200 protein-coding genes and 5 pseudogenes (2 of these 205 only partly in view) are annotated in these 228,169 nt (G+C 64.9%); 111 read left to right on the top strand and 94 right to left on the bottom strand.

From position 1 onward, the window contains the following. The 3 genes in view from KHO27_RS08320 to KHO27_RS08310 are tightly spaced (at most 5 nt apart) and all read left to right on the top strand, a layout consistent with a single transcriptional unit that may run on beyond the window. Positions 1–656 carry the 3' portion of a GNAT family N-acetyltransferase gene (locus tag KHO27_RS08320; protein WP_110699338.1) on the top strand. It extends 34 nt beyond the left edge of the window, so the window shows 656 of its 690 coding nt (coding positions 35–690); its start codon lies beyond the left edge, outside the window; it ends in the stop codon at positions 654–656. Positions 657–661: 5 nt separating this feature from the next. Then, positions 662–1,834: a GNAT family N-acetyltransferase gene (locus tag KHO27_RS08315; RefSeq protein ID WP_102682293.1), complete on the top strand. Its 1,173-nt coding sequence runs from the start codon at positions 662–664 to the stop codon at positions 1,832–1,834. Further along, on the top strand, positions 1,806–2,582 hold the full coding sequence (locus tag KHO27_RS08310; RefSeq protein ID WP_110699727.1) for a ChbG/HpnK family deacetylase: 777 nt from the start codon (positions 1,806–1,808) through the stop codon (positions 2,580–2,582). Before KHO27_RS08315 ends, KHO27_RS08310 begins: the two co-directional genes overlap by 29 nt. An 11-nt stretch (positions 2,583–2,593) precedes the next feature. Here the strand turns inward: KHO27_RS08310 and KHO27_RS08305 are convergent, their stop codons facing one another. Then, positions 2,594–4,837, bottom strand: a complete 2,244-nt coding sequence (locus KHO27_RS08305) for a putative bifunctional diguanylate cyclase/phosphodiesterase (RefSeq protein ID WP_250888427.1) — start codon at positions 4,835–4,837, stop codon at positions 2,594–2,596. Positions 4,838–4,985: 148 nt separating this feature from the next. On the opposite strand from KHO27_RS08305, the gene KHO27_RS08300 reads away from it, so the two are divergent. The 4 genes from KHO27_RS08300 to KHO27_RS08285 all read left to right on the top strand — a co-directional run bounded on the left by KHO27_RS08300 (position 4,986) and on the right by KHO27_RS08285 (position 12,145). Then, positions 4,986–8,534 carry a dermonecrotic toxin domain-containing protein gene (locus tag KHO27_RS08300; RefSeq protein WP_214501594.1) on the top strand — a complete coding sequence of 1,183 codons (3,549 nt, stop codon included), beginning with the start codon at positions 4,986–4,988 and terminating at the stop codon, positions 8,532–8,534. A 97-nt stretch (positions 8,535–8,631) separates the two neighbouring features. After that, the gene (locus tag KHO27_RS08295; RefSeq protein ID WP_214501593.1) at positions 8,632–10,251 is read left to right on the top strand and encodes an NADP-dependent glyceraldehyde-3-phosphate dehydrogenase; all 1,620 of its coding nucleotides are present in this window, start codon (positions 8,632–8,634) and stop codon (positions 10,249–10,251) included. A gap of 145 nt (positions 10,252–10,396) precedes the next feature. Then, entirely contained in the window at positions 10,397–10,864 is a 468-nt protein-coding gene (locus KHO27_RS08290) for a VOC family protein (RefSeq protein ID WP_214501592.1), read from the top strand. A gap of 87 nt (positions 10,865–10,951) precedes the next feature. Then, the gene (locus KHO27_RS08285) at positions 10,952–12,145 is read left to right on the top strand and encodes a DUF8534 domain-containing protein (protein WP_214501591.1); all 1,194 of its coding nucleotides are present in this window, start codon (positions 10,952–10,954) and stop codon (positions 12,143–12,145) included. 122 nt (positions 12,146–12,267) lie between these two features. Here KHO27_RS08285 and yiaY read toward each other — a convergent pair whose 3' ends face one another. Both yiaY and ilvA read right to left on the bottom strand, forming a co-directional pair. Further along, positions 12,268–13,416: an L-threonine dehydrogenase gene (yiaY, locus tag KHO27_RS08280; protein ID WP_110699348.1), complete on the bottom strand. Its 1,149-nt coding sequence runs from the start codon at positions 13,414–13,416 to the stop codon at positions 12,268–12,270. A gap of 82 nt (positions 13,417–13,498) precedes the next feature. Further along, on the bottom strand, positions 13,499–15,061 hold the full coding sequence (ilvA, locus tag KHO27_RS08275) for a threonine ammonia-lyase, biosynthetic (protein ID WP_214501590.1): 1,563 nt from the start codon (positions 15,059–15,061) through the stop codon (positions 13,499–13,501). 354 nt (positions 15,062–15,415) lie between these two features. Between ilvA and KHO27_RS08270 the strand changes: the two genes are divergently transcribed. Continuing rightward, positions 15,416–16,417, top strand: coding sequence for a FecR family protein (locus KHO27_RS08270; protein WP_110699352.1), 1,002 nt, complete (start codon positions 15,416–15,418; stop codon positions 16,415–16,417). A gap of 108 nt (positions 16,418–16,525) precedes the next feature. On the opposite strand, the gene KHO27_RS08265 is transcribed toward KHO27_RS08270, so the two are convergent. After that, entirely contained in the window at positions 16,526–17,845 is a 1,320-nt protein-coding gene (locus KHO27_RS08265) for a Na+/H+ antiporter family protein (protein ID WP_102682302.1), read from the bottom strand. A 262-nt stretch (positions 17,846–18,107) separates the two neighbouring features. On the opposite strand from KHO27_RS08265, the pseudogene KHO27_RS26535 reads away from it, so the two are divergent. The 7 genes and pseudogenes from KHO27_RS26535 to KHO27_RS08235 all read left to right on the top strand — a co-directional run. Further along, positions 18,108–19,397: pseudogene (locus KHO27_RS26535) on the top strand (methyl-accepting chemotaxis protein); the annotation flags it as partial. 102 nt (positions 19,398–19,499) lie between these two features. Further along, the gene (locus KHO27_RS26530; protein ID WP_502937650.1) at positions 19,500–20,255 is read left to right on the top strand and encodes a methyl-accepting chemotaxis protein; all 756 of its coding nucleotides are present in this window, start codon (positions 19,500–19,502) and stop codon (positions 20,253–20,255) included. A gap of 98 nt (positions 20,256–20,353) precedes the next feature. Next, positions 20,354–21,364: an ABC transporter substrate-binding protein gene (locus KHO27_RS08255; protein WP_214501588.1), complete on the top strand. Its 1,011-nt coding sequence runs from the start codon at positions 20,354–20,356 to the stop codon at positions 21,362–21,364. Beyond that, positions 21,361–22,209 carry an ABC transporter permease gene (locus KHO27_RS08250; RefSeq protein WP_110699358.1) on the top strand — a complete coding sequence of 283 codons (849 nt, stop codon included), beginning with the start codon at positions 21,361–21,363 and terminating at the stop codon, positions 22,207–22,209. The genes KHO27_RS08255 and KHO27_RS08250 overlap by 4 nt, the downstream gene beginning before the upstream one ends. A gap of 72 nt (positions 22,210–22,281) precedes the next feature. Then, complete coding sequence (locus KHO27_RS08245) at positions 22,282–23,145, top strand: LysR family transcriptional regulator (protein ID WP_094011215.1); 864 nt, start codon at positions 22,282–22,284, stop codon at positions 23,143–23,145. A gap of 131 nt (positions 23,146–23,276) precedes the next feature. Next, on the top strand, positions 23,277–24,194 hold the full coding sequence (locus KHO27_RS08240) for an AEC family transporter (protein ID WP_110699360.1): 918 nt from the start codon (positions 23,277–23,279) through the stop codon (positions 24,192–24,194). Positions 24,195–24,240: 46 nt separating this feature from the next. Continuing rightward, on the top strand, positions 24,241–24,852 hold the full coding sequence (locus tag KHO27_RS08235; RefSeq protein ID WP_110699362.1) for a cell wall hydrolase: 612 nt from the start codon (positions 24,241–24,243) through the stop codon (positions 24,850–24,852). A gap of 281 nt (positions 24,853–25,133) precedes the next feature. Here the strand turns inward: KHO27_RS08235 and KHO27_RS08230 are convergent, their stop codons facing one another. The 9 genes from KHO27_RS08230 to KHO27_RS08190 form a co-directional block, all read right to left on the bottom strand. Next, the gene (locus tag KHO27_RS08230; RefSeq protein ID WP_146230415.1) at positions 25,134–25,370 is read right to left on the bottom strand and encodes a hypothetical protein; all 237 of its coding nucleotides are present in this window, start codon (positions 25,368–25,370) and stop codon (positions 25,134–25,136) included. Between the two features lie 246 nt (positions 25,371–25,616). Further along, entirely contained in the window at positions 25,617–26,240 is a 624-nt protein-coding gene (ureG, locus tag KHO27_RS08225) for an urease accessory protein UreG (RefSeq protein WP_110699364.1), read from the bottom strand. A gap of 11 nt (positions 26,241–26,251) precedes the next feature. After that, positions 26,252–26,926 (bottom strand): urease accessory protein UreF, encoded by a 675-nt coding sequence (locus tag KHO27_RS08220; RefSeq protein ID WP_214501587.1) that lies wholly within the window; start codon positions 26,924–26,926, stop codon positions 26,252–26,254. Then, complete coding sequence (locus tag KHO27_RS08215; protein WP_110699368.1) at positions 26,926–27,471, bottom strand: HupE/UreJ family protein; 546 nt, start codon at positions 27,469–27,471, stop codon at positions 26,926–26,928. The genes KHO27_RS08220 and KHO27_RS08215 overlap by 1 nt, the downstream gene beginning before the upstream one ends. A gap of 19 nt (positions 27,472–27,490) precedes the next feature. Further along, the gene (gene ureE, locus KHO27_RS08210) at positions 27,491–27,976 is read right to left on the bottom strand and encodes an urease accessory protein UreE (RefSeq protein WP_214501586.1); all 486 of its coding nucleotides are present in this window, start codon (positions 27,974–27,976) and stop codon (positions 27,491–27,493) included. Positions 27,977–27,986: 10 nt separating this feature from the next. Further along, complete coding sequence (ureC, locus tag KHO27_RS08205; RefSeq protein ID WP_214501585.1) at positions 27,987–29,690, bottom strand: urease subunit alpha; 1,704 nt, start codon at positions 29,688–29,690, stop codon at positions 27,987–27,989. After that, positions 29,687–30,004 carry an urease subunit beta gene (locus tag KHO27_RS08200; RefSeq protein ID WP_110699374.1) on the bottom strand — a complete coding sequence of 106 codons (318 nt, stop codon included), beginning with the start codon at positions 30,002–30,004 and terminating at the stop codon, positions 29,687–29,689. Before KHO27_RS08200 ends, ureC begins: the two co-directional genes overlap by 4 nt. 10 nt (positions 30,005–30,014) lie before the next feature. Then, on the bottom strand, positions 30,015–30,317 hold the full coding sequence (locus KHO27_RS08195; RefSeq protein ID WP_038706005.1) for an urease subunit gamma: 303 nt from the start codon (positions 30,315–30,317) through the stop codon (positions 30,015–30,017). A gap of 10 nt (positions 30,318–30,327) precedes the next feature. Then, on the bottom strand, positions 30,328–31,161 hold the full coding sequence (locus tag KHO27_RS08190; protein ID WP_214501584.1) for an urease accessory protein UreD: 834 nt from the start codon (positions 31,159–31,161) through the stop codon (positions 30,328–30,330). Between the two features lie 283 nt (positions 31,162–31,444). Here KHO27_RS08190 and KHO27_RS08185 point away from each other — a divergent pair, with 283 nt between their 5' ends. The 7 genes from KHO27_RS08185 to KHO27_RS08155 all read left to right on the top strand — a co-directional run bounded on the left by KHO27_RS08185 (position 31,445) and on the right by KHO27_RS08155 (position 36,387). Beyond that, positions 31,445–31,813 (top strand): glyoxalase superfamily protein, encoded by a 369-nt coding sequence (locus KHO27_RS08185; protein ID WP_046855821.1) that lies wholly within the window; start codon positions 31,445–31,447, stop codon positions 31,811–31,813. Beyond that, on the top strand, positions 31,810–32,163 hold the full coding sequence (locus tag KHO27_RS08180) for a hypothetical protein (protein WP_214501976.1): 354 nt from the start codon (positions 31,810–31,812) through the stop codon (positions 32,161–32,163). Before KHO27_RS08185 ends, KHO27_RS08180 begins: the two co-directional genes overlap by 4 nt. 135 nt (positions 32,164–32,298) lie before the next feature. Continuing rightward, complete coding sequence (locus KHO27_RS08175; RefSeq protein ID WP_214501583.1) at positions 32,299–32,781, top strand: hypothetical protein; 483 nt, start codon at positions 32,299–32,301, stop codon at positions 32,779–32,781. After that, on the top strand, positions 32,778–33,020 hold the full coding sequence (locus KHO27_RS08170; protein WP_214501582.1) for a hypothetical protein: 243 nt from the start codon (positions 32,778–32,780) through the stop codon (positions 33,018–33,020). The genes KHO27_RS08175 and KHO27_RS08170 overlap by 4 nt, the downstream gene beginning before the upstream one ends. Before the next feature lie 125 nt (positions 33,021–33,145). Beyond that, complete coding sequence (locus tag KHO27_RS08165; protein ID WP_038706002.1) at positions 33,146–34,165, top strand: branched-chain amino acid aminotransferase; 1,020 nt, start codon at positions 33,146–33,148, stop codon at positions 34,163–34,165. 172 nt (positions 34,166–34,337) lie between these two features. Continuing rightward, positions 34,338–35,018 carry a response regulator transcription factor gene (locus KHO27_RS08160; RefSeq protein ID WP_038706001.1) on the top strand — a complete coding sequence of 227 codons (681 nt, stop codon included), beginning with the start codon at positions 34,338–34,340 and terminating at the stop codon, positions 35,016–35,018. Continuing rightward, positions 34,996–36,387 carry a sensor histidine kinase gene (locus KHO27_RS08155; RefSeq protein WP_214501581.1) on the top strand — a complete coding sequence of 464 codons (1,392 nt, stop codon included), beginning with the start codon at positions 34,996–34,998 and terminating at the stop codon, positions 36,385–36,387. The genes KHO27_RS08160 and KHO27_RS08155 overlap by 23 nt, the downstream gene beginning before the upstream one ends. Positions 36,388–36,505: 118 nt before the next feature. Here KHO27_RS08155 and cysS read toward each other — a convergent pair whose 3' ends face one another. Beyond that, positions 36,506–37,888, bottom strand: a complete 1,383-nt coding sequence (gene cysS / locus KHO27_RS08150) for a cysteine--tRNA ligase (RefSeq protein ID WP_110699385.1) — start codon at positions 37,886–37,888, stop codon at positions 36,506–36,508. 9 nt (positions 37,889–37,897) lie between these two features. After that, positions 37,898–39,601 (bottom strand): glutamine--tRNA ligase/YqeY domain fusion protein, encoded by a 1,704-nt coding sequence (locus tag KHO27_RS08145; RefSeq protein ID WP_102682320.1) that lies wholly within the window; start codon positions 39,599–39,601, stop codon positions 37,898–37,900. Positions 39,602–39,848: 247 nt separating this feature from the next. Here KHO27_RS08145 and KHO27_RS08140 point away from each other — a divergent pair, with 247 nt between their 5' ends. Beyond that, on the top strand, positions 39,849–40,352 hold the full coding sequence (locus KHO27_RS08140; RefSeq protein ID WP_110699387.1) for a peptidylprolyl isomerase: 504 nt from the start codon (positions 39,849–39,851) through the stop codon (positions 40,350–40,352). Next, positions 40,349–41,071 (top strand): UDP-2,3-diacylglucosamine diphosphatase, encoded by a 723-nt coding sequence (locus KHO27_RS08135; protein ID WP_110699389.1) that lies wholly within the window; start codon positions 40,349–40,351, stop codon positions 41,069–41,071. The genes KHO27_RS08140 and KHO27_RS08135 overlap by 4 nt, the downstream gene beginning before the upstream one ends. A gap of 71 nt (positions 41,072–41,142) precedes the next feature. Here the strand turns inward: KHO27_RS08135 and pvdQ are convergent, their stop codons facing one another. After that, the gene (gene pvdQ / locus KHO27_RS08130) at positions 41,143–43,449 is read right to left on the bottom strand and encodes a bifunctional acylase PvdQ (protein WP_502937609.1); all 2,307 of its coding nucleotides are present in this window, start codon (positions 43,447–43,449) and stop codon (positions 41,143–41,145) included. Between the two features lie 200 nt (positions 43,450–43,649). Here pvdQ and KHO27_RS08125 point away from each other — a divergent pair, with 200 nt between their 5' ends. Continuing rightward, positions 43,650–44,012: a fe2+ zn2+ uptake regulation protein gene (locus KHO27_RS08125; protein ID WP_110699391.1), complete on the top strand. Its 363-nt coding sequence runs from the start codon at positions 43,650–43,652 to the stop codon at positions 44,010–44,012. Between the two features lie 36 nt (positions 44,013–44,048). Here KHO27_RS08125 and KHO27_RS08120 read toward each other — a convergent pair whose 3' ends face one another. After that, a complete protein-coding gene (locus tag KHO27_RS08120) occupies positions 44,049–44,237 on the bottom strand; it encodes a hypothetical protein (RefSeq protein ID WP_023632313.1) in 189 nt (62 codons plus the stop codon). Between the two features lie 444 nt (positions 44,238–44,681). Here KHO27_RS08120 and KHO27_RS08115 point away from each other — a divergent pair, with 444 nt between their 5' ends. Further along, positions 44,682–45,050, top strand: a complete 369-nt coding sequence (locus KHO27_RS08115; protein WP_102682324.1) for a Mor transcription activator family protein — start codon at positions 44,682–44,684, stop codon at positions 45,048–45,050. A 273-nt stretch (positions 45,051–45,323) separates the two neighbouring features. On the opposite strand, the gene KHO27_RS08110 is transcribed toward KHO27_RS08115, so the two are convergent. The 3 genes from KHO27_RS08110 to KHO27_RS08100 are packed head-to-tail and all read right to left on the bottom strand — an operon-like array spanning position 45,324 to position 51,440. Next, complete coding sequence (locus tag KHO27_RS08110) at positions 45,324–48,998, bottom strand: translocation/assembly module TamB domain-containing protein (protein WP_214501580.1); 3,675 nt, start codon at positions 48,996–48,998, stop codon at positions 45,324–45,326. After that, positions 48,995–50,737 carry an autotransporter assembly complex protein TamA gene (locus tag KHO27_RS08105; protein ID WP_102682349.1) on the bottom strand — a complete coding sequence of 581 codons (1,743 nt, stop codon included), beginning with the start codon at positions 50,735–50,737 and terminating at the stop codon, positions 48,995–48,997. The genes KHO27_RS08110 and KHO27_RS08105 overlap by 4 nt, the downstream gene beginning before the upstream one ends. A 52-nt stretch (positions 50,738–50,789) precedes the next feature. Then, on the bottom strand, positions 50,790–51,440 hold the full coding sequence (locus tag KHO27_RS08100; protein WP_102682350.1) for a GNAT family N-acetyltransferase: 651 nt from the start codon (positions 51,438–51,440) through the stop codon (positions 50,790–50,792). Positions 51,441–51,603: 163 nt separating this feature from the next. On the opposite strand from KHO27_RS08100, the gene xthA reads away from it, so the two are divergent. The 5 genes from xthA (at position 51,604) to KHO27_RS08075 (ending at position 59,025) form a co-directional block, all read left to right on the top strand. Next, a complete protein-coding gene (xthA, locus tag KHO27_RS08095) occupies positions 51,604–52,416 on the top strand; it encodes an exodeoxyribonuclease III (RefSeq protein ID WP_102682351.1) in 813 nt (270 codons plus the stop codon). Positions 52,417–52,553: 137 nt separating this feature from the next. After that, the gene (locus KHO27_RS08090; RefSeq protein WP_110699399.1) at positions 52,554–53,432 is read left to right on the top strand and encodes a formylglycine-generating enzyme family protein; all 879 of its coding nucleotides are present in this window, start codon (positions 52,554–52,556) and stop codon (positions 53,430–53,432) included. 119 nt (positions 53,433–53,551) lie between these two features. Further along, positions 53,552–55,216 (top strand): cyclic peptide export ABC transporter, encoded by a 1,665-nt coding sequence (locus KHO27_RS08085; RefSeq protein ID WP_102682353.1) that lies wholly within the window; start codon positions 53,552–53,554, stop codon positions 55,214–55,216. A gap of 227 nt (positions 55,217–55,443) precedes the next feature. Continuing rightward, positions 55,444–57,888, top strand: coding sequence for a TonB-dependent siderophore receptor (locus tag KHO27_RS08080; protein ID WP_214501579.1), 2,445 nt, complete (start codon positions 55,444–55,446; stop codon positions 57,886–57,888). A 129-nt stretch (positions 57,889–58,017) separates the two neighbouring features. Continuing rightward, entirely contained in the window at positions 58,018–59,025 is a 1,008-nt protein-coding gene (locus KHO27_RS08075) for a GlxA family transcriptional regulator (RefSeq protein WP_046855860.1), read from the top strand. Positions 59,026–59,134: 109 nt separating this feature from the next. Here KHO27_RS08075 and KHO27_RS08070 read toward each other — a convergent pair whose 3' ends face one another. Next, entirely contained in the window at positions 59,135–59,650 is a 516-nt protein-coding gene (locus KHO27_RS08070; protein WP_110699735.1) for a thioredoxin family protein, read from the bottom strand. Between the two features lie 19 nt (positions 59,651–59,669). Beyond that, positions 59,670–59,945, bottom strand: a complete 276-nt coding sequence (locus KHO27_RS08065) for a DUF2790 domain-containing protein (RefSeq protein ID WP_110699403.1) — start codon at positions 59,943–59,945, stop codon at positions 59,670–59,672. A 219-nt stretch (positions 59,946–60,164) separates the two neighbouring features. On the opposite strand from KHO27_RS08065, the gene KHO27_RS08060 reads away from it, so the two are divergent. From KHO27_RS08060 to KHO27_RS08040, 5 genes are all read left to right on the top strand, one after another. Further along, positions 60,165–60,905 (top strand): response regulator, encoded by a 741-nt coding sequence (locus tag KHO27_RS08060; RefSeq protein WP_046855862.1) that lies wholly within the window; start codon positions 60,165–60,167, stop codon positions 60,903–60,905. Then, the gene (locus KHO27_RS08055) at positions 60,902–62,188 is read left to right on the top strand and encodes a sensor histidine kinase (RefSeq protein ID WP_046855863.1); all 1,287 of its coding nucleotides are present in this window, start codon (positions 60,902–60,904) and stop codon (positions 62,186–62,188) included. Before KHO27_RS08060 ends, KHO27_RS08055 begins: the two co-directional genes overlap by 4 nt. Before the next feature lie 142 nt (positions 62,189–62,330). Then, the gene (locus KHO27_RS08050) at positions 62,331–63,029 is read left to right on the top strand and encodes an AzlC family ABC transporter permease (RefSeq protein ID WP_110699405.1); all 699 of its coding nucleotides are present in this window, start codon (positions 62,331–62,333) and stop codon (positions 63,027–63,029) included. Further along, on the top strand, positions 63,026–63,340 hold the full coding sequence (locus KHO27_RS08045) for an AzlD domain-containing protein (protein WP_102685400.1): 315 nt from the start codon (positions 63,026–63,028) through the stop codon (positions 63,338–63,340). The genes KHO27_RS08050 and KHO27_RS08045 overlap by 4 nt, the downstream gene beginning before the upstream one ends. Next, entirely contained in the window at positions 63,337–64,173 is an 837-nt protein-coding gene (locus KHO27_RS08040) for an AraC family transcriptional regulator (protein ID WP_214501578.1), read from the top strand. The genes KHO27_RS08045 and KHO27_RS08040 overlap by 4 nt, the downstream gene beginning before the upstream one ends. Here the strand turns inward: KHO27_RS08040 and KHO27_RS08035 are convergent. Next, positions 64,160–64,939: an AraC family transcriptional regulator gene (locus tag KHO27_RS08035; RefSeq protein ID WP_110699409.1), complete on the bottom strand. Its 780-nt coding sequence runs from the start codon at positions 64,937–64,939 to the stop codon at positions 64,160–64,162. The genes KHO27_RS08040 and KHO27_RS08035 overlap by 14 nt on opposite strands. A gap of 103 nt (positions 64,940–65,042) precedes the next feature. On the opposite strand from KHO27_RS08035, the gene KHO27_RS08030 reads away from it, so the two are divergent. Together KHO27_RS08030 and KHO27_RS08025 are read left to right on the top strand one after the other, a co-directional pair. Next, complete coding sequence (locus tag KHO27_RS08030; protein WP_110699411.1) at positions 65,043–66,176, top strand: MFS transporter; 1,134 nt, start codon at positions 65,043–65,045, stop codon at positions 66,174–66,176. Positions 66,177–66,230: 54 nt separating this feature from the next. Further along, the gene (locus tag KHO27_RS08025) at positions 66,231–66,458 is read left to right on the top strand and encodes a hypothetical protein (RefSeq protein ID WP_023630605.1); all 228 of its coding nucleotides are present in this window, start codon (positions 66,231–66,233) and stop codon (positions 66,456–66,458) included. A 66-nt stretch (positions 66,459–66,524) separates the two neighbouring features. Here KHO27_RS08025 and KHO27_RS08020 read toward each other — a convergent pair whose 3' ends face one another. The 5 genes from KHO27_RS08020 to KHO27_RS08000 form a co-directional block, all read right to left on the bottom strand. Beyond that, positions 66,525–67,007, bottom strand: coding sequence for a copper chaperone PCu(A)C (locus KHO27_RS08020; protein ID WP_038705971.1), 483 nt, complete (start codon positions 67,005–67,007; stop codon positions 66,525–66,527). After that, a complete protein-coding gene (locus tag KHO27_RS08015; protein ID WP_110699413.1) occupies positions 67,008–67,616 on the bottom strand; it encodes an SCO family protein in 609 nt (202 codons plus the stop codon). 293 nt (positions 67,617–67,909) lie between these two features. Then, positions 67,910–68,494, bottom strand: coding sequence for a Fe-S biogenesis protein NfuA (gene nfuA, locus KHO27_RS08010; RefSeq protein ID WP_023630602.1), 585 nt, complete (start codon positions 68,492–68,494; stop codon positions 67,910–67,912). A 57-nt stretch (positions 68,495–68,551) separates the two neighbouring features. Then, positions 68,552–69,586 carry an acyltransferase family protein gene (locus tag KHO27_RS08005; RefSeq protein ID WP_110699415.1) on the bottom strand — a complete coding sequence of 345 codons (1,035 nt, stop codon included), beginning with the start codon at positions 69,584–69,586 and terminating at the stop codon, positions 68,552–68,554. 162 nt (positions 69,587–69,748) lie between these two features. After that, on the bottom strand, positions 69,749–72,049 hold the full coding sequence (locus KHO27_RS08000) for a fatty acid cis/trans isomerase (protein ID WP_214501577.1): 2,301 nt from the start codon (positions 72,047–72,049) through the stop codon (positions 69,749–69,751). Positions 72,050–72,222: 173 nt separating this feature from the next. Between KHO27_RS08000 and metH the strand changes: the two genes are divergently transcribed. From metH to KHO27_RS07980, 4 genes are all read left to right on the top strand, one after another. Next, on the top strand, positions 72,223–75,930 hold the full coding sequence (metH, locus tag KHO27_RS07995; RefSeq protein WP_111532389.1) for a methionine synthase: 3,708 nt from the start codon (positions 72,223–72,225) through the stop codon (positions 75,928–75,930). Between the two features lie 159 nt (positions 75,931–76,089). Then, positions 76,090–77,202 (top strand): saccharopine dehydrogenase family protein, encoded by a 1,113-nt coding sequence (locus tag KHO27_RS07990; protein WP_214501576.1) that lies wholly within the window; start codon positions 76,090–76,092, stop codon positions 77,200–77,202. Between the two features lies 1 nt (position 77,203). Beyond that, a complete protein-coding gene (locus KHO27_RS07985; protein ID WP_214501575.1) occupies positions 77,204–77,683 on the top strand; it encodes a DUF2269 family protein in 480 nt (159 codons plus the stop codon). A gap of 162 nt (positions 77,684–77,845) precedes the next feature. After that, positions 77,846–79,000 carry a cysteine desulfurase family protein gene (locus KHO27_RS07980; protein ID WP_214501574.1) on the top strand — a complete coding sequence of 385 codons (1,155 nt, stop codon included), beginning with the start codon at positions 77,846–77,848 and terminating at the stop codon, positions 78,998–79,000. A gap of 21 nt (positions 79,001–79,021) precedes the next feature. Here the strand turns inward: KHO27_RS07980 and KHO27_RS07975 are convergent, their stop codons facing one another. Then, on the bottom strand, positions 79,022–81,190 hold the full coding sequence (locus tag KHO27_RS07975) for a TonB-dependent receptor (RefSeq protein WP_214501573.1): 2,169 nt from the start codon (positions 81,188–81,190) through the stop codon (positions 79,022–79,024). 258 nt (positions 81,191–81,448) lie between these two features. Here KHO27_RS07975 and KHO27_RS07970 point away from each other — a divergent pair, with 258 nt between their 5' ends. After that, complete coding sequence (locus KHO27_RS07970; RefSeq protein WP_110699427.1) at positions 81,449–82,303, top strand: CAP domain-containing protein; 855 nt, start codon at positions 81,449–81,451, stop codon at positions 82,301–82,303. 47 nt (positions 82,304–82,350) lie between these two features. Here the strand turns inward: KHO27_RS07970 and KHO27_RS07965 are convergent, their stop codons facing one another. Then, on the bottom strand, positions 82,351–83,352 hold the full coding sequence (locus KHO27_RS07965; RefSeq protein WP_110699429.1) for a GlxA family transcriptional regulator: 1,002 nt from the start codon (positions 83,350–83,352) through the stop codon (positions 82,351–82,353). A gap of 98 nt (positions 83,353–83,450) precedes the next feature. Between KHO27_RS07965 and KHO27_RS07960 the strand changes: the two genes are divergently transcribed. After that, complete coding sequence (locus tag KHO27_RS07960) at positions 83,451–84,062, top strand: LysE family translocator (protein ID WP_214501572.1); 612 nt, start codon at positions 83,451–83,453, stop codon at positions 84,060–84,062. Positions 84,063–84,181: 119 nt separating this feature from the next. Here the strand turns inward: KHO27_RS07960 and KHO27_RS07955 are convergent, their stop codons facing one another. From KHO27_RS07955 to KHO27_RS07945, 3 genes are all read right to left on the bottom strand, one after another. Continuing rightward, entirely contained in the window at positions 84,182–88,957 is a 4,776-nt protein-coding gene (locus tag KHO27_RS07955) for an RHS repeat domain-containing protein (protein ID WP_214501571.1), read from the bottom strand. A 108-nt stretch (positions 88,958–89,065) separates the two neighbouring features. Continuing rightward, positions 89,066–90,265 (bottom strand): MFS transporter, encoded by a 1,200-nt coding sequence (locus KHO27_RS07950; protein WP_214501570.1) that lies wholly within the window; start codon positions 90,263–90,265, stop codon positions 89,066–89,068. 107 nt (positions 90,266–90,372) lie between these two features. Next, a complete protein-coding gene (locus KHO27_RS07945) occupies positions 90,373–91,272 on the bottom strand; it encodes a LysR family transcriptional regulator (RefSeq protein WP_214501569.1) in 900 nt (299 codons plus the stop codon). A gap of 76 nt (positions 91,273–91,348) precedes the next feature. Between KHO27_RS07945 and KHO27_RS07940 the strand changes: the two genes are divergently transcribed. Next, positions 91,349–91,678, top strand: coding sequence for a cupin domain-containing protein (locus tag KHO27_RS07940; protein ID WP_110699440.1), 330 nt, complete (start codon positions 91,349–91,351; stop codon positions 91,676–91,678). Here the strand turns inward: KHO27_RS07940 and KHO27_RS07935 are convergent. After that, positions 91,669–93,036: an MATE family efflux transporter gene (locus KHO27_RS07935; RefSeq protein WP_158539550.1), complete on the bottom strand. Its 1,368-nt coding sequence runs from the start codon at positions 93,034–93,036 to the stop codon at positions 91,669–91,671. The two genes, KHO27_RS07940 and KHO27_RS07935, sit on opposite strands and share 10 nt — an antisense overlap. Before the next feature lie 104 nt (positions 93,037–93,140). Between KHO27_RS07935 and KHO27_RS07930 the strand changes: the two genes are divergently transcribed. From KHO27_RS07930 to KHO27_RS07915, 4 genes are all read left to right on the top strand, one after another. After that, on the top strand, positions 93,141–93,734 hold the full coding sequence (locus KHO27_RS07930) for a TetR/AcrR family transcriptional regulator (protein WP_110699444.1): 594 nt from the start codon (positions 93,141–93,143) through the stop codon (positions 93,732–93,734). A gap of 147 nt (positions 93,735–93,881) precedes the next feature. After that, entirely contained in the window at positions 93,882–96,287 is a 2,406-nt protein-coding gene (locus tag KHO27_RS07925) for a glucose/quinate/shikimate family membrane-bound PQQ-dependent dehydrogenase (RefSeq protein WP_214501568.1), read from the top strand. A gap of 66 nt (positions 96,288–96,353) precedes the next feature. Next, complete coding sequence (locus KHO27_RS07920; RefSeq protein ID WP_214501567.1) at positions 96,354–97,604, top strand: carbohydrate porin; 1,251 nt, start codon at positions 96,354–96,356, stop codon at positions 97,602–97,604. Between the two features lie 135 nt (positions 97,605–97,739). Next, entirely contained in the window at positions 97,740–99,137 is a 1,398-nt protein-coding gene (locus tag KHO27_RS07915) for an APC family permease (RefSeq protein WP_214501566.1), read from the top strand. Between the two features lie 7 nt (positions 99,138–99,144). Here KHO27_RS07915 and KHO27_RS07910 read toward each other — a convergent pair whose 3' ends face one another. Next, entirely contained in the window at positions 99,145–100,158 is a 1,014-nt protein-coding gene (locus KHO27_RS07910; protein ID WP_111532397.1) for an AraC family transcriptional regulator, read from the bottom strand. Between the two features lie 171 nt (positions 100,159–100,329). Between KHO27_RS07910 and KHO27_RS07905 the strand changes: the two genes are divergently transcribed. The 3 genes from KHO27_RS07905 to KHO27_RS07895 are packed head-to-tail and all read left to right on the top strand — an operon-like array spanning position 100,330 to position 102,977. Then, the gene (locus KHO27_RS07905) at positions 100,330–101,514 is read left to right on the top strand and encodes an acetyl-CoA C-acyltransferase family protein (RefSeq protein ID WP_110699455.1); all 1,185 of its coding nucleotides are present in this window, start codon (positions 100,330–100,332) and stop codon (positions 101,512–101,514) included. A gap of 14 nt (positions 101,515–101,528) precedes the next feature. Further along, positions 101,529–102,377, top strand: a complete 849-nt coding sequence (locus KHO27_RS07900) for a 3-hydroxybutyryl-CoA dehydrogenase (RefSeq protein ID WP_214501565.1) — start codon at positions 101,529–101,531, stop codon at positions 102,375–102,377. Between the two features lie 12 nt (positions 102,378–102,389). Next, positions 102,390–102,977, top strand: coding sequence for a TetR/AcrR family transcriptional regulator (locus tag KHO27_RS07895; protein ID WP_111532399.1), 588 nt, complete (start codon positions 102,390–102,392; stop codon positions 102,975–102,977). A 15-nt stretch (positions 102,978–102,992) separates the two neighbouring features. Here KHO27_RS07895 and KHO27_RS07890 read toward each other — a convergent pair whose 3' ends face one another. Both KHO27_RS07890 and KHO27_RS07885 read right to left on the bottom strand, forming a co-directional pair. Continuing rightward, positions 102,993–103,745 carry an anti-sigma factor family protein gene (locus tag KHO27_RS07890; protein WP_111532400.1) on the bottom strand — a complete coding sequence of 251 codons (753 nt, stop codon included), beginning with the start codon at positions 103,743–103,745 and terminating at the stop codon, positions 102,993–102,995. Beyond that, positions 103,742–104,260: a sigma-70 family RNA polymerase sigma factor gene (locus KHO27_RS07885; protein ID WP_102684630.1), complete on the bottom strand. Its 519-nt coding sequence runs from the start codon at positions 104,258–104,260 to the stop codon at positions 103,742–103,744. Before KHO27_RS07885 ends, KHO27_RS07890 begins: the two co-directional genes overlap by 4 nt. A 133-nt stretch (positions 104,261–104,393) precedes the next feature. Here KHO27_RS07885 and KHO27_RS07880 point away from each other — a divergent pair, with 133 nt between their 5' ends. The 5 genes from KHO27_RS07880 to KHO27_RS07860 all read left to right on the top strand — a co-directional run bounded on the left by KHO27_RS07880 (position 104,394) and on the right by KHO27_RS07860 (position 108,199). Next, entirely contained in the window at positions 104,394–105,440 is a 1,047-nt protein-coding gene (locus KHO27_RS07880) for a catalase family peroxidase (RefSeq protein ID WP_214501564.1), read from the top strand. Then, the gene (locus KHO27_RS07875) at positions 105,437–105,970 is read left to right on the top strand and encodes a cytochrome b (RefSeq protein WP_110699465.1); all 534 of its coding nucleotides are present in this window, start codon (positions 105,437–105,439) and stop codon (positions 105,968–105,970) included. The genes KHO27_RS07880 and KHO27_RS07875 overlap by 4 nt, the downstream gene beginning before the upstream one ends. Positions 105,971–106,049: 79 nt before the next feature. Continuing rightward, positions 106,050–107,267 (top strand): MFS transporter, encoded by a 1,218-nt coding sequence (locus tag KHO27_RS07870; protein WP_110699467.1) that lies wholly within the window; start codon positions 106,050–106,052, stop codon positions 107,265–107,267. A gap of 79 nt (positions 107,268–107,346) precedes the next feature. Further along, entirely contained in the window at positions 107,347–107,892 is a 546-nt protein-coding gene (locus tag KHO27_RS07865) for a cupin domain-containing protein (RefSeq protein WP_023631327.1), read from the top strand. Between the two features lie 7 nt (positions 107,893–107,899). Then, positions 107,900–108,199: a DUF7693 family protein gene (locus KHO27_RS07860; protein WP_214501563.1), complete on the top strand. Its 300-nt coding sequence runs from the start codon at positions 107,900–107,902 to the stop codon at positions 108,197–108,199. On the opposite strand, the gene KHO27_RS07855 is transcribed toward KHO27_RS07860, so the two are convergent. Beyond that, the gene (locus KHO27_RS07855; RefSeq protein ID WP_111532404.1) at positions 108,186–108,785 is read right to left on the bottom strand and encodes a 2-hydroxychromene-2-carboxylate isomerase; all 600 of its coding nucleotides are present in this window, start codon (positions 108,783–108,785) and stop codon (positions 108,186–108,188) included. The two genes, KHO27_RS07860 and KHO27_RS07855, sit on opposite strands and share 14 nt — an antisense overlap. Before the next feature lie 27 nt (positions 108,786–108,812). Continuing rightward, complete coding sequence (locus tag KHO27_RS07850) at positions 108,813–109,544, bottom strand: SDR family oxidoreductase (protein ID WP_046855892.1); 732 nt, start codon at positions 109,542–109,544, stop codon at positions 108,813–108,815. An 89-nt stretch (positions 109,545–109,633) separates the two neighbouring features. Here KHO27_RS07850 and KHO27_RS07845 point away from each other — a divergent pair, with 89 nt between their 5' ends. From KHO27_RS07845 to KHO27_RS07825, 5 genes are all read left to right on the top strand, one after another. Further along, entirely contained in the window at positions 109,634–110,197 is a 564-nt protein-coding gene (locus KHO27_RS07845) for a TetR/AcrR family transcriptional regulator (protein ID WP_110699473.1), read from the top strand. Continuing rightward, a complete protein-coding gene (locus KHO27_RS07840; RefSeq protein ID WP_214501562.1) occupies positions 110,184–110,777 on the top strand; it encodes an eCIS core domain-containing protein in 594 nt (197 codons plus the stop codon). Before KHO27_RS07845 ends, KHO27_RS07840 begins: the two co-directional genes overlap by 14 nt. Before the next feature lie 153 nt (positions 110,778–110,930). Further along, positions 110,931–112,172, top strand: coding sequence for a multidrug efflux RND transporter periplasmic adaptor subunit MexE (gene mexE, locus KHO27_RS07835; protein WP_111532405.1), 1,242 nt, complete (start codon positions 110,931–110,933; stop codon positions 112,170–112,172). Between the two features lie 12 nt (positions 112,173–112,184). Beyond that, positions 112,185–115,364 carry an efflux RND transporter permease subunit gene (locus KHO27_RS07830; protein ID WP_110699477.1) on the top strand — a complete coding sequence of 1,060 codons (3,180 nt, stop codon included), beginning with the start codon at positions 112,185–112,187 and terminating at the stop codon, positions 115,362–115,364. Next, positions 115,361–116,776 (top strand): efflux transporter outer membrane subunit, encoded by a 1,416-nt coding sequence (locus KHO27_RS07825; protein ID WP_094011162.1) that lies wholly within the window; start codon positions 115,361–115,363, stop codon positions 116,774–116,776. Before KHO27_RS07830 ends, KHO27_RS07825 begins: the two co-directional genes overlap by 4 nt. Positions 116,777–116,856: 80 nt before the next feature. Here the strand turns inward: KHO27_RS07825 and KHO27_RS07820 are convergent, their stop codons facing one another. Further along, positions 116,857–117,123 (bottom strand): helix-hairpin-helix domain-containing protein, encoded by a 267-nt coding sequence (locus tag KHO27_RS07820; RefSeq protein ID WP_214501561.1) that lies wholly within the window; start codon positions 117,121–117,123, stop codon positions 116,857–116,859. Positions 117,124–117,215: 92 nt separating this feature from the next. On the opposite strand from KHO27_RS07820, the gene KHO27_RS07815 reads away from it, so the two are divergent. Then, positions 117,216–117,833, top strand: coding sequence for a LysE family transporter (locus KHO27_RS07815; protein WP_038705946.1), 618 nt, complete (start codon positions 117,216–117,218; stop codon positions 117,831–117,833). Between the two features lie 3 nt (positions 117,834–117,836). On the opposite strand, the gene KHO27_RS07810 is transcribed toward KHO27_RS07815, so the two are convergent. The 4 genes from KHO27_RS07810 to KHO27_RS07795 form a co-directional block, all read right to left on the bottom strand. Next, positions 117,837–118,232, bottom strand: a complete 396-nt coding sequence (locus KHO27_RS07810; RefSeq protein ID WP_110699481.1) for a hypothetical protein — start codon at positions 118,230–118,232, stop codon at positions 117,837–117,839. Positions 118,233–118,553: 321 nt separating this feature from the next. Further along, complete coding sequence (locus KHO27_RS07805; RefSeq protein ID WP_214501560.1) at positions 118,554–118,838, bottom strand: hypothetical protein; 285 nt, start codon at positions 118,836–118,838, stop codon at positions 118,554–118,556. Further along, on the bottom strand, positions 118,831–120,084 hold the full coding sequence (locus KHO27_RS07800; protein ID WP_214501559.1) for an RES family NAD+ phosphorylase: 1,254 nt from the start codon (positions 120,082–120,084) through the stop codon (positions 118,831–118,833). The genes KHO27_RS07805 and KHO27_RS07800 overlap by 8 nt, the downstream gene beginning before the upstream one ends. A gap of 60 nt (positions 120,085–120,144) precedes the next feature. Continuing rightward, a complete protein-coding gene (locus tag KHO27_RS07795; RefSeq protein ID WP_214501558.1) occupies positions 120,145–120,846 on the bottom strand; it encodes an NUDIX hydrolase in 702 nt (233 codons plus the stop codon). A gap of 140 nt (positions 120,847–120,986) precedes the next feature. On the opposite strand from KHO27_RS07795, the gene KHO27_RS07790 reads away from it, so the two are divergent. Both KHO27_RS07790 and pncB read left to right on the top strand, forming a co-directional pair. Then, positions 120,987–121,637, top strand: a complete 651-nt coding sequence (locus tag KHO27_RS07790) for a nicotinamidase (RefSeq protein ID WP_110699487.1) — start codon at positions 120,987–120,989, stop codon at positions 121,635–121,637. Then, on the top strand, positions 121,634–122,833 hold the full coding sequence (pncB, locus tag KHO27_RS07785; RefSeq protein WP_110699488.1) for a nicotinate phosphoribosyltransferase: 1,200 nt from the start codon (positions 121,634–121,636) through the stop codon (positions 122,831–122,833). The genes KHO27_RS07790 and pncB overlap by 4 nt, the downstream gene beginning before the upstream one ends. A gap of 98 nt (positions 122,834–122,931) precedes the next feature. On the opposite strand, the gene KHO27_RS07780 is transcribed toward pncB, so the two are convergent. Next, positions 122,932–123,201: a hypothetical protein gene (locus KHO27_RS07780; protein WP_110699489.1), complete on the bottom strand. Its 270-nt coding sequence runs from the start codon at positions 123,199–123,201 to the stop codon at positions 122,932–122,934. Positions 123,202–123,466: 265 nt separating this feature from the next. On the opposite strand from KHO27_RS07780, the gene ppnN reads away from it, so the two are divergent. The 3 genes from ppnN to KHO27_RS07765 all read left to right on the top strand — a co-directional run bounded on the left by ppnN (position 123,467) and on the right by KHO27_RS07765 (position 126,835). Continuing rightward, a complete protein-coding gene (gene ppnN, locus KHO27_RS07775) occupies positions 123,467–124,840 on the top strand; it encodes a nucleotide 5'-monophosphate nucleosidase PpnN (protein WP_046855903.1) in 1,374 nt (457 codons plus the stop codon). A gap of 215 nt (positions 124,841–125,055) precedes the next feature. Next, the gene (locus KHO27_RS07770) at positions 125,056–125,706 is read left to right on the top strand and encodes a TIGR04211 family SH3 domain-containing protein (protein WP_111532409.1); all 651 of its coding nucleotides are present in this window, start codon (positions 125,056–125,058) and stop codon (positions 125,704–125,706) included. A 118-nt stretch (positions 125,707–125,824) separates the two neighbouring features. Continuing rightward, positions 125,825–126,835, top strand: a complete 1,011-nt coding sequence (locus tag KHO27_RS07765; protein WP_102690666.1) for a zinc-binding alcohol dehydrogenase family protein — start codon at positions 125,825–125,827, stop codon at positions 126,833–126,835. Positions 126,836–127,039: 204 nt separating this feature from the next. Here the strand turns inward: KHO27_RS07765 and KHO27_RS07760 are convergent, their stop codons facing one another. Next, the gene (locus KHO27_RS07760) at positions 127,040–127,945 is read right to left on the bottom strand and encodes a LysR family transcriptional regulator (protein WP_198754498.1); all 906 of its coding nucleotides are present in this window, start codon (positions 127,943–127,945) and stop codon (positions 127,040–127,042) included. Further along, entirely contained in the window at positions 127,942–128,904 is a 963-nt protein-coding gene (locus KHO27_RS07755) for a GlxA family transcriptional regulator (RefSeq protein ID WP_214501557.1), read from the bottom strand. The genes KHO27_RS07760 and KHO27_RS07755 overlap by 4 nt, the downstream gene beginning before the upstream one ends. A 103-nt stretch (positions 128,905–129,007) precedes the next feature. Between KHO27_RS07755 and KHO27_RS07750 the strand changes: the two genes are divergently transcribed. From KHO27_RS07750 to pdxR, 7 genes are all read left to right on the top strand, one after another. Next, a complete protein-coding gene (locus KHO27_RS07750; protein ID WP_214501556.1) occupies positions 129,008–129,796 on the top strand; it encodes an SDR family NAD(P)-dependent oxidoreductase in 789 nt (262 codons plus the stop codon). Between the two features lie 72 nt (positions 129,797–129,868). Then, positions 129,869–131,089 (top strand): M20/M25/M40 family metallo-hydrolase, encoded by a 1,221-nt coding sequence (locus KHO27_RS07745; RefSeq protein WP_214501555.1) that lies wholly within the window; start codon positions 129,869–129,871, stop codon positions 131,087–131,089. A 20-nt stretch (positions 131,090–131,109) separates the two neighbouring features. Continuing rightward, positions 131,110–132,609, top strand: a complete 1,500-nt coding sequence (glcD, locus tag KHO27_RS07740; RefSeq protein ID WP_214501554.1) for a glycolate oxidase subunit GlcD — start codon at positions 131,110–131,112, stop codon at positions 132,607–132,609. Then, positions 132,609–133,655 carry a glycolate oxidase subunit GlcE gene (glcE, locus tag KHO27_RS07735; RefSeq protein ID WP_214501553.1) on the top strand — a complete coding sequence of 349 codons (1,047 nt, stop codon included), beginning with the start codon at positions 132,609–132,611 and terminating at the stop codon, positions 133,653–133,655. Before glcD ends, glcE begins: the two co-directional genes overlap by 1 nt. 9 nt (positions 133,656–133,664) lie before the next feature. Then, a complete protein-coding gene (glcF, locus tag KHO27_RS07730) occupies positions 133,665–134,903 on the top strand; it encodes a glycolate oxidase subunit GlcF (RefSeq protein ID WP_214501552.1) in 1,239 nt (412 codons plus the stop codon). 194 nt (positions 134,904–135,097) lie between these two features. Further along, positions 135,098–135,436 (top strand): hypothetical protein, encoded by a 339-nt coding sequence (locus tag KHO27_RS07725; RefSeq protein WP_110699501.1) that lies wholly within the window; start codon positions 135,098–135,100, stop codon positions 135,434–135,436. 180 nt (positions 135,437–135,616) lie between these two features. Beyond that, positions 135,617–137,050, top strand: coding sequence for a MocR-like pyridoxine biosynthesis transcription factor PdxR (gene pdxR, locus KHO27_RS07720; protein ID WP_214501551.1), 1,434 nt, complete (start codon positions 135,617–135,619; stop codon positions 137,048–137,050). Here the strand turns inward: pdxR and KHO27_RS07715 are convergent. Both KHO27_RS07715 and KHO27_RS07710 read right to left on the bottom strand, forming a co-directional pair. Continuing rightward, the gene (locus KHO27_RS07715) at positions 137,043–138,236 is read right to left on the bottom strand and encodes a cyanate transporter (protein ID WP_214501550.1); all 1,194 of its coding nucleotides are present in this window, start codon (positions 138,234–138,236) and stop codon (positions 137,043–137,045) included. The genes pdxR and KHO27_RS07715 overlap by 8 nt on opposite strands. After that, positions 138,233–138,691, bottom strand: a complete 459-nt coding sequence (locus KHO27_RS07710) for a nucleoside deaminase (protein ID WP_214501549.1) — start codon at positions 138,689–138,691, stop codon at positions 138,233–138,235. Before KHO27_RS07710 ends, KHO27_RS07715 begins: the two co-directional genes overlap by 4 nt. Before the next feature lie 198 nt (positions 138,692–138,889). On the opposite strand from KHO27_RS07710, the gene KHO27_RS07705 reads away from it, so the two are divergent. Further along, the gene (locus KHO27_RS07705; RefSeq protein WP_214501548.1) at positions 138,890–139,327 is read left to right on the top strand and encodes a carboxymuconolactone decarboxylase family protein; all 438 of its coding nucleotides are present in this window, start codon (positions 138,890–138,892) and stop codon (positions 139,325–139,327) included. Between the two features lie 50 nt (positions 139,328–139,377). On the opposite strand, the gene argE is transcribed toward KHO27_RS07705, so the two are convergent. Together argE and KHO27_RS07695 are read right to left on the bottom strand one after the other, a co-directional pair. After that, positions 139,378–140,538: an acetylornithine deacetylase gene (argE, locus tag KHO27_RS07700; protein WP_214501547.1), complete on the bottom strand. Its 1,161-nt coding sequence runs from the start codon at positions 140,536–140,538 to the stop codon at positions 139,378–139,380. Beyond that, on the bottom strand, positions 140,531–141,208 hold the full coding sequence (locus tag KHO27_RS07695) for a DUF1028 domain-containing protein (RefSeq protein ID WP_046855919.1): 678 nt from the start codon (positions 141,206–141,208) through the stop codon (positions 140,531–140,533). Before KHO27_RS07695 ends, argE begins: the two co-directional genes overlap by 8 nt. Positions 141,209–141,464: 256 nt before the next feature. Here KHO27_RS07695 and KHO27_RS07690 point away from each other — a divergent pair, with 256 nt between their 5' ends. Beyond that, complete coding sequence (locus KHO27_RS07690) at positions 141,465–142,781, top strand: flavin-containing monooxygenase (RefSeq protein WP_038705934.1); 1,317 nt, start codon at positions 141,465–141,467, stop codon at positions 142,779–142,781. After that, positions 142,781–143,197: a RidA family protein gene (locus KHO27_RS07685; protein ID WP_023632135.1), complete on the top strand. Its 417-nt coding sequence runs from the start codon at positions 142,781–142,783 to the stop codon at positions 143,195–143,197. The genes KHO27_RS07690 and KHO27_RS07685 overlap by 1 nt, the downstream gene beginning before the upstream one ends. A gap of 95 nt (positions 143,198–143,292) precedes the next feature. On the opposite strand, the gene KHO27_RS07680 is transcribed toward KHO27_RS07685, so the two are convergent. The 6 genes from KHO27_RS07680 to KHO27_RS07655 all read right to left on the bottom strand — a co-directional run bounded on the left by KHO27_RS07680 (position 143,293) and on the right by KHO27_RS07655 (position 152,678). Continuing rightward, entirely contained in the window at positions 143,293–144,180 is an 888-nt protein-coding gene (locus tag KHO27_RS07680) for a pirin family protein (protein WP_214501546.1), read from the bottom strand. Positions 144,181–144,363: 183 nt separating this feature from the next. After that, positions 144,364–146,001 carry a phosphoglucomutase (alpha-D-glucose-1,6-bisphosphate-dependent) gene (gene pgm, locus KHO27_RS07675; protein ID WP_139670798.1) on the bottom strand — a complete coding sequence of 546 codons (1,638 nt, stop codon included), beginning with the start codon at positions 145,999–146,001 and terminating at the stop codon, positions 144,364–144,366. 79 nt (positions 146,002–146,080) lie between these two features. Continuing rightward, a complete protein-coding gene (locus KHO27_RS07670; RefSeq protein ID WP_214501545.1) occupies positions 146,081–148,336 on the bottom strand; it encodes an ATP-dependent DNA helicase in 2,256 nt (751 codons plus the stop codon). Then, a complete protein-coding gene (locus KHO27_RS07665; RefSeq protein ID WP_214501544.1) occupies positions 148,333–149,985 on the bottom strand; it encodes a VRR-NUC domain-containing protein in 1,653 nt (550 codons plus the stop codon). The genes KHO27_RS07670 and KHO27_RS07665 overlap by 4 nt, the downstream gene beginning before the upstream one ends. 79 nt (positions 149,986–150,064) lie before the next feature. Further along, on the bottom strand, positions 150,065–151,444 hold the full coding sequence (locus KHO27_RS07660) for a hypothetical protein (RefSeq protein ID WP_110699523.1): 1,380 nt from the start codon (positions 151,442–151,444) through the stop codon (positions 150,065–150,067). Positions 151,445–151,652: 208 nt separating this feature from the next. Continuing rightward, entirely contained in the window at positions 151,653–152,678 is a 1,026-nt protein-coding gene (locus tag KHO27_RS07655) for a zinc-dependent alcohol dehydrogenase family protein (protein WP_110699525.1), read from the bottom strand. Positions 152,679–152,885: 207 nt separating this feature from the next. Here KHO27_RS07655 and KHO27_RS07650 point away from each other — a divergent pair, with 207 nt between their 5' ends. The 4 genes from KHO27_RS07650 (at position 152,886) to KHO27_RS07635 (ending at position 156,050) form a co-directional block, all read left to right on the top strand. After that, the gene (locus tag KHO27_RS07650; protein WP_046855927.1) at positions 152,886–153,800 is read left to right on the top strand and encodes a LysR family transcriptional regulator; all 915 of its coding nucleotides are present in this window, start codon (positions 152,886–152,888) and stop codon (positions 153,798–153,800) included. 387 nt (positions 153,801–154,187) lie between these two features. Continuing rightward, positions 154,188–154,715: a DUF3455 domain-containing protein gene (locus KHO27_RS07645; protein ID WP_111532426.1), complete on the top strand. Its 528-nt coding sequence runs from the start codon at positions 154,188–154,190 to the stop codon at positions 154,713–154,715. A 103-nt stretch (positions 154,716–154,818) separates the two neighbouring features. After that, positions 154,819–155,367 (top strand): sigma-70 family RNA polymerase sigma factor, encoded by a 549-nt coding sequence (locus tag KHO27_RS07640; protein WP_214501543.1) that lies wholly within the window; start codon positions 154,819–154,821, stop codon positions 155,365–155,367. Then, positions 155,364–156,050 carry an anti-sigma factor gene (locus KHO27_RS07635; RefSeq protein WP_139670785.1) on the top strand — a complete coding sequence of 229 codons (687 nt, stop codon included), beginning with the start codon at positions 155,364–155,366 and terminating at the stop codon, positions 156,048–156,050. Before KHO27_RS07640 ends, KHO27_RS07635 begins: the two co-directional genes overlap by 4 nt. Before the next feature lie 181 nt (positions 156,051–156,231). Here the strand turns inward: KHO27_RS07635 and chrA are convergent, their stop codons facing one another. Continuing rightward, positions 156,232–157,602: a chromate efflux transporter gene (gene chrA / locus KHO27_RS07630; protein ID WP_214501542.1), complete on the bottom strand. Its 1,371-nt coding sequence runs from the start codon at positions 157,600–157,602 to the stop codon at positions 156,232–156,234. Between the two features lie 90 nt (positions 157,603–157,692). Further along, positions 157,693–159,774, bottom strand: coding sequence for a hybrid sensor histidine kinase/response regulator (locus tag KHO27_RS07625; protein WP_214501541.1), 2,082 nt, complete (start codon positions 159,772–159,774; stop codon positions 157,693–157,695). A gap of 286 nt (positions 159,775–160,060) precedes the next feature. Between KHO27_RS07625 and KHO27_RS07620 the strand changes: the two genes are divergently transcribed. Beyond that, the gene (locus KHO27_RS07620) at positions 160,061–160,486 is read left to right on the top strand and encodes a potassium channel family protein (protein WP_111532464.1); all 426 of its coding nucleotides are present in this window, start codon (positions 160,061–160,063) and stop codon (positions 160,484–160,486) included. 198 nt (positions 160,487–160,684) lie between these two features. After that, entirely contained in the window at positions 160,685–161,254 is a 570-nt protein-coding gene (locus tag KHO27_RS07615) for a GNAT family N-acetyltransferase (RefSeq protein WP_111532431.1), read from the top strand. A 219-nt stretch (positions 161,255–161,473) separates the two neighbouring features. On the opposite strand, the gene KHO27_RS07610 is transcribed toward KHO27_RS07615, so the two are convergent. Genes KHO27_RS07610 through KHO27_RS07600 form a run of 3 tightly spaced genes read right to left on the bottom strand, consistent with a single transcriptional unit; the run spans position 161,474 to position 164,423 of the window. Further along, on the bottom strand, positions 161,474–162,118 hold the full coding sequence (locus KHO27_RS07610) for a hypothetical protein (RefSeq protein ID WP_250888425.1): 645 nt from the start codon (positions 162,116–162,118) through the stop codon (positions 161,474–161,476). Between the two features lie 20 nt (positions 162,119–162,138). Beyond that, on the bottom strand, positions 162,139–163,506 hold the full coding sequence (locus tag KHO27_RS07605) for an MBL fold metallo-hydrolase RNA specificity domain-containing protein (RefSeq protein WP_111532433.1): 1,368 nt from the start codon (positions 163,504–163,506) through the stop codon (positions 162,139–162,141). Further along, a complete protein-coding gene (locus KHO27_RS07600) occupies positions 163,497–164,423 on the bottom strand; it encodes a universal stress protein (RefSeq protein ID WP_214501540.1) in 927 nt (308 codons plus the stop codon). The genes KHO27_RS07605 and KHO27_RS07600 overlap by 10 nt, the downstream gene beginning before the upstream one ends. 181 nt (positions 164,424–164,604) lie before the next feature. On the opposite strand from KHO27_RS07600, the gene KHO27_RS07595 reads away from it, so the two are divergent. Further along, on the top strand, positions 164,605–165,153 hold the full coding sequence (locus KHO27_RS07595) for a GNAT family N-acetyltransferase (protein WP_111532435.1): 549 nt from the start codon (positions 164,605–164,607) through the stop codon (positions 165,151–165,153). Between the two features lie 28 nt (positions 165,154–165,181). Here KHO27_RS07595 and KHO27_RS07590 read toward each other — a convergent pair whose 3' ends face one another. Then, the gene (locus tag KHO27_RS07590) at positions 165,182–166,108 is read right to left on the bottom strand and encodes a universal stress protein (RefSeq protein ID WP_111532436.1); all 927 of its coding nucleotides are present in this window, start codon (positions 166,106–166,108) and stop codon (positions 165,182–165,184) included. A 315-nt stretch (positions 166,109–166,423) separates the two neighbouring features. Between KHO27_RS07590 and KHO27_RS07585 the strand changes: the two genes are divergently transcribed. From KHO27_RS07585 to KHO27_RS07575, 3 genes are read left to right on the top strand one after another with little or no spacing between them, the layout of a single operon-like run. Further along, entirely contained in the window at positions 166,424–166,642 is a 219-nt protein-coding gene (locus KHO27_RS07585) for a hypothetical protein (protein WP_214501539.1), read from the top strand. A 2-nt stretch (positions 166,643–166,644) separates the two neighbouring features. Beyond that, positions 166,645–167,454 (top strand): helix-turn-helix domain-containing protein, encoded by an 810-nt coding sequence (locus KHO27_RS07580; protein ID WP_214501538.1) that lies wholly within the window; start codon positions 166,645–166,647, stop codon positions 167,452–167,454. Then, positions 167,439–168,677, top strand: coding sequence for an MgtC/SapB family protein (locus tag KHO27_RS07575; RefSeq protein WP_111532439.1), 1,239 nt, complete (start codon positions 167,439–167,441; stop codon positions 168,675–168,677). Before KHO27_RS07580 ends, KHO27_RS07575 begins: the two co-directional genes overlap by 16 nt. A 97-nt stretch (positions 168,678–168,774) precedes the next feature. Here the strand turns inward: KHO27_RS07575 and KHO27_RS07570 are convergent, their stop codons facing one another. The 4 genes from KHO27_RS07570 to KHO27_RS07555 are packed head-to-tail and all read right to left on the bottom strand — an operon-like array spanning position 168,775 to position 170,891. After that, entirely contained in the window at positions 168,775–169,089 is a 315-nt protein-coding gene (locus KHO27_RS07570; protein WP_214501537.1) for a hypothetical protein, read from the bottom strand. 50 nt (positions 169,090–169,139) lie between these two features. Next, positions 169,140–169,694: a hypothetical protein gene (locus KHO27_RS07565; protein WP_214501536.1), complete on the bottom strand. Its 555-nt coding sequence runs from the start codon at positions 169,692–169,694 to the stop codon at positions 169,140–169,142. Further along, positions 169,691–170,215: a hypothetical protein gene (locus KHO27_RS07560; RefSeq protein WP_110699588.1), complete on the bottom strand. Its 525-nt coding sequence runs from the start codon at positions 170,213–170,215 to the stop codon at positions 169,691–169,693. The genes KHO27_RS07565 and KHO27_RS07560 overlap by 4 nt, the downstream gene beginning before the upstream one ends. A gap of 22 nt (positions 170,216–170,237) precedes the next feature. Then, on the bottom strand, positions 170,238–170,891 hold the full coding sequence (locus tag KHO27_RS07555; protein ID WP_214501535.1) for a hypothetical protein: 654 nt from the start codon (positions 170,889–170,891) through the stop codon (positions 170,238–170,240). Positions 170,892–171,168: 277 nt separating this feature from the next. On the opposite strand from KHO27_RS07555, the gene KHO27_RS07550 reads away from it, so the two are divergent. Both KHO27_RS07550 and KHO27_RS07545 read left to right on the top strand, forming a co-directional pair. Beyond that, complete coding sequence (locus KHO27_RS07550) at positions 171,169–171,891, top strand: tellurite resistance TerB family protein (protein ID WP_110699592.1); 723 nt, start codon at positions 171,169–171,171, stop codon at positions 171,889–171,891. Between the two features lie 174 nt (positions 171,892–172,065). After that, positions 172,066–172,509, top strand: coding sequence for a GFA family protein (locus KHO27_RS07545; protein WP_214501534.1), 444 nt, complete (start codon positions 172,066–172,068; stop codon positions 172,507–172,509). 142 nt (positions 172,510–172,651) lie between these two features. Here the strand turns inward: KHO27_RS07545 and KHO27_RS07540 are convergent, their stop codons facing one another. The 5 genes from KHO27_RS07540 to KHO27_RS07520 all read right to left on the bottom strand — a co-directional run bounded on the left by KHO27_RS07540 (position 172,652) and on the right by KHO27_RS07520 (position 176,255). Beyond that, positions 172,652–173,086, bottom strand: a complete 435-nt coding sequence (locus KHO27_RS07540; protein ID WP_110699596.1) for a PRC-barrel domain-containing protein — start codon at positions 173,084–173,086, stop codon at positions 172,652–172,654. Between the two features lie 304 nt (positions 173,087–173,390). Further along, positions 173,391–174,092 carry an arsenical resistance protein ArsH gene (gene arsH, locus KHO27_RS07535; protein WP_110699598.1) on the bottom strand — a complete coding sequence of 234 codons (702 nt, stop codon included), beginning with the start codon at positions 174,090–174,092 and terminating at the stop codon, positions 173,391–173,393. A gap of 12 nt (positions 174,093–174,104) precedes the next feature. Beyond that, on the bottom strand, positions 174,105–174,575 hold the full coding sequence (locus tag KHO27_RS07530; protein ID WP_110699600.1) for an arsenate reductase ArsC: 471 nt from the start codon (positions 174,573–174,575) through the stop codon (positions 174,105–174,107). A 27-nt stretch (positions 174,576–174,602) separates the two neighbouring features. Further along, the gene (locus tag KHO27_RS07525) at positions 174,603–175,886 is read right to left on the bottom strand and encodes an arsenic transporter (protein ID WP_110699602.1); all 1,284 of its coding nucleotides are present in this window, start codon (positions 175,884–175,886) and stop codon (positions 174,603–174,605) included. Positions 175,887–175,907: 21 nt separating this feature from the next. Then, complete coding sequence (locus tag KHO27_RS07520) at positions 175,908–176,255, bottom strand: metalloregulator ArsR/SmtB family transcription factor (protein ID WP_102684010.1); 348 nt, start codon at positions 176,253–176,255, stop codon at positions 175,908–175,910. Positions 176,256–176,495: 240 nt separating this feature from the next. On the opposite strand from KHO27_RS07520, the gene KHO27_RS07515 reads away from it, so the two are divergent. From KHO27_RS07515 to KHO27_RS07505, 3 genes and pseudogenes are all read left to right on the top strand, one after another. Continuing rightward, positions 176,496–177,722, top strand: coding sequence for an MFS transporter (locus tag KHO27_RS07515; protein ID WP_102684034.1), 1,227 nt, complete (start codon positions 176,496–176,498; stop codon positions 177,720–177,722). Between the two features lie 137 nt (positions 177,723–177,859). Then, positions 177,860–179,710 (top strand): ABC transporter ATP-binding protein, encoded by a 1,851-nt coding sequence (locus KHO27_RS07510; protein ID WP_110699604.1) that lies wholly within the window; start codon positions 177,860–177,862, stop codon positions 179,708–179,710. Positions 179,711–180,103: 393 nt separating this feature from the next. Then, positions 180,104–180,484 (top strand): annotated as a pseudogene (locus tag KHO27_RS07505) (LLM class oxidoreductase); the annotation flags it as partial. Positions 180,485–180,566: 82 nt separating this feature from the next. Here KHO27_RS07505 and KHO27_RS07500 read toward each other — a convergent pair. From KHO27_RS07500 to KHO27_RS26375, 4 genes and pseudogenes are all read right to left on the bottom strand, one after another. Continuing rightward, entirely contained in the window at positions 180,567–182,978 is a 2,412-nt protein-coding gene (locus tag KHO27_RS07500; RefSeq protein WP_214501533.1) for a TonB-dependent siderophore receptor, read from the bottom strand. Positions 182,979–183,149: 171 nt separating this feature from the next. After that, a complete protein-coding gene (locus tag KHO27_RS07495) occupies positions 183,150–184,070 on the bottom strand; it encodes a FecR domain-containing protein (protein ID WP_214501532.1) in 921 nt (306 codons plus the stop codon). Beyond that, positions 184,067–184,582, bottom strand: a complete 516-nt coding sequence (locus tag KHO27_RS07490; RefSeq protein WP_214501531.1) for a sigma-70 family RNA polymerase sigma factor — start codon at positions 184,580–184,582, stop codon at positions 184,067–184,069. Before KHO27_RS07490 ends, KHO27_RS07495 begins: the two co-directional genes overlap by 4 nt. A gap of 471 nt (positions 184,583–185,053) precedes the next feature. Beyond that, positions 185,054–185,408: pseudogene (locus KHO27_RS26375) on the bottom strand (TorF family putative porin); the annotation flags it as partial. Positions 185,409–185,675: 267 nt separating this feature from the next. On the opposite strand from KHO27_RS26375, the gene KHO27_RS07485 reads away from it, so the two are divergent. From KHO27_RS07485 to KHO27_RS07460, 6 genes are all read left to right on the top strand, one after another. Next, positions 185,676–186,431, top strand: coding sequence for a bestrophin-like domain (locus KHO27_RS07485; protein WP_214501530.1), 756 nt, complete (start codon positions 185,676–185,678; stop codon positions 186,429–186,431). 312 nt (positions 186,432–186,743) lie between these two features. Further along, positions 186,744–188,150 (top strand): cytochrome c oxidase accessory protein CcoG, encoded by a 1,407-nt coding sequence (gene ccoG, locus KHO27_RS07480; RefSeq protein WP_214501529.1) that lies wholly within the window; start codon positions 186,744–186,746, stop codon positions 188,148–188,150. 39 nt (positions 188,151–188,189) lie between these two features. Beyond that, entirely contained in the window at positions 188,190–189,599 is a 1,410-nt protein-coding gene (gene mapR, locus KHO27_RS07475) for a GntR family transcriptional regulator MpaR (RefSeq protein WP_214501528.1), read from the top strand. Between the two features lie 62 nt (positions 189,600–189,661). Next, positions 189,662–191,728: a PAS domain-containing hybrid sensor histidine kinase/response regulator family protein gene (locus KHO27_RS07470; protein WP_214501527.1), complete on the top strand. Its 2,067-nt coding sequence runs from the start codon at positions 189,662–189,664 to the stop codon at positions 191,726–191,728. A gap of 50 nt (positions 191,729–191,778) precedes the next feature. Beyond that, positions 191,779–193,875: a PAS domain-containing protein gene (locus KHO27_RS07465; RefSeq protein ID WP_214501526.1), complete on the top strand. Its 2,097-nt coding sequence runs from the start codon at positions 191,779–191,781 to the stop codon at positions 193,873–193,875. Then, a complete protein-coding gene (locus KHO27_RS07460; protein WP_214501525.1) occupies positions 193,844–195,937 on the top strand; it encodes a PAS domain-containing protein in 2,094 nt (697 codons plus the stop codon). Before KHO27_RS07465 ends, KHO27_RS07460 begins: the two co-directional genes overlap by 32 nt. A 166-nt stretch (positions 195,938–196,103) precedes the next feature. Here KHO27_RS07460 and KHO27_RS07455 read toward each other — a convergent pair whose 3' ends face one another. The 6 genes from KHO27_RS07455 to KHO27_RS07430 all read right to left on the bottom strand — a co-directional run bounded on the left by KHO27_RS07455 (position 196,104) and on the right by KHO27_RS07430 (position 202,849). After that, positions 196,104–196,850, bottom strand: a complete 747-nt coding sequence (locus KHO27_RS07455; protein WP_214501524.1) for an SDR family oxidoreductase — start codon at positions 196,848–196,850, stop codon at positions 196,104–196,106. 114 nt (positions 196,851–196,964) lie between these two features. Beyond that, positions 196,965–198,500, bottom strand: coding sequence for a DHA2 family efflux MFS transporter permease subunit (locus tag KHO27_RS07450; protein ID WP_214501523.1), 1,536 nt, complete (start codon positions 198,498–198,500; stop codon positions 196,965–196,967). Continuing rightward, a complete protein-coding gene (locus KHO27_RS07445; protein ID WP_110699630.1) occupies positions 198,497–199,690 on the bottom strand; it encodes an HlyD family secretion protein in 1,194 nt (397 codons plus the stop codon). Before KHO27_RS07445 ends, KHO27_RS07450 begins: the two co-directional genes overlap by 4 nt. Before the next feature lie 30 nt (positions 199,691–199,720). Continuing rightward, complete coding sequence (locus KHO27_RS07440) at positions 199,721–200,194, bottom strand: MarR family winged helix-turn-helix transcriptional regulator (RefSeq protein ID WP_038706300.1); 474 nt, start codon at positions 200,192–200,194, stop codon at positions 199,721–199,723. 306 nt (positions 200,195–200,500) lie between these two features. Next, complete coding sequence (locus KHO27_RS07435; RefSeq protein WP_111532448.1) at positions 200,501–201,640, bottom strand: glycerate kinase; 1,140 nt, start codon at positions 201,638–201,640, stop codon at positions 200,501–200,503. A gap of 111 nt (positions 201,641–201,751) precedes the next feature. Beyond that, positions 201,752–202,849 (bottom strand): sugar diacid recognition domain-containing protein, encoded by a 1,098-nt coding sequence (locus KHO27_RS07430; protein WP_110699634.1) that lies wholly within the window; start codon positions 202,847–202,849, stop codon positions 201,752–201,754. Positions 202,850–203,007: 158 nt separating this feature from the next. Here KHO27_RS07430 and KHO27_RS07425 point away from each other — a divergent pair. Both KHO27_RS07425 and KHO27_RS07420 read left to right on the top strand, forming a co-directional pair. Continuing rightward, positions 203,008–203,607, top strand: a pseudogene (locus KHO27_RS07425) (MFS transporter); the annotation flags it as partial. Positions 203,608–203,824: 217 nt separating this feature from the next. Beyond that, positions 203,825–205,087 carry a site-specific integrase gene (locus KHO27_RS07420; RefSeq protein WP_214501522.1) on the top strand — a complete coding sequence of 421 codons (1,263 nt, stop codon included), beginning with the start codon at positions 203,825–203,827 and terminating at the stop codon, positions 205,085–205,087. A gap of 679 nt (positions 205,088–205,766) precedes the next feature. Here KHO27_RS07420 and KHO27_RS07415 read toward each other — a convergent pair. The 5 genes from KHO27_RS07415 to KHO27_RS07395 all read right to left on the bottom strand — a co-directional run bounded on the left by KHO27_RS07415 (position 205,767) and on the right by KHO27_RS07395 (position 213,085). Beyond that, positions 205,767–207,017 carry a hypothetical protein gene (locus tag KHO27_RS07415; RefSeq protein WP_214501521.1) on the bottom strand — a complete coding sequence of 417 codons (1,251 nt, stop codon included), beginning with the start codon at positions 207,015–207,017 and terminating at the stop codon, positions 205,767–205,769. Further along, positions 206,953–209,970 carry a transglycosylase SLT domain-containing protein gene (locus KHO27_RS07410; protein ID WP_214501520.1) on the bottom strand — a complete coding sequence of 1,006 codons (3,018 nt, stop codon included), beginning with the start codon at positions 209,968–209,970 and terminating at the stop codon, positions 206,953–206,955. The genes KHO27_RS07415 and KHO27_RS07410 overlap by 65 nt, the downstream gene beginning before the upstream one ends. A 514-nt stretch (positions 209,971–210,484) precedes the next feature. Beyond that, complete coding sequence (locus tag KHO27_RS07405) at positions 210,485–211,192, bottom strand: hypothetical protein (protein WP_214501519.1); 708 nt, start codon at positions 211,190–211,192, stop codon at positions 210,485–210,487. 65 nt (positions 211,193–211,257) lie between these two features. Then, entirely contained in the window at positions 211,258–211,803 is a 546-nt protein-coding gene (locus KHO27_RS07400; protein ID WP_214501518.1) for a recombinase family protein, read from the bottom strand. Between the two features lie 529 nt (positions 211,804–212,332). Next, positions 212,333–213,085, bottom strand: coding sequence for a hypothetical protein (locus KHO27_RS07395; RefSeq protein WP_214501517.1), 753 nt, complete (start codon positions 213,083–213,085; stop codon positions 212,333–212,335). A gap of 1,235 nt (positions 213,086–214,320) precedes the next feature. On the opposite strand from KHO27_RS07395, the pseudogene KHO27_RS07390 reads away from it, so the two are divergent. Then, positions 214,321–215,091: pseudogene (locus KHO27_RS07390) on the top strand (MFS transporter); the annotation flags it as partial. Between the two features lie 45 nt (positions 215,092–215,136). On the opposite strand, the gene KHO27_RS07385 reads toward KHO27_RS07390, so the two are convergent. Both KHO27_RS07385 and KHO27_RS07380 read right to left on the bottom strand, forming a co-directional pair. After that, the gene (locus KHO27_RS07385) at positions 215,137–216,246 is read right to left on the bottom strand and encodes a DmpA family aminopeptidase (protein ID WP_214501516.1); all 1,110 of its coding nucleotides are present in this window, start codon (positions 216,244–216,246) and stop codon (positions 215,137–215,139) included. A gap of 17 nt (positions 216,247–216,263) precedes the next feature. Further along, a complete protein-coding gene (locus KHO27_RS07380; protein WP_046855266.1) occupies positions 216,264–217,628 on the bottom strand; it encodes an APC family permease in 1,365 nt (454 codons plus the stop codon). 180 nt (positions 217,629–217,808) lie between these two features. Between KHO27_RS07380 and KHO27_RS07375 the strand changes: the two genes are divergently transcribed. Further along, a complete protein-coding gene (locus tag KHO27_RS07375; RefSeq protein ID WP_110699642.1) occupies positions 217,809–218,606 on the top strand; it encodes a helix-turn-helix transcriptional regulator in 798 nt (265 codons plus the stop codon). Between the two features lie 4 nt (positions 218,607–218,610). Here the strand turns inward: KHO27_RS07375 and KHO27_RS07370 are convergent, their stop codons facing one another. Then, on the bottom strand, positions 218,611–219,492 hold the full coding sequence (locus tag KHO27_RS07370; protein WP_111532449.1) for a LysR family transcriptional regulator: 882 nt from the start codon (positions 219,490–219,492) through the stop codon (positions 218,611–218,613). Between the two features lie 122 nt (positions 219,493–219,614). On the opposite strand from KHO27_RS07370, the gene argC reads away from it, so the two are divergent. Continuing rightward, complete coding sequence (gene argC / locus KHO27_RS07365; RefSeq protein WP_214501515.1) at positions 219,615–220,544, top strand: N-acetyl-gamma-glutamyl-phosphate reductase; 930 nt, start codon at positions 219,615–219,617, stop codon at positions 220,542–220,544. Between the two features lie 64 nt (positions 220,545–220,608). Beyond that, on the top strand, positions 220,609–221,295 hold the full coding sequence (locus tag KHO27_RS07360) for a GNAT family N-acetyltransferase (RefSeq protein WP_110699648.1): 687 nt from the start codon (positions 220,609–220,611) through the stop codon (positions 221,293–221,295). A 5-nt stretch (positions 221,296–221,300) separates the two neighbouring features. Here KHO27_RS07360 and KHO27_RS07355 read toward each other — a convergent pair whose 3' ends face one another. Then, complete coding sequence (locus KHO27_RS07355; RefSeq protein WP_111532451.1) at positions 221,301–221,780, bottom strand: VOC family protein; 480 nt, start codon at positions 221,778–221,780, stop codon at positions 221,301–221,303. Between the two features lie 244 nt (positions 221,781–222,024). Between KHO27_RS07355 and KHO27_RS07350 the strand changes: the two genes are divergently transcribed. The 3 genes from KHO27_RS07350 (at position 222,025) to KHO27_RS07340 (ending at position 224,078) form a co-directional block, all read left to right on the top strand. Beyond that, a complete protein-coding gene (locus tag KHO27_RS07350) occupies positions 222,025–222,516 on the top strand; it encodes a GNAT family N-acetyltransferase (protein ID WP_110699652.1) in 492 nt (163 codons plus the stop codon). Positions 222,517–222,592: 76 nt separating this feature from the next. Next, a complete protein-coding gene (locus tag KHO27_RS07345; protein ID WP_214501514.1) occupies positions 222,593–223,201 on the top strand; it encodes a hypothetical protein in 609 nt (202 codons plus the stop codon). A gap of 61 nt (positions 223,202–223,262) precedes the next feature. Next, a complete protein-coding gene (locus tag KHO27_RS07340; protein WP_214501513.1) occupies positions 223,263–224,078 on the top strand; it encodes a protein phosphatase 2C domain-containing protein in 816 nt (271 codons plus the stop codon). Here KHO27_RS07340 and KHO27_RS07335 read toward each other — a convergent pair. After that, positions 224,075–224,515, bottom strand: coding sequence for a GNAT family N-acetyltransferase (locus KHO27_RS07335; protein ID WP_110699658.1), 441 nt, complete (start codon positions 224,513–224,515; stop codon positions 224,075–224,077). The two genes, KHO27_RS07340 and KHO27_RS07335, sit on opposite strands and share 4 nt — an antisense overlap. Before the next feature lie 117 nt (positions 224,516–224,632). On the opposite strand from KHO27_RS07335, the gene KHO27_RS26370 reads away from it, so the two are divergent. Then, the gene (locus KHO27_RS26370) at positions 224,633–224,998 is read left to right on the top strand and encodes a DUF2388 domain-containing protein (protein ID WP_305955888.1); all 366 of its coding nucleotides are present in this window, start codon (positions 224,633–224,635) and stop codon (positions 224,996–224,998) included. A gap of 168 nt (positions 224,999–225,166) precedes the next feature. On the opposite strand, the gene KHO27_RS07325 is transcribed toward KHO27_RS26370, so the two are convergent. Further along, entirely contained in the window at positions 225,167–225,463 is a 297-nt protein-coding gene (locus KHO27_RS07325) for a hypothetical protein (protein ID WP_110699743.1), read from the bottom strand. A gap of 287 nt (positions 225,464–225,750) precedes the next feature. Between KHO27_RS07325 and pbpG the strand changes: the two genes are divergently transcribed. Then, positions 225,751–226,677, top strand: a complete 927-nt coding sequence (gene pbpG, locus KHO27_RS07320; RefSeq protein WP_110699745.1) for a D-alanyl-D-alanine endopeptidase — start codon at positions 225,751–225,753, stop codon at positions 226,675–226,677. 52 nt (positions 226,678–226,729) lie between these two features. Here the strand turns inward: pbpG and KHO27_RS07315 are convergent, their stop codons facing one another. After that, entirely contained in the window at positions 226,730–227,167 is a 438-nt protein-coding gene (locus tag KHO27_RS07315) for a hypothetical protein (RefSeq protein WP_110699662.1), read from the bottom strand. 258 nt (positions 227,168–227,425) lie between these two features. On the opposite strand from KHO27_RS07315, the gene pvdM reads away from it, so the two are divergent. Beyond that, on the top strand, positions 227,426–228,169 hold the 5' portion of the coding sequence (pvdM, locus tag KHO27_RS07310; protein ID WP_110699664.1) for a pyoverdine-tailoring dipeptidase-like protein PvdM. 630 nt of this gene lie beyond the right edge of the window; only the first 744 of its 1,374 coding nucleotides appear in the window; its start codon is at positions 227,426–227,428; its stop codon lies beyond the right edge, outside the window.

Here is a 228,169-nt window from a genome sequence, read left to right as displayed (position 1 = left end):
AGCGCAAGGGACTGCGAGACACCTGCCGTAGCGCCTTCCGGCATTACGTCTTCTATCATTGGGAATTGTTGTGGATGGAGCGCGACCTGGTCAGCCCGGTGCCGCCGCACCGGCTCAAGCCCTACGGCACCTTGCGGGTCGAGCACATCACCGTGCATAACGTGCGCGCCTTCGCCCGCCACTTCGGCGACCGCGTCGAGACCATGCGCGAGCTGGCCGCCGAAGGCCATACCGGGTTGATGTTCCTCAACGACGACAACGACGCCGTGGCATTCATCTGGGGCAGCAGTCGCCATTACCACGACCGTCACTACTACGGTTGCTGGTTCCCGGTCGGGCCGGGGGAGTTCTTCGAGTTCGGCGGCGAGCTGATCCGCAAATACTGGGGTACCGAGCTGTCGGTGGACCTGCAGCTGGAACTGTGGAAGGCCATGGCCGCCCAGGGCTGCACCAAGGTGGTGGACGTGTGCGAGCAGCACAATATTCCGGCGCTCAAGCTGCACCTGCGCATGGGTTATCAGGAACAAGGACGGATCATGAACGTGTACTGCCTGTTTGGCCGCTGGAAGTTCTTCCGCGAAAGCCGCTACACCGCCTCGCGACTCGAGCCGTTGCGCAAGCCGGAGGCTCCGGCCTCCTCGGCCACGGCGGGCTGACCCCCATGGGCCTGCAACTGAAATGGTGCGCCTCGCTGCGCGCCGGCGACTTTCCCGCCGCCGACTACGAGGCGCTGCGCAGGCGCCTGCCCGACAGCACGCCGTTCAACCACCTCGGCTGGCTGCGCGCCGCCGAGTCAGCCCTGCTGCCGGGCCAGCGGCTGCAGGTCCTGCTCGGCTACCAGGACGAACGCCTGTGCCTGTGCCTGCCGCTGATCCGTGCCCGCGAACCGTTCGGCCCGCTGTTCGCCCCGGTGGTGCGCCACCTGGGATACCCGCTGAGCGACCGCATCGCCCTGCTCATCGACCTGCCGGCGCTATATGCCGACCAGGTCCTGCAGGCCATACGCAAGCGGCTACCGCATGCCTTGCTGCAGTTGAGTGAAGTACCGGACAGCGCCGAGCACGATGGCTGGCTGCGCCAGTGGGCCGGCGCCAGCTCCACCTGGCAACAGCGCCTGACCTGCCGGGTGCCGGTGCACCGCATCAACGAACAGGACCGCCAGGAAGTCAGCGGCGACCCACGCTACAAGCTGCGCCGCGCGCGCAAACGCATCAAGGCCTGCGGTGCCAGCGTGCGCCGGGTCGTGGCCACTCCCGAGAACATGGGTGAACTGCTCGACGCCATCAGCGCCGTCGAAGCGACCAGCTGGAAAGGCGACGACGAGGTCGGCATCTTCTCCGGCCCCCAGCGTCGCCCATGGATGTACCAGGCCTTCACCGCCCTGGCCGGCGAAGGCCTGGTGTGCCTGGTGCTGCTGGAACTGGACGGGCGCTGCATCAGTTACCGCCTGGGCCTGCTGGAGCGCGGCCGGGTGTACGACTACAACCTGGCCTTCGTTCCTGAGTACCGCGACCTGGGCAGTGGCCGCGTGCTGCTGGAGGAATGGATTCACTGGGGCCTGGAGGAAGACTGGAAGTGGGTCGACGCTTCGCGGGTCAGCCTGGACAACTCCAGCCACCAGTTGCACGAGCGCATGACCGGCCAGGTCGAACAGTGGCGCCTGAGCAGCTACAGCTGGCGCCCCGACGGCGTGCTGCTGGGGCTGGCGCTACGCTGCTGGCACTGGTTCAAGCCACGCCTGCGCAGACGCTCGCCGCGCCAGGAAGCCGATGTTGTCGCCCCCACCCCGCCACAGGAGCGCCCGGATGCCATCCCAGGTCATAGTCAACGCTGACGATTTCGGCCTCAGCGCCCACACCAACGCAGTCATCCTGCATGCCTTCCAGGCCGGGCTGATCAGCTCGGCCACGGCCATGGCCAACATGCCGGCCTTCGCCACCGCCTGCATGCTGGCCCAGCAGCCGGCGCTCAAGGGACGGGTGGGGTTGCACTTCAACCTCACCTACGGCCGCCCGCTGAGCCCGGCGATCCTCGCCGAGCCGCGCTTCTGCACGCCCCATGGCGAGTTCGACCTGCGCCTGAAGCAACGCACCCTGCACCTGTCGCGGCGCGAGCGGGCCGCCGTGGAAGCGGAACTGGAGGCCCAGTGGAAACACTGCCTGGATCATGGCCTGATGCCAAGCCACCTGGACTCGCACCAGCACGTGCACAACATCTGGCCAGTGGGCGTCATCGTCGCCCGCTTCGCCCGCGTCCAAGGGGTGCCGATCCGCCTGGCACGCAATGTGGGGCACAATATCGGGCCGGCCAAGCGCATGTTCAAGAGCCTGCTCAACCGGCGCCTGCGCCAGCTCGCCGGAAGCACCGCCGACTTCGTCTGCACCCCGGCCGACCTCAAGGCCGGGTTGGCCCCCGCACACGGCGTGCTGGAGGTAGTCGCCCATCCCAGCGCGCTGGGCGGGCACGATTTCGGCGATGCCTACCTGGCCAGCGGCGAATCGCTGCTGGCGTTGGTCGAGCAGCGCCTGGGGCAGGTGCCACGGGTGGGGTATGCGAGCCTGGGCATCCAGGAGATGGGTTGAAAGCCCACCCGCTAGCGCCCCGGCGGCCGATGCCGGCGCTCGTGGTTGTCGGCCAGCCAGCCGCGCAGTGCCTCGGCCGGCATCGGCCGCCCGAGCAAAAAGCCCTGCCCCTGGTCGCAACCGGCGTGGCGCAGGAAATCGTACTGCTCCTGAGTCTCGATGCCTTCGGCGGTGATGCGAAACCCCAGGGCATGCCCGAGATCGATGATCGCCCTGGCGATGGCCACCGCGTCGTCGTCTGCGGGCAGGTCCTTGATGAAGGCCCGGTCAATCTTCAGGTGGTCGATCGGCAGCGCGCGCAGATAGGCCAGTGACGAATAACCGGTACCGAAGTCGTCCACCGCCGTGGCCACGCCCATGGCCTGCAATTGCGCCAGCACCGCGCAGGCTTGCTGCTGGCTTTCCATCAGCAGGCTCTCGGTGATCTCCACCTCCAGCAGGTTGGCCGGCAGGCCGTGGCGCTCCAGCGCCGAGGCGAGGCTGGTCACATAGTCGCTGCGCTCAATCTGCAGGGCCGCTACGTTGATCGCCAGCGGCCCAGGCAGGCCATCACTGGCGCGCCATTCGGCCAACTGGGCGCAGGCAAGTTCCAGCACCCGCTCGCCGAGCGGGATGATCAACCCGGTGCGCTCGGCCAGGGGGATGAACTCACCGGGCGAGATCAGGCCATGCTCCGGGTCGCGCCAGCGCAACAGCGCCTCGACGCCCTCCAGCTGCCCGCTGAACAGGTCAACCTTGGGCTGGTACCACAGCTCGAACTCGTTGTGCTCCAGCGCCCGGCGCAGATTGCGCTCCAGCTCCAGGCGCTGCTGCAGGCGCTCGGTCATGTCCGGGTGATAAGGCCGCCAGGCATCGCGGCCGGCCTCCTTGGCGGCGTACATGGCGGTGTCGGCATGGCGCAACAGGCTGTCGGCGTCCTCGCCATGCTGCGGGCACCAGGCCAGGCCAATGCTGCCAGTAACCAGGGCGGCGTTGCCATTAAGGTCGAATGGCCGCTGCAGGCAACGCAGCAAGGCGCGGACCTGCTGGCTCACCTGCCCCTGGGCGCCTTGCAGCATGAACACGAACTCGTCGCCGCCCAGGCGGCAGAGCCGGTCCTGACTGTCGAGCTCCTGCAGGAAGCGTGCGGTCGCCTGCTGCAGCAGCAGATCGCCCATCGGGTGCCCCAGGCTGTCATTGACCTGCTTGAAACCGTCGATGTCGAGCATCAGCACCGCCAGGCCATGGCCCTGTAAAATGGCAGTGCTCAGTTGCTGCTGGAACAGGATTCGGTTGGGCAACCCGGTGATGGTGTCGTAGTGGGCCAGGCGTTCGAGCTGGGCCTGGTAGCGCTGCAGCTCGCGATTGCGTTGCTCGAGCAGACGCTGCTTGCGATTGAGCTGCGCGACGAACAGGCTGAACACACCCGTGCAGCTCAAGGCGAACAGGAACAGCGGCGAGCCGAACAGGTCCAGCCCCGACCAGCCACCCCGTGGCGCGGCGACCAATTGCCAGAGGCCGCCCGGCACCTCCACGGTCATCTTCACCTGCGGCTCGTCGAACAGCCGTGGGTCGCCCCAGATCAGCGCGCCTTCGGCGCCCTTGCCATCGCCCCCACGCACGGCCAGCTCGAACTCGGTGTCCGGGCGCAGCCCCGCCGTATGCAGCAATCGGTCGATATCGGCAACGATCGACACATTGCCCCAGTAAAAACGCACGCCGCGGTTGCCAGTGACGAATACCGGCCGCCGGTAGATCAACGCCCGCCCGCCCTGATACAGCTGCAGCGGGCCGGCCAGCACCGGCTGGGCATGCTCGCGGGCCGAGCGCAGCAGGGGAAACTGCTCCGGCAACTGGCGGTAATCCAGCCCGATGAGCCGCTCGTTGCCGGCCAACGGGTAGACATCGCTGATCACATCATCCGGCGCCAGCGCGATATGGCGCATGTAGGGCACCGACTGCAAGGCATCGCGGGCCATGCCATGGAAGTGCGCGGGGCTGATGCCGCCGTCGGCACTGATCAGCTGGGCGATGCCTTCGGCCTCGCCGAACGCCGCGCCCAACTGCGCCTCCAGCGCACCACGCATCCCCGCCAGGTGGGCTGCCAGGTTGCCCAGTTGCTCACTGCGCTCGCGCTGCGCGTCGAGGTGACCCAGGGCCACCGAAAGGCCGATGCCCACCAGGGCAAGACCGACCGGCAACAGGCGGTTGAGCGTGTTCCGCAAGGTGCCGGATGGCAGATGCGTAGGTTCAGGAGAATGCTGGGGAATGGTCATAGGCAGGCGATGGCAGTCGATTTAGCAGTTATCGGCGTTGCGCGGCCAATATTGAGGCCTGTTTTCCCAGCCCGGGGGCCGGGATGCATATGCACCACCGTCGGTGCCATCGCGACTGCTCTGATGCGGGCTTTACGAGGAGCCAAACATGACATCGAATACCCCCAACCCGCACCAACATATCCTTGAGCGCCGCCTGCCGGCCTGGGCGCGGGAAGCCACGCCCGAACACTGGCAGCGGCTCCACGAAGGCATCATGCCGTCCCAGGGCCTGCCCGACAGCGAGGCGGCCTGGTTCGCCAATGCCGCGCCACACCTGCGCGAAGCAGTCAAGGCCAGCCAGGCTCGCCTGATGCGCAGCCAACGCACGCTGGCCAGGCACCTGCGCGGCCTGAAGAACATCAACGAATTCGCCGAACCCCTGCTCGCCGAGCGCCTGCGCAAGCAACACGGTTTGAGCACGCCGCTTCGCAGCACGTCACTGATTGTGGTCAAGCGGTTCTATACCTTCCAGGTCTACACCATCCATCACGAACACCGTAGCCTGCTGCAGGCCGCCCTGCAGAATTTCGCTGAAACCGTCACCTTCGATCGCGACAGCGCGCTCGCTCTGGAGGGCGACTGGCAGGTGAACGAGGGCCTGGTTACCGGCAAGACCACGCTCGGCGACAGCGAATCCGAAGTCGATATCGAGCTGCCCAGCGAGCAGATCCGGATCAAGCCACTGGCCCTGTCACCAGCAGCCTTTGCTACCACCTGCCATGAACTGGATATTGGCCAGCGTTACCAGGCCCATCTCGATGCCCTGTTCACGCTCCCGCTGGTTCGCCCGGCGGCGGTTCGCGTTCATAAGGCCAGCCTGCGCCTGGCGGCAGACCTGGCGCGGGTACGCAACCAGTTGGATGGTAAAGGCCGGGACGCGGTACAGGCGTTGCTCGACGATGGGAAGGCGCTGGCCTGCAGTCAGCTGAGCCTGTTCGGCATCACCCTGCACGAGGCGATCCTGATCGATACAGGTACAGCCGGCGTGCTCCTCTATCTGCCGGCTCAGGCCGACAGCCTGCGAGCCTTTGACGACCTCGATGCCTTGCACCGGCAACTACGTGCCGATCTGCAACAGGCCGCGTTTCGTCAAGGCTTCATGGACTACGTGCCGCGCGAGCAGCAAGGCACATTTGCCAGCCGGCTTCGCCAAAGCGCGTATGCCGACCTGCATGCGTGCGCCGTGCCGATCGACGGCAACCTGTACGATTTTCTCCACGCCGACCATGTGGCGCGTCTGCGACACGAAGCCCTGCAACTGGCAGTACCCAGCGCACAGGCCGACGAGCAGGCTCGCAAAGCACGCAAGGCTCTCTGGGACAAAGCAGGCCTCGACATGCTGATGATCGCCGGGATGTTCGTCCCGGCGCTGGGCACGATCATGACGGCAGTGATGGCGTATCAACTGCTCGATGAAGCCTACGAGGGCTACGAGGCCTGGCAGGTCGGCGACCGCGAAGAGGCCTTCGGCCACTTCAAATCGGTGGCGCTCAACCTGGCCGTCATCGGTGGTCTGCACCTGGCGGGCAAGGCGATCAGACATCTGGCGGGCAGCCCGTTGCTCGACGGCCTCGACCCGGTCACCCTCGATGACGGCAGCCAACGCCTGTGGCGACCCGACCTGACCGACTACCGCAGTGCGGTGGCGCTGCCGGAGGAACTCGAGGCCAATGCACAGGGGCAGTTCCTGCACCAGGGCCGCCACTTCATCCGCATGGATGGGCACCTCTACGAGCAGCGCCTGGATACGCGCCAGGCGCAATGGCGCATCGTGCACCCCGATGACAGCGCCGCTTTCCAGCCGCCACTTGAACATAATGGCGCAGGCGCCTGGCGCGGCAGCCATGAGCAACCCCGCGACTGGTCGCTGGCGACCTTGGTCCGGCGCCTGGACAGCCGCCTGCAACACATGCCGGATGTTGCGCTCGAAGGCGCGGCCAGGGCCAATGGCCTGGGTACCTCCACCCTGCGCCAGCTGCACCTGGCAAACAACCCGCCACCCGCCGCGCTGCGCGCGACACTCGAGCGCCTGCGCCTGGCGAAGGTCAGTGAAGGCGTCGAGCAAGCCGCACTGGAAGGACTGCACATGCCCCAGCTGGCCAACGGGCACAGCGAACGGCTGATCATCAATGCCATGGCCGATCTGCCGGGCTGGCCGAGCGAACTGCGTCTCGAGCTGCGCGCCGCATCCCCCCAGGGGCCGGTGCTGCTTGCCGCCGGAGCGGAAAATGCCGGTCGTACCTGCACCGTGCTCAAGTCGGCTGACGGCTACGAAGCCTACCTGGGCGAGCGACCGGTCGCGCTGCGCCAGGACAACGATCTGTGTCGGGCGATCTTGCAAGCGTTGTCCTCGGTTGATCGTCAGGCCCTTGGCCTGACTGCCAGCGGCGCCGATGAACTGCGCCAACGGATTCACGACTTGGTCGTGGCCGACCGCGCCATGGCCAGACGCCTGCTGGGCAGCCATTTGCCTGGATGGGGCAAGCGCGGTCGGTTACGCGGCGGCATGGAGGCGCCGGCGCCTGAGGCCCCCCGCATCGAAGTCGGCGCACTCTTTCGCCGCTACCGACAACTGTACCCTGAGACCGCGGACCATCAGGTCAACGAACAGTTGAGCCAGTGGCTCGAGGCCGGCCTGGATCCGGCACGGCAACTTGAGGATCTGGAACAGCAGTTGCTGGAGTTCCGCAGCCAGATACGCGCCTGGGCTGGCAATGACCCATCGCGCCATGCCGCCGCCCGACGATTGGTCAGCAACTGGCAGCGGATCTCGGAGTACTCGGCGGAGGAAGGACTTGACATTCACCAGATCAGCCTGACCGACCTGGCACTGACCAACGAAGACCTGGCGACCCTGGCGCTGCCAGATCGCTTCACTCATATCAAGCGAGTCGACCTGGGCGCAAACCCCGGCTTGAGCCACTTGCCTGCCGAGTTTCTCGAACGGTTTCCAGGGTTGCAACGCCTGCATCTGATGGGTTGCGGCTTCGAGCAGCTGCCAGCGGTTGCCGCTGCGCAAACCTTGGAATGCCTTGATATGCAAGGTAACAATCTGGTCTGGAGCGACGCGAATCAAGCCGCGCTAGATCGTCTCGACACGCTTCGAATGCTGGACCTGTCGCACAACCCGCTGGCCCGCAGCCCCGACCTCAACCGCCTGGGCGAACTGGATGTGCTCAACCTCAACAGTTGCGAACTCGTCGATTGGCCCAGCGGTATTCGTAGCGATGAAGACTGGCGACCCGCCGTCTTCGACTTGCGTGACAACCGCTTCGCCAGCTTGCCGCAGGACCTGCATCTATCGCGGGTGGCGGCCCAGAACCTGTGGCTGGAAAGCGCGGACCTCAGCGAGCGGGTCAACCAGCAGATCCAGGCCTATTACGTTCGGCACGGCATCGACTTGCTGGTCGCCGACGCCGACTACGAGGAAATGCTGGAGGACACCGATGCCGACGACTGGGCCATCTGGAACGCGCTGCCGCTGCAATATCGTCGCGAGCTGCGTGGACTGCAGGATCTGCCAGACTACGATCAAGCCCGGCTGTGGCGACGGCTGCGCACCTTTGCAGATCCGCGGGCCATGGATTATGGCCTGGCGATCGGCGCAATGAGACTGCTGGACGCCGAGGCGTTCCCGCCGCCTTTCGAAGAATGATCGGCAACGACGGCGCCGGGCTGGTAATTTCCCGAGGGTCGGCGCATGCTCGCACGCTGAAGCGTTTCATCATCCCGATTTGAGAGGTGCAGTACCCATGGACCGTCTGCTCGACTCGCTGTTCCCCGCCCTCGAGGACATCCCCGAAGCCTGGCGCCTCGGTTCGCCCCTGGAGCAACGCGACTATCTGGTCAACGGTGAACTGCGGCACTGGGACGGCCCCCTGGCCACCGTGCGCAGCCCGGTCTGGCTCAAGGAAGGCGACAGTGAGCGCCAGGTCATCCTCGGCAGTGCTCCCCTGCTCGACGCCGACACGGCGCTCACCGCGCTCGACGCGGCCGTGGCCGCCTACGACAAGGGCCGCGGCGCCTGGCCGAACATGCGCGTGGCCGAGCGTATCGGGCATGTCGAAACCTTCCTGGCGCGCATGCGCGAGCAGCGCACGGCGGTGGTCAAGCTGCTGATGTGGGAGATCGGCAAGAACCTCAAGGATTCGGAGAAGGAGTTCGACCGCACCTGCGACTACATCGTCGACACCATCGAGGCGCTCAAGGACCTCGACCGTCGCTCCAGCCGCTTCGAGCTCGAGCAGGGCACCCTTGGCCAGATCCGCCGCGCACCGCTGGGCGTTGCGCTGTGCATGGGCCCGTACAACTACCCGCTCAACGAAACCTTCACCACGCTGATCCCGGCGCTGATCATGGGCAACACCGTGGTGTTCAAGCCCGCCAAGTTCGGCGTGCTGCTGATCCGCCCATTGCTCGAAGCCTTCCGCGACAGCTTCCCGCCTGGGGTGATCAACGTCATCTACGGGCGCGGCCGCGAGACCGTCAGCGCGCTGATGGCCAGCGGCAAGGTCGACGTGTTCGCCTTCATCGGCACCCACAAGGCCGCCAGCGACCTGAAGAAGCTCCACCCACGCCCGCACCGCCTGCGCGCGGCGCTGGGCCTGGACGCCAAGAACCCCGGCATCGTCCTGCCCCAGGTCGACCTCGACAACGCCGTCGAAGAGGCCGTCACCGGCGCCCTGTCGTTCAACGGCCAGCGTTGCACCGCGTTGAAGATCCTGTTCGTCCACGAGGACGTGGTCGAGGCATTCCTCGACAAGTTCCAGCGCAAACTCGTCGCGCTCAAGCCCGGCATGCCCTGGGAGCCCGGCGTGGCGCTGACGCCGCTGCCCGAACCCGGCAAGCTTGACTACCTCGACGGCCTGGTGGCCGACGCCGCCGCCAAGGGTGCCCGGGTGCTCAACGAGGGCGGTGGGCAGAGCCGCGGCTCGTTCTTCTACCCTGCGCTGCTCTACCCGGTCAGCCAGGACATGCGCGTCTATCACGAGGAACAGTTCGGCCCACTGGTACCAGTGGTGCCCTATAGCGATCTGCAGAGCGTGATCGACTACGTGCTCGATTCCGACTACGGCCAACAGCTGAGCCTGTTCGGCAACGACCCGCAGACCATCGGTGCGCTGGTCGATACCTTCGCCAACCAGGTCGGCCGGATCAACCTCAACGCCCAGTGCCAGCGTGGGCCGGACACCTACCCGTTCAACGGCCGCAAGAACAGCGCCGAAGGGACCTTGTCGGTGCATGACGCATTGCGCGTGTTCTCCATCCGCACCTTGGTGGCGACCAAGTTCCAGGAAGCGAACAAGGCGTTGATCAGCGAAATCATCCGCAACCGGCAGTCGAGCTTCCTGACCACCGACTACATCTTCTGAAGCTGGCAAGCAAATGGGGCCGCATCGCGGCCCATTCGCTTTTTAGAGACAATCGATATAAGGCGACAGTCGATTTTCCGGCCGCGTAGACGACTCTAATCACCAAGGCGTTGCAACCCACCCCACGTGAAAGGAGATTACGCAAATGGCAGCCAAGCCCATCCCCGAAGGCCAGCACAGCCTTACCCCATATCTAGGCATCCAGGACGCCGCCAAGGCCATCGAGTTCTACAAGAACGCCTTCGGCGCCGTGGAAATGTTCCGCCTCGAAGGCCCTGACGGCAGCATCGGCCATGCCGAACTGAAAATCGGCGACTCCTCGCTGATGCTCGGCTCGCCCTGCGACATGGAGGGCGGCCTCAAGCCCAGCGAGACCATCGAGACACCGGCAGTCGGCCTGCACCTGTATGTCGAGGACTGCGACAAAGTCTATGCCCAGGCCCTGCGCGCCGGCGCGACAGCAATACGCGAAGTCCAAGACCAGTTCTACGGCGACCGCAGCGGCACCCTGAAGGATCCGTTCAACAACCTGTGGTTCGTCTCCACCCACAAGGAAGACCTCAGCCCCGAGGAAATCCGCGCCCGCGCCGCCAAACTGTTCGGCGGCCAGTGATCGGCAGGCTCCAGACCGCAAGCTTCAAGTTGAAAGCCGCCGCGCTTTGCCTGAAGCTTGAGGCTTGTAGCTTGGAGCTGCCCCTCAATGCGAATCATCGAAAAATCCGGCGCCCTGGTGCGCAGCCTGACCCCGGCAGAGGACGAACTGCTGGTGGGCTTCGCCCGCGGCACCCTCGCCGGCCCGCGCCTGTTGCAGGCCAACCAATGGCTGATGAAGATACGCAGCGCCAACCAATGGCTGGCCTGCGACTGCCGCAAGGATGCCCTGCCGGTGCTCAACGTGTCGTTGAACGGCAGCACCGGCACCCTGTTCCTGCGCAACAATCCAGAAACCCCCGAGCACACCCCCGGCTGCCCGTTCAGCAAGGATGAGCGCGAGGCCAGCGAGCGCGCCGAGGAAAGCGCCGCACCAGCGGCCTGGCTGGCACCGGATGCGCCACTGCGCCTGCTCGGTGACTATCGCCGCGCCAGTGACGGTGAAGCACCTGCAACGTCACGCGAGCCCGGCGAGCGCCGCGAGCAGCAGCGCCTGCTATCGCTGCTGCTGACCTGGATCGAGGCCAGCGGCCTGAATGTCTACGCCAGCCACCTGAAAAAAGACCTCACCGCGCAGTTCGCCGACCTGCGCACTGTCGCCAGCCGCTACCCGCTGCTGGAGCGGGTACCTGCCAGCAACTACCTGGAAACCCGCCTGGACATGAAGCACATGATGATGCTCAAGGCACGCCTGCGCGAGGCCACGGTGTTCGGCAACCACCGCCGGCATGGCCTGCTGCTCGACTGCGTGGACCAGGTCAAGGGGCGCAAGCTGTTCAACAACCGCAGCGAGGACGGCTTCGACTTCCAGGGCCACCATCAGTACTGGGGCGGCAATCGCGCCAACGGCCCGCTGCTGGCCCTGGCGCTGTACTCGCCGGCCACCGCCGGCAGCCATTTCTACGAACTGATCCACGTGGCCAGCGTACCGGTGCTGTCGCGCGGGCACCTGTTCCCGGTGTACCGCGACGAAGAGCGCGAGCCGCTCAAGGCACTGGTGTCGCTGATCGACTGGATGGCTGGCAAGGGCGTCAAGGTGCTGATGCGCCGCCCGGTGATCGGCGGCCAGGTGATGGATGAACTGGTGCTGACCTCTGACCAGGACCGGGTACTGTCGGTGTCGCTGCTGGAGCAACCGATCGGGCCGGAACCGGATGCGGAGAACTTCAAGCGCTACGCCGACTTCAAGAGCCTGGACACCTTCCGCAAGTATGTGGCCGGTTTTTTCATGCGCGAACGCTGATTTATAGATTCTCAGGAGCTTTGCGGTGTTCAGTTGTAGGTATGGGGTGTCTGTTAGACCGAGCGCCGCGCGCGGCGCTCGGTCTAACAGACGCACATCCCCTATCGGTGATCACCTAAAGGCTAGAACGCCGCCTTGAAGATCGCCTCGATCTCCACCTGGCTGGCCACCCGCGGATTGGTCAGCCCGCAGGCATCCTTCAACGCATTGGCTGCCAGCACCGGCACATCCTCGACCTTGGCCCCCAGTTCCGCCAGCCCGGCCGGGATGCCGATGGCCGCCGCCAGGTGCTCGATGGCCGAAATCGCAGCGCCGGCCCCCTGCTCAGCGTCCAGCGCGCATACCTTCACCCCCATGGCCTTGGCCACATCACGCAGCCGCGCGGCACTGACCTTGGCATTGAAACGCTGCACATGGGGCAGCAGCACCGCGTTGCACACGCCATGGGGCAAGTCGTAGAAGCCGCCCAACTGGTGGGCCATGGCATGCACATAACCCAGCGAGGCATTGTTGAACGCCATGCCCGCCAGGAACTGGGCGTAGGCCATGTTCTCCCGCGCCACCAGGTCACCACCATCGGCGACCGCCTGGCGCAGGTTGGCACTGACAAGACTGATGGCCTTGAGCGCGCAGGCATCGGTGATCGGCGTGGCGGCGGTGGACACATAGGCCTCGATGGCGTGGGTCAAGGCATCCATGCCCGTGGCCGCGGTGAGCCCCTTGGGCATGCCGACCATCAGCGCCGGATCGTTCACCGACAGGATCGGGGTGACGTTGCGGTCGACGATGGCCATTTTCACATGGCGCGCTTCGTCGGTAATGATACAGAAGCGGGTCATCTCGCTGGCGGTACCCGCCGTGGTGTTGATCGCGATCAGCGGCAGCTGCGGCTTGCTCGAACGGTCCACGCCCTCGTAGTCGCTGATATGCCCGCCGTTGGTGGCGCACAGCGCGATGCCCTTGGCGCAGTCGTGGGGCGAGCCACCGCCCAGGGAGATCACGCAGTCGCAGCCCTCGCGACGCAGCATCGCCAGGCCCGCCTCGACATTGGCGATGCTCGGGTTGGGCTTGGCGCCGTCGAACACCCGCGAATCGATGTCGCGCATGGCCAACATGCCGGCGATGCGCTCGGCCACGCCGGCCTTGGCCAGCCCGACGTCGGTGACGATCAGCGCCTTGCGCAGGCCGTAGCCGGCAATCGCCGCCATCGCCTCTTCCAGGCAGTCGATGCCCATGATGTTTACGGCGGGGATGAAGAACGTGCTGCTCATGGCCGGGGTCCTCTCAAGCTGACGGTAGGTTTTCAGCATCCGCCGGAATGGGCAGGTGGGCATTGATCCAGCGCAAGCCGGCCTACCCCATGAACAACCGATACGCCGGATTCTCCGTCTCGTCCCAGTACTGGTAGCCCATCTCGTCCAGTGCCCGTGGCAACCCGGCCAACTCGTCCTCGGGCACCTCCAGCCCGGCGAACACCCGTGCCTGTGCCGCGCCATGGTTGCGGTAGTGGAACAGGCTGATGTTCCAGCGCTTGCCCAGGCGCTCGAGGAAGCCCAGCAATGCCCCCGGGCGCTCGGGGAACTCGAAGCGCAGCACGCGCTCACCGGCGCCGGGTGCCGCGTGGCCGCCGACGGTATGGCGCACGTGCAGCTTGGCCAGTTCGTTGTCGGTCAGGTCGAGCACCTGGTAGCCCTGTTCGCCCAGGCTGGCCAGCAACTGTTGCCGTGGGTCCTGCTGCGGGTGGGTCTGCACGCCGACGAACAGGCGTGCCTCCTTGCCTGGGTAGTAGCGGTAGTTGAACTCGGTGATCTGGCGCTTGCCCAAGGCCAGGCAGAACGCGCGGAAACTGCCGGGGCGCTCGGGGATGGTCACGGCGATGATCGCCTCGCGCTGCTCGCCCAGCTCGGCGCGCTCGGCCACGTGGCGCAGGCGGTCGAAGTTGACGTTGGCGCCCGAGTCGATGGCCACCAGGGTCTGCCCTTGCAGCCCTTCACGGGCCACGTAGCGCTTGATGCCGGCCACCGCCAGGGCCCCGGAAGGCTCGGTGATCGAGCGGGTGTCATCGTAGATGTCCTTGATCGCGGCGCACAGTTCGTCGCTGCCGACCGTCACCACCTCGTCGACGAAGTGGCGGCACAGCTCGAAGCAGTGCGCCCCCACCTGCGCCACCGCCACTCCGTCGGCGAAGGTACCGACCTGCGGCAGGATCACCCGCTCACCTGCGGCCAGGGCGGCCTGCAGGCAGTTGGAGTCCTGCGGTTCGACGCCGATCACCTTGACCTCCGGGCGCAGGTACTTGACATAGGCGGCGATCCCGGCGACCAGGCCACCGCCGCCGACGGGGACGAAGATCGCATGCAACGGGCCTGGGTGCTGGCGCAGGATCTCCATGGCCACGGTCCCCTGCCCGGCGATGACGTCGGGGTCATCGAACGGCGGTACGAAGGTGGCGCCGTCACGGTCGGCCAGGTGCAGGGCATGGGCCAGGGCATGGGGGAAGCTCTCGCCGTGCAACACCACATGGCCGCCCCGTGAGCGCACGCCCTCGACCTTGAGGGAGGGGGTGGTGGTCGGCATGACGATGGTGGCCTTGATGCCCAGGTGCGCCCCGGCCAGGGCCACACCCTGGGCATGGTTGCCAGCCGAAGCGGTGATCACGCCGCGGGCGCGCTGGGCAGGCGTCAGGCGCGACAGACGGGTGTAGGCGCCGCGGATCTTGAAGGAGAACGTCGGTTGCAGGTCTTCGCGCTTGAGCAGGACCTGGTTGCCCAGGCTGGCCGACAGGGCCGGCGCCGCTTGCAAGGGGGTTTCGATGGCCAGGTCGTACACCGGCGCCGAGAGAATCCGGCGCACCTGCTCGGACAGCAGTTGTTGGGGGGTTGCCGGGGGACGAGGGGTGGCGCTGAGGCTGGTCATCGATGACTCCTGGTTTCTTTGTCGTGCCCAGGAGTCAGAGAGAAGAAACCCGCCTCCAGGGCGGGTTCAGTGCATGTGTGCGCTAGCCCGCCAATCTGATAATGGCGGTAATAATGCTGAGGGCGCTGTACTGCGGGAATAGGTTCATGGGCTGGGAAACTAGCGTGCGGCGCAAGAAAAAGTCAAGGCTTGGCGCTACCGCCCTTGTCGACGCCCACGAAGTCCCCTGCCCTGTCGCAGATGATACCCAACCGCAGATACGACGAAAAACCGCACAATTGAAAGTCATTCGCCATTAACTCGTTCTCGGAATCCCCCGCCCGGGGGTAGAATGCCGCAAAACCGGGAGCCGCGATGAATCAGGACCGCCACATTCCAAGCGAAGACGATGCAATCACCGATGCCGCCGCGCATTGGTGCATGCGCCTGCACGCCGACGATTGCACGGCGGCCGAGCGTGAGGCGTTCGGCCAATGGTTGGCTGCCGACCCGCGGCATGCCGAGGAATACCAGGCGATGCTGGAAATCTGGGACACCGCCGACCTGCTGCCGCGCACCGCCCAGGTAATCCCGCTGCCCGTGCGGCGCCCGGCGGCGACGCGCCACTGGCGCCCGTTCGCCTCCGCCGCGGCCATCACCCTGCTCGCCCTGCCGCTGGCAGGCTGGCTCGGCTGGGAACAGGGCTGGCTGCCCAACGGCTACCAGCATTTCGAAGCCACCGACCACCTGCGTCAGGTACGCCTGGGCGACGGCAGCAGCGTCGAGCTGAACCTCAACAGCGAGCTGCGCTTCCTGAACTTCAAGGATGAGCGCCGGGTCACCCTGATCCAGGGCGAGGCGTTCTTCAAGGTCGCCCACGACAGCAGCCACCCGTTCATCGTCCACGCCGCCAACGGCCAGACCCGGGTCACCGGCACCCAGTTCAACGTGTGGAAGTACAAGGACCAGGTCAAGGTGACGCTGGTGGAAGGTTCGGTGCTGGTCAGCAGCGGCGGCGGCTCCGGCGGCTATCGCCTTGGCCCGGGCATGCAGGCCAGCTACCACAAGGGCGATTTCGAACCCGAACTGAACCAGAGCGACGACTACGCCAACAGCCTGGCCTGGCGCAGCGGCAGGCTGGTGCTGGACAACCTCAGCCTCGGCCAGGCGCTGCCGGTGATCAACCGTTACCTGGACAAACCGCTCATCCTGGCCGACGACAGCACCGCCAACATTCGCATCAGTGGCATCTACAGCACCCGCGAGGTCGAACGCCTGGTAGACACGCTGCCCAAGGTGCTGCCGGTATACCTGACCCGCAGCAAGGACGGCAGCACCGTCCTCAACCGTATCGTGCCGGCGCCGACCCGCGGCTGATCAGAGGCGGCCTGTGCTCTCCTGGGGCGCGTGGGAGCGATGCGTCATATGGCACCGGCTGCGCCGGTGATCGCGGGGCTAGCCCGCTCCCGCGCTGGCCCCTCGGAATCAGAGCGTCATCGCCGCCAACCAGCCAAACGCCAGCAGCGGCAGGTTGTAGTGGAGGAACGTCGGCACCACGGTGTCCCAGATATGGTGGTGCTGGCCATCCACGTTCAGCCCGGAGGTCGGCCCCAGGGTCGAGTCCGAAGCCGGCGAACCGGCATCACCTAGTGCACCGGCAGTACCGACGATGCACACGGTGGCCAGCGGATCGAAGCCCAGTTGCACGCACAGCGGCACGAAGATCGCCGCCAGGATCGGCACGGTGGAAAACGACGAGCCGATGCCCATGGTCACCAGCAGCCCCACCAGCAGCATCAGCAAGGCACCAATGCCCTTGCTGTGGTCGATCCACTGCGCCGAGGTCTCAACCAGGCTCTTCACCTCGCCGGTGGCCTTCATCACTTCGGCGAAGCCAGAGGCAGCGATCATTATGAAGCCGATCATCGCCATCATCTTCATGCCTTCGGTGAACAGGTCGTCGGTGTCCTTCCAGCGCACGATGCCCGACAGCGAGAAGATCAGGAAACCGACCATCGCGCCGATGATCATCGAGTCCAGCCACAGCTGGATGATGAACGCCGCGGCGATCGCCACCCCGGCCACCAGCAGGGTCACCGGGTTGTACTGCACGCTGACCTGCTCGACCTGCTCGATCCGCGCCAGGTCGTAATCACGTTTCTTGCGGTAGCTGAAGCACACCGCCAGCAACAGGCCGGCGAGCATGCCCGCGGCGGGAATGGCCATGGCGTGGGTGACATTGACCCCGCTCACGTCGACACCGGCGCGGGCGACGTTGGCCAGCAGGATCTCGTTGAGGAAGATGTTGCCGAAACCGACCGGCAGGAACATGTAAGGGGTGATCAGGCCGAAGGTGATCACGCAGGCAATCAGCCGGCGGTCGATGCGCAGGCGGGTCAGCACGTACAGCAGCGGCGGCACCAGCAACGGGATGAAGGCGATGTGGATCGGCAGGATGTTCTGCGACGACACCGCCACCACCAGCATCAGGCCGATCAGCAGCCACTTGATCTTGCCACCGTCGGCATGGCCCTGGCGATCGATCATCGCCAGCGCCCGATCGGCCAGGGCATGGGCCAGGCCCGACTTGGCGATGGCCACCGCGAAGGCGCCGAGCAACGCATACGACAACGCCACCGTGGCACCGCCACCCAGGCCACCATTGAAGGCCTTGAGCGTGCCCTCGATACCCAGCCCACCGACCAGGCCTCCGGCCAGGGCGCCGATGATCAGGGCGATGACCACATGCACACGGGACAGGCTCAGGATCAGCATGAGCCCGACCGCGGCAATCACTGCATTCATGGTGTGCAAACCTCGTTACGACAGACAAAAAGCGGGCATTCCGGCGACAGACTGCGCGCAGGCAGTGGCCGGACCAGGGGATGTTGTTATGAAGGGCGCACACTCTGAAGCACAGACCGGCAGAAGTCAAAAGCGTCTGCGCCGCGGCCCTTTGTAGGGAATAGACGAAAGTCGCAGGGTTTAATTGAACGTTTGAATAAAGAAAAATCCGAGCAGGCCGACACAGTCGGCAGCATCAAACCTATTACAAGGGATTTTCCCCATGCCTTTGCTGCGACAACTCTCCATCCAATGGAAGATCACCCTGCTGGCGGGCCTGTGCCTGGCGGCAATCGTCACCCTGCTCGTCGGCCTTTCGCTGTACCGCATGGACCACAGTTCGGACCTGGTGAAAGCCAGCAGCATGCGCATGCTCTCCGACTCGGCCCAGTCGCGCATCGAGTCCCAGGGCGAGGTCCAGGCCCTGAACATCCGTCGTCAGTTCATGGACGCCTACCAGTACGGCGCCGGTTTCGCCCGCCAGGTGCTGTTCCTGCGTGAGCAGGCGGAAAAGCGCTTCCTCGACGCCTACGACCTGCGCCAGGACATGACTGCCCAGGTGCGTGCCGCGCTGCAGGCCAACCCCGACCTGCTCGGCCTGTCGCTGGTGTTCGAACCGGGCGCGCTGGATGGCAAGGACAAGCTGTTCGCCGGCCAGGGCGAATTGGGCAGCAACGAGACCGGGCGCTTCGCCCTGTACTGGTCGCAGCCGCGGGTCGGCCAGCTGACCTCGATGGCGCTGCCCGAGCACGACATGGCCAACACCGAGATCGGCCCCAGTGGCCAGCCGGCCAACACCTGGTGGGTGTGCCCGCGCAGCACCGGCACCGTGTGCGTGGTCGAGCCGTACTTCTATGACATCGACGGCCAGCAGGTGCTGATGACCAGCATCGTCTTCCCGCTCAAGGCCGCAGACAAGGTCATCGCCACCCTGTCCATCGACATCAACCTCAACAGTTTGCAGGCTTTGAGCCAGACCGCCAGCCGCAGCCTTTACGAAGGCCAGACCACCGTCGGCATCCTCAGCCCCGTGGGCCTGCTGGCCGGTTACAGCGCCGATGCCGGCAAGCTGGCCCAGCGCTTCGACCAGGTCGACCGGACCCAGGGCGCGGAACTGGTGCGCAAGCTTGCCGAAGGCAAATTGCAGATCCTCCACGATCAGCAGCGCCTGAAAGTACTGGCCGCCTTCGAGCCGATCCCCGGCGGCAAGCCCTGGGGCGTGCTGCTGGATGTGCCGGAAAGTGCCCTGACCGGGCCGGCCGAGGCGCTCAAGGTAGAACTCGACGCCCTCAACAACAGCGGCACCCTGCTCGAACTGGGCCTGGGCCTGGCCGCCGCCATCGCCGGCCTGCTGCTGGTGTGGCTGATGGCCCGCGGCGTGACCCGGCCGATCCTTGGCGTGGCCGCCATGCTCAAGGACATCGCCAGCGGCGAAGGCGACCTGACCCGCCGCCTGCAATACGACAAGCAGGATGAACTGGGCGAGCTGGCCGGCTGGTTCAACCGCTTCCTCGACAAGCTGCAGCCGACCATCGCCGAGGTCAAGCGCTCGGTCCAGGCCGCCCGCGGCACCGCCGACCAGTCCGCGGCCATCGCCGCCGAGACCAGCGCCGGCATGGAGCAGCAGTACCGCCAGGTCGACCAGGTGGCCACCGCTTCCCACGAAATGAGCGCCACTGCCCAGGATGTCGCCCGCAGCTCGGCCCAGGCCGCCCAGGCCGCGCGTGAAGCCGACCAGGCCACCCGCGAAGGCTTGGCGGTGATCGACCGCACCACCACCAGCATCGACACCCTGGCCGCCGACATGAGCGGCGCCATGGCCCAGGTCGAAGGTCTGGCGCGCAACAGCGAGAAGATCGGTTCGGTGCTCGAGGTCATCCGCTCGATCGCCGAGCAGACCAACCTGCTGGCGCTCAACGCCGCGATCGAGGCGGCCCGTGCCGGCGAGGCTGGCCGCGGCTTCGCCGTGGTCGCCGACGAAGTGCGCAACCTGGCGCGCCGTACCCAGGAGTCGGTGGAGGAAACCCGCCAGGTGATCGAGGCCCTGCAGGCCGGCACCCAGGAAGTGGTCGGCGCCATGGACAGCAGCCATCGCCAGGCCCAGGGCGGCGTGGAGCAGGTCGGCCAGGCCGTCACCGCGCTGCAGCGCATCGGCCAGGCGGTGACCGTGATCACCGACATGAACCTGCAGATCGCCAGCGCCGCCGAAGAGCAGAGCGCGGTGGCCGAAGAGATCAACAGCAACGTCGCCACCATCCGTGACGTGACCGAGTCGCTGAGCGGCCAGGCCAACGAATCGGCGCGGGTCAGCCAGTCGCTCAACAGCCTGGCCAACCAGCAGCAGGGGTTGATGGATCAGTTCCGCGTTTAACTGCCAAACGCCGGGGCCGCTTGCAGGTGGTCTCGGCTGAAAAGCCTCGTCGTCTACACTTTTGCCGGAACCCACGGACCGGCACCGACGAGGCCCCGATGAAGAAAGTTCCTACCCTGCTGGCCAGCCTGCTCCTTGCCTTCGGCCTGGCCAGCACCGACTCCGCCGCTGCGGCCAAGAAACCCATCCACTTCGGCGCCATCGGCTGGGAAAGCGGTGCCCTCACCACCGAAATCCTGCGCCTGATCGTCGAACGCGGTTACGGCTACCCCACCGACACCCTCCCCGGCAGCACCGTCAGCATGGAAGTGGCCCTGGCGCGCAACGATCTGCAAGTGATCGCCGAGGAATGGGCCGGGCGCAGCCCCGCCTGGGTCAAGGCCGAGCAGGCCGGCCAGGTGTTCGCCCTGGGCGACACGGTGAAGAACGCGGAGGAAGGCTGGTGGGTACCGGCCTACATCATAAAGGGCGACCCGGCACGCAACCTCGAACCCCTTGCGCCGGACCTGCGCAGCGTCGACGACCTCAAGCGCTACCCCCAGGTATTCGACGACCCCGAGGCGCCCGGCAAGGGCCGCTTCCTCAACAGCCCCAGCGGCTGGACTTCCGAGACCGTCAACAGCCAGAAGCTCAAGGCCTATGGCCTGGACGGGCTGTACAACAACTTCCGCAGCGGCACCGGCGCGGCCCTCGACGCCGAGATCGCCGCCAAGATCAAGCTCGGCAAGCCCGTGCTGTTCTACTACTGGAGCCCTACTCCGCTGATGGGCCGCTACGACCTGGTACGCCTCGAAGAGCCCCCGTTCGATGCAGCCGCCTGGGCCACCCTCACAGATCCCGCCAATCCCGCTCCCAAAGGCAGCCGTTCGTTGCCAGCCAAGCTCTCGATCGGGGTATCGAAAGCGTTTCGTGACGCCTACCCGGAACTGGTCGCCGTATTCGAGAAAGTCGACCTGCCCATCGACACCCTGAACAAGGCACTCGCCGACATGAGCGAAACCCGGCAGAAACCCCGCGACGCGGCAATCGCCTTCCTGCGTGCAAACCCTGCGGTGTGGAAGGCCTGGCTGCCCGCCGAAAACGCCGCCAAGGTCGAGGCCGGCCTGTGAGCGGTGGTTTTCCCGAAGCCCTGCAATTTTCTTTCGCCGCCTGGGTCAACCGCCTGGTCGACTGGCTGGTCCTGCACTATGGCGACCATCTGCGCACCGTCTCCGACCAGTTGCTGCAACTGCTGCTAGGCCTGGAAAACCTGCTCCGCCTGCTGCCCTGGTGGCTGCTGCTGGTGCTGGTCGGCCTGCTGGCCTGGCATGCCAGCCGCAGCCTGGCCCGGGCGTTGATGCTGCCACTGCTGCTGGCACTGATTGGCATGCTCGGGTTGTGGGACAAGCTGCTGCAGACCCTCGCCCTGGTGCTGGTCAGCACCGGCCTGTGCGTGCTGATCGGGGTGCCGCTGGGCATCCTGCTGGCCACCCGGCCCCTGGCCCGGCGCCTGATCCTGCCGGTGCTCGACGTGATGCAGACCCTGCCGGCCTTCGTCTACCTGATCCCGGTGCTGATGCTGTTCGGCCTGGGCAAGGTGCCGGCAGTGTTCGCCACGCTGATCTACGCCCTGCCGCCGCTGGTGCGCCTGACCGAGCTGGGCCTTTCGCAGATCGACCCGTCGCTGCTGCAGGCCGCCCACGGCCTGGGCGCCAGCCGCTGGCAACAGCTGCGGCGTATCGCCCTGCCGCTGGCCCTGCCAAGCATCATGGCCGGGCTCAACCAGTCGGTGATGATGGCCCTGTCGATGGTGGTGGTAGCCTCGATGATCGGCGCCCGCGGGCTGGGCGAGGACGTGCTGGCCGGTATCCAGACCCTCAACGTCGGCCAAGGCGTCGAGGCGGGCCTGGCGATCGTCGCGCTGGCGATGGTGATCGACCGCATCAGCCAGGCATACGGACGCCCCGGGCGTTGAGGCGCGCATTCGCGTATCGTACCTTGCGCCCTCGACAGGGTAAGCCTGCCACGTCACGAACCGGAGCCCCGCGTGTCCCTCAAAGCCCTGCGCACCCTGGTCACCATCGCCCGCCATGGCACCTTCGCCCGCGCCGCCGACCTGCTGAGCTTGACGCCCTCGGCGGTGAGCCTGCACATCAAGACCCTGGAAGACGAGCTGCAGGTCGCCCTGTTCGACCGCAGCCGCCGCCAGGTAATGCTGACCGAGGCCGGGCAGCTGGCGGTGGCCCGCGCCGAAGGCATCCTGGCTGCCTACGACGAACTGGCCGACACCCTGGCCAGCGGCCCGAGCCTGCGCGGTCGCCTGCGTATCGGGGCGATCCACACCGTACTCGCCCGGCGCCTGCCCAGGGCACTGGTGTGGATCAAGGCGCACCACCCCGAGCTGCATGTCAGCGTGGTGTCGGGCATGTCTGCGGAACTCGCCCGGCGGGTCGAAGATGGCGAGCTGGACGCGGCGATCACTACCGAGCCGGTCAGCCCCTACCCGCAAAGCCTGCAGTACACGCCGCTGTTCGAGGACCGATTCTGGGCCATCGCCAGCCCGGATCTGGCAGGCCAGAGCTTGTCTGCGCTGCTCGCCAGCCAGCCGTTCCTGCGCTTCGACAAACGCGCCTGGGCCGGCCGCCAGATCGAACAGGAACTGCGCCGTCAGCGCCTGCAGGTCAACGAGCAGATGGAGCTGGACAGCCAGGAGGCCCTGGCGCGCATGGCGGCCATGGGGCTCGGGGTGGCGGTCATCCCCATGAGCGATGACGACCTGGAACGGCTGCCCGCTGCCACCGTGCTGCCCTTCGGTGAACCGCAGCTGACCCGGCGCATGGTGCTGCTGGAACATGAAAAGAGCCAGCGGCGGCACCTGAGCGCGGTGTTGAAGACCGCGCTCGAGGCTTGAACACTGGCGAAAGCGCTACGCAGCGGTGTAGACAATGCATTTTTTCTCAACGGTCACTCAAGAAAACACCGTTTTTTCTGCTCACTCAACTCCGCTAGTCTGTGCCCGTACCCGGCCACGGACCACCCGCCATGCTCCACCTGCTGCTCACTACTCTCGTCCCGATCATCCTGCTCATCGCCCTGGGCACCTGGCTGCGGGTCCGTGGCTTTCTCGCCGAAACCTTCTGGCCCGGCGCCGAACGCCTGAGCTATTACGTGCTGCTGCCGTCGTTGTTCCTGCACGGCCTGGCCACCGCCAACCTTGAAGGCGTGCCGGTACTGGGCATGGTCGGCGTGCTGATGCTCTCGACCCTGCTCGGCGCCCTGCTGCTGGTGCTCTACCAGGGCGTCGCCAGCCATGACGGCGGCGACTTCACCTCGGTGTTCCAGGGTGGCGTGCGCTTCAACAACTACATCGGCGCCACCCTGGCCGCCGGCCTCTACGGCACTGCCGGCATCGCCCTGGCGGCGGTGGCCAACGCCGCCATCGTGCCGCTGGTCAACCTGCTCTGTGTACTGGTGTTTGCCCGCTTCAGCGCACGCCACAGCTCACCGACCACAGTGCTCAAGGCGATCTTCGCCAACCCGTTGATCATCGGCTGCGCGGCAGGCCTGTTGCTGCGGGTAACCGGCCTCGGCCTGCCGGCCGGCCTGGAGCCCACGGTCAAGGCCCTGGGCCAGGCGGCGCTGCCCCTGGGCTTGCTGTGCGTCGGCGCGGCGCTCGGCGGGGCGCGCCTGGGCCAGCAGGTCAGGCCGGTGCTGGCGGCGTCGCTATTCAAGTTCCTGGTCATGCCGGTGACCACCTGGGGCCTGTGCCGGTTGCTCGGGCTGGGTGGCCAGGCAGCGGTGGTGGCGGTGCTGTTCCAGGCCCTGCCCACCGCGTCGTCGTCCTATGTGATGGCCCGGCAGATGGGCGGCAATGCACCGTTGATGGCCACCATCATCGCCCTGCAGACCATCGCTGCCGCTGCGACCCTGCCCCTGGTGCTGAGCCTGACACTGAATTGAAGCCGAACGGCTAGACTGTGGACAGCCCTCTCGCGGAGTCTCGATCATGCGCCTTGCGTGGATGCTGTTCGGTCTGTCCCTGACCCTGCTTGCAGGCCCCCTCCCCGCCGCCGACAGCCAGCAGGCCGCGGTTGCCGAAGACAAGGCGCAAGTGCTCGAGGAGAAGGTGGTCGAGGATGCCCCACCGCCCAAAAAACAGGAAACCCTGACCCCCGGTGAAGTCCAGGCCGTCGACCCGGCAGGCCAGGCGCCGATGGACGACAGCATCACCTGCCTGGCCCGCACCATCTACTGGGAAGCCAAGGGCGCCGACGCCGAGGACATGAGCGCGGTGGCCAGCGTGGTGCTCAATCGCCTTGGCCACGAGGGCTTCCCCGACAGTATCTGCGCGGTGGTCAAGCAGGGGGTCGAGAGCAAGAGCTGCCAGTTCTCCTGGTGGTGCGACGGGCGCCCCGATCAGGTGGAAGAAGCGCAGCGCTACGCGGTGGCCAAGGAAATCGCCCGCAAGGCACTTAACCAGCAGCTCAAGGACCCTACCGGCGGCGCCCTGTACTTCCATGACCGCAGTGTTCGCCCCGACTGGGCCAAGGCCTATCGCAAGACGGCCCAGACCACGCACTTCCTGTTCTACAAGCCGAACCAGGCATTGGCACGATAAGCCGAGATCAAAAACCGACCGTCGCCGATACCACCCAGGTCCGCCCAGGTGTCGCCCAGGCGTCGCTGGAGCCAGCCGCGATGTGCTTGGTAGAGAGCGCTGAGCGAGGGTTCGGGTGCCGCAGTGGACTCGGTCATCAATGGCACGCTGACACAGGTGTAAATGAGACCGGCTCTAATTGACTTCAATGCATTGGCCAATAACATCGGCCCTGACGGAGCATGCGGCTGTATTCGCCGCAGATCAGGGCCATTTCACCAGGCTGCCTACCCCGCGCTACATCAATCGAATTCAATAGGAGGCTGACAGTTACCGGCTGAAGTTCGAGCAGTGCCGGCCGGGCATGCGCCCGATCCAATGTCACCGATAAACGTGGCGGCAACCTGCAGCGTCTTTTCCGCATTGCTGCTTTGGAAGAACGGTGAAGCGCCTTTGGGAGAGCTCACCGGCTCATTGCCATAGGCAATCTGGGTCAAGCTTGCAGATGCCAGCAACGCGGCCAGTACAACCTTTTTCATACAGTGTCCTTTCAGTGATTTCTGGTTTCATTTGCGCAGGCAAAGCGTTTTCTCCTGCAGCCCGCCAGACTCTATCTGTCATCCATGCCAGGCAGCGTTAGGAAAAGACCGCTTTGCCGCTTAAAAGCGCTCCTTTGACTTTGTAGGAAGTCGTGTTTGAGAACGTGTTGGCGCCAAGGTACAGGGCCAGCAGCCGTGAGGCGAAGCACTACGCGGGCTGTGCTCTGCCTCATGGTTACTGCACCTCTACCGCCTGCCCCCCAGCATTCCGCGCTCGACGATGAAATCGATCACTGCCTGCAGCCCCTCGCCCTTCTTCAGGTTGCTGAACGTCCACGGCCGCTCCGGGCGCATGCGTCGGGTGTCGCGCTCCATCACCTCCAGCGACGCCCCCACATAGGGCGCGAGGTCAGTCTTGTTGATCACCAGGAAGTCCGACTTGGTGATGCCCGGCCCGCCCTTGCGCGGGATCTTCTCGCCCTCGGCGACATCGATCACATAGATGGTCAGGTCGGCCAGTTCCGGGCTGAAGGTGGCGCTGAGGTTGTCACCGCCACTCTCGACGAAGATCACCTCGAGGTTACCGAACTGGCGCGCCAGCGCCTCGACGGCGGCCAGGTTCATCGAGGCGTCCTCGCGGATCGCCGTGTGCGGGCAGCCGCCGGTCTCGACGCCGACGATACGCTCAGGCTCCAGGGCCCCGGCTTCGGTGAGAATGCGCTGGTCTTCCTTGGTATAGATGTCATTGGTCACCACGGCGATCTGGTAGTGATCACGCATGGCCTTGCACAGGGCTTCGAGCAGCGCGGTCTTGCCGGAGCCGACCGGGCCGCCGACGCCGACACGCAGGGGTTGCTGGTAGTTTTGCATCGTGGCAGTCCTCAGGAACGGAACAAACGGGTGTATTGGGTTTCATGGCGCGACGAAGCGATGGCCAGCAGTGGCAGGCCACCGCCTAGCTGTTCGTCGTCCAGGGTCAGGGCATGATCGAGCACGGCAGGCAGTTCCTCGCCCAAGTCGCGCAGCAGGGTCTGGGCGGCCTGCTGGCCGAACGGCACGAGCTTCACCCCCGCCATCACCGCGCCTTCGAGCCAGGCGAAGCCATGGCCCAGGGCGAGCTGGCGCAGCGGGATCGACCAGTGCACCCCGAGCCAGGCCATGCCGCCCAGCTGGCTGAGTTCGAGGCTGGCGCGCCAGGCCGGCTCCTGCCCCAGTTGCCAGCCATCGAGCAGACGCGCCAGGGCGCTGCCGCGCTGCCGTTCCTCAAGGCGCAGTTCGGCGGTCTCGCGGTTGGCCAAAAGAAACTGGCTCCAGTGCGCGAAGGCGTCGGCATCGTCCGCCTGGCAGGCCTTGTACAGGCGCGCCAGCAACGGCCAGTCGAGGTAGCCGAGGGTGTCGTGCAACTGCTCGCGCTGCCAGGCGGCGAAGTCTTTGGCGTCCTTCACCCAACCGGCTTCCACGGCCCATTCCAGGCCTTGCGAGTAGGTGAAGCCGCCCACCGGCAAGCCGGGGCTGGCCAACTGCAGCAAGCGCAGCAGCGCCAGGTCGCTGTGCATCAGCCGGCCAGCACCAGCGCAGCGCCCGCCAGCAAGCCGCCGCCGAAGGCCTTCTGCAGGCCGGCATGGCGCCGCAGCAGGCAACCGACGCCAAAGCCCGCCGCCAGCAGCAGGCCGCTGACCGTGACGAAACCGGCACTGAACTGCCAGAACGCGCTGGGGGTGGCTTCCACGCCATGGGCCCAACCGTGGAACAGGGCGAATACCGGCATGATCAGCGACAGCAGCAGCTGACGGCTCGGCAACAGCATGGCGGCAGCGGCCACCAGCAGCGAGCCGAGGATCATCTGCTCCATGCCGACCACATCGCCGAACAGATGGCCACAGACCGCGCCGCCGAACATCGCGGCCAGGGTCGCCAATGGCAAGGTCAGGTTGCGCCTGGTCAGGGCGGCGAGTACGCCGGTGCCGAGCAGCATCAGCAAGTGATCGAGGCCGGTCAGCGGGTGCAGCAGGCCATCCTGCAACGGGTTACTGTCGTGGCCGGGATGGGCGAAGGCCGGCAAGGCCACCATCAGCAGTACCAGGGCGAACGTCTTTTTCATTGTGGGCTCCAGGATGAGGTCAGGAATGGGCTGGCAGGCGCACGAACGGGTGGTCATGGCCGTGGGAATGGCTGTGAGGTGCGCTCTGGTAGGCGCCGGCCTCGGGCTCGAACGGTGCCTGTTCGGTCACCACCTCCAGCCCCAGGCCACGCAGCATGTCGTCGAGTACATGGTCGTGCTGGAAGCGCAACAGGCCCAGCTCGATCTGCAGCGGTACGTGGCGGTTGCCCAGGTGGTAGGCGGCGCGGGCCAGCAGGAGCGGATCGGCGCAGCGCACGGTCGAGACCGTCTCGGGCGCAGCGAGCACGCGAATGACCTGCTGGCCTTCAGCATCGGCCAGCAGTTCGCCGCCTCGCAGCAGATGGCCGCGCTCGAGCACCAGCCCAGCCTCGCGACCATCGTCCAGGGTGACGCGCAGGCGGCTCTTGATGCGGCTATCGACATCCAGGGTGACGGTGCCGGTGATGGCTTCGGACTCAGTGATCCGACGGGTGAGGACAATCATGTTCGCTCCTTCAGAACAGGAAATAGCGCTGCGCCAGCGGCAACTCGTGCGCCGGCTCGCACACCAGCAGCTCGCCATCGGCGCGAACCTGGTAGGTCTGCGCGTCGACTTCGATCAGCGGTTGCAGGGTGTTGTGGACCATGTCGGCCTTGCGTACCCGCCGGCAACCATGGGCCACACCGATCAGGCTCTGCAGCTTCAGTTGCTCGGGCAGGCCACGGTCCAGTGCGGCCTGGGGCAGGAAGGTCATGCGCGTGGCATGCCGCGCCGCACCCAGGGCGCCGAACATCGGCCGGTAGTGCACCGGTTGCGGGGTCGGGATCGAGCCGTTGATATCGCCCATCGGCGCCGTGGCAATCATCCCGCCCTTGAGCACCAGCGCTGGCTTGACCGCGAAGAACGCCGGCGCCCACAGCACCAGGTCGGCCAGCTTGCCCACCTCCACCGAGCCGACCTCGTGGGCGATACCGTGGGTCAGCGCCGGGTTGAGGGTGTACTTGGCGATGTAGCGCTTGACCCGGAAGTTGTCGCTGTAGCTGCTGTCCGGAGACAACGGGCCGCGGCGCAGCTTCATCTGGTGCGCCACCTGCCAGGTGCGCAGCACCACCTCGCCGACCCGCCCCATGGCCTGGGAGTCGGACGAGGTCATGGCGAAGGCGCCCAAGTCGTGGAGGATGTCCTCGGCGGCGATGGTCTCGCGGCGGATGCGCGATTCGGCGAAGGCGACGTCCTCGGCGATGCTCGGGTCCAGGTGGTGGCAGACCATGAGCATGTCCAGATGCTCGTCCACCGTGTTCACGGTGTAGGGCAGTGTCGGGTTGGTCGAGGACGGCAGCACGTTGGCCTGGCCCGCTGCGCGGATGATGTCCGGCGCGTGGCCGCCGCCCGCCCCTTCGGTGTGGAAGGTATGGATGGTGCGATCGCCGATGGCGGCCAGGGTGTCCTCGATGCAGCCCGACTCGTTGAGGGTGTCGGTATGGATCGCCACCTGGATGTCCATTTCCTCGGCCACGCCCAGGCAACAGTCGATGGCGGCAGGCGTCGAGCCCCAATCCTCGTGCAGTTTGAGGCCCACGGCGCCAGCGGCGATCTGCTCGCGCAGGGCTTCGGGCCGCGAGGCATTACCCTTGCCCAGCAGGCCGATGTTGATCGGCAGGCAGTCGGCGGCCTGGAGCATGCGCGCCAGGTACCAGGGCCCCGGGGTGCAGGTGGTGGCGTTGGTGCCGGTGGCCGGCCCGGTGCCGCCGCCGATGAAAGTGGTCACGCCGCTGGTCAGCGCCTCCTCCACCTGCTGCGGGCAGATGAAGTGGATATGCGAGTCGATGCCGCCGGCGGTGACGATCTTGCCTTCGGCGGCGATCACCTCGGTGCCCGGCCCTACCGGTACCGTGACGCCGGGCTGAACATCAGGATTGCCGGCCTTGCCGATGGCGGCGATACGGCCATGCTTGACGCCGATATCAGCCTTGACGATGCCCCAGTGGTCGATGATCAGCGCATTGGTCAGCACCAGGTCCATGGCCTCGGCCGCGAGCATCTGGCCCTGGCCCATGCCGTCGCGGATCACCTTGCCGCCGCCGAACTTGACCTCCTCGCCGTAGATCGTGAAGTCCTTCTCCACCTCCACCCACAATGCGGTGTCGGCCAGGCGCACGCGGTCACCGACGGTAGGCCCGAACATGTCGGCGTAGGCCTGGCGGGAAATCCGGCTCATGCCCTGCCCTCCAGCACGCCCATCACCTTGCCCTGAAAGCCGTACACCTCGCGCTTGCCGGCGTAGGCCACCAGTTGCACGGTGCGCGCCTGCCCCGGCTCGAAGCGCACCGCGGTGCCGGCCGGAATGTCCAGGCGAAAGCCCCGGGTCGGCTCGCGCTCGAACACCAGGGCGTCGTTGACTTCGTAGAAGTGGTAGTGCGAGCCCACCTGCACCGGGCGGTCACCATGGTTGGCCACGCTGACGCTGACGCTCTGGCGGCCGACATTGAGCTCGATGTCGCCTGCGGCGACCTGGACTTCTCCGGGAATCATGCCGGCCTCCTCAAACGATGGGTTCATGCACGGTCACCAGCTTGGTGCCGTCGGGGAAGGTCGCTTCGACCTGGACGTCGTGCAGCATTTCCGGCACGCCGGCCATCACCTGCTCGCGCACCAGCACCTCGCGGCCCAGGCTCATCAGTTCGGCCACCGTGCGGCCATCGCGGGCGCCTTCGAGCACCGCGGCGCTGATCAACGCCACCGCCTCCGGGTAGTTCAGTTTCAGGCCACGGGCCAAGCGCCGCTCGGCCAGCAAGGCGGCGGTGAACAGCAGCAGTTTGTCTTTCTCTCGCGGGGTCAGCTCCATGGCGGCTCTCTCAGGTGGCCCAGATGCGCGGCGGGCACGGCGCCAGGCCAAGCACGGCCGGGCGCAGCAGGTGCCAGAGGCGCTGCAGGTTGCGTTGCAGGTGTTGGTTGTCGTGGTCGAGCAGGCGGATCACCAGCAGTGAGCCGAGCAGCGTCGCGCCGGCTGGGGTGTCGAGTTCGTCGAGAACCTGACGCACCCGCTCCAGCATCGCTGAGTCGGCGGGCACTGCGCAGAAGGTGGCGAGCAACGGGTGCCCGGCCACCTTGCCCAGCTGCCCGCCCTCGATGCGCAGGCGCTCGTGCAGGCCGGGGTCGCCGGGCAGTTCGATGCGCAGGCGGCTGTCCAGCGCGCCCTCTTCGAAGCGCTCGTTCATCACCGGGCGACCCAGGCACAGCGTCTCCCAGGCCAGCAGGCGCGCACCGGGCTCAAGGCTGAAACAGTTGTCGAGGCAGGCGCGGGCGCCATTGAAAAATATACTGTCCTGCGGCAGCCATTCCAGAGTGCTGCCGGCGGCGAGGTGAAAGCGCTGGGCGAGCCGCGCGGTAGGGCCGATGCTGCGGTAGAACTTGCTCGCGCCGGGCATGGTCAGCAAGGCATGGCTGCCGGGCTCGAGGTGAACATCAAGTTCGAGGCGGTCGCCGGCGACGATGCCCCCTGGCGGATGCAGCACATAGACATGGCATGGCGCACCCTCCGGATAGAACGGCCGCTGCACCAAAAGTGGTCCGACATGACGCCGCGCACCAAGACGGGTCACGTCATCGCGCCGGACGAAGCGCAACTGCAGGTGGGCGCTCCAGCCCGGGTCTGCCTGCGGTGGGTCGATCTGCTGCGCCAACGACATCCTCAAACCCCTGAAGTCCATGGCCTGACGGCCGGATGAGGGCACTGCGCGGGGCGCTTGCAGGCGCGCCGGGCTGACCACTCGATCAATATTCGCTGGAGGGATATAGCAGGGAGCGGGCCAACTGCGCAGATGAACGATGATGAAACTTTCGGACCGTCAGTCATGCCGCAAGGCTGCGGGCCAGAGCGGCTGCGCCCGGACGCGCAATTCAAGTGCCTGCCGGCGTGGCGAAGTAGGCTAAAGTGACCACCCTGCCCTTTTTCGAGCCAAGGATGCCCCCATGCAATTCGCCCCCGCCATTCCGATTCTGCGGATCTTCTCGGTCGACAAGGCCAGGGAGTTCTACCTTGATTTCCTGGGTTTCCAGCTCGATTGGGAACACCGCTTCGCCCCGGACCTGCCGCTGTACATGCAGATCCACCGCGACGGGTTGATCCTGCACCTGTCCGAGCACCACGGCGACGCCACGCCCGGCTCGGCGGTGTTTGCCCGGGTCGAGGACCTCAAGGCGCTGGAGCGCGAACTGCTGGCCAAGCGCTACGGCTACGCCCGCCCGCAGGCCGAGGCGGTCGACTGGGGCCTGGAAATGCAGGTTGCCGACCCGTTCGGCAACCGCCTGCGCTTCTGCCAGCAGATCGACAACGTCTGATGGCCAGCGGCAAGCGTGCCCTGGCGCGCCTGGAGCGGGAGATGGTCGCCTGCCTGACCGAAGCCTGCGCCACTGCCCAGGGCGAGATCGTCGGTTTCGCCTGGCTCACCCACCAGGTGGACCTCGACGACTTCCCTGCCAGCCTGCGCATCACCTGGGTGTTCACCGACGACACCGACAAGGCCCGCGCGCTGGCCGGCGCGGACAAGGCGCGGATGATCGCGCTGACGGCCCAGGCACTGAGCGATGCTGGCATCGCGCTGGACCACGTGGCCTGGCACGTGCGCTTCGACAGCGAAGAAGCCTGCTGGCGCGATCATGGGGGGGACTGGAACCGGCGCTTGCGCTGAGGCCGACCCTCGCCCGGGTCAAAATCACAGAAAAATCCCACAGCCAATTCGGAAGCACGGAGCTTCGTTCAACTGCAAAAACCTTTCACTGTCAGGCCCTGGGAAACACGCCCCGGCAACGAAAGGGCAGTCACAGTGCAATTCGAGAAAACCTATCAAGTCATCGCCAACCGCGGCATCGTGCTTGATGTTCATGAACTGACTATTCACCCAGCAGACCGCGCACGACTTGCGATGCTTGATTTCACGAGCGCTCGGCAGGCCAGCTACCGAGTGACGGAGACCTTGATTCAGGTCTATGACCGTATGCAGGCGAAGGGCCGTCCCTGCCAGATTCGGGTATCGATCTCAAAAGCGCTCACCAGAGAACAAGCCGATGCACTAAATGACCAACGCGGGCACGTCGGTGCGCTAATCAGCACAGCTATTGGGGTACCCGTCGGCTTGGTCGCGCCAATAACCGGCGCCGCGCTGGGGGTAAGCATCGGCCCACTGGTTAGCAGCAGGTTACCGACTTATCACATGGGCGATAGGATGGTGTACATAGAGGCGACTGTCAGCGGAGGCATCGGACCGCAACGGTCAAGCCAATCGCTGATTATCCAGGCCCGCCCATGAATACCTTCATCGCCGCGGCGCTGCTCACCCTTGCAGCAGCCGTGCTCCACCACAACCTTCGCGCTGCAACGGTACGCAAATGGGCCGGGCTGTCTCTGATTGTCGCAGGCGTGCTGGTTTGGCGGTTCCTTCCTCAGGGCCTGTACCTGGGCGTGGAGTCGTTTATGTGGGTGACATTTCTGCTCTGCACAGGCTCAGGCCTGTTCGTTCATCGTAATCGTCATCGCGACAGCGACTGACCCGAAGGAACACGCCCGGCGGATTGTGTGACTGGCCGTTCCCGATCCGCGCCGGATGTATTAAGGTGGCGGGGTGCGCATATAAAAGCAGCCCGCCGTGTTCGGGCAAGAGCAATGAGGGTGTCATGAGTAACGAAAGCATTAACTGGGACAAGCTGGGTTTCGACTACATCAAGACTGACAAACGTTACCTGTCCGTATGGCGTAACGGCGAGTGGGACAAGGGCACCCTGACCGAAGACAATGTGCTGCACATCAGTGAAGGCTCCACCGCCCTGCACTATGGCCAGCAGTGCTTCGAAGGCCTGAAGGCCTACCGCTGCAAGGATGGCTCGATCAACCTGTTCCGCCCGGACCAGAACGCCGCGCGCATGCAGCGCAGCTGCGACCGCCTGCTGATGCCACGCGTCTCGACCGAACAGTTCATCGAAGCCTGCAAGCAGGTGGTCAAGGCCAACGAAAAATTCGTTCCACCGCACGGCAAGGGCGCCCTGTACCTGCGTCCGTTCGTGATCGGCACCGGTGACAACATCGGCGTGCGCACCGCCCCCGAGTTCATCTTCTCGGTCTTCGCCATCCCGGTCGGTTCGTACTTCAAGGGCGGCATGACCCCGCACAAATTCCTCATCTCCGACTTCGACCGTGCCGCCCCGCAAGGCACCGGCGCGGCCAAGGTCGGCGGCAACTATGCGGCCAGCCTGCAGCCAGGCTATGAAGCCAAGAAAGCCGGCTTCGCCGACTGTATCTACCTCGACCCGCTGACCCACAAGAAAATCGAGGAAGTCGGTTCGGCCAACTTCTTCGGCATCACCGCCAACAACGAATTCGTCACGCCGAAGTCGGTCTCGGTGCTGCCGGGCATCACCCGCCTGTCGCTGATGGAACTGGCCGAATCGCGCCTGGGCCTGAAGGTCATCGAGGGCGACGTGGAAATCGACAAACTCGACCGTTTCGTCGAAGCCGGTGCCTGCGGTACCGCTGCGGTGATCACGCCGATTGGTGGCATCCAGTACAACGGCAAGCTGCACGTATTCCACAGCGAAACCGAAGTCGGCCCTGTGACGCAGAAGCTGTACGCCGAGCTGACCGGTATCCAGAGCGGTGACGTCGAGGCGCCAGCGGGCTGGATCGTCAAGGTCGTTTAAGCCTGTGCCGTCATGAGAAAGGGGCGTGCCAGCAATGGCACGCCCCTTTTCCTTTACTGCTGCGCCATCGCCCGGTCAGCCACGGCAGTATTGCGTAGATGAATTTTTCTTAAATCGCCGGTTGTCTATTCTTTGGCACAATCAGGTCTCCACTCGCCGCCCAGGAACCAGCATGCCACGCGTACTGACCATCGAAGACGACGCTGTCACCGCCCAGGAAATCGTCGCCGAACTGTCCAGCCACGGTCTGGAAGTCGACTGGGCCGACAATGGCCGTGAAGGCCTGGCCAAGGCCATCGCCGGCGGCTACGACCTGATCACCCTGGACCGCATGCTGCCCGAGGTCGACGGCCTGACCATCGTCACCACCCTGCGCAACCTGAAGATCGCCACGCCGATCCTGATGATCAGTGCCCTGTCGGACGTCGACGAGCGTGTGCGCGGCCTGCGCGCCGGAGGTGACGACTACCTGACCAAGCCGTTCGCCTCCGACGAGATGGCCGCCCGGGTCGAGGTGCTGCTGCGCCGCAACAGCGTGCCGATGACCCAGACCCGCCTGCAGGTCGCCGACCTTGAGCTGGACCTGATCAGCCACGAAGCCCGCCGCGGCGAACAGGCGCTGAACCTGCTGCCCACCGAATACAAGCTGCTCGAGTACCTGATGCGCCACTCCGGCCAGGTGATCACCCGGATGATGATCTTCGAGGAGGTCTGGGGCTATCACTTCGACCCTGGCACCAACCTGATCGACGTGCACATCGGCCGGCTGCGCAAGAAGATCGACTCTCCCGGCCAGAACCCGCTGATTCGCACCGTGCGGGGCTCCGGCTATGCCATTGCCGAACCCGTCTAAGGGCTGGAGCTCCTCCACCAGCCGTCTGCTGGCGCTGTACAGTTTCCTGTTCGTGGCCTGGAGCAGCATCCTCATGGGGGTGCTGTACTTCGAGGTCAGCAGCTACCTGAACAAGCTCACCCGCCACTCGATGCTGCAACGCCAGCACCTGTTCGCCCACATGAGCGGCAAGCAGCTGGACGACGCGCTGGTGGCAAGCCAGGCCTTCGAGGAACGCAGCTTCGACGCCTACGGCCTGTTCGACGCCCAGCTCAACCCGATCGGCGGGCGCATCCGTGCAATACCCCCGGAGCTGGGCCTTGACGGCAAGGTCCATGAGCTCAAGCGATGCCTGGACGCCGACGACCCCCACCTGCCCCGCGACAGCTGCGATGCCGTGGCGATCAAGGTGCAGGACGGTCGCTGGCTGGTGCTGGTGCGCGACAACGGCTCGCTGTTCGTGGTGACAAGAATCATCCTCGATGCCCTGCTCTGGGGTATCTCGCTAACCTTGATCCCTGGCTTTGCCGGCTGGTACCTGCTGCGGCGCCGGCCGCTCAAACGCATCCGCGCGATCCAAGCCCAGGCCGAGCTGATCGTCGCCGGCGACCTCACCCACCGCCTGCCCCTGTCGGCCCGGCGCGACGAATTGGACATGCTTGCCGCCATCGTCAACGCCATGCTCGACCGCATCGAGCGGCTGATGCACGAGGTCAAGGGCGTCTGTGACAACATCGCCCACGACCTGCGCACTCCGCTGACACGCCTGCGTGCCCAGCTCTACCGCATCCGCCAGCAAAGCGGCAGCGACTCCGCCGAAGGCGAGGCGCTGGACCAGGCGATCGGCGAGACCGACACGCTGATGGCACGCTTTCGCGGCCTGCTGCGCATCAGCGAACTGGAAGACCGACAGCGCCGCGCCGGCTTTGTCCGGCTCGACCCGCAGGCGTTGCTGGAGGAGCTGCATGACTTCTACCTGCCGCTGGCCGAAGATGGCGGCATTCGCCTGCACCTGGAGCAGCCTGCGCAGCTGGCGGCGCTGCATGGCGACCGGGAGTTGCTGTTCGAGGCACTGGCCAACCTGGTGGGCAATGCCATCAAGTTCACCCCCGAAGGCGGACAGGTGCGTATCGTCGCCAGCGAGGACGAGGCCGGCGTGCATATTGCAGTCGAGGACAGTGGGCCGGGGATCCCGGCGGATGAGCGCGAGGCGGTGTTGAAGCGCTTCTACCGCAGCGAGGAAGGCCATCGCCACGCGGGGTTCGGGCTGGGGCTGTCGATCGTCGCGGCGATTGTCGACCTGCATGGGTTCGGGCTGGAGGTGGCCAGCAGTGCACTGGGTGGGGCAAAACTGGTGCTGCATTGCCCGTTGGCGGGGCCGGCGAAGTAGCAGCCTGAAAAGCATCGCGGGGCGAGCCCGCTCCCACGTTGACACCCAATTGCAGGTGCGTCGACGTGGGAACGGGTTTGCCCCGCGATTGGGCCGCACAGCGGCCCCGGTTGCAGTATCAGTCCGCCAGGCGCCAGGTGGTGGTGCCCTTGCTGTCTTCCAGCACCACGCCCATGGCGGCCAGCTGGTCGCGGATGCGGTCGGATTCGGCCCAGTTCTTGTCGGTGCGCGCCTGCAGACGCGCCTGGATCAGCGCCTCCACTTCGGCGGCATCGACCTTGCCCTCTGCACCGGCGCGCAGGAAGTCATCGGCTTCCAGTTGCAATACACCCAGCACATCCCCCAGCTCGCGCAGACGACCGGCCAGGCCGGCGGCGGCCTCGGGGTCGCTGTCACGCAGGCGGTTGATCTCGCGCACCAGGTCGAACAGCACCGCGCAGGCCTCAGGCGTGCCGAAGTCGTCGTTCATCGCCACGGTGAAACGCTCGACGAACGCCTCGCCACCCTGGGCAGCCACGCGCGGCAGGCCACGCAGCGCATGGTAGAAACGCTCGAGCGCGCCCTTGGCGTCGCGCAGGCTGTCCTCGGAGTAGTTGATCGCGCTGCGATAGTGGCTGGCCACCAGCAGGTAACGCACCACTTCCGGGTGGTACTTGTCGAGCACATCGCGGATGGTGAAGAAGTTGTTCAAGGACTTGGACATCTTCTCGCCATTGATGCGGATCATGCCGCAGTGCATCCAGGCGTTGGCGTATTGCTTGCCGGTGGCCGCCTCGCTCTGGGCGATCTCGTTCTCGTGGTGCGGGAACTCCAGGTCGCTGCCGCCACCGTGGATGTCGAAGCTCTCGCCCAGGCAGCAGGTGGACATTACCGAGCATTCGATGTGCCAGCCCGGACGGCCCGGCCCCCACGGTGAATCCCAGTACGGCTCGCCGGGCTTGACGCCCTTCCACAGCACGAAGTCCAGCGGGTCCTGCTTGGCCTCGTCGACTTCGATGCGCGCGCCAATGCGCAGGTCTTCGATCTTCTTGCGTGACAGTTTGCCGTAGCCGACGAACTTGCCGACCCGGTAGTACACGTCGCCATTGCCCGGCGCGTAGGCGTAACCCTTGTCGATCAGGGTCTGGATCATCGCGTGCATGCCGGGGATATGGTCGGTGGCACGCGGCTCCAGGTCCGGCTTGAGGATGCTCAGGCGGCGCTCGTCCTCGTGCATCGCGTCGATCATTCGGGCGGTCAGCGCGTCGAACGACTCGCCGTTCTCGTTGGCCCGGTTGATGATCTTGTCGTCGATGTCGGTGATGTTGCGCACATAGGTCAGCTCATAGCCGCTCTTGCGCAGCCAGCGGGTGACCAGGTCGAAGGCCACCATGCTGCGGCCGTGGCCCAGGTGGCAATAGTCGTACACGGTCATGCCGCACACGTACATGCGCACCTTGTTGCCGTCCAGCGGCTTGAAAACTTCCTTGGTCTTGCTCAGCGTGTTGTAGATGGTAAGCACGAAGGTTCCTCAGCTGCCCCACGAATCGCGCAGGGTCACGGTGCGGTTGAACACCGGGCGACCCGGCTGGGAGTCTTTCAGGTCGGCGCAGAAGTAGCCTTCGCGCTCGAACTGGAAGCGGTCTTCTGGCTGGGCCTGGCCCAGGGAAGGTTCCGCGCGACAACCGCTGAGCACCTGCAGCGAATCGGGATTGATGTTGTCGAGGAACGTGCCGCCGTCTTCGGTCTTCTCTGGGTTGGCCGAGCGGAACAGACGGTCGTACAGACGTACTTCGCACTCGATGCTGCCCTCGGCCGGCACCCAGTGGATCACGCCCTTGACCTTGCGGCCTTCGGGGTTCTTGCCCAGGGTGTCCGGGTCGTACGAGCAGCGCAGCTCGACGATGTTGCCTTCGGCGTCCTTGATCGCCTCGTCGGCGCGGATCACGTAGCTGCCGCGCAGGCGCACTTCACCGGCCGGCTCCAGGCGCTTGTAGCCCTTGGGCGGCTCTTCCATGAAGTCGTCGCGGTCGATGTACAGCTCGCGGGCGAACGGCAGCACGCGCACGCCCATGTCTTCCTTCGGATGGCGCGGCAGTTCGAGCTGCTCGACCTGGCCCTCGGGGTAGTTGGTGATGACCACCTTCAGCGGGCGCAGCACGCACATGGCGCGCGGCGCGGTGCGGTCGAGGTCGTCACGGATGCTGAACTCGAGCATTGCCATGTCGACCACGCCGTCGGAACGGTTGGTGCCGATCATCTCGCAGAAGTTGCGGATCGAGGCCGGGGTGTAGCCGCGGCGGCGGTAGCCCGACAGGGTCGACATGCGCGGATCGTCCCAGGCCTCGACGTGGCCTTCGTCCACCAGTTGCTTGAGCTTGCGCTTGGAGGTGATGGTGTAGTTCAGGTTCAGGCGGCTGAACTCGTACTGGCGCGGGTGCGCCGGCACCGGCAGCTTGTCGAGGAACCAGTCGTACAGCGGACGGTGGCTTTCGAACTCCAGGGTGCAGATCGAGTGGGTGATGCCTTCGATGGCGTCCGACTGGCCGTGGGTGAAGTCGTAGTTGGGGTAGATGCACCACTTGTCACCGGTCTGGTGGTGGTGGGCATGGCGGATGCGGTACAGGATCGGGTCGCGCAGGTTCATGTTCGGCGAGGCCATGTCGATCTTGGCACGCAGCACGCGCTCGCCGTCCTTGAACTCGCCGGCCTTCATGCGGGCGAACAGGTCCAGGTTGTCCTCGACGCTGCGCTCGCGGAACGGGCTGTTCTTGCCTGGCTCGGTCAGGCTGCCGCGGTATTCCTTGGCCTGCTCGGGGGTCAGGTCGCAGACGTAGGCGTTGCCCGACTTGATCAGCTCCACGGCCCAGGCGTGCAACTGGTCAAAGTAGTCGGATGCATAGCGCACCGGGCCTGCCCATTCGAAGCCCAGCCACTTGACGTCACGCTGGATGGAGTCGATGTACTCCTGGTCTTCCTTGGCCGGGTTGGTGTCGTCGAAACGCAGGTGGCAGGCGCCGCCGAATTCCTTGGCCAGGCCGAAGTTGACGCAGATCGACTTGGCGTGGCCGATGTGCAGATAACCGTTGGGCTCCGGCGGGAAACGGGTGACGATGCTCTGGTGCTTGCCCGCGTCCAGGTCGGCCTGGACGATCGGCCGCAGGAAGTTCACAGGGACGGCGGGGGCGCCTTTGGCAGCGGCGTTTGGCGCGTTGTCGGCAGTGGGCTTGCTCATAGTGTCCTTGAATGCAGGTAGCCGGCCGGGTAGGCCGATTGAATCAAAGGGCCTATCATAGCCGAAGCAGTCAAGCTGCTGACAGCCGGAGCACCGACAAAGTGGCGCGTTTTGTCGCCGCAGCGGTCTACAATCCGGCACAATGGCGCCCCAGTGGCGTGTGCCGAGGCTGCCTGATCCTGGGTCAGGTTGTCCGAGCGCAGCGCGCACCCTATTTCCCGAATGCCTTGAAAGAGCGAATTTCAGCATGTCCAAAGTCAAACTGAGCACCAACCACGGCGATATCGTCATTGAACTGAATGACGAAAAAGCCCCGATCACCGTGGCCAACTTCCTCGAATATGTGAAGGCCGGGCACTACAGCAACGTCGTGTTCCACCGTGTGATCAAGGGCTTCATGATCCAGGGCGGCGGTTTCGAGCCAGGCATGAACGAAAAACGTGACAAGCGTGCCAGCATCCAGAACGAGGCCGACAACGGCCTGAAGAACGACAAGTACACCATCGCCATGGCCCGTACCATGGAGCCGCACTCGGCCTCCGCGCAGTTCTTCATCAACGCCTCGAACAACGACTTCCTCAACCACAGCGGTAAGAATGTTCAAGGCTGGGGCTACGCCGTGTTCGGTAAAGTGACCGAAGGCACCGAGGTTGTCGACGCCATCGAAAAGGTCGCCACCGGTTCCAAGTCTGGCCACCAGGACGTGCCGAAAGAAGACGTGATCATCGAGAAAGCCGAGATCATTGAGTGATACTGCTGATCTCCGATCTGCACCTGCAAGAAGAACGCCCGGACATCACCCGGGCGTTTCTTGATCTGCTCGACGGCCGCGCCCGCCACGCCAAGGCGCTGTACATCCTCGGCGACTTCTTCGAGGCCTGGATCGGCGACGATGCGATGACGCCCTTCCAGCAGTCGATCTGCCAGGCCCTGCGCCGGCTGAGCGACAGCGGCACGGCGATCTACCTGATGCACGGCAACCGCGATTTTCTCATCGGCCAGGCGTTCTGCGACGCCGCCGGCTGCACCCTGCTGGCCGACCCCAGCGTGGTCGAACTCGGTGGCGAGGCGGTGCTGCTGATGCACGGCGACACCCTGTGCACCCGCGACGTGGCCTACATGAAGCTGCGCCGTTACCTGCGCAACCCGCTGACCCTGTGGATCCTGCGGCACCTGCCGCTGGGCACGCGGCACAAGCTGGCGCGCAAGCTGCGTAGCGAAAGCAGCACGCAGGTGCGCATGAAGAGCACCGAGATCGTCGATGTCACCCCCGAGGAAGTGCCCAAGGTGATGGCCGCCCATGGCGTGCGCACCCTGGTCCACGGCCACACCCACCGGCCGGCATTGCACAAGCTGGTGGTCGACGGCCAGCCGGCGCGGCGTATCGTGCTGGGGGACTGGGATCGTCGGGGCTGGGCGTTGCAGGTGGACGAACAGGGTTTCCAGCTGGCCCCGTTCGACTTCTCCTGAAACAGCGCGGGGCAAGCCCGCTCCTACAACTCTCGTAGGAGCGGGCTTGCCCCGCGCTGCCATCTACGGTGCTATTTGGCGCTGACCACCTGTCCCTTGTCCCGCTCGCTGATCACATACTGCCGATACTGCGGATCAGCCTTGATCTGCGCTTCGGTGAACGGTATCGACGCCAGTTGCTTGGCCGCGAAGGCTCGGGTCTGGTCGGCGGCATGCGCCGACGCCCGCTCGCTCGACAGCGAGAACGCCAGCAACCCTTGGGCCTGCGGCCCCTGCTCGGTGAAGCTGACCACCTGCAGATAGCTCGAACCACTGACCACCAGGCGCTTGCCCGGCCCCACCGGCACACTGACCATCGCGTTGTAGACGCCCAACGCCTGCGGCCCGCCGGGCACCGGCGTGCCATCGGCGGCCTGCTGAATCTGCCCCCAACTTTGGTCGGCGGCGATACCGGCCTCGCTCACCTGCGCAAGCGAGCCCAGCGCCGCCTCGTGCAGCAGCCTGCGCACCGCGGCCTGCTCCACCGCCAGGCCACGAGGCGTGTGCAACGGGTCGGCCGGGTCGAACGGCACGCGCCAGCTTTGCGGATGCTCGGTCAACGCGCCGGCGATATTGATGAAATGAACCAGGCCGATACCGCTGCCCTGGTCGGCCTTGCCGGTCCACGCCTGCAGGCTGGCGCACACCGACTGAATGTCCGCCTCCACGCCCTTGCACCATTGCAACAAGTCCGGCATCAGCAAGCTTGCCTGGTACACCTCGTCATCGAACACCATGCGCTGCAGCTCGGCGACACCCAGCTTGGCGTTACCTTGCAGGCGCTGCAGGGCGAAGCGGCTGCGCATGCCCAAGGGCTGGTCGGCACGGCTGACCAGCGGTGAGTAGCCGGTCAGCGGCTGGGCCGGGTTGGCCATCCACGCTGAATCGTTGGCGTGCTGCACATAGTCGCGCCGCTCCAGGCTCGGCAACAGGCTCGCTGGAAAAATGCCTGGCTGTGCAGCCTGCGCATCCACCTTCCATTGGCAGGCACTGCGCGAGCCGTCAAGCACCACCAGCGGGCCCGACGCGCCCGGGTTGCTGCACTGCTCCAGCATCCCCTGGTCGACATAGGGCACCACCGACTGATTGAGGTACAAGGCCTGGCCAGCAGCGTCCACTGCCAAGGTGTTGACCCAGGGGATGCCCTGCAGCTCGCCCACCGACGCCTTCAGCGCCTGCAGGCTGTCGGCACGGTTGATCCGGTACCACTGCTGCAATACCCGGGTGTTGTCGAGGTTGGCGTCGCGCAGGCTGTAGGCGGCGTGATTGTCCCAATCCAGACGGCCGGGCCATTGCACCACAGGGCCAAACTTCGACAGGTGAATCGTGCGTTCGACCTGGCTGAGCGTACCGTCCTCACCCTTCACCGTGATCGTTAGCAGCTTGCGCTCCAGCGGCAGCGACTGGCCGTCATACAGGTAGCGGGTGGCATCCTTGGGGTCCAGTTGCAGGCGGTAGAGGGTGAAGTGCTTGGAGGTGTCGACCGTGTGGGTCCAGGCCAGGTGCCGGTTGAACCCGATATTGACCACCGGCAGGCCCGGCAACGCCGCTCCCATCACATCCAGTTGGCCGGGGATGGTCAACTGCATCTGGTAAAAGCGCATCCCGCCAATCCACGGGAAGTGCGGGTTGGCCAGCAGCAGCCCGCGGCCATTGGCCGAACGCTCAGCGCCCACGGCCACGGCATTGCTGCCACGCTCGGCGGCGAACTGCGCCTGTCGCGCCAGGGCCACGCTGTAGTCGACCGCCGGGCGCTGCGCCGCCAGCTTGGGTGGCGTCGCGGCGACCACGGCCTCGACGAATTGCCCCACACCGCCCTCGGCCAGCAAGCGCCGGGTCAGCTTGACCAGATCGCGACTGGTGATCGGTCGTAGCCACTCCCCTGCCCCGCACTCGGCCGGCAGCCCCTCGGCCCGCCGTTCACCCAGGGCACGGTTGTAGCCGTTGGCATAACCGTCAAGCAGGTCGCGCACCGCCACCGGCTGCGCCTTGAGGAAACTGTCTACCGCCGCAGGCTCGTTGAGCCAGGTAAAGAACAGGTCGCTGGAGAGATTGTCACGCTGCTCGACCGTCTTGCCGTCGGCACCGAAATAGCGGGAGCGCTCGCCATTGACGGTCAGTACTTCGCCAGCCAGCAGGCACAGGTTGTCCTGGGCATAGGCGTAGCCGATGCCGTAGCCCAGGCCGCGCTCGTCCTTGGCCAGGATATGCGGCACGCCGAAACTGGTGCGACGGATCTGCGCGGAGGCCTCGCCATCGACCTCACGCGCCTGCAGGGTCAGGCTGGAAGCGACCAGGGCAGCGGCAAAGCCCAGGCGAAACAGGGGAAGAGGGATCACAGGCACTCCTCGTGCTTATCGGGGTCATCCCGAACAGACGAATGGCCAGATGAAAATTTTACGTTCGACGCAGTGCTGCAACGTTCTCAACAGAACGTGTCAGATTTTTTTCACCGGGGGTTGCAGTTTTGTCGAGCTCAAACGTCTTTAGATGTGAGGCACCGATGATTTCGGGACAGTCCACGAAAAGGAGCATTCACATGTACAACCCGCAACAAGCGCTAGCGGCGCAGCCTGCACCCAGCCAGGCTGCCGCCTCCCAGGAGGAACGCGTGGGCAACGAACAGATCCGCGAGCTGCTGCGCGCCTACGGCCTGCGCACCAGCCTGATCCGCCTGAAGGTCATCGACGCCCTGCACACCGCCGGCCGCAATGGCCGCAGCATTGGTGTGCGTGGCGTGCATGCGCAACTCGAGCAGTTGGACATCCCGCTGTCGTTCCTGAGCGTGCGCGAGGTGCTCAAGCGCCTGTGCAGCGAAGGCGTGATCAACCTGGGTAGCGACAAATGCTACAGCCTGAACCCTCAGGCCCGGGCCGTGCTCGAGCAACCCGCCTCGCGCTGAGCACATGGCCGGCAAGGATATGCCGGCCCGCCTGCTTCAGGGTTTCACCTTGCGCCGCAGGATCCCGTTGATCACCACCACGACCACCGCAATGGCGATGGCGACGTACTGGAATGTCTGCTCGCTGATAGTGCCCTGCTTCTGCAGGTAACTTAGGCCAAGCATGATCCCCAGGACCACCAGGATGATCAGGATCGAATATTTCAGGCGCTGCACGTGTGTCATCGGAGGTTCCTTGCGACATCGGGGACATGAGGCTCCAGCGGAGCCGACGCCATGATACCTCGGCCGCTTGCCCCTCGCTGCAGTTCCTGCCGGCTCCCCACGCAGCAATCCCCCCTTTCCTGCCCCTGCCCCACGGTAGCGTCGAGATGCGCCCGTAGGTGCATGTCTAGGTAAGCTACCCAGTAAGCCATCATGGAACCCTTTCTCTAGATGGTTTGGGGCCTGCAGCGCAAGGGTGAAGGCATTTCCTACTTCAAGGCGTCCGGCTGCCCGCAAACAACAGACAAGGACGACTACAAGCCCCGGTCCGCTTCGGCCCTAGCGACTTTTTCCGTCGCTGTTCGAAAATCTGGCCACGCCACGCGGACCTCCCCGTGGCAACCGTCGCCGCAGCCCACCGGGACCTCGGCGCCGGCCAAACCCAATGACGGAAGGAACCATTTCGTGGAAATGCCAGACCTGAGCAACATCGACCTCACCCAACTGCCTCAGTCGCTGCAGGCACTGATCGAATGCATCGGTTTGGACAACGCCTACCGGCTGACCCATGCCTTTGGCGGACGCCCCAAGTACATCCCCAAGCATCGCCAACGCACGAAACTGGCCGATGTGCTGCCGCCCGAGGCGCTTGATGCGCTGATCCAGCGTTTCGCCGGCCTTGCCCTGGAGATCCCCAAGTCCGACCACTTCCAGCGCCAGCTGCGCAACCAGCAGATCCAGCGGGAGAGCGCCAGCGGGCTGTCACGCAGCCTGCTCGCCGACAAGTATGGATTGAGCCTGCGACAGATCGGCAACATCCGTAGACAGGCGTAGCCAGCGCCTGGTCAAAGGGGGAATGCCGTGCCTGCCAATCTCAGAAGGCGCGGGGCAACTCTGCTGCAATCGACCGTGCGAAGGTCAAGTCGCTGCCACGGCGACCTCGAACTACTTTTCGCCGTCCTCGAGCGGTGTGCTCCACAGCACCAGCTCGAGCGCCGCGGCAATCTGGATACGGTGGTCGGCGAATGAAATGGCAGCAGGCCTGGGCGCGCTCCAGGCGCCGGAGCAAGGTATTGCGATGCGTACCCAATACGTCGGCGGTCTGGATCAGAAATCGCGCTTGTAGAAGATATCCAGCGAGCTGGCCAGGCCGCTCGCGGCTTCCAGGTAGACCTTCTTGCTGAGCTTGTAGCGCAAGGCAATGGTGTTGGCCGGCTCGAACACGCCCACGCCATAGCGCAGGCTCAGGCGCTCGGTGAGGTTGCCGCTGGCCACCACGCTGGTCTTGTTGCCCGTGCCCTGGGTGTCGAGCTGGAAGTCGTCGATACCCAGGTTCGAAGCCAAGCCGCCGGTCAGGCCGGCGCTGCCCATCAAGCCTAGCCCCAGCGCCGCCTCGGCAAGCATGTTGCTGTCCTCGCCGGAGCTGTTCAGCGGCCGGCCCAGCACCAGGTAGGACAACGCCTGCTCCTGGCTCATCGCCGGCTCCGAGAACACCTTGGTGGTCGGCTGCTCGGCGCTGCCGCTCAGGCGGATGCCGGCGATCACGTCGTCGACCTTTCGGACCGCCTCGATGTCCAGGTACGGCTGGTCGATGGGGCCGGCAAACAGCAGCCGCGCGCGGCGAATGGTCAGGCTCTGCCCATACTGCCGATAGCGTCCGTCGGCCAAGCTCAGTTCGCCCCGGGTATCGAGGTTGTCGCCGATATGCACGTGGCCCAGCAGGTTGGCGGTCAGGCCGAAGCCCTTGAACGACAGTTTTTCGCTGCCGACATCGACATCGATGTCCATCGCCACCGCCATCGGCGGCTTGCCCTGCTCGGTCTGGTGGCCGACGATCACCGTGTCGTCCGAGACCTTGACCGTCGACGGCGGCAGCTCGCGCACGGTGATCTTGCCCTTAGGCACCTGCACCTTGCCGGTCACCGCCAGTTTGTCGTCCAGCAGGCGAATGCTCAGGTCGGGCGCCACTTCCAGCGCCGCGTAGGGCTCGACGCTGACCGGCAGCTGCTGGCCTTTCAGGCGCAGGTCCATACCCAGCGCCTGGCCCCAGGTCATATGCCCGGTCAGTTGCCCACGCCCTGCCGCACCACTGTGCCAGTTGCCGTTCAATTGCACCTGCTCACCGGCGATCAGCGCCTGCAGCGACAGGTCCTCCAGGTTCACCGGCAACTCCGCGCCGCTGACCTCGCCACCGCTCAAGGCCAGGCTACCATTGACCTGGGGCGCAATCAGGCTGCCAGACAGGCGCCCGCTGCCGTTGAGCTGGCCGGCCAGGCGCTCGACCATCGGCAGGAACGGCCGAATGACCGACAGCTCAAGCCCGGCCAGGCGGAAATCACCGGACAACGGCTTGTTACGGCCCAAGGGATCAAGACGGGTGTTCACATTCAACTCACCCAGGCGCTCGCCCCGGAAGTCCAGGCGGGTGTCGACCCGGCGTGGCGCCAGGGTGCTGTCCAGGTGCAGCACCTGATAGGGGAAGTCGACCCAGCGGTCCTTGTCGCGTACCCGCAGGGTGCCACCGCCGGCATCGACGCGGATGCTGCCCTTGGGGCCGCTGGCCGGGATGTCGAGGTTGATGTCGGCGTTGAGCAGGCCCTGCCAGGCGAAGTCCTTGGGCAGCCACTGCGCCAGGCTGTCCAGCGGGAACTGCTTGAGGTGGTAACGCAGGCGCGGCTCCGGCGCCAGGCGCTGGTCCTCGCCGCACAGGCTGGCTTGGCCGGAACGCCAGCAATGGGCGCCGAAATCGAGCTGGCCGCTGGCCAGGCGCTGCAGGCGCGCCGGGGCCTGCAACTGCCAGTCCTGGCCGCCGGCCTGGATGCGCCCGCTGGCCAGGCGACCGCGCCAGTCGCCCTTGGCCAGGGCGCCATCCAGCGCCAGGTCGAGCTTGAGTTGCGGGCCGTCGAGGGCCAGGGTGGCAGCCTGCTGGCGAAGATCGCCCTTGCCTTGCACATCAAGGCTGCCCAGGGCGGTATCACCCACCCGGATACCGCCGGCCTTGAGCGTCAGTTGTCCGCGCTGGGCATTGTCCAGCCGGGCATCCAAGTCCAGTCGCTGCACGCGGTTGTCGGCCTGGCCCAGCTGTTGCCCCTGCAGGGTCAGGGTGCCTTGCGGTGCGGCCAGGGTGCCGGCCAGGTCCAGACGGCCCTTGGCCTGCCCTTGCAGCTGCGGCCAAAGCTGGCCCAGGCGCGGCAGGTCGAGGTCGACACGCCCGGCCAGGCGTTGCTGCACGCTGGCGCTGCCATTGATGCGGTTGTCGCCCAGCTGCACCGCCAGGCTGCCCAGGGTCCAACGCTCGCCCGCGCCTTCGGCGTCGACCTTGACCAGCGCCGGCTGGCCGCGCAGGCGCCCTTTGAGGTCCAACTGAGCCTTGAGCCTCAGTTGTTCGTGCTTCAATTCGCCCTGGCTGCGCAGCGGGCCGGCCAGGGTGCCGGGCAGCTCCGCCAGCCAGTAGGCCGGATCCAGGGCCGACAGTTGCAGGTCGACATCCCAGGCCAGGGTGTCGGCAAAACGCAGGGCGACACTGCCGGCGGCCTTGCCCTGCCCGGCGCTGAGCAACAGTTGCGACAGGCGTACCTGACCGAGGTCGCCGTCGAACGGGCTGGCTAGGCTGAAGGCGCCGGCCGGGCCGTCCAGATCGCCGTTGACCACCCCTTTGTAGCTGCCGTCGCGGTACTGCACCTGGGCGTTGAAGCGCTTGAGCGTGACCTGGGGCGCCGTCTCCAGCGGGTACAGGCGCAACCAGGGGAAGTCCAGCCAGTCGAGGCTGGCATCGGCGCTCAGGCCTTGCTGCCAGTCGGCGTTGGCCTGCAGCTTGAGGCGTTGCTGGTCGCTGGCGTTCAGGTCCAAGGCATCGAGCCGGGCACCCTTGGCATCGACCTTGCCGGCCAGCACCAGGCCGATCGGCCCTTGCTCGGCGGGCAGCGTGGCCGAGCCGGACAGTTGATACCCCTTGAGCAAGTCACCCTGGGCATCGAGCCGCAGCTGGTCGAGTTGCAGGGTGTCGGGCAGCTCGGCGGCGGGTTTGAAGCTGTCCGCGCGAATGCTCAGGTGGGCCGGCAGGTGCTCGGCCAGGGCCTGCAGCTCACCGCTCAGCCGTGCGTCCAGATAGCCACTGCTGGTGGCGTCGACGGCAAGGGACTTCTGCAACTCGCCCTTGGCGCTCAACGCCAGTTGCCAAGGCTTGCCATCGACCGCGGGCAGTTGCAGCGTACCTTGCAACTGCAGCGGCCAGTCGCCTTGGGGCATAAGGTCGCCCTGCACGTCCAGGCGCAGGTCGTCGCGGCGCAGTTGCAGGCTGTCCACGCGCAGGCCGCTCGCAGTCCAGTGCGCGGCCAGGCTAAGGTCGCCCAGCAGGTCGCTGCCATCCAGGCGCAGCTGGCCCAGCTTGACCTCGCCCAGCTCGATGGCCAACGGCAGATTCAGCGTCGGCAGTTGCAGCGGGCCGCTATCGGGCTTGTCCTCGCCCGGGGCGAAGGCCATGTCGATACGCTCGGCCTGCAGACGCTCGACGCACAAGGTGGCGCGCAGCAGGCAGGCTGGCGACCAGTCCAGTTGCGGGGCCTGCACCTCGACACGGTCTTCGCCCGCCGTCCAGCGCAGTTGGCTGGCCTGCCAACTGCCGCCGAGGCGTCCGGAAAAATCGCTGACTTGCAGCCCCGGCACCAGGCCCAGCACCCAGCGGCTGCCGCCCTGGGTACCCAGCACCAGGCTCAGCGCCAGGACGATCAGCAACAGCAGGCCCAGCAGTGCCAGCAGGATGGGTTTGACTACACGCGTCACAGCTCAGGCCCCATGGAGAAGTGCAAACGAAAACCACCGTCGTCATCCAGGGCGCGGGCCAGGTCCAGGCGCAGCGGCCCCACCGGCGACACCCAGCGCACGCCGATGCCGACGCCGGTCTTGAGGCTGGGCAGTTCCAGCGAGTTGAACGAATTGCCCTGGTCGATGAAGGTCGCCAGGCGCCATTTCTCGGCAATCGAGTACTGGTACTCGGCGCTGCCGGCCACCAGGTAGCGCCCACCGATGCGGTCGCCCTGGTTGTTCTTCGGTGACAGCGACTGGTAGTCGTAGCCGCGCACGCTCTGGTCGCCACCGGCGAAGAAGCGCAGTGACGGCGGGATGTTCTGCTGGTAGCCATTGGTGGCACTGCCGCCGAACTGCACGCGGCCAAGGAAGCGATGGTTCTGGCCCAGGGTGGTCAGGCCCTTGAGCAGCACGTTGCCGTGGATCAGGTTGGTATCCGAACCCAGGCCCTCCTTGGCCGCCTGCAGGTCGAACTGCAGGCGGTAGCCATTGTGCGGATCGATGCGGTTGTCGCTGCGCAGGTAGGAGAAGCTGACACCCGGCATCAGCAGGTTGCTCAGCCCCGAGTCGTCGCCCAGGCGATACTCCTCGCGCTGGTACTTCAGCGAAATCACCCGCTGCCAGCCGCTGGGCAGCTTGCTGTGCCACTCCGGGCCGACGGTGAGCAGCTTGCTCAAGGTATCGGTGCCGGAAATCTCCTCGTTCTGGTAGCCGCCGGCGAAGCGCAGCTTGTCGGTGAGCGGCGGGTCCAGCGGAACGTCGTACCACAAGCCGACGTTCTGCCGTGGCGCCGACAGCTCGGTTTCCCAGCCGTAGCTGTGCCCTTGCGGGTTGACCCAGTGGCGGGTCCAGTTGGCCTTGCCGCGCGGCCCGACGTCGGTGGAGAAACCCAGGCCCAGGCCGAGGGTGCGTGGCTTGCGGGTGTCGAGGTGGACGTCCACCGGAATGTCCTCGCCCACTGCGGCGGTGGGCGCGGCGTCCACGCGCACGCTGTCGAAGTAGCCGCTGGACTGCAGGTCGTTGTTGAGTTCGGCGATCAGTTCCGAGTCGTACGGGGTGCCGGGCTTGAACCCCACCATGCGCTGCAGCAGGTCGTTGTCCAGCGGCGCATCGCCACCGAAGCTCACCGCGCCAAGGCGGTAGCGCGGGCCACTCTGGTAGACCAGTTCGATATCGGCCACACCGGCCTGCGGATCGACCGCCAGGCGCTGGCGCTCAAAGCGCCCGGCGAAGAAGCCGTAGCGCGAGGCCTGGTTCTGGATCAGCCGCTTGGCGTCCTCGTAGGTGCCGTGGTTGAGCTGCTCGCCCGGGCGCAGCGCCTTGCTGTCGGGAATGCGGAACACCCTGAGCTCGCTGGCCGGCCCTTCGATGCGCACGGTCACGTTGCGCAGGCGAATCGGTTCGCCGGGCTCGACCTGGATGATCAGTTGCGGTGGCTTGTCTTTTTCGGCCGGCGCCTTGACCTCGGTCTCGACCCGCGCCTGGTAATAGCCCAGGGCCTGGGCCGCCTTGCGCGCCTGCTCCTCGGCGCCCCGGCTGAAGCGCAGCAAGGCCTCTTCGTCGCGGTCACCCAGGCTGCCGATATACCCTTCGATATTGGACTTGAGCGCCTTGTTGGCGGGTTTGACCCGCACCAGCAATTCGCTCTGCGCCCATGCCATGGAGCTGGCGGCCAGCAACAGCAGGCCCCAGCCAAGTCTTCCTGAATACGTCATGCGCGGCATGCTACCAGAGCGCAACGGCCAAGGGGCTTTCAGAAAACGCCTGTCACAGGTTCGCGACCCTCGACGAGCGCGGGTTGGGGTGGAAGAACACCCGCTCGCGGATCGGCCCTACGGCGATCTCGCCGATCTCTTCATAACCCTGGCGCTGGTAGAACGCCAGGTAGTGCGCATTGCCGGTGTCCAGCACCACGCCCTCGGTACCGGCGTCCTCGGCGCACCAGTCATGCACGGCCTGCAGCAGTTGCTCGCCGTAGTGCTGGCCCTGGAACTGCGGATGCACGCCCAACAGCGGCAGCACATGCACCTTGTCCCCCGGCAGGCAACCGGCCAGCGCGGCCTGGTAATCCAGGTAGCGGCGGGTGCAGCGCAGGCCGGTGCCGAGGATCATGCGCAGGCGCCAGGCCCAACTGTCGGCCACGCCGAGCCGGCGTTGCGGCGGCACGATCAGCGCCAGACCGATCAGGCGATCCTCCAGCAACAGGCCGATCGCCGGCAATTGCAGATAAAAGTGCTGGCGCACCCACTCGCGCACCATCACCCGCAGACGGCGCTCGTACCCGGGGCGCTGGGCCTCGAACAGCCAGGCGAAGGTCGGTTCGTGGCGGTAGGCATGGTAGAGCAGTGAACGCGCCTCGCGGGCGTAGCCAGCGTCGAGCAGGCAGATCCGGGCCGGGGCGGCGATGTCGTCGGGCATTGCGGGCAGTCCTCCTGGAATGGGCGTACAGGGCCTTGGAACCAGATTCCGGCGCTGGGTTCACCTCCTCCAGCACGTTAGCAGCGCCCGCAGCGCGGCGCCATGCTGGCCGTGGCCGGCGATGTCGGCTAGCATCCGTGGTTTTTACCAGGATCGTCTTTCCATGAAGATCGTCTCGTTCAACATCAACGGCCTGCGCGCCCGCCCGCACCAGCTGGCGGCGCTGATCGACAAACACCAGCCGGACGTGATCGGCCTGCAGGAAACCAAGGTCAGCGACGATCAGTTCCCGTTGGCCGACGTCGAGGCACTCGGCTACCACGTGCACTACCACGGCCAGAAGGGCCACTATGGCGTCGCCCTGCTCTCGCGGGAAAAACCGCTGTCGCTGTCCAAGGGCTTCGCCAGTGACGAGGAGGACGCCCAGCGCCGCTTCATCTGGGGCACCTTCGCCGATGCCGACGGCACGCCGATCACCATCATGAACGGCTACTTCCCCCAAGGTGAAAGCCGCGACCACCCCACCAAGTTCCCGGCCAAGCAGCGCTTCTACAGCGACCTGCAGGCCCTGCTCGAAGGGCAGTTCAAGAATGACCAGCCTGTGGTAGTGATGGGCGACCTGAACATTTCGCCCCAGGACTGCGATATCGGCATCGGCCCGGACAACGCCAAGCGCTGGCTTAAGACCGGCAAGTGCAGCTTCCTGCCCGAAGAGCGCGAGTGGATGGAGCGTCTCAAGGGCTGGGGCCTGGTCGACAGCTTCCGCCACCTGTACCCGGACGTGGCCGACCGCTTCAGCTGGTTCGACTACCGCAGCCGCGGTTTCGAGGACGAGCCCAAGCGCGGCCTGCGCATCGACCTGATCATGGCCTCCCATGGGCTGCTGCCGCGGGTCAGGGCCGCCGGGGTCGACTATGAGCTGCGGGGGATGGAAAAGCCTTCGGACCATGCGCCGATCTGGCTTGAGTTGGGCTGATTGCGTACGGGCTGCGCGATTACAGGCGCAGCCCTACCACACCTGGATACAAATCCCCCTTAAACATCGCCTCGTTCAGTTCGTCCAACAGCACGAACTCCCGCTGTCTGCCCAGCAACCCTGAACAAGGCTTTCCCATGACCGCACCCCTGAACCGCCTCACCCTGGCCGCCCTGCTGGTCGCCTGCAGCCTGCCGGCCCTGGCCGCGGCGCCCGCGCACAAACCTGGCAGCGTGTTCCGCGACTGCGCCAAGACCTGCCCGGAAATGGTGGTGCTGCCCGCCGGCAGCTTCATGATGGGCACCCCGGATGACGAAAAGGGCCGCCAGGACGACGAAGGCCCGCTGCACGAGGTCACGTTCAAGAAAGCCTTTGCCGTCAGCCAATACCAGATCACCAACGGGGAGTGGAAGGCCTACCTCAAGGCCACCGGCTACAAGGTCCCCAACGGCGATACCCGTCCGGGCCGCGAGTGCATCGCCGGCGTGCCGCGCTACCAGCAAGGCGACCGCCAGCCCGCCGTGTGCCTGAACTTCCACGAAGCCGAGGCCTATGCCGGCTGGCTGTCGAAGAAGACCGGCAAGGTCTACAAGGTGCTCAGCGAATCCCAGCGCGAGTACGCCGTGCGCGGCGGCAGCACCGGGCCGTTCCCCTTCCCGCTCGATGACAACGACGAGCAGAAGTACCAGATCTCCAAGCACGCCAACACCTACGGCCCTACCGACGGTTTCTCCTTCACCTCGCCGGTCGGCAGCTTCCCGCCCAATGCCTTCGGCATCTATGACGGCCACGGCAACGTCTACGAGTGGACCCGCGACTGCTACGTCGACAGCTATGCCAGCGCCCCCACCGACGGCAGCCCGCAGACCAACAGCAGCGAATGCGAGGATCGCCGGGTGATCCGCGGCAACGACTACACCGAGGCGCCGATCTTCTCGCGCTCGGGCAACCGCAACGAGCGCAGCTCCACCCTGCGCGGCGACTGGATCGGTTTCCGCGTCGCCCGCGAGCTGTAAGCCCTGCCCCGCCCCGGCGCCCTCGGCGCCGGGCGACTAAATCCGCGCAAAACCCTCTCGTCTACCAAGATCAGGACCTGCTCCTGCCCGGCGCCAACGAATACTCACGAGATGCCCCCATGACGCTCAAGACACCCAGCCTCGCCCAGGAAACCCTGCGCATACTCAAGCCGTTCTGGATGCTGGTCGCGCTTTCGGCGGCCCTTGGCGTGGTCAGCGGCCTGAGCGTCACCGCCCTGCTGGCCACCATCAACAGTGCAATGAATGCCGCAGGCGGGCCGGACACCCATACCGCCCTGCTGTTCGGTGGCCTGTGCGTGCTGACCCTGGCCTGCTCCACCGGCTCGAACTTGCTGACCAACTACGTGGGCCAGAAGGTGGTGGCGCGGCTGCGCCGCGAATTGTCCGCCAAGGTGCTGGTGGCGCCGATCGCGCAACTGGAGCGCTACCGTGCCCACCGCCTGATCCCGGTGCTGCTCAACGATGTCAGCACCATCAGCGCCTTCGCCCTGTCCGTGGCGCCGATGGTCATCGCCTTCACCGTCACCCTCGGCTGCCTGGCCTACCTGGCGCTGCTGTCCTGGCAGATCCTGCTGATCACCGCCCTGACCGTGGTGATCGGCACGGGCGCGCAGTTCCTCGCCCACCGCTTCGGCATGAAGAACATCCTCACCGCCCGCAACGGCGAGGACGAGCTGCAGAAGCACTACCAGGCTCTCTCCGGCGGCGCCAAGGAGCTGCGCATCCAGCGCAAGCGCCGCCAGCACATGCATGACCAGCTGATCCACGGCGCCACCGAGCGCATCTGCAAGGCCAACATCCGCGCGGCGAACATCTTCGTCAGCGCCGAGACCTTCGGTTCGATGTTGTTCTTCGCCGTCATCGGCGTGGCCATCGCCTTCCAGGCGCTGTGGCCGAGCACCGACCGCACCGTGCTTGGTGGTTTCGTGCTGGTGATGCTGTACATGAAGGGGCCGCTGGAGCAGTTGATCACCAACCTGCCGAGCATCAGCCGCGCGCAGATCGCCCTGCGCCGCATCGCCGAACTGTCGGCGCGCTTCTCGTCGCCCGAGCCGCACCTGCTGGTGAGCGACCGCGCCCCAGCCGTGTCCAGCGTCGAGTCGATCGAGCTGCGCCAACTGCGCTATGACTACCCGCAGGTCGAGGGCAGCCAGCCGTTCCACCTGGGGCCGGTGAACCTGAGCATCCGCCAAGGCGACATTGTCTTCATCGTCGGCGAGAACGGCTGCGGCAAGACCACCCTGATCAAGCTGCTGCTGGGCCTGTACAGCCCGCAACAAGGCGAGGTGCGCCTCAATGGCGAAACGGTCACCCCGCAGCGCCTGGACGACTACCGCCAGCTGTTCACCACCATCTTCGCCGACTACTACCTGTTCGACGAGCCGCTGCCCGGCCAGGCCGAGCTGCCGCCCGAGGCCGGCAAGTACCTCGAGCGCCTGGATATCGCCCACAAGGTGAGCATCCGCGACGGCAGCTTCACCACCACCGACCTGTCCACCGGCCAGCGCAAGCGCCTGGCGCTGATCAATGCCTGGCTCGACCAGCGCCCGGTGCTGGTGTTCGATGAATGGGCCGCCGACCAGGACCCGGCCTTCCGCCGCGTGTTCTACACCGAGCTGTTGCCGGAACTGAAACAGCAGGGCAAGACCATCATCGTCATCTCCCACGACGACCGTTATTTCCCGGTGGCCGACCAACTGGTGCGCATGCACGGCGGCCAGATCGTCGTCGAGCGCAACCAGGAACCCGCCCTGCCCGCCTGACCCCGCCTCACGGGCGGTGGTCCTCGCCACCGCCCGCACGTTGTAAATTCCCCGCCGCTCCGCTCGTTCCCCTATAGCCGCACGCTGAATCACCCCTGCCTACAGGGAAGTCGCAGGTCAGGCCCCTGCCAACCGAAAATATTTTTCCGGTTTTGGCATGCGCATGCGTCCTACTCGCAACGGAATAATTTTCATTTACTTTGCGTACCTTGAGCCAGAGCATAAAAATGCCACTACCAGCCAACACACTGACCCCCTTGAGCAAGGCGCTGATGCTGCGCCGGATGCTGCGTTCCTCGCCGGCCATGGCCACCCTCGGCCTCGCCCTGTCCCTGCCGCTCGCCGCCCAGGTGCAAGCCCAGGAGCAGGACTTCGACATCCCTGCACAATCGCTGAGCAGCGCGCTGCAAGAGCTGGGCCGCCAGGGCAATCTGCAGGTGCTGTTCAGCCCGGAAACCGTACAGGGCCTGCGCAGCAGCCCGGTCAAGGGCCGCTTCTCGCCAACCCAGGCAGCTGGGGAGCTGCTGAAGAACAGCGGGATTCGCTACAGCGTGCAGGACAACACCCTGATCATCAGCGGCGCGGCTGAATCCGGCTCGGCCATGACCCTGGACGCCACCACCATCAATGGCCAGGTGCTGGGTGCCACCACCGAAGGCAGCAACTCCTACACCACCGGCGCGGTGACCATCGGCAAGACCGCGCAATCGCTGCGCGAGACCCCACAGTCGGTCACCGTGGTCACGCGCAAGCTGATGGACGACAAGAACCTGGTCTCGCTGGACCAGGTGATGGCCCAGACCACCGGTATCACCCGCGCCAACCGCGGCTATGGCAACCACCACTTCAGCTCCCGTGGCTTCGACCTCACCGACGAAAGCTACATGGTCGACGGCGTGCCCGGCCAGGCCTACGCCTACACCGGCTGGATGACCCCGGACATGGCGATCTTCGACCGCGTCGAAGTGCTGCGCGGCGCCTCCGGCCTGCTGGTGGGCGCGGGCAACCCGGGCGGCGCGGTGAACCTGGTGCGCAAGCGCCCGACCGCCGACCCGCGTTTTTCCGTCATCACCCGCGCCGGCTCCTGGGACAACTACCGCCTGGACCTGGATGCCAGCGGCCGCCTCAACCCCCAGGGCACCCTGCGCGGCCGCATGGTCGCCTCCTATGAAGACCGTGGCTACTTCACCGATGTCACCAAGTCCAAGCGGCCGCTGCTGTACGGTATCGTCGAGGCCGACCTCAACGATGCCACCACCGTCGCTGTCGGACTGCGCCGCCAGACCTCGCGCATCGACGGCTACAGCGTGCTGGGTATCCCCAACAACCCCGACGGCAGCAACCCGCACCTGAAGCGCTCGACCTACCTCGGGCAGGACTGGACCAAGTTGCAGACCAACATGGACGAGGTGTTCGCCGACCTTACCCAGCGATTCAACGACAACTGGACCGGCAAGCTGGCGCTGTCTCACTCCGAAGGCGGTTACAACCGCAGCGCCATCGAGTGGGGCGTGAATGACACGCTGGAGTACGGCGCCCCAGGTGGTCCAGTGGTCAAGGACGTCAGCTATCACAAGTTCGATGTCACCTCCAACGCCGTCGACGGCCACTTGGATGGCACCTTCGAAGCGTTTGGCCTGACTCACCAGCTCACCCTGGGTGCCAACTGGTCCAAGCGCAAGATGAACGACAAGGACGCCACGGAGTTCTTGCCCACCCCTATTCCTCTCGATGTGTTTGATCCCAGCCACAGCAATATTCCTGAGCTGGCGCGCCAGGGATGGGACTCCAAGAACGACACCATCGACACCCGCTACGGCACCTACCTGAGCGCCCGCCTGCACGCCACCGAAGACCTGAGCTTCGTCCTCGGTGGTCGCCTGAGCTGGTACAAGAACGAAGCCTGGAACGGCCCGAAGGTAACCACCAGCCGGCAGGACGAGGAATTCACACCCTTCGTCGGTGCGATCTACGACCTGAACGACCAGTGGTCCTGGTACGCCAGCTACGCTGACATCTTCCTGCCGCAGTCCAACTACCGCACCGTCAGCGGCAGCGTGCTCGACCCGTCGATCGGTTCGAACTACGAGACCGGGATCAAGGGCGAGCTGTTCGACAAACGCCTGAACGTGTCCTTCGCAGTCTTCTACATCGAGCAGGAAGACGTGGCCCAACAGGACGCCGCCAACCGTGGCAAGTGCCCGACCGATCCGGCCGGCCGCTGCTGGGTCAACGGCGACGGCATCAACCGCAGCAAGGGCTTCGAAGCCGAGGCCACCGGCGAACTGCTGCCAGGCCTGCAAGTGGCGGCTGGCTACACCTACAACACCACCAGCTCCTCCGAAGGTGGCCCGATCTCGGCGCAGACCCCGAAACACATGGTGCGCGTGAACACCAACTACACCTTCCCGGGCGAGTGGAACCGTCTGAGCGTCGGTGGTGGCGTTTCGGCGCAGAACTCCTACGTCGATGCCTACAACGAGGCGTACAACAGCGGCCGGGCGATCTTCGACGCGCGTGCCGCCTACAAGCTCGATGAGCACTGGACCGTGGGCGTGGACGTCGAGAACCTGTTCGACCGCAAGTACTTCGACTCGATGGGCTACTGGACCCGCGGCACCACCTACGGTACTCCGCGTAGCTACATGTTCACCCTGCGCGGCGACTTCTAACCCCCGCGCGGCAGAGACCGGCGCCCTCTCCCAAGGGGGCGCTGTGTTTTCAGCGGCATCCAACGCCCTGTTGTCTTTCCCCCCGCCCCACCGCACACTCGACCCGCCAGCCAGGAAGCGGAGTCCGCAGTGCCCACGCCACGCCAATTCAGCAAGAAGACCAGCACCAGCAACATGCTGCGGCTCAAGTCCGGAGACGCCGGCAACCAGCGCCCCTATCGCGTCGACTTCGTCCTGCTCGAACACTTCTCCATGGCCAGCTTCACCGTGGCGATGGACGTGCTGGTCACCGCCAACCTGCTGCGCGCCGACAGCTTCACCTCCACCCCGCTGTCACTGGGCGGTGATCGCGTGCTCAGCGACCTGGGCCTGGAACTGATCGCCAGCCCGCTCGATCCCCGCAGCCTGCAGGACCTCGACCTGTTGGTGGTGTGCGGCGGCCTGCGCACGCCATTGAAGTACCCCGACCTCGACCGCCTGCTGGGCGACTGCGCCAGCCACGGCATGACCCTCGGCGGGCTGTGGAACGGCGCCTGGTTCCTCGGCCGCGCCGGGGTGCTCGACGACTACGGCTGCAGCGTGCACCCCGAGCAGCGCGCCAGCCTGGCCGAGATCAGCCCGCAGACGCGCATCACCCCGGCCAGCTTCACCCTGGACCGCGATCGCCTGAGCGCCGCCAGCCCCAATGGCGCCATGGAGCTGATGCTCGGCCTGGTACGGCGCCTGTACGGCGATGCCCTGGCCGAAGGCGTGGAAGAGATCCTGTCGTTCTCCGGCGCGCGCTATCGCCAGGTCGGGCCCGGGGCGAAGAAATCCATGAGCCTGCACCTGCGCACCATCGTCGAACTGATGGAGAACAACCTCGAGGAAACCCTGAGCCTCGACCAGCTGGCCGCCTACTCCGGTCGCTCGCGGCGGCAGATCGACCGTTTGTTCCAGGCCCAGCTGGGTACCTCGCCCAGGCGCTACTACATGGAACTGCGCATCACCAAGAGCCGGCGGCTATTGCAGTATTCGGACCTGTCGGTGATGGAGGTGGCGGTGGCCTGCGGCTTCGTTTCGGTATCGCATTTCAGCAAGTGCTATGCGGCGTACTTCGGCTATCCGCCGTCGCGGGAGCAGCGGCTCGGCGAATGATGTTGCCTGGGCGGGCCCTATCGCGGGGCAAGCCCGCTCCCACGCAGGTTGCCAGTCGGCGGTCGTGGGAGCGGGCTTGCCCCGCGATAGGGCCGGAACGGACAAAGGATCAGCCCTGCTCATCGAGCAATGCCTGGATCACCCGCTCCTGCCCCGCATAATCGCCTTCGCCAAAGTGCACATGGCGCACCTGCCCCTTGCGGTCGACGAAGTAGTGCGCCGGCCAGAACTGGTTGCCCCAGGCGTTCCAGATCCGATAGCCGTTATCCACCGCCACCGGATAGGCGATGCCCAGTTGCTGCACCTGCGCCCGAACACTGTCGATGTCATGCTCGTAGTCGTACTCCGGCGTGTGCACCCCGACCACCACCAGCCCCTGCGCGCTGTAGCGCCGCGCCCAGTCGTTGACATGCGGCAGGCTGCGCCGGCAGTTGATGCAGTCGTAGGTCCAGAAATCCACCAGCACCACCTTGCCCTTGAGGGCCGGGCCGTCCAGCGGCGGCGAGTTGAGCCACTGCTCGGCCCCGGCCAGCGAAGGCATGGTGCCATAGCTGTCGCGGGCCAGCAGGTGGCCGGCCAGGCCCAGCCCGAGCAGGGCCAGGGCCACGCCGCCGGCCTTGAGCAGGCGGCGCTTGCCGCGCGCCTCAGTTGTCATGGCAGCCACTGGTGGCGTAGGAGCGGTACTCGACGCTTTGCGGCTTGCCCTGGGAGTCGAGGTAGTCCATGCGCGTGTTGACCACGCCACAGGTGTTGCTGCGATCATCCTTCACCGACAGCACCTTTTTCACATCCAGCTTGTCGCCGTAGCGGTACTGCATCACGCTGGCCTCGTTGAGCGAAGTGCTGCTGGCCTGGGCGGTGATGGCGCCGAGGCCGAGGGCGGCGAACAGGGCGGCGCTGGCGAGGGTCTTGATAGTCATGGTGGTTCTCCTGATGCGAGGTCTTGGCATTGGGGAGGCGTCGCTCCCCGGTAAGGCCATTTCACTCCCGCCAGGTATCCCGCTTGTGTCCGCCCAGGCTGTGACGTGCTTGCTCCTGTATCCACGGCAGCGCCAGATACACTGCAATACAAAGCGTGGCAGGCAAGCCTGGATTCGCTCGGTACACTGCGCCCAACCCTCACCTACAAGGACACCCCGATGGAGCATGTCGATCACATTCTGGTCGTCGACGACGACCGCGAAATCCGCGAGCTGGTCGGCAACTACCTGAAGAAGAACGGCCTGCGCACCAGCATCGTCGCCGATGGCCGACAGATGCGCGCCTTCCTGGAAAACAACACGGTCGACCTGATCGTCCTCGACATCATGATGCCCGGCGACGACGGCCTGCTGCTGTGCCGCGAACTGCGCGCCGGCAAGCACCGCAACACGCCGGTGCTGATGCTGACCGCTCGCAACGACGAGACCGACCGCATCATCGGCCTGGAAATGGGCGCCGACGATTACCTGACCAAGCCGTTCTCCGCCCGCGAGCTGCTGGCACGGATCAACGCCGTGCTGCGCCGCACACGCATGCTGCCGCCCAACCTGACCATCAGCGAAAGCGGTCGCCTGATCGCCTTCGGCCCCTGGCGCCTGGACACCACCGCGCGCCACCTGCTCGACAGCGAAGGCACCCTGGTGGCGCTGTCCGGCGCCGAGTACCGCCTGCTGCGGGTATTCCTCGACCACCCGCAGCGGGTGCTCAGCCGTGAACAGTTGCTCAACCTGACCCAGGGCCGCGAGGCGGACATCTTCGACCGCTCCATCGACCTGCTGGTCAGCCGCCTGCGCCAACGCCTGGGCGACGACGCCCGCGAGCCCACCTGCATCAAGACCGTGCGCAGCGAAGGCTATGTGTTTTCGCTGCCGGTGCAGCTGCTGGAGTCACCGGCATGAAGTGGCCACGCACCCTGGCCTCGCGCCTGGCGCTGATCTTCTTTACAGGATTGGTGCTGGCCTATGGCCTGTCCTTCAGCCTGCAGGCGTACGAGCGCTATGTCAGTAGCCGCTCGATGATGCTCAGCAACCTGGAGCTGGACGTGTCGACCTCGGTCGCCATCCTCGACCGCCTGCCCGCCGCCGAGCGCCCGGCCTGGCTGTCGCGCCTGGAACGGCGCACCTACCGCTACCGACTGGACGAGGGGCTGTCCGGCGAAGCCATGCCGAGCGAGAACCCGCCGATGGCCGCCGACTCGATCGTCAAGGCCATCGGCGACCGCTACCGCCTGACCTTCCAGGAAATCCCCGGCCCCAATGCGCATTTCCAGGCCCACCTGCGCCTGGCCGATGGCGCGCCGCTGACCATCGACGTCACCCCGGCCCCGGTGCCGGTGGCCACCTGGCTGCCGGTGGTGCTGCTGATCCAGCTGGCGGTGCTGCTGGCCTGCACCTGGCTCGCCGTGCGCCTGGCCATCGGCCCGCTGACCCGGCTGGTCCAGGCCGTGGACGACCTTGACCCGAACAGCCCCGGTCCGTTGCTCGACGAAAGCGGCCCGCGCGAGGTGCGCTACGCCGCCGTGGCCTTCAATGCGCTGCAGGCGCGCATCGCCGCCTACCTCAAGGAGCGCATGCAATTGCTGGCCGCCATCTCCCACGACCTGCAGACGCCGATCACGCGCATGAAGCTGCGGGTCGAACAGATGGACGACGGGCTGGAAAAGGACAAGCTGTGGCACGACCTCGACGCCATGGAGCACCTGGTGCGCGAGGGCGTGGCCTATGCCCGCAGCATGGACAGCGGCACCGAGGCGCCGTGCCGGGTCAACCTCGACGCCTTTCTCGACAGCCTGGTGTTCGACTACCAGGACAGCGGCGCGCAGGTGAATCGCAGCGGCAGCGCCCAGGCCACCCTGGAAACCCGTCCCCACGCCTTGCGCCGGGTGCTGGTGAACCTGGTTGACAATGCGCTGAAGTTTTCCGGCGCCGCGCAGCTGGAAGTCGGCTGCGAGAACGGCGTGACGCTGATCCGCGTGCTCGACGATGGCCCCGGTATCCCCGAGGCGGAACTCGATGACGTGCTCAAGCCGTTCTACCGGGTCGAAAGTTCGCGCAACCGCAGTACCGGCGGCACCGGGCTGGGGCTGGCGATCGCCCAGCAACTGACCCAGGCCATGGGCGGCAGCCTGACCTTGCGCAACCGCGCCGAAGGCGGACTGTGCGCGCAGGTCGAGTTGCGTTGAAGTAAAGGGCAAGCCCGCTGCTCAAGCCTGTGGGCTTGCCCTTTGACGCGGCCAGCAAAGGCGACAACAAAGCAAGATCGTTCAAGCCACCTCCGGCCCCCTCTGGCATGCTTGTCTGCCCTGTCGATTCGTTGCCGCTTCCATGCCCAGCCCACCCCTCGCCCGCCAAGCGTTCCTCCACGGCGCCATCGCCATCCTGCCGCTGTCCGTGGCCGTTGCCCCCTGGGGCCTGCTCGCAGGCAGCATGGCCATCGAAGCCAACCTCAGCGCCTGGCAAGGCCAGGGCCTGTCGGCCATCGTCTTCGCCGGTGCCGCGCAACTGGTGGCCATCGGCATGCTCAAGGGTGGCGCCAACCTGTTCTCGATCCTGCTCACCACCCTGCTGCTGACCTCCCAGCACCTGCTCTACGGGCTGTCGATGCGCCCGGTGCTGTCGGGGCTGCCGACCCGCTGGCGGTTGGGCCTGGGCTTCCTGCTCACCGATGAGTTCTTCGCCCTCACCAGCCACCACGACCAGCAGCAGTTCAACCGCTGGTACGCCTTGGGCGTGGGCCTGACGTTCTATGTGGCGTGGAACCTGTTCACCCTGGCCGGCATTGTCCTCGGCCAGAACATCCCGCACCTGGATCAGCTGGGCCTGGACTTCTCCATCGTCGCCACCTTCGTCGCACTGATCGCGCCGCTGGTACGCAACCTGCCAACCGTGGTGTGCGTGGCGGTGTCGCTGTTCTGCTCGGTGCTGTTCAGTTACTGGCACTGGGAGACCGCCCTGGTCGCCGCCGGCCTGCTGGGCATGACCGCCGGTTTCATCTGCCAGAAGTTCTCCGGAGGCCGCCCATGATCTGGCTGCTGATCTTCGCCATGGGCGCGGTGGTGTTCCTCAACCGCTACGCCTTCCTCGAACCGCGCCTGCCCCTGCGCCTGAGCTCCAACGCGCGGCAGTTCCTCGGTTTTGCCGTGCCCGGCATGCTCACCGCGATCTGCGGGCCGATCATCTTCCTGCCCGGGCACCAGCTCGACCTGAGCCCGCTGAACCCCTATCTGCTCGGTTCACTGGTGGCCATCGCCCTGGTGCTGTTGACCCGCAGCGTATTGCTGAGCATGCTGGCGAGCATGCTGATCTTCTTCCTCCTGCGCAGCTGGCTGGCATGACCACGCCCCTGCGTGAACAGGCCCACCTGTGGCAGGCGCCCGCCCTGGGCGATGTCGAGATGCTGCACGCCCGCTATATCCAGCAGCGATTCGCCCCGCACGTGCACGAAGGCTATGTGTTCACCGTGATCGAGTCCGGCGCCCAGCGCTTCTGGCACCGAGGCAGCGAGCACCTGGCGCCGGTGGGCAGCATGGTGCTGATCAACCCCGACGAGCTGCACACTGGCGCCACCGCCCACGAGGCCGGCTGGCGCTACCGTGGCTTTTACCCCGAGCACGAACGGGTCACCGGCGTGCTCGACGAACTGGAACTGGGCAGCCATGGCCTGCCCCGGTTCAAGGACAGCGTGATCCAGGACCCGGCCCTGGCCGCCACGTTCAGCCACCTGCACCGGCTTTCGGAATCCTGCGCCAGCGTCCTGGAGCAACAGACCGCCTGGCGCCAGGCCGTGCTGGCACTGGTGCAACGTCATGGCCATTGCGCCGAACCCGTCGCCCCCGGCAACGAACCGCTGGCCGTGGCCCGCGCCCGCGAGCTGCTGGAGAGCCAGCTGGCCGATCCGCCGTCGCTGGAGGCCTTGGCGGCTGCGGTAAACCTTTCGCCGTTCCACTTCGCCCGGGTATTCCGCCAGGCCACCGGCCTGCCGCCGCATGCCTGGCTCAAGCAGCGCCGCCTGGCACGCGCCCGGGAACTGCTCAAACGCGGCCAAGCCGTCCTCGAAGTCGCCTTTACCCTGGGTTTTGCCGACCAGAGCCATCTGAGCCGGCAGTTCAAGCAGGCCTATGGCGTGCCGCCGGGCGCCTATCGCCAGGCCTGCCTCAACCCGGCGTAGCGGCACGACTCCAGGCGCCCGGCGTCAGCCCGGTCATGCCGCGGAAGAACGCGATGAAGGCGCTGTCGCTGGCGAAGCCCAGTTCATCGGCGATCTCCCCCAGCGGCACGTTCAGCGCCAGGCGCTCGACCGCCCGCAGCAACCGCCACTGCTGGCGCCATTGCTGGTAACTCATCCCGGTGTCGCGACGCAGCAGGCGGCCGATGGTCTTTTCACTGGCCCCGGCTTGCCGTGCCAGTTCGCCCAGCGCCGGCGGCAAGCGATCGAGGCCGTCCACCAGGCGCGCCAGGCGTCGGTCGCGCGGCAGCGGCAGCAGCATTGGCTGGCGCTGCGCGCTCTGCAGTTCGGCACGACACAAGCCCAGCAAATGATGATTGGCCCCATGCCGCCAGTCGCTGTCGAAGGGTGCCTGGGCAATCCGCTCGAGCAACTCGCGCAACAATGGGTTGACGTCGAGGATCGTCACCTGCTCCGGCAGCCCCGCCGCCGCCGTCGCATCCAGGTACACCGAGCGGTAATCCACCGTCTCGCGCATCCGCGCGCGGTGTGCCAGGCCGCCCGGTATCCACGCCGCGCGGCTCGGCGGCAACAGGCACAGCAGCCCCGGCGAATCGATGCGCACGCAACCCTGGCGGGTGAACAGCACCTGGCCTCGGACATGCCAGTGGTTGCCGGAATCATGGTCGCCCAGGGCCGAGCAGATGCCGATCACCGGTGCGCAGTGGGCGTCCGGGTCAAAAGCGCTATCGGGTGCGAGCCATGCCATTGCAGCTTGTCCTGTTTCATTGATTTTATGGCCTGATCACGATAATGGATCACAGCTTGCCAACCCTACCATGGGCCTCCGATCAACTGCAGAGGACAAGCCCATGCAAAATCGTTGGTGGCTGGCTTTCACCACTGCCATGCTCATGTTCCCGCAAATAGCCGAAACCCTTTACAGCCCGGCACTCGTATCGCTGGCCGAAGGCTTCGCGGTTTCCGCTGCGGATGCCTCGTTGACCCTGTCGTTGTACTTCGTCGCCTTCGCGGTCGGTGTGCTGTTCTGGGGTCGGTTGTGCGATATCAAGGGCCGGCGGCCGACCATGCTCGCGGGCCTTGCGCTGTACGCCCTGGCGGCGCTGGCGGCACTGCTGGCCAGCGATTTCAGCCAATTGCTGGGAGCGCGGATGGTCGCCGCTTTCGCCGCCGCGGTCGGTTCGGTGGTGACCCAGACCGCATTGCGCGACCGCTACCACGGCGCGGAACTGGCCCGGGTGTTCTCCCTGATCGGCGCGTGCCTGGCCATCAGCCCCGCACTGGGCATGCTCGGTGGCGGCTGGCTGGACCAGGCGTTCGGCTATCGCGGCGTGCTGGCCGCACAGCTGATCCTGGCATCGGCATTGCTGGCCTGGGGCTGGCAGGCGATGCCCGAGACCCAGGCCGCCGCGCCCGCACTGACACCGTTGCGCCAGGTGCTGATGCGCCTGCTGGCGGCCCCCCGGGTGCTGCTGGCCAGTGCGCTGGTGGCCTTGTTCAATATCGCCGTGTTCGCCTGGTACAGCCTGGCGCCGTTCGTCTTCGAACGCCTGGGGCAGGCACAGTGGATGGGCTATTCGGGCGTGGCCCTGGCCCTCGGCTCGTTGGCTGGCGCCAGGCTCAATGCCCTGCTGCTGGGGCGCGCAGTCGCGGCCGCCACCCTGATGAAGGGTGCCGCGCTGCTGCTCGTGCTCGGCGCGCTGGGCATGACGGCGATCGGTGAATCACCGTGGATCGTCGCGCCAATGGCCCTGGTAATGGTCGCGTTCGCCATGGCCATCCCCTTGCTGCTCGGCTCGGCACTGGTGGCCTACGCCGATTGCCGGGGTACCGCGGCAGCCGTGTTCGGCCTGTTGTATTACCTGCAGATCGGCGCGGGGCTGATACTGGTCGGCATGCTGCAGATGCTGGCGCCTGGGTTGCTGCTGATCGCGCTCGCCATCTGCGCGCTGAGCCTGGGCTATTTGCGCTATCTGCGCGGCTGACACCGTCGGCTGCAGCCGCTGCTACACTCACAAGGCTGAACGGAGGAACCCGCCATGTCCGAACGAGAAATCACCACGCTCCTGTCGCTGATGAGCCAGCGCCAGGCCTGCCTGAGCAGTGCCTGCAAGGAGATCGCCGACTGGATCGACCGCCAGGGCGACGTGCCCGCCGCCGGCAAGATCCGCGCCAGCCTCAAGGCACTCGAGGCCGAAGACGCCCAGGTGCGCAAGACGCTGACCTCGCTGAACATCGAACGGCCGCTGCCACGTTTTCGTAGCTGACCGCTGACAACCATCGCGGGGGAGCAGGCTCGTCGGAGCGCCGCATCGCCCGCGATGGGTGCTGCATCAGTGGTTCATGTGCATATGGTCGTGGCCAGCGCCGGCCTCGGCGTTGAGCGCACGCACCGGAGCCTGCACCTGCAGGGTTTCCTTCGCACCCTTGGCATCCTCGATGGTCAGGGTCAGCGGCACCTGCTCACCCTCCTTCACCTGCTGGTTCAGGCCCATCAACATCACGTGGAAGCCGTTCGGGTCCAGCTTCACCGCCTTGCCGGCCGGCAACTCGACCGCCTTCACTTCACGCATGCCCATCACGTCGCCGTTCATGGTCATCTCGTGCACCTGCACGGTCTTGGCCACGGGCGAGGCGACGCTGACCAGCTTGCTGTCGCTGCTGGCGGTCAGGGTCATGAAGGCCCCGGTGGCATGCTGGTGCGGCACGCTGGCGCGTACCCAGGCGTCGCTTACGGTGGTCTGGGCCAGGGCCGGCAGGGCCAGGCTCATCAGTGCCAGGGCGGCCAGGCCGCGCTTGATCGGTTGCATCGACATTCAGCAGATCTCCATCAGGGTGACCAGGTCTTCAGCGCATTCCTTGGCGTTCAGGGAATGGCCCAGGCTCAGGCGCAGGGTGCCACGGGTATCGTAGACGTAGCTGGTGGACGAGTGAGAGATGGTGTAGGTATCGCCGGCCGGGACCTTCTCGTAGAACACCTTGAATTCACGGGCCACCGCGTCGATTTCCTCGGGGGTGCCGGTCAGGGCGACGATCGACGGGTCGAAGGCCTTGACGTAGGCATCGAGCACCTCGGGGGTGTCGCGCTCCGGGTCCAGGGTGATGAACACCGGCTGGAACAGGTCGCGGTCGCGGCCACGCAGGATCTTGCGGATCTGCGCCACACGCGCCATGGCGGTCGGGCAGACGGCCGGGCACTGGGTGAAGCCGAAGAAGATCATCGGCATCGAGCCGTAGAAGCTCGACAAGGTGCGCTCGTTGCCTTGCGGGTCCTTGAGCTTGAACTTGCGCCCGAGGATCTCGTTGCTCATGTTCTTGCCGTACTTGAAGTCCAGGCCCCTGGCCGGGCTGCAGCCCGCCAGCAGGCCAAGCCCCAGTACGCCCATCCCGGCGACAACCGCGCGCCGGGTCAACAGATCATTCATGGAACCATCCTTTACAGGGAAGGTGCCGACCCCTGGGATGGGCCGGCCAGAAAACCGGGGCATTCTGTCACGCCACCCCCGCACCATCCACCCGACATCCGGCTGATCGGGCTGCAGCCCTTTGTTTACGGGGCGCGACCGGTTGTCGCAGGGGTTGAATCCGTAACACTTTGTTGCTAAGGATCAATGCACAAAGCCTGAAAAACATCGCGGGGCAAGCCCGCCCCACGCCTGGCAGCAGCTGCATCCAGGCGTGGGGCGGGCTTGCCCCGCGATGGCGTCACCACTGGCGATCAGTAGTACGCGTTTTCCTTCTGGCTGTGGTCAGTCACGTCACGCACGCCCTTGAGCTCGGGAATACGCTCGAGCAGGGTGCGCTCGATGCCTTCCTTCAGCGTCACGTCGGCCTGGCCGCAGCCCTGGCAACCACCGCCGAACTGCAGCACGGCGATGCCGTCGTCGACCACGTCCACCAGGCTCACGGCGCCGCCGTGGCTGGCCAGGCCCGGGTTGATCTCGGTCTGCAGGTAGTAGTTGATGCGCTCGTTGATCGGGCTGTCCTCGTTGACCATCGGCACCTTGGCGTTCGGCGCCTTGATGGTCAGCTGGCCGCCCATGCGGTCGGTGGCATAGTCGACCAGCGCGTCCTCCAGGAACGGCACGCTGACCGCATCGAGGTAGGCGGTGAAGCTCTTCAGGCCCACCGGCTGGTCGTCAGGCTTCTCCTCGCCCGGCTTGCAGTAGGCAATGCAGGTCTCGGCGTAGGTAGTGCCCGGCTGGGTGATGAAAATACGGATGCCGATGCCAGGCGTGTTCTGCTTGGAGAGCAGATCGGCCAGGTAATCATGGGCGGCGTCGGTAATGGTTATAGCGCTCATGGAAGTTCCTCACAGACTTGCCGGCAGTGTACGCCAACCCGGCCGGGTAACAAAGTCCTAGCATTTGACTCGGGATAGCGCCAACGCCGGTTCCCGCGCCGCACCGGCGGCCAACCAGCCCTTGAGCCGCCAATACAGGCCACGTTCCAGCCATTGGTAGCTGAGCCACGACATTAGTCCGATTGACGGCACGCACAAGGCGAACACCAGGTAAGGGTTCAGGCGCAACCACTCGCTGATGAACAGGCCGCCGTACAGCACCAGCACATGCACCAGGTACACCGAATAGGAACAGTCGCCGAGCGCCTTGAGCACCTGGTTACCCTTGAAGTACGGCTCCAGGGCAATGAACGCCAGCACCACCAGCGCGCTCGGCAGGCCCCAGTGCAACAGGCGCTGCGAAGCGTCGAGGTGATAGAGCGCGAACCCTGCCAGGCCGAGCAGCCCCAGCGGCAACCACAGGCCTTCGCGGATCAGCCCGCGGCGGTACAGCACGCCCAGGCCGATGCCCAGCAGGAACTCGTAGACGATGTCGTTGTTGTAGAAACGGCTGAGCACACCCAGGCGCCCCAGCACTTCGCTTACCAGCAGCAATGCCGCCGTCACCAGCAACAGGTGATGACGCTGGCGCACCAGGAAGGCCAGGCCGAACAGCAGGTAGAAAAACATCTCGAAGTTCAGCGTCCAGCCGACATTGAGCGTCGGATACAACCCGTAGCCACCGGGGTTTTCCGCCGGAATGAATAGCAGCGACAGCAGCAGGTGCTGCCACTCGAACACCTGGTGCGGCATCCAGCGGCTGGCCGCCAGCATCAGCACGGCCATGAGCAGGGTGTAGAACCAATAGGCGGGCACGATGCGCAAGGCACGGTTGAGCAGGAACTGCCCGGGGGCGATGGCCTTGTCGCGGGTCGACAGGTAGATCACCAGGCCACTGATGACGAAGAAGATGTCCACCCCCACCGCGCCGCGATCAGCGAGCAGTTGGCCGATGGGGCCGGTGGCGTGGAAGTCGAAGAAGATCTGCCGGAAGTGGTGGCAGACCACCAGCCAGGCGGCGAATGCCCGGAGAGCCTGAAGCGAATACAGCATGAAATACCCTGTGATCGGCGGTGCATTGAGGCCCGGTAAGCCGGCTCCACAGGGTTCGCGCACTTCTGTGGGAGCCGGCTTGCTGGCGATGGGCTGCAGAGCAGCCCAGGGCCTACCTACCGATTCCGACCGCAGGATGCCGGGAAAGTCCCGGCCAACCGATCAGAGGTTCTCGTAGCGGTTCATGTCCAGCACCCCGGCCTCCACCGGCTGGGTCTGCTTGATGTAGCTGTTCAGGTCATGGAAGTAGTGCCAGAACTCAGGATGGCTGCGGCGCACGCCCCAGCGCATGACGATGCGTTCGAACTTGTCGGTGTCGTCACGCGCCGCCTCCATATCTTCGACGAACTCCGGCACATCGGCCGTCGGGATATTGAAGATGAAGTTGGGGTAGCTGCTGAGCACGCCCGGATACAAGGTCAGGGTGTCCAGGCCCGGCTGGTAGCGGTAGGCCTCGCCAAGCAGGAACGCCACGTTGCTGTGCGCGCGGTTGCGCAGCAGGCTGTAGACCTGGCGCTGGCCGCCCTGCCCTTCGATGCGCAGCATGCTCGCCTCGGGCAGTTGGCCGATCACCTTGAGCCCCGCCGCCGGGCGCGACACCAGGCGGATCAGCGACTGCTCGGCGTCACGGAACTCCGCGGACAGGCCGGGCCGCGAGCAATAGGCGCCCTGGCAGCGGTTGATCGGGTCCGGCGCGGCGTTCAGGCTGCCGGTGCGTTGCAGCAGCTTGAGGCCGAAGTCGCGCTTCGGATCGTGCTTGTCCAGTTTCAGCGCGCTCGGAGTGCTGGTGTCGATGTCCTCGTAGTCCATCCACATCTTCACCTTGCCGCTGTTCTGGTACCAGTCGCCAAGGATCTCGCCGCGTTTGCCGGCCGGCATCAGGCGCAGGAAGTTGACCTCGGCGCCATTGCGGATCAGGTCGAAGTACAGCCGCGTCTGCAACTGGTGCGAGACGTTGCCGAACACGTCGAAGTTCACCGCCAACTGATAGTAGGTGCGCTCGAACAGCGGGTAGTCGAACAACCACATGGTCAGCGGCACGTCACCGATCAGGCCCTTGGTCACCGAGGCGCTGTCGAAGTGGCGGAAGATGCTCAGCAACGCGTTGTCGTTGCCCGCCCACAGCGTCGACCAGCTTGGCGCCGGCTGTTCGGCATAGGCTTCACGGCGCAGGGCTTCGTATTCGTTGCGCTTGTCGCGGTAGGCGTGCCACAGGCTCAACACGCTGCCCACGTCGTCGATCTGCCCCGGCATGGCCAGCAGCGGCGTGGCCTCGCCCCGGTACTGGGCATCGGTGATGTACAAGTCGTGGGCCGGCTCCTGGAACAGCGCCCAGAAGTTGTCGCGGATCACGTCGGTGGCGATCTGCCCGCGGCACACCGGGCCACGGATGAAGGTACGGACGAAGTACTCGGCGTTGTCCAGCATGAACTGGTAGCGGGCCACCGCTGGGATCGCCTCGAAGGTCTCAAACGGGTTGGACCGGTGCCGCGGCCCATAGCCCGGCAGTGCGCTGGCGTGCCAGTCGCCGCTGTAGAACAGCTGCTTGACCCGCTTGAGCTTCTGCGGCCCCATCGGGTAGGTGATGTGGGTCTTGTGCACGATCACGCCCTGCACCGGGATCAACCGATAGTAGAAATCGGTGCCCGGCGGGTCGTTGGGGCGGCGGGTGGCGATCAGGTCCACCGGCTGGCCACTCGGCGTGCGCGAGCGCACCCACTGGAAGAAATGGCCCTGCTCGCCGCCGACGAAATGGATGTGCGCGAGGAACAGGTGCTCGTACAGCCAACGGCCGACCAGCGCCTCGGTCGAACCGGGGCGATTGAGCAGTTCTTCCCAGTCGGCGATCTGCTTCGCCTCTGCGGCGCTGGGCTGGATAGGGGTCTTTTCCACCGGCGCGCCAGCGCTCAGCCAGCGCTGCAGGGTCTGGTACTCCTGGTCGGTCAGCCCGGTGACCGCCAGCGGCATGCCCTCCTTGGGATGGGCGCCGGCATAGGCGTCGAATTCGTGGGGCAACGGGCACATGTTGTTGCGGTTGAGCCCCAGCACGATCTCTTCGGGCAGCTTGGCGTTGGGCGTGAGCGGAGTCTTGTGGCCCAGTTCGAGCATGCGCGCCATCAGCGCCGCCTGGCTGCCCTGCTTGTCCAGCACCGAGTAGAAGCCCTGCTTGCGCCAGCCCGCTTCGTCGCGGGCATCGTAGAACAGCCGCGTGGTGGGTACCGCCTGGCTGCGCTCGCCCTGGTAGACCGGCACCTTCGAGGCGCCGCGCTCGGCGCCCTCGGCGCTGCCCAGGTTGAGCTGGCAGGCAGCATCGTTGCAGGCGTGGCAGGCCACGCACTTCTCGGTGAAGATCGGTTGGATATCCCGGGTGTATGAAATCGTAGGGCTCGATTGGGGGGCCTGCCCGAACGCCGCGCCACTGATGAGCAAGGCGAAGGCGCTGGCAAGTATGCGATGCAGCATGTGCCGAATGTCCTGGTTACTTGAAGCCATCACGATGTGCCTGGCGGGTCCTGAGGTGTTGGGGGCGTCGCGCTAACATGAGGGAAATTCATGCGAATGGGCGATACGCCTAAAATCCGTGCAGCTTTGTTATTATTCGGCACCTTCTGTTATTTGCCCGACCAGGTAGTCCTATGTCCGACCGCAGCGCTCGTTTACAAGCACTCCAGAACGCACTCAAAGAGCGCATCCTGATCCTCGACGGCGGCATGGGTACTATGATCCAGAGTTACCGCCTCGAGGAACACGACTATCGTGGCACGCGCTTTGCCGATTGGCCAAGCGATGTCAAAGGCAACAACGATCTTTTGCTGCTCAGCCGCCCCGATGTGATCGCCGCGATCGAGAAAGCCTACCTGGACGCCGGCGCCGATATTCTCGAGACCAACACCTTCAACGCCACGCAGATTTCCCAGGCCGACTACGGCATGGAGGCACTGGTCTACGAGCTCAACGTCGAAGGCGCGCGCATCGCCCGCCAGGTGGCCGACGCCAAGACCCTGGAGACCCCGGACAAGCCACGCTTCGTCGCCGGCGTGCTCGGTCCTACCAGTCGCACCTGCTCGATCTCCCCGGACGTCAACGACCCCGGCTACCGCAACGTCACCTTCGACGAGCTGGTGGAAAACTACATCGAGGCCACCCGTGGCCTGATCGAGGGCGGCGCCGACCTGATCCTGATCGAGACCATCTTCGACACCCTCAACGCCAAGGCGGCGATCTTCGCCGTGCAGCAGGTGTTCGAGGACGACGGCATCGAACTGCCGATCATGATCTCCGGCACCATCACCGACGCCTCCGGCCGCACCCTGTCGGGCCAGACCACCGAGGCGTTCTGGAACTCGGTACGCCACGCCAACCCGATTTCCGTGGGCCTGAACTGCGCCCTCGGCGCCAAGGACCTGCGCCCGTACCTCGAAGAGCTGTCGACCAAGGCCGGCACCCACGTCTCCGCCCACCCCAACGCCGGCCTGCCCAACGCCTTCGGCGAGTACGATGAGACCCCGGCCGAGATGGCCGCGGTGGTCGAGGAGTTCGCCGCCAGCGGCTTCCTCAACATCATCGGCGGCTGCTGCGGCACCACCCCGCCGCACATCCAGGCCATCGCCGAGGCCGTGGCCAAGTACAAACCACGGGCGATCCCGGACATCCCCAAGGCCTGCCGCCTGTCGGGCCTCGAGCCGTTCACCATCGATCGCCAGTCGCTGTTCGTCAACGTCGGCGAGCGCACCAACATCACCGGTTCCGCCAAGTTCGCCCGGCTGATCCGCGAGGAAAACTACACCGAGGCGCTGGAAGTCGCCCTGCAGCAGGTCGAGGCCGGCGCCCAGGTGATCGACATCAACATGGACGAAGGGATGCTCGACTCCCAGGCCGCCATGGTCCGCTTCCTCAACCTGATCGCCGGCGAGCCGGACATCTCCCGGGTGCCGATCATGATCGACTCCTCCAAGTGGGAGGTGATCGAGGCGGGCCTGAAGTGCATCCAGGGCAAGGGCATCGTCAACTCCATCTCCATGAAGGAAGGCGTCGAGCAGTTCAAGCACCATGCCCGCCTGTGCAAGCGCTACGGCGCCGCCGTGGTGGTGATGGCCTTCGACGAGGTCGGCCAGGCCGACACCGCCGCGCGCAAGCGCGAGATCTGCCAGCGCAGCTACGACATCCTGGTCAACGAAGTCGGCTTCCCGCCCGAAGACATCATCTTCGACCCGAACATCTTCGCCGTCGCCACCGGCATCGAGGAGCACAACAACTACGCCGTCGACTTCATCGAGGCCTGCGCCTACATCCGCGACCACCTGCCGTATGCCCTGAGCTCGGGCGGCGTGTCCAACGTGTCGTTCTCGTTCCGTGGCAACAACCCGGTGCGCGAGGCGATCCACTCGGTGTTCCTCTACCACGCGATCAAGAACGGCCTGACCATGGGTATCGTCAACGCCGGCCAGCTGGAGATCTACGACGAGATCCCCGCCGCCCTGCGCGAAAAGGTCGAGGACGTGGTGCTCAACCGCACCCCGCACGGCACCGACGCCCTGCTGGCCATCGCCGATGACTACAAGGGCGGTGGCGCCACCAAGGAAGTGGAAAACGAAGAATGGCGCTCGATGCCGGTCGACAAGCGCCTCGAGCATGCGCTGGTCAAGGGCATCACCGCCTACATCGTCGAAGACACCGAAGAGTGCCGCCAGCAGTCGGCGCGCCCCATCGAAGTCATCGAAGGCCCGCTGATGAGCGGCATGAACGTGGTCGGCGACCTGTTCGGCGCCGGCAAGATGTTCCTGCCCCAGGTGGTGAAGTCCGCCCGCGTGATGAAACAGGCCGTGGCCCACCTGATCCCGTTCATCGAGGCCGAGAAAGGCGACAAGCCCGAAGCCAAGGGCAAAATCCTCATGGCCACGGTCAAGGGCGACGTGCACGACATCGGCAAGAACATCGTCGGCGTGGTGCTCGGTTGCAACGGCTACGACATCGTCGACATGGGCGTGATGGTCCCGGCGGAGAAGATCCTGCAGACCGCCCGCGAGCAGAAGTGCGACATCATCGGCCTGTCCGGGCTGATCACCCCGTCGCTGGACGAGATGGTCCATGTCGCCCGCGAGATGCAGCGCCAGGACTTCCACCTGCCGCTGATGATCGGCGGCGCGACCACCTCCAAGGCGCACACGGCGGTGAAGATCGAACCCAAGTACTCCAACGATGCGGTGATCTACGTCACCGACGCCTCGCGCGCGGTGGGCGTGGCCACCCAGCTGCTGTCCAAGGAACTCAAGAGCGGTTTCGTCGAGAAGACCCGCCAGGAATACGTCGAGGTGCGTGAGCGCACCGCCAACCGCAGCGCCCGCACCGAGCGCCTGAGCTACGCCCAGGCCATCGCCGCCAAGCCGCAGTACGACTGGGCCGCCTACCAGGCCGCGGTGCCCGCCTTCACCGGCGTCAAGGTGCTGGAGAACATCGACCTGCGCACCCTGGCCGAGTACATCGACTGGACGCCGTTCTTCATCTCCTGGGACCTGGCCGGCAAGTTCCCGCGCATCCTCACCGACGAAGTGGTCGGCGAAGCCGCCACGGCGCTGTACAAGGACGCCCGCGAGATGCTCGACAAGCTGATCGACGAGCAACTGATCAGCGCCCGCGCGGTGTTCGGCTTCTGGCCGGCCAACCAGGTGGCTGATGACGATATCGAGGTGTACGGTGACGCCGGCGAGACCCTGGCCACCCTGCACCACCTGCGTCAGCAGACCATCAAGCCCGACGGCAAGCCGAACTGGTCGCTGGCCGACTTCGTCGCGCCCAAGGCCAGCGGCGTGACCGACTATGTCGGCGGCTTCATCACCACCGCCGGCATCGGCGCCGAGGAAGTGGCCAAGGCCTATCAGGACAAGGGCGACGACTACAGCTCGATCATGGTCAAGGCCCTGGCCGACCGCCTGGCCGAGGCCTGCGCCGAGTGGCTGCACGAACAGGTGCGCAAGGAGCACTGGGGCTATGCCAAGGACGAGCACCTGGACAACGAGGCGCTGATCAAGGAGCAGTACAGCGGCATCCGCCCGGCGCCTGGCTACCCGGCCTGTCCGGACCACACCGAGAAGGAAACCCTGTTCCGCCTGCTCGACGGCACCGCGATCGGCGAGACCGGCCCCAGCGGCGTGTTCCTCACCGAGCACTTCGCCATGTTCCCGGCGGCGGCGGTCAGCGGCTGGTACTTCGCCCACCCGCAGGCGCAGTACTTCGCCGTGGGCAAGGTCGACAAGGACCAGATCGAGCAGTACAGCGCACGCAAGGGCCAGGACATTGCCGTGAGCGAGCGCTGGCTGGCGCCGAACCTCGGCTACGACGCCTGACCCCACCGGGGCTGCTTTGCAGCCCATCGCCGCGGTTCGTCGCCACGACAAGCCGGCTCCCACAGGGCGACGACTGCACAGCACCTGTGGGAGCCGGCTTGCCGGCGATGGGCCGCAGGGCGGCCCCGCGTTCCCCGACACATGCACAAGGACCCCAGCATGTCTCCCCGAATCCTGGTGATCGGCGCCTACGGCAACTTCGGCCGTATCATCTGCCGCCACCTGAACCAGATGTCCGCCGTGCAACTGGTGATCGCCGGCCGCAATGCCGACAGCCTCTCGCAACTGGCCGCACGGTTGAACGGCAGCGAAAGCTGGTGCGGCGACGCCATGGCCCCAGGCTTCGCCCAAGCCCTACGCGACCTGCGTATCGACTGGGTGATCCACACCGGCGGCCCCTTCCAGGGCCAGCCCTACCGCGTGGCCGAAGCCTGCATCGAAGCCGGCAGCCACTATTGCGACCTGTCCGACTGCCGGCTGTTTGTCAATGGCATCACCCAGTTGGACGAGCGCGCGCGCCAGGCCCAGGTCACCCTGCTCAGCGGCTGCAGCTCGGTGCCCAGCCTGTCGTCGGCGATTCTCGACGAACAGCGCCACCTCTTCAGCCGCATCGACCGCATCGAGCACGGCATTTCGTCCTCGGCGAAGATGCCCGGCCTGTCCACCATCGAAGGCGTGCTGGCCTATGCCGGTCGGCCGATCCGCCAGTGGCGCGACGGCCGCCCGTGCAGCGTCGACGGTTGGCTCGGCCTGCAGCTGCGCCATCTGCCGGGCCTGGGCTGGCGCCTGCTGCACAACGTCGACGTGCCGGACATGGACATCTTCGCCGAACGCTATGGCGCCCGTGACCTGGCATTCAAGGCCGGCTCCGGGCTGATGCTCGGTGGCCTGGCCAACGCGACACTGGCGCGGCTGGTCAAGCTGGGCCTGGTGCGCGACCCGCTGCCCTGGGCGCGACGCCTGCATCGGCTGGGCAGCCGTTTCGAACGCTGGGGCGATGGCAAGAGCGCGATGTACCTGGATGTCCGCGGGCTGGACCCGCAAGGGCAGCCACTGCGCCTGCAGGCCCAGGTCAGCGCCAGCGACGACAAGGGCCCGGAGATTCCCAGCTGCGCGGCGGTGGCGCTGATGGCCAGGGTCGTCGCAGGCTACCAGCCTGAACCGGGCGCCCGCCCCTGCGTCGGCGAGATCAGCGTCGAACAGTACCTGGCGGCCATCGGCGAGCCGGACAAGGTGCGCTACAGCGTCGGCTTGCATCACAGGCGCGCCTGAGATGAGCTACCTGCTGCTCAAATACCTGCATATCGTCGCCGCCGTGTTTCTCTTCGGCTTTGGCATGGGCTCTTACCTGTACCTGATCGCCGCCAGTCGCAGCGGCGATCCGCGGGTGATCGCCGCTGTGGCGCGGATGGTGGTGCGCTTCGACGCCTGGATCACCACGCCGGCGGGCGTGCTGCAACTGCTGACCGGCTACGCCATGGTCAACATGGGCGGCATGCCGTGGTCCGCCGACTGGCTACGCGCCGCGCTGCTGATCTTCTTCGTGGTCGGCGCCCTATGGCTGCCTGTGCTGCTGTTGCAGACGCGCATGCATCGCCTCGCCGCCCAGGCAGCCGACAGCGGCGCGGCACTGGGCCAGGCCTACCAGCGGCTGTATCGCCCATGGCTGTGTATGGGGGTGGTGGGGTTTGCCGGGATGTTCCTGATCGTGCTGGTGATGGTTACCAAACAGGCGCCATGGCAGTGGCTTTGATACGCCAAGAAAATATTTCTACATCCAAGCAAATAGCGAGTAGAAGTTTTTCCTGAAAGCCCCACAAGCTGGAAAAATTGGAAAACATTCATATCGCCATTTCCCTAGCATGAGTCCATGGATGCCGACAGGCGGCGTCCACGCACGGACCCGCCCTTGATCATGCCCAGCACCCCGCTCTACTTCGATTACGCCGCCACCACGCCGGTCGATGACCAGGTCATCGCCGCCATGCTCACCTGCCTGGGCCGTGAGTCAAACTTCGGCAACCCCGCCTCCAGCGGCCATTCCCACGGCCAGGCGGCCCGCGAAGCCGTCGAGCATTCCCGCCATCAGGTGGCCGTGCAGGTCGGCGCGCAGCCCGACGAGCTGGTCTGGACCTCCGGCGCCACCGAATCGAACAACCTCGCGCTCAAGGGCATCGCCCAGGGCTGCGCGCAGCCGGGGCATGTGATCACCAGCCAGCTTGAGCACAAGGCCATCCTAGACACCGCCGCCGAACTGGAGCGCCTGGGCTGGGCGGTGACCCGCCTGGCCCCGGATGCCCGAGGGTTGATCCAGCCCCAAGCGGTCCAGGCCGCGCTGCGCCCGGACACCCGCCTGGTGTCGCTGATGGCGGTGAACAACGAACTGGGCACGGTGACCGACTTTGCCGCTATCGGGGCAATCGTCCGCGAACACGGTGCGCTTTTGCACGTGGACGCGGCGCAGGCCGTGGGCAAGGTTCGGATCGACCTGGCGCAGCAGGCGGTCGACCTGACGTCGTTCTCGGCACACAAAGTCTATGGTCCCAAGGGCATCGGTGCCCTCTACGTCGGCCCTCGCGCCCGCCCGGCGATGCGTGCGCAGATGCACGGCGGCGGCCATGAGCGCGGCCTGCGCTCTGGCACCCTGGCCACCCACCAGATCGTCGGCATGGGCAGCGCCTTCGCCCTGGCCGGCCAGCCCGGCGCGGTGGAGTACCAGCGCCTGGAGCAACTCGCCCGGCGCTTGCGCGACGGCCTGCTGGCAATGCCCGGGGTCACGCTCAACGGCTGTGCGGTGCAGCGCATTCCCCACACCCTCAACCTGTGCATCGACGCCAAGGGCTTCAACAGCCTGGCCCTGGCGGGCGAGCTGGCGCTGTCGAGCACTTCGGCGTGCAACTCGGCGAGCAATGCGGCGTCCCACGTGCTGCTGGCCCTCGGCCTCGACGAACGCCAGGCGCGCAACAGCGTGCGCCTGAGCGTCGGGCGCTACACCAGCGAAGCGGACGTGGACACGGCGCTGGCGGTGTTTGGCCGGGTGATCGGCGCGGCGGCAGTAGCGCTCTGGTAAGGCACGCCGCCGGCACAGGCTTCAAAAATCCAGGGTCCCCGAGAACTTCACCAGTCGCGGGTCGCCCTGGGTCAAATACCCCCCATTGGCCGACGCCCAGTAGTTCTTGTCCGTCAGGTTCTCCACGTTGACCCGCAGGGTCACCGCCTTTTCCTGCACCTTGAAGCGATACCGCGCGCCAACGTCGAAACGGTTCCAGGTCGGCAGGCTCAGGGTGTTGGCCGGGTTGGCGTACTGCCCGCCGGTGCGCAGCATGCGCGCATTGAGCGCCACGCCCTCCAGCCCCGGCACATCCCAATCGACACTGGCATTGAGCTGGAAGGTCGGCACGCCTACCGCGTGGTTGCCATCGGCCGTGCCGCCCTGGGTGTTTTTCAGCTCGGTGTCCATGCGCGTGCCACCGGCCATCAACCGCAGCCCCGGCAGCGGCTCGCCGAACACACTGAGCTCAAGCCCCTTGTTGACCTGCTCGCCATCCTGGACGAACACATTGCCGTCGACGAAGCCATCGGTGGGCCGCTCGATGCGGAACACCGCCAGGTTGGCGCCGAAGGTCTGGTAATCGAGCTTGACCCCCGCCTCCACCTGCTTGGTCTTGGCCGGCGGGAACACCTCGCCGACATTGATCACCTGCCCTGATGCCGTGGCGCCCTGGGCCAGGCCCTCGATACGGTTGGCATACAGCGAGACCGATGGGTTGAGCTTGTAGACGATGCCGTACACCGGCGTGGTGACCGCCTCGTCATAGAAGGCGTTGCGTCCCAGGTCCGGGCCCGGCCCGTCGTAGGCGTAGCCCTCCACCCGCAATTGCTGGCGCCGCACGCCCACGGTGAGCAGCAAGGTGTCATCGAACAGGCCCACGGTGTCGGACAGCGCGATGCTGCGGTTGCGAGTCTTGCCGGTCACGCCGGGGTCGTCCAGCTTGCCGCCGACGAAGGTCGGCGTGGTCGGTTTTGGCAACGGGTCGGTGCGGTAGATATTGGTGGCCTGCGAGTTGTAGAAGACGAAGGCGTTCTCCTGCTGGGTCCAGATGCTCGCCGCGCCGATATTCAGCTGATGGCTGAGCGGCCCTGTATGGAAGCGGCCATTGATGCCGCCCATGAAGGTGGTGTTGTCCTCGTTGTGGGGGATCTTCGAGCCGCCGATGGTGGCGTCGCCGCTGGCCGCGTCGGTGAGGATCGGCGTGCCGTAGAAGCCGTTCTCGTGGGTGTGCTTGACGCCCCCCGCCAGGTAGCCGCTCCAGTTGTCGTTGAAGTCGTAGTCGCCGCGGAGCATGCCGAAGGTGTCCTCGGTCTCGGTCCAGGCCCAGTCCTGGCCGTAGTTGTGGTCGGCGTCCGGCGCATGGGGGATATCGGTCAGGCCGGCGCCCAGGCGCACTGAGTTGCGCATATGGTTGACCCGCTGCTTCTGGTAGCCGAAATCGCCCGAAACCCGGAAGTTGTCGCCACGGTAGTCGAGCCCGGCGACGAACAGCTTGCTGCGCTGGTCCTGGTCGTCGACCGCCGTCTCGCCCTCGCGCTGCGAGAGGTTCAGGCGCACGCCGAAGCGATTGTCCGCGCCGAAGCGCTGGCCAATGTCCAGGTGCTCGCCGATGCGCCCGTCACTGCTGATGTCCTGGGTGTAGCGGCGTGTCGGCGTATCGCCGGCGCGCTTGGGTTGCAGGTTGACGTTGCCGCCCAGGCCGGTGCCGGTCGGGCTGGCGCCGTTGAGAAAGGCATTGGGCCCCTTGAACACCTCGACCCGCTCCACCGCATCGGTGGAAATCATCTGCCGCGGCAGCACGCCGTACAGGCCATTGAACGCCACGTCGTCGCCATTGAGCGGCAGGCCACGGATGACGAAGACCTGGGACTGGTTGCCAAAACCGAACGACTGGCGCACCGAGGGGTCGTTGAGCAGCACGTCGCCGATGTCCTCGGCCTGCTGCTCCTCGATCAGTTGCGCGGTGTAGCTGGTCATGGTGAACGGCACGTCCATCATGTCCTGGTTGCCCAGCACGCCCATCTGCCCGCCACGGGCCACCTGGCCGCCGGCATAGGGTTCGGGCAGCTCGCCGGCAGGCGCCTTGAGCGCCTCGGCGTTGACGGCGGTGGCATCCAGCTCGATGGCGCCCTCTGCGCCATGGGCGCTGACGGCAACGGAACAGCACAGCGCAAGGAGGGTCGATTGATACGGGCAGGCACGTGTCATGGAGGGCTCCCGGGAAGGGTCAGGGCCGTCCTGGCGGATGAGAAACTTGAAGTGACTGAGTAGTGTTTCTAGCCGATAGTGCGAATTATTACCAAACAACCGCACTTTTTTGCCGACCAGCGGTCTACCCCCTCTTTTGCCGACTGCAATCGATTGCAAGGCTTGGTTTTCATAGCGCACAGGGCCGGGCCAAAAGCCTTGCGCTTGTGTAGGATGGGCAGCGCAGATCCAGACGCTGCCAGTTACAGGGAGATCCACATGCGCGTCCCATCCGTTGCCTGCCTCGGCCTAACGCTGGGCCTGCTTGCCGCGACCGGCAGCCAGGTGTATGCCGGCGAAGAGGCGCAACTGATCGATACGATCAACGTCTACCGCAGCCAGGCCCAGCGCTGTGGCGGCGAGGCTTCGCTGGAGCTGCCGCCGCTCAACAGCGACACCCGCCTGGCGCTGTCGCCGGAGGGCACCCGCGACCTGCAGCAGGCCATGACCCGCGCCGCCTACCCGATGGTCAACGTGCAGGCCATCAGCCTGTCCGGCCCACGGGATGCCAAGGCGGCGATGAAAGCCATCGAGGAGAGCTTCTGCCAGGTGGTGCTCGACCCGCAGTTCGTCGATATCGGTGTCAGCCAGGAGGGGCGCGACTGGCGCATCGTCCTGGCCCGCCCGCTGCTCAGCGGGCGCCTGGGCGACTGGCAGGCCGAAGGGCAGAAGCTGTTGCAGGAGATCAACGCCGCGCGCAACCTGCCGCGCCAGTGTGGCGGCCAGCCCTACCCCGCCGCCCCGGCGCTGGCCTGGAGCGCAACCCTGGCCGGCGTCGCCGCCAACCACACCCGGGCCATGGCCAACCAGAACTTCTTCGACCATATCGACCGCGATGGCCGCACGCCGGGCGACCGCGCGGAACTGGCCGGCTACCTGTACCGGCAGATCGGCGAGAACATCGCCGCCGGGCGCGATACCGCGCGCAAGGTGGTCGATGGCTGGCTGGCCAGTCCCGGGCACTGTGCCACGCTGATGAACGCGGATTTCCGCGAACTGGGGGCGGCGTATGCGGTGGACCCGAAGAGCGACGCGGGGATCTACTGGACAGGGTTGTTCGGTACGCCGCAGTAAACCCACATCGCCGGGCAAGCCCGCTCCCACGCCCCGCACGCCGCGGGTCAGACGCTGGCAGCAGGCTTGCCCCGCGATGAGTCCGGCTCGGACCTGCGCAGCGCCAGCGCCGTACAACCGAAGCGCCGCCGCACCCACTTGCCCAGGTAACTGGCATCGCCCATGCCCACTTCATCGGCGATCTGCGCCAGGCTGTGGCTGGAGTTGAGCAACCGCCAGCGCGCCTGCTGCAGGCGCAGCTCCTGCCACCAGGCCTTGGCGCTCATGCCATGGCAGGCCTGGAACTGGCGGTCGAGCTGGCGCCGGCTGATCCCCAGCTCCGCCGCCAGCGCCTCCACCGGCAGCCGCGCCGCCAGGTGATGGCGCATCAGCGCCGTGGCCCGTTGCACCTGGCGCCCCTCCCCGGCGCCGGCCTCCAGCGAGCGCAAGGCGTGGCGGCTGTCGCGGCTTTCATCCACCAGCATGTCGGCCAGGCCCTTGAGCGCTCGGGCGCGGCCGCTGGCGCGGGCGATCAGCTCCACCGCCAGGTCGATGGCCGCCGTGCCGCCGGCGCAGGTGATACGGCTGCCGTCGAAGCAATACAACTGCCCGGTCAGCAGCCGCACACGGGGAAACGCCACGCGGAACTCGGCCTCATGACGCCAGTGCACCACCACCTGATGACCGTCCAGCAGGCCACAGGCCGCCAGCAGGAAGGCCGCGTTGTCGACGCAGACCAGCCTCACCCCCGCCTTGGCCGCCTGTTTCAGCAAGGCCCGGTAGCGCGGCGCCAAGGCTGCCGTGGCGCTGGCATTGCGCCCGCCGAACAGCACCAGATGGTCGTAGGCGCTCCAGTCGACCTGTGCAGGCGTCGCCTCCACCTGCAGCATGGCCCCGCTGCTGGACGGCACAGGCGCCAGGTCCAGGCCGATCACGGTCCAGCGGCAGTAGCGCTGGCGGCTGTAGTCCTCGTCGTCGGCGGAAAAGCGCAGCTTGTCGAGGAAGGCGCCGAAAGGCAGCAAGGCGAATTCCGGCAGCGGCAGGATCAGCAGACGCAGGTCGGGTGTCATGGCAATGTCCGGATATGACCATCAGTTGTCCGAATACTACCCTGCATTGCTACCACCCTGCCCTACACTGGCGCCCTCACCACCGACAAGGCACACCCATGGCACTCGACACCTGGCTCATCTACCTGCTCGCCAGCATCGGCCTGTCACTGACCCCAGGCCCCAACAGCCTGCTGGCCCTGACCCATGGCGCGCTGTACGGCGCCCGGCGCACGCTGTTCACCATCGGCGGCGGGGTGTTCGGTTTCAGCGCCCTGATCGCCCTGACCATGTTCGGCCTGAGCGCCCTGCTGCACGCCTCGGCCTCGGTGCTGACGGTGCTCAAGTGGGTGGGCGGGGCCTATCTGGTCTGGCTGGGGATCCAGCTGTGGCGCACCCCGGCGCTGCATCTCGAGTTGCCCCGCGGCAGTACCGCGCTGAGCAATGCCGGGCTGTTCCGCCAGGGCTGCCTGTCGGCGCTGGCCAACCCCAAGGTGCTGTTGTTCTATGGCGCGTTCCTGCCGCAATTCATCGACCCGCAGCGCGGCCTGCTGCTGCAGTTCGTGGTGATGGCGGCGACCTTCGCCAGTGTCGAGTGCCTGGTGGAGTACCTGCTGGCGCGCCTGGCATTTCGCATCCGGCCGTGGCTGGCCAAGGGTGGCCGGGGGTTCAACCGCGCTTGTGGCGGCCTGTTTGCGCTGATCGGCGTGGCCTTGCCGCTGGGCCGCTGACTGCCTGTGGAACACCGGCAACCACCTGGACAACGCCCCCTACGATACGTCAAGGCAGAAAAAGGGCTGCGCCGCAGCCCTTTTACCGGCAAACCGCCATGCCATGCGTCCCATGGCTATCATTTCTTGAACAGACTCAACCAATTACCCCAAGGCAAGGCGGTGAAGTTGTTCATCCACGAGTCGGCCCGGTGTGCCACGTCCTCCCCATCCGCTCCGGTGTTACCCAATACGCCCGTTACTGCGTAGGCAGTCGTGTTCACATCGCCCAAGTCCAGCGCCTTGAAGGCCAGTTTCAATGGGCCGTCTTCCTTGACGATGCCCTTCAGGGCCCCGGTGTAATCGGTCCGTATGTTCGGGCGCAAGCCATCGAATGTCCCGATGCGCAGTTCGCCCAACGACTCCTTGGCGATGCTACGCAACGCGCCAGGCACCGGTTTGACCACATTTTTCGGCAGCCGGCCAGGCCCTTGCCGGAGACTGCGCAAGGCATTAGCTCCTTTTTGCAGCAATTGCCGCACGACCTGCGTGCCCGAACGCGCCAGTTGCACGGTGAGCCTGGCAAGCTTCTTACCCAGCTGCGCCACTCCGCCTACCAGGCCCGCGCCCAACGACACCCAACCCAGGATCCGCGACGCTTCGGGGTCGCTTTCGGCAACGATCGCCCCGGCAACGGCAGTCGCCGCCGAGACCACCGCCAGGCCCACCAGCGCCGCTTGGATCATCAGCGAGGTACCGCCGGTCATCACCGCCGAAAGCACCGTGATCCCACCGAAGATGATCGCGCTGACCAGCGTGCCGTGCTTGCCCAAACTCATCGGTGCCGGTTCGCAGGCCGTATAGTCCCAGTGGGAGCGTCGCAACTTCCACTGCCCGGTCGGGTCGGTGTGGTTCACCGGATCGCCGTCGCAGTAGCCATAGGCGTTCGGCCCGCCCTCGCCGAACGGGCTGGCACCATCCTGGGCCTGGAACTGCATGAGTTGCGGCGCGTACCAACGATAGCCACTTCCCAAAGGATACTGGTCGCCCTCGGCCTCGCGGTATTCACCGTTGTAGCCGTGCAGGGCACCCTGCTCGTCCGAGCTGTGCGCGCCATAGGCGCTGTAGGCGTGGTGCACCGGCTTGCGCGATACCACGTCGAAGCTGACCAGCACGCTGCCATCCTCATCGCACAAGTTGAGCAACGTGCGCTCGCTGGTGCCGGCCTTGTTTTTCTGTACCAGGCAGGCACTGCTGCCCGGCAGCACGATACGCTGGTCCTTGTGCTCGCCCACCGGGTACTCGCCGCGCACACGGTAGCCTTCGTGGATCAACTGGTGCGGCGTGGCGCCCTCTTTGTCGGCACTGCTGGCCAAGCGGTTCAACGGGTCGTAGGTGTAGTGCCGCGAGCCGGACTGCACCAGCCGCCCCAGCCAGTCGTAGGCGTAGGTCTTGCCGGCTGCGTCCTTGGTCACGCGGCCGGCCGCGTCGTACACGATCGTCACGGCGGGCTTGTAGTCGGCATGGCTATGCTCGACCTTCTGCAGCCGATAGCCCTTGGCGCTGTCGTAGGAATAGGTGGAAGTACAGCTCTGCTTGTCAAAGGTGCTGATGCAGGTTTTCACGTTGCCCAGGTTGTCATAGGTGAACGCCTGCTTGCTGATCGCCGTGCCCTTGGGTGTCTTCGGTTGCCAGACACCGGTCGAACTGCAGGTTTCCACGGCGCCGCCCACGGTATAGCTGTAGGTGTGCGAGCCCAGGGTTTTCTTGGCCTGCTCGTCGTAGAGCTCGATGAATTTCAGGCGCCCTTCGCCACTGTACTTACGCTTGATGCTCAGGTCGAAGGCCTTGTCCAGGGTAAATTGCCGCTGCGTTTCCGCGCCGCTGCTGTCGAAGGCGTACGTTACTGTGACCTTGTCGTTGCCAACAGTGATCGTATCGGTATCCCGGCGCCCACGCTCGTCATAGGTATGTTGGGTCGTGGTGTCGCCACTGACCACCTTGTTGCGCTGCCCTTTGCCGTTGTAGCTGAACACGCTCTTGTTACCGGCCGCGTCGGTTTCAGACAGCAGACGCCCCCCTTCGGAAACGCTGCGGCTTACCGTGGTACTGGCCTTGGCGCTCAGTTTGGCCTGCTGCTTGGTCCATTGATTGCGTTGATGATCGAAAGTGATCACCTGCCCACCCTCGCTCGCCGTGGCTTGGCTGCTACTGCCATGGGCATAGGTGAACGTCTGCTTGCCCAGCTGCTTGTCATCGGCGCTTTTGCCGGTCACGCTCTTGACCTGGTTGCCCAGCTCGGGGAAATACTCGAACGCCAGCGTGACACCGTCGGCCCCCGTGCGTGACTCCGGCACGCTGTTGAAGCCTGCGTACTTGTAGGTTTCGCTGATATCGCCGCGGCTCAAACACTTCACCCGACCCAAGCTGTCGAACTCGCGCTCGCCAAGCGCCTGGCCATCCAGGCTGATCTTGGTGGGCTCGGTCATCAGCCAGTTGGCGGGGTACTTGTAGCTGTAGGCGTAGGTGGTTTTTTCTTTGGCATCGACGCTGGTCCGCTCATCATGGGCCTGCTTGAGCATGCGCCCGCCAGCATCATAGGTGTAGGTGGTGCACCGCCAACTGCCTTCACCCTCGATCGTGCGGGTTTCTACCTGTGCGGCGTGGGTGTAGGTCAGTGTTTCTTGCTGGCACTGTTTGCCCTGCGCATCCGTCCAGACGATGCTGGCCACGGTGTTGTCATCGTTGTAGGTGGTGACCTTGCGCTGCTTGTCCGTCGCCCGGCCGCTCCACTCGGTGCGGGTATGCGCCACCGGGTCATACTGGTTGAACACCTGCTGACCGGTGCTGTAGGTTTGCTGGCATTCCTGGTTCCAACCATCGTACTTCAGCTCGCACCACTCGCTGACCTGGGTGCCGTCGGCCAGGTAGTCGTAGCGAATGGTCTTGCTCTTGCGGCCACGGTTGTCGTATTCGACTTTCAGCGTCTGGCGCCAGGGTTTCTTGACATCCTCGCGCACGTACTCGGCGATCAGGTTGCCCAGGCCATCGTCCTCGGTGGCCCGCTGCCGGCCATCGGGCTCGGTGATCTCCAGGCGCCCGACACTGGGGTAGCTGTAGGTGGTCACTTGCTTGAACGTATCACTTTGGGCGCAGCGCGTGAGGGTCTCCAGGCGGCCATAATCGTCATAGTCATAGGTGGTCTGGTTGCCCTGTACATCCGTCTGCTCAATCAGGCGGCCACTGAGAACGCTGGTTGTTTCGCTCTCCGCGTCCCGCGTACCGGCAAGCCGCTCAAGCTCGTCTACCTCAACATAAAGTTCTTTTTTGCTGATAGGTACCCACTGGCCCTCAGCATCTTGATAATCGTGAGATACCTCCGCTAGCCTACCTGTATCTCTATCGTACGTTCTGAGTTCCCGTATCTTCGCCACTTGCCCAGTGGAAAAGCTCATCACAACAATCGTTAATAACGGACCCCGATAAGCAATTTTCGATTCAACGGTTAACTTAGCCCACGCAAATAGGTCCGCGCGCAGGCGTGAAGCATACATTTTCTCAAGCACTACCTCTTCAGGACCGCCTTTGACATTTAAATCGGAGTGCTCGACCTTAAACCCCATATGCTTACAATAACTATCCAACTCCGAACTACTACTTGCCACCTTAAACAATCGACTATCATCAGGAGTAGTCTTTCTCAACAAGCGACCCGCTCCAAAAACACTTTCATCGCTGATGCTTCGACACCCTGTACTCGCATTCGAATATGAAACCTTGATTGCTGTCTTCGCATTCGAATTTGAATACTCCTTCGTTATCTCACATGCGCCCTCGCTGGTCGTCTCCTTTACTCGCTCATGGGATTTATTGTAGTAATACACAGTCTTGCACGCGCCGTTTCCCTGAGAGGTAGTGGTTGAGTACTGGCCATCACTGGCGTTGTCCCGCTTATAATCATAGGTCGTCACAATAGGTTGGCTCATCCCACCTCGGGGAGTAAGAGTGTGCTGGCTGACACAGGGCAATGCCGACAGTTTGGGGTTATCTTTGAACGTCAGCCCGTTATCCTTGTAGGCCACCGCCTCCTTCACTCCTTCGAATGTCGTGAGTTCGTTGAGCAGGCGACCACATTGGGCATGCTCTTGATATTTGAATTCACAAGCACTGCCGTCGGGGGCGTCGACCCGTTTCAAGGCATAGTCCGCCAGGGTCAGTGTGAAGCTCACATGCTCGCTGGCCTCATCCGGCCAATAGGCCAGCGTGACCTCGGTATCGGTATAAGTAAGCTCGACCAACGTACGGCTACCGTCCGAGATCTGCGCAAGGCGAATGTAACTGGCTCCAAGTGCTTTCTTTTCCAGAGTACCTTGAAGCAATTCGGCGTATTTTTTCTTTACCGACGGTTCGAGAGCTTGTTGCTGCCACGTCAGCTCTACATCGGCAGTGGGAGAGCTTATGCTCTGGGGCATCCATACTTTGCTGTTTCCTACTTGCTCTAGCGAATCTTTCCGACCATCTGGGCGCCTCACTGTTACAAGCGGGTTATCTTCGTCCCATTCCACCTTTACACCATGCGCCTCGAGGTCCTTGCCTTTCTCAACCCTCAGCACCTCCCCCGAATGCAGCGTCAATTGCTGCTGTTCTTCCCGATAACAGGTAAAGGCAAACGACCAGCCATCCCCCAGACCGGCATGGTTGTTGACCAAGGGTGAATAGAACAGGCTCATGTCCACCACAGGGCCTTCACCGTTGCGGCCCACAATCGAGGGCAAGGGCACGTAGGCTTCGAACAACCCCGTGCGCGGGTCCACGGCATTGCACTTCTGCGTGGTGGCATTGAAAATCGCGTGGTTCTGCTGATCGCATGGATCCACCCCGAATGGATGGTGGACAACGCTGCTGGTGCTGCTCATGGTAAGCCTCCGTGCCCTGCATGGTTGGTGTCGCCACAGCGTGCTACGGCAGGAACGCCTCGGCTACTGACAAAATTATTAGGTCGGGATGGCTTGAAGTGGTCGCCCTCAGGCCCGCTGCGCCCTCACCACGAACAGCATCAGTGCCACGGCCGGCAACACAGCCCCCAACAGCGCCACCCCATGCCAGCCGAACTGCGCATACACCCCGCTGGCCAGCGCCGAGCCCACGGCGCCGCCGAGGAAGATGCTGGTCATGTACAGGGCATTCAAGCGGCCACGGCTGGCCGGATCCAGCGCGTACACCTCGCGCTGGCCGATGACCAGGTTCATCTGCACGGCAAAATCCAGCAGCACCCCGGTCAGCCCCAGGCCGATCACGCTCATGCCCGCGGTACTCAGGCCGCCGAGCAACGCCAGCGGCGCCAGGCTCAGCGCCAGCAACGAAGCGCGCCGTCCATGTCCGGTATCGGCCAACCGCCCGGCCAACGGCGCCGCCACCGCGCCCACCGCCCCGACCAGGGCAAACAGGGCAATCTGGCTCTGCGACAGGCCATGTTCAGCGGCCAGCGCCAGCGGCACCGCCGTCCAGTACAGGCTGAACGCCGCGAACATCAGCGCCTGGTACAACGCCCGCTGGCGCAACACCGGATAACGGCGCAACAGCACCAGCAAAGAGGCCATCAACCCGGCATAGCTGGCCTTGTGCTCGGGGACGCGGCGCGGCAGGGTCGACGCCAGCAGCAGGATGATCGCCAGCATCAACCCGGCGGCACCGACGAACACCGCACGCCAGCCGAAATGGTCCGCCACCAGGCTTGCCAGTGGACGCGCCAGGAGGATCCCCAGCAGCAACCCACCCATGATGTTGCCGACCACCCTGCCACGCTCGCGCTCCGGCGCCAGATGCGCCGCCAGCGGTATCAGCATCTGCACCGCCACCGAACTGAAGCCGATCAGCAACGCGTACAGCAGGAACACCTCGCCCTGCCCATGGCCGCTGGTGCCAGCCAGCAACAGGCTGCCGGCGGCCAGCACCGCCGTGGCGACCATCAGCCGGCGGTTCTCCAGCAGGTCGGCCAGCGGCACCAGGAACAACAGGCCCAGGGCGTAGCCGATCTGGGTCAGGGACACGATCAGGCCGGCCCGCTCGGTGGACAGGCCAACCTCCGGGGCGATCAGGCCGACGATGGGTTGGGCATAGTAGATGTTGGCGACGATGGCGCCGCAGCAGAACGCCAGCAGCATCACCAGGGCGCGACTCAGGCCTGGGGCCGCCGGCTGGGCGACGGCGAGGGAGGGATTCATTCGAGGGTACCTCGGCTTGCGAAAGGATGTGCGCGAAGGGTGACGGACATTCGCCCCGGGGAGAATCCATCACCTGCGCAACAGGCCTTTGCGCGACACGCAACGCCTCAGCCTGCCAGCAGCCCCTCACAGAAGGCGACGAACGCCATCACCCGTCGCGAACCACGGTGATTGGGCAGGTACAGGGCGTTGATGCTGGCGTTGGCATTGCCCGGACTCACCGTCCAGTCGGCGAACAGCCGTTGCAGGCGCCCGGCCTCGACATCCTCGCGCACCAGCCAGTCGGCCAGCAACGCCACCCCACTGCCAGCGATCGCCGCCTCGCGCAACAGGTCGGCATTGGCGCTGCGCAGCGGGCCGCTGATATCCAGTTCCAGGCATTGCTCGCCCTGGCTCAGGCGCCAGGGCCGCGCCGACTGGCCGTAACGAAAACGCAGGCAGGCGTGATCGGCCAGTTGTCGCGGTTCGCCGAGCGGCGGGTGCTGACGCAGGTACGCGGGGCTTGCCACCAGCCAACGCTCGAAGCGGCCCAGCGGCCGGCACACCAGTTCATCGCCGGGCGCCGGTTCGCCCAGGCGGATGGCCAAGTCGTAGCGCCCGTCGAGCAGGTCGTCGAAACGGTCGCTGAGGTCGATGTCCAGCTCCAGGGCCGGGTGAAGGGCGAGAAACGCCCCCAGGTGCGGGGCAATCACCCGCCGGCCGAACTCCACCGGCAGACACAGGCGCAGCACCCCCACCGGCTCCTCGCCACGGTCGGCGACGCTGGCGTCGGCTTCGGCCAACGCCTCGAGGATCTCGCGGGCGCGCTGGTAGTAGCTGGTGCCGGCCTCGGTCAGGCTGACCTGGCGTGTGGAGCGGTTGAGCAGGCTGGCCCCGAGCGCCTGTTCGAGGGCATCGACCTGGCGGGTCACCGAAGACGTCGCCACCCCCAGCCTGCGCGCGGCGGCGGAAAAACCCCCGGTCTCGGCGGTGGCCATGAACACCTTGATCGCCAGCAGCTTGTCCATCGTGGTTTTCCGTGGGGCAAAAGCCGAAACCTTCCTACAATTGCCCCTCTGCAATCAACCACCCGTGAGCCGTCCCATGCCAGACAACCTGTTCACCGCCCTGCCACCGCTGACCCCCGAGGCCGATGAGCAATTCACCGAACTGCTGCGGCGGCCGGGCTTGCGCATCGAACGCATCGTCTCCAGCGGCCAGGCCAGCCCTGAGGGGTTCTGGTACGACCAGGCCGAGGGCGAATGGGTGGTCGTGCTCAGCGGCAGCGCCGGGCTGCGCCTGGAGCACGAGACGCACACCCGCGTGCTGCGCGCAGGCGACCACCTGGACATCCCGCCCCGCTGCCGCCACCGCGTGGAGTGGACCGAGCCCGGCGTGGCCACGGTGTGGCTGGCGGTTTTCTATCAGGGCTGAACCAGCGCCGCGGTGAGCGGCCTTGCCTGCAGCCGATAGAAACGCCACGGCAGCAGCACCGCCGACACCGCCAGGCCACAGGCGAAGCCCACCCACACACCCACCGGGCCCAGCGCGGAATGGAAGGCCAGCCAGTAGCTCATCGGCAGCGCCAGCAACCAGTAGCTGACCAAGGTCACCCCCACCGGCCAGCGGTAGTCCTGCAGGCCACGCAAGGCGCCCAGCGCGGTGGATTGCAGGCCGTCGGCCACCTGCATCGCCGCGACCACCACGAACATCGGCACGGCGATGGCGATGACCTGCGGGTCGTCGCTCATGGCCTCGGCGATGCGCCGCCCGAACAGCGCCAGCAGCACGGTGGCCACCAGCATCCAGGCGGTGACGCTGGCGAAGGTGGCGCTGCCGATGGCGCGGATGCGCGCCGTCTCGCCGCGGCCCTGGGCCTGGCTGATGCGAATGCTCACCGCCGCGGCCATGCCCAGCGGCAGCATGTACAGCAGCGCGCCGATCGACTGCACCACCTGGTTGGCGGCCAACGCGGCATTGCCCAGCCAGCCAAGCATCCATGCCGCGATCACCACCGCGCCGGCCTCGGCCAGGTAGCCCAACCCCAGTGGCCAGCCCTCGCCAAGCAGCGTGCGCCAGGACAAACGCGGCCCCTGTGGCGCCTGGCGATAGCGCGCCAACGACGGCGCCATCCGCCAATAGGCCAGGGCCAGCAGCACCGCCAGCGACTCGGCGATCACCCCGGCGATGCCCGCACCCAGCAACCCCAGCGCCGGCAAGCCGAAATGTCCATGGATCAGGCCATAGCTCAGCGGCAGGTTGAACAGCACTGCGCTCATCACCAGCAGCACGGCCACCCAAGGCCGGCCGATGGCCTCCAGCACGTCCTTGAACACCACCGCCAGGCAGTACGGAATCAGGAACACCGCCATGGCCTGCCAGTACGGCGTCAGCAGGGCCACATCCGGCAGCGGCACGCCCAGCCATTGCACCAGCGGCAACGTGGCCAGCATGGCCAGGCAGCCGAGGATGCCGACCAGCAACCCATAGCCGAGGCCGCCACGCAGCGTGCGTGCCACCTCGCCCGGATCATCGGCGCCGAAGGCGTGGCCGACGCGCACGCTGAGGGTGGCGAGCATGCCGTACAGCCCGGCATGGAAAATCAGCCCGGCACTGCTGGTCAGCGCGACACAGGCCAGCACCAGCGTGCCCAGCGAGGCCAGCAGCACGGTGTCGGTCAGGCTGATCAGCTCGGCCGCCGACAGGCCCAGCACCAGCGGCAGTGCCAGGCGCAGCAGGCCCGGCAGCTCGCCCAGCCAGGCAGTGGGTTTACGCGAAACGAGGGCAGACACGGTGACAACCTCCAATTGACATACGCCGCGTATGCTAATGCCATTTATTGACATACGCAACGTATGCTAATTTGCATCCATCGTCTTTTTTCATCGGAGCCTCAATGCCCACCCCACGCCGCAGCCGCGCCGCCATGAGCGCCGACACCACCGAACGGCTGATCGCCGTTGCCCGTCGCCAGTTCGCCGAAAAAGGCTTTGCCGCCGTGGTGATGGACGACCTGTGCGCTGAAGCCGACCTCACCCGCGGCGCCCTGCACCACCACTTCGGCGGCAAGGCCGGGCTGTTCACCGCCGTGGTGCAACACCTGCTCGACGAGATCAACCAGGCCATCGATGCCCGCTACGCCACCCACGCCGATCCGTGGGAGGGCTATATCGACACCTGCCTGTACTACTACGACCTGCTGCATGAACCGGCGCTGCGGCGCATCCTGTTGCAGGATGCCCCCGGCGTGCTCGGCCCGCGCCTGCGCGAGATGGAAGAGGCCAGCTACATCGGTCCCATGGCCCAGGGCCTGGTCGAGTTGCAGCAGGCCGGCAGGCTGCGCGCGTTCGATGCCGTGGCCATGGCCCACCTGCTCAACGGCGCCATGGGCGACAGCGGTATCTGGGTGATTGCCCAGGACGATCCGCAGGCGGCCGCCGAGCGCGTGAAAGGGGCGTTGCGCTGCCTGATGGAAGGGTTGCAGGCCTGAGTTCATTTTGGCGCGTGGCTGCGCGGGAGCGGGAGATGAATCGGCTGCTCGACCTGCGACAATCGGTCCCGACTTAAAATGTACTAAATTGTTAATTAGCTTGCTAAGGGATTAAACTGCCGGTATTCCACCTGCGAGATCCCTGGCATGAAAGACTCACCCCGCGCCCGTGGCGCCTCAACCTTCATCCTGGTCGGCCTGGGCGTTGTCATCGCCCTGCTCGGCCTGCTCCTGGCCGCCGGCGGCCTCAAGCTGGCCGGCCTGGGCGGTTCCTGGTACTTCCTGACCGGCGGCCTGGCCATGGCCCTCGCCGGCCTGCTCATCGCCCGAGGCAAACCCGCCGGCGCCTGGCTGTACGCCCTGTTCCTCGCCGGCACCGCGATCTGGGCCGTGGCCGACAGCGGATTGGTGTTCTGGCCGCTGTTCTCGCGCCTGTTCATGTTCGCCGCCATCGGCCTGGTGGTCGCGCTGGTTTACCCGCTACTGGTGCGCCACAAGGCGCGCGGTGCCTATGGCATCGCCGGCGTGCTGGCCGTGGCCCTGGCGATCGCCGCCGGCAACATGTTCGTTGCCCACCCCAGCGTCGCCCCCACCGGCAACGGCCCGGGCCTGACCCCGGTGGAGCCCGGCCAGCAACAGAAGGACTGGGCCCACTACGGCAACACCGAAGGCGGCAGCCGTTTCGCCGCCCTGGACCAGATCAACCGCGGCAACGTCGACAAGCTCAAGGTCGCCTGGACCTACCACACCGGCGACGTCGCCCTCAGCGACGGCAATGGCGCCGAAGACCAGCTCACCCCGCTGCAGGTCGGCGACAAGGTGTTCATCTGCACCCCGCACAACAACCTGATCGCGCTGGACGCCGACACCGGCAAGCAGCTGTGGAAGAACGCCATTAACGCCCAGTCCAAGGTCTGGCAGCGTTGCCGTGGCATGGCCTACTTCGACGCCACCACGCCGATCGCCCAACCGAGCCAGCCGAACAGTTCACTGATCACTCTGGCCAGCGTGCCGGCCGGCGCCAACTGCCAGCGCCGCCTGCTGACCAACACCATCGATGGCCGCCTGATCGCCGTCGACGCCGACACCGGCGCGTTCTGCCAGGGCTTCGGCGAAAACGGCCAGGTCGACCTCAAGGCCGGCCTGGGCGATGTCCCGGATTCCTACTACCAGCTGTCCTCGGCACCGCTGATGGCCGGTACTACCGTGGTGGTCGGCGGGCGCGTGGCCGACAACGTGCAGACCGACATGCCCGGCGGCGTCATCCGTGGCTTCGACGTGATCAGCGGGGCCCAGCGCTGGGCCTTCGACCCCGGCAACCCGGAAGACCGCGCTGCCCCGCAAGGCGACGGCACCTACGTGCGCAGCACTCCCAACAGCTGGGCGCCGATGTCGTACGATCCGGCGATGAACACCGTGTTCTTGCCGATGGGCTCCTCGTCCACCGATATCTACGGCGTGGAGCGCAGCAGGCTTGACCACACCTACGGCGCCTCGGTGCTGGCCCTGGACGCCACCACCGGCAACCAGAAGTGGGTCTACCAGACCGTGCACAACGACCTCTGGGACTTCGACCTGCCGATGCAGCCAAGCCTGATCGACTTCACCAAGGATGACGGCAGCAGCGTGCCGGCCGTGGTGATCGGCACCAAGGCCGGGCAGATCTACGTGCTCGACCGCGCCACCGGCAAGCCGCTCACGCAGGTCGATGAAGTGCCGGTCAAGCCAAGCAACATCCCCAACGAGCCATACTCGCCAACCCAGCCGAAATCGGTAGGCATGCCGCAGATCGGCGCGCAGACCCTGACCGAGTCGGACATGTGGGGCGCCACGCCCTATGACCAGCTGCTGTGCCGCATCGACTTCAAGAAGATGCGCTACGACGGCCTCTACACCGCGCCCGGCACCGACCTGTCGCTGAGCTTCCCGGGCTCGCTGGGCGGGATGAACTGGGGCAGCATTTCCACCGACCCGGTGCATGGTTTCATCTTCATCAACGACATGCGCCTGGGCCTGTGGATCCAGATGATCCCGTCGCAGAACAAGGGTGATGCCGCCGCCGGTGGCGAAGCACTGAACACCGGCATGGGCGCGGTGCCGCTCAAGGGCACCCCGTATGCGGTGAACAAGAACCGCTTCCTGTCGGTGGCTGGCATCCCGTGCCAGGCACCGCCGTTCGGTACCCTGACCGCCATCGACATGAAGACCCGCCAGGTCGCCTGGCAGGTGCCGGTGGGCACCGTCGAGGACACCGGCCCCCTGGGCATCCGCATGCACCTGCCGATCAAGATCGGCCTGCCCACGCTCGGCGGCACCCTGTCCACCCAGGGAGGCCTGGTGTTCATCGCCGGCACCCAGGATTTCTACCTGCGCGCCTACGACAGCAGCAACGGCAGCGAGATCTGGAAAGCCCGCCTGCCGGTCGGCAGCCAGGGCGGCCCGATGACCTATGTGTCGCCCAGGACCGGCAAGCAGTACGTGGTGGTCACTGCCGGCGGTGCGCGCCAGTCGACCGACCGCGGCGACTATGTGATGGCGTACGCATTGCCATGAATCGCGTCGCCTGTATCGCCGGCAAGCCGGCGATACAGGCCCTTTCAGACCACTCGAGACTTCGCAATGTCATCCGTTTCACGCCTCACCCCCACCCTGCTCCTTGCCCTCGCCAGCACCACTGCATTCGCCGCCGACAACACCCTGACCGGCGACTGGGGCGGCCTGCGCCACCAGCTCTCGGCAGACGGCATCACCTTCACCGGCGACTACAGCGGCGAGACCGCCTACAACGCCCACGGCGGCCTGCACCGTTCGGCCCGCTACTCGCAGAACCTCAAGCTGGGCACGCAGTTCGACCTGTCGAAACTGTACGGCCTCGACAACGGCGGCAAGGTCCAGCTGACCATCAACGACCGCCGCGGCAACAGCGCCTCGGAGGACCTGGTGGGCAACCGCCTGCCGATCCAGGAAAACTACGGTGGCCTCTACACCCGACTCACCGAACTTAGCTACGAGCGCAACCTGTCGCCTTCGCTCAACCTCAAGCTCGGCTACATGGCCATGGGCAACGACCTCGGCGGGCTGGACAGCGGCATCCTGTGCAACTTCATGAACGCCGGCTTCTGCGGCCACCCGCTGAACATGTCCGGCGGCAGCGGCTGGACCAACTACCCCAACGCTCACCTCGGCGCGCGGCTCAAGTACGACCTGGCGCCGGACTGGCAACTGCGCGTTGCGGCGTTCAACGTCGACCCCGAGAGCAACGGCAATTCCAGCCGTGCCTGGCACCTGGGGCCCAAGCACAGCACCGGCACCGTGCTCCCGCTCGAACTGGTGTACAAGCTGCGTGGCGAGCTGCCGGGCGAATACAAGGTCGGCTACTACTACGACAGCTCGAACGTGAAACGCATCGGCAGCAGCGAGGAAGTCGCCGGTCGCGGTGGCCATTACCTGCTGGTCGACCAGGCCGTGTGGAACGACCCGGCATTACCAGGGCGCAGCCTGCACGCCTTCGGCCAGTACTCGGCCTCGAGCAAGGCCGCCTCGCCATTCACCAAGTGGTACGGTGCCGGCGTGGTGCTGTACCAGCCGTTCGTGGGCCGGCCTCGGGATACCGTGGCGCTGGGTTACGGGCGCGCAGTGCCGAACCCGCGCAGCCGCGACGTGCTCGAGGCTGCCGCATTCAATGCCGGCCAGCCATTCCCCGACATCGACAGCGCCGAGCAACTGATCGAGCTGAGCTACGGCTACCAGGCCACGCCGTGGCTGAACCTGCGCCCGGACGTGCAGTACATCGTCGAGCCAGGGGCGTTTTCCGGGAAGGACATCGACAACGCCCTGGTAGTCGGCTTGCAGGTCAAGGCGACATTCTGAGCATCGGGGCCGCCCCGCGGCCCCCTGCCAACCCAGCTTTTTCCTCTGCACCAACCACATATTTACTAATTTCCCCGCTGCGTACCCTGTCCCAGTATCTGGCGCAACTACAACAACAAAGAGCGGGGAACTGTCATGAGTGCAAGTGCGTCCGTGCCTGCCAGCGTGCAGCACGATCAAGCCGGCTTTCGCCGGGTCCTGGGGCTGGGCTCGCTGCTGGCGGTAGCCGTAGGCCTGGTGGTGTCGCAAGGGGTGATGGTGATGATGCTGCAGGGGGTCGGCGCCGCCGGCCTGGGCTTCATCGTGCCCCTCGGGCTGGCCTACCTGCTGGCCCTGAGCTATGCGTTCTCGTTCTCGGAGCTGGCCCTGCTGGTGCCGCGCGCCGGCAGCCTGTCGAGCTACACCGAGGTCGCGCTGGGGCACTTCCCGGCCATCCTCGCGACCTTTTCCGGCTACGTGGTGGTGGCCATGTTCGCGCTGTCGGCCGAGTTGCTGCTGCTCGACCTGATCGTCGGCAAGGTCTACCCTGGGGTGTTCCCGCAATACTCGGTGGCCTTTGGCGTGCTCGCCCTGTTTACCGGCCTCAACCTCATGGGCATCGACCTCTTCGCCAAGCTGCAGAGCGCCATGGCTGTGGTCATGGTCATCGTGCTGCTGATCCTCGGGGTTGCCGCGATCAGCGAAGGGCATGCCGAGGGTGTCACCACCACCCTGCTGCAGGGTGACTGGAACCCCATGGGCGCCGGGGTGCTGGCCCTGACCGCCATGGCCGTGTGGGGCTTCGTCGGCGCCGAGTTCGTCTGCTCGCTGGTGGAGGAAACCCGCAAGCCCGAGCGGAACATCCCGCGCTCGATGATCATCGGCCTCACCGTCATCTTCATCACCATCGGCCTGTACGGTTTGGGCGCGCTATTCCTGGTGCCACGCGAGGCGCTCGGCAGCGATGCCCTGCCCCATTACCTGTTCGCCACCACGGTGTTCGGCAAGACCGGCGAAGTGTTCCTGGTGATCGCCGCGGTCACCGCCACCTGCAGCACCCTCAACACCTCGCTGGCGGCCATCCCGCGCATGCTCTACGGCATGGCCTGCAATGGCCAGGCGTTCCCCCAGTTCAAGCAGCTCAGCCCGCGCGCCCGCACACCGTGGGTCGCCGTGCTGTTCGTGGCGGCGATCACCGGGCTGCCGATCCTGCTGATGGGCCAGGACGCGGCGGCGATCAACCTGTTGCTGCTGGCCGCCGCGCTGGCCTGGCTGCTGGCCTACATCATCGTGCACCTGGACGTGATCGCCCTGCGCCATCGTTACCCGCACCTGGCTCGGCCGTTCCGCACGCCGTTCTATCCGCTGCCGCAACTGTTCGGCATCGGCGGCATGCTGTATGCGATCTGGAACGCATCGCCCAGCCCCGAGATGAGCCTGAAGATCTATGGCACCGCCGGGCTGGTGCTGGCGGTGGTTTCACTGATCGCGGTGGTGTGGATCAAAGCGGTGATGAAGAAGCCGTTGTTCAGGCCCGAGCCCTTGCAGCCCTGACCGCTGATCAAGCCGATGCGGCACGCTTGGCCCGGTAGCTGCCCGGGCTCTGTCCGGTCCACTTCTTGAACGCCCGGTGAAACGCGCTGGGCTCCTGGAAGCCGGTGTGCTCGGCGATCTCGGCGATGCTCAGATGGCCTTCGCGCAGCAGCTCGAAGGCCATTGCCCGGCGCACCTCGTCCTTGATCTGCTGGTAGGAGCGCCCTTCGCGCTCCAACTGGCGGCGAAAGCTGCTGGCGCTGAGCTTGTGCCGTGCGGCCATGGCGTCGAGCGTCGGCCACTGCCCGTAATGCAGGGCGCGCAAATGACGATAGACCTCCGCCACCCGGCCATTCTGGTTGCGAAAGCGGATCACCAGCCCCTGCGGCGCACTGCGCAGAAAGCCCTTCAACCCCGCCAGATCCTGCACCACCGGCAGGCGCAGCCAGGCGCTGTCGAACTCCACCTCGGTGCGCCCGCTGCCCAGGCGCAGGTCCGGCCCCCAGAGCAATGCGTCATCCTCCTGCGCCGGGCGCGCCAGGGCCAGCTCGGTACGGTCGATGGCGATGCGTCGGCCGGCCAGCCAGCACAGCAGGCCGATCACCAGCACCAGGTAGGTTTCCTCGGCGTAGACCCGGGTCAGCGGATCGGCGATGCTCGACTCCACACTGATCACGGTGCGCGCGCCACGCACCGTGACATTGCCGTTCAGGTCACGCAGGAACAGGGCGAAACTGCCCAGGCACTGACGTAGCGCCTTGCCCAGGGTCGGTTCCTGGATCAACCCGCGGCAGATCAGGGCGAAGCTGCCCAGGGGCATGCCGTGGCTGTCGAGCTGGAAGAACTCATCGTGCAGCTCGTCGATCAGCGCCAGCCACAACTGGGCGAAGGCCTTGGCCGGCACCCGCGCCAGCGGCTGGGCCAGTACCTGCGGGTCGATGCCCACCGCCCGCAGATGGGCGTCCCGCGCCTGGGGCCGGTCGCGCAGGGCGTGAACCATGGCATTGAGGAAGTACACCGCGACCGTATCGCTATCGCGCATGGCAAAAGTCCGCTGTCTATGCTGAGTGGCAAAAAATGCCAGGTTGTCTGAACAGATCCGGCATAGGCCGCCCGCAGGCCATTGCCTAGACTCGATCCACCCCCGCTGGGTGTGGGCGCCATTCTCGCAGAGCCTCCCGCGCCCCGCCACGCCTTCGAATACGGAGCCCCCATGAGCAGCACAGAAATCTTCGTCGTCAGTGCGGTACGTTCGGCCATCGGCAGCTTCGGCGGTTCGCTCAAGGACCTGCCCCTGGCCGACCTCGCCACCCAGGTCACCCGCGCCGCCATCGAGCGTTCGGGCGTGTCCGCCGAGCAGATCGGCCATGTGGTGATGGGCAACGTGATCCCCACCGAACCACGCGATGCCTACCTGGGCCGGGTCGCGGCAATGAACGCCGGCATCCCCAAGGAAACCCCGGCCTTCAGCGTCAACCGCCTGTGCGGATCGGGCCTGCAGGCCATTGTCTCGGCCGCCCAGGGCTTGCTGCTGGGTGACAGCGACATCGCCCTGGCCGCCGGCGCCGAAGCCATGAGCCGCGGCCCCTACCTGCTGCCGCAAGCGCGCTGGGGCGCACGCATGGGCGACCTGCAAGGCATCGACTACATGGTCGGCATTCTTCAGGACCCGTTCGAGCACTTCCACATGGGCATCACCGCCGAGAACGTCGCGGCGGCCCATGGCATCAGCCGCGAGATGCAGGATGAGGTCGCCCTGACCAGCCAGCATCGCGCCGCCCGCGCCATCGCCGAAGGCCGCTTCGACGGCCAGATCGTGCCGATCGAGATCAAGACCCGCAAAGGCAGCGTACAGTTCGCCGTGGACGAGAACGTGCGCACCGATGCCAGCGCCGAACAACTGGCCAGCATGAAGCCGGTGTTCAAGAAGGACGGCACGGTCACCGCCGGCAACGCCAGCAGCATCAACGACGGCGCCGCCGGCCTGGTCCTGGCCAGCGGCGACGCCGTACGCCGCCAGGGCCTCAAGCCGCTGGCGCGGATCGTCGCCTACGCCCACGCCGGCGTGGAGCCGGCGCTGATGGGCCTGGGCCCGATCCCGGCGACGCAGAAGGTGCTGGAGAAAGCCGGGCTGAAGGTCAGCGACCTGGACGTGATCGAGTCCAACGAAGCTTTCGCCTCGCAGGCCTGTGCCGTGGCCCGCGCCCTGGGCTTCGACCCGGAAAAGGTCAACCCCAACGGCTCGGGCATTTCCCTCGGCCACCCGGTCGGCGCCACCGGCGCGATCATCGCCACCAAGGCCATCCATGAACTGCACCGCGTCCAGGGCCGCTACGCCCTGGCCACCATGTGCATCGGCGGCGGTCAAGGCATCGCCATCGTCTTCGAACGCGTTTGACAGGAGTCAGCAGCATGAACACCGAACACATCGCCGTGATCGGCGCAGGCACCATGGGCAACGGCATCGCCCAGGTGTGCGCGCTGGCCGGCTACCAGGTCCTGCTGGTGGACGTTTCCGACGCGGCGCTGGAGCGTGGCGTGGCGACCCTGGGCAAGAACCTCGAGCGCCAGGTCGGCAAGGGCACCATCGACGCCGACAAGGCCAGCGCGGCCAAGGCGCGCATCCGCACCAGCACCGACTACGCCCAGCTGGCCAGCGCGCAACTGGTGATCGAGGCGGCCACCGAGAACCTCGCCCTCAAGCAGCGCATCCTGCAGCAGGTGGCGGCCAACGTCGGCGCCGAGTGCCTGATCGCCACCAACACCTCGTCGCTGTCGGTGACCCAGCTGGCGGCCAGCATCGAGCAGCCGCAGCGCTTCATCGGCGTGCACTTCTTCAACCCGGTGCCAATGATGGCGCTGGTCGAGATCATCCGTGGCCTGCAGACCAGCGACGCGACCTATGCCCAGGCATTGCTGGTCACCGAGCGGCTCGGCAAGACCCCGATCACCGCCGGCAACCGCCCAGGCTTCGTGGTCAACCGCATCCTGGTGCCGATGATCAACGAAGCGATCTTCGTGTTCCAGGAAGGCCTGGCCAGCGCCGAGGACATCGACACCGGCATGCGCCTGGGCTGCAACCAGCCGATCGGCCCGCTGGCGCTGGCCGACCTGGTGGGCCTGGACACGCTGCTGGCGATCATGGAGGCCTTCCATGAAGGCTTCAACGACAGCAAGTACCGCCCCGCGCCGCTGCTCAAGGAAATGGTTGCCGCCGGCTACCTGGGGCGCAAGAGCGGCCGCGGCTTCTTCACCTACTAGAGGAACCGCGCCATGGCCCCGGTCACTGCGGCGCTGCGCTGCGCCAATTTCGAGGAGCGGCGTGACCGGGCCATGGCCCTGTTCGCCGAGAAAGGCTTCGGCCAGGTCAGCATGCGTGAGCTGGCGGCGCACGTGGGCTTGACCGCAGGTTCGCTATACCACCACTTCCCCAGCAAGCAGGACCTTTTGTACGACCTTATCGAGGAGTTGTACGAGGAACTGCAGGCGACCCTGGACCAGGGGCGCCGGGCGCGGGCCCAGGGCAAGCCGGTACTGGCCTGCCTGATCGCCGCGCACTGGCAGTTGCATGGCGAGCGGCCGTTGCAGTTCCGCCTGGCCGAGCGGGATTTCTGCTGCCTGAGCGAGGACCAACAGGCGCGCCTTGCGGCTTTGCGCGAGCGCTACGAAACCGGGCTGCTACGCCTGATTGCGCCACAGGCGCGGTTGGCCGGGGAAACCCTGGCGGCCACCGGGCATGTGCTGGCAACGCTGTTGAACCAGTTGCCCGGGATGTTGCGCGGCAAGGGCCTGGGTGAAGCTGAGGGCATGGGCTTGATGGAGGGTCTGGTGGTGGGCGCCATGGAAAGGACACTCGTTTAGCGCCTTGAGCACGCCCTACAGACTGACCCCCAACGCCTGCCGCAGCTGCTCGCCACGGGCATCGTCCGCCGCGCTGACCAGGGCAAAGTTGTAATCGCCATGGGACCAATAGCGAGCCTCCAGCTGGCCATCGGTGCGCTGGCCGGTAGGCATTCGCTCGAAATGCTCGCCCGGTGAGCGCAGGAACAGGCTGATGCGCTGCCCCTGGCGATCCTCGAATACCAGCAAGGCCGCCGGCCCCGCCTCGTTGCTCAGCAGGCGCGCGCCCACGGGCTGGAAGCCATAGCCGGCCAGGTCCGGTAAGCGGCCGACACGGTTGAAGTGGGTTCTCAGCCAAGCCTGCAGGCGTGCCGGCTCGCGGGCCTCGATGTCCAGCGTGCTGGCATCGGCGAACAACCGGTGCGCCTGCACGGCGTCGGCCATGGGCAGCATGCCAGCGAACAGCGTCGCCTCACGCGCCTGCCAGCCGCCCAGCCCGCCCAGGCCTACCGCCAGCATCAGCACCGCCGCTGCTGCCAGGCGGCGCTGCCGGCGTTGACGCAGGCGGCGACGCAGCGGCGCCAGGTCAAGCTCCGGATCGCTCGGCCGCTCGCCAAAGCCGGCCAGGGCCGCACGCAGGCGCCGGGCATCGGCACGCCAGGCCTCGATGCGCACGGCCTCCTGCGGATTGGCGGCCAGCCAGGCCTCCACCACGGCCCGGCGCGCCGGCTCCAGGCGCTCGTCGACATAGGCGTGCAGTTCGTGCTCGGTGGGGATCAGGCGTGTCATTTGAGTCTCCGCAAGGCCGGGGGCGTAGGGCTGCCCTCGGTCAGTTCACGCAGGGCGGCACGGGCACGCGACAGGCGCGACATCACGGTGCCGATGGGGATGCCAAGCGTCTCGGCCGCCTCCTTGTAGCTCAAGCCTTCGACACTGACCAGCAACAGCAATGCCCGCTGCTCGGGCGACAAGCGGGCAAAGGCCTGCAGGTCGGCCTGGGCCAGCACGATGCTCTCGATCTCGCCGCCCGTCGGCTCCTCGGCCTGGCCCCGACCGAACCAGGCCAGCCAGCGCGCATGCAGGCGCTCGCGGCGCTTGCCGTCGAGGAACAGCCGGTAAAGGATGGTGAACAGCCAGGGGCGCAGGCTGTCGGCATCACGCTGCTGGCCGCGACGGCTCAAGGCGCGCTCGACCGTGGCCTGGACCAGGTCGTCGGCGGTACCAGGCTCGCGGGTCAGCCACAGGGCGAAGCGGCGCAGGCGCTGCAGCAGCTCGCGCCATTGTTGGTCGTCCAGATCGTGCATGGTCGGGTTCCGGGGCCCTGCGGGCTGTCAGTGTACAAGGCAGACGCGCGGGCACGGAATCTATTCCCCCGCCGGGAATAAATCGTTTGCCCCTGCGTCGTACCGGTTCATTCCACCTGACCGGACCGTTCCCATGACTACTCCCCTGCACGGCCCCGCCAAGGCCCTGCGCCTGGCCGCCATCGCTGCCACGCTGGCCGCCCTGGGCGCAGGCTTCGCCTACGCCGCCGGCTGGATCGACGCGCCAAGGCTGACCCCGCAACGCATCATCGACACCTTCGAAGCCCAGGCCGGCCACCACCCCGGCTACCGGAAGAACCATGCCAAGGGCCTGTGTGTCAGCGGTTACTTCCAGGCCAGCGGCCAGGCCGCCTCGCTGTCCAGCGCCCGGGTGTTCAGCCAGCAGAAAGTGCCGGTGATCGGCCGCTTCGCCATCGGCGGCGCCAATCCGTTCGCGCCGGACACCGCCATACCGGTGCGCAGTCTGGCGGTGCAGTTGACCAGCGACGACGGCCAGGTCTGGCGCACCGGCATGAACAACCCGCCGGTACTGGCTGTGAGCACGGTCGAAGGTTTCTATGAACAGGTCCTGGCCGGCGCCCCGGACCCGGCCACCGGCAAACCCGACCCGGCCAGGCTGCAAGCCTTCTTCGCCGCCCACCCGGAGAGCGCGGCGTTTCGCCAGTGGGCGGCCAGCTACAAGCCGAGCGACAGTTTCGCCAGCACCGCCTACAACAGCATCAACGCCTTCCGCCTGATCGATGCCAACGGCCAGGCGCACCCGGTGCGCTGGGCACTGGAGCCGCAGGCGCCTTACGCCGCCTTGCCCGCGCAGGTCGACGACAAGCAGTTCCTGCAGCACGACCTGCAGCAACGCCTGGCCCAGGGCCCGCTGCGCTGGACCCTGCGCCTGACCCTGGCCGAGCCCGGCGATCCGGTGGACGACCCTGCCCGTCCGTGGCCCGCCGAACGCCGCAGCCTCGATGCCGGCACCCTGGTCCTGGAGCAGGTCGACGGCCCCGAGCAAGGCGCCTGCCGCGACCTGAACTTCGACCCGCTGATCCTGCCCCACGGCATCGAACCTTCCGCCGACCCGATCCTCGCCGCCCGCTCGGCAGCCTATTCGGTGTCGTTCAACCGCCGCAGCCACGAGTCGCTGACCGAAGGAGCCCGCCCATGAGCGCCACTGCCTTTCACCCCCTGGCCCGGCTGCTGCATTGGCTGATGGCCGTGCTGATCCTGGCCATGCTGTTCATCGGCGTGAGCATGGTCGCCGACCTGTCGCCCCGCCACCCTTGGCTGGTCGAGCTGCACAAGGCCACCGGCCTGGCCTTGCTGGTGCTGGTGATCCTGCGCATCGTCCTGCGCCTGAGCCTGGCGCACCCGCCACTGCCTCGCGACCTGCCCGCCCTGCAGCGCCTGGCCGCCGGCGCCTCGCACCTGCTGCTGTATGGGCTGATGCTGGCCATGCCGCTACTCGGCTGGGCGATGCTCTCGGCAGGCGGTTACCCCCGCCCGCTGCAACTGCCCGCCATCGCCCCCCACGACCTGCAGCTCTACGCCGTGCTACGCCAGGCCCACGGCTGGTCCGGCTACCTGCTGTTCGCCACGGTGCTGGCGCACCTGGGCGCGGCCCTGGTGCATGGCCTGGTGCGTCGCGACGGCGTCTTGCGTAGCATGTGGCCAGGCCCATTGCGTCGCGGTGAATGAGCACCGCCAGGGCTCGACAAATGTAAATAATAATTACTAACATCGGCGCTCATTTCGTCGAACTACCCTGGACTGCCTTATGAACGCCGCAAAGGACCCTGCCACGCTTGCCCCGGTGAGCAGCCCGCCCAGCACCCTGGACCTGCGCCCGCTGATGCTGGCCAACATGGCCTGCACCATGTCGATGATGGCCTTCGTCGCCCTGATCGGCCCGATCGCCCGCTTGCTGGGCATGGCCACCTGGCAGGCCGGCGCGGCGGTGACCGTGGCCGGCGTGGTCTGGGTGCTGCTGGCCCGGCCCTGGGGGCGCCTGGCCGATCGGCTTGGCCGGCGCCGGGTACTGCTGCTGGGCAGCGGCGGCTTCACCTTGGCCTATTGGGTACTGTGCCTGTTCATCGACGGCGCGTTGCGCTGGCTGCCGGGCGCGACCCTGGCCTTCTTCGGCCTGATGCTGGCTCGGGGCATGATCGGCGCCTTCTATGCCGCGCTGCCGGTGGGCGGCAACGCGCTGATCGCCGATCACGTCGAGCCGCAGCGCCGGGCCCGGGCCATGGCCTCGCTGGGTGCGGCCAACGCGGTCGGCCTGGTACTGGGCCCGGCCCTGGCCGCGCTGCTGTCGCGCTACAGCCTGAGCATGCCGTTCTATGTGCTGTCGCTGCTGCCGGCTACGGCGTTCGTCGTGCTGCTGTTCAAGCTCAAGCCACAGCCGTTGGCCCAGCCCCATGCGCCCAACCCGGTGCGACTGTCCGACCCGCGCCTGCGCAGGCCTCTGCTGGTGGCCTTCAGCGCCATGCTGAGCATCACCGTGTCGCAGATCGCCGTCGGCTTCTTCGCCCTCGACCGCCTGCAACTCGAGGCCGGCGCCGCCGCCCAGGCCGCGGGCATCGCCCTGACCAGCGTGGGCGTGGCGCTGATGCTGGCCCAGGTGTTCCTGCGCCAGTTGGAATGGCCACCTCTGAAGATGATCAAGGTCGGCGCCTGCGTATCCGGGCTTGGTTTCGCCGCCGCGGCCCTGGCCACCAGCGCGCCGTGGCTATGGGGCGCGTTCTTCGTCGCCGCGTTCGGCATGGGCTTCGTGTTCCCGGCCTTTTCGGCGCTGGCGGCCAACGCCATGCACGCCAGCGAACAAGGTGCGACGGCCGGCTCGATCGGCGCCGCCCAGGGCATGGGCGCGGTGATCGGGCCACTGGCCGGCGCCCTGGTCTACGCCCTCGATCCGCGCCTGCCGTTCCTGGCCGTGGGCGCCCTGCTGTTACTGGTCGGTCTGTGGCCGGCAGCGTCCGACCAGCGCCACTGACGCGCACAGCGCGCAAGCGTGCAGAGTGTGTTTTAATGCCTCGCCCATTATTTTTGACACCTCTGCAAACAAGGCGGCTATGGACACGGGGACACGACTCAAACTGGTGCGTGAACGCAACAACCTCTCCCAACGGGAGCTGGCCCGCCGCAGCGGCCTGACCAACTCGACCATCTCGCAGATCGAGCAGAACCGGGTCAGCCCTTCAGTCAGCTCCCTGAAGAAACTGCTCGAAGGGATCCCCATGTCCCTGGCCGAGTTCTTCAGTTTCGACGAGCCGGTGCGCGAGGAGCGCTATGTGTTCCGTGGCGGCGAACAACCCGACCTGGGCCGCAACGGCCTGCGCATGCTGCTGGTCGGCGCCAGCGTCGAAGGTCGGCAGATGCGCATGCTGCGCGAGCTGTACGCACCGGGTGCCGATTCCGGCGAGCCGATCGTGCATGCCGAAGGCGAGGAATGCGGCCTGGTCACCCGTGGCACCCTGGAACTGTGGGTCGATGGCCAGGTGAGCATCCTCAATGCCGGCGACGGCTACTACATCCCCACCACCCTGCCCCACAGCTTCAAGAACATCGGCCCCGACGAGGCCGAGATCATCAGCGCCAACACCCCGGCGAACTTCTGACCCGCGCATGACCACCGTTGCCAGCCGCGAGGCCTACCAGTACCTGCGTGATGCCGCCCTTGGCGTCCGCCCGCTGGTGGCGGTCGCTCGTTTGGCCGGTGGGCAGGTCGAGGTGCTGGTCGAAGGCTGGCGCCTGACCTTGGTGCTGGACAGCGAGGGGCTGGCCCACTGCAGCCACTGCCAGTGTCCGGATGGACGGCTGGGCACGCTGGACGATTGGCACCGCTACGGCACCAATCCGGTCGATCACCTGAGCCTTTGGGAACGCAGGCAGATAGAGCGACTGCTTCCAGTCATGCCTGCCTGACCAAGGCCTGCTCGACGAAATCCAGGCGGTCCTGGCCGAAGAACATCTGCCCGTCGACAAAGAACGTCGGCGCCCCGAACAAACCGCGCTCGACCGCCTCCTCGGTGGCTTTGCGCAAGGCGTCCTTGACCTCGGGCCGGGCGGCCAGTTCGTGAAACATCTCGGCCTCGAAGCCGCCGGCGGCCAGGGTTTCATCCAGTACCGCGGGATCTGCCAGATTGCGCCCGTGCACGAACAACCCTTCGAACAACACCTTCAACAGCGCCTCGAAACGCTCTTCGGCAAACAACTGGATGCCGATCAGCCCGCGCATCAGGTTCAGGGTGTTGACCGGGAACCCCGGCGGCAGGGTCAGCGGCACGCCATAGCGATCGGCATAACGCTTGAGGTCGATGCGCATATAGCGCCCCTTGGCCGGCACCATTACCGGCGAGGCATTGCCGGTGGCCTGGAACACCCCACCCAATAGAATCGGCTTGTACACCAACCGCGCCCCATGACGCGCGCACAGGGCGGGTAGCTGGGTGGAAGCCAGGTAGGTGGCCGGGCTGCCCAGGTCCAGGAAGAACTCGACGGTCTTGCTCATGATTCAATCCTTGTATGAGGGAGGGATTTACCAGCGCTCCATCCACGGGCGCAGGTCCAGCTCGAAGGTCCAGGCATCACGCGGTTGCGCATGCAGGAACCAGTAACTGTCAGCGATATGCGCAGGATCGAGGATGCCGTCCTGGTCCTTGAGCGCGTAGCGTTCAGGGAAGCTGTCGCGGATGAAGGCGGTGTCGATGGCACCATCGACCACCACGTGGCCGACATGGATGTTCCGTGGCCCCAGTTCCCGCGCCATGCTCTGGGCCAGGGCGCGCAGGCCATGCTTGGCGCCGGCGAAGGCGGCGAAACCGGCCGCGCCGCGGGTGCCAGCAGTGGCACCGGTGAAGAGGATGGTGCCTCGCTCTCGGGTGACCATGCGCCGGGCGACCGCCTGGGCGGTGAGAAAGCCGGCGAAGCAGGCCATTTCCCAGATTTTGAAGTACTTGCGCGGGGTCTCCTCGAGGATGCTGCACGGCACATTGGCGCCGATGTTGAAGACGAACGCCTCGATCGGGCCGATATCGCGCTCGATGGTCTCCACCAGCTCGGCGACCTCCTCTTCCTTGCGCGCATCCGAGCCAAAGCCATGGGCCTGGCCGCCCTCGGCGCGAATCTCGGCGAGCAGCGGCTGCAGCTTCTGCGCCTCGCGCCGGGTCACGCAGGCGATGTAGCCCTCGCGGGCGAAACGCTTGGCAATCTCGCCGCCGGTGGCATCACCCGCCCCGATCACCAGCACGACTTTTTGTTGTTCTGCCATGGACCGCTCCATTGATGAATGATCGTTTAGTAAACGAACGCTATGCTACGATCAGCTCATCGTCAAGCCCACACCACGAGGTTGCGCGCATGCGCTATGCCACCGACCACAAGCAACAGACCCGCGAAAAACTGCTGTCCAGCAGCGGCGCCCTGGCCAAGCGCGGCGGTTTCGCCGCCACTGGCGTGGCCGGGCTGATGAAGGCCATCGGCCTGACCGGCGGCGCCTTCTACAACCACTTCCCGTCCAAAGACGACCTGTTCAGCGAGATCGTCCGCCGCGAGCTGGCCAACAGCCCGCTGGCGCGCCTGGTCGAACGTGGCACCGATCGTGCGCGGCTCAAGCGCCTGCTCGACCAGTACCTGAGCCTGGCGCACCTGCACAATGCCGAAGGCGGCTGCCCGTTGCCGCCACTGGGGGTGGAGATCGCCCGCGCCGAACGGCCAGTGCGCGAACAGGCCGAACACTGGCTGCTGGAATTGCATGAGGCCTGGAGCGAAACCCTGGATGATCCCGATCTGGCCTGGGCCTTGCTCAGCCAGTGTGTCGGCGCGCTGGTGGTGGGGCGCATGCTGGCCAGCGAACCGGTGCAGGCACAGGTGCTGGACGCCAGCCGCAAGCTGGTCGAGCAGGTCTTCGATGAAGTTCGCTAGCACGCTGCTGGGGTTGCTGATGACCCTGCCCGCCTTCGCCCAGGACAGCTGCCCGACCGGGCAGTACCAGGTCTGCCTGGTGGTATGCTTCTGCGCGCCCATCGACCCCAACCAAGGCGGCCAGGTGCTGCAGGATGTCGAGCGCATGGCCACCGGCAGCCTGGTGTTCGCCCTGCGCCAGGCCCGCGACGAAGCCACCGCCAATGGCACGCAGCCGATTCCCCTGCATATCCGCGCCCAGCTCGAACCCTGGTACGACTTCGCCGTGCTCGACGCGGCGCGCTACCGGGTCGGCAACGAACAGCAGATCAGCGCCGCCAACGCACTACTGCAGAACCCGGACGTCAACGCCGTGACCCTGATCGACACGGTCATCTTCCGCCGCCCCGCCGATGCCGAGGACAACGTGGCATTGTGGGCCCATGAGCTCAAGCACGTGCAGCAGTATCAGGCGCTGGGCGTCGAGGGCTTCGCCCAGCAGTACACCCGTGACTACCAGGCGCTGGAGGGCCCCGCCTACGAGATCGAGGCCAAGGTGGCCAAAGCATTGCGTGAAAAGGCCGCTGGCGGGCCGAGCTGACTGCGCAATTCTGATGGGTGCCCATGCGTCATGATTGATGATGGCACCCGACATATCATTGCCCGTGATAATAACCTTCGCTCCATTTGATTCGTGCGTCACGCGCAAGACACTCAAACTCCGCCCACTACTAATATCTCGGCGGAGTTCTCCATGGATCACTCACTCAAACCCTTGCGCTTCCCCCTCGCTGCCCTGGCAGTGGTGGTGCTCAGCGCTTGCGGTCGCACCCCCGACGCCGTGCAGGCTCCCGCCGCGCCCAAAGTCAGCGTAGCCAAGGTGATCGAACAGCCGATCAACGAATGGGACGAGTTCACCGGCCGCCTCGAAGCGCCGGAAACCGTCGAGGTACGCCCGCGGGTGTCCGGCCAGGTCGACCTGGTGGCCTTCACCGAAGGCGCCCAGGTGAAAAAAGGCGACCTGCTGTTCCAGATCGACCCGCGCCCGTTCCAGGCCGAAGTCCGCCGCCTCGAAGCCCAGCTGCAACAAGCCAAGGCCACCGCCATCCGCAGCGCCAACGAAGCCCGCCGTGGCGAGCGCCTGCGTGACAGCAACGCCATCTCCGCGGAACTGGCCGAGTCGCGCACCAGCGCCGCCGCCGAGGCCCGCGCCGGGGTCGACGCGATCCAGGCCCAGCTCGACCTGGCCCGCCTGAACCTGAGCTTCACCCGCGTCACCGCGCCGATCAGCGGCCGGGTCAGCCGCGCCCAGTTCACCGCCGGCAACATCGTCACGGCCGACGTCACCCCGCTGACCAGCGTGGTCTCCACCGACAAGGTCTACGCCTACTTCGACGCCGACGAGCGCGTGTACCTCAAGTACAGCCAACTGGCCCGCGACGGCCAGCGCGGCCAGAGCACCCCGGTGTACCTGGGCCTGACCAACGAGACCGGCAACCCGCACCTGGGCCAGATGAACTTCGTCGACAACCAGGTCAACCCGCGCACCGGTACCATCCGTGGCCGCGCCGTGTTCGACAACCGCGACGGCCAGTTCACCCCCGGCCTGTACGCGCGCCTGAAGCTGGTCGGCAGCGCCCAGTACGACGCTGTACTGATCAACGACGAAGCGGTCGGCACCGACCTTGGCAAGAAATTCGTGCTGGTCATGGACAAGGACAACAAGGCCGCCTACCGCGCCGTGGAACTGGGGCCCAAGCTCGAAGGCCTGCGTATCGTGCGCAGCGGCCTGGGCAAGGACGACCGCATCGTGGTCAAGGGCCTGCAGCGCGTGCGCCCTGGCTCGCCGGTAACGCCCGAGGAAACCCAGATGGCCAGCGAGCAGACCCTCGCCGCCCTCGCCCAGCAGCGTCAGGCCCTGGAGGCCAGCAACCCGGCGCCGAAGGTTGCCGGCGCCAATGTCAAAGTCGCCAGCGCCCAAGCGCCGCGCGGTTAAGGGACAACACCGATGAACTTTTCGAAATTCTTCATTACCCGGCCGATCTTCGCCGCGGTGCTGTCGCTGGTGCTGCTGATCGCAGGTTCCATCTCGCTGTTCCAGCTGCCGATCAGCGAATACCCCGAAGTGGTACCGCCCACCGTGGTGGTGCGCGCCAACTTCCCCGGCGCCAACCCCAAGGTGATCGGCGAGACCGTCGCCGCGCCGCTTGAGCAAGCCATCACCGGTGTCGAGAACATGCTGTACATGTCCTCGCAATCCACCGCCGACGGCAAGCTGACCCTGACCATCACCTTCGCCCTGGGCACCGACCTGGACAACGCCCAGGTGCAGGTGCAGAACCGCGTCACCCGTACCCAGCCCAAGCTGCCGGAAGAAGTGACCCGTATCGGCATCACCGTCGACAAGGCCTCGCCCGACCTGACCATGGTCGTGCACCTGACCTCGCCGGACAACCGCTATGACATGCTCTACCTGTCCAACTACGCCATCCTCAACATCAAGGATGAGCTGGCGCGCCTGGGCGGCGTGGGCGACGTGCAGCTGTTCGGCATGGGCGACTACTCGCTGCGCGTGTGGCTCGATCCGAACAAGACCGCCTCGCGCAACCTGACCGCCAGCGACGTGGTGGCCGCGATCCGCGAGCAGAACCGCCAGGTCGCCGCCGGCCAGCTCGGCGCCCCGCCCGCCCCCGGTTCGACCAGCTTCCAGCTGTCGATCAACACCCAGGGCCGCCTGGTCAACGAGGAAGAGTTCGAGAACATCATCATCCGTGCCGGTGCCAACGGCGAGATCACCCGCCTGAAGGACATCGCCCGGGTCGAACTCGGCTCCAGCCAGTACGCCCTACGCTCGCTGCTGAACAACCAGCCGGCGGTGGCCATCCCGATCTTCCAGCGTCCGGGCTCCAACGCCATCGAGATCTCCGACGAAGTGCGGGCGAAGATGGCCGAGCTGAAGAAGGACTTCCCCGAAGGCATGGACTACAGCATCGTCTATGACCCGACCGTGTTCGTCCGTGGCTCCATCGAGGCGGTGGTGCACACCCTGTTCGAAGCGCTGGTCCTGGTGGTGCTGGTCGTCATCCTGTTCCTGCAGACCTGGCGCGCCTCGATCATCCCGCTGCTGGCCGTGCCGGTGTCGCTGATCGGTACCTTTGCGGTGATGCACCTGTTCGGCTTCTCGCTCAACGCGCTATCGCTGTTTGGCCTGGTGTTGGCCATCGGTATCGTGGTGGACGACGCCATCGTCGTGGTGGAGAACGTCGAACGCAACATCGGACTGGGCCTGAAACCGCTGGAAGCCACGCAAAAGGCCATGAGCGAAGTGACCGGGCCGATCATCGCCACGGCGCTGGTGCTGTGCGCCGTGTTCGTGCCGGCGGCGTTCATCTCAGGCCTTACCGGGCAGTTCTACAAACAGTTCGCCCTGACCATCGCCATCTCCACCGTGATCTCGGCGTTCAACTCGCTGACCCTGTCGCCGGCCCTGGCCGCCGTGCTGCTCAAGGACCACCACGCGCCCAAGGACCGTTTCTCGCGGTTCCTGGAAAAACTGCTGGGCAGCTGGCTGTTCGCCCCGTTCAACCGCTTCTTCGACCGCGCCAGCCATGGCTATGTCGGTGGCGTGCGCCGGGTCATCCGCTCCAGCGGTATCGCACTGTTCGTGTATGCCGGCCTGATGGGCCTGACCTACCTGGGCTTCTCGTCCACCCCGACCGGCTTCGTGCCGGCCCAGGACAAGCAGTACCTGGTGGCCTTCGCCCAGTTGCCTGACGCCGCCAGCCTCGACCGTACCGAGGCGGTGATCAAGAAGATGAGCGAGATCGCCCTCAAGCAGCCAGGCGTGGCCGACTCGGTGGCCTTCCCGGGCCTGTCGATCAACGGTTTCACCAACAGCCCGAACAGCGGCATCGTGTTCACCCCGCTCAAGCCGTTCGACGAGCGCAAGGACCCGAGCCAGTCGGCGGCAGCCATCGCGGCCGCGCTGAACGCCCAGTTCGCCGATATCCAGGATGCCTACATCGCGATCTTCCCGCCTCCGCCGGTACAAGGCCTGGGCACCATCGGCGGCTTCCGCCTGCAGATCGAGGACCGCGGCAACCTGGGCTATGAAGCGCTGTACAAGGAAACCCAGAACATCATCGCCAAGAGCCACAACGTGCCGGAACTGGCGGGCCTGTTCACCAGCTACCAGGTCAACGTGCCGCAGGTCGATGCCGCCATCGACCGGGAAAAGGCCAAGACCCATGGCGTGGCGATCAACGACATCTTCGACACCCTGCAGGTCTACCTGGGCTCGCTGTACACCAACGACTTCAACCGCTTTGGCCGCACCTATCAGGTCAACGTCCAGGCCGAGCAGCAGTTCCGCCTCGACGCCGAACAGATCGGCCAGCTGAAGGTGCGCAACAACCTGGGCGAGATGATCCCGCTGGCGACCTTCCTCAAGGTCAGCGACACCTCGGGGCCTGACCGCGTGATGCACTACAACGGCTTCATCACCGCCGAAATCAACGGCGCTGCGGCCCCCGGCTACAGCTCCGGCCAGGCCGAGGCTGCGATCGAGAAGCTGCTCAAGGAAGAGCTGCCCAACGGCATGACCTTCGAGTGGACCGACCTGACCTACCAGCAGATCCTCTCGGGCAATACCGCACTGTTCGTGTTCCCGCTGTGCGTGCTGCTGGCGTTCCTGGTGCTGGCCGCCCAGTACGAAAGCTGGAGCCTGCCGCTGGCGGTGATCCTGATCGTGCCGATGACCCTGCTGTCGGCCATCACCGGGGTGATCATCTCCGGTGGCGACAACAACATCTTCACCCAGATCGGCCTGATCGTATTGGTGGGCCTGGCGTGCAAGAACGCGATCCTGATCGTCGAGTTCGCCAAGGATGAACAGGCCAAGGGCCTCGACCCGCTGGCTGCGGTACTGGAAGCCTGCCGTCTGCGTCTGCGTCCGATCCTGATGACCTCGATCGCCTTCATCATGGGTGTGGTGCCGCTGGTGTTCTCCTCCGGCGCCGGTGCCGAGATGCGTCACGCCATGGGTGTGGCGGTGTTCTCGGGGATGATCGGGGTGACCGTGTTCGGCCTGTTCCTGACCCCGGTGTTCTTCTTCCTGATCCGCCGTTTCGTCGAGCGTCGCCAGGCCCGCAAGGCCGAGCACGCCGTGGCCCTGGAGAACCATGCATGAAGTTGCTCAAACCCCTGACCCCGAGCCTGCTGGCACTGGCCCTGGCGGCCTGCGCGGTGGGCCCGGACTACCAGGCCCCGCTGACCGAACCGGCCAAGCTGGACGCCGGCCTTGAAGCCAAAGCCTATGACCGCAGCCGCTTCGAGAGCGTGTGGTGGAAACAGTTCGACGACCCGGTGCTGAACCAGCTGGTGCAGGCATCGCTGGACGGCAACCGTGACCTGCGCGTGGCCTTCGCCCGCCTGAAAGCGGCGCGGTCGATTCGCGAGGACGTGTCCAATGATCAGATCCCCGTGGTCACCAGCCGCGCCAGCAGCGACCTGGGCAAGGGCCAGGTGCCCGGCCAGACCGAGCGCCGGGTCAACAGCGAACGCTATGACCTGGGCCTGGACATGGCCTGGGAGCTTGACCTGTTCGGCCGCATCCAGCGCCAGATCGAGGCCAGCGAAGCCCAGGAAGCGGCGGCCGAGGCCGACCTGCAGCAACTGCAGGTCAGCCTGATCGCCGAGCTGGTCGACGCCTACGGTCAATTGCGCGGCGCGCAACTGCGCGAGCAGATCGCCGTGGCCAACCTGAAGACCCAGCAGCAGTCGCGGGACATCACCGTGACCCTGCGCGACACCGGGGTCGGCAACGAGCTCGACGTGGTGCGCGCCGACGCCCGCCTGGCGGGTGTCGAAGCCACCGTGCCGCAATTGCAGGCCGAACAGGTACGGGCGAAGAACCGCATCGCCACCCTGCTCGGCCAGCGCCCGGACGCGATGGCCGTGGACCTGTCGCCCAAGGCCCTGCCGGCCATCGCCAAGGCCTTGCCGGTGGGCGACCCCGGCGAGCTGCTGCGCCGCCGCCCGGACATTCGCAGCGCCGAGCGCCAGCTGGCTGCGGCCACGGCCAACGTCGGCGTGGCCACCGCCGACCTGTTCCCGCGGGTCAGCTTGAGTGGCTTCCTCGGCTTCACCGCCGCCCGCGGTTCGCAGATCGGCTCCTCGGCGGCCAACGCCTGGGCGCTGGGCCCGAGCATCACCTGGGCGGCGTTCGACCTGGGCAGCGTGCGCGCCCGCCTGCGCGGCGCCAAGGCCGATGCCGAAGGGGCGTTGGCCAACTACGAACAGCAAGTGCTGCTGGCCCTCGAAGAGTCCTCCAACGCCTTCAGCGACTACGGCAAGCGCCAACAGCGCCTGCTGGCGCTGATGCGCCAGAGCGACGCCAGCCGCAAGGCGGCGGACCTGGCCTCGGTGCGCTACCGCGAAGGCACGGTGGATTACCTGGTGCTGCTCGACGCCGAGCGCGAGCGCCTGAGCGCCGAAGACGCCCAGGCCCAGGGCGAGGTCGAGCTGTACAGCGGCATCGTCGCGATCTACAAGGCGCTTGGCGGCGGCTGGCAACCCGATGTGGTGGCCAGCTCGCGCTGACCGCCCCCTGATGTGAAGACTCCTTTGGTTGGTTCCTCCCCCAACCGTTTGCCCCGAAGGCCTTGATCTTCGGGGCTTTTTTATGCGCCGCTGGCGGGGCACGCGCCCTGCGGGACATGCTCTCTGGCCCGGGCAATCGCCGCCTGTATCGCCCCTCGTGCCTGGGGGCTGTTCTTCCAGCAACTGCTGCCCACCAACCCAGCAGCCTCGGTGACGATCTGCAAGGCATCGGCTTCGGCCAGCCGTGCCAACGAGCCATATCCCAGTTGTTCAAGGCGCTGCACCACGGTCGGGCCCACGCCCTTGACCGCCAGCAGCACCGTCCGCTCATCCGCACTGAACGCCATCTTCACCTCCCTGTAACGTCGTGGCTTTGCAAACGCGGCGAATGATGGCATATATCGAAGTCTGCCTGCCCACCTCCACCAGGAGAATCCCCATGCTCGGCGTGACCGACTACGGCGCTTTCGTGATCGCGTTCCTCATCCTCCTGGCGATCCCCGGGCCCGGCAACTTCGCCCTGATCACGGCCACCGGCAAGGGCGGCATCAAGGGCGGGCTGGCCGCCACCTTCGGGGTGATCCTTGGCGACCAGGTGCTGATGTGGCTGGCGGTGGCCGGCGTGGCCACCTTGCTGGCCACCTACCCCACCGCCTTCCACGTGGTGCAGTGGGCCGGCGCCGCCTACCTGGCCTGGCTCGGCCTGCGCATGGTGCTGAGCAAGCCCGGCGGCGCCCCGCGCGAGAGCCGCATGGCCAGCGGCCGCTACCTGCGCCAGACCATGATGATCACCCTGCTCAACCCCAAGGCGATCATGTTCTACATGGCGTTCTTCCCGCTGTTCATCGACCCGGTGCGCCACCAGGGCGTGGTCACCTTCGCCTTCATGGCGCTGACCGTGGCCGGGCTTACCTTGCTCTACGGGCTGATCGCGGTGTTCCTTACCCACCGACTGGCCGAGCGCATGCGCGCCAGCCCGCGCATCGCCAACCTGCTCGAACGGCTGGCCGGCGCCTGCCTGGTCGGCTTCGGCATCAAGTTGGCGGCGATGCGCTGAGGCTCAGGCGTCGCGCAGCAGGTCGTGGGCGTCGAGCAGGCGGAAGGCCACTTGCGGGTTGCGCTCGAGGCCACGGCGAATGGCGGCAGGGATCGACTGGCGGGTCTTGCGGCACAGGCCCGGCTGGGGCTCCAGTTCGATGGCGATGCCGCGCATGGTCCGCACTTCATTGAGCCCAGGGCCGATATGTACACGGATACCCAGCTGCTCGAAGAGGCGCTGTTGCAGGTGGCGCAGGTCGTCCAGGTCCTTGAGGTTCTCCAACCGGGCGAGCAGGCGCTTCTCTTCCTCCCGGGTGAGCAGCAGGACGCGTCGCTCGGGGCCGTCGGCCAGGTGTTCGCGTCCGCAGTCGCAAGCGCCAGGCGGACAGGGATGACGTGTCTGGATGGGCGTACTCATCTCGCAAGCATAGTCATGACGCACCTCGCAGGTAGCCGAGGTAGTCGACACGGCCCGCTGCGCGATAACTCAACCGGATCATCTACCAAGCACCAGACTTCTGGATTGACGAGCGCGCCGATAATCGGCCCGCATCAATAGCATCAGAAAAAGACACGCCGTCGCACTGCCGGCGATATCCATCGACAGCTGCAAGGTCTGAAAGGCTCGCCCCGCCTGGGCCTGGCCAAGCTCCCATTGGCAACTCGCAAGCACATAGACGGTCGCAATCACTGCGGACCAATGCACGATGTAGATAGGGCGTGTCGCTCTGAATACTTTCTAGCGCAGGGCAACGAACCATCCAGCGCGCAGCCACGCTTTGGGCCATGCTTGCCGGGTGGACATTCTCGCGTGGAGCGCCACCAGGAAAATACTCAGCAACACGACACCCAGGCCGCTGAGAAAGTGCTCCACCAGGCTCGCCTCTCCACCGCCTAGCCAGTCAAACAACGTGTTCAATTGCGCAACACTGCGCTGACGGCTGAACAACGCCAAGGCGCAACCTGCAAGGCCGATACTCGCACTGAGTATCAAGGTTTTTATGGGGTAAGCTGCTTTATTCATTCGCCTGTACCGTCAGTGTCAGTGCACTGGGTTGAGCATCGGACAGCCCATAGTGAACCGCTTGAATCGTTTTCACTTTCACATCGGCCTCCGATAGCACCACAGCAAATTCCGGCGTCCAGTCGGGGGACTTTCGGCGGCTCTCGTCGCCACTATCGAAAAGCACATAATTGATCCCTTCCTTATTCTGGACCGATCGAAAGGCAACGCCATCGAATTCCACGCCCTTGTGGTACCTGATGAATTCGGTCAGGGCCTGAGTCATCACATAGTCGGTATCCTGAGCCCGCAATGGCCGCCCAAGCTCTTCATGCAAGAGCCGCAGCATATGACGGTGCCGTGCTCGCTGTTGCTGCCCTCGCTCGAAAAGACTCAAAGCCTCATGATGAAACTCGCCTTCCAATGCAGTGAAATCAAAGATCGTCATATCCCGTGTCGGTGAAAACGTTCCCACTACAACCGTGTCGCCGATGGAGGGTCTAACTTCGGCCACGCAGGTCTCCAGCGTTTGCGAGACATACAACAACGGCATGCCGGCAGCGCTCATGCGGTTGTTCGCCGCAGACAGCTTGGGTGGAGCGCTTAGCTGGGCACCTGGGTTCTCCAGAATCTCTTGCAGCTCTTTCTTAGAGCGGGCAATGCGCGCCCGGAATAGCTCACTGCCTGCCGCTAGTGTCTTTACAACCAAGGGAATTTCAGCGCCCTCATGAGGCTTGGCCCGCAAGGCCTCACATACCAGAGAACCAAAGAAATTCTTCACATCCTGATTGAAGTATCGACGCCCGTGGATGAGCTCATGAGCAAAGCCTTGCCATTCGCTTATAACCTCATCACGCAGAACGGCGAAGGTTCCTGCCGGCGTCTGCCGATAACGCTGGCCGGCCCGATAGAAGCCCTCGGTACTGGCTTCAGGATTGACCAATAAAGTGGCTATCAGCGCATTGGCCTTTTCGCTGCCACAGTCGATCGAGAGACCGACGACCTGGGCCAATTCAAAGCCAACGGCCTCTTCTGCGCTGGGCACGACTTCAAAATACTTTGGCAATTCCCCTTGGATACGATCGGCAATCATCTGGATGTCACGCGCTTTTTCCACTTCACGCTCGCACGCGCAACAGGTCCTGCGTTCACGCAACGTCATGGCCTGGGAGGCAATAATCCAATCGCCCAGGCAATCTCGACAAATCCATGCCTGAACCTTGTCCTCAGCATCAGCAAAAAGATCATTCAGTAGTCTGTAGCTCATACGAATCTCCCCCTGACACCCTTGCTCAACATCTGCCGATTACGCACCCCGGTAGCCTCCTTACCCGGCAGCCAAAAGGCTACGGTCGAACATGAACACCCCAGCCCCTTGCGGCGTATGCCGGTACAGTTGTTGTGGCCGTCCCAGCCTGGGCTGGTTCTTCTCGCCGGTATCCACCACCCAGCCCGCTGCCTTCATCCGCTCCAGGCGCTTGCGCAGCGAGGTGCCGTTGACCGCCTGCCCTAGGCACGCTTGTACCGCGGCCAAGGCATCCAGCACGGTAAAGCGCTCCGGCACCAGGTACAGCGGCAGGTTGCTGTACACGGTCTTGGCCGCCAGCCGTTCGCAAGCGCGCTCGACCAGCAGGCGATGGTCGAACGGCAGTAGCCGCTTGCGCGCCAACACCTCGTCGACGTCGACAAACATCGGTTGCGCGGCGTCGACCTCGCCATCTGGATCGAGCAGCGCCAGGTAGTAGGTGCTCAACGACCACCCTCGTGGATCACGAAAGGCATTGCCTTCGGTGCCGACCTGCTCCAGGTGGCGCGGCACTACCTGGGCCTTCTCCACCAACGCACGTTCCGCGGCGGCGTCCAGACTGTTGTCCGGAGTCCGGCCATTGACGATCACACCCGGCAAGGCCCACTGCCCGGCATGGGGTTCGCGATCACGCAGGTGCAGCAGCACTTGCAGACGCTGGGTTTGCGGCGACAGGCGCAGCGCGACGATATCCACGCTGGCCAAGACTTCAGGGCTACTCACAGGCTCACTCCATTTCTTCCGCCTATATTCCATCAGGGCAACTAAATAGATCAAGCGATAAATTCATCATAAAAGCACCCTTGACAGATTTAATTCACCAGATGGATTATATTGACCATCCAGCCAGGGAGTGACCCCAAATGAAGACCGCCAGTTTCGACGTCGACGCGCAAAACGGCTTCACCAGCAACGCGCCCCAGGAGCTACCGGTCCCCGGTGGCGAGCAGATCGCCCCCGCGCTCAACGCCATGGCCCAACGCGCGTCCCTGCGCCTGGGCAGCAAGGACGCGCACCCGGCCAATGCCGCCTGGGTGGTCGCCGACGCCGGGCAGATGCTGCAACCGCTGCCCCTGGCCAACGCCGACCTGACCTGGGTCAGCCACTGCGTCCCCGGCACGCCCGGCTTCGAACTGCTCCCCGGCCTGCCCGCCCCCATCGACTACGACTACTTCGTCTGGAAAGGCGTCGAACCCGACCTGCACCCCTACGGCGCCTGCTACCACGACCTGGCCGAACGCCGCTCCACCGGTGTCATCGAGTTCCTCAAGGTGCAACAGGTACAGGCGATCATCGTTGGTGGCCTGGCGCTGGACTACTGCGTGCGCACCACCGCCCTGCAACTGCGCCGCGCCGGTTTCGAGGTGTTGTTGTACCTGCCGGCCTGCCGCGCACTGAGCGCCGAGGGCGCGCAGCAGGCGTGCACAGAGATGGCCACCGCCGGCATCCACCTGTGCCCCGATGAACAGGACCTCGACCGCCAACTGGCGCAACTCAAGGAGGATCGCCCATGAGCGACAGCGTTTTCGGCCCACGGATCATCCAGAACCTGCTGGATACCGACTTCTACAAGATCACCATGATGCAGGCGGTGCTGCACAACTACCCCAACGCCGAGGTGGAATGGGAATTCCGCTGCCGCAACAACGAAGACCTGGCGCCCTACCTGGCCGAGATCCGCTACCAGATCGAACAACTGACCGATGTCTCGGTAACCCACGACCAGCTGGCCTACCTTGAGAAGATCCCGTTCATCAAGGCGGATTTCATCCGTTTTCTCAGCCTGTTCCGCTTCAACCTGCGCTACGTGCAGGTAGGCCTGGACGCTACCGGACAGCTGGCGATCCACGTGCGCGGCCCGTGGCTGCACGTGATCCTGTTCGAGATCCCGCTGCTGGCGATCATCAGCGAGGTGCGCAACCGCTACCGCTATCGCGAGGTAGTGATCGAGCAGGTCGGCGAGCGTCTGTACCAGAAGCTCGACTGGCTCAGGGCCGAGGCCAGCGACGACGAGCTTGCCGGCCTGCAACTGGCCGACTTCGGCACCCGCCGGCGCTTCTCGTACCGGGTACAGGAAGAGGTGGTGCACATCCTCAAGCGCGACTTCCCGGGCAAGTTCGTCGGCACCAGCAACGTGCACCTGGCCCGCGAGTACCAGGTCAAGCCGATCGGCACCATGGCCCACGAGTGGTTCATGGCCCACCAGCAGCTCGGTCCACGGCTGCTCGACAGCCAGGCCGCCGCACTGGAGTGCTGGGTGCGTGAGTATCGTGGTCAGTTGGGCATCGCCCTGACAGACTGCATCGGCATGGATGCCTTCATGCGCGACTTCGACCTGTATTTCACCAAGCTGTTCGACGGCCTGCGCCACGACTCGGGCGAGCCGCTGGCCTGGGCCGAGAAAGCCATCGCGCACTACCAGCGGCTGGGCATCGACCCCAGGAGCAAGACCCTGATCTTCTCCGATGGCCTGGACTTCCAGAAGATGCTCGAGCTGTACCGTGCGCTTAATGGCCGTATCCAGGTCAGCTTTGGCATCGGCACCAACCTCACCTGCGACATTCCCGGTGTCACGCCGATGAACATCGTGATCAAGATGACCGCGTGTAATGGCGCGCCGGTGGCAAAGATCTCCGACAGCCCAGGCAAGACCCAGTGCCGGGACGAGAACTTCGTGGCGTACCTGCGGCATGTGTTCAAGGTCGATTGACCGCGAAGCCGGCCTGCCCCTTGCGGACAAGCACGCCGCTCAGCCAGCTGATCCAGGAGCCCTGGCGCGCTTGCCACGCGCCAGGCCCGCGTCAATCGTTACCACTGGCCACTTGCGAGGCAGCCAACGATTTCCCAACCGCTGTATTCCCACCAGGAATAGCGCTCATCGGCGCAGTTTCTGGCAAGGCTTGCCACCTGGATGCTCTTGGCTGGTTGAGCGCTAGCGAAGGGCGTCCCAAGCGAGGAGGTTCCCTGGTTGACGGTTTGCGGCGCAGCGATGGAGGCCGGGTGCACGGAAGCGTTCGCGACAGTGATGCCGAAGGTGAGCGCTACGGATACGGCCAGGGCAGTCATTGGCTTTTTCATGTTGGAAATCCTTTCAGTGATCTGACAGGCGCACAGGCATTGGCCCGACCTGCCAACATCGTGACAGGCCAGGCTATCGGCAAACCTATCACCGCCGGGCCAACGGCACAGTCGCTCAACTGTGCTATTGACAGAACGCTGTGCAAAGCGCGCATTCGTGGCGCCTCTGGCCACCAAGGTTTTTCACCCTCCCCCTCGTTGCCACGCACATTTGCTTGTATGGTGTTGTCCAAGAAGGATGTTTTACCCGCACAGGAAAGACCAGATGCCCCAACGCAATGTCATCAACGCCTCCGTCAGCCCCAAGGGCAGCCTGGAGACGCTGTCGCAACGTGAAGTCCAGCAACTGAGCGAAGTCGGTACCGGCAGCCTCTATACCCTGTTCCGCCAGTGCGCCCTGGCCATCCTCAATACCGGCGCCCATGTCGACAATGCCAAGACCATCCTCGAGGCCTACAAGGACTTCGAGGTGCGTATCCACCAGCAGGACCGCGGCGTGCGCCTGGAGCTGCTCAACGCCCCGGCCGACGCCTTCGTCGATGGCGAGATGATCGCCAGTACCCGCGAGATGCTGTTCAGCGCCCTGCGCGACATCGTCTACACCGAGAGCGAACTGGCCAGCCAGCGCATCGACCTGGAAAGCTCGCAAGGCATCACCGACTACGTTTTCCACCTGCTGCGCAACGCCCGCACCCTGCGCCCCGGTGTCGAGCCGAAGATGGTGGTGTGCTGGGGCGGCCACTCGATCAGCACCGAGGAATACCAGTACACCAAGAAGGTCGGCCACGAGCTGGGCCTGCGCAAGCTGGATGTCTGCACCGGCTGCGGTCCGGGCGTGATGAAAGGGCCGATGAAGGGCGCCACCATCGCCCATGCCAAGCAGCGCATGCACGGCAGCCGCTACCTGGGCCTGACCGAGCCGGGCATCATCGCCGCCGAGGCGCCCAACCCGATCGTCAACGAGCTGGTGATCCTGCCGGACATCGAGAAGCGTCTTGAAGCCTTCGTGCGTGTCGGCCACGGCATCATCATCTTCCCCGGCGGCGCCGGTACCGCCGAGGAGTTCCTCTACCTGCTCGGCATCCTCATGCACCCGGACAACCAGGGCCTGCCGTTCCCGGTGGTGCTCACCGGGCCGCGCAGCGCCGAGCCGTTCCTGCTGCAGTTGCATGCCTTCGTCGGCGCCACCCTCGGCGAGGCGGCGCAGCGCCACTACCAGATCATCATCGACGATCCGGCCGAGGTGGCGCGGCAGATGGTCGAAGGCCTCAAGGCAGTCAAGCAGTTCCGCCGCGAGCGCAACGACGCCTTCCACTTCAACTGGCTGCTGAAGATCGACGAAGGCTTCCAGCGCCCGTTCGACCCGACCCACGAGAACATGGCCAACCTGGCCCTGCGCCGCGACCTGCCGCCACACGAGCTGGCGGCCAACCTGCGCCGGGCGTTCTCGGGCGTCGTTGCCGGCAACGTCAAGGACAAGGGCATCCGCCTGATCGAGGAGCACGGGCCTTACCAGATCCGCGGCGATGCGGCGATCCTCGACCCGCTCGGGCGCCTGCTGCAGGCGTTCGTCGACCAGCACCGCATGAAGTTGCCCGGTGGGGCTGCGTATGTGCCGTGCTATGAAGTAGTGGCCTGAAGGCACTGGGGCCGCTTTGCGGCCCTTTCGCCGGCGAACTGGCGCCCACAGCAGCCAATAACTCCTGATTTTTCGCAATATTTTGCAGATATTTCCTGCGCCAGGTGGTGAACCTGCCCACAAAAAAACGGTCTTTCGCTGACGGTCAATCCACCCGACCGGATCGCCGGCCCAGTCATCGGGCCTTCATTCGTCCTGTTTCAGCGAAGACCAGCATGCCAGACATCCAGCCCGCTTCCCCTGCCCTCACCGCCCTGCGCGGTGGCCTGATCGCCGCCCTGATCGCCCTCGCCGCCCCGGCCCACGCCGAAGAACCGGCCACTGATGCGCGTTGGGTCAGTGACAGCCTGAACACTTACGTACGCAGCGGCCCTACCGATGGCCATCGCATCGTCGGCACGCTCAGGTCCGGGCAGAAGGTCACCCTGGTCACCAGCCAGGGCAACTACAGCCAGGTACGCGGGCAAAGCGGCGACCTGGTGTGGATCCTCACCAGTGACCTGCAGGCGGTGCCCGGCCAGAGCGAGCGCCTGCCGCAGCTCGACGCCCAGGTGGCCGAATTGTCCGGCCAGCTCAAGACCATCGACGACAGCTGGAAGAACCGCGTGCAGGGCATGCAGGAGACCCTCGACTCGCGCAAGGCGCTGATCGACGAGCTGGAAACCCGCAACAAGGCACTCAACGAGCAGCTCGAGCAGAGCCAGTCGAGCCTGCGCGATACCCAGGCGCGCCTGGGGGACGAGAACAAGCAGGTGATGATGCGCTACATGGTGTATGGCGGCAGCATCGCCGGCGCCGGGCTGCTGGCGGGGCTGATCCTGCCGGCGCTGACCCGCGGGCGCAAACGCAACGATCGCTGGTTCTGACCAGCATGGCCGCTACATTTTCAATAAAATGCTGAAACTGTTCCCGTGATTGCGATGTTTTTGCGATAAATCTTGCAGGCTAAGGTTGCCCTACCTACCACTCAGGGACCCTGATGCCATGAAAGCCATCGTTTTCACCCAACACGGCCTGCCGCTTACCGACCCGGCCTCGCTCTATGACAGCGACCTGCCCGCGCCTGTCCCCGGCCCACGCGATTTGCTGGTGGAAGTCCGCGCCATCGCGGTCAACCCGGTCGATACCAAGGTCCGCGCCGGCAGCGGCAGCACCAGCCAACCCAAGGTGCTGGGCTGGGATGCGGTCGGTGTGGTGCGCGCCATCGGTGAACAGGTGACCCTGTTCCAGCCCGGCGACGAGGTTTTCTATGCCGGTGCCATCGACCGTCCCGGCAGCTACAGCGAACTGCATCTAGTCGATGAGCGCATCGTCGGCCACAAGCCGCGCAGCCTGGACAATGCCAGCGCCGCCGCCCTGCCGCTGACCTCGATCACCGCCTGGGAGCTGCTGTTCGACCGCCTGGGCGTGCGCGAAGGCGGCGGCGAAGGGCAAAGCCTGCTGATCGTCGGCGCCGGCGGTGGCGTGGGCTCGATCCTCACCCAGCTGGCGCGCCAGCTCACCAACCTCACCGTGATCGGCACCGCCTCGCGCCCTGAAACCCAGGCCTGGGTACGCCAACTCGGCGCCCACCAGGTGATCGATCACAACCAGCCGCTGGCACCCCAGCTGGAGGCCGTGGGTATAGGCCAGGTGGACCTGGTGATCAGCCTGACCCACACCGACCGCCACTTCGCCCAGTTGGTCGAGGTGCTGCGCCCACAAGGCCGCCTGGCACTGATCGACGACCCGGCCAGCCTCGACGTGGTGCCGCTCAAGCGCAAGTCGCTGTCGTTGCACTGGGAGCTGATGTTCACCCGTTCGCTGTACCAGACCACCGACATGATCAAGCAGCACGCACTGCTGGAGCGAATCGCCGGGCTGGTCGATGAAGGCGTGATCAAGACCACGCTGGGCGAGCATTTCGGCGCGATCAACGCGGCCAACCTGCGCCGCGCCCACGAGTTGATCGAAAGCGGGAAGGCAAAGGGCAAGGTTGTACTGGAAGGTTTCTAGTCCGACAGGGGCCCTGTAGGCGCGATGACGTACCTGCAGGCGCCTTGCTAGGCTCTGTATAAAAAGCCTTGATACTCGGTGATGCTGCGTTGAAAACAGCCTCGAAATGCTCATTTACAACCCGTAAAGTCGGGCGCGACTCCGACCGTTCCTCGGCTGTTTTCGCCTTGCCTGACCTTCGTCTCAAGACTTTTCATACAGACCCTAGCCAAGCTCGGCAAACTTCTCCCCCAGGTAGCTGCGCAACCGCTGGATCGCCGGCGACACCGCCTGGCGGTGCACGCACACCAGTTGCAGCGGCGCCGCCTGGCAGCATTCTGGTGGGAACAGCTCCACGAGCCGCCCGGCCCGCACGTCGGCCAGCACATCCAACCGCGACTTGTAGACGATCCCCAGCCCCGCCACCGCCCAACGGCGGACGACATCGGCGTCGTCACTGGTGCGATCGCCCGAAACACTCACCGTCCTGACCCCGTCCGGCAGGTGGAAGCCCCAGCGTTCGTGGGTCTGCTCGCCCATCACATAGCGCAGGCAGTTGTGCCCGACCAGTTCCTCCGGCGTGCGCGGCGCGCCATGGCGGGCGATGTAGGCCGGCGCGGCGCACAGCGTGCGGCGGTTGTCCGCGGCCAGGGGCAGCGCCACCAGGCCCGAATCGGCCAACTGGCCATAGCGGATACTGGCATCCAGGCGATCCCCCACCATGTCCGCCACCTGGTCGCTCAGACGCAGTTGCAGGCTGATGCCCGGGTGCTGCAACTGGAACTCGTCGAGCCAGGGCAGCAGCACATTGCGCCCCAGGTCCGAGGGCATGGACAGGCGCAACATCCCGCCGATCTCCTCACGCCCCTGCTCCAGGGCCATTTCGCCCTCCACCAGTGCCTCGAGCACCTGGCGCGCATGGGGCAGGTAGCGTTGGCCTTCATCCGATAGGCGCAGGCGCCGGGTCGAACGCACCAGCAGGCGGAACCCCAGGCTGCGTTCCAGGCGCTGCACGGCGCCGCTGGCCAGGGCCGGCGAGATGTCCAGCTGGCGCGCCGCCGCGGAGAAACTGCCGGTTGCCACGGTACTGACGAACACCTGCAGGTCGTCCATGCGCACGAGTTTCTTCATGCCGGCACCTCGCTGTCCAGGCGCCGCGCATCGCGGCGCACGGCCTGCGGCGGGATGCCGAAGCCGCGCAGGAACGCCTCGCGCAGATGCCGACGATCGCGAAAACCGGTCTCGCGAGCTACCACATCAAGGCTGTGGCGGCTCTGTTCGATCAGCAGCCGCGCCGCCTCCAGGCGCAGGCGCTCGATGGCCTTGGCCGGCGATTCACCGGTCTCGGCGCTGAACACGCGACTGAACTGACGCGGGCTCAGGTGCGCCACCTCGGCCAGCGTCTCGACGGTCAGGGGCTGCCCCAGGTGCCCGCGCACATGCTCCAGCGCCGCTTGGATACGGTCCGAGCGTGGCGCCATGGCCAACAGCTGTGAATGTTGCGATTGCCCGCCCGAACGGCGCTGGTGCATCACCAGGCGATGAGCCACGCCCCGGGCGATCTCGGCGCCCAGGTCCTGCTCGACCATGCCCAGGGCCATGTCGATGCAGGCGGTCATGCCGGCCGAGGTCCACAGGTTGCCATCGGCGATGAAGATGCGGTCTTCCTCCAGCTGGATGCGCGGGAACATCTCGCGGAACTCACGGGCAAAGGCCCAGTGGGTGGTGGCACGGCGCCCGTCGAGCAGGCCGGCCTGCGCCAGTATGAAAGCCCCGGTGCAGATACCTGCCGTTCGCCGGGCCTGGCCGCCGAGGCGCCGCACCAGCGCAACCGACTCGGGTGCAGGCGGTAAGTCGACCGGCGACAAGGTGCCCGCCACCAGCCAGGTATCGGCATGGCTCGGCGACCCTACCGCCTGGGTGTCGAGCACCAGGCCCAGCGACGAACGCAGCGGGCCGCCAGCGACACTGTAGTTGCCCAAGGCGTAGACCGGCCGCCCGGCCAGCAGGTTGGCGAACTCGAACACCGACTGCGAGGCCAGCGCCATCACCTGGAACCCTTCGCACAACAGATAACCGACCCGATGCATGGGTATACTCCGGAGCATGTCTCGAATACGTACTATATGCGTCATTTGCGCCAACGGCAAAGCCTAGCATCATGGCCTCACCCCAACCCACGGAGTCACAACCATGAACTTGAAAGGCACCGCACTCATCACTGGCGCATCCACCGGCATCGGTGCTGTGTACGCCGGACAGCTGGCCCGCCGTGGCCACGACCTGATCCTGGTGGCGCGCAACCGCGAACGCCTCAACGCGCAGGCTGAGCGCCTCACCACCCTGACCGGCCGCAGCGTCGAGGTATTGCCGGCAGACCTGGCCGATGCCCAGGACCTGGCACGCATCGAGGCGCGCCTGCGCGAGGACGCCAGCATCGACCTGCTGGTCAACAATGCCGGGGTCGGCACCCACACCCCACTGCTGGACAGCGACGTGGAGCAGATGAGCCGGATGATTGCCCTCAACGTCACCGCCCTCACCCGCCTGACCTACGCGGCGGTACCCGGTTTCGTCGGCCGCGGGCGCGGCGCGGTGATCAACATCTCGTCGGTGGTGAGCCTGGCGCCCGAACTGCTCAACGGCGTATACGGCGCGAGCAAGGCCTATGTCACCGCCTTCAGCCAGTCGTTGCACAAGGAGCTGGCCGGCAGCGGCGTGCAGGTCCAGGCCGTGCTGCCCGGCGCCACCGCCACGGACTTCTGGGCCATCGGCGGGCTGCCGGTGGAAAACCTCGACCCGGCTATCGTGATGACGGCGCAGGACCTGGTCGAGGCGGCGTTGCAGGACTTCGATGCGCAGCGGTTGATCTCGATCCCGTCACTGCATGAGTTCGAGCGCTACGAAGCCTTTGAAGGTGCCCGCCTGGGCCTGGCCGGGCAGTTGTCAAACCAGCGTCTGGCGCATCGTTACGGCCTGTAGACACAACGGCTCGGGCGGCCATTCATCGGGTAGGGTCTACGCTGAAGGGTTCATGACAACGAGACCCTGCCCATGCATCTGCGACTTTGCACTCTGGCCCTCGCCCTCACCTGCGCTACCGCCCAGGCCGCCGAGCCCACGCCCCAGGAGCTGTACAGCCAGGCCCAGGCCGAACAGCCCCATTACCTGGAAACCCTCAAGTCCCTGGTTTCGGTGGACACCGGCACCGGTACCGAGGCGGGCCTGAAACAGGTCGGCGCCGAGCTGGTGAAACGCCTTGAGGCCCTGGGCGCCAAGGTCACCACCCAGCCGGCCACGCCGTCGGTGGGCGACAACATCGTCGGCACATTCAAGGGCACCGGCGACAAGGACTTCCTGCTGATGGTCCACTACGACACGGTGTTCGGCCCCGGTACCGTGGCCAAGCGCCCGTTCCGTATCGAAGGCGAACGCGCCTATGGCCCTGGCGTGGCCGATGCCAAGGGCGGCGTGGCGATGATCCTGCATGCGCTGAAGCTGCTGCAGGACCAGCAGTACAAGGGCTATCGCACCCTCACCGTGCTGTTCAACCCGGACGAGGAAATGGGCTCGGCAGGCTCCAGGCAGCTAATCGCCGAGCTGGCGCGCCAGCACGACTTCGTCTTTTCCTACGAGCCACCGGACAAGGACGCGGTGACCGTCGCCACCAACGGCATCAACCGCCTGAAACTCACGGTGAACGGCCGTGCCTCCCACGCCGGCTCCGCGCCCGAGGCCGGGCGCAACGCGCTGATCGAGCTGGCGCACCAGTTGCTGCAATTGAATGCCCTCGGCGACAAGGACAAGGGCACCACCGTCAACTGGACCCTGGCCAAGGCCGGAGAGAAGGCCAACATCATCCCTGCCCAGGCCAGCGCCGAGGCCGACATGCGTTATTCCGACCTGAGCGAGACCGAGCGGGTGCAGGAGGATGCCCTGCGGATCATCAAGAAGCAGTTGGTCGCCGATACCCAGGTCGAGCTGGTCATGGAGAAAGGCCGGCCGCCGCTGGCGAAAAACGACGCCTCCACGCAGCTTGCACAAACTGCGCGGCAGCTTTACAGCAAGATCGACCGGCAACTGCAGCCCATCGCCATGCGCTTTGGTACCGACGCCGGCTACGCCTACGTGCCCGACAGCGACAAGCCGGCCGTGCTGGAAACCCTGGGGGTGGTCGGCGCCGGCCTGCATGGCGACGAGGAGTACATGGAGATCGCCAGCGTGGCGCCGCGCCTGTACCTGACGGTGGCAATGATCAGGCAACTGGCGCAATAGGCCGCTGCGCAGGAGCGCCCATGAACATCCTCTACGACGAACGTGTCGACGGCCCGTTGCCCAGCGTGGACAAGCCGGCTCTGCTGGCCGCCCTGCGCGAGGCCCTGCCCGACCTGGACATCCTGCACCGCAGCGAAGACCTCAAGCCCTATGAGTGCGACGGCCTCTCGGCCTACCGCACGCTGCCCCTGCTGGTGGCACTGCCCGAGCGTCTGGAACAGGTGCAGGCGCTACTGCGGCTCTGCCACCAGCGCGGCGTGCCGGTGGTCGCGCGCGGTGCCGGCACCGGTCTGTCGGGCGGCGCGTTGCCGCTGAGCCAGGGCATCCTGCTGGTGATGGCACGGTTCAACCGCATCCTCGAAGTCAACCCGCAGGGCCGCTTCGCCAGGGTCCAGCCCGGCGTGCGCAACCTGGCGATTTCCCAGGCGGCGGCACCCTACGGCTTGTACTACGCACCGGATCCCTCCTCGCAGATCGCCTGCTCGATCGGCGGCAATGTCGCCGAGAACGCCGGCGGCGTGCACTGCCTGAAGTACGGTCTGACCGTGCACAACCTGCTCAAGGTGGACATTCTCACCGTCGAGGGCGAGTGCCTGACCCTCGGCAGCGACGCCCTGGACAGCCCTGGCTTCGACCTGCTGGCGCTGTTCACCGGCTCCGAGGGTATGCTCGGCATCGTCACCGAGGTCACCGTCAAGCTGCTGCCCAGGCCACAGGTAGCGCGGGTGCTGCTGGCCAGCTTCGCCAGCATCGAGGACGCCGGGCGCGCGGTGGCCGATATCATCGCCGCCGGGATCATCCCGGCAGGCCTTGAGATGATGGACAACCTGGCGATCCGCGCCGCCGAGGCCTTCATCCACGCCGGCTACCCGGTGGACGCGGCGGCGATCCTGCTGTGCGAACTGGACGGGGTCGAGGCCGATGTGCACGACGACTGCGCCCGCGTCGATGCCGTGCTATGCCAGGCCGGTGCCCGCGAGGTGCGCCTGGCCTGCGACGAAGCCGAGCGCGTGCGTTTCTGGGCCGGGCGCAAGAACGCCTTCCCGGCGGTGGGGCGCATTTCGCCGGACTACTACTGCATGGACGGCACCATCCCGCGGCGCGAGCTGCCGCAGGTGCTCGCTGGCATCAGCCAACTGTCCGAGACATACGGCCTGCGGGTCGCCAACGTGTTCCATGCCGGCGACGGTAACATGCACCCGCTGATCCTGTTCGACGCCAACCTGCCCGGCGAGCTGGAACGCGCCGAAGCCCTCGGTGGCCGGATCCTCGAGCTGTGCGTGGCGGTGGGCGGCAGCATCACCGGCGAGCACGGCGTGGGCCGGGAGAAGATCAACCAGATGTGCGCCCAGTTCAACAGCGACGAGATCACCCTGTTCCACGCGGTCAAGGCCGCCTTCGACCCACGGGGCCTGCTCAACCCGGGCAAGAACATCCCCACCCTGCAGCGCTGCGCCGAGTTCGGCGCGCTGCATGTGCACCATGGGCAGTTGCCCTTCCCCGACCTGGAGCGCTTCTGATGACCACGGATCTCAGCCAGCAGTTGCTGGAGCAGGTCAGCCAGGCGTTGCGCCAGGGCACCGCGCTGCGCATCCAGGGCGGCAACAGCAAGGCCATGCTTGGCCGCCCGGTGACCGGCGAGCTGGTCGATACCCGTGGGCACAGCGGTATCGTCAGCTATGACCCTACCGAACTGGTGCTCACTGCCCGCGCCGGCACGCCGCTGCGGGAGATCGAGGCGACGCTGGGCGAGGCCGGGCAGATGCTGCCTTGCGAGCCGCCGCACCTGGGGCCCGAGGCGACGCTGGGCGGCATGGTCGCCGCCGGGCTTTCGGGGCCGCGCCGGCCCTGGGCAGGCGCGGTGCGCGACTATGTACTTGGCACCCGGCTGATCACCGGCCACGGCAAGCACCTGCGCTTTGGCGGCGAGGTGATGAAGAATGTCGCCGGCTACGACGTATCGCGGCTGATGGCGGGCAGCTTCGGTTGCCTGGGGCTGCTTACCGAGGTTTCGTTGAAGGTGCTGCCCAGGCCGCGCCAATGCCTGGGCCTGCGCCTGGAAATGGATGCCCGCCAGGCGCTGGCCAGGTTGGCCGAATGGGGCCAGCAGCCATTGCCGGTCAGCGCCGCCAGCCACGACGGCGAGGCGCTGCACCTGCGCCTGGAGGGCGGCGAAGGCTCGGTGCGCTCGGCACGCGAGCGCCTGGGCGGCGAGGTACTCGACCCGCAGTACTGGGGCGACCTGCGCGAGCAACGCCTGGCGTTCTTCACCGCGCCGGCCACGTTGTGGCGGCTGTCCCTGCCCATCACCTGCGGCGTGCTAGATCTGCCCGGGCAGCAGCTGATCGACTGGGGCGGCGCCCAGCGCTGGCTCAAGTCCGAGGCGCCGGCGGCCACCCTGCGCGCCCTGGTGGCCGAAGCCGGCGGCCATGCCACCGCCTACGCGCCCGGCGACGACAGCAGCGCGCCACTGGACCCGATGACGCTGCGCTACCACCAGGCGCTGAAGCGCCAACTCGACCCCCAGGGCATCTTCAACCCTGGCCGCCTGTATGCACACTTGTGAGGCCGCGGCATGCAAACCCGACTGAGTGACTCCGCCCGCCACCTGGCCCGCGCCGACGAGGCCGAGCGCATCCTGCGGTCTTGCGTGCACTGCGGCTTCTGCACCGCCACCTGCCCCACCTACCAGTTGCTCGGCGACGAGCTGGACGGCCCACGTGGGCGCATCTACCTGATCAAGCAGGTACTCGAAGGCGAACCGGTCAGCGCCAGCACCCAGACGCATCTGGACCGTTGCCTGAGCTGTCGCAATTGCGAGACGAGCTGCCCGTCAGGGGTGCAGTACCACAACCTGCTGGATATCGGCCGTGCGGTGGTCGACCGTCAGGTGCCGCGACCACTGGGCCAGCGCCTGCTGCGCGGCGGCTTGCGTGCGGTAGTGCCGCGGCCGGCGCTGTTCAAGGCCTTGCTCCACACCGGCCTAGCCCTGCGCCCCCTGCTCCCTGCCAACCTCAAGGCCAAGCTGCCGCCACGGATCGCCGCCGCCGGCCAGCGCCCGCCAACGGGTCACGCCCGCCGCGTATTGCTGCTTGAGGGTTGCGTGCAGCAAGCGCTCTCACCCAATACCAACGCTGCCACCGCACGCCTGCTCGACCGCCTCGGTATCAGTGTCGAACCGATAGCCGAGGCCGCTTGCTGCGGGGCCGTGGACTATCACCTGGATGCCCAGGCACGCGGCCTGGAGCGTGCCCGACGCAACATCGACGCCTGGTGGCCGGCCATCGAGGCCGGCGCCGAGGCCATCGTGCAGACCGCCAGCGGCTGCGGCGCATTCGTGCGCGACTATGGTCACTTGCTCGAAGGCGACCCACGCTATGCCGACAAGGCCGCCAAGGTCAGCGCGCTGTCCCGTGACCTGGTGCAGGTGCTGCAGGCCGAGCCACTGGAGCAACTGGGGGTGTGCGCCGAGCAACGCCTGGCCTTTCACTGCCCGTGTACCTTGCAGCACGCGCTCAAGCTCGGCGGCGCGGTGGAAAGCCTGCTGACGCGCCTGGGCTTTCACCTCACCCCGGTGCCCGATGGCCACCTGTGCTGCGGCTCGGCCGGCACCTATTCATTGACCCAGCCGACGCTGGCGCGGCAATTGCGCGATGATCGCCTGCATGCCCTGGAGAGCGGCAGCCCACAGGTCATTGCCACTGCCAACATCGGTTGCCAGGTGCACCTTGGAAGCGCTGGGCGAACACCGGTGCGGCACTGGGTCGAGATCGTCGAGGCGGCGCTCGATCCCAAGCCTTCTGACTGGGCATGAACGGACTCGGCAACAGGCGCTGGAGCTGACGCGGATCAAGGCGATGTTCAACCTCCTGCCTATATTTTCGGAACCCTCCTACCAAAAGCAAGGACGCTTCTTGATTGTTGCCACACCCTTGGCAAAACATCATCCGACCTGGAGACGTTACGGTCGCCCCGACGCGGCCAACCCCATCCAGACGAGGCCATGCCATGCCCACACACGACCGCCCCACCCGCGAACTGCGCCATACCCTGCGCCAGTTGCTGGCCCATGAAGTCAGCAACCCCGACGACAACCCGAACCTGTCGGGCGTGCGCTTCTTCTGCGCCACCGACGAGCACACCCGCCAACTGATCGAGCGCGTCGAGCTGCTCGCCAGCGAGGCCTTTTTCGACGCCAAGGGCCGCGCCATCCCCGCCCGCATGCGCGAGGCCACGGTGGATGGCGTATGCATCAGGCAGAAACGCAAGGCCTGCGACGACGAAACGGTGATCCGCATCGCGCTGCCCGCAAAAGGCTACATCACCATCAGTACCGCCCGACTTTGATCGCCTGTATGCGCCTCATCGCTGGCAAGCCAGCTCCCACAAGGAAGGCACCGGGCTCGAGGTCGGCGCGGTCGGTGTGGGAGCCGGCTTGCCGGCGATGGGCCGCAAAGCGGCCCTACTTGCAGCCACCGCAATAAAACCCGAAGCTTCTACATCCCTGCGCTTCGGACCCTCCCCACGATGGAACTGCACATTCGCCTCGAAGGCCGCAAAGGCCTTGCCGAGCAGCTCTACCGGCAACTGCGCGCCGGCATCGACAGCGGCCACCTTGCCGCCGGCACGCAACTGCCGCCCACCCGTCTGCTGGCCGAACAGCTGGGGGTCTCGCGCAAGACCGTGGCCGAAGCCTATTCACGCCTGACCTACGACAACCTGCTCAGCGGCGTGGTTGGCCGCGGCACCTTCATCACCCCACGCCACACCTTGCGCCAGGGCGACAGCGAGCATATACCGCTAGCCGCCGCCGACACCCTCGAAGGCTGGCGCCAGCGCGCCACGGTACTGGCCCAGCGGGCGCTGGACGCGCCTTCGCGCTATGACTTCATCGGCGGCGCCTCGAGCAAGTCGCAGTTTCCCTACGATCAGTGGCGCAGTTGCATGAACTACGCCCTGCGCCGCAGCCAGCGCCACCCCGAGCGGCAGTTTTCCGCCCAGGGCCTGCCCGAACTGCGCGAGGCCATCACCCATCACATCGCCTTCACCCGCGGCATCCAGTGCGCGCCCAGCGATGTGCTGGTGTGCAACGGCGCCCAGCAGGCCCTGGACCTGATCGCCCGGGTGCTGGTCGAACCCGGCTGCAAGGTGGCCATGGAAGACCCCGGCTACCCACCGGCCCGGCAGTTGTTCCAGGCTTTGGGCGCGCGCCTGCAGTCAGTGCCGGTGGACGACCAGGGATTGTGCGTGGAGCAGATCGAGGATGGCACCCGGCTGATCTACGTGACCCCCTCGCACCAGTTCCCGCTGGGCATGCCCATGGCCGCGCCACGGCGCGAGGCGCTGCTGGCGCGGGCCGCCGAACTTGGCGCGCTGATCATCGAGGATGACTACGACTGCGAGTTCCGCTACCAGGGGCCGGCCGCCGAGGCCCTGCAACGCATGGACCGGCATGGCCTGGTGGCGTATGTCGGGACGTTCTCCAAGACCCTGCTGTCTGAACTGCGCCTGGGCTATGCGGTGCTGCCGCCCGCCGTGCTGCAGGCCGCCTGCGTGGCCAAGCACCTGAGCGACTGGCACAGCCCGACCCTGCAGCAATGGGCGCTGGCGCGGTTCCTCGCCGAAGGCCACCTGAACAAGCACATCCGCCGTTGCCACGAGGTGTACAGCGCACGCCGCGAGCGGATCCTGGCGCGGCTGGGCGGCGACCTGGCGCCGTGGTTCGACGCGGTACCGACCAGCGCCGGCTTCCACCTGAGCGCACTGGCCAAGCCGGGGGTGGATGTCGAGTTGCTGATCAGCCTGGCGCGCAAGGTGGAGGTGGGCCTCTATTCCCTGGCGCCGTTCTTCAGCGAAGCCCCGGTGCGGCCGGGGCTGCTGCTGGGCTTCGGCGCCATCGAGCTGCTGGATATCGACCCGGCGCTGGACCGCGTCGCCGACACCCTGCAGCGCCTCAGTTGACCAGCGCTTCAGCGGGCTGCCGGCCACGCGCAATCGCCCTGGCGTAGCCCTGCGGCGCAAAGCACGCGGTCACCAGCAACATCGCCAGCACGGTGCAGGCCAGCAGGGTCCAGGAGGCCTGGAAGTCGCCGCTGACATCGCGCAGCCAGCCAGTGATGTACGGCACGATGCCGGTGACGATGAAGCCCACGCCCTGGACGAATGCCGCCAGGCTGCCGGCCTCGCCGGGGCTGCGCAGGTGCTCCAGGGTCAGCGTCAGGCTGAGGCTGAAACAGGCCCCCAGGCCCAGGCCGATCATCGCCACCCACAGGCCCATGGCGCTGGCCGGCGCCAGCAGCAGGCCGAGGAAGCCCCCGAGCTGGATCAGCAAGGCCAGCCACAGGCCGGGCCGGCGATCGACCAGGCGCCGCAGCAGCAATGGCAGGCCCAGGGCACCGCAGACCTGGAAGAGGGTCATCAGGCCGACCAACTCACCGCCCCCCTGGGCCGTGCCGCCGTGCTCCAGGTGATAGGCCGGCAGCCACGCCACCATGCTGGTATAGCCGCCATTGATCAGCCCGAAGTACAAGGCCAGCAGCCAGGCCCTGCGGTTGCCGAACCAGTGCCCGCCACTGCCGGCGGCCAGGCTTGGCGTGTGCTGGCGCGGACGCAGCAATACCCAGGCTGCCATTGCCAGCAGCGCCGGCAGCGCCCAGAGGCCCAGGCCGAACTGCCAATGGCCGAAGTGTGCGGCAATCCCAGGGCCGAGCACCGCGGCCAAACCACCACCGCTCATCAACGCCGCCGAATACAGGCCCATGCTCGCCGCCAGGCGGTTGGGGAACCAGCGGTTGACCAGCCCCGGCATCATGCCCTGCACCACGGCAACGCCCAAGCCGGCAACCACGGCGCTGGCGATCAACGCCCAGGCGCTGTCCAGCTGCAGGCGCCACAGGCAAGCCAGGGCAATGGCCGCAAGCCCCGCGAGCATGCCGCCATGCTCGCTCAGCCAGCGGCGCAGCCAGGGTTGCAACAACGGGATCAGGCCCATGCACAGCACCGGCAACGCGGTCAGCAACGCCGCCTGCTGGTAACCCAGGCCGGTGCCCTGGCGCATGGGTTCGAGCAAAGGGCCGATACTGGTTAGGATCGGCCGCAGGTTCAGGGCCAGCAGCACCACCAGCAACAGGTTCAGCGCGCCCCTCATCCTTGGCTGGCCTGCTGCCATTCACGGTACAGGCCGTTCTCACCCGTGGGTTTCAGCGGGCGCAGGGGCAGGCTCTGCTGCTGCGGCGGACGGGCCATCTGCGCGTACACCGCGGCGGTGGACAGGCCATAGGGCTCGCCTTCGTCGTTGTCGTAGGCGAACCAGGCACGCTCGATGCCACACAGGTGCATGGCTGCCAGGCACATCGGGCACGGGTGGCCGCTGGCGTAGATCTCGGCGCCCTCCAGGCTTGGCCGGCCAAGGACCTGGGCGGCCTGGCGGATGGCCTGCATCTCGGCGTGGCTGGTCGGGTCCTGGGTGCTGTGGATCTCGTTGACGGCGCGGGCGATCACCTGCCCCTGGTAGACCAGCACGGCGCCGAACGGGCGGCCGCCGGCCTGGATGTTGGCACGGGCCAGCTCGAGGGCCTCGCGCATGTAGCGATCTGCGGACATGAAACGGTTCTCCGGTATTGACCCGGCCATTATCCCGGCTGCGACGCGCCGACAGAAATGAAGAGATTGGATGCCTGTCAGTGGCCATCCAAATGCGCGATTGGCCTCCTGGCAAAGCGCGGGATTGGCTATTCGGCACGACGCGGCCGGGCGCTAAGGTAGTGCCACTTGCCACCTGTACATCTTTGGAGCCTCACCATGCATGACCGTATCGAATGGGCCAAGCACTCGCCGGAAGCCTACAAGGCCATGATCGGCCTCGAACAGGCGCTGGTCGCCTCGGGCCTGGAACACTCGCTGCTGGAGCTGATCCGCCTGCGCGCCTCGCAGGTCAATGGCTGCGCCTACTGCGTCAACATGCACGCCAACGATGCGCGCAAGGCCGGTGAAACCGAGGCGCGCCTGCAGACCCTGAGCGTCTGGCGCGAGACCCGCTACTTCACCCCACGCGAACGTGCCGCCCTGGCCTGGGTCGAGAGCCTGACCCGCCTCCCGGAGCGCGGCGCGCCGCAAGACGAGTACCAGGCGTTGCTCGAGCACTTCAGCACCAAGGAAATCGCCAACCTGACCCTGGCCATCGCCACCATCAATGCCTGGAACCGCTTCGGCGTGGGCTTCGCGATGGTGCCGGCGTAACCGTCAACAGGATCCCCGCCCCGGCTGGGGCGGGTGTGCACCGCGATCCATCATGCCTGCGCCAGGTACTCGACCAGGCGCCGCAGCATCGCGTCACAACCACGCAACTGCTCGACGCTGACGAACTCGTCGGGCTTGTGACCCTGCTCCATGCTCCCCGGCCCGCAAACCACGGTGGGAATCCCCGCCTGGTCGAACAACCCGCCCTCGGTACCGAACGCCACCGTGCCGAAGTCATCCGAGCCACTGAGCAACGCCACCAGTTGCGCGGCCTCGCTGGCGGCAGGCGTGGCCAGCCCCGGGTAGGCGCTCAACGGCCGCAAGCGAATCGCACTGGCCGCATTGACGGCGCGCATGCGCGGCAACAGCTCGGCCTCGGCGTAGGTCTGCAGCCGGTCCGCTACCACCTGGGCCTCGAAGCCCGGCAAGGCGCGTACTTCGAAATCGAACTCGCACTCCTCGGGGACGATGTTCAACGCCCTCCCGCCCTTGATCACCCCGGTCTGCACCGTGGAGAACGGTGGGTCGAAGCGCCCGTCGTGATGCTCGGGATGCGCCAGCTCATCACCGATCTCGCCCAGTTTGCCGATCAACCGCGCCGCGTACTCGATGGCATTGACGCCATAGGGGGCATAGGCCGAATGGCAGGCGGCACCGTGCACCTCGCAGCGCATGGCCAGCTTGCCCTTGTGCCCGAGCACCGGCTTGAGCTCGGTGGGCTCGCCGATCAGGCACAGGCGCGGCTTGTGCGGGCGCCGCGCCAACGCCGCCAACATCGAACGCACGCCCAGGCAGCCGACTTCCTCGTCATAGGAGAACGCCAGGTGTACCGGCATCTTCAGGGGTTGGGCGAGAAACGCCGGTACCGCCGCCAGCACCGAGGCGATGAAGCCCTTCATGTCGGCCGTGCCGCGGCCATACAAGCGCCCGTCGCGCTCGCTCAGGCGAAACGGCTCGACGCTCCAGGCCTGGCCGTCGACCGGCACCACATCGGTGTGCCCGGACAGCACCACGCCGCCCCGGTCAAGCGGGCCTATCGTGGCGAACAGGTTGGCCTTGGTGCCTTCGTCGTTGTGGAACAGCTCGCTGTGAACGCCAAACCCGGCTAGATAATCGCGAATGAAGGCGATCAGCTCCAGGTTGGAATCACGGCTCACGGTGGCGAAGCCGACCAGCCGCTCCAGCACCGCACGGCTGCTGGTCTCACTCATCACCGGGCACTCCGTAGCTGGGCGCGGCGGTCGGGTTCAGGGCGCGGGTCACATAGTCCTGCATCTGCGGGCGATAGGCTTGCCACAGGGTGTCCAGTTCAGCGATCGGGTCCTGCTCGGTCCAGTCCACCCGCAGGTCCACCAGCGGCCAGGTCAGCTCGCCGGCAATCTTCAGCGCCGCCGAGTGCACCGGCCCCGCCTCGCCCCCAGCCGCCATCGCCGCGTGCATGGCCGCCAGCAGACGGTCTGCCAGGTGGCCGCCGGCCTGCTCGAATGCCGTGACCATGGCCGCGATCACCGCCTGCGACGACAGCAGGTTGCCGGCCGCCGCGCATTGCTCACCGGCCACCGCATTGTGCGTGCCCAACGCCTCCTTGCCGGTGAACAGCGCCACCTGCCCGTGGCTGTCGATCACCGTGACCTGGCGGTACTCGCTCCAGCCATTGGCACTCAGCACCCGGTCCAGCGCCGCGGCAGGCGGCAGCTGGCCTTGTTCCAGGGCATCGAGGATCTGCGGGCCGAGGGCCGGCAGGGTGATGTTCTGCGTGGCCACGGCACCGACCCCGGCGCGCACCCACGGGCAACGGGCGCCGACGGCGATGCTCGATGAACTGATGGCGATGCCGACCTGGCCGGTTTCCTGGCAGCGGCCGATGATGGAGAAGGTCATGGTGCAGCTCCTGTGGTGAGTTACCGGCATTCTCGGCGGGCCAAGGCAGCGGCGAAACCAACATTTTCCTCGGCACAGGGCAAGAAAAAACTATGGCGGCTCGGCGCGCAGCGGTGCCCATCCACCCTTCGCCAATTTATCGGCAAGCCCCAGCTAAATACTATTTTCGCGATTGCCCCCCCATCCCTAGTCTGGCCCCAGGCAAAGGCGGTCCCCACCGACCTGAACAAGAACGCCGCTGAAGAAGGGCTGGGACATGACACTGAACAACATCGAAATCGACACCCTCGTAGTCGGCGCCGGCCAGGCCGGCGTGGCCATGAGCGAACACCTGAGCAAGCTCGGCGTGCCGCATCTGGTACTGGAGCGCAAGCGCATCGCCGAGGCCTGGCGCACCGGCCGCTGGGATTCGCTGGTGGCCAACGGGCCGGCCTGGCACGACCGCTTCCCGGGCCTTGAATTCGACCTCGACGCCGACGCCTTCGCCGGCAAGGACCAGGTCGCCGACTACTTCGAGCAGTACGTGCGCAAGTACAACCTGCCAGTGCGCACCGGTGTCGAGGTCAGGCAGGTGGTACGCAACGCCGACCGCCCGGGCTTCACCATCGAAACCAACCAGGGCGTGATCCGCGCCAACCGCGTGGTGGCCGCCACCGGCCCGTTCCAGCGCCCGGTGATCCCGGCCATCGCGCCAAAGGACGACGGTCTGCACCAGATCCACTCGGCCGCCTACTACAACCCCGAGCAACTGCCTGAAGGCGCGGTGCTGGTGGTGGGCGCCGGCTCCTCCGGCGTGCAGATCGCCGAGGAGCTGATGCGCGCCGGGCGCCAGGTGTACCTGTCGGTGGGCGCCCACGACCGCCCGCCACGCAGCTACCGCAACCGTGACTTCTGCTGGTGGCTGGGCGTGCTCGGCGAATGGGATGCCGAGATCGCCAAGCCTGGCCGCGAGCACGTGACCATCGCCGTGTCCGGTGCCCGTGGCGGCCATACCGTGGACTTCCGCGCCCTCGCCCACCAGGGCATGACCCTGGTCGGCCTGACCCAGTCGTTCGAGGGCGGCGTGGCGCGCTTCCAGGACAACCTGGCCGAGAACATCAACCGTGGCGACGAGAACTACCTGGCCCTGCTGGACGCCGCCGACGCCTATGTCGAACGCAACGGCCTGGACCTGCCACCAGAGCCTGAAGCGCGCAAGCGCCTGCCCGACCCGGCCTGCGTCAGCAACCCGCTGCGCGAGCTGGACCTGGCCCAGGCCAACGTCACCACCATCATCTGGGCCACCGGTTACGGTGTGGATTTCAGCTGGCTGCAGGTGGACGCCTTCGACGCCAACGGTAAGCCGCAACACCAGCGTGGCGTGTCGAAAGAACCAGGCGTGTACTTCCTCGGCCTGCCCTGGCTGTCACGCCGCGGCTCGTCGTTCATCTGGGGCGTGTGGCACGACGCCAAGCACGTCGCCGGCCACATCGCCACCCAGCGCACCTACCTGGCCTACCGCGACCGCGAACAGCGCACGGCGGATGAGCAGCAACCCTCGATCAGCAACGTCAGCACCTTTGGAGCCCACTGATGCCTACCCACACTCGCATCCGCATGTTCAACACCAAGGCCACCTACCCTAACCAGACCCTGGACAACGACCTGTGCCAGGCGGTGCGCGCCGGCAACACCATCTACGTGCGCGGGCAGGTCGGCACTGATTTCGAAGGCCGCCTGGTCGGCCTGGGCGACCCGCAGGCGCAGGCCGAACAGGCGATGAAGAACGTCAAGCAGTTGCTTGAAGAGGCAGGCTCGGACCTGTCGCATATCGTCAAGACCACCACCTACATCACCGACCCACGCTTCCGCGAACCGGTGTACAAGGAAGTGGGCAAGTGGCTCAAGGGCGTGTTCCCGATTTCCACCGGGCTGGTGGTGGCAGGATTGGCGCAGGCCGAGTGGCTGATGGAGATCGATGTGATCGCGGTGGTGCCGGATCAGCTGTGATCGTCTGAAAAAGCAATCGCCGGCAAGCCGGCTCCCACAGGGATAGCACAGATCCTGTGGGAGCCGGCTTGCCGGCGATTGGAGTCAACGCTTTGTCATTGTCGGACGCCGCGCTCGGTACCTCCCATCTGCCCAAACCGCCCGGCCTGGAAATCATCGAACGATTCAGCGATCTCGGCCTGGCTGTTCATCACGAACGGGCCATACCCGACGATGGGCTCATCGATCGGCTCGCCGCTGAGCAGCAGCACGCTGACGTCATCCAGCGCCTCGAGGCGCACACCGTCGCCGTCGCGCTCCAGCAATACCAGGCTGGCCGCACCGGCTTCGCGCTCATCGTTGACCCGCAGCGTACCGCGCAGCACCACCAGCGCGGCATTGCGCCCGGCGGCCACCGGCAGTTTCAGCGTGGCACCCGCCTTCAGGCGCAGGTCCCAGACGTCCATCTCGGTAAAGGTGCGCGCCGGCCCCTGACGGTCAAGGTAACGCCCGGCGATCACTCGCAGGCTGCCCGCCTCACCTTCCAGCGTCACCACCGGAATGTCGTTGGCCAACAGCGTCTGGTAGCCCGCTGCGGCGCGCTTGTCCCTGGCCGGCAGGTTGACCCACAGCTGCACCATCTCCAGCGTGCCGCCGCTACGGGCAAAGGCCGGGGAATGGAACTCCTCGTGGATGATGCCGCCCGCAGCGGTCATCCATTGCACATCGCCCGGGCCGATCAGGCCGCCCGCGCCGGTGGAGTCGCGGTGCTCCAGTTCGCCCTGGTAGACGATGGTGACGGTCTCGAAACCGCGGTGCGGGTGCTGGCCGACGCCACGCCGGGCAGTGGTCGGGGCGAAGTCATGCGGGCCGGCATAATCCAGCAGCAGGAACGGGCTGATATGCCGCGCCAGATGGTCGTAGGTGAACAGGCTGCGCACCGGGAAGCCGTCGCCCACCCAGTGGGCGTTGGGGCTGCGGTGGATACCCTGGATCTTTTTCATGAGAAGCCTCCTGTTGATGGGTTACACCTTACAGATGAGGCCAATACTGCGGTAGATAGCTGAAATGGCATGGATCGTTCCATCAGTGGAACAACCAAACGCATCGCGGGGCAAGCCCGCTGCCACGCCTGAACGAAGCAGGCAGTGGCAGCAGGCTTGCCCCGCGATGCGTATCAGCGTCGATCAGGCGATCGCTGCGTCCACCAGCACTTGGGCTTCGGCCACCAGGCGCTTGAGGTGCGCCTCGTCGATGAAGCTTTCGGCGTAGATCTTGTAGATATCCTCTGTGCCCGAAGGACGGGCGGCGAACCAGCCGTTCTCGGTCATTACCTTCAGGCCGCCGATGGCCTGGTTGTTACCCGGCGCATGGCTGAGGATCTGCTGGATCGGCTCGCCGGCAAGCTCGGTGGACTTGACCTGCTCCGGCGCCAGCTTGCTCAGCAGCGCCTTCTGCCGTGCGTCGGCCTTGGCCTCGACGCGGGTGGCGTACGGCTTGCCCAGCTTGGCGGTCAGGTCGGCGTAGATCTGGCTCGGGTTGCGCCCGGTGCGGGCGGTCATCTCGGCCGCCAGCAGCGCCGGAATCAGGCCGTCCTTGTCGGTGGCCCAGACCGAGCCGTCCTTGCGCAGGAACGAGGCGCCGGCGCTTTCTTCGCCACCGAAGCCCAGCGAACCGTCGAACAGGCCCTGGGCGAAGAACTTGAAGCCCACCGGCACTTCATACAGCTCACGGCCCAGGCCCGCGGTGACGCGGTCGATCAGGCCGCTGGAAACCACGGTCTTGCCCACGGCGGCATCACTGCGCCATTGCGGGCGGTTGCGGTACAGGTAGTCGATGGCCACGGCCAGATAGTTGTTCGGCTGCAGCAGGCCGTCGGCGGTGACGATGCCGTGGCGGTCGTGGTCCGGGTCGCAGGCGAAGGCCACGTCGAACCGCTCGCGCAGGCCGATCAGGCCCTGCATGGCGTAAGGCGAGGACGGGTCCATGCGGATCTGCCCGTCCCAGTCGACGGTCATGAAACGGAAGGTCGGATCGACCTCGGTGTTCACCACTTCCAGGTTCAGTTGGTAGTGCTCGGCGATGGCCGACCAGTAGCGCACGCCGGCACCGCCCAATGGGTCGACGCCGAGGCGCAGATTGGCGCTGCGGATCACGTCGAAGTCGATGACGTTTTCCAGGTCGGCGACATAGCTGCTCACGTAGTCGTGGCGCTGGGTGGTCGGCGCCGCCAGCGCCTGCTGGTAGTCCATGCGCTTGACGCCAGCCAGGTTCGCCGCCAGCAGCTCGTTGGCCTTGGCCTCGATCCACTTGGTCACGTCGCTGTCGGCCGGGCCGCCGTTGGGCGGGTTGTACTTGAAGCCACCGCTCTGCGGCGGGTTGTGCGACGGGGTGATGACGATGCCGTCGGCCAGGCCCTGCTGGCGGCCACGGTTGTAGCAGAGGATGGCATGGGACACCGCCGGGGTCGGGGTGTACTCGTCGTCCTTGCTCAACATCACCTGCACGCCATTGGCGGCCAGCACTTCCAGGGCGCTGGCAGCGGCCGGGGCGGACAACGCGTGAGTGTCGGCACCGATGAACAACGGGCCGTCGATGCCTTTCTCCTGGCGATACAGGCAGATGGCCTGGGTGATCGCCAGCACGTGGTATTCGTTGAAGCTCAGTTCGAACGAAGTGCCGCGGTGGCCCGAGGTGCCGAAGGCCACGCGCTGGGCCGCCACCGCGGCGTCGGGACGGCCGGTATAGTAAGCGGTCAACAGGCGGGGGATATCGACCAGCACGCTGGCCGGAGCCGGCTTGCCTGCCAAAGGACTGAGCGTCATGCGGAACCTCGAAATCAACGGATGTTGGTGTTGGAACGCGCAGTGTACTGGGAGTTTCAGCGCCAGGCGATGGCGGCGTTCACGCCAGTTGCCACCAGCCGGGGAACATCTGCCGCACCCGTGGTTCGGCAAAGCGCTCGTCGATCAGCACCAGCACACCCCGGTCGTGGTCGCCGCGGATCACCCGGCCCGCGGCCTGGATTACCTTGCGCACTCCAGGATAGAGATACGCATAGTCGAAACCGGCGCCGAACTGGCGGCCCAGGCGCTGCTTGAACTGTTCGTTGACCGGATTGACCTGGGGCAGTCCGAGGGTGGCGACGAAAGCGCCGATCAAGCGGCTGCCCGGCAGGTCGACACCCTCGCCGAAGGCGCCACCGAGCACGGCGAAGCCTACCCCCTGCCCTTGCTCCACGAAGCGCGCCAGAAAGGCCTCGCGGCTGGCCTCGTCCATGCCGGGAGACTGGCGCCAGATGGGTAGCGCCGGGTAGCGTTCGGCCAGCAGCCGCGCCACCTGTTCGAGGTACTCGAAGCTGCTGAAGAAGGCCAGGTAGTTGCCCGGCTGGCCGGCGAACTGGGCGGCGATCAGCTCGACGATCGGCACCAGTGAGGCATGGCGCTGCTGGTAGCGGGTAGACACCTCGCTGACGATGCGCACCTGCAACTGCTCGGCGCGAAACGGCGCGGCGACTTCCAGCCAGGCAGTGTCGGCCGGCATGCCCAGCAGGTCGGTGTAGAAGTGCCGGGGATTCAGGGTCGCGGAAAACAGCGTGACGCTGCGCGCCGCGCTCATGCGGGGGCCCAGCAGCCGGGCAGGCACCACGTTGCGCAGGCACAACGTGGCCAGGCGCCGCCCACGGGGGCCGTTGCGCGGACTGATATCGAACAGGAAGTGCTCGTCGAACAGCTCGGCGATACGGCTGAACTGCAAGGCCTGGAAGTAGAACTCCAGCACCTTGGGCTCGACCTCGGCAGGCGCCTGGTTCATGCGCTCCTGGATCAGCCCGATGCACTGCTGCAGGGCGCGCAGGAAGGCGTCGGGCAGCTGTTCGCTCGCCTGGTAAGGCGCGACCTGCGCCTTGTACAACGCGTTCCATTGCCGATTCAGCCGGTCCAGGGCGCTGCCCAGCCCGGCCGGCTTGGCCTGGCGCAGTGCCAGCAACTGGCCCTGGTCGAGGCTGGCGCTGTACATCTGCCGCCCGCGCTCTACCAGGTTGTGCGCCTCGTCCACCAGCACCGCCGTGCGCCACTGGTTGGCCTGGGCCAGGCCGAACAGCAATGCATGGGCGTCGAAGTAGTAGTTGTAGTCGGCCACCAGCAGGTCGACCCAGCGCGCCATCTCCTGCCCCAGGTAATAGGGGCAGACCTGGTGTGCCAAGGCCACCTCGCGCAGGCTGGCGCGGTCGAGCAACGGCACCTGCGCGGCCGCTTCACGGGCAGCGGGCAAGCGGTCGTAGAAGCCCCGCGCCAAGGGACAGGACTCGCCATGGCAGGCGTTTTGCGGAAACTCGCAGGCCTTGTCGCGGGCGATCAGCTCCAGGCTGCGCAGGGCCGGTTGCGGCGACGCCTGGGTAATCTGGCGCAATGCATCGAGGGCCAGGGCCCGCCCTGGGGTCTTGGCCGTGAGGAAGTAAAGCTTGTCCAACTGCTGAGGCACCACGGCCTTGAGCAGCGGAAACAGGGTGCCGAGGGTCTTGCCGATGCCGGTGCTGGCCTGGGCCATCAAGCAACGGCCGGTGCTCACCGCCTTGTACAGGGTCTCGGCCAGTTGCCGCTGGCCTTGACGCAACGCAGGGTAAGGAAAGGTCAGGGCCAGCAGACCCCGGTCGCGTTCAGCCAGGCGTCGTTCCTGCGCCTGCGCCCAGGCCAGGAAGCGCTGGCACTGAGCCTCGAAAAAACGCCTAAGGTCGTCGGCGCCGCAATGCTCGCTGATCACGGTCTGGCCGTCGCTGTCGACGTCCAGGTACACCAGCGCCACGTCGATCGCCGGCAACTGCCGCGCCTGGCACAGCAGCCAGGCGTAGACCTTGGCCTGGGCCCAGTGCAGTTGGCGGTGATTGTCGGGCTGGCGGGCGAGGTCGCCGCGATGGGTCTTGATCTCTTCCAGCCGGTTGCGTGCCGGGTCGTAGCCATCGGCCCGGCCGCGCACCCTCAAACCTTGGTATTCGCTCTCCAGCGCCACCTCCGACTCATAGCCGGCACCGCGCTTGGCCACCACCCGGCGGTGCCCGGCGATACCTTCCTGGGCACTGGGCGACGGCGTGAAACGCAGGTCGAGATCGCCGACCTTGGCGCTGAATTCGCACAGGGCGCGCACGGCCACGGTGTAGCTCATGCCGGCGTAGCCTGCCAGCGCACATGGCAGACCGCCACCGGCAACCCGTGGGCGTGGCAGAACTCGAGCCAGCGCAGCTGGTTGTCCTGCAGGCGGTCGCCCGGCCCCTTGACCTCGACCATGCGATAGCCGCCCTGCCCCGGCCAGAACTGGATAAGGTCGGGCATGCCGGCGCGGTTGGCGCGGATGTCCTGCAGCAAACGCAGGAAGCAAGCTTTCAAATGCTCGGGCGGCAGGTGCTCGAGTGCCTGTTCGAGCAGTGGCTCATCGAGCATCTGCCAGAACACAAACGGCGACTGCAGGCCTTGCTTGGCCGCATGGCAGGCCCGAATGGCCTCACGGTGACTGCCATCGTCGAGCCGGCCCAGGCAGGTTGCGAACAGCTCGGCGCGGCGCAGTTGGAAGTCCGTGTCATGCAGGTCCTGGGGCCCGGCCTGGAATGGGTTGAAGAAAGCACCTGGTACCGGTGCGAAGATCGCCTCCCAGCACAGCAGGCCGAACAGGCTGTTGAACAGGGTGTTCTCGACGTAGTGGACAGCCCCGCCCTGCTGCTCCAGATACAGACGCACCGCCTCTTCCACCCCCAGTGCCGCCATCGCAGCCGGCAGTTCCAGCTCGATGAGCGTGACCGCGCTCGTGCGCCGACGCGGTTGTGGCGGGCCGCCGAGCTTGCGCGCCAACCGTGGCAACATGCGCTCCAACGCCTGGCATTCCAACGCGTTGGCAGGCGCCTGGGCCATGGCCTGGGCCAATGCGAGTGCCGGCTGCCACTGCTCGCTGCGCTCGTATACCCGGACCTGGCGGATGCGCGCCTCGGGGTGGGCGCAGTCGGCATAGACCTGCAACGCCAGGCCCCAGTCGCCAGCACGCTCGCATTGCTGGCCGATGCTGAACAGCAGCCGCGCCCGACGACGGACCAACCAGGGGTTGCTGTGGTCAAGGCCCGCGAGTGCCGCGAGCAGTTCGGCGGGCGCGGCGCCCTGCTCGAGGCGCTCGGCGCACTGGTGCAGGGCCATGGCCAGGTCGACCTCGCTACGCTGGCGCAAGGCCCGCGAGTCGGCGCTGAACGCCACCTGTTCGTAACGGAACACGCCCAGGTCGGCCAGCACGAAATCGGACCAGCTCTGGTACAGGTTGCCAAAGAACAACAGCCGCAGCCGGTCGCATAATGGCTGCCGGCTCCAGTGCAGGATCAGCGTCGGGAAATCGGGGCACCACTGTGCCAGGGGCCTGGGCGCCAGCTCGAGTGCCTGCAACTGTTCCAGCAATTCGGCCTTGCTGGCCCGAGGCCGGGGAATTTTCCCGGTGAAAAGCCCGACCAGTTCGTCCTTGCGCAGCAAAGCCCACAATTGCTCGACGGCCAGCGGTGCGTCGGCTGCTACCCAGTCCAAAGCCAGCAACGGTACCAGGGCCGCGTCGGTATCACCGATCTCGGCGTAGTCGAGCTTGTCCCTGCGAAACCACTCGCCCTTGCGCATGACCATCCGTACCAGCAAGGCCTGCGCGGATACCGGTAGCTCGCTGAACGCTTCGATGAAAGCATGCTCGTCGTGGTCCAGCAGGTCGGCGTAGCGTTGCCCCACCCAGCTCAGGACCTGACGGAAGTTATACAGGTAGTACAAGGGATCATCGACAGAATGAGCGATCACGGTGCAAGTCGGGCGCTGGGGAACAAGCACTGGTTATACATACAGACCGCCTACTGGGGCAAGTGCGCTGGATCAACGGTCACGCGCTGCTCCACGAACCGGCCGGCAGCGGCCGCAGCCACAGGTCGCGCCGCCCCAGTAACTGGTACAGGCGCCGTGCCTGGCTGCCGAGCGTGCCGGCGTACAGCGCCCGCAACTGCGCGAGCTGCAGGCCGCTGGTATCCACCAGCCACTGGCTGACAGGCTCCGGACAAGGCTGGCCCTGCAGGGCACGGTGCAGGTATGGCAACGCGACGCGCATACCGGGATGGCAGCGCAGCACGAAGGCTTCGAGGTTGTGCCCCTGCGCGTCGAAGGGGGTGAACAGCTGGCAGACCAATTGCGCTTCATTGACGCCATAGGCCGCAAGCAGCCGCGCCTGGGCCTCGTCGCGCAAGGCCCGCCCCTGCGGCCAGGCCACCGCCGGCTGGCGCAAACGCTGGTAGAACGCCTGCGCGCCCTCGCGGTAGGTACGCTGCTCGAGGTACTGCGCCTTGAGGCCATGCAGGTGGGCCAGCGGCAAAGGGTCGAACAACCCTGCCGGCCCCTGGGCATGCCAGGCCTGCGCCTCCTCCCGCCCGAGCATGCGGTCAAGGTGCCCGCCGTCGTCGGGATGGCGCAGCAGATCCTCCACCGTCATCAGGTGGGTATCGCCCCAGGGCTGATCGCGCATGGGCGCTGCCGGCGACTGCCAAGGGTCAGACAGTATCTGGTGCAGCTGTTCGACACCGGCGGCCAGGACGCTGTGGGGTGTCACGGTGTGCGCGACCTCCCCGCTATGGCGCAGGCAACGCCGCCCCCAGGCCAGCAGGCGGTGGCGCTGGGCAAGCGGCGCGGCGCTGACCAGGAGCTGCTCGCCGTCTTGCCCACCCAGCACCTGCCCAAGGCTGGCCCCCACATCCAGATACCCCCTGGCGCCGAGCAAAGCCCCGGGCTGCCCGCCGGCGAGGTGCCCGAACAGCAGCCAGGCGTTACCCGCGGCGGCCAATTGTTCGGCCGAACAGGCCTGTCGGGCACCAAATGGGCCAAGCTGCCCGCCATCGGCGCGCAACAGCTCCACCCGCGGATCATCGTGCAGGAACAGTGCGCTGAAGCAACGGTCGTGAAGGGCCAGGGCGGTGTCGTCGAGGGTGGGCAGGCGGGCCGCCAGCACCCGCAGGCGGAAGGTGGCGGCGTGGCGAATGGCGATACTCAGTTGCGCGGCGCGCAGGCAGGCCAGCAGATGCGCGCTGCGTCGGTCCACGCCGTGCAGGGCCAGTACCCGCAGGTTGCCGATGTATTCCTGGCCGCCAGCGATGACCAGCAGGCGCTGGACCAGCAACTGCACCGAGGCGCGCTGGGCCTGGCTCATGTGCTCCAGCAGGCGCTGCAGGACCTGCTGGTAGATATAGTGCATGGCTTGGTCGTGGGTCTCGGTCATGCTATCGCTCCATCTCCCTGACGGCTTCGAATTGAAGTCCGATTCTGGCAGATGAATAGCTGACCGAGCTTGAAGGAAACTTCCCAAAACCGGGTAAGAAAATTAGCAATGTTTGGCAGTGAGGCCACGAACCAAAGCCCGCCCCTACAGGGCGGGCGTCATGCCACGGCGGTAGAAGCGGGCTTGCCCGGCGCTGGCGTCAGCAGCGTCAGCCCTGCCCGCCCATGTCCAGCACCACCCGTCCACCGCAAGGGCAGGCGTCCATATGCCGGTGCGCCTCGACCACCTGCTCGAACGGGTACACCTTGATGATCTGCGGTGTCAGCAGCTGGTCGGCGGTGAACTGGTTGATGTCGCGCAAGGCCCGTTGCAACGCCACCTGGTCCTGGGCGATGCCCAGCTCCGGCTTGCCGGTGAAGTTGCCGATGCAGTGCACATGGAACTGGATGTTCTTCTGGAACGCCGCGCAGGCCGGGAACGGCGTCTGGTTGCCGCCTTGCAGGCCATACAGCACCAGGTTGCCACGTGGCGCCAGGACATCGCCGAGCAGCGACATCTGCGGGCCGCCCATGCCGTCGAGGACCATGTCCACGCCACGGCCATCGGTGTACTTGCCGATCTGCATCAGCAGGTCCTGCTCCTCGGTGACGATCACCTTGTCCGCACCCAGGCCCAGCAGGTATTCACGCTGCGCGGGTTCCTTGGTGGCAGCGAACACCTTCAACCCCAGGGCCTTGCCCAGCTGCACGAAGGCCGGCCCGGCGCAGTGGCTGGCGTCGGTGACCAGCGCGGTCTGCCCGGCCTTGGCCCGGGCCAGGTCGACATAGGCGAAGTAGGCGATCAGCAGCGGGGTGTAGTGCACGCTGGCCTCGATCGGGGTCAGCACGTCCGGATAACGGGTGATGGCGCTACGCGGCAGCACGATCACGTCACCGTAGACCGGGTGGTCGTTGGGGCTGGTGGCCGGGAAGCTGGCGACCCGGTCGCCCACCGCGATATCGTCCACGCCCTCGCCGACCGCGGTGACCACGCCGGCCATCTCATGGCCGATACCCGCCGGCAGCCGCGCCTGGGACGGCGCCAGGTTCTGCCGCCAGAGCACGTCGTACCAGCTGATGCCGATCGCCTCGACGCGGATCTGCACCTCGCCGGTGGCCGGGGACGGTTCGGCCTGCTCCTCGCAACGGAGCACATCGGCCTGGCCGAACTTGTGGAAACGGATCATGCGGGACATCGCATACCTCGCCTTTGTGAATCTCGTATTACCACGGACTTTATCCGGGCTTTCACGGTTGGACCATCAGTGGCTGTTAATAGTCGACATGCCTGTCATTGATTGGGCCCCTGACAAATCTGTGCATTGGCACCCGGAAATCGGTGCAGGGTACCAGCCTTTGGCCTTAAGATTCACCCCTGCCCCACTTCAGGCGAGCCGCATCGAATGAATCGTAACGACTTGCGTCGCGTAGACCTCAACCTGCTGATCGTGTTCGAGACGCTGATGCACGAACGCAGCGTGACCCGCGCCGCCGAGAAACTGTTCCTCGGCCAGCCGGCGATCAGCGCCGCGCTGTCGCGCCTGCGCAACCTGTTCGACGACCCGCTGTTCGTGCGTACCGGCCGCAGCATGGAGCCGTCGGCGCGCGCCCACGAGATCTTTGCCCTGCTGTCGCCGGCGCTGGACTCGATCTCCACCGCCGTCAGCCGCGCCGCCGAGTTCGACCCGGCCACCAGCAACGCGGTGTTCCGCATCGGCCTGTCGGATGACGCCGAATTCGCCCTGCTGCCCCAACTGCTCAAGCGCATCCGCGCCGAGGCGCCCGGCATCGTGCTGGTGGTGCGCCGGGTCAACTACCTGCTGATGCCCACCCTGCTGGCCTCCGGCGAAATCTCGGTGGGCGTGAGCTACACCAGCGACCTGCCGGCCAACGCCAAGCGCAAGGTACTGCGCCGCAGCATGCCCAAGCTGCTACGCGCCGACAGCATGCCCGGCAACATCACCCTGGACGACTTCTGCGCCCGGCCCCACGCGCTGGTGTCGTTCGCCGGCGACCTGTCCGGGTTCATCGACGAGGCGCTGGAGGAAATCGGCCGCAAGCGCCATGTGGTGCTGGCCGTGCCGCAGTTCAACGGCTTGGGGAGCTTGCTGGCAGGGACCGATATCGTCGCCACCGTGCCGGATTACACCGCCGATGCCCTTACGGCGGCGGGCGGCCTGCGGGCCGAGGACCTGCCGCTGGAGGTGCGCAGCTTCGAGCTGCACATGGCCTGGCGCGGGGCGCAGGATAATGATCCGGCGGAGCGGTGGTTGAGGTCGCGGATACAGATGTTCTTTGGCGATCCTGACAGCTTGTGAAAAGCTTCTACTTAGATGAAAAAATACTAATCGATTCATAGAGATGTTGAGCACATCAGTCCCAAACCGCCCATCGTATTCCGCTCATTTCACAGTTGCTCGATGAAGAGCACACCTTCCGTGACGTATCCGAACAGTGACTGGTGAGTAAATCCCTCGCGGGCGTTCGCGGTGTCTTGAGTAGCATCACGATGCGCTGGCTAGGTGTTCAGTCCCGGAGAGTCATGGTGCGTTGGTGAAAATGCGCAGGAAAGGCGTCGACCTATTGGCAGGTTGTGGGCTAAACCCATTTTTCCCATTTAAGTGCATCCAGTTTGCTCGTTGGCGGGTATTGCTAGTGGGCGGCCTGTGACTGCCCAGCCCAATCACCTGTCAGGAGCCATACCCATGAGCCTCAAATCCTCCGCCTGCCTGCTCGCCTGCAGCCTCGCCCTGACGCTGCAACCCGCATACGCCCAATCCGCGCTGCCTGATGCGGTCAAGGTCCCCGATGGCCATCGCGTCTTGCTCGAGACCGTAGGCGTCGGCGAGATCACCTACGAGTGCCGCGACAAGGCCAACACCCCCGGCCAGACCGAATGGACCTTCGTCGGCCCCAAGGCCGTGCTCAATGACCGTGCAGGCAAACAGGTGGGCGACTACTTCGGCCCACCCGCCACCTGGCAGGCCAAGGACGGATCGAAAGTCACCGGCACCCAGCTGGCGGTCGCACCTGCCGACAAGGGCGCCATACCCTATCAACTGGTCAAGGCCAACCCGGCCGAAGGCAAAGGCGCCATGCAGGGAGTCAGCTATATCCAGCGCCTGGCCACCCGCGGCGGCGTGGCGCCGGCAAGCGACTGCACGGCGCAAAACAAAGGTGCCAAGCAGATCGTCCAGTACCAGGCTGACTATGTGTTCTGGACAGCCAAGTGAAGGGCGCTTGAGCAGACACGTTGCAACCGTTCATCTACGCTCGTTGGCAAGCCCCCGGCTGATTGGTCGGGGTAACTTGCATACAACAAGGAAACCGCACACGTTGAACTCGCCTGTCACCGACTTCGATTTCGATCGTTGCCTGAAGGCCTGTGCACAGGGCGACCGCCGAGCCCTGCAGGCGCTCTACGATCACGAGGGTGCACGCCTGTTGGGGGTTGCCCGGCGCATTGCCCGTGATGACGCCACCGCAGAAGATATCGTCCACGATGCCTTCATCCGCATCTGGACCCGCGCTGCCAGCTTCGATCCGGCGCGCGGCTCAGCTCGGGGCTGGATCTACAGCATCACCCGCCACCTGGCGCTGAATACGATCCGCGATACTCGCCGTGAAGCCGTGCTGGATGACGCCCACATCGACATTTCAACTGCATTACACGGGGAGCTCGATGACATTGACCTCTGGTCAGGCTCGGCGAAAATCTACCGTTGCCTCGAACAATTGCAGCCCGCCCCCCAGCGTTGCATCCTGCACGCCTATGTGGACGGTTGCAGCCACGCCGAAATCGCCGGGCTACTGGGTGCGCCATTGGGCACCGTCAAGGCCTGGATCAAGCGCAGCCTGAAGGCCCTGCGGGAGTGCCTGGAATGAACCCGGATACTGCCGAAGCATTGGACACCCTCGCCGGCGAGTTCGTATTGGGGGTCTTGTCACCGGAGCAGCACGCCGCAGTGACCGAGCGCCTGGGCACCGACCCGTACTTGCGCGCCGCGGTGGATGCCTGGGAGGCACGCCTGCTGGAGCTGACCGCACTGGCTGCTGCGCGGCCACCAAGCGCCCGCCTGTGGGGCCGAATCCAGCGCAGCCTGAGTGAATTGGCCACCCCGTCAGTCAAGTGGTGGCAACGGCTCGGCCTGTGGCAAGCACTGAGTACTGCGGGGCTGGCAGCAAGCGTGTTGCTGACGTTCATGCTGCTGACGACACCCCCGCCCACCACTCAATTCGTGGTAGTGCTCGTGGCACCGAGCAGCCAGGCACCTGGCTGGGTGGTACAGACCAGCGACAGCCGTATGATCGAGCTGATCCCGCTTGGCAAGGATGCAGTCCCCGAAGGCATGGCCCTGCAGTTCTGGACTAAGGGCGAGCAGTGGCGCGCACCGGTTTCGCTGGGCCTGGTCAAACCCGGTGAGCCCTATCGTGTTCCGCTGCAGAGCCTGCCGCCACTGGAGGCCAATCAGTTGTTCGAGCTGACATTGGAGAAATCCGGCGGTTCGCCCACCGGGCTGCCGACAGGGCCGGTGAAGTTCATTGGCCGTGCGGTAAAAGTGATATGACCCACAAGTCTGCAACTACTGGCCGCCTGAGCCGTTAGAGGCTATCCACAACACTCCGCTTTCGCCACCCAAGCAGGTAGTGGCGAGAGGTAATCTGAGCGCTGCTTTTTACAGCGCCAGGCTAAGGATTGACAAGGGCTCGCCGGTCACTGGGAAACCCTTTTCGGCACAACCTCTGGTCTCATATACCCATCATGTGAACTGCGATGCCGGCCAGTGCGCAGGTGAACAGCACCTCAATCACACCTCGCTTGAAGCGAAACAAAGCAATCGCAGCTAGAGCCGTGATCACTGCGGACGGCCAGTCGAACGCCCCATTGAAGCCCATAGGCCAGAGCACGTGGTAGCCGAAGAACATAACGAGGTTCAGGATCAAGCCAACTACAGCGGCGGTGATGCCTGTAAGCGGGGCGGTGAATTTAATCTCGTTGTGAGTCGACTCCACGACCGGGCCTCCAGCAAGGATGAAGATGAACGACGACAGGAAGGTGAACCAAGTGACAAGACTCGCTGCGACTGCGCCAGCAAGGAATGGATGTTCGGTACCGAACATCGGATGGACGTAGCCACCGACAAAGCCGACGAAGGCAACCACCATGATCAATGGCCCTGGTGTGGTTTCCCCTAACGCGAGGCCATCGATCATCTGGGTGGGTGACAGCCACCCATAGTGCCCGACAGCCCCTTGGTAGACATAAGGCAGCACCGCGTAGGCGCCACCAAAGGTCATCAGAGCGGCCTTGGTGAAAAACCAGCCCATTTGCGTCAGGGTGCCATCCCAGCCAAACCACAGCACCAGCAGCCCCATGGGTATTGCCCATAGTCCGGCACCGGTGAGCAGCAGGCGTACCAGGTGCCTCGAGCTGAAACGGGCATGCTCAGGGGGTGGGGTGTCGTCATCGATCACAGCCGGACCATAGCTGTTCGTCGCGCCCCCATGACCGCCACCGATCACGAATTTGCCTGGGGCGAGGCGACCGCCTATATAGCCAATGATGGCGGCCACCAGCACGATAAGGGGGAACGGCGCGTTGAGGGCGAAGATGGCCACGAACGAGGCTGCGGACATAGCCCACAGCCAGCCATTCTTCAGTACGCGCGATCCAATTCGGTGGGCTGCGTGGATCACAATGGCCGTGACTGCCGGTTTGATGCCATAGAAGATCCCCGCGACTACCGGCACCTCGCCAAACACGACGTAGACCCAGGACAAACCGATCAGGATGAACAGCGAAGGCAGCACGAACAATGCGCCGGCAATCACCCCACCCCAGGTGCGGTGCATGAGCCAACCGATGTAGGTGGCAAGCTGCTGAGCCTCAGGGCCAGGCAACAACATGCAGTAGTTCAGCGCGTGCAAAAACCGCTTCTCGCTGATCCAGCGGCGACGCTCGACCAGTTCCTGGTGCATGATCGAGATCTGTCCGGCGGGTCCGCCAAAGCTGATGAAGCCCAGCTTGAGCCAAAACAGAAAAGCTTCATAAATGCCTATCGGCTGCTGAGTCGCTTGCGATGGGGGCTGTCTACTCACAGCGGGGGTGGTATCAACCATTGTTTTTTTCCTCACGCGCAGGCGCTGCCAGCATTACATCGAAAATGCCTTCTGCGACCATTGCCAGTAGTCGTCGCCATAGCCGAACCGTCAATCATGGCTCTTGCGCAATCGAGAGAGCCTCCTGCAGCACTGCGTGGAGGCTCGCCTGAACGCATCCAGACTGAATGGTTTGATAATTACAGCCATCGCCGGGCCTGGTGGGTAGTCTTCAAGAATCTGCGGTTCAACGTACCCCGTCATGAACAGAACAGGTAATCCGGGCCTGCTTAGACGGGCCTTTTCGGCCATCTCCCGGCCATCGAACCCACCCGGCAAACCAATATCGGTGACGAGCAGATCCACACGCGTGTCCGAGCACAGCACCTGGAAACCTGCCTGGGAATCGGCAGCTTCCACGACAACATAGCCAAGGCTGCCAAGGACTTCACTGACGAACATTCGAACGGACGGTTCATCATCGACGACCAGAACCGTTTCCCCCTCACAGACCTGCGGCACCGCACTTGTGACTGCAGTGGGCGGTGGCGCCTGGGTCGGCTCGGCACAATTGGGTAGCTGCAAGTAGACCTTCGTACCTTTGCCCAACGCCGATTCATTTTTCATCTGCCCACGGGATTGCTTGGCAAACCCATAGATCATCGAAAGCCCAAGGCCGGTGCCTGCGCCTGTTGGCTTGGTGGTGAAAAACGGCTCACATGCCTTGGCCAGGGTTTCCTCGCTCATTCCGATGCCATCGTCCACCACACGGATGCTCAGGTAAGTTCCAGGCTGTAAATCCGGATCCAGCCCGGCCCCTTCCTCAAGGGTCACGCTCGACGTCTCGATAGCGATGGTTCCGCCTTCCGGTAAGGCATCCCTTGCATTGACGCACAAGTTCAACAAAGCGTTTTCCATCTGGCCAGGGTCGATCAAGCACGTAGAGCTCGTTGCAGAGAGATCTACTTGCAAACGTATCAATGGGCCGACGGTACGACGGATCAGTTCTTCCATGCCAGCGATCAGCTCGTTCACATTGGTGACTTGAGGCAACAACGTCTGGCGGCGTGAAAAGGCAAGCAAACGATGTGTGAGTGCCGTGGCCCGCTGGGCGGCGCCATAGGCCACCGAGAGATATCGTTCAAGATCGGCCGTGCGGCCTTTGCTCAAGCGAACCTTGATCAGGTCCAAACTGCCAACGATACCTGCAAGCAAGTTGTTGAAATCATGGGCGATTCCTCCCGTCAATTGCCCCACCACCTCCATCTTCTGCAAGTGGCGAAGGGCCGCCTGCGCAGCCTCCCGTTCGGCAATGGCCTCGCCGACCCTCGCCTCCAGGTTCTGGTTCAGTTCCAACAATGCTGCCTCGGCGTTCTTCCTTGCCGTTACATCAATAGATGAGCCAATCAGCCCAATCACCTCGCCTGCAGCGTTGAGCATCGGTGCCTTGACGGATAGCCAGATCGTTTCCGAGCCATCCGGCATGTCCACTCGCTCCTCGATCTGCTCCGCCATGGCGCCGCGCATTATGCGTTGGTCCGTCTCCATCACCTTGAGGGCCTGCGCTTTGTCCTCGAGTATTTCCAAGTCGGTCTTGCCTAGATAAAACTCCGGCGGCTTACCGATCAGCCGCGTGGCACCATCGTTTGCTATCAAGAGCCGGCCATCGCGGTCTTTGGCGTACACCACTCCAGGAACAGCCGCGGTGAACGCGCGAAGCAACGCCGATGCGCGATCGCGTTCAGCTTCCGCCGCCTTGCGCGATTCAATATCGATCAGCACTCCCGGGAATCTGACCGCTACGCCCTTATCATCGTGCTGGGCACGGCCATTGGCCTCGATCCACCGGTAGCCTCCATCGGTCTGCTTGACGCGGTATTCACACCGGAACGCGCCCCCGCGAACCATGGCGTCTTCAATGGCCTCATCCAGACGTACATGATCCTCTGGATGGATCGAAGTGAGTGCCTCTTCAATGGGGATACCGCGCGCGCAACATGCCGGTGAAAGGTCGAAGGTACGGGCAAAGCGCTCGTCAGCCGTCACACAGTTCTTTGAAATGTCCCAGACCCACGTGCCCACGATAGCCCCTGCTTCCAGTGCCAGCTGAAGACGTTCGCACGCATCCGCCGGCAGCATTTGAGGCTCATCGCCACTTTCTCGCTCGATTGTGTGAGTGCCTATCGTGTCCATTACACACCTTCTTTCGTTGTGCTTCGTTCTGGACTGATACCTGCTTTGATAGTTGCTGGTAAATGGCCACCCACCCCTTCAGACTTCTGGCAACCAAAGGCGTTCCAGCAAGGCGGCCTTTTGACATCAATACTGCACTACTCATGGTTCCCAACAGACTTGAAGGTACCTGCGATCACACGATTGCCAGCCATTTGCTGCAAGCGCGAAGTCGTCGAGCGTGCAGCCTGGTCGGTGCCGGGCGTGAGCTAGCATTGACCGTGCAACCCCGTCCCGAGTAACGATGATGCTCACTGTCACGCTGATCAACATGCTGATCGTTATCCTGGTGGTGGTCATCCACTACGAATGCCTGCTGCGCCTGAATGACTGGTTACCACGCCTGAGGCTGTGGAGCCGGTTCCGTATCGTCGCGGGGGTGTTCGGCGCGTTGCTGGCCCATGCCGTGGAAGTCTGGTGCTTCGCCCTGGCTTATTACCTGATGGCCCATGCCAAGGGCTGGGGGACGCTCAGCGGACATTTCGACGGGAGCTTTCTGGACTGCGTGTATTTTTCCTTCACCACCTACACCACCATAGGCTTCGGCGACATCGTCCCCACCGGCCACCTCAAATACCTCACCGGCCTGCAGGCGCTGACGGGCCTGGTGCTGATCACCTGGACTGCTTCATTCCTGTTTCTGGAAATGCAGAAGTACTGGAAAGCCAAATGAAGGTCGAGTAGCCAGGTGTTCAGAAGCGCAAAAGGCCAGAAGAAGCTGAGAGACCCTCGGTGCGCAGATCTTCCTCCCGCCAGCGTTGATGAAGGCTTGATCGGGGGCTCTTGCACGCCTTTGACAACTGTCAAGTCAGTTTCAGGTGGATCGCCCACACTGGCGTTTCCTGGTTCAATCACTGCCGAGGATATTGCCATGCCCCCCGCCGAGACTTCACGCCAACCCTCCAAACCCGTGTTTCCAACACCCCCTGGCGAGCACTGGATCGAAGCCCTGGACAACGGCAGCCATGTGCTGATCCGACCGTTGCAAGCCAAGGACCGGCAACGCGAAAAGGCCTTCATCGAGCGCTTGTCGCCTGAGTCGCGGCATTTTCGTTTCCTCTGCCAGGTCAAGGAACCCGGTGAAGCCATGCTCGACCAGTTGATGATGGTCGACCAGAACCGGCAGGCAGCCTATGTCGCCCTCGCCCATGTGGACGGAGAACTGCAGGAAGTAGGCATTTCGCGCTACGCCGCCTGTGCCGGCAAGGATGAATGCGAGTGCGCGGTGACGGTACTCGACAGCTGGCAACATCATGGGCTGGGCCAATTGTTGCTCAGGCACCTGATCGATCACGCCAAGGCCAAGGGATTCCGGCAGATGTACTCGATCGACTCGGCAGCCAATCAGCCCATGCGCGACCTGGCCAAGGCGGCAGGCTTCACTACAACCTCCGACCCGGATGACCTGAGCCAGGTTATTCATCTGCTCATCCTGAGTTGATCCCTGGCCGCCGCGCAGGCCTATGGTTTGTACGAAAAGTAGCCGAGCGGCGATCAGGCAAGGCGAAAACAGGCGAGGAAGCGAAGTTTACGGGTTGTAAATGAGCATTCCGAGCCTGTTTTCAACGCAGCATGATTGTCGCGCAGGCACTTTTCGTACAAAGCCTAAGGCGCGGCGGCCTACTTGCGTAGGCGTGCCCATGATGGCAACCGCCTGGGTTCAAGGCCTGGTTGCACTGCCTTCCTCGGGCACCAGGTCGAACTGCGCGAGGCAGCGCTGCTCATCAGCAGGGGTCAGCGCCCGCAGGCCGCTCACTTTCTGCAGCGGTGTCTCGAACAACGCCAGGCGGATCACCCCATTTCGCTCCAGAAAGGTTTGCGCCAGGCAGGTGCATACGGGCTTGCCGACCAGCGCCGCAAGCTGCTCATCTTCGGGCACCTGCACCTGTGCCTGCAGGTTGGCCGAGCAGTTTTCAACAATCTGCGCCACAGAGCGCCCGGCCAGCCATGCGGTGGCAGCGCCCAGCACCGCCAGGAGCAACAGCATGCCCATCAGCACATTCGACTCCCGGCTGATCGAGCGCAGCAATGCCAGCCTGGCCTGCCAGCCCGACTCCTGGCCGTTGAAAATGGTTTTGCCGACCGTGCGTTTCACTCCGTGCTGCACGGCCCAGCCCAGCGCCACACTCCATGCCAGCAGGCTCAGGAGCACGACCGGATCACGCATGGGCATGCGCCAGCTGGGGCTCAAGGCGTGGTAGACAGATGCCGCGACGAGTAACGCGACAATGGCCACGATCCAGCCCAGGCTGCCCCTGGGCCGGTGCATCCAGGCCCGTAGTTTCGCTCGTGCTTGCGTGTTCATGACTACCTCCCGCGCCGGGTTCAGCGCACAGGGTCGATGGCAACGGTTTCCTCATATTCCGGCACGCACACCTGCCAACCGAGCTCCAGGCTGATTCGCCGTCGCAAGGTGTCAGCGGCATGTGGCTCGCCATGGATCACATAGGTCTGCCGCGGTGGCCGGGTGAAACCGCGCAACCACTCCATGATCTCGTCGGCGTCGGCATGGGCCGAAAGGTTTTCCATGGCGTGCACCTGCGCCCGAATGGGAACGTCTTCGCCCTGCAGGCGTACGCTGCGGGCGCCAGCGACGATATCGGCGCCGCGCGTGCCTCCCGCCTGGAAACCCGAGAACAGGATGCTGTTGCGCGGATTGGGGGCTAGCGCCTTCAGGTGGTGCAGCACCCGGCCGCCGGTAGCCATGCCACTGGCGGCAATGATCACCGCCGGCTCGCGCAGCTGGTCGAGGTGGCGGGACTCATCGACCGTGCGGATGATACGCGTGCCCTTGCTCATCGCGGCGCACTCCGCCGCCGTTAGCCGATGTTCGTTGCGAAACTGCTGATAAAGGGCGGTGGCATCGGTGGCCATCGGGCTGTTGAGGTACACCGGGATATCCGGGATCAGCCGGTCACGCTTGAGCTTGTACAGGTAATACATCAGCAGCTGGGCGCGCCCGACAGCGAATGACGGCACCAGGACAATGCCATGGCGCAGGAGTGTCTGGTTGATCACCTGGGCCAGGTACTGCTCGGTCGATTCTGTCGGGTGCTGGCGATCACCGTAGGTGGACTCCACCAGCAGCACATCCGCCGTTCGGATCAGCTCCGGCGCCCGCATGATCGGGTCTTGCGGCCTGCCCAAGTCACCCGAGAAGACCAAGGTCTGCCCCTGTGCACTGAGCTGCACCGTTGCCGCACCCAGGATATGGCCTGCCGTGCGCAACAGCAGGTCCATGCCCTCGGCGATCGGCATTGCCTGGTGCAGCTCCACCGGGCGCAACAGTGCCAGCGCCCGCTTTGCATCCTGTTCTGTATAGAGCGGCCGCGCCGGCGTGTGTCTGGAATAGCCGTGGCGATTGGCATGTTCGGCCTGCTCTTCCTGCAGCCGCGCGCTGTCGAGCAACAGCACTTCAGCCAGGGCGCAGGTTGCCGGGGTGGCATAGATCGGCCCGCTATAGCCCTCCCTGGCCAGTACCGGCAGGTAGCCGCTATGATCGAGATGGGCATGGGTCAGCACGACCGCATCGAGCGCCCGCAGTGCCGGTGGCAAGGGCTCCCAGTTGCGCAGACGCAATTGCTTGTAGCCCTGGAACAGTCCGCAGTCGACCAGCACCCGCGTGCTGTTGTGGGTCAACAGGAATTTGCTGCCGGTCACTGTCCCGGTGCCGCCGAGAAAGGTCAGTTGCATGGCCAAGGCTCCTGGGTTTCGAACACATGGGGATGAACCACCAGCACGCTGCACGGTGGGTGATCAACGATACGTTCAGTGGTATCGCCCAGCAGCTTGTCCAGCCCTTTGGGCTGCACCACACCCATCACCACGGCGTCGACCTCCAGGGCCGCGACCTGTTCGCGGATCACCTGCACCGGTCCGCCCTCCATGAAGTGCCGACAGTCCGGCGCCACCCCTTCGGCCTCAGCCAAGGCATTGAAGGATTCCTGCAGTGCTTCGCGCATCTCTTCGATCCACGCTTGGGTGACGTTGATATCCGCTGCGAACACTCCGGCCATGTTGTAGGCAGAGAGCAGGTGCAACTCGGCATCGCACTGCAGTGCCAAGGCCTGGGCAACACGAATGAGTCCACGGTTGAACTGTTCCTGTACGGCTGGCGTCTCGCTGAAGCGGGTGTCCACGGCTACGAGAACACGCCGGGGCAATGAGGCGGCCGCCATCGGCACGAACAGGGTGAGCCCCTTGAAGCCGCGCATCAGCGCACAGTCCAACGGGGTACCGAACAGCCGCGCCATGGCCGACGTGGCTTCACTGTCCTTGATGACCATGTCCGGTTGCAGTTCGCGAATATAGTCAAGGGCCTCGCTGCGGACATCCTCGGCGGCGAGGCTATCGACCGTCAGTGCCACACCACTGCTGCGGTGCCGCTCGACCAGCGTTCGCAACTGCTCGCGATAGTGATCGTACTGGCGCTTGATATCGGCCTCATTCAGCCGCTCTTCGCGCAGCAGGTGCGCCTCGCTTGGCACGAACACCCCCAGCACGTGCACGCGGGCTCCGCTGGCATGCGCCAGCGCCAGCCCCCTACGCAGCGCGGCTGAATGCGGATCGACGTCGATAATCAGCACCAGCAACTGTCGATATTGACTCATGGTGGACCTCCGGACTTGCGCCGCTGGGGTGCGATGAAAGGGATTTTCCGGGGGTGGTCGCGCTGGCGCTTGATGCAGATCAGAAACGCGTGATCCGGTCCGAACTTGACGATTGTCAGAACCGCGGCGGCCGTCCACGTTACAACGGCTTCAGGCATCTATCCGGGTGATGGGAGGCAATATGAATACGCAGCAGACCGAACAGCCGGGCGCCTGCGAGCACTGGGTCGAAAAGCTTGATGACGGCACGCCCGTGCTGATCCGGCCGCTGCGCGAGGAAGATCACGACCGCGACCGGCAGTTCCTCAGGTCGATCACCTCCGAGGCCCGGCGTTTCCGCTTCATCGCCGGGATCAGCAGCGGCCTGCCCAGCCTGGACCCGCAAAGGATGCCCGTCGACTACCACCAGCGCATGGCCTATGTCGCGCTGGCTCACGTCGACGGCTGCTTGCAGCAGATTGGCGTCAGCCGCTACGCCGGAATATCGGGTAGCCCGTGCTGCGAGTGTGCCGTGGCGGTGCGGGAGGACTGGCAGCGTAGAGGTCTGGGCAAGCGCCTGTTGCTGCACCTGATCGAAGCGGCGCGGCGCAATGGCTATGAGTGGATGATGTCCAGGGACCTGGCGAACAACTACGCCATGCACCGCCTGACCAAGGCGCAGGGGTTCACCTCACGTTACCTGGGCGGCGATGTCAGCGAGATCCTTCACGAACTTGACCTGCGGGCCTGAAAACCAAGGCCCTTGCGGGCCTTGTACCTTACCCCTGGGCATGTTCGGGGGAAATCACCAGCACACTGCTGGACAAGCGATGCAGTACCCGCTCCGCGGTACTGCCGATGAACCATCCAATGCCGTGGTGGTGATAACTGCCCATCACCAGCACATCGATATCATTGTTATCCATGAACACGGCCAGAACCTTGGCTGGGTCGCCTATGCGCATGTGCCGGTGCTCGACGGCGATGCCATTGCGCTCGGCAAGGGCCTGGAAGGCATCGCTCTGGGCTTCGTGAAGCGTCTGGGCGAGGTTGGAATCGAACAGAAACGAATGCTCCCGGCTGCCGCCGGCGTCCAGGTACATCGAACCCAGGTCATAGGCATACAGCAATTCGATCTGCGCGTTACACTGCAGGGCCAGTTTCAACGCCTCGCTGATGATCTGGTCGTTGAAGCCTTCGAACTGATCCTCGGGCCTGGACAGGTCCACAGCCGCGAGGATCCGGCGCGGCAGCGCATGGCTGGCCTTGTGCACCAGATGCAGCGGGATGCGGGTTTCACGCAGCAGCTGGATATCCAGGGAGGTGAACATGGCACGCGCCCACCAGGGTTCATGCTCGAACGCCTTGATCAACATGGCGAACGGCTGTTCGCGCAGGTGCACCAGAATCTCGCTCAAGGGATGCTGCACCCACACCACCTCGGTGGTGACCGTGACACCATTGCGCCGCATCGACTGCGCCTGGCTTTCCAGCCATTCCCGGTGTTGCCGCACGTAGCCTTCGCGCATCACCGCCAGTGCCTGGTCATTCACCAGGCCCGCCGTGGCAAGCCCTTCCACATAATCGAAAGCCACGATGTGCAACGCCATGCCCTTGGCCTTGGCCAGTGCTGCGGCGCGGTCGTAGACGGGGGTTCGGCGCATCAGGGGCGATGCGATCAGCAGCAGTCTTTGCAGGGTTTCCATGGCACACCTCGGCGGTTGCGATACGTAACCCAAGCATCGTTTAGCCGTGCTTTGCAGACTTGACGTTTGTCAACTGACGCCCCACGGACCAACGGCATATCCCGCTGCACAAAAACTTGACGAGGATCAACGTATCGCCGCTTGCCGGGCGCACGCTACTCACATATCAACAACAATCTCCAGCCTCCGGAGGCGTGCCATGGCCCTCATCAACGCAACGGTGTTCGGCGACAGAAACCGAATCGTGCTGGCAGGGACGCCTTCGCTTCGCATTGTTCCGCAGTTTTCCTGCCCATGCATGCTCCGGAGGCACCCATGAACACCTACATCGAGCACAACACCGAACGGAACCGCTGTTGGGTCCGCATGGACGACTGGCGGGTAGGTTTCAGCACCGCCGCTGAAGCCGAACAGTTTGTCGAGCGGCTCAACGCCCGCCTCAACGCCCCGCATTCGCTGGACATGCTCGCGGATTCGTCGCTCCGCCCAGGCGTGACAGTCCGGGCTGGCCGGCGATGTGCAAAGGAGGCCTGAACATGTCTGGCCAACTGAAAGTCACACTGCTCGAGCAGCCTCCTTCACCTGCGGTTCACCTGGAACCACTGGCGACATTGTGCCGCGACTGTAGGGTCAGCGGCTTGTGCCTGCCCACCGGTCTGCCCTTGCATGACACCGGCTGCCTGGGCGCGCTGATCGGGCCACGCATGCGTATCCGCAAAGGGGCGGCGCTGTTCAATGCCAATGACCCCTTGACCACGCTCTATGCCGTGCGCTGCGGCAGTTTCAAGACCAGCCTGAACAGCGTCGAAGGCCAGGGTGTAGTGATCAACTTCTGGATGACGGGTGATGTGCTTGGCCTGGACGCCATCGCCACCGACCACCATGTCTGCGACGCGATTGCCCTGGAAGACAGCGAAGTCTGCCCAGTGCCGTATCGTCGCCTGCAAGCGCTGGCACGCGACTTTCCGGTATTGCAGCAAAGCCTGAACCGCTTGATGAGCCGGGAGATCGTGCGTGAGCACGGGCGCGTGCTGATGCTGTGCAACCTCACCGCCGAGCAGCGCCTGGCCAGTTTTCTGATCGGGCTGTCCAGGCGCTTCGTCAACCGTGGCTACTCCGCCCATGGTTTCATGTTACGCATGTCACGAGAGGACATGGCATCTTACCTGGGCCTGCGCCTGGAGACCGTATGCCGTTCGGTCGCCCGCTTGCGTGCGCAAGGCATCGTCAGCCTATGCGGCAGGCTGGTGGAAATACTTGACATGCCAGCGTTGATGGCGCTCGAGCAAGGCGGCCCTGACAGTGAACGCAAGCAAAGCCTGAAAGCGCCATGCTCGACATGCTGAATGTTGGCCACGGCGCCGTGGCGCTGGGGATCGGCATGCTGGTAGGCCTTGAGCGCGAACGCAAGAAACGTCGCGACGAGGAACCTGCCGCAGCGGGGCTGAGGACCTTCGCCATCACTGCCCTGCTTGGCTATGTCAGCATGCTGCTGGCAGGACCGGTGCTGGTCGGCACAACGAGCCTGGGCCTGGTACTGCTGCTCTGCCTGCAATACCGCCACTCGCCCAGGAGAATGCCGGATGTGACAGGGCAGATAGCCCTCTTGCTGGTGCTTGTGCTGGGCGCGCTGAGCGTTGCCGAGCCTGAGCTCGGCGCTGCAGCTGGTGTGGTCACGACCGTATTGCTGGCCCTGCGCCATGAGCTGCATCATTTCGTGCTGCAGCGACTGAGCGAACAGGAGCTGCGTGATGGGCTGACATTGCTGACGGTAGCCCTGGTGGTATTGCCACTTACACCGGATCGCTTTCTGGGCCCCTACAACGTGCTCAACCCACGCACCATCTGTACCTTGGTCGTCCTGCTGATGACGGTGGCAGCGTTGGGCCATATCGCCATACGCCTCTTGGGCCCGCGCTATGGCCTGCCCTTGAGTGCCATCGCTTCAGGTTTTGCCTCCGGCTCGGCGACCATTGCCCTGCTGGCCCATGAAGCCCGACGACAAAGCGCAGCGGTGCGCCCCTTCGCGGCGGCGGCGGTGTTGTCGAACCTGGCCACCATCACCCAGTTCGCCCTGGTGCTGATCTTCATCGACCGTCACCTGCTCGGCCCTTTCCTGCCAGCGGTCGGCCTCGGCGCGCTGGTTACCGCGCTCTATGGCGTGCTACTGCTCGCGCCCTGGCGCGCCGACTCAAGCTGCTCGGCGGTGAATCCAGGCACTGGCGCCTTCAACCTGTGGACAGCCCTCATCATCACGCTCGCCCTGACCGGTATCGCTTTGCTCTCGGCGTTTCTGCTCGAACACCTGGGACACAACGGTGCCAGCATCGCAGCGTTCGTCAGCGGCCTGGGCGATGCCCACGCGGCAACGGCGTCAGCAGCCTCGCTGGTGGTTGCAGGTCGGCTGCAAATGACCGAGCTGGTGGTACCGGGCATGATGGCTTTGACGGGGAACACGCTGACCAAATGTGTTTTGGCGTTCAGCAATGGTGGCTACGATTTTGCGCGGTACCTGGTGCCGGCGCAGCTCATCATTCTTGGGACGATGTGGCTGGGGATGCTGGCGTAACGCCCCATTGCCGCCAGCGATCGCCCCACAGTCGCTGACGCGCAGTTCGAACACTTGGGCGGTGGCAAGTCACATTCAGAACGACGCCCGTTCTGGATCACTCATCCTCGAACAAGGTCCTACCATGCCCCAAACCTTCGACGTCTTTCGCCGTGAAGAACAAGGCCAACTCCCCAGGGTCGAACGCTCTGTATAACCAGTGCCCGGCAACCGGCCCTCTCGTTATCACATAGTTCAAGCGGTATCGGAGGATGGCGCCAGCGTTAAACGAACCCGAGTTCAACTCGAATATCTCGCCATGATCGAGTGCCCATAGCATTTCGACGAGCTTGTCATTCAACACCACCCCTTCGGCGACCTCGATCAGATGGCGCTCGTGCAATTTCTTTTGAAGTCTTGCGCTTCTGGCCATGTTCAAGCGCCCTTGCTGCGCGACGGAGAATTCATTGGCCTGCCCACGACTTACCGTTGATCAACCAACCCAACCTGCCCCGCATCGTCAACATGGGGAAGCAGCCCACTGGCCTCCAGGTCGCGCATCAGTTCAGTCAGCATCTGCCGCTGGTTCTCGGTGATCGGTGGCGGCACATACCAGGCGCCCACACTCATGCCCTCGCGCTTGTAGCTGAAGCTGCGCAGCAGCTCGCCATCCTTGTAGACCTTGCCGGTGAGGTTGTGCACGTAGCTGTAGGGCATCGGGAACGTCAGCAGCGTCAGGGCGTTGAGCGCGACCAGAAAACCAGCCCCTTCCCCTGGCGGTTGGCTGATGACCAGGGCGTAACCCTTGCGCGGCAGTCCGTGGTCGACGAAAGAGAACGCGCCCGACGACCTGACCGCCTTGGTCAGCTCGTCGCGCTTCTGGACGTCCAAGCGGGTGTATCCATCCGGCATCACCAACAGGCTCATCGGCACATAGGGCTTTTGCGCGTGATAGCCCAGCGGCTTCATCGACGGGTTACAGCCACCGAGCAATGCCAGCCCGGCCGCCATCAGCGCCGCCTTGACCAGGTTGTTCATCGCTGCGCCTCCAGCGGCTTGCTGGCCTGGTTGGCGGCCTGCATGTCACGGGCGAAAGCACGGGCGACCCGACGGATGTTTTCCTCGCGCTCAGGAATACCGAGGTCGAGCAGCCAGGCGTACTTGGCCATGTAGTTCTCATAGTGATAGCGCTTCAGCACCTTGCCATCACGCATCACGGTGAAGTCGGCCTTGGTGTCCAGGTCACTCTGCAAGGGCAAGAGGAACAGAGTGGCGGCACTGAGGAACAGCAACGGCGCAGGCGCGACCTTGCGCTGGGCATCCAGCTTGACCATCACCTGGGTCTGCCCTTCGCCAGCGGCACCGTTCTCGACCTTGCTGAACACGCCGCTCTCGCGCAGGTAATTGCGCAGCTCGGTGCCGTGTTCAAGCGAATCGACCATTACCGCGATCGGCGGCAGGTAATCCTGGCCTGCCTCGATGCGCGGATCGGGCAAGGTCTGGGTACCTGCGCAGCCGGCCAGCAGCAGGCTGGCGCTGAGGAACAGAGTCTTTTTCATTGCGGGTTTTCCTGGGCACGGGTCACTTCGCCGGCTGGGCGGCTTGGGGCAGTGGCATGACGAAGGGGAATGCTGGCGCCATGTTCAAGTTCAGGGCCTGCAGGGGCGGCAATGCGGGGGTGTAGCGCCGGGCGATCACTTCATCGCGCGGCTGCTGGTCGCCATGGAAGAACAGGCAGGCGGAAGGCCCGAGGCAACGCGAACGGAATTCGCCGATGTAGTACGCCTTGCCGGCTTCCAGGTGCATGGGCACGAGGAACTGTTCCCGTGCCCGGATGGAGCTGTAGCCACCGTTGTAGCCGTTCCAGAAGAACTGGAAGTCATAGAACTCGTAGTCACCGGGCTTGAGGGGCATGACGAACACGCTGGCCTCGCCGGGCAACGCCTGCTTGTCGGGGCCGCGCACCTCTTCGATGTCCTTCGGGGTGTGGGCCACCTCGGCGAAACCCCACCATGCCGCCGCGCCGTCCTGTGCGCCACGTTTGCGCAGGAGGATACGCTGGTTGGTGTAGGCACTATCACGGCCAAGGGGGCCGATGCTGCCTACCAGGTACGTTACTGGACCACCAGCGGCCGGTTGCAGGGCCTCGCTGACCAGGGCGGGAGATTTGGCGGCGCAGCCGGTAAGTAGGGCAAGCGGTAACAGACGTGCGAACGCACGGAGCAATCCAGACATGAAAAATCCTTGGGGCGGGTCTCGATCCATCGGCAGCTGCAATCAGCGAGCAAGCACCTCAGCTGCGGGGGCGCAATGATATAGCGCGGCAAGGGATCAGGCGAGCAGGAATACGGCCTTTTGCCACCACCCTTGCGCAGGCACTATTGCCCTCCCTCAATCCGAGCAAAGACAACGCATTGAGCCGAACGCCCCATTGGTCAGGCGGTCATGGCGGATCGCCTTCAGGGGGCTATCGTTGCTTGTCTGGGCGACCACGACCGACGAGGGCGGTGCCATGAATACCAGTGATCTACTCGAACAGCTGCTTCGGGCCGGACAAGCTTCGCAGACGCAACAAGGGAGCGGCGGCAGGTCATCGCAAGACAGCCTGGGTGGCTTGGGTGGCTTGCTCGGCGGCCTGCTTGGCGGTGGCGGTACAACGGCTGGCGGTGGCGGCCTTGGTGGTTTGCTGGGCGGACTGCTGGGCGGCGGTGGCAGCAACACTGGCGGCTATACCCAGGGGCGTTCCGCAGGTGGCGTCAATTACGCGGCCCTGGCGTCGCTGGGGATGATGGCATTCAAGGCCTATCAAAGCTGGCAGCGCAGCCAGGCGACAGCCCCGCAGCAGGCGGTCCGCACGGTGGATCAACTGTCCGGCGCCGAGGCCGAGGATCACAGCCATGCGATCCTGCGCGCACTGATTGCGGCGGCCAAGGCCGACGGGCGCATCGACCAGCAGGAAGAACAGTTGATCTACGCCGAAATCAAACGCCAGACCAGCGACCCGCAACTGCAGCAATGGCTGGATGAAGAAGTCGGCAAGCCACTCGATGCTGCAGAAGTGGCGCAGTCCGCGCGGGACCCGGCCATGGCCGCAGAAATGTACCTGGCCAGCGTGATGCTGGTGGATGACCAGCAGGAAGCTGAACGGGCCTACCTGGATGAGCTGGCCGGCGCACTGCAACTCGATCCGGCACTGCAGGTGCATCTGGAGCAGCAGGCCAAGGGAGTAGCCTGACCGGGCGGCAATGACTGTGTTCGCCATTGATCCGCGGCCAGAGTGGGCAAGACTTTTGCGAACGACAGCCGTGGGGCGATCGCTACCATCTGCGAGTGACCACTTACGACTCAAAATACTCGCCCCAACCTGCCGGGCCGGCCATCCGTTCCCAGACTCAAGTAGAGGAATGCCATGCTCAATGAAACAAACGATAACCGCGCTGTCTACCAAGGAGCCTGCCATTGTGGGACGGTGCAATTCTCATTGCGCTTGACCGACGGCACGCGTACAGCGCGCAGGTGCAACTGCTCTCTCTGCCGTATGCGTGGTGCCGTGGCGGTATCAGCTAACCTTGGCGACATCACTGTTACCCAAGGGGAAGAGGCGCTGACTCTTTATCAGTTCAACACACGCGAAGCAAAGCACTACTTCTGCTCGAAGTGTGGCATCTACACCTTCCACCAGCGCCGTTCTGCGCCTGATCAGTACGGAGTTAATGTGGCCTGCATTGAGGGCATGAGCCCATTTGACTTCCCAGAGGTGCCTGTCTGTGAAGGTCGGACTCATCCTAAAGACCGTGTAGTCGGGGGCTCAGAGGTTGCAGGATGGGTGCGATACGAAAGCACCGCAGAGTGACTGCACAGCCTGCCTGGAGACCGTGCTGCGAGGGCGGGTGGCTCTCGCTGCGAAGAGCACGTCCATCGACCCAAAGCCGCCTGTCACGGTCCTGTTGATCAGGATAGGCTTGGCCGGGAGCCCGGCCAAGCAGGTTGGCACGTCACAGCCGGGGATCGTTTTCCCACGTGGTGCCGTAGTAGTCGTGGATACCTCTGCCCCAAGTCGGGTCACTCATGTTTGGCCAGTTGTCCTTATCGAAGCCTGGGGCGTTCTTCAGGCGGTCCTTGTCGGCATCAAGGACGAAGCGCTTGTTCACCGTATCCAGGCGTAAAGCCCCCCACGGCACGGCGAACAGCTTTTCACCCATCCCAAGGAAACCGCCGAACGACAGTACAGCGTACGCAACCTTGCCGCTGGCGGTGTCCAACATGATTTCCTTGATGTCACCCAAGTCTTCGTCTTGCGTGTTATACACGTCGTTGCCGATGAGCGTTTCCGCCCCCATCAGCCGCGGCCCCGGTCCGCGGTCTCCCTCGACAGTGAAATCGGTCCGTCCCTTGTACATACCGTACTTGTCGCGTTCTTCGAAGTTCATAGTGCGCTCCTGGCCAGAGGCCATAGGCAGTGAGCATCTCGACGCTTGGTTCAAGGCTGCTCGGGTGACGCCGGCGGAGATGCCCGGCGTGATCAGACATTTTTTAACCGCACGGTATCTCTCCTGCATCAGCAAGGCTCGTAAGAGAGACGGGCGGGACAGCGAGCGACGGGCTAGGACACTAAGCTTCGAGGGCCTGGATCCGTTGCTGCGGTGCTCAGAACAGGAGAGTGATGAGCATCATCAGCCGTTCGCTATTTGCGACCAGCGGTGGGACGTGGAGACGACTGAAGCGGCATCCGTCTCAGATCGAGCGCTGGTTCACACGGGCAGCGAGTTGCTCGGCGTTTTCCTTACGTTCCGAATAGCGATCCACCAAGAACGCCTGGCGGTCGCGCAACAGAACGGTGAACTTCACCAGCTCCTCCATGACGTCCACCACACGATCGTAGTACGGCGAGGGTTTCATCCGCCCGGCGTCATCAAACTCAAGGTAGGCTTTGGGCAGCGAAGACTGGTTGGGAATGGTGAACATGCGCATCCAGCGGCCAAGCACGCGCAACTGGTTGACCACGTTGAATGACTGCGAGCCGCCACACACCTGCATGACCGCCAGGGTCTTGCCTTGAGTGGGGCGAACCGCACCCAGTGCCAGAGGAATCCAGTCGATCTGCGCCTTGAACACCGCTGACATTGCACCGTGGCGCTCTGGCGAACACCAGACCTGACCTTCCGACCACTGCACCAGATCACGCAGCTCCTGCACCTTGGGGTGCTCAACAGGTACATCGTCAGGTAGCGGCAAGCCCGACGGATTGAAGACCTTGGTCTCGGCACCGAAGTGCTCCAGCAGGCGTGCAGCTTCCTCCACCAGCAGGCGACTGAAGGAACGTTCGCGGGTCGATCCATACAGCAACAGGATGCGCGGTTTGTGCTCGCTGGAGCGGGTTGCCGCTGGCGGCAGATCGAACAGCGAGAGATCGAGATTAGGCAGTTGCTCGGACATGTTTCCTCCTGCTCAAAGCGTAGCGATGCGATCCAGCTCATTTTTGAGCTGCTCACGATCGAGATGTTCGAATGGCAGCGCAAAGAAGGCCTGGCAGCGAGACTGGATCCGGGCCAGCGTTGCGCGGAATGCAGCGTCGACCGACGCTTCGTCAGCCACGACAGCGGACGGATCCTCCAGCCCCCAGTGCGTCTTCAGCGCAGGGCCGAAATACACGGGGCAGGCTTCGCCGGCAGCGTTGTCGCAAACGGTGATGACGATGTCAGGAGGGCAACGCTCGAACGCGTCATTGCCCTTGCTGCTCAGACCCTCGATCGAGATGCCGGCATGCTGCAAGGTGGTGAGGCTGCGAGGCAACACTTGGCCTTTCGGGTAACTGCCGGAACTGACGGCTTCAAATCCGTGAGGGGCCAGGTGATTGAACATGGCCTCGGAAAGGATGCTGCGGCAGCTATTGGCCGTGCACATGAATAGGACTCGCATGAGGGCTCCTGCGCTTCGTGGCGGGTTTCAGAGGCTGAGGCGCAATGCCAGAGCCGAAAGGGTGATCAGTAGAACTGGCAGCGTCAGCAGGATGCCGACTTTGAAGTAGTAACCCCAGGTGATGCGCATGCCTTTGCGCTCCAGTACGTGGAGCCAGAGCAGCGTGGCGAGGCTGCCGATGGGGGTGATTTTCGGGCCGAGGTCGCAGCCGATGACGTTGGCGTAGATCATCGCCTCGCGTACCAGTCCTTGCGCCTCGCTGGCCTGGATCGACAAAGCGCCGATCAGCACGCTGGGCATGTTGTTCATGATCGAGGACAGCAATGCAGCGATCAGCCCGGTGCCGATGGCGGCACTCCACAGCCCTTGCTGCGCAAGGCGGTCGAGCAGGTGGGTGAGCATGTCGGTGAGGCCGGCGTTCTTCAGACCGTATACCACCAGGTACATACCGAGAGAAAAGATCACCACCTGCCAGGGTGCTTCGCGCAGCACACGCCGGGTCGAGATGCGGTGGCCACGGGCGGCGACGGTAAACAGGATCGCGGCACAAGTTGCAGCTACCGCACTGATCGGGATACCCAGTGGCTCCAGAGCGAACAGGCCGATCAGCAACACCAGCAGCACCCAGCCACCAACCTTGAAGGTTGCGCGGTCATGAATTGCCTCGTTTGGCATCTTCAGGGCCGCGAGCGCGTACTGTCTCGGGATATCACGGCGGAAGAACAGGAACAGCACCAGCAGGGTTGCCGACACACTGGCGAGATTCACTGGCACCATCACCGAAGCGTATTCGCTGAAGCCCAGCTTGAAGTAGTCGGCCGAGACGATGTTCACCAGGTTGGAGACCACCAACGGCAGGCTCGCCGTGTCGGCGATGAAACCGGCCGCCATGACGAAGGCCAGTGTCGCGGCGGGCGAGAAACGTAGCGCGAGCAGCATCGACATCACGATAGGTGTGAGGATCAGCGCCGCACCATCGTTGGCGAACAGCGCCGACATAGAGGCGCCGAGCAGCACACAAAAGGCGAACAGGCGATAGCCGCTGCCGTTTGCCCAGCGCGCCACGTGCAGCGCGGCCCACTCGAAGAAACCGGCCTCATCCAGCAGCAGGCTGATGATGATGACGGCGATGAAGGTGACGGTGGCGTTCCAGACGATGGCCCACACAGTCGGGATGTCGTGCAGCGAAACGGTGCCTGCCGCCAGGGCGATGAGGGCACCGAGCGCTGCGCTCCAGCCAACGCCAAGCCCCTTCGGCTGCCAGATGACCAGGATGAGGGTGAAAACGAAGACTGCAATCGCTACCAGCATGATGACCTCGTACAGTGATGATCAGCAGCAGGCAGCGTCACGAACGGGGCGACCGTCCATGTTCTGCAGACGCAGGGTGTTTTCTGCCAACCATTGCCTGTTGGCCTGCAGTGTCGCCTGCAAGATCTCGTGTACCCAGGCGGGCAGGTCCGGGTTGAGGCGGTAGTACACCCATTGCCCTTGGCGGCGGTCCAGCAGCAGGCCACTGCTGCGCAGCTGCGCCAGGTGACGACTGATCTTCGGCTGGCTGTCGTTCAGCGCGCACATCAGCTCACAGACACATAGCTCACCGAGACTGGCAATCAGCAGGCTGGCGCGAGCACGGGTTTCGTCAGACAGGCTCTTGAACACATCGGGCGGGGTTATCATGGCTGCACCAATACATATGGAAATCCAAATATACGGATCCCCATATGTATTTTGCAAGCGTCTACGGGCGTTCAGGCGTGCCAGGGGTGGTCGTATTCGCGGTACAACCATCGATCAGGCTGATGTTTACTATCGAGCGCCCCGCCTGTCGGCTCGGCAAAACCGTCTCTTATAATCGCCAACCATTTTTTCCGCTCCCCGGTCCGCCCCAGGCGGCATCCCCCCATGGAATCCAACACCATGCCCAGTGTCACTCCGCCGTCTCACGGCCGTCCCGAACACAGTCAACAAAGCGTCAGCCAACAGTGGCTGGCGATTCTCTCGGTCGCCGTGGGCGCCTTCGCCCTGGTCACCAGTGAGTTTCTCCCGGTGGGCGTACTCAACGATGTCGCCAGCGACCTGGGCATCAGCGCCGGCCAGGCCGGCCTGATGGTCACCCTGCCCGGCATCATGGCCGCCCTCGCCGCGCCCTTGCTGTCGGTGGGCATCGGCGCCCTGGACCGTCGCTACCTGCTGATCGGCCTGACGCTGATCATGATCCTCGCCAACGCCGTCGTGGCCTACGCCAGCGACTTCAGCCTGCTGCTGTTCGGCCGCGTGCTGCTGGGCATCAGCATCGGCGGTTTCTGGGCCACCGCCATTGCCCTCAGTGGCCGCCTGGCCCCCAAGGGCGTGGGCGTGGCCCAGGCCACCTCGATCATCATGGTCGGCGTGACCCTGGCCACCGTGCTGGGCGTGCCGGTCGGCACCTGGCTGAGCGGCCTGATGGGCTGGCGCATGACCTTCCTGGCTACCGCGCTGGTTGGCGTGCCAGTACTGCTGGCGCAGGTCTTCCTGCTGCCGCGGCTCACCCCCGACAAAGCCATTCGCATCAGCGACCTGCCGGCGCTGTTCGTCAATCCGCAGGCACGGGTCGGGTTGATCGCGGTATTGCTGATCGGCCTGGCGCATTTTGCCGCCTATACCTATGTCGCACCGTTCTTCAAGCAAAGCGCCGGCTTCGATGGGCCGACCATCGGTTCGCTGCTGTTGCTGTACGGCGTGGCCGGGGTGATCGGCAACATCTTCGCCGGTTTCGCCGCCAACCGCAGCGTGCGCCACACCCTGTTGCTGGTCGCCCTGATGATCGGCATCAGCACCGCCCTGTTCCCCTACTTCGCCACCGGCATGACCGGCGCCGCGATGCTGATCGCGCTGTGGGGCTTCGCCTTTGGTGCCTTCCCGGCCTGCGCCAGTATCTGGATGTTCGTGGTGGCACCCAAGGATGTCGAACGCGGCATGCCGCTGTTCGTCGCCATGTTCCAGGTGATCATTGCCTTGGGCTCGTTCTTCGGCGGGCGCATTGTCGATCAGCTCGGTACCGCGGTGCTGTTGAGCCTGGCCACGGCCCTGGTGGGCTGCGGTTTTGTCGCGGTACTGGTGCTCGGGCGCAACGTCTCCAATCGGATGGCGGCGCAGCCTTGCTGACCGATCGCGGTAGATGACACTGGGCAGCAGCTGGCCTCAGGAGGACACGAGCGGCAAGGCGAACACCTCGATGTGCGGTATGGTTGCACGATCGCTACGGCGTTGCCGATCAACGCCGCGCCCTTCCGGAGACCAGCATGCTGCGTGTTTTTGAACGATGGCTCGACCCCTTCCCGCCTGATGAAATACCACCGCCACCGCTAGGCCTGCTGCGCTTTTTGTGGGCCTGCACGCGGGGCGCGCGCGGGTACCTCCTGGCCCTCGCGCTGTTCAGTGCCGGCGTGTCGATCTATGAAGCCTGGCTGTTTTCCTTCCTTGGCCAGGTGGTCGACCTGCTTCCCGCCTGGCAGGCGGGTGGCGCAAGCGAACAGGAAAGCCGCGTGCTCTGGAGCATCGGTATCGTCCTGCTGACCAGTATCGTGCTGGTGACCCTGCGCACCCTGATGCAGCACCAGGTGCTGGCGATCAACCTGCCGCTGCGCCTGCGCTGGGATTTCCATCGGCTGATGCTGCGCCAGAGCCTGTCGTTCTTCTCCGACGAGTTTTCCGGCAGGGTCACCACCAAGGTGATGCAGACCGCGCTGGCCGTGCGCGAGGTGTTGTTCACCCTGATCGAGGTCCTGCCCGGCATCGGCGTGTACTTCATCGCCATCATCGCCCTGGCCGGCGGTTTCGCCCTGCAACTTATGCTGCCGTTCCTGGCCTGGGGCGCCCTGTTCGGGCTGGCGATGCTGTACTTCGTGCCGCGCCTGGGCAAGGTCGGCCAGGAGCAGGCTCATGCGCGGTCGTCGATGACCGGGCGCATCTCCGATGCCTACACCAACATCACCACGGTGAAACTGTTCTCCCATTCCAAACGCGAAGCACACTTTGCGCGGGCGGCGATGGAGGACTTCAAGCTCACCGGCTTTCGCCAGATGCGCCTGGTCAGCCAGTTCGAGATCGTCAACCAGGCGCTGGTGGTCGGCTTGATCCTGGGGGCCGGCGGCTATGCCCTGTGGCTCTGGCACCAGGGCCAGGTTGGCGCGGGCGCCGTGGCGGCGGTCACGGCCATGGCCCTGCGGATCAACGGCATGTCGCACTGGATCATGTGGCAGATGACCTCCCTGTTCGAAAACATCGGCACCGTGCAGGACGGCATGGCCACCCTGACCCGCGGCCCCAAGGTGCAGGATGCGCCCGACGCCGGCACGCTGGTGACCCGCGGTGGCGCGGTGACCTTCGACAAGGTGAGCTTCAACTACAACGGCGAACGCCAGGTGCTCGATGACCTGAGCCTGCACATTCGCCCCGGCGAAAAAGTCGGCCTGGTGGGCCGCTCCGGCGCCGGCAAGTCCACGCTGATCAACCTGCTGCTGCGCTTCTACGACGTCAACGACGGCGAGATCCGCATCGATGGGCAGAACATCGCCCAGGTCACCCAGGACAGCCTGCGCAGCGCCATCGGCATGGTCACCCAGGACACGTCATTGCTGCACCGCTCCATCCGCGACAACATCGCCTATGGCCGCCCCGAAGCGACCGAGGCGCAGATCCGCAGCGCCGCGGCCAACGCCCAGGCCGATGGTTTCATCAGCCAGCTGAGCGATCGGCAAGGCCACAGCGGTTACGACACCCTGGTGGGCGAGCGTGGCATCAAGCTGTCCGGTGGTCAGCGCCAGCGCATTGCCATTGCCCGGGTGATGCTCAAGAACGCGCCGATCCTGTTGCTCGACGAAGCCACCAGCGCCCTGGACTCGGAGGTTGAAGTCGCGATCCAGGAAAGCCTCGACGACATGATGCAGGGCAAGACCGTCATCGCCATCGCCCACCGTTTGTCCACGATCGCCGCCATGGACCGGCTCATCGTCATGGACGAAGGAAGCATCATCGAACAAGGCAGCCATGCCGAACTGCTCGACAGGAACGGCACCTATGCACGGCTGTGGCGGCATCAGAGCGGTGGTTTCCTGGGTGAGGACCAGGGGCTGGCGGAGGCAGTGGAGTAGCGGCGGGGAAACATCGTGAAAGTCGCGACCCGGAAAAATACTGCCCCCCTACCCTCTAGCCACCAACAAGCTGCCCAGCCAGTCGATGAACGCCCGCACCGGCGGTCGTTCGAGCTTCTCCCTGCGGGCGACCACGTAATAGGCGAAACGCGACGGCCAGGGCCGGTCCAGGGCCACCTTCGCCTGGCTGCATATCGCAGCCCTGGTGGGCTTTGATTTCAGTGTCCACCGCCACCTGACGCGCTGGTACCGGCAGGTCGAACGGCGCCCGGCCGTGCAACGCAGTATCCGCCTTCCCGCCCCGGCCACCGGCCCGTGAGCATGCTGACCCAAGGAGCAGTCATGAACACCACCCCGAACACCTGTGGCGCCAACGCCGACACCTTTCGCGAACATGCCGATGGCTGGCTCACCTACCCGCACGCCACCCACGACAGGCACGGGCCGCTGCGCCTGGCGGCAAAAGCCCGCGCCTGGCGCGAAGCGATACCCGGTGGCGGTTTCCGCCCGCACATGACCAATGAATGGATCGACCTGGACGACGACCCGCACTTTCCCCGAACGCCCCTGCAGGGCGGTTACGTACTGCGCACAGGGCGCCATGGGCTGGTCGAGCTGCTGGAGAAATGGCGCGCGGCCGGGGTGAACCACGCCGCGCTGGGATTGCAGATGGCCAGGCGTCCGGCGCAGGACATCATCCAGGAGCTGGCCGAGGAGGTATCGCCGTTGTTTCCGACGCTGCCAGGGCCGCAGCCTCATTCACAAAGCTGGTAGCGCCAGGCAGCCGCAGCGCCTGTCCATCGCGGTATGTCGGGTAGTCCCGGCTGTGGGCCCCACCCGATCTGGCCGACGTGGATCAGAATGCGTAGACCAATGTCGCCGTGGCGCTGCGCGGGGTGCCGTACCACCCGCGCCCACCGATCGCGGAGTAGTACTTCTCATCCAGCACGTTGTTGAGGTTCAAGGCGACGCTGGTCTGCGGCGTGAACGCATACTGCGCCATCAGGTCGACCACACTGAAGGCGCCCTGGGTGAACGTCTCCTTGTTCGGGCCGGCGTTCTTCTTGTACTCCATCCCCTGCCAGCGCACGCCGCCGCCAATCTTCAACTGTGGCAAGGACTGCAGTTGGTAACTGGTGAACAGCTTGAAGGTATCGCGGGGTACTTCGGTGAGCAGGCGCTTGCCATCGGAATCCTCGGCCTGGGCATAGGTGTAGCTGGCGGAAACCTGCCAGTCAGGCAGGATCTGCCCCGCCATTTCCATCTCGAAACCACGGGTCTTGGTGCCAGATTCGGCGCGGTAGGCCTGGTCGCCGTTTGGTGCCAGCTTGTCGCCGTCGGCCACGGCCAGGTTGTCCTGCTGCACCTCGAAGACACTGAAGGCGGTGGTCAGGCGCTTGTCCCAGAACTCGCTCTTGATACCCAACTCGTAGTTCACGCCCTCCAGCGGCTCGATGTAGCCGCCACTGGCATCCTGCCTGCTCTGCGGCTTGAAGATCGCGGTATAGCTGGCGTACGCCGACCAGTTTTCGGCGAAGTCGTAGACCAGCCCCACGTAAGGCGTGACAACCCCGGTTTCGCTGCGCGAGGTGCGCGTGGTGGCGCCGCTTGACAGGGTGGTCCCGGTTTCGTCGCGTTTCCAGTCGATCACCCGTGCGCCGGTGATCAGCGACAGCTCATCGGCCAGGCTCCAGCGCACCGACGCCACCAGGCCGTCCTGGGTTTCGTCCAGCGCATCTTGCGAATACTTGTTGTGGATAGCGTCCGGAATCGCCAGCGAACCGTCCCAGGTATGAATGTTGTCGATAGGCTGGCTCGTCCATAGCTGGTAACCGGGATTACGGTAGTAGGCCCGATAGTGGCTAGCGCCGAGGTACGCTTGATGCTCGCGGGAAAGCAGCTCGAACGGGCCGCTGGCGGACAGGTCGAACGACGTCTGCCGGGGCTCGCCCGCCCAACGCCCGGTCCAGGTGCTGATACCGCTGCCATCGGGCTTGACGCTACCGGCGGCGGCGGTGGCGAAGGTGTCGTCATAGCTGCGACGACTGTGCTCGGCATTCAGTTTCAACTGCCAGCCGTTGTCCAGCTGGTGTTCCAGCGTGGTGAACAACGTTTTCGTGCGGCGCTTGTGGTAGCTCCAGTCCGAGGCCGAGTTGAACGAACGCGACGGATTGAAGTGGCTGCCATCGGAGTTGTACATCGGGAAGCCGTGGTTGCCTGCGCCGTCGTTGTCCATCTCCTGGTACTCGGCGCCCACGGTCAGCATCGTGCTGTCGGTGACATCCCATTCCACCACCCCGTAGGCCACCTGCCTCTCCAGCGACTGACGATCGACATGGCTCTGGCTGTCGGTGGTCGACGCCACGAAACGCCCACGCACATGGCCGCTCTCCGACAGTTTGCCGGACAGGTCCAGCTCGGTGCGGTAGCTGTCCCAGGAGCCCGCCTTGAGGGTCAGCTTACGCTGCGTCTCGAGGGTCGGTTTCTTGCGCACCAGGTTGATGGTGGCGCCGGGGTCGCCGGTCCCCGACATCAGGCCGGTGGCGCCGCGCACCACCTCGACCCGGTCGTACGACACCATGTCGGCAAGGTCGTCGCGAAAGCCGAAGGTGTCGGGGCGGTTGACGCCGTCGACCTGGATGCTGCCGACCTGGAAGCCGCGTACATAGATATGGTTGGCGTCGCTGCCGGCCGGGCCCATGCTGTCAACGACCACGCCCGGCGTCTGCTCGAGCACCTGAGTGACGTCTGTCAGGTTCTGGTCCTCGATCTGCTGACGGGTCACCACACTGACCGACTGCGGCGTCTCGCGTGCCGACAGGCGCAGGCCGGTCGCGGTGCTGGCAGAACCGGTGGTGTAGCTGCCGGTGCCTTCGGTGGTGCTGCCCAGGCCCAGGGCGTCGACGCTGGTCGCGCCAAGCTCGACGGCGCCGTCGTTGTACACCTTGCTCAGCACATAGCGCTTGTCGCCCACCTGCTGCACGCGCAGCCCCGATCCCTGCAGCAACGCGGAGAAACCTTGCTCCAGCTCGAAGCTGCCGTGCAGCCCCGAGGAATGCAGCCCGCTGGTTTCGTCATTGCTGAAGCTGATGGTCACGCCGCTGGCAGCGGCGAACTGGCTGATCGCGGAGGCCAGGCTGCCGGCCGGGATATCGTAGCGCTGCGCGGCGGCCCAGGCGGTCGAGGTCGCCAGCGCGGCGCCGCAAAGGCTCAGTGCGAGGGTCGCCTGGCGAATACTGCAGGCTAGCGAGGTACGGCGTGCGGACATGAAAAGGGGTTCCTGTTTCGGGTTGGCTTGGGCACGCTTGATGCGCGCGCCCTCAAGAGCCGAAGCAGCGAAGGAAATCTGCTACCCCAAATGCGAAAAATTCTCGAATGTTTGAGAGCGAATGAGATTTCAACCACTCTTCCCGGCTCGGGCCTCCACGATTGTGGGCCCCTACCCCTTGCCGATTGGCTCCAGGCGCACCCAGTAGCGCGTCATGCGCCGTGCGCGAACCGGCAACGCGTCTTCCAGGCTGGCCAGGGCGACGTCGGTGTCGTCCAGGTTGAATGCGCCAGACAGGCGCAAGCCGGCGACCTCCCCCGCGCAGCCGAGATAACCGGGGCGGTAGCGCGCCAGCTCATGGACCACCTCGTCCAGGCGCCAGTCAACGCTGACCAGCATGCCCTCGGCCCAGGCCTGGCCACCGGGGGCCAAGGGTTGCAGGGGGCCGATATGGTCGGCGGCAAAACTCAGGCTGTACCCGCTGTCGATACGCACCACCTGCGACGCCCGGCTGGGCCGCACCTCCACGGCATGGGCGGCCACCGCCACATGGCTCACGTCGTTGTCCTGACGCACGCTGAAGCGGGTACCCAGGGCCAGGATGTCGCCTGCCACGGTGCGCACGCTGAGTGGCCGCGCATCCTTGGCGGTTTCCACCAGGATCTCGCCGCGCTGCAGCTGGATCAGGCGTTGGCCCGCGTCGTAGCGAACATCGACACGGCTGTCGGTGTTGAGGTCCAGGCGTGTGCCATCGGCCAGGGTCAGTCGGCGGCGCTCGCCGATCCGTGTCGCATAGTCGGCACTCCAGGGCGAAGCCCGGTACCCCTGCCAACCAACGGCCCCGACGCCGAGCAACAGCGCCAGTGCCTTCACGGCATGGCGCCGGTCACGCCGGGCATTCTCCAGGGTCTGCGCGGCACCGCGGGGGGCGCTGCCCAGGCGGCCTTGCAGTTGCTCCAGGCGCGCCCAGGCTGCGGCGTGGCGAGGGTCGGCCATGCACCAGGCTTGCCATGCGGCGCGGGTGGCGTCATCGACACTGCTGTCATGCAGGCGCACGTACCAGTCCACCGCCTCGCTGAGAATGGCCTTCATGCGTCCTCGAACAGCAGGCAATGCATCAGCGCGCGGGCCAGGTGCTTGCGCACCGTGCTCACCGAAACACCCAGGCGTTCGCTGGTCTTGTCGTAGCTTAGGCCGTCCAGTTGCACGGCGAGAAACACAGCCCGCGTGCGCGAGCCCAGCCCATCGAGCATACGGTCGATGGCCATCAGGGTATCGAGGATCGCGGCGTGGGTTTCGGCCGAGGGCGCATAACGCTCCGGCTGCTGCGCCAAGGCTTCGAGGTAGGCGCTTTCCAGACTGCGGCGGCGGTAGAGGTCGATGGTCAGCCCGCGCGCGATGGTCGCCAGGTAGTGCCGCGGCTCCTTGAGAGTGTCGGCGGTGCGCGCCAACAACACCCGGATGAAGGTGTCCTGGGCCAGGTCCGCGGCATCGGCGGAGTTGTTCAGACGCTGGCGCAACCAGCCGTGCAGCCAGCCGCTATGCTCACGGTACAGTGCTTCCAGGCCGGTGTGCGCAGTGCCATCGGGAACAACGGTGGACATCACGCCTCCCTAAAAAATTACCAGGTGCAAATAAGAACGTGTCTCAAGTGTACTCAGTGAGGGAGGGATTGGGAATGCTGGCATGTGAAAGGCGTCGCAGGGATTGAAGTCCGCCATAAGCCCTGGCGGAGCTTGGGCATAGCAGGATGAATGGGCGAGCGCAAAGCGAGGCAAAGAGGACTTTGCTAGGCTCTGTACGAAAAGTCTTGAGACGCAGGTCAGGCAAGGCGAAAACAGCCGAGGAAGCGCAGTGTACTGGAGTACATGAGCATTCCGAGGCTGTTTTCAACGCAGCATGAACAAGTATCAAGGCTTTTCGTACAGAGCCTAGTGGCTCCTTTCGACCCAGGCTGACACCAGCATAGTCGAGCAATGGCCTCCATCCAGCCATTAAAATATGCTGGAAAATCTTCGTTGAAAAACCACCAAATGCTCTGCGTCACTGTTAGCGGCTATTTAGAAAAAGCTTCGCTACGCCTTGAATATCACCATGCTCTCGCAATAGCTATTAATTCCTGCATACACATCACAACCAGCACCCTGCAGGTCGGAACTGCTGTTGACGAGGTTCAGGTCAACCCCCAGCCAAGGGCAAGATAGCGCCAATGACCCGTCATTGAAATGATCCACCTGGCTACCATTGCCGATCGTAAAGGAGTGCCTAGGCGATGGTGGGCGACCTTGGGTAAGGTCAATTTGAAAGAGCGGTAGGCGGCCCAAATCGATAAAAAACGTGCCAGTACTGTTGTCTTGGGTTGTTTCTCCACGCCCCTCCGAAGCGGCTGTCGAAAGTCGAAAAACCACCCTACAGGGCATAGCTGCCGCTGTTGGCTACCCCCATCGCCGAGAACATTCATCAGCGTTTGCCGTTGTAGTTGAAGCGTTCCTCTACAAGCGCTGAGCCATCGACCTTCAAGGCGTCTACATTTTTGGTTCTTCACGGATTGAATCGCTCCTGCAAGATCGGTCTTGCCAATCAGGTGGGCAGTTCTGGGTCGGAAGCGGTCATCCACGGCCAGCAGCTTTCCAACCATAGCGGTCGGTCACGGACTATCTTTTAAGGCTTGACTCAGATTGATCAGGGCCCTGATGCATGAACGCTCTCTGGATCGCACTGGCCATTTTTGGGTGCTTGATTGCCGCCTCGTTGCTCATGATGCTGTGGTACCCAAAGCTGGCATCCCACCACAGGGATGAAGACACAAATACAGTAATTCGCCTGGTAGCTAACATTTTTGTGGTTATGACATCGCTGGTCTTTGGCTTGATGATCAATTCTGCCAAAAATACCTTCGAGTCCATTGATGCAAACTTCCATGGGTATGCAACCAGTATGATCATTTTTGATCGGACACTGCGGGGCTATGGCGATTCGGCCCAGGAGACTCGCAACCGACTGATCATCTATCTTGAGCACGCTATCGACACGCCGTATCGGGGTGACGAGGCGCTGCAACATCGTAACAGCGAAGCAGCTAAATACTTGGATGACATAGGAAAATCTTTGGCCGTTATTAAGCCGCCGGACCGTTACCATGAAACGATGCTGCAGGATATACGTCAGCAATATCATTCGCTCATCGAGCAACGCTGGAGGATAGTCGAGCAGTCAGAGGGGGCAATTCCCGGCCCGCTTATCGGGATGCTTGCTGCTTGGTTGACGCTCATTTTCGCCAGTTTTGGATACCGCGCGCCCCTTAATTCGATGGTAATAGCAATGTTCATCATTTCTTCATTGCTTATTTCGGCTTCCGTGTACCTCGTATTGGACATGGACGTGCCATTTCATGGCCCTATCCAGATATCCGACGAGCCGCTGCGCAGAGCGCTCGCCGTAATGCAGCTTTAAGGGAGCGGGAACGCTTGCGTTCTGGGTGGTGACCTCGCGGCGGCATGCCTTTTTGTCGAAGCGCGTTACGATCCGGCGGTTCTTTTTCAGCCAGCCGGGTGATGGGGCGCAAAGCGGCCAATACCACTAAACAAAGGTGCGGTGGATAGCCGCAGGCATCTGCAATCCAGTACGCCAAGCACCGAAATACAAGGCTTCAACAAACTCATCTCTCATCTGATATGGTTTTTATCTCGATACCTGGGCCTGTGCTGAAAACAGATCGAGGGCCATAGTGCCCTGGCCTGATCGAGGCCTGATGAGCGACGAACCATGAGCGACAGAATCCCCTTCCGAGTCATCGAGATTGCCCCCACCACCCACAAGAGCAAAAGCCAGGTGGCCGGTGGCATTCATACACGCAGTTTCACCGGCTTCTACCGCAACCTGCGGATCGCCTTCGCCGGGTTGCTGTTCGTGCTGTTCTTCGGCACCGCCTGGTTGCAATGGGGCGACCGCCAGGCCGTGCTCTGGGACCTGGCCGACAGCAAGTTCCATATCTTCGGCGCGACCTTCTGGCCGCAGGACTTCATCCTGCTGTCGGCGCTGCTGATCATCTGCGCCTTCGGCCTGTTCGCCATCACCGTGTTCGCCGGGCGCGTGTGGTGCGGCTACAGCTGCCCGCAAAGCACCTGGACCTGGCTGTTCATGTGGTGCGAGAAGATCGCCGAGGGCGACCGCAACCAGCGCATCAAGCTGGCCGCCGCGCCGTGGGGCGCGGAGAAGATCGCCCGCCGCGGCCTCAAGCATGGCCTGTGGCTGGCCATCGGCGTGCTCACCGGGCTGACCTTCGTCGGCTACTTCACGCCGATCCGCCCGCTGGCTGCCGAACTGTTCACCTTCGAGCTGGGTGGAGTGGCCTTGTTCTGGGTGCTGTTCTTCACCGCCGCCACCTATCTCAATGCCGGCTGGCTGCGCGAAGCGGTGTGCATGCACATGTGCCCCTATGCACGGTTCCAGAGCGTGATGTTCGACAAGGACACCCTGGCGGTGGCCTACGACCCCAGCCGCGGTGAAGCCCGTGGCCCGCGCAAGAAAGGCAGCGACGCGCGCAGCCAGGGCCTGGGCGACTGCATCGACTGCACCCTGTGCGTGCAGGTGTGCCCCACCGGCATCGATATCCGCGAAGGCCTGCAGATGGCCTGCATCGGCTGCGCCGCGTGCATCGACGCCTGCGACGGGGTGATGGACAAGATGGGCTATGCCCGTGGCCTGATCGGCTACAAGTCCGAACACAACCTGCAAGGCGGCAAGACCCACTGGCTGCGCCCTCGCCTGCTCGGCTACACCGCCGCGCTGACGCTGATGATCGGCGCCCTGGTGTTGGCCCTGCAGATGCGTCCGATGGTGTCGATGGACGTGATCAAGGACCGTGGCCTGTTCCGCGAGAACGCCCTGGGCCAGATCGAGAACATCTACCTGCTCAAGATCATCAACAAGACCCAGGAACCCCAGCACTATCGCCTGCGCCTGGTTGACGCCGACGGCTTCGAGCTGCACGGTCGCACCGAATTCACCCTGGCCTCCGGCGAGATGAGCGAACTGCCGGTATCGGTGGCGATGCTTGCCGATCGCCCGACCAGCAGTTCCCAGGAGCTGACCTTCGAGATCCAGGACAGCGACCAGCCGGGGATCCGCAGCACTGCACACAGCCGTTTCGTCGCGCCGATGAATCGCTGATCCCTTACACTGCCCCTCACCTTGCCTGCCAAAACCATAATGAAACGCTACGAACGATTCGCCGACGACATTGCCGAACTGATCCGCTCCGGGGTGCTAGGCCCCGGCCAGCGGGTGCCTTCGGTGCGCTACGCCAGCCAGACCCACGGGGTCAGCCCGTCCACCGTGTTCCAGGCTTACTACCTGCTGGAACGCCGCGGCCTGATCCGCGCGCGGCCGCGCTCAGGCTACTTCGTCAACGCCCACGCGCCGCGGCCGTTCTGCGAGCCGCAACCCCAGGCGCCGGCCAGCGAGTCCACCGATGTGGATGTGAGCGGCCTGGTGTTCTCGATCCTCGACTCGATCAAGGACCCGCACACCGTGCCGTTCGGCTCGGCCTTCCCCAGCCCGAGCCTGTTCCCGCTGCAGCGCCTGTCCCGTTCACTGGCCAGCGCCAGCCGGGCCATGGACCCACGCATGGTGGTCACCGACCTGTCGCCGGGCAACCCGCAACTGCGTCGGCAGATCGCCCTGCGCTACATGGTCGGCGGGCTGATGCTGCCGATGGAAGAGCTGCTGATCACCAACGGCGCGCTGGAAGCCTTGAACCTGTGCCTGCAGGCCGTGACCCAGCCCGGTGACCTGGTGGCCATCGAGGCGCCAGCCTTCTATGCCTGCCTGCAAGTGCTAGAGCGCCTCAAGCTCAAGGCAGTGGAAATCCCGGTGCACCCGCGCGAGGGCATGGACCTTGGCGTGCTGGCCCAGACCCTGGACAAACACCCGGTCAAGGCCGTGTGGTGCATGACCAACTTCCAGAACCCGGTGGGCGCGAGCATGCCGGAGGCCAAGAAGCGGGAACTGGTCGAGCTGCTGCGCCGCCATCAGGTGCCGCTGATCGAGGATGACGTCTACGCCGAGCTGTACTACTCGCAGCAGGCGCCGAAGCCGGCCAAGGCTTTCGACACCGAAGGGCTGGTGATGCATTGCGGTTCGTTCGCCAAGAGCCTGGCCCCGGGCTATCGCATCGGCTGGGTCGCGGCCGGGCGCTTTGCGCAGAAGATCGAGCGACTCAAGCTCATGACCTCGCTGTGCGCCTCGATGCCGGCCCAGGCGGCGATCGCCGACTACCTGCAGCACGGTGGCTACGATCGCCACCTGCGCAAGCTGCGCTACGCGCTGGAGGGCCAGCAGGCCAACATGCTCGCCGCCATCGCCCGCCACTTCCCGGCGCAGACCCGGGTCAGCCAGCCTTCCGGCGGCTACTTTCTGTGGCTGGAACTGCCCGAACAGATGGACGCGTTGAAGCTGTTCCACATGGCGCTGGCCCAGGGCATCAGCATCGCGCCGGGGCCGATCTTCTCGCCGACCCGGCGCTTCGGTAACTGTATCCGCCTGAACTATGGCAGCCCTTGGGGTGACGGCGCGGAGCAGGCCATGGAAACGCTAGGCAGGATCGTGCGCTCGTTCTGATGCCATGGCGGCGACCGGTCGGCGCGGCTATAGTTGCGCGACACGCCGACCGATACCTGCTCATGCTCGACGACCCTGCGCACTCCCTAGAACACTTGAACGCACGCATCGCCGAGCTCGAGGCGCAGCTTGCCGAGCATGCGTTCGAACGCGCATGCCTGGCTGTGCTGCGTAGTCACATGACCGAAGGGTTTTGTGTGCTGGAGTTGCTGGATGGGCCAGAGGGGCCGCTGAGCAACTACCGCTATATCCTCAGCAACGAGGCTTATACGCATCACACCGCACACCCCAAGCAAATGGGCCAGACGATACGCGAGCTTATCCCGGCCGAAGCCGATGCCTGGGTGCCTCGCTTCGCCGAGGTATTGCTAACCGGCAAGCCGGCCCGCTTCGAGCAGCGTCTGGAAGCCACCGATCGCCTGTTGTCGATCGCGGCCTACCCGCTCGGGCCGGCCAGCGAACGACGGGTGGCGGTGCTGTTCACCGGGGCCCCAGCCACCGAGCGGCTCATCAATGCCATGCTCGATCGCGCCCAGCAGCACGTTGACGAAGCACGGGTCAACAACAAGCTGCTGGGTGAACTGGTCGACCATAGCCTGGCCAACGTGTTCGCCGCCGACTGCAGCCTGCGCCTGACCGCCATCAACCGGACCGCATGCGAAACCTTCGAGCGGCTGCACGGTTTCACACCCAAGGTGGGCGATTCCATTTCGCGGATCCTGGCCGACAAGCCGGACATCCTGCACTGCCTCGAGCCGGTATGGCCTAGGGTGCTGGCGGGCGAGCCATTCACTCACACCATCACCCTCGGCCCACCTGAAGCGCAGCGGCACTACGACATGCGCTACAACCCATTGCGCGATGCCGAGGGGCAGATTCAGGGTGGCTACCTGTTTGCCTACGACATCACTGAGCGGGTGCTGGAGCAGGAGCGCCTGCTCCAGACCGAACAGGCTTTGCGCCAATCGCAGAAAATGGAGGCTATCGGTCAACTGACCGGTGGCATTGCCCATGATTTCAATAATCTTCTGGGTGGCATCCTGGGTGCCTTGGAACTTGCCGACAAACGACTGGTTCAAGGACGCGGCCAGGATTGTCGCCACATGCTGGGCATCGTCCAGCAAAACGCCTCGCGTGCCAGCTCGCTGGTCCAACGCCTGCTGGCATTCGCCCGCCAGCAGACGCTCACGCCACAGACCGTGGATGTGCACCACCTGGTAGCTGGCATGCATGACCTGATTCACAGCACCCTGGACGCGAGCATCGGTTTTGTCGATGCGACGCTGGCCGGGCAATGGACAGTGTGCGTGGACCCACCGCAACTGGAAAACGCCTTGCTGAACCTATGCATCAACGCCCGGGATGCCATGACCAGAGGCGGCACACTGCGTATCAGTTGCCAGGATCATTCACTCGCCCCGATCCAGGCCGCCAGCTTGCAACTCGCGCCTGGCGACTACCTTCAGATCGTGGTGGAGGATACCGGCCGCGGCATGTCCGAAGACATTGCCTCCCGCGCCATCGAGCCGTTCTTCACCACCAAGCCCCTCGGCCAGGGCACAGGCCTGGGCTTGTCCATGGCCTACGGGCTGATGCGCCAGTCCGGCGGGCACTTGAGCATTGACAGCACTCCCCAGGGCGGCACACGCGTCAACCTGTACTTGCCCCGTGAACAGCGTACCGAGGTGCCGCTCGCGTCCTTCGACCCTCGCACCGCAATACAGCCGTCACGCAACGTTGGCCTCGACATTCTGTTGGTCGAAGACCAGCCAACCCTGCGCATGGTGATCCGCGAGGTATTGGAAGAACGAGGGAATCGGGTACAAGTCTTCGACGAAGGCGCTGCCGCCATGCGGGCGCTGGGGCAGGCTCCCCGCCCAGCATTGCTTATTGTCGATATCGGACTGCCCGGTAGCGTCGATGGCTACCAGGTTGCCAACGCTTATCGCGCAAGCAACGAACACGCCCCCGTGCTGTTCATCACCGGCTACGATGGTGACCTGGACAGTGACCGGCTGACGACATCCAACCTGACGGCCCTGCTGCACAAGCCCTTTGAGCTGGCGTTGCTGATCGCCCGGGTCGACCAGTTGCTCAGTAGCGCCAGCCAGGCACCTGGCACGGTGTAACGCAAAACAGCTACAGTGCCCTGCCACTTCACTGGAAGCCCGCATGCCCTATGCCATCGCGCGAACTGCAGACCCTTCGTCGACAGGTCGAAGACCTTCGCCAGCGCAATGCCCAGCTGGAAGCACAATGGGCCCACCATCAACAGGCTGACCAGGGCCTGTTCCACTTTCTCTTCGATACGATGGACGAAGGCTTCTGTGTCATCGAGTTCTTCGATGGCCCCCACGGCCCGCTCAGCGATTACGTGCATGTGCTGGCGAACGCGGCCTATGCCCGCCACGCAGGCATTGCCGACGTGACGGGGCAGAAACTGCGGGAAATGGTGCCGGATGAGGCCGATGACTGGATCGCCCGCTATGGCGAGGTACTGCGCACCGGGAAACCCTTGCAGTTCGAACAGGAGCTGGTGGCGACAGGGCGTGTGCTGTCGGTAACCACCTTCCGCATCGAGCCGGTCGAGCGACGGCAGGTGGCGGTACTGTTCAAGGATGTCACCAAGCGATACCGCGCCGAAGCTGCCCTGCAACAACTCAACGAGCAACTCGAACAACGGGTGGCCGCTGCCCTGGCAGAGCGCGTTTTGCTCGCCGAGTTAGTGGAGAACAGCGTCGCGCGAGTTCAGGTGGTGGACACCTCGATGACATTCCTTGCGGTAAACAAACGCGCGGTCAAGGATTTCGAGTATCTGTTCAGCCACAGGCTCCAGCCAGGCGATAGCCTGATCGAGTGCCTTGCGAATTTCCCCGTCGAGCTTGAAGGTTCCATGGCGCTCTGGCGCAGGGCATTGTCCGGTGAAACCTTTACCGAAGTAATTGCTTACGGTAAAAACGACCGCCTTCGCCACTTCGAGTCGCATTTCACCCCCCTGCGCAATGCCGCCGGAGCAATAGTCGGCGCTTACCTGTTCGTCTACGACATCACGCGTCGGGTCAACGAACAGCAAAAACTGCTCGAGGCTGAAAAGGCCTTGCGCCAGGCGCAGAAAATGGAGGCAGTCGGTCAGCTTACCGGCGGCATCGCCCATGACTTCAACAACCTGCTGGCGGGGATACTCGGCGCCCAGGAGCTGATGCGCCAACGCATGCAGCAAGCACGCCATGCTGATATCCCGGCCTTGCTCGACAGCGCCTGCAGTTCAGCCCAGCGGGCCGCCACGCTGGTTCAGCGCCTGCTGGCTTTTTCCCGGCAACAGACCCTGCAGCCCCAGATGATCCGGCTCCGTACCCTGGTCGAGGGCATGCAGGACCTGATCAGCCGCAGTGTCGGGCCGGCCATTGAAGTGAGCTGCCATTTCGAGCACGACGAAGGGGTGACCTTTATCGACCCGCCACAGTTGGAGAGCGCCCTGCTCAACCTGTGCATCAATGCCCGCGATGCCATGCCCAATGGCGGCCGCATCGATATCGATTGCCGCCAGGTAGAAATTCCAGATGACACGGCCGAGACGTTGAATCTGCCAGCGGGTCGTTATCTGTGCCTGGGCGTCAAGGACAATGGCCTGGGCATGTCCGTCGAGGTCGCGGCACGTGCGGTCGAGCCGTTTTTCACCACCAAGCAGGCGGGCCGCAACACAGGGCTGGGGCTGTCCATGGCGTACGGCTTCGTCCGCCAGTCCGGCGGCCAGCTGCAGATCTGCTCGACGCGGGGTGAAGGGACATGCATACGCCTTTATCTGCCCTGGCAGCCCGGGAGCGAACACCAGGCCTTGCCGGCGATCGAGCCTGCTGCCCGTACTCACGCCCCTGGGCGGCGCATCACCCTGGTAGAGGACCATGTGCCGCTGCGCGTGATAATCACCGAAGTGCTCGAAGAGCTCGGCCACAGTGTCGAAAGCTACGCAAGCGGCCCCGCAGCCCTGGAAGCGCCAGGCCAGCCCGAGCTGTTGATCACCGATATCGGCCTGCCCGGTGGGCTTGATGGGCGACAAGTCGCCGAAGCGTTTCGCCAGCGCCTGCCTGATGTACCGGTGCTGTTCATCACCGGTTACGATGCAAAGGCCGTGTTGCACGAACGTCCCCTGCCACCCGGGACCTGCGTGCTGACCAAACCCTTTACGCTCGACGCGCTGGTCGAACAGGTGGAGCAATTGCTATCAATGACAAGGAGTCCCATCGATGAGCGTGAGCCCACGCAGCGAGAACCCTGACGAGTTGCACGATCTTCGACAGGCGCTGCGCATCGAACGCCAGCACAACCTGCGCATGGCCCAGGAGCTTGAGCAACTGCGTGAGCGCGTGCAGGAAGCCGAACGTTATCGGTTCCTGTTCGAGACCATGGAGGAAGGTTTCTGCATCATCGAATTCATTGCCGACGCGAACGGCCACTGGGTCGACTACCTGCACTTGATGGCCAATCCCGCCTATTGTCGCCATGCCGGCCTGCCCAATGTAGTGGGGCGAACCCTGCGCGACGTCATTCCCGATGAGGCCGAGATCTGGCTGAAACGTTTCTGCCATGTGGCGCGCAACGGCGAGCCGATCTACTTCGAGCACGAACTGTATGCCACCGACCGCTGCCTGGGGCTGGCGGCAATTCGGGTCGAACCCGCCGAGCGCCATCAGGTGGCGGTTATCTTTCGCGACGTGACGGCGCGAAAGCGCGCCGAAACAGCCTTGCAGGCGCTCAATGCACAACTGGAGCAACGCATTGAACAGGCGCTGGCCGAGCGCAAGGTTTTCGCCGATCTGATCGATGCCAGTGTGGCCTGCGTGCAGGTGGTGGACCGGCAGATGCGCTGGCTGGCCATCAACGCCGCCACCCGCGGCGAGTTCCAGCGAGTCTTCGGTTTCCAGCCTGAAATTGGTGCATCGCTTGAAGCACAGTTCGCAGCCGCCACAGACGATTGCCAACGCTCATTGGCGTTGTGGAACAGGGCGCTGGCCGGGGAGACCTTCATCGAAATCGACGCGTTCGGCGAAGGCGATGCGCGGCGTCATTATGAGATGCGCTTTGCCCCCTTGCGTGACAGCAATGACCAGACGCTTGGCGCTTATCTGTTCGCCTACGACATCAGCGAGCGGATCGAGGAGCAACAGCGCCTGGCACACGCCGAACACGCGTTGCGCCAAGCGCAGAAGATGGAAGCCGTGGGCCAGCTCACTGGCGGTGTGGCCCATGATTTCAACAACCTGCTCGGCGGCATACTGGGCGCACTGGAACTGGCGAGCCAGCGCCTTGATCAGCAACGTCACAATGCCTTGCCCCCGCTGCTGGACAACGCCAGGGACGCGGCGCAACGGGCCGCCTCGCTGGTTCACCGGCTGCTGGCGTTCTCCCGCCAGCAGACCTTGCAGCCCGAGCCAACGGCTGTGGCCGCGTTGGTCGACGGCATGCATGATCTGATTGCCCGCAGTGTCGGCCCACATATCGAACTGTATTGCCAGAACGACAACGACCTCTGGAACGTGCGCATCGATCCACCGCAACTGGAAAGCGCGCTGCTAAACCTTTGCATCAATGCCCGCGACGCCATCAGCGGCAGTGGCACGGTCCGCATCGCCTGCTGCAACGTGCAGCTCGACGAACAACACGCCAGCCCTCTGGATCTGAACGCCGGGCAATACGTACGCATCAGTGTGTACGACAGTGGGCGTGGCATGGATCAGCAAACCCTGGCGCGGGCCATGGACCCGTTCTTCACCACCAAGCCACTTGGCCAGGGGACAGGCCTTGGGCTTTCGATGATCTTCGGTTTCGTGCGCCAATCCGGAGGGCAGTTGAACATCCACTCGACCCCAGGGCAAGGCACGTGCGTAAACCTGTTCCTGCCGCGTCATCACAGCGCGGTGCAGCGCAAGCCAGCGATTGTCGCTCCCGTAGCCCTTCCGCGTTCCCAGGCTCGTGCACGGCATGTGGCGGTGGTCGAGGACGAAATGGCCATACGGCTGGTCATTGCCGAAGTACTCGCGGACCTCGGCCATGAGGCACGGATGTTCGAAAACGGCCCTCAGGCGCTGGCGGGGCTCCAGGCGCGCAGCGCACCAGACCTGCTGATCAGCGACGTTGGCTTGCCTGCCGGCCTCAACGGCCGACAGGTGGCCAGCGCATTGCGCCTGCGCTACCCAGGTTTGAAAGTACTGTTCGTCACCGGCTATGACGAAACGGCCGCACTGCGTGATGGCGTTCTGGAGGAAGGCATGAGCGTGCTGACCAAGCCGTTTTCCTTGCAGCAACTGGCGGAGCGGATCGAGCACATGCTGCAGGGTTGAGGCGCGCTTCTAGGCTCTGTATGAAAAGCCTTGATACTCGGTGATGCTGCGTTGAAAACAGCCTCGGAATGCTCATTTACAACCCGTAAAGTCGGGCGCGACTCCGACCGTTCCTCGGCTGTTTTCGCCTTGCCTGACCTTCGTCTCAAGACTTTTCATACAGACCCTAACGCCCGCCGCCCAGGTCGATGAAGCTGCCGGTCGAATAGGAAGCCTTGTCCGACAGCAGCCACATAATTGCCTCGGCCACTTCCTCAGGCTTGCCGCCACGGCCCATCGGCAGGCCGGGCTCAAGCTTGCCAACCCGGTCCGGATCGCCACTCAGGGCATGGAAGCCGGTGTGGATGTACCCCGGCCGAACACCATTGACGCGCACGCCCTCGCCCGCCACTTCCTTGGCCAGGCCGAGGGTGAAGGTATCCAGCGCACCCTTGGACGCGGCGTAGTCGACGTACTCATTGGGCGAGCCCAGGCGCGCGGCCACCGACGACACATTGACGATCGCCCCGCCCTGCCCGCCATGCCGTCGGGCCATGCGCAGCAAGGCATGCTTGGCGCACAGCATCGGCCCGACCACATTGGTCTTCATCACCTTGAGCAGGCGAAACTCCGACATCTCCTCGACCCGGCTCTGCTGGCCGATGGTCCCGGCGTTGTTGACCAGCGCGGTGACCGGCCCGAGCCCCTGGTCGACGCAGTGGAACAAGCGCACCACTTCGTCCTCGACGCTGGCGTCGGCGCGTACGGCAATGGCCTCTGCGCCCAGCGCGCGGACCTGCGCCAGCATCGCCTCGGCGGCCTGGTCATCGGCGTGGTAGTTGATGCAGATGCGGTAACCCTGTTGCGCCGCCAGCAACGCGGTGGCGGCGCCGATGCCCCGGCTAGCGCCGGTGATGACGATGACCTTGTCCATGAGCCTGCCAAGTAGTCCGGAAAAGACCTACAAGATTAGGGGAAATGCCATCATTTGAAAACCTGCGGCCCCACCGCAAAAGGGGGCTTGTCGGGCCGCCCCCGCAGGTTGCTCTCAATGCCCCGCCGACGCCGGCGCGGCCTTGGCCGTGAACGGTGGCTTGGCCAGCCACACCAGCAGGATCAACCCGGCGAACACCCAGGTCAGCAAGGTGAAGTAGTCCACCGTCGACATCATGTACGCCTGGCTGTTGAGGATCTGCTCCAGCTTCGCGTAGTTCTGCGGGCTGGCACCGCCCAGTTGTTCCAGGGTCTGGCGGGTGGCCGGCTCGAAGGTGCTGATGTGCTCGCTGAGGTAGGCATGATGCTGGTCGGCCCGGCGTATCCAGATCCAGGTGGTCAGCGACGCGGCGAAGCTGCCGCCCAGGGTGCGCAGGAACGTCGCCAGCCCCGAACCGTCGGCGATCTGGTGCGGCGGCAGGTCCGACAGCAGGATGCTCAGGGTCGGCATGAAGAACAGCGCCACGCCGATGCCCATGAACAGCTGCACCAGGGCGATGTGCAGGAAGTCCACCTCGTTGGTGAAGCCGGCGCGCATGTAGCAGCTGGTGCCGATCGCCAGGAAGGCGATACCGGCCAGCAGGCGCAGGTCGAAACGGTGCGCGTACTTGCCCACGAACGGCGACATCAGCACCGGCAACAGGCCAATCGGCGCCACCGCCAGGCCCGCCCAGGTGGCGGTGTAGCCCATCTGGGTCTGCAGCCATTGCGGCAGGATCAGGTTGATGCCGAAGAACCCGGCATACCCGCCCACCAGCACCAGGGTGCCAATACGGAAATTGCGGTGCACGAACAGCCGCAGGTTGACCACCGGGTGGCGGTCGGTCAGCTCCCAGATGACGAACACCGCCAGGAACACCACCGAGATCAACGTGCCGATGACGATGAACGACGACTCGAACCAGTCCAGGTCGTTGCCCTTGTCCAGCACCACCTGCAAGGCGCCGACACCGACGATCAGGGTCAGCAGGCCGATGTAGTCCATCGGCTGGCGGCTGGTGACCACCGGGCGCGCGCGCATCTGCTGGCGCACCACGGCGGCGGCGAACAGGCCGATCGGCACGTTGATGAAGAAGATCCACGGCCAGCTATAGCTGTCGGTGATCCAGCCGCCAAGGATCGGCCCGGCAATCGGCGCGACCACCGTGACCATCGCCAGCAACGCCAGGGCCATCCCCCGTTTCGCCGGCGGATACACGGCAATCAGCAGAGTCTGGGTCATCGGGTACAGCGGGCCGGCCACCACCCCCTGCAGCACCCGGAAGAACACCAGCTCGGGCATCGACTGGGCGATACCGCACAGGAACGACGCCAGCACGAACAGCAGCGTGGCCCAGATGAACAGCTTCACTTCGCCGAAACGCCGGCTCAGCCAGCCGGTCAGCGGCAGCGCGATGGCGTTGCTCACCGCGAACGAGGTGATCACCCAGGTGCCCTGCTCCGAGCTCACGCCGAGGTTGCCGGAAATGGTCGGCAACGCCACGTTGGCGATGGTGGTGTCGAGCACCTGCATGAACGTCGCCAGGGACAGCCCGATCGTGGTCAGCAGCAGGCTCGGCGGGGTGAACTGCGCAGGGGCCGCCTGGCTCATCGCTGGGCCGTCTTGCCGGTGGCGCTGTTCTCGTGGATCAGCCGGGCGATCAGGTCATCGGCCTCGACCAACTGGCGGTCGTACACCTCGGTGGTGTAGCTGGCCTGCTGCGGCGGTTGCTGGGCCAGGGCCGGGCCACTCTGGTCGTGCAGGTCGACTTCGGCGACGGTGGACAGGCCGATGCGCAGCGGATGGGTCTTCAGCTGTTCAGGGTCCAGATGGATGCGTACCGGTACCCGCTGGACGATCTTGATCCAGTTACCGGTGGCATTTTGCGCCGGCAACAGGGCAAAGGCGCTGCCGGTGCCGGCGCCGAGGCTGTCGACGGTGCCGGAGTAGGTCACTTCGCTGCCGTACAGGTCGGCGGTGATTTCCACCGGCTGGCCGATGCGCATGTCGCGCAGTTGGGTTTCCTTGAAGTTGGCGTCGACCCACACCTCGTCCAGCGGGATCACCGCCATGGTCGCGGTGCCCGGCTGCAGGCGCTGGCCCAGTTGTACGGTGCGCTTGGCAACATAGCCGGTGACCGGCGCCACCAGCGTGGTGCGGGCATGGTCCAGGTAGGCCTGGCGCAGGTCGGCGGCGGCGGCCATCACTTCCGGGTGCGACGAAACCACCGTGTCGTCGACCAGCGCGGTGCTGGTGTTGAGTTGCTGGCGGGCACTGTTGACGGCGGCCTGGGCCACGGTCAGGTCATCACGGGAGTGGGCGACTTCCTCGGCGGCGATGGCACCGCTGTCGGCCAGCACCTTGCGCCGGTTGTAGTCCTGCTGGGCCTTCTGCAGCTCGGCCTGGCGGGTCTGCAACTGCGCCTTGAGCGAGTCGACATTGCTGTACAGCCCGCGCACCTGGCGCACGGTACGCGCCAGCTTGGCCTCGGCAGCCTGCAGGGCAACCTCGCTGTCGGCCGGGTCGAAGCGCAGCAATACCTGGCCGGCATGCACCAGGTCGCCATCGTCGGCGCCGATGCTGGTGACGGTGCCGGTCACCAGCGGGGTGATTTCCACGACGTTGCCATTGACGTAGGCATCGTCGGTGCTTTCGTGCCAGCGCCCGACCAGGCTGTACCAGGCCCAGGTGCCGGCCCCGGCGAGGATCAGGATCAGCAACAGGGCGAGCAGCCAGGCCTTGCGCTTGCCCGAGTTGTCAGGCGCGGGTGCCGGGGTGGAGGTGTCAACGGGAGTGGCCATGACAATACCTTGGAAAATGCGTGACTGGGATCAACGATCGCCGAAACGGCGGATCGTCAGGGGGTCGCCGGCGCTGAGCAGGACTTTGGCGAGCAGTTGCTCAAGGGTCTTGAGCTCCTCGGGCTGCAGCACACCGACCAGTTCATTCATTGCCGCCGCGCCGACCTGGGGCAGGCGGTCGGCCAGGCGCTGACCGTCGGCGGTGAGGGCCAGGCGCACCTGGCGGCGGTCGTCGGGGCAGCGGTTGCGCAGGATCAAGCCCTTCTGCTCGAGGCGGTCGAGCATGCGGGTCATCGAGCCGCTGTCCAGACCCAGGTAGCGGCACAGTTCGGCCGGGGTATCGACCTGGTACTGGGTGACGATGATCAGCACCTTGAACTGGGCGGCCGTGACGCCGTCGGCTTCTAGGTGCCAGTCGAGGATGCGGTCCTTGAGCAGCGCGGCGCGGCCGAGCAGCATGCCAATGGCGCAGGTCTGGAAGTTTTCCGGGGTGAAATGGGACATCGGCGGTCTGCTTGGGCAATTGTGTGAAAATATTACTGCTTAGGCAGTGAATGTCAAAGCTTTGATTAGGAGGCTAAATAAATATTTATCGGGAGGGGCTGAAAGCGTCAGCGCTTTGCTGCGTGAGGACAGGCAAGGAGCGCCGCCTGAGGCGGCGCATCGAGATGGGTGGCACCTGCTTGGCGGGCAAGCACCGTCCCTGTGGGAGCTGGCTTGCCAGCTATGAGGCCCTTGCAAGCAACCCAAGACAGCTGCGCCTACAGGGACCGGATCACCCTCATGGAGCCTGGTTCTCTTGTGACGTCGTCAGTGCTGGCGCGCCACTTGCCACAACCGCGCCACATCCGCGGCCCGCGCCTTGAGCAACGCCCCCGCCTCGGCACAAGCCTGCTCCAGGCTCATCGGCCCGCTGGCCAGGGCGAAGGCCGCATCGACACCCTGCCCATACAGTTGCTCGTAGCCCGCACCGAGCGTGCCCGCCAGCACTACCACCGGCACGCCGTGGCGCTTGGCCACCCGCGCCACCCCGAGGGGTGTCTTGCCGCGCAGGGTCTGGGCATCGAAACGCCCTTCGCCGGTAATCACCAGATCCGCGCCCTGCACCAGGGCATCGAGCCCGGCCAGCTCGGCGACCACCTCGACCCCCGGGCGGAACTGCGCGCCCATGAACGCCTTGGCCGCAAACCCCATCCCTCCGGCCGCACCGCTGCCAGGCTCGTCACGCACATCCTTGCCCAGTACACCCGCGCAATGATCGGCGAAGTGCGCCAGGGCCTGGTCCAGGGCTTGCACCTGCTCGGGGTTGGCGCCCTTCTGCGGACCGAAGATCGCCGAGGCGCCATTGGCGCCGCACAGCGGATTATCGACATCGGCGGCAACGTCCACCCGCACCTGCGCCAGGCGTGGGTCCAGGCCGCTGGCGTCGATGCGCGCCAGCTGCGCCAGGGCCAGCCCGCCCTCAGCCAGCGGTTCGCCCCGGGCATCCAGCAGGCGCAGGCCCAACGCACGCAACATGCCGCTGCCGCCGTCGTTGGTAGCGCTGCCGCCGATGGCCAGGACAATGCGCGAGGCGCCGGCCGCCAGCGCCGCGACGATCAGCTCGCCGGTGCCCCAGGTGCTGCTGCGACACGCATCGCGCTGCCCGTTGGGTACCAGCTGGATGCCACTGGCCTGGGCCATCTCGATCACCGCCGTGCGGCTCTCGGCCAGCCAGCCCCAGGCGGCCTCGACAGGCTCGCCCAACGGGCCCCGCACCACCTGGCGGCGCAGCTCGCCCTGACTGGCGGCGACGATCGCCTCCATGGTGCCTTCACCGCCATCGGCCATTGGGCATTCGATGCGCTCGCAGGCCGGCCACACCTCGGCCAGGCCACTGGCGATGGCGCGGGCGACACCGGCGGCGTCGAGGCTGTCCTTGAACGAATCGGGGGCGATGACGATTTTCATGGGGATTCTCCTGTCCTGTTCCGCGCATGCTGACAGGTGCGCGGTGCACTGGCCTCGGTCGGATGCACAAAACCCAGGGGCGGTTGTTTGGGCGGATGCCTTTGCCAGCCGTCAGTCCGCCGGCAACAGCTGCAACCCCAGGTACAAGCTCAGCATCCCCTCCATGCGCAACGGGTCCACCTCCCCCACCTCGGCAATGCGCTCCAGCCGGTAGCGCAAACTGTTGCGGTGGATCCCCAGCGCCTCGGCGCAGGCCTGGCTCTGCCCGTCATGGGCGCACCAGGCGCGCAGGGTAAGCAGCAACTGCCCGCTGGCATCCTTGGCGCGAATGCGCTGCAAGGGTTCAAGCAGCTCGTCCAGCGCATCGTCGTTGCGATGCCGCCACAGCAGCGCCGGCAGGCGATAGCGGGCCAGGCTCAGCAGGCGCTCGTCGGGCAGCACCTCACGACCGTAGGCCAGCAGGTCGCGCACCCGCCGGTAACTGCGGCGCAGTTGCTCCAGGCTCTGCGCCGGGCTGCCCAGGGCCAGACGCTCGACGTCCCAGCCATGGCGTTGCAGGCGCTCGAGCAGGCGCGGCTCGTCCAGCGGCACCCCAGCTGGCCGGCACCATAGCAGCGACTGCCGCGCAGGGCTGACACACCAACTGTCCGGGTAGCGGCTCATCAGCCAGGCCGAAAGCGCCTCGGCAGGCGGGCCGACACGCAACTCGAACAGGCAGGCAACGCGTGGCAGATTCGGTTTGAGCCCCAGTTGCCGGGCTTCATCGACCAGCCGTGGCGAGTCGCCGCTGCCGCCCAGCAACAGCGCCAGCAGGTCGTCGCAGCGCTGGCGCCTCCACTGCTGCTCCACCTGCAGGTGACGCTGGGCCAGGAGCATCTCGGCGGTCATGCGCACCAGCTCACCGTAGGTGCGCAGTTGCTGAGGATCGCCGGTGAGGCCGAGCACGCCGATCAGCCGACCATCGAGCATCAATGGCAGGTTGACGCCGGGTTGCACGCCTTTGAGGCACTTGGCCGCCTCCACGTCCAGCTCGACGATGCGTCCATTGGCCAGCACCAGCTGCGCGCCTTCGTGGCGGGTGTTGATGCGCTCGGCCTCGCCACTGCCCAGGATCAGCCCCTGGCTGTCCATCACGTTGACGTTGCACGGCAGGATGGCCATCGCCCGGTCGACGATGTCCTGGGCCAGGTCGTGGTCCAGCTCAAACATGTAATGGTCCTCACCTAGGCTTTGGTCGGCGGCACAGCAGCCCATACCTGAAGCTGTGCAAAAGCACAAAGACAGCCGCGCTACACTGCCCGAGACTTTTCCAGGCGAGCGCCGGCACAGGCGACGCGGTGACAACCATAACAACAGAGAACCCGATCATGGCACACAGCCCCGCCCCTGACCAAGGCAACGAGTTCACCCGCAACGCGCTCTACCGGCGCATCACCCTGCGGCTGATCCCGTTCATTTTCATTTGCTACCTGTTCAACTACCTCGACCGCGTCAACGTCGGCTTCGCCAAGCTGCAGATGCTCGACGCACTGAAATTCAGCGAAACCGTGTACGGCCTCGGCGCCGGCATCTTCTTCATCGGCTACGTGCTCTGCGGCCTGCCCAGCAACCTGGCGCTCAACCGCTTCGGACCGCGGCGCTGGATCGCGCTGATGATGATCGCCTGGGGCAGCCTGTCCACCTGCCTGCTGTTCGTCACCACCCCCACCGAGTTCTACACCCTGCGCCTGTTGACCGGCGCCGCCGAAGCGGGCTTCTTCCCCGGCGTTGTGCTGTACCTCTCGCGCTGGTTCCCGGCGGACCGTCGCGGCCGCATCATGGCCTTGTTCATGTCGGCGATCCCGGTGTCCGGGCTGCTGGGCGGGCCGTTCTCCGGCTGGATCCTCGACCACTTCGCCGCGGGCCAGCACGGCCTGGCCGGCTGGCAGTGGATGTTCCTGATCCAGGTGATTCTGGCTATCTCCTTGATTTCAAAGGATTTTGGCCCGTATGCTCCCTGCTCCTCGCACCGCCAGTGTCACAACTGTTAGAACTCCGTTAGAAATTTGTCACAAGGTCGCTTGCCCTCTGGCCACCCCCTGGGTGTATCGCCGGAGCGGTGTCTATTACCTTCGCCTCCGCCCAGTAGGGGCCTCTAAAAGCGCCATTACCCTCTCTCTCCGCACCCGCACACGAGACACTGCAATGCGCTACAGCCGTCGAATCGAAGCTGCTATACAGGTCTTCCGGTTGGATCGCCCGGAGGCAACCTGGGCGGAGCTGGTGGGACCACTCCGTGAACTGGCTGAAGCGCTGCTCTGGGAGATGGTCCACAACGATGAGAGCGAGGCGCTGTCACTGGAGTACGAGGAGATCCTTGGAGACCTCCAGGACATCAAGAGCAACCACCCGATGACAGTGGACCGCCTGAAGGCCCTCAAGGTGGGCATTCGGATGGTTCAAGCTACACAGGAGCGACTCCTCAAGGGCAATCCAGAGCCCCTTTCAGACCTCATCGAGGAGCTTCAGGTGGTGCCGTCAACTGTCCCTACAGCCGTTGCGCGGGAAGAGGAGAAGGCGGAACGTTGGACCATGGCCCAGCTCAGTTCGCTCTACATGGCCGAGATGAAGGACCAGCTTGCACCATCCTCCATTGCCGCCCTGGAGTCGTCCTTCAAGACCTTGGCGGAGGCCGCAGGGGAGATGGACCTGAAGACCCATACCCGAGCGGATATGGTGATCCTCAAGGCCCGCATAGGCGAAGGCAGGAAAGCCATCACCGTGAACAAGATCCTCAGCCGTCTGGGAGCGCTCCTAACCTGGGCCGAGAACAACGGCTACATAGACAAGGCATTCAACAAAGGCCTCAAGATCACCAAAGGAGCGGAGAGTGGCCGGAAGGCGTTCAATGACGCACAACTCCGGGACCTCATGGACTATCTCCCTGGTGTGGAGGCTTGGAAGCGCTGGGCCGTATCGGTGGGCGTGATTACCGGGGCGAGGATCGGTGAGATCGGGCAGTTGACCAGAGCTGACATAAAGAAGGTAGGTGGAGAGTGGGTCATTGATATTAATGCCCATGGGGAGAAGACCCTCAAGAACAAACATTCCGAGCGCTTGGTCCCTCTGGTAGATCGCGCCTACGGGTTCAACCTCCAGGAATTCCTTGGCTATGTCGAAAGTGTAGGAAATGGTCCCATCTTCCCAGGAGCTGCATATACGATCTCCACGACTCTCAATGAGACCCTTCGAGATGCCTTAGGGATTGAACCTGGCGGTGGCCTGTCGTTCCACTCACTGCGCCACTCGGTAGCGGGCCTACTGAAGCGACACGAGATCCCGGTCACTACTGCTCAGGCAATCCTTGGCCACAGTTCACAAACCATCACCTTCGATCTTTACGGAGGTAGCTCTCGGGTAGCTGTCGGAAAGATGGCAGACGCTCTCAGAGAGTCATTCGGTGTATGACGTTGTAGTGCAGCTTTAAAACGGAGGAGCCTGAGAGAACCACTAAGAGAGTCTCTCAGGGATCCCCCCTCCCCTAATAGTGAGGGTTTCTGGACACCATGTATTCCGTGGCTTCCAGGAGCTCCTGCACCATAAAATCGGCCCTTGTCGGAATCCTTCTCCATGGTCTCCACGAAGAACTGGACGCCAATCGGCAGGGCATATAGAAGGTCGTCGTGCTTGAGCGCCCCTCGGTCACCGGTTAGCCGGGTGGGACATCACCTCATTGACGGTGCACGGGTGGGTCTTGGCCATCACAGGGCAGAATAGCTTCAGGTACATACCGTCACCGGAGTTGCCTTCCACGACCGGAAAGGCTCGGACTGCGTCACTGGTCTTGGGGTCTAATGGAACCTTAATAGAGGATTCTTCTATTAGGCTACCCAGTCGTGAGGATCATTGCGTAAGCTTCGGCCTCAGTAATCAACACAGTGGTGTACCGTAAGCTTCGGGCTCTGGAGTCTAATGGCGCACTAATAGCAGTTTCCGCTATTAGTCTTCCAAGGGCTTCGCCCATAATCGTCTGGTTCTTACGCACAGTCTTGACGCTATTCGAAGGATTCTTCAGACCTGCGGCCATTATCCTCCTCTCCATCGGGTAAAAGGAGGACCCAGCTTCGTGCCAGGTCCTTATGGTGCGCTATCGGGTTGCTCGGACCCCGCTGTCCTGCGCCATACGCATCATCACGTTCTGGGTCCCAGGGTCGTTCGGGACGAAGAACCTCAGGGCATTCCAGAGATCCGTCCTGTGCCCCTGGATGTCATCACCCCGCTTATCTGCTGCGACCTTTGCGGCCGAGTAGATGCCCATACCGGCATAAGCCAGGACACCTGCTGCCGGGACTTGCTCCAGCGAATTGGCCACAAAATCCTGGAACCCATCCGAATGCAGCGGAGAGGTGCCAACAATCGGCTTCCCTTCGGCACGTTTCGGGGCAGGCTCTCGGGGCAGGATCGAGGATCGAGCGGTCTTCGCCCAGTCGTAGCCAAAAGGCCCACCGATGAAGCTGGCGACACCTGCAGGAGCCCCGATGTGGGAGCTACGGGACAGGGCCGCGTAGGACATCATTGGGAAACTGAAAGCCTTGTCCAGGTAGTCCTTGCGAGCCCGCTCGGGGAGGCCCAGCGCCTTGAGTTGTGCCGAAGCCGCATAGAGCATAGTCGCCATACCTACCGACACGCCAACCTGGGCAGCCTGGTCGAGCGCTGCCCTACTCCCGTTGCGGTGAACTTCCCAATAACCACGCACCATCCGGCCATTGATACTCCGGAGAACAAACATCTTGAACTGCATGGCTGCGCCGACCACTGGGCCGTACTGAATAGACGCCTGGGAAGAGACCTTGTGAGCCCGGAGGATGGTCTCATCGGCCACCCGGTCACCCAGACGCCACAGGTCCATAGAGCGGACATCCTTGGCCAGCCCTTCCTTATCGTTGAGTGCCCACTTACCAGAAGAGTCCCTGGTGAAGTGTTCGCGGATCAGGTCGGAGATCCCCTGGAATTGCTCCTGGGAAATCGAAGCGCTGCGCAGCCGCTCAGGAGTGAACAGCTTGCTTTGGCGGCCATTGAGGACCTGGTGGGCAAGGTCGATCATCATGCCCTGTCGGCCAGCGTCCATGAGGAGGTTGGAGGACTCCTGGAGCAACCAGGTGAACGGGTTGCGCACTGCAGCCTCCCCGGTGAACCACTTCACATTGCCGGCCAGTGTGGCCATGAAGCCCGATGTCCGGTTGCGGAGGTTGTCCACGATGTCAGCCCTGGATGGGCGGATGAGGTCGTCCAGCTCCTTACCGAACAACAGGTCGTGCATCGCGGAGATGTCCTCAGGCTTCAGGCTCTTCCCAGCCGTGGTCCATTCCTTGAGGATCGGTACGTCCTTCAGGAGCATCTTCAGGTGACCATTCACGGCCAGCTTGGCAGCCTCCCCGGAAGTTCTGAATGCCCATGTAGGCGTTCTTAGTGGTGAAGCCCACGTCATTCAGGGAGCGGACGAAGGTCCCGAGGACATCGTCCGGATTCAGTCGGGCTCGGCCTGTGAGGATCTTCAGGACTCCATACAGAGCCTGGGCGTCCTGCTTCTCGCTCCCACGGATTGCCCCATGCTCGATGGCGATAGCCGCGTCCTTCAGTTCCTTCGTGGTCTTCCCGGTGGACGCCATAAGGGCCACGTCGCCGTTGGTCCGCCTGTCGTACTGAGGGACCAGGCGCATGATGTCGAACTCACGCAGGTCATTCACCGCGAAGTCATCACCGTTCGGGAGCTGGATGGACACGTCGGAGTCGAAGAGCTGGCGAGCCTCCAGGTAGGCGTTGTTCTCCAGGCCGGTGAGCCCGTCCAGGTTCTCTTCGATTAGCGAGCTGCGGTTAAACTGCTCACTGTGCGAGATCCCGAATGCCTTGTCGTGGGCGTACTTCTCCACGAGCTCCTGCAGGATCTTCTCCTCCACCTGGGGATCCACCTTCGGCGCAACCTGCTTCTTACCCTTGGCCCCTTTCGGTGGCTTCGGGGCGATTTCAGCCAGGCGGCCCTGGAGTTCTTCCTGAAGCATGGCATCCACTCGGGCCTTCACTGCCGGCCGTTTCATGTAGCTGGCCATCCATGAGCGCTTGATTGCCTCCTGCAGACCATCCCGGCCGAGTTCCCGAATGAATGCCTGCTTGGCAGCCGTGGAGTAGCGCTGCGGGTAGTAGGTATCGGTGTGGCGGGTGTTCTGTAGGAGTGGCTTGGCGTCCAGGCGGCCGAACTGACCTGGGTTCACCAGGCGGTCCAGCTTTTCACCCAGGTGGGCGCGCAGAGCACTCACCATCTTGACCTCACCAGGCACCAGGCCGGCGTTATCACCGCGCTCCATGGCCTCGACGATGCGCCGCGAAGACATCTCCTGGCGGCCCGCCTTGGTCATCGGCTGCAACTTCCAGAAGGGGTCCGAGTGGATCTCATCGAAAATCGCTTGGAAACCACGGTACGCCTGGTTGTCCTGGGAGGAGAAACGGAGGTGGAGGTCCGAGGCTGTCGCCCCAAACTTGCCGTTGGAGCCGTTGGTGTAACCAGTGGGTGACCGGACGAGATCGTCGGCCAAAAGACGCAGGTTATCATTGGTGGATCGGCCCAAGACCAGGCCCAGCTCAGACATTCCGCCAGGGATGCGCATTCCCACGTTCGCTTTGGTGTCGTATGGGTCCAGCACATCGAAGTCCCGGATGGTCCGAGGGTTCAACGGGGAGCCGGCACTATGAATCGCACCGTTCGGGGTCCGTACTGCCCCTGGCTCGAAGGGCACGTCGATGAAATCAACTGGGCCATCTTCATGCGTCACGTCACCAGGGCGCGCTGGCATGGCAGATGGATCCTCTTCGGCGCCGGCCTGGCGAGCCTTCTCACGTACCATTAGCCTGGTCGCTGGACCCGAGATGTCACCCTCAGGACCTGGGAGGCTCAATCGGCCCTCCAGAAGAGAGACGGGTTGATACTCGCCCTCAATCGGACCCGACTCCAGGCCTGGTCCTTTGGGGGTATCCGGTGCTCCTTCGGGGCCGAGGAATTCACCCTCAAGAGGCCGAGGGCCAGATTCCACCGGGCCAGGGCGAGCCCCCAGGAGACCATTGAGTGCGGAGCCGAAAGCGGCACCACCCAGTATCGCCATGGGTAGGTTCTCTTCACGTCCGGCCATCTTGGCGTTCGTGTGCTCGGACAGGCCACCCAGAGCGCCACCTACAGCAGCACCACCGATGAGCCGGCTGCCCAGCCCGGCAGCTACCCCGCGACCAGGGCTCACAAGAGTCCAGGGGTCACCCAACATGGCAGCCGCACCGCCAAACAACTGAGCGCCCATGCCGGCCTTGGCTTGCTCCCTGAGCAACTTCTGGTTTTCCAGGGCGAGCTGGAGGTTCTGGTCAAAGTTCTTCCGGTAGCCACGCAGGACGATATCGTAATAGGACGGGTCAAGGTCCGAGGCGCGCAGCTTGTTGTAATCCTCTTCGGTCCAGTTGGACAGTCGCCCCATCTCGAAGGGGTCGTTGAAGACATCCCGAAAGCGGGTATAGGACTCGGTGAGGTCGAACTCCCCGTGGCCAATTGCCGCCCGGATCATCATGCCCAACGGCGAGGTCTGCAGGCCGGCATTGGTAGCCGCCACAGTATTCCCGAAGATTCCTGGGTCTTGGTCATCCGCGCCGGTGTCATACAGTAGCTTGGCGAACGGAGTGGCAACCTCCAGGCCTGGGCCACCCTGCAGACCCGTCGCGGCCTCTACGGCCTTCACTGGTCCAGCTTTGGGAATTGGGCGCATGGAGTCGGGGGCGCTGTAGCCCCCCCCGGAGGCGCTGTTAGCGTCGGTGGGAGCCCCAGGTCCACCCACGGGCTTTGCAAGAGCTGCCAGGGCATCCGCTCGGGATCCCGTGGCCACGCCCCGCATCCGGTTCATGTACTTCAGGCCCTCCTCGGAGACACCCGAGAGATCGCCACGATCGTATGCGTCGATCTGAGGGCGTCCTACCGGGCCATTTCCTTGGTTGTACAGGAGGAGCGCCTTGAGCTCGTCGCCACCGGCCAACTTGACGTTATCGCGCATGTGTCGAGCGGCAGCGTCGATGGACTTGGCCGGGTTGAAGAAGTCATCCGCCGACACCAGGCCATAAGCCCGTCCGGTTGCCTTGGTCATCTGGGCGAGACCTCGTGGTCCGGTGGGGCTCTGGGCGTTCGGGTTGAAGCGGGACTCCATGAAGATTTGCTTGTGAAGCAACTGGTAAGAGACGCCGTACTGAGCGGCACTGGATTGGATCAGATCGTCATACGGAGTGCCTTGGGCTTGAACCTGGGAATATTCGTCGTTGAAGTTCATGTGCCTGTTTTCCTTTTGGTAGCGCCCTCCAGGTCGCACCCACAGCCGAGCATCCAGCCCCCAGACAAGGGACCCGGAGTGGCATGGAAGGCGCTATCAGAAGAACTGGATTATTGAGAGAGCCCAGCGACGGGCGAGAGGTAATTACAGCGGAGAGGGGACAACGAGATTTCGGGAGAGATCCTTAGGACTCCCCCTGATAGTGAGGGTTTCTGGAAGATACTCTTTTGGACTCTTAGCGAGAGGGGGGATTGATTTTGATGGACCGCCCGTCCATCCTCTAAGCTATCAGTGGGCATCATTTAGTGCACGGGCACAGACCCCAGATTAACAGCGAGCGCGTAGCCGAGTACAAAAAAGCTGTCGATGAAGTTATTGCGATGATCTAAAACAAAAAAATGCAATGACGCCCTTGTCTTGCCTGCTAAATTTATTATTCCACATAAGCAGTTGAGATAAGGGCACCAGCCCCCTAAAACTTCTAAGGAAGCAAATAAAATCCATGCACTTTCTTTCAGCCATCCAAACGACTGATATCGTCGTGGCCTATTTTTGGCATTTCGCTATCATGTGGAAGTCCCGCTGAACGCGCTTCCGCCTGCCAACCGGCCCGCATGATTTGCTCATATCGGTCCACGATAGGCTTAGAGTCCTCACCCAGCTTGCGGAGGGCAACCCCCATATCGCCCATAAATCCCCAAAATCTCGATAGGTCTGACATCTTTTTATGCAATTCACGCTGAAATGCTTCTAAACGCTTTAGCATCCTTTGTTTATGGGTTTCATCCAAGTCCTTTGCACTAACAAGCAACTGCCTCAGCTCGTTAATCGTGGATTGGATTTTCTCGATATCTCCATCAGTAAACTCATAGGCTGGACGTTTGCTAAGAATCCCCCTAACGCTCGCACGGACTGAGTCAAGCTGGATTGCAGCAGCCTGCTGATGGAGTTCAGCATAAGCAGACGTAACAAAGGACAGCGAGCTGTCAACTATTTCGTACTCACTTTTATTCTGGAGGTACGGCAGCGCCACATTGATATTAATCTGCGCCTCTTCAACCAATACCTCAAATATAGCTATAGCTTCGACTATCAATCCATAGAACTCGTCGTCACGCTCGCTTATTTCATTGCGAACCTCCAAAACAAACTCACAGAGAGAACGCGCGCCCTCTACGGGGTTATCATGAATCCTGTTAATCACATGCTCAGGAACGTTCAATTTAGCTCACCTACTCACTCGACGGAAGATGCCAATTTGACATAAAAATGGAGCGATTGTGAACCTTAATGAACAGATTTAACTGCTCGCTGTACGCTGCTCAGGCTTACCCCAAGAGCTTCAGCAGTCTTTCGATAACTCATACCTCTTGCGACAGACTCCCGGATCGCTTCGTCATCCACAGCCTTCTTGCGCCCCCTGTAGACCCCAGCGGCCTTGGCCTTGGCAATCCCCTCAGATTGCCGCTCCCGGATCATGCTGCGCTCAAACTGAGCCACCGCGCCCATCATGCTCAGCATCAGGTCCTGCGTGTGATTCTTCTCGCTCGTGAAGATCAACCCTTCCTTGTGGAAATGAAGCTGCACGCCACGGGCCTTGAGATCCTCGACCAGCTCCAGCAGATCCTTGAGGCTCCGGGCGAGTCGGTCGATGCTGTGAACATGGATGGTGTCACCCCTGCGCACATAGCGCAGCATCTCTTGAAGCGCTGGGCGTTCCGTGGTGGCACCGCTTAGCTGGTCCTCGAAGACCTCATCCAGCGCCACACCGTCCAGTTGTCGGGCTGTGTTCTGATCTGCTGAGCTCACACGCTTGTAACCTACCTGCGCCATCTACAGTCTCACCTTGTGTATTCAATAGGATTTAGATGTTGAGATGCTGAGTGTATTCATAACAAAAGTCAACTCTAATGAATACGGATTGCGTTAGACACGTGTGTTCACCGAACTGTGTTCTCAAGGGTGTACTTCAGAATACGCTCCGAGTTTCGAGGCCTGGAGGTAGCGTTGTGGGTTGGCCAGGGCCTCCAAGCATCGTGCGTGGCCCAAGGAGGCTCCATGAGTGAGCTCCTCAGAACTCCAGTTTCATGCCCGGCCTGAGCGACAGCCGCACCCAAGGCATCTGCTGGTAACCAAGCCGGCACCCACCGCGCCCACCTGCTTCAGGCTCACGGGCCTCACTGGCAGCATAGGACTACAACTGAGCTCGCCAGGCCTCCTCAGCATGGGGTCCCTATCGCTCGCGCGAGGGGCATTGCCTGGCCAGATTGGTGAGCGAAGGCCGGGGTATGGGGGGATCTCGGACCCAGAGCTTAGTTAGATGGGGTCTCAAAAATTTCTCTGAGATTTTGATTGGTGCTCTTCAGCGGCGCTGTGAAGAGGCCTGGCGCTTGGCCTTTTCCTTTCGGGCTCTCATTTCAACTACCTTCTGGTTGATCTCAGAGGCCTTGCCCTGAAGCCATACAATGCCGGTGGCTGAGACCTTCCATCCATCAGCGTTACCGAACTGACCAGTGTGACGCTTGAAGTAGCCTCTCTGGAACCCGAGAGGGACTGGGCGGACAATCTCCTTACCTTGGTCGTGGTCGAATTCCTTCCGGAACTTCCCGACGCTTAGTAAGTAGTCCTTGGCGAGTAACGGGCGAAGGATCTTAGCGGCACGGCAAGCTTCCGACCATGAGACACCGTAGGTCCTTGCCCTTTGCATCAGAGCGTCGGCCTTGGGCATGTTATCCGCCAGGAGCTGCTCCTTTTCAACGAGCGCCAGGGCCGCCATTCGAGCGGATAGGATGGAGTCGTTGCGCATGGTTACAAAGGCATCCAGTACCATGACGTAGAAGTCCAGGGAGCAAGCCATCGCATATGCAATAGCTGCTCGTTCCGTGGCCCAAGTGCCCCCCTGGTCACCATTGACGCTATGCAGATTTGCACACCGCTCGAAGTAGTCACGTTCGCGTCCCCGCCACTGGGCAGGCGGCTTGGTTAGCTCAGGGAGGACCTTGTTGATCTCGGTTAGCGACCACAGCCCCTCAGCGTTCGGCATGAAAGCGTGACCCTCGATGGTGATGGGCAGCAATGGAGCTCTGGCGATATCGTTGTTCGTTATCACGTCCATGGTGTCTGTTTTCCTTTTGGTAGCGCCCTCCAGGTCGCACCCACAGCCGGACATCCAGCCCCCAGACAAGGGACCCGGCGTGGCATGAAAGGCGCTATCAGAAGAACTGGATAATTGAGAGAGCCCAGCGACGGGCGAAGGTGAATACGGCGGAGAGAGAAACACTGATGCCTCGGGGAGAGATCCTCAGGATTCTCTCCCTCCCTACTTAGTGAGGGCTTCTGGACGCCGCGTATTCCGTGGCCTCCAGAGAAGGGATGCCCTCATATCTCTATGCCCTTGCATCCTGGAAGTGGGAATCCCAGTGGGCAGTCATTGCGAGAATGTTCAGCTCTTGTTCCTCGTACCGCTCACAGAATCTACGGGACCACTCGGGGTGCAGTGAGAGCGTAGTAATAGTGGAGTCAGTCACAATTAGCCCTGAGCAGCCAATCAACAGTTCAAGGAGCCGTGCGGCCTTCCCTTTCTGACTGTCGGTAAGTACCTGTGCCTCGTCACCACAAATTACAAAACACAGCGCATTGCTAACAGGGATGCACCCTTGATGCTTTACGAGGAGCTTGAGCACGCGGCGAAGGACTACGCGAGCGATAACCTCGGGTGTCTTCTTTGGATCAGGGAAAGTCGCTGCTTGATTGAGTGAGGACGCATAGAGAGGCACCAGAGCTGCCATAAGTGGCGCGGCGCTGTTTTGGAGGACCCAAGGGTGGAATGGAGGGAGTGCTGCAATAGCAGTGTGCATACGTGAAGCTCCTATAAGGAAATCGTTAGGATTGATTGCTTTACGTTGCATTGCGTTACGTTGCGTTGTGGACCCGGTGGCCTTTGGCCTGGGTGCTGTAGTCACAAGAAGCATGAAGACAGCCGAGGTAGCCTATAGCCATCATTGGTTCGGGTCAAGTATCTGCCCGGTCCACTTAAAAGCCCTCCAAGGCTTCCGCTGAGCAGCCGTAATGAAATCCTGGGAGGTATGCACCTGCGCAGCCTTTGTCTACTGGTACCTTAGTGGAGAACTCCTCCACCAGGGTCCTAAGCCTGCAGCCTTCAGATTTCCTGGAGTCGGCTTAAGGTGCGCTTACAGATACAGCGACACATTGGCCTACCGCTCACCATTGGCGGTCTTAGCGCTCCTGAGGAGGCCTGAGCGGGTGTTAGAAAGGTGTTAGATATTTGTTAGAAAGGATGTCCCCTACCCCTGCAGGCCCCGTATAATCAGGCCTCACCCAGAAAGCTCTTGGATGTTCCTGATCCAGGGCTTGCCCACCGTGGCGCTGGGCGCGCTGGCCATCGTGCTGCTCAGCGACGGCTACCAGAGCGCCCGCTGGCTGAGCCCGGCCGAACGCCAACTGATCGAGGCGGACCTGAAAGCCGACGCCGCCGGCAAGCCGGCCACCCGCGGCGACAGCGTGATGTCGGTGCTGGGCAACCCGCTGATCTGGACCTTCGGTTTCGTCTACTTCTGCATCCAGAGCGGTGTCTATGCCATCAACTTCTGGCTGCCGTCGATCATCAAGAACATGGGCTTCGACAGCCCCCTGCTGATCGGCTGGCTCAGCGCCATCCCGTACCTGCTGGCCGGTGTGTTCATGATTGTCGTCGGCCGCTCGGCGGACCTGCGCAACGAACGCCGCTGGCACCTCGTGGTACCGATGCTGATGGGCGCGCTGGGCCTGCTGATCGCGGTGAACTTCGCCGCCCACCCGACCATCGCCATCCTCGGCCTGTCCATTGCCACCATGGGCGCGCTGACCGGCCTGCCGATGTTCTGGCCGATGCCGACCGCGCTGCTTACCGCCGGCACTGCCGTCGCGGGCCTGGCGATCATCAACTCGGTGGGACAGATGGCCGGCTTCCTCAGCCCCTACCTGGTGGGTTTCATCAAGGACCAGACCGGCTCGACCGATGCGGCGCTGTATGCGTTGGCCGGGTTGATCGTGGTCGGTAGCCTGGTGGCCTTGCGCGTTTCGCGCAGCACCAGCAGCGCCCTGGCAGGCGCTCGCCAGTAAGTGTCGACGAGGCCATCGCGGGCTTGCCCCGCGATGGCCACTACGCTAGTCGCGAGGTTTCCAACCTGCTTCATGCAATGCCGTCAGCAAGGTATCCCCATCCAGCGCCGGCACCACCACCCCTCCCTTGCCCTGCATCGTGCGCCCCGCCAGCAAGGCATTGACGATCGCCTCCTCCACCGTTTCCGCCGCCGCCATGAACAACGCCGAAATATGGTCGTTGTTGAGCATGCGCAACTCGGTGCATTGTTCCAGCCCCTTGCGTGCATAGTCCGCCGGCGGCAGATTCTGGTTACCGGTGGAGAACGCCAGGAAGATATCGCCGCTGGAGTCCTCGGTGCCGCCACCGGTGCGGGCGATGCCGATCGACGCGCGCTGGGCCAGGCGCTGGCACTGGTGTGGCAGCAGCGGCGCGTCGGTGGCGATCACCACCACGATCGAGCCCATCCCCGGGGTGCCGGTCACAGGTTCGGCGAAAGGCGACGGCAAATGCCCCAGCTGACGCCCCACCGGGTAGCCATCCACCCGCAACTCGCGCCGCTGGCCATGGTTGGCCTGGACCAGGGCGCCTACGGTCCAGCCACCCTGCCCGTCCTCCAGGCGCCGCGAGGCGGTGCCGATGCCGCCCTTGAACTCGTGGCAGATCATCCCCGTGCCACCGCCCACCGGCCCTTCCTGCACCGGCCCCGAGATGGCCGCTTCCTGTGCCTGATGCACCTGCGCCGGGGTCACGTGCTGGCCCCAGATGTCATTGAGCAGGCCATCGTAGGTTTCCATCACCACCGGCATGCACCAGTACACCGCCTCGTCCGGCAGGCGCTCACGCTCGGCGGCGATCAACGCATCGCGCACCACGCCGACGCTGTGGGTATTGGTGATGGCGATCGGAGTGGTCAGCAAACCGGCCTCGCGGATCCACTCCAGGCCCGTGGCGTCGCCGTTGCCGTTGAGCACGTGGCAGCCGGCGAAACAGGGTTGCTGACGAGCCGCGCCTGCGCGGGGCTCGATCAGCGTCACCCCGGTGCGGATCGGCGCCGGGCGGTGTTCGTCGATCAGGGTGCTGTGGCCGACCCGCACCCCCGGTACGTCGGTGATGGCATTGAACGGGCCCGGGGTGCCGTGGCCGAGGGCTATGCCCAGTTGACGCGCACGCATGTGTACTCCTTGGATGCTCACAATTTCTGGAAGGTCGGGCTCAGCCGGCCGTGGGTGCTGTACAGCGTCACCGACACGGCCAGCAGCCCGAGGATGATCAACAGGTCGCGCAGGGACGCCTCGCGCAGCAGGGTCACCAGCAGCCAGCCAGCGCCGCTGACCGCCAGCAGCGCCGGCAACGGCCACAGCGGCATACGGTACGGATGCTCGCGGTCGCGGCGCAGCACCCGGCTGCACAGGGCGCATGCGGCCACCACCAAGTAGATCAGCAGCAACAGCAGCACGGTGAACGAGGTCAGTTCCTCCAGGCTGCCGGACAGGCTCAGCAAGGCCGACGGCACGGCGAGGAACAGCGTGGCCAGCCACGGCGACTCCCAGCGCGGATGGATCAGGGTGAAGGCACGGTTGAGCGTGGGGGTCCAGATCGCGTCGCGCCCGCTGCTGTACACCACCCGGCCGACCTGGATGACAATGGCCACGATGGCGTTGAACACCGAGAGGAAGATCCCCGCGCTGACCAGCCGCGCCAGGGTCTCGTTGCCATGGGCGGTCAGCAGGTAGCCGATCGGATCGCCGCTGGCCAGCATCGCCTGCAGCGACGGCGCGCCGATCAGCAGCGCGGCCAGCGGGATCACCTCGATCGCCACCACCACCGCCAGTGACCACAGCACCGCCCGGTGCACAGTGCGGCCACGGTCCTTCATGTCTTCGGCCAGCAGCACAGCGCCACCATAGCCATTGAAGGCGAACAGTGCCATGCCCACCGCGCCCAGCACCAGTGCCCAGGGTGCCGCCGTCAGCGCCCCTTGCTCGAGCATCTGCGGCTGCAACAGGCTCGCCGCCGGTTGGCTGGCATTGCCGAACCCCAGAATCACGATCACCAGCAGCGCGGCGACCTCGCAGAACAGGAACACCCCGGTGATCCAGGCATTCAGGCGGATGTTGAGAATACCCAGCGCATAGCTGGAGACGACGATCACCAGCGCCACGGTCTGGGTGTCGAAACGCGTGCCCAGGGCATTGTTCAGGTAGGTGGCGGCGCCACCTGCAAGCACTGGCGGAATGAACAGCATCGAGGCCAGCACGGTGAGAAAGGTGGCATAGCCCGCCAGCCCGCCGAACACGCGCTTGGCGTACACATACTCGCCGCCGGCAGAGCTGTGGGCGCGCCCCAGTTCGGCGTAGCACCAGGCGAACATCAACGCCAGCGCACCCGCCATGATGAAGGACAGAAACGCACCACTGCCAGCCTGTTGGATGGCGAACGGGGCAATGACGAACACGGAACTGGCCGGGGTCACCGCGGAAACAGTGATGGCGACCACGTCGAACACACCCAGGCGCTGCTTGAGCGCGCTTGCGGGCTCTTCGCTGGAGCTCATGGCGTTTTTCCTCTGATTGTTATTGGTTGTGAGGGGAAAACCGGTCGCGCGGCCGCTGGACCTGAGCCGGACTGTAGGCCTGGGCAAGCCTTTGGCCAATTACCCTTAGGGGGTACGCCCCTTGACGGAGCGGTGCAAAGCTCTGAACACTGCGGGCCTACCACCAGCCGCGGCGGCCCCATGCACCACCTATTCACCGAAGCCAGCACCCACGCTGGCCTTGCCCGCACCGTCGAGCAGATCGGCCAGCCGCGCTTCTGGCGCCAGTTGATCCTGCTGCTGCAGCAATGGCTGGCATTCGACAATGCCCTGGCGATGTTCTACCCCCGCGCCGGGCTGCCCCGGGCACTGGAAATTTTCGACGCGCAAGGTGAAGGCAACCCCGAGGCCATGGCCCTGTACCTGAGTGGCCTGTATCAGCTCGACCCGTTCTACCAAGCCTGCCAGGAGCGCATTGGCGATGGCCTGCACCGCCTGGAAGAAGTGGCGCCGGACCAGTTCCGCCAGAGCGAGTACTACCTCAAGTACTTCCACGACCATGTCCTGGAGGATGAGGTGCAGTTCATCGTCCAGCTCGGCGACAGCGGCGCCCTGTCCCTGTCGCTGGGCCGGCGCGAACGGTTCGACAGCGCCAGCCACGGCCTGCTGGCGCTGGTCTGCCCGTGGGTGGTCGCGCTGATGGCCCATCATTGGCTGCAACACAGCCTGCGCCCGGCGCCAGCGGCGGGCATGGCTCACCAGGTGCGCGACGCCATGAGCCTGTTCGGCGCCAAGGTGCTGTCGGAGCGCGAGCTGGAGATCGCCCGGCTTATCCTGCGCGGTTATTCATCGAAAGCCATGGCCGAGCGGCTGGCCATTTCACCGGAGACCATCAAGGTGCACCGCCGGCACCTCTACGCCAAGCTGGACATCTCGTCGCAACCTGAGCTGTTCTCATTGTTTCTGCAATCGTTGGGGCACGATCCGCAGGACCCTTGAAATCTCACTGGCGCAACCGCCCAAGTGCCTCCAGTACATGCCCGGTCGCCCGCTCCACCCCACCTTCGCGGCAGGCGATGCCCAGCTGGCGCCACAAACCTGGCCGCAGCGGCCGTTGGGCAATGCGCGCCTGCGGCTGACGCACCTCACCTTCCTGCGGCAGCAAGGTGGCGCCATACCCGGCGGCCACCAGGCTCTTGATCGCATCGTTATAGTTCAGCTCGATTCGCGGTTCGGGGTACAACCCCGCCGTGGCGAACCACTCCGAGGTGACCCGCGACAGCTGGGTGGTGCTGTCGTTGAGAATCAGCGCCCTACCGGCCAGCCAGGCCGGGGTGACCCGCGCCGGCGGCTGCCAGTCGGCGGGCACGTAGGCCATGATCGGATCGCGTCGCCACGGCGTGATCCTCAAGCCCTTGCCCGCCACCTGCGGCAGCGCCACCAGGCCGATGTCCAGGGTGCCTTCGCGCAGACGCGCCAGGGAGGCCTGGGAGGTGAGCACCTGCACCTGCACGTCGATCCCGGGGTGGTCCACCCGCAGGGTTTCCAGGGCTTGGGGCAACAGGTGGGCGATGGCGCCGGTCGAGGCGCCGAGGCGCACCCGCCCGGTCAGGCCCTCGACCTGGCGGCGCACCTCGTCCAGCGCCTGGTCGGCATCGGCCAGCAGGCGCCGGGCGCGGGCCAGCAGCGTCGCGCCGATGGCCGTAGGGCGGACCTGGCCGCGGGTACGGGTAAGCAACGGCGCACCGATGCGCGCCTCCAGTTCGGCCACATGCAGGCTGATGGTCGGGGGCGCCAGGTTGAGCTGGCGGGCGGCCTGCGCGAAGGACGCACAGTCGGCGATCACCACCAGGGTGCGCAAGCGGTCGAGGCTGATTTCTCGCATGGGGTCTCGCAAGAGCGGCTATCAATTCAGGATTACTGAACGTGGCCATCATGATATTCAAATTTTCTTTCGTCCAGTGAGCAGCGAGGATTAGCCATCACTCTCGTCACCGGATAATCGGCATGCACCAACCCCTCGTCTTCATCGATGGCGACCAAGGCACCACCGGCCTGCAAATCCACGCCCGCCTGCAAGGCCGCGATGACTTGCGCCTGCTCACTCTGCCCGACGCCGAGCGCAAGGACCCGGCCCGCCGCAGCGAGGCTATCAACAGCGCCGACATCGCCCTGCTCTGCCTGCCCGACGAAGCCGCCCGCGAGGCCGTGGCCACCCTGCGCAACCCGGCGGTGCGGGTGATCGACGCAAGCTCAGCGCACCGTACAGCTCCAGGCTGGGTCTACGGCCTGCCGGAGCTGAACGCCGAGCAGTCCGAGCGCATCGCCACGGCCACCCGGGTCAGCAACCCCGGCTGCTACCCTACCGGCGCCATCGCCTTGCTGCATCCGCTGGTCAAGGCCGGCCTGCTGCCCGCCGACTACCCGCTGAGCATCCATGCCATTTCCGGCTACTCCGGCGGTGGCCGTGCCGCCGTCGAGCGCCATGAACGGCGCAGCGATGATTACCTGCCGACGCTGCAGCTGTACGGCCTGGAACTGGCCCACAAGCATGTACCGGAGATCCAGCGACACGCCGGGCTCAGCGCAAGGCCGGTGTTCGTCCCAGGCTATGGCGACTATCGCCAGGGCATCGTGCTGAGCATCCCCCTGCAGCTGCGCCTGCTGCCCGGGGTCAGCGCCGAGCAGCTGCAGGCCTGCCTGGAACAGCACTACCAGGGTGCCCGGCACGTGCAGGTCATGCCCCTGCACCAGCATGGCGCGGCCGCGGCGCTCGATCCGCAGGCGCTGAACGACAGCAATGACCTGCGCCTGGCCCTGTACGCCAACCCCGAGCACGGCCAGGTGCTGCTGACCGCGGTGTTCGACAACCTGGGCAAGGGCGCGTCTGGCGCCGCCGTGCAGAACCTCGACCTGATGCTGGCTGGGCTGCGCTAGGTTAGAATGGACACCCGCCTCGTCCGGGGCGGGTGTTTCACACCTTGCCGGAGTTCCACCCGCGATGTTCATCCTCCGCCGCCTCGACGGCGTGCCGCCCGAATCCTTCCAGAACCAGATCCGCCAGCTGGTGATCGACCATGTCGGCCAGCTCAGCAGCGTAGCCATCAGCCCGGACAACCCGCTGTACCCGCTGTACCAATATGGTGTCGGCCTGGAGGTGCACCAGTACCTGATGGCCCTGGACGGCAACCGCGGCCTGCGGGTCGAACTGACCCTCGCCCTGGATGCCGACGCGCCGGACCGGTTGCTCGGCTTTGCCCTGGTACTGCCGGCCCAGGACAACCCGCAAGCCTGCGTCCTCGCCTACCTCGCCGTGGACGCCAGCCACCGCCGCCAAGGCATCGCCCGTGGCCTGCTGGATGCCGTGCGTGGCCGCTATGCCTGTGTCGAGCTGAGCGCCTTTGCACAGCAAGTGCCGTGGTTCGAGAACATGGGCCTGCAGGTAGTCGCCAGCGCCGGGCCGCAGGTATTGATGAGCAGTACCGGCAAGGCCAGCGACGCACTGATCGGGCGGCTGGACATCGCGCCGATCTACCAGACCGTCGAGGTGCGGCAGATCCATGCCTACCTGCTCAAGCAGCAGGGCGAAGCGGCGATGGTCGAGGCCGAACGGCTGCGCGACGCACGGTTGGATACGCTGGCCGAGCAAGCGAGGGCATGCGTCAGCGAACGTAAACGCGTGCACTGATAGGTTCAGCCCTTGATGGCTTTCTCGATGGCGGCGATATCGATCCTGCCCATCTGCAGCATTGCCTCGAACGCCCGCTTCGCCACGCCGCGATCGGCGCTGGCAACGGCCTCGGTGAGTATCCGTGGACTGATCTGCCAGGACAGGCCCCATTTGTCCTTGCACCAGCCACAGACACTTTCACTGCCACCATTGCCGACTATCGCGTCCCAGTAGCGGTCGGTCTCTTCCTGGCTGTCGGTCGCCACCTGGAACGAGAACGCCTCGCTGTGGCTGAACGCCTTGCCGCCGTTCAGACCGATGCAGGGCACGCCCATCACGGTGAACTCGACGGTAATCACGTCGCCCGCCTTGCCCGAGGGGTAGTCGGCGGGCGCCTTGTGCACCGCGGTCACGCGGCTGTCGGGAAAGGTGCTGGCATAGAAGTTCGCCGCCTCCTCGGCATCGTTGTCGAACCACAGGCAAACACTGTTCTTGGCGATCATGGGCGCTCTCCTGGGCGGGTCTCACTGCCCACGAGTCTAGCCCCCGGATCCGCCAGTCCCCGACAAGCGCGATCAACGGCTGGCCAGTCAGATGAGATCGAGCGCAGAAGCCTTCGTGGCGAACACTTTGAAATAAACGCAGACAGCAACAAGGGTGCTGTATGCCGGGTTTGCTCGCCATCTGTGTCTAACGGCAATTGTCCGCCACGCCTAGGATCGAAGCCTGCAACCATGGAGAGCTGCCATGAACGAACTGCCCACCACCAGCGATTTTTCCGGGCTGGTCCTGCGCCGCTTGCTGCCGGGCGACCAGGCCATGGTCTGCGCCCACCGCGAGGCCATGTTCCTGGAGGCCGGTGGCGACCCTCTGAACCTACAAGCCATGACCGAACACTTCCGCCCCTGGCTGCAACCGCGCCTGGCCGATGGTCGTTACTACGGGTTCGTGCTGCTGGATGACGAGCAGCCGGTGGCGGCCATCGGCCTGATGTCGATCGACTGGCCGCCGCACCCGGCACATCCCCGTCACGACCAGCGCGGCTATGTGCTCAATGTCTACGTGGAACCTTCCCATCGCCGCCGGGGACTGGCGTCGAAACTGATGCGTCTGGCCGAGGCAGAGTTCACCCGGCGCGGCCTGGCCTTTGCCGTCCTGCATGCCACCGAGGTGGGCCGCCCGGTCTACGCAGGCATGGGCTGGGCACCTACCACGGAAATGGCCAAGCACCTCGGCTGAGCGCTCAAGTCAGCCGCGCAAGCGCCGATACCTCTCGTGCATCCGCCCTGATTGTGCAGTTACTCAAGGAAGATTCATGTTGCGTTACAACCTCCCAGCCCTGCTGGTCCTTTCGCTGTTCCTGTCACTCACCGGCTGCAATGGCCTGCCTCGCACCACCACCGACAACGCCCCGCCACTGGGCCCGGTTCTACCGGACAGCGAGGCGCGCAATGCCTGGATCGCCCAGGCGCTCGCCCGGGATCCGCTGGCCAGCCAGAACCGCCAACCAGCACCGCGCCAGAGCAATGCGCAGGTCGTCGCCAAGCTGCGCCAGAAACGCGATGTTCAGCTGCCGGACGCCTACTGGACACAATGGCAACGTAACCTCGATGCTTTCGATGCCGACACCCTGCGCCACAAGGAAACGCAGCGTGCCCTTTACATCGCCACCTTCACCGATCAGCTCAAGCGCGTCGACGACCTCACCCTGCAACGCCTGGCCAACGCGCCCGACACATTGGACGCAGCCACTCGCGAGGACTGGAAGCTCCGCCTGATCGATCGTTACAGCCGCTACATCATCGACAGCGAAGTAAACCGCGACATCATCGACGCCCACCTGCGGCGCATGGCGCTGATGGACCGGCAGTACGGCGTCTGCGCCCTGGACAGCGACTGCTGGGACCGCCCACCCACGCCGTGATATTTGACGCTCGGTGGCCTAGCGTTCAAGGTTGTCGCACCCCATCGATCCGGAGTTCTCCATGCATTTCGACCTGATCCAGTCCCTGAGCCTGGCCGGCAAGACCGATGTGCCCAATGACGACCGCCTCGGCAGTGCCGACCGCCATGCCTGGGTGATCGACGGCGCCACCGACCTCGGCGCCCCAGGCCTGCTGGGTGAGCGCGGCGGCGCGGCCTGGCTCTCAGCCACAGCCCAGCGTGCCTTCGCCATGGCGTCGGGGCCGCTGCGCAAGGTCTGCGAGTCCGTCTTCGACTCGATCGCCCAGGCCTATCTGCAAGACCGTCAGCGCGAGCCCGTGGCCACCTGGGAGTTGCCACGTGCCGCCTTTGCCGCCGTGGCGCTGGAAGGCGAAGAGCTGGTCTGCGCGCACCTGGCCGACTGCGTGGTGCTGCACCGCAGCGCGCGCGGCATTCACTTCCTCACCCCGGAGCCCGACCGCGAGGCCGAGCGTGCAGAAGCCGCGGCACTGGGTCCCGGCACCGGCGCCCACGGCGTGCGCACCCCGGCGGTGCTGGCCGACCGTCGCGTCGCTCGCGAGCGCCCCCGGGCCGTACTCGGCGTCGATGCCGGTTTGTCCCGCGAGGGCACCCTCTACAGCCGTGCACCAGTTGCCGTGGGTGACGATGTCCTGCTGATGAGCGATGGTTTCGCGGCGCTGTTCGACACCTACCGGGCCTACGAACCGGCCGGTTTCATCGAGCGCCTGCAAAGCCACGGCCTGGATGACCTGGCACGGACACTGCGCGGTATCGAGCAGGACGATGCCGCGTGCCTGCGCTACCCGCGCTTCAAGATGAGCGACGACGCCTCGGCGATCTGGTTGCGGGTTGGTTAAGTCCCCGCGAGCCAGGCCAAGCGCTTGTGCAAAAAATAGCGGGTATGTCCAGGCGGGAAATCGGCAATCTCGCCAAAGACTTCGAACCCCAGCTTGCGGTAAAAGTCCGGCGCCTGGAAGCTGAAGGTGTCGAGCCAGATCCCGCCACAGCCCTTCTCCCTCGCCAGAGCCTCGGCCCTGGCCATCAGTTCACGCCCACAGCCCTGCCCGCGCATCCGCTCGGGCACCACCAGCAGTTCGACGAACATCCAGCCCCCGCCGAGCCTGGCATAAAGGCCACCGACGATTTCATCGTTGGCAGGATCGCGTAGCGTCCAGGCGACAGTGGCCGCGCCGGGCGAGCCGATCACACCATCGTTGAATGCGCGCAAGGGTTTTAGAATTGCATCGTGATGCAGGCTGGTTGCCTGGTCGGTGAAATCGATACCGAGTGTCATGGCAGGTCGTCCGGTTGACCATGGAGGGGCGGCGCCAAGCGCGCCGTGTTAAATTTGCTTGACGTTACATCAAGGCTTTACGTACAGAGCGTAACGCCAGAAACCTGTTTCCCTGCTATGGTAGCGCCCTTCTACCGGGCAGCAGGAAGCAAGTTGGGGATGGACCTCTTGAGAACTCTAGGCATGATTTTATTGGCCTGTGCTTGCGCTCCTACAATGGCGCACGAAACGAGTGACCCATTCGAAAGCGCGACGTATGGCACGACACTACTCCCCTTTATAATTGTTGGGGGGACCACGGCGCTGACGGTCTGGAATACCAATATGAAATCGGCAAAAGCCGACGCACTGGCGTTTATCGGTTCAGGTGGCGAGATACGGGGAGCTCAATTTGAGCAAGCAGTCCGGTACTACCATTCAGCCTACAGCCAACCTTATATGTCTGATGAGCAGCTGGCTCTTGCGATCGTAACTTCGATCTAGGCGCTGTATGAAAAGCCTTTGGACGAAGGTCAGGCAAGGCGAAAACCGCCTAGGAACGGTCGGAGTCGCGTTCGACTTTACGGGTTGTAAATGAGCATTCCGACCGGGCTGGCGCACCAGGCTGTTTCAACGCAGCATTACCGAGTATCAAGGCTTTTCATACAGAGCCTAAGAGCCCTGCGCCTTCACCTGGCAAATGCCGTTGGCCCGGTTCCTTCCGGTGTATGAGACGCTCGGGGAGCCGTCCGGGTTGATCGATAGCGAAATGGTCACTCCGCTGGCTTTGGCTTCGAAGTAGTTCTCGTTGAACTTCTTCAGTTTGCCCTCTTTGCCATTGATGTAGATCGGGCCGCCCTCGTCCGCGTGGACTTCAATTTTCCCAGGGCATGTTGCGTTCAGCAGTGGAACACCAGCCTGAGCCGCGCCTGACGCTACCAGCAAAGCCAACAGCAGTAATCGCTTCATCTCACGCGCCTTGAGTGGTTGATCAAGATCGAAGCAATAGCTCAAATCGGCGCTGCCCGCCAGCGTCTTCCCCACTTCAATGAATTCAGCGAGTGACTTGTCCGAGCTTGCCAAGCTGGAATCGGCAGTCATTGGTGCAGAATTGGTACAGGATTAAATTTCGTTCACGTTACGCCCTTTGGATATAAGGCATTCGACAGCCGTTCGGCCATACTCCAGAATGCAACGGTTTTTTGGGGGAAACCCTTGCACAGCCAACGACATACCAACATTTAGTGAGCCTCAACGTGAAAACTTCCCTGTCCATCCTCAGCCTGCTGCTGTTGCTCACAGGAACCGCGACCCTACCGTCGACCGCTGCTGCACAACCCCCGGCCCAGGTCCAGCGTGACCCGAGCAAACTGCACCTGGCGTCCGGCAGCGCCCTGTTGATCGACCTCAACACCAACAAGGAGCTGTATTCCAGCCACGCCGATCGCGTGCGCCCCATCGCCTCGGTCACCAAGTTGATGACCGCGATGGTCGTGCTCGACGCCAAGCTGCCCATGGACGAAATGCTCACCATGACCATCGCCAACAACCCGGAAATGAAAGGCGTGTATTCCCGGGTACGGCTGGGCAGCGAGCTGAACCGTCGCGAGACGTTGCTGATCACCCTGATGTCGTCGGAAAACCGTGCGGCCAACTCACTGGCCAACCACTACCCCGGTGGCTATGGCGCGTTCATCAAGGCGATGAACGCCAAGGCCCGCAGCCTGGGCATGAGCCACACCCGCTACGTCGAGCCGACCGGCCTGTCGACCTTGAACGTCTCCACCGCCCAGGACCTGGCCAAGCTGCTGATGGCCTCGCGCAAGTACCCGATGCTCAGCGAGCTGTCGGTTACCCGCGAAAAGACCGTGGCGTTCCGCAAGCCCAATTACACCCTGGGTTTCCGTAACACCGACCACCTGGTGAACAAGAGCAACTGGGACATCAAGCTGACCAAGACCGGCTTCACCAACGAGGCGGGGCACTGCCTGGTGCTGTTGACGAAGATGGACAACCGTCCGGTGGCCATGGTGATCCTCGATGCCTTCGGCAAGTACACCCACTTCGCCGACGCCAGCCGCATGCGCCAATGGCTGGAAACCGGCGCGGCGAAGCCGGCTCCGGCGGTGGCCATGCAGTACAAGAGCGAGCGGCAGAACCGCGCCCGCGTGGCGGTGGACTGAAGACCTGGCCATGGGGCTGCAAGGCAGCCCCATGTCACATTGACCGCAGGCCTCAGGCGCTGGTGTCGACCGAGCCGCCGGCGCTGTTGCCGCCGGACTGGCGCAGTGCTTCGAGCAATTGCGCGGTAGCCGCCATGATCAGGCCGGTGAGGGTGGCGATACTGGCCTGCTTGGCCGTGACCGCCGCCATCTTGGACGGATCGCGCCTTGCTTGCTCCATCAACTGGGCCAGTTGTTTCTGCTCTTCGGCCAACTGCTTCTGCAGGCGCTTGATCTGCTCGCGCTGCTCCTTGATGGCCGGCTCTTCGTTACTTTCAAGGCTGCTTTCAAGCTGTGCGGCCTTGGTCTCGCTCTTGAACGCGTCGCCCTTGAACGCCAAGCCGCCCCGCTCGTCTACCGTAGGCGTGCCGGGCGAGGCATTCGAAGTGGCCGCAGGCGTGGCGCCGGCAACGCTGGGGATGTTGAGATTGGCTGCGGTTATTCCAACCATTTCTTACCTTCCTTGAGGTGGATTCTTACTAGGCAGTTATCGGCCAGCCCTCCCCGTTCTTGAATCATCAATCAATGGAAACGGACCTGCGCCGCGCCGACACCCTCGCGGGCAAGCCAGCCCTTGCCGTATGCGTTGCGTTTCCGGCATTTAGCCTCGCCTGCACGGGTAAATTTGCCGACCATTCGTTCGTCCACCTGATACCCAGGCCCTGCCCAGCCGGCAGGCCGACCCGATCAGCCCCGCAACGAGATGGCAATGACCAAGACCCGTTCCCGCAAAGCCTTGTACATCGGCCTGCCCCTGGCCCTGGTGGCCGCCCTGGGTGGAGCCGCCGGCTATTACTTCTGGAAACAGGACGGCGGCTACCCCCGTGCAATCGTGCAGCAGGCCAACGACCTGCATGAGCACATGCTCTCCTTCGACAGCCATGTCACCGTGCCGTTGGGCTACGGCAGCACCGGTTACGAAGCAGACAAGGACGGCCATGGCCAGTTCGACCTGGCCAAGGCGGCCAAGGGCCGGCTGTCCGGCGCGGCGCTGACCATCTTCGGCTGGCCGGAGCTGTGGAACGGCCCGAACGCGCCGCACCGCCCCACCCCTGGCTTCATCGACGAGGCCCGCAACCAGCAGGAAGTGCGCTACAAGATCATCAGCGGCATCGTGCGCGACTTCCCCAACCAGGTCGGCATCGCTTACACACCGGACGACTTCCGGCGCCTGAACGGCGAAGGCAAATTCGCCATCTTCATCAGCATGCTTAACGCCTACCCACTGGGCAGCGACCTGTCGCAGCTCGACCTGTGGACCAAGCGCGGCATGCGCATGTTCGGCTTCAGCTACACCGGCAACAATGCCTGGGCCGATTCCTCGCGGCCACTGCCATTCTTCAATGACACCCCCGACGCCTTCGGCGGCCTGTCGCCACTGGGCGAGCAGGCGGTCAAGCGGCTCAACGACCTGGGGGTGATCATCGATGTCTCGCAGATGTCCACCCAGGCC

It is taken from the genome of Pseudomonas sp. RC3H12 (assembly GCF_018596375.1).
Classification (GTDB): domain Bacteria; phylum Pseudomonadota; class Gammaproteobacteria; order Pseudomonadales; family Pseudomonadaceae; genus Aquipseudomonas.
Note: the sequence above shows the minus strand (reverse complement) of the source record. Positions and strands in the feature narration are given on the sequence as shown.

Coding starts and splice junctions, on each gene's coding strand:
- KHO27_RS08315 (WP_102682293.1), top strand. CDS start 662: ATGGGCCTGCAACTGAAATGGTGCGCCTCGCTGCGCGCCGGCGACTTT.
- KHO27_RS08310 (WP_110699727.1), top strand. CDS start 1,806: ATGCCATCCCAGGTCATAGTCAACGCTGACGATTTCGGCCTCAGCGCC.
- KHO27_RS08305 (WP_250888427.1), bottom strand. CDS start 4,837: ATGACCATTCCCCAGCATTCTCCTGAACCTACGCATCTGCCATCCGGC.
- KHO27_RS08300 (WP_214501594.1), top strand. CDS start 4,986: ATGACATCGAATACCCCCAACCCGCACCAACATATCCTTGAGCGCCGC.
- KHO27_RS08295 (WP_214501593.1), top strand. CDS start 8,632: ATGGACCGTCTGCTCGACTCGCTGTTCCCCGCCCTCGAGGACATCCCC.
- KHO27_RS08290 (WP_214501592.1), top strand. CDS start 10,397: ATGGCAGCCAAGCCCATCCCCGAAGGCCAGCACAGCCTTACCCCATAT.
- KHO27_RS08285 (WP_214501591.1), top strand. CDS start 10,952: ATGCGAATCATCGAAAAATCCGGCGCCCTGGTGCGCAGCCTGACCCCG.
- yiaY (WP_110699348.1), bottom strand. CDS start 13,416: ATGAGCAGCACGTTCTTCATCCCCGCCGTAAACATCATGGGCATCGAC.
- ilvA (WP_214501590.1), bottom strand. CDS start 15,061: ATGACCAGCCTCAGCGCCACCCCTCGTCCCCCGGCAACCCCCCAACAA.
- KHO27_RS08270 (WP_110699352.1), top strand. CDS start 15,416: ATGAATCAGGACCGCCACATTCCAAGCGAAGACGATGCAATCACCGAT.
- KHO27_RS08265 (WP_102682302.1), bottom strand. CDS start 17,845: ATGAATGCAGTGATTGCCGCGGTCGGGCTCATGCTGATCCTGAGCCTG.
- KHO27_RS26530 (WP_502937650.1), top strand. CDS start 19,500: ATGGAGCAGCAGTACCGCCAGGTCGACCAGGTGGCCACCGCTTCCCAC.
- KHO27_RS08255 (WP_214501588.1), top strand. CDS start 20,354: ATGAAGAAAGTTCCTACCCTGCTGGCCAGCCTGCTCCTTGCCTTCGGC.
- KHO27_RS08240 (WP_110699360.1), top strand. CDS start 23,277: ATGCTCCACCTGCTGCTCACTACTCTCGTCCCGATCATCCTGCTCATC.
- KHO27_RS08235 (WP_110699362.1), top strand. CDS start 24,241: ATGCGCCTTGCGTGGATGCTGTTCGGTCTGTCCCTGACCCTGCTTGCA.
- KHO27_RS08230 (WP_146230415.1), bottom strand. CDS start 25,370: ATGAAAAAGGTTGTACTGGCCGCGTTGCTGGCATCTGCAAGCTTGACC.
- ureG (WP_110699364.1), bottom strand. CDS start 26,240: ATGCAAAACTACCAGCAACCCCTGCGTGTCGGCGTCGGCGGCCCGGTC.
- KHO27_RS08220 (WP_214501587.1), bottom strand. CDS start 26,926: ATGCACAGCGACCTGGCGCTGCTGCGCTTGCTGCAGTTGGCCAGCCCC.
- KHO27_RS08215 (WP_110699368.1), bottom strand. CDS start 27,471: ATGAAAAAGACGTTCGCCCTGGTACTGCTGATGGTGGCCTTGCCGGCC.
- ureE (WP_214501586.1), bottom strand. CDS start 27,976: ATGATTGTCCTCACCCGTCGGATCACTGAGTCCGAAGCCATCACCGGC.
- ureC (WP_214501585.1), bottom strand. CDS start 29,690: ATGAGCCGGATTTCCCGCCAGGCCTACGCCGACATGTTCGGGCCTACC.
- KHO27_RS08200 (WP_110699374.1), bottom strand. CDS start 30,004: ATGATTCCCGGAGAAGTCCAGGTCGCCGCAGGCGACATCGAGCTCAAT.
- KHO27_RS08195 (WP_038706005.1), bottom strand. CDS start 30,317: ATGGAGCTGACCCCGCGAGAGAAAGACAAACTGCTGCTGTTCACCGCC.
- KHO27_RS08190 (WP_214501584.1), bottom strand. CDS start 31,161: ATGTCGTTGGCGCAGCAGATCGACCCACCGCAGGCAGACCCGGGCTGG.
- KHO27_RS08185 (WP_046855821.1), top strand. CDS start 31,445: ATGCAATTCGCCCCCGCCATTCCGATTCTGCGGATCTTCTCGGTCGAC.
- KHO27_RS08170 (WP_214501582.1), top strand. CDS start 32,778: ATGAATACCTTCATCGCCGCGGCGCTGCTCACCCTTGCAGCAGCCGTG.
- KHO27_RS08165 (WP_038706002.1), top strand. CDS start 33,146: ATGAGTAACGAAAGCATTAACTGGGACAAGCTGGGTTTCGACTACATC.
- KHO27_RS08160 (WP_038706001.1), top strand. CDS start 34,338: ATGCCACGCGTACTGACCATCGAAGACGACGCTGTCACCGCCCAGGAA.
- KHO27_RS08155 (WP_214501581.1), top strand. CDS start 34,996: ATGCCATTGCCGAACCCGTCTAAGGGCTGGAGCTCCTCCACCAGCCGT.
- KHO27_RS08145 (WP_102682320.1), bottom strand. CDS start 39,601: ATGAGCAAGCCCACTGCCGACAACGCGCCAAACGCCGCTGCCAAAGGC.
- KHO27_RS08140 (WP_110699387.1), top strand. CDS start 39,849: ATGTCCAAAGTCAAACTGAGCACCAACCACGGCGATATCGTCATTGAA.
- KHO27_RS08125 (WP_110699391.1), top strand. CDS start 43,650: ATGTACAACCCGCAACAAGCGCTAGCGGCGCAGCCTGCACCCAGCCAG.
- KHO27_RS08120 (WP_023632313.1), bottom strand. CDS start 44,237: ATGACACACGTGCAGCGCCTGAAATATTCGATCCTGATCATCCTGGTG.
- KHO27_RS08105 (WP_102682349.1), bottom strand. CDS start 50,737: ATGACGTATTCAGGAAGACTTGGCTGGGGCCTGCTGTTGCTGGCCGCC.
- KHO27_RS08100 (WP_102682350.1), bottom strand. CDS start 51,440: ATGCCCGACGACATCGCCGCCCCGGCCCGGATCTGCCTGCTCGACGCT.
- xthA (WP_102682351.1), top strand. CDS start 51,604: ATGAAGATCGTCTCGTTCAACATCAACGGCCTGCGCGCCCGCCCGCAC.
- KHO27_RS08090 (WP_110699399.1), top strand. CDS start 52,554: ATGACCGCACCCCTGAACCGCCTCACCCTGGCCGCCCTGCTGGTCGCC.
- KHO27_RS08085 (WP_102682353.1), top strand. CDS start 53,552: ATGACGCTCAAGACACCCAGCCTCGCCCAGGAAACCCTGCGCATACTC.
- KHO27_RS08080 (WP_214501579.1), top strand. CDS start 55,444: ATGCCACTACCAGCCAACACACTGACCCCCTTGAGCAAGGCGCTGATG.
- KHO27_RS08065 (WP_110699403.1), bottom strand. CDS start 59,945: ATGACTATCAAGACCCTCGCCAGCGCCGCCCTGTTCGCCGCCCTCGGC.
- KHO27_RS08060 (WP_046855862.1), top strand. CDS start 60,165: ATGGAGCATGTCGATCACATTCTGGTCGTCGACGACGACCGCGAAATC.
- KHO27_RS08055 (WP_046855863.1), top strand. CDS start 60,902: ATGAAGTGGCCACGCACCCTGGCCTCGCGCCTGGCGCTGATCTTCTTT.
- KHO27_RS08050 (WP_110699405.1), top strand. CDS start 62,331: ATGCCCAGCCCACCCCTCGCCCGCCAAGCGTTCCTCCACGGCGCCATC.
- KHO27_RS08045 (WP_102685400.1), top strand. CDS start 63,026: ATGATCTGGCTGCTGATCTTCGCCATGGGCGCGGTGGTGTTCCTCAAC.
- KHO27_RS08040 (WP_214501578.1), top strand. CDS start 63,337: ATGACCACGCCCCTGCGTGAACAGGCCCACCTGTGGCAGGCGCCCGCC.
- KHO27_RS08035 (WP_110699409.1), bottom strand. CDS start 64,939: ATGGCATGGCTCGCACCCGATAGCGCTTTTGACCCGGACGCCCACTGC.
- KHO27_RS08030 (WP_110699411.1), top strand. CDS start 65,043: ATGCAAAATCGTTGGTGGCTGGCTTTCACCACTGCCATGCTCATGTTC.
- KHO27_RS08025 (WP_023630605.1), top strand. CDS start 66,231: ATGTCCGAACGAGAAATCACCACGCTCCTGTCGCTGATGAGCCAGCGC.
- KHO27_RS08020 (WP_038705971.1), bottom strand. CDS start 67,007: ATGTCGATGCAACCGATCAAGCGCGGCCTGGCCGCCCTGGCACTGATG.
- KHO27_RS08015 (WP_110699413.1), bottom strand. CDS start 67,616: ATGAATGATCTGTTGACCCGGCGCGCGGTTGTCGCCGGGATGGGCGTA.
- nfuA (WP_023630602.1), bottom strand. CDS start 68,494: ATGAGCGCTATAACCATTACCGACGCCGCCCATGATTACCTGGCCGAT.
- KHO27_RS08005 (WP_110699415.1), bottom strand. CDS start 69,586: ATGCTGTATTCGCTTCAGGCTCTCCGGGCATTCGCCGCCTGGCTGGTG.
- KHO27_RS08000 (WP_214501577.1), bottom strand. CDS start 72,049: ATGCTGCATCGCATACTTGCCAGCGCCTTCGCCTTGCTCATCAGTGGC.
- metH (WP_111532389.1), top strand. CDS start 72,223: ATGTCCGACCGCAGCGCTCGTTTACAAGCACTCCAGAACGCACTCAAA.
- KHO27_RS07990 (WP_214501576.1), top strand. CDS start 76,090: ATGTCTCCCCGAATCCTGGTGATCGGCGCCTACGGCAACTTCGGCCGT.
- KHO27_RS07985 (WP_214501575.1), top strand. CDS start 77,204: ATGAGCTACCTGCTGCTCAAATACCTGCATATCGTCGCCGCCGTGTTT.
- KHO27_RS07980 (WP_214501574.1), top strand. CDS start 77,846: ATGCCCAGCACCCCGCTCTACTTCGATTACGCCGCCACCACGCCGGTC.
- KHO27_RS07975 (WP_214501573.1), bottom strand. CDS start 81,190: ATGACACGTGCCTGCCCGTATCAATCGACCCTCCTTGCGCTGTGCTGT.
- KHO27_RS07970 (WP_110699427.1), top strand. CDS start 81,449: ATGCGCGTCCCATCCGTTGCCTGCCTCGGCCTAACGCTGGGCCTGCTT.
- KHO27_RS07965 (WP_110699429.1), bottom strand. CDS start 83,352: ATGACACCCGACCTGCGTCTGCTGATCCTGCCGCTGCCGGAATTCGCC.
- KHO27_RS07960 (WP_214501572.1), top strand. CDS start 83,451: ATGGCACTCGACACCTGGCTCATCTACCTGCTCGCCAGCATCGGCCTG.
- KHO27_RS07955 (WP_214501571.1), bottom strand. CDS start 88,957: ATGAGCAGCACCAGCAGCGTTGTCCACCATCCATTCGGGGTGGATCCA.
- KHO27_RS07950 (WP_214501570.1), bottom strand. CDS start 90,265: ATGAATCCCTCCCTCGCCGTCGCCCAGCCGGCGGCCCCAGGCCTGAGT.
- KHO27_RS07945 (WP_214501569.1), bottom strand. CDS start 91,272: ATGGACAAGCTGCTGGCGATCAAGGTGTTCATGGCCACCGCCGAGACC.
- KHO27_RS07940 (WP_110699440.1), top strand. CDS start 91,349: ATGCCAGACAACCTGTTCACCGCCCTGCCACCGCTGACCCCCGAGGCC.
- KHO27_RS07930 (WP_110699444.1), top strand. CDS start 93,141: ATGCCCACCCCACGCCGCAGCCGCGCCGCCATGAGCGCCGACACCACC.
- KHO27_RS07925 (WP_214501568.1), top strand. CDS start 93,882: ATGAAAGACTCACCCCGCGCCCGTGGCGCCTCAACCTTCATCCTGGTC.
- KHO27_RS07920 (WP_214501567.1), top strand. CDS start 96,354: ATGTCATCCGTTTCACGCCTCACCCCCACCCTGCTCCTTGCCCTCGCC.
- KHO27_RS07915 (WP_214501566.1), top strand. CDS start 97,740: ATGAGTGCAAGTGCGTCCGTGCCTGCCAGCGTGCAGCACGATCAAGCC.
- KHO27_RS07910 (WP_111532397.1), bottom strand. CDS start 100,158: ATGCGCGATAGCGATACGGTCGCGGTGTACTTCCTCAATGCCATGGTT.
- KHO27_RS07905 (WP_110699455.1), top strand. CDS start 100,330: ATGAGCAGCACAGAAATCTTCGTCGTCAGTGCGGTACGTTCGGCCATC.
- KHO27_RS07900 (WP_214501565.1), top strand. CDS start 101,529: ATGAACACCGAACACATCGCCGTGATCGGCGCAGGCACCATGGGCAAC.
- KHO27_RS07895 (WP_111532399.1), top strand. CDS start 102,390: ATGGCCCCGGTCACTGCGGCGCTGCGCTGCGCCAATTTCGAGGAGCGG.
- KHO27_RS07890 (WP_111532400.1), bottom strand. CDS start 103,745: ATGACACGCCTGATCCCCACCGAGCACGAACTGCACGCCTATGTCGAC.
- KHO27_RS07885 (WP_102684630.1), bottom strand. CDS start 104,260: ATGCACGATCTGGACGACCAACAATGGCGCGAGCTGCTGCAGCGCCTG.
- KHO27_RS07880 (WP_214501564.1), top strand. CDS start 104,394: ATGACTACTCCCCTGCACGGCCCCGCCAAGGCCCTGCGCCTGGCCGCC.
- KHO27_RS07875 (WP_110699465.1), top strand. CDS start 105,437: ATGAGCGCCACTGCCTTTCACCCCCTGGCCCGGCTGCTGCATTGGCTG.
- KHO27_RS07870 (WP_110699467.1), top strand. CDS start 106,050: ATGAACGCCGCAAAGGACCCTGCCACGCTTGCCCCGGTGAGCAGCCCG.
- KHO27_RS07865 (WP_023631327.1), top strand. CDS start 107,347: ATGGACACGGGGACACGACTCAAACTGGTGCGTGAACGCAACAACCTC.
- KHO27_RS07860 (WP_214501563.1), top strand. CDS start 107,900: ATGACCACCGTTGCCAGCCGCGAGGCCTACCAGTACCTGCGTGATGCC.
- KHO27_RS07855 (WP_111532404.1), bottom strand. CDS start 108,785: ATGAGCAAGACCGTCGAGTTCTTCCTGGACCTGGGCAGCCCGGCCACC.
- KHO27_RS07850 (WP_046855892.1), bottom strand. CDS start 109,544: ATGGCAGAACAACAAAAAGTCGTGCTGGTGATCGGGGCGGGTGATGCC.
- KHO27_RS07845 (WP_110699473.1), top strand. CDS start 109,634: ATGCGCTATGCCACCGACCACAAGCAACAGACCCGCGAAAAACTGCTG.
- KHO27_RS07840 (WP_214501562.1), top strand. CDS start 110,184: ATGAAGTTCGCTAGCACGCTGCTGGGGTTGCTGATGACCCTGCCCGCC.
- mexE (WP_111532405.1), top strand. CDS start 110,931: ATGGATCACTCACTCAAACCCTTGCGCTTCCCCCTCGCTGCCCTGGCA.
- KHO27_RS07830 (WP_110699477.1), top strand. CDS start 112,185: ATGAACTTTTCGAAATTCTTCATTACCCGGCCGATCTTCGCCGCGGTG.
- KHO27_RS07825 (WP_094011162.1), top strand. CDS start 115,361: ATGAAGTTGCTCAAACCCCTGACCCCGAGCCTGCTGGCACTGGCCCTG.
- KHO27_RS07820 (WP_214501561.1), bottom strand. CDS start 117,123: ATGGCGTTCAGTGCGGATGAGCGGACGGTGCTGCTGGCGGTCAAGGGC.
- KHO27_RS07815 (WP_038705946.1), top strand. CDS start 117,216: ATGCTCGGCGTGACCGACTACGGCGCTTTCGTGATCGCGTTCCTCATC.
- KHO27_RS07810 (WP_110699481.1), bottom strand. CDS start 118,232: ATGAGTACGCCCATCCAGACACGTCATCCCTGTCCGCCTGGCGCTTGC.
- KHO27_RS07805 (WP_214501560.1), bottom strand. CDS start 118,838: ATGAATAAAGCAGCTTACCCCATAAAAACCTTGATACTCAGTGCGAGT.
- KHO27_RS07800 (WP_214501559.1), bottom strand. CDS start 120,084: ATGAGCTACAGACTACTGAATGATCTTTTTGCTGATGCTGAGGACAAG.
- KHO27_RS07790 (WP_110699487.1), top strand. CDS start 120,987: ATGAAGACCGCCAGTTTCGACGTCGACGCGCAAAACGGCTTCACCAGC.
- pncB (WP_110699488.1), top strand. CDS start 121,634: ATGAGCGACAGCGTTTTCGGCCCACGGATCATCCAGAACCTGCTGGAT.
- KHO27_RS07780 (WP_110699489.1), bottom strand. CDS start 123,201: ATGAAAAAGCCAATGACTGCCCTGGCCGTATCCGTAGCGCTCACCTTC.
- ppnN (WP_046855903.1), top strand. CDS start 123,467: ATGCCCCAACGCAATGTCATCAACGCCTCCGTCAGCCCCAAGGGCAGC.
- KHO27_RS07770 (WP_111532409.1), top strand. CDS start 125,056: ATGCCAGACATCCAGCCCGCTTCCCCTGCCCTCACCGCCCTGCGCGGT.
- KHO27_RS07765 (WP_102690666.1), top strand. CDS start 125,825: ATGAAAGCCATCGTTTTCACCCAACACGGCCTGCCGCTTACCGACCCG.
- KHO27_RS07760 (WP_198754498.1), bottom strand. CDS start 127,945: ATGAAGAAACTCGTGCGCATGGACGACCTGCAGGTGTTCGTCAGTACC.
- KHO27_RS07755 (WP_214501557.1), bottom strand. CDS start 128,904: ATGCATCGGGTCGGTTATCTGTTGTGCGAAGGGTTCCAGGTGATGGCG.
- KHO27_RS07750 (WP_214501556.1), top strand. CDS start 129,008: ATGAACTTGAAAGGCACCGCACTCATCACTGGCGCATCCACCGGCATC.
- KHO27_RS07745 (WP_214501555.1), top strand. CDS start 129,869: ATGCATCTGCGACTTTGCACTCTGGCCCTCGCCCTCACCTGCGCTACC.
- glcD (WP_214501554.1), top strand. CDS start 131,110: ATGAACATCCTCTACGACGAACGTGTCGACGGCCCGTTGCCCAGCGTG.
- glcE (WP_214501553.1), top strand. CDS start 132,609: ATGACCACGGATCTCAGCCAGCAGTTGCTGGAGCAGGTCAGCCAGGCG.
- glcF (WP_214501552.1), top strand. CDS start 133,665: ATGCAAACCCGACTGAGTGACTCCGCCCGCCACCTGGCCCGCGCCGAC.
- KHO27_RS07725 (WP_110699501.1), top strand. CDS start 135,098: ATGCCCACACACGACCGCCCCACCCGCGAACTGCGCCATACCCTGCGC.
- pdxR (WP_214501551.1), top strand. CDS start 135,617: ATGGAACTGCACATTCGCCTCGAAGGCCGCAAAGGCCTTGCCGAGCAG.
- KHO27_RS07715 (WP_214501550.1), bottom strand. CDS start 138,236: ATGAGGGGCGCGCTGAACCTGTTGCTGGTGGTGCTGCTGGCCCTGAAC.
- KHO27_RS07710 (WP_214501549.1), bottom strand. CDS start 138,691: ATGTCCGCAGATCGCTACATGCGCGAGGCCCTCGAGCTGGCCCGTGCC.
- KHO27_RS07705 (WP_214501548.1), top strand. CDS start 138,890: ATGCATGACCGTATCGAATGGGCCAAGCACTCGCCGGAAGCCTACAAG.
- argE (WP_214501547.1), bottom strand. CDS start 140,538: ATGAGTGAGACCAGCAGCCGTGCGGTGCTGGAGCGGCTGGTCGGCTTC.
- KHO27_RS07695 (WP_046855919.1), bottom strand. CDS start 141,208: ATGACCTTCTCCATCATCGGCCGCTGCCAGGAAACCGGCCAGGTCGGC.
- KHO27_RS07690 (WP_038705934.1), top strand. CDS start 141,465: ATGACACTGAACAACATCGAAATCGACACCCTCGTAGTCGGCGCCGGC.
- KHO27_RS07685 (WP_023632135.1), top strand. CDS start 142,781: ATGCCTACCCACACTCGCATCCGCATGTTCAACACCAAGGCCACCTAC.
- KHO27_RS07680 (WP_214501546.1), bottom strand. CDS start 144,180: ATGAAAAAGATCCAGGGTATCCACCGCAGCCCCAACGCCCACTGGGTG.
- pgm (WP_139670798.1), bottom strand. CDS start 146,001: ATGACGCTCAGTCCTTTGGCAGGCAAGCCGGCTCCGGCCAGCGTGCTG.
- KHO27_RS07670 (WP_214501545.1), bottom strand. CDS start 148,336: ATGAGCTACACCGTGGCCGTGCGCGCCCTGTGCGAATTCAGCGCCAAG.
- KHO27_RS07660 (WP_110699523.1), bottom strand. CDS start 151,444: ATGACCGAGACCCACGACCAAGCCATGCACTATATCTACCAGCAGGTC.
- KHO27_RS07655 (WP_110699525.1), bottom strand. CDS start 152,678: ATGTCCCGCATGATCCGTTTCCACAAGTTCGGCCAGGCCGATGTGCTC.
- KHO27_RS07650 (WP_046855927.1), top strand. CDS start 152,886: ATGAATCGTAACGACTTGCGTCGCGTAGACCTCAACCTGCTGATCGTG.
- KHO27_RS07645 (WP_111532426.1), top strand. CDS start 154,188: ATGAGCCTCAAATCCTCCGCCTGCCTGCTCGCCTGCAGCCTCGCCCTG.
- KHO27_RS07635 (WP_139670785.1), top strand. CDS start 155,364: ATGAACCCGGATACTGCCGAAGCATTGGACACCCTCGCCGGCGAGTTC.
- chrA (WP_214501542.1), bottom strand. CDS start 157,602: ATGGTTGATACCACCCCCGCTGTGAGTAGACAGCCCCCATCGCAAGCG.
- KHO27_RS07625 (WP_214501541.1), bottom strand. CDS start 159,774: ATGGACACGATAGGCACTCACACAATCGAGCGAGAAAGTGGCGATGAG.
- KHO27_RS07620 (WP_111532464.1), top strand. CDS start 160,061: ATGCTCACTGTCACGCTGATCAACATGCTGATCGTTATCCTGGTGGTG.
- KHO27_RS07615 (WP_111532431.1), top strand. CDS start 160,685: ATGCCCCCCGCCGAGACTTCACGCCAACCCTCCAAACCCGTGTTTCCA.
- KHO27_RS07610 (WP_250888425.1), bottom strand. CDS start 162,118: ATGAACACGCAAGCACGAGCGAAACTACGGGCCTGGATGCACCGGCCC.
- KHO27_RS07605 (WP_111532433.1), bottom strand. CDS start 163,506: ATGCAACTGACCTTTCTCGGCGGCACCGGGACAGTGACCGGCAGCAAA.
- KHO27_RS07600 (WP_214501540.1), bottom strand. CDS start 164,423: ATGAGTCAATATCGACAGTTGCTGGTGCTGATTATCGACGTCGATCCG.
- KHO27_RS07595 (WP_111532435.1), top strand. CDS start 164,605: ATGAATACGCAGCAGACCGAACAGCCGGGCGCCTGCGAGCACTGGGTC.
- KHO27_RS07590 (WP_111532436.1), bottom strand. CDS start 166,108: ATGGAAACCCTGCAAAGACTGCTGCTGATCGCATCGCCCCTGATGCGC.
- KHO27_RS07585 (WP_214501539.1), top strand. CDS start 166,424: ATGAACACCTACATCGAGCACAACACCGAACGGAACCGCTGTTGGGTC.
- KHO27_RS07580 (WP_214501538.1), top strand. CDS start 166,645: ATGTCTGGCCAACTGAAAGTCACACTGCTCGAGCAGCCTCCTTCACCT.
- KHO27_RS07575 (WP_111532439.1), top strand. CDS start 167,439: ATGCTCGACATGCTGAATGTTGGCCACGGCGCCGTGGCGCTGGGGATC.
- KHO27_RS07570 (WP_214501537.1), bottom strand. CDS start 169,089: ATGGCCAGAAGCGCAAGACTTCAAAAGAAATTGCACGAGCGCCATCTG.
- KHO27_RS07565 (WP_214501536.1), bottom strand. CDS start 169,694: ATGAACAACCTGGTCAAGGCGGCGCTGATGGCGGCCGGGCTGGCATTG.
- KHO27_RS07560 (WP_110699588.1), bottom strand. CDS start 170,215: ATGAAAAAGACTCTGTTCCTCAGCGCCAGCCTGCTGCTGGCCGGCTGC.
- KHO27_RS07555 (WP_214501535.1), bottom strand. CDS start 170,891: ATGTCTGGATTGCTCCGTGCGTTCGCACGTCTGTTACCGCTTGCCCTA.
- KHO27_RS07550 (WP_110699592.1), top strand. CDS start 171,169: ATGAATACCAGTGATCTACTCGAACAGCTGCTTCGGGCCGGACAAGCT.
- KHO27_RS07545 (WP_214501534.1), top strand. CDS start 172,066: ATGCTCAATGAAACAAACGATAACCGCGCTGTCTACCAAGGAGCCTGC.
- KHO27_RS07540 (WP_110699596.1), bottom strand. CDS start 173,086: ATGAACTTCGAAGAACGCGACAAGTACGGTATGTACAAGGGACGGACC.
- arsH (WP_110699598.1), bottom strand. CDS start 174,092: ATGTCCGAGCAACTGCCTAATCTCGATCTCTCGCTGTTCGATCTGCCG.
- KHO27_RS07530 (WP_110699600.1), bottom strand. CDS start 174,575: ATGCGAGTCCTATTCATGTGCACGGCCAATAGCTGCCGCAGCATCCTT.
- KHO27_RS07525 (WP_110699602.1), bottom strand. CDS start 175,886: ATGCTGGTAGCGATTGCAGTCTTCGTTTTCACCCTCATCCTGGTCATC.
- KHO27_RS07520 (WP_102684010.1), bottom strand. CDS start 176,255: ATGATAACCCCGCCCGATGTGTTCAAGAGCCTGTCTGACGAAACCCGT.
- KHO27_RS07515 (WP_102684034.1), top strand. CDS start 176,496: ATGCCCAGTGTCACTCCGCCGTCTCACGGCCGTCCCGAACACAGTCAA.
- KHO27_RS07510 (WP_110699604.1), top strand. CDS start 177,860: ATGCTGCGTGTTTTTGAACGATGGCTCGACCCCTTCCCGCCTGATGAA.
- KHO27_RS07500 (WP_214501533.1), bottom strand. CDS start 182,978: ATGTCCGCACGCCGTACCTCGCTAGCCTGCAGTATTCGCCAGGCGACC.
- KHO27_RS07495 (WP_214501532.1), bottom strand. CDS start 184,070: ATGAAGGCCATTCTCAGCGAGGCGGTGGACTGGTACGTGCGCCTGCAT.
- KHO27_RS07490 (WP_214501531.1), bottom strand. CDS start 184,582: ATGTCCACCGTTGTTCCCGATGGCACTGCGCACACCGGCCTGGAAGCA.
- KHO27_RS07485 (WP_214501530.1), top strand. CDS start 185,676: ATGAACGCTCTCTGGATCGCACTGGCCATTTTTGGGTGCTTGATTGCC.
- ccoG (WP_214501529.1), top strand. CDS start 186,744: ATGAGCGACAGAATCCCCTTCCGAGTCATCGAGATTGCCCCCACCACC.
- mapR (WP_214501528.1), top strand. CDS start 188,190: ATGAAACGCTACGAACGATTCGCCGACGACATTGCCGAACTGATCCGC.
- KHO27_RS07470 (WP_214501527.1), top strand. CDS start 189,662: ATGCTCGACGACCCTGCGCACTCCCTAGAACACTTGAACGCACGCATC.
- KHO27_RS07465 (WP_214501526.1), top strand. CDS start 191,779: ATGCCATCGCGCGAACTGCAGACCCTTCGTCGACAGGTCGAAGACCTT.
- KHO27_RS07460 (WP_214501525.1), top strand. CDS start 193,844: ATGAGCGTGAGCCCACGCAGCGAGAACCCTGACGAGTTGCACGATCTT.
- KHO27_RS07455 (WP_214501524.1), bottom strand. CDS start 196,850: ATGGACAAGGTCATCGTCATCACCGGCGCTAGCCGGGGCATCGGCGCC.
- KHO27_RS07450 (WP_214501523.1), bottom strand. CDS start 198,500: ATGAGCCAGGCGGCCCCTGCGCAGTTCACCCCGCCGAGCCTGCTGCTG.
- KHO27_RS07445 (WP_110699630.1), bottom strand. CDS start 199,690: ATGGCCACTCCCGTTGACACCTCCACCCCGGCACCCGCGCCTGACAAC.
- KHO27_RS07440 (WP_038706300.1), bottom strand. CDS start 200,194: ATGTCCCATTTCACCCCGGAAAACTTCCAGACCTGCGCCATTGGCATG.
- KHO27_RS07435 (WP_111532448.1), bottom strand. CDS start 201,640: ATGAAAATCGTCATCGCCCCCGATTCGTTCAAGGACAGCCTCGACGCC.
- KHO27_RS07430 (WP_110699634.1), bottom strand. CDS start 202,849: ATGTTTGAGCTGGACCACGACCTGGCCCAGGACATCGTCGACCGGGCG.
- KHO27_RS07420 (WP_214501522.1), top strand. CDS start 203,825: ATGCGCTACAGCCGTCGAATCGAAGCTGCTATACAGGTCTTCCGGTTG.
- KHO27_RS07415 (WP_214501521.1), bottom strand. CDS start 207,017: ATGCTCCTGAAGGACGTACCGATCCTCAAGGAATGGACCACGGCTGGG.
- KHO27_RS07410 (WP_214501520.1), bottom strand. CDS start 209,970: ATGAACTTCAACGACGAATATTCCCAGGTTCAAGCCCAAGGCACTCCG.
- KHO27_RS07400 (WP_214501518.1), bottom strand. CDS start 211,803: ATGGCGCAGGTAGGTTACAAGCGTGTGAGCTCAGCAGATCAGAACACA.
- KHO27_RS07395 (WP_214501517.1), bottom strand. CDS start 213,085: ATGGACGTGATAACGAACAACGATATCGCCAGAGCTCCATTGCTGCCC.
- KHO27_RS07385 (WP_214501516.1), bottom strand. CDS start 216,246: ATGCGTGCGCGTCAACTGGGCATAGCCCTCGGCCACGGCACCCCGGGC.
- KHO27_RS07380 (WP_046855266.1), bottom strand. CDS start 217,628: ATGAGCTCCAGCGAAGAGCCCGCAAGCGCGCTCAAGCAGCGCCTGGGT.
- KHO27_RS07375 (WP_110699642.1), top strand. CDS start 217,809: ATGCACCACCTATTCACCGAAGCCAGCACCCACGCTGGCCTTGCCCGC.
- KHO27_RS07370 (WP_111532449.1), bottom strand. CDS start 219,492: ATGCGAGAAATCAGCCTCGACCGCTTGCGCACCCTGGTGGTGATCGCC.
- argC (WP_214501515.1), top strand. CDS start 219,615: ATGCACCAACCCCTCGTCTTCATCGATGGCGACCAAGGCACCACCGGC.
- KHO27_RS07360 (WP_110699648.1), top strand. CDS start 220,609: ATGTTCATCCTCCGCCGCCTCGACGGCGTGCCGCCCGAATCCTTCCAG.
- KHO27_RS07355 (WP_111532451.1), bottom strand. CDS start 221,780: ATGATCGCCAAGAACAGTGTTTGCCTGTGGTTCGACAACGATGCCGAG.
- KHO27_RS07350 (WP_110699652.1), top strand. CDS start 222,025: ATGAACGAACTGCCCACCACCAGCGATTTTTCCGGGCTGGTCCTGCGC.
- KHO27_RS07345 (WP_214501514.1), top strand. CDS start 222,593: ATGTTGCGTTACAACCTCCCAGCCCTGCTGGTCCTTTCGCTGTTCCTG.
- KHO27_RS07340 (WP_214501513.1), top strand. CDS start 223,263: ATGCATTTCGACCTGATCCAGTCCCTGAGCCTGGCCGGCAAGACCGAT.
- KHO27_RS07335 (WP_110699658.1), bottom strand. CDS start 224,515: ATGACACTCGGTATCGATTTCACCGACCAGGCAACCAGCCTGCATCAC.
- KHO27_RS26370 (WP_305955888.1), top strand. CDS start 224,633: ATGGTAGCGCCCTTCTACCGGGCAGCAGGAAGCAAGTTGGGGATGGAC.
- KHO27_RS07325 (WP_110699743.1), bottom strand. CDS start 225,463: ATGAAGCGATTACTGCTGTTGGCTTTGCTGGTAGCGTCAGGCGCGGCT.
- KHO27_RS07315 (WP_110699662.1), bottom strand. CDS start 227,167: ATGGTTGGAATAACCGCAGCCAATCTCAACATCCCCAGCGTTGCCGGC.